Source organism: Mycobacterium sp. Panama NTM2 (genome assembly GCF_054355555.1).
Window position 1 is genome coordinate 4833771 of the sequence record NZ_CM135953.1, and the last position, 227620, is coordinate 5061390.

At 69.3% G+C, this 227620-nt stretch carries 221 protein-coding genes, 3 tRNA genes, 1 other RNA gene and 1 pseudogene (2 of these 226 only partly in view); 110 read left to right on the forward strand and 116 right to left on the reverse strand.

What is annotated here, in order from left to right; all coding sequences use genetic code 11:
- Positions 1-734, forward strand: the 3' portion of a protein-coding gene (gene otsB / locus ACXYX3_RS23150) for a trehalose-phosphatase (RefSeq protein ID WP_458609161.1). 13 nt of this gene lie to the left of the window's left edge; only the last 734 of its 747 coding nucleotides appear in the window; its start codon lies off the left edge, out of view; the stop codon is at positions 732-734.
- Here otsB and ACXYX3_RS23155 read toward each other — a convergent pair.
- Entirely contained in the window at positions 731-1831 is a 1101-nt protein-coding gene (locus ACXYX3_RS23155; protein ID WP_458609163.1) for a LacI family DNA-binding transcriptional regulator, read from the reverse strand. The genes otsB and ACXYX3_RS23155 overlap by 4 nt on opposite strands.
- A 113-nt stretch (positions 1832-1944) precedes the next feature.
- Between ACXYX3_RS23155 and ACXYX3_RS23160 the strand changes: the two genes are divergently transcribed.
- From ACXYX3_RS23160 to ACXYX3_RS23175, 4 genes are read left to right on the forward strand one after another with little or no spacing between them, the layout of a single operon-like run.
- On the forward strand, positions 1945-2847 hold the full coding sequence (locus ACXYX3_RS23160) for a metal ABC transporter solute-binding protein, Zn/Mn family (RefSeq protein ID WP_458609164.1): 903 nt from the start codon (positions 1945-1947) through the stop codon (positions 2845-2847).
- A 9-nt stretch (positions 2848-2856) separates the two neighbouring features.
- Positions 2857-3684 (forward strand): metal ABC transporter ATP-binding protein, encoded by an 828-nt coding sequence (locus tag ACXYX3_RS23165; protein WP_458609165.1) that lies wholly within the window; start codon positions 2857-2859, stop codon positions 3682-3684.
- Entirely contained in the window at positions 3677-4525 is an 849-nt protein-coding gene (locus ACXYX3_RS23170) for a metal ABC transporter permease (RefSeq protein ID WP_458609166.1), read from the forward strand. The genes ACXYX3_RS23165 and ACXYX3_RS23170 overlap by 8 nt, the downstream gene beginning before the upstream one ends.
- Before the next feature lie 9 nt (positions 4526-4534).
- Entirely contained in the window at positions 4535-5299 is a 765-nt protein-coding gene (locus ACXYX3_RS23175; RefSeq protein WP_458609167.1) for a LamB/YcsF family protein, read from the forward strand.
- On the opposite strand, the gene ACXYX3_RS23180 is transcribed toward ACXYX3_RS23175, so the two are convergent.
- Positions 5292-5606 carry an ArsR/SmtB family transcription factor gene (locus tag ACXYX3_RS23180; protein ID WP_458609168.1) on the reverse strand — a complete coding sequence of 105 codons (315 nt, stop codon included), beginning with the start codon at positions 5604-5606 and terminating at the stop codon, positions 5292-5294. The two genes, ACXYX3_RS23175 and ACXYX3_RS23180, sit on opposite strands and share 8 nt — an antisense overlap.
- 103 nt (positions 5607-5709) lie before the next feature.
- Between ACXYX3_RS23180 and ACXYX3_RS23185 the strand changes: the two genes are divergently transcribed.
- The 3 genes from ACXYX3_RS23185 to ACXYX3_RS23195 are packed head-to-tail and all read left to right on the forward strand — an operon-like array spanning position 5710 to position 9088.
- Entirely contained in the window at positions 5710-6912 is a 1203-nt protein-coding gene (locus ACXYX3_RS23185) for an MFS transporter (RefSeq protein ID WP_458612194.1), read from the forward strand.
- Between the two features lie 32 nt (positions 6913-6944).
- Positions 6945-7859: an MBL fold metallo-hydrolase gene (locus ACXYX3_RS23190; protein WP_458609169.1), complete on the forward strand. Its 915-nt coding sequence runs from the start codon at positions 6945-6947 to the stop codon at positions 7857-7859.
- Positions 7850-9088 carry an SLC13 family permease gene (locus ACXYX3_RS23195; protein ID WP_458609170.1) on the forward strand — a complete coding sequence of 413 codons (1239 nt, stop codon included), beginning with the start codon at positions 7850-7852 and terminating at the stop codon, positions 9086-9088. The genes ACXYX3_RS23190 and ACXYX3_RS23195 overlap by 10 nt, the downstream gene beginning before the upstream one ends.
- On the opposite strand, the gene rlmB is transcribed toward ACXYX3_RS23195, so the two are convergent.
- The 4 genes from rlmB to carD are packed head-to-tail and all read right to left on the reverse strand — an operon-like array spanning position 9085 to position 12438.
- A complete protein-coding gene (rlmB, locus tag ACXYX3_RS23200; RefSeq protein WP_458609171.1) occupies positions 9085-10026 on the reverse strand; it encodes a 23S rRNA (guanosine(2251)-2'-O)-methyltransferase RlmB in 942 nt (313 codons plus the stop codon). The genes ACXYX3_RS23195 and rlmB overlap by 4 nt on opposite strands.
- A complete protein-coding gene (cysS, locus tag ACXYX3_RS23205; protein ID WP_255730483.1) occupies positions 10027-11418 on the reverse strand; it encodes a cysteine--tRNA ligase in 1392 nt (463 codons plus the stop codon).
- Between the two features lie 47 nt (positions 11419-11465).
- Positions 11466-11948, reverse strand: coding sequence for a 2-C-methyl-D-erythritol 2,4-cyclodiphosphate synthase (ispF, locus tag ACXYX3_RS23210; protein WP_458609172.1), 483 nt, complete (start codon positions 11946-11948; stop codon positions 11466-11468).
- Between the two features lies 1 nt (position 11949).
- Complete coding sequence (carD, locus tag ACXYX3_RS23215) at positions 11950-12438, reverse strand: RNA polymerase-binding transcription factor CarD (RefSeq protein WP_167097262.1); 489 nt, start codon at positions 12436-12438, stop codon at positions 11950-11952.
- A gap of 241 nt (positions 12439-12679) precedes the next feature.
- On the opposite strand from carD, the gene ACXYX3_RS23220 reads away from it, so the two are divergent.
- The 3 genes from ACXYX3_RS23220 (at position 12680) to disA (ending at position 15866) form a co-directional block, all read left to right on the forward strand.
- Entirely contained in the window at positions 12680-13279 is a 600-nt protein-coding gene (locus tag ACXYX3_RS23220) for a copper chaperone PCu(A)C domain-containing protein (protein ID WP_241205374.1), read from the forward strand.
- A gap of 61 nt (positions 13280-13340) precedes the next feature.
- Positions 13341-14726, forward strand: coding sequence for a DNA repair protein RadA (gene radA / locus ACXYX3_RS23225; RefSeq protein WP_241205373.1), 1386 nt, complete (start codon positions 13341-13343; stop codon positions 14724-14726).
- 21 nt (positions 14727-14747) lie between these two features.
- A complete protein-coding gene (gene disA / locus ACXYX3_RS23230) occupies positions 14748-15866 on the forward strand; it encodes a DNA integrity scanning diadenylate cyclase DisA (RefSeq protein ID WP_241205372.1) in 1119 nt (372 codons plus the stop codon).
- On the opposite strand, the gene ACXYX3_RS23235 is transcribed toward disA, so the two are convergent.
- Positions 15863-16639: a hypothetical protein gene (locus ACXYX3_RS23235; protein WP_458609174.1), complete on the reverse strand. Its 777-nt coding sequence runs from the start codon at positions 16637-16639 to the stop codon at positions 15863-15865. The genes disA and ACXYX3_RS23235 overlap by 4 nt on opposite strands.
- 59 nt (positions 16640-16698) lie before the next feature.
- Positions 16699-17319 (reverse strand): carbonic anhydrase, encoded by a 621-nt coding sequence (locus ACXYX3_RS23240; protein ID WP_241205370.1) that lies wholly within the window; start codon positions 17317-17319, stop codon positions 16699-16701.
- On the opposite strand from ACXYX3_RS23240, the gene ACXYX3_RS23245 reads away from it, so the two are divergent.
- On the forward strand, positions 17318-18229 hold the full coding sequence (locus ACXYX3_RS23245) for an HhH-GPD family protein (RefSeq protein WP_458609175.1): 912 nt from the start codon (positions 17318-17320) through the stop codon (positions 18227-18229). The two genes, ACXYX3_RS23240 and ACXYX3_RS23245, sit on opposite strands and share 2 nt — an antisense overlap.
- Here ACXYX3_RS23245 and ACXYX3_RS23250 read toward each other — a convergent pair.
- Positions 18219-19199 carry a helix-turn-helix domain-containing protein gene (locus ACXYX3_RS23250; RefSeq protein ID WP_458609176.1) on the reverse strand — a complete coding sequence of 327 codons (981 nt, stop codon included), beginning with the start codon at positions 19197-19199 and terminating at the stop codon, positions 18219-18221. The genes ACXYX3_RS23245 and ACXYX3_RS23250 overlap by 11 nt on opposite strands.
- A gap of 72 nt (positions 19200-19271) precedes the next feature.
- Here ACXYX3_RS23250 and ACXYX3_RS23255 point away from each other — a divergent pair, with 72 nt between their 5' ends.
- Complete coding sequence (locus ACXYX3_RS23255; RefSeq protein WP_458609177.1) at positions 19272-19526, forward strand: hypothetical protein; 255 nt, start codon at positions 19272-19274, stop codon at positions 19524-19526.
- On the opposite strand, the gene ACXYX3_RS23260 is transcribed toward ACXYX3_RS23255, so the two are convergent.
- Positions 19500-20264, reverse strand: a complete 765-nt coding sequence (locus ACXYX3_RS23260) for an alpha/beta fold hydrolase (RefSeq protein WP_241205366.1) — start codon at positions 20262-20264, stop codon at positions 19500-19502. The genes ACXYX3_RS23255 and ACXYX3_RS23260 overlap by 27 nt on opposite strands.
- Positions 20265-20304: 40 nt before the next feature.
- Between ACXYX3_RS23260 and mhuD the strand changes: the two genes are divergently transcribed.
- Complete coding sequence (gene mhuD / locus ACXYX3_RS23265; RefSeq protein WP_241205365.1) at positions 20305-20646, forward strand: mycobilin-forming heme oxygenase MhuD; 342 nt, start codon at positions 20305-20307, stop codon at positions 20644-20646.
- Positions 20647-20680: 34 nt separating this feature from the next.
- The gene (locus ACXYX3_RS23270; RefSeq protein WP_241205364.1) at positions 20681-21982 is read left to right on the forward strand and encodes a serine hydrolase; all 1302 of its coding nucleotides are present in this window, start codon (positions 20681-20683) and stop codon (positions 21980-21982) included.
- A gap of 12 nt (positions 21983-21994) precedes the next feature.
- Here ACXYX3_RS23270 and ACXYX3_RS23275 read toward each other — a convergent pair whose 3' ends face one another.
- The 16 genes from ACXYX3_RS23275 to ftsH all read right to left on the reverse strand — a co-directional run bounded on the left by ACXYX3_RS23275 (position 21995) and on the right by ftsH (position 38085).
- Positions 21995-22543: a histidine phosphatase family protein gene (locus tag ACXYX3_RS23275; RefSeq protein ID WP_458609178.1), complete on the reverse strand. Its 549-nt coding sequence runs from the start codon at positions 22541-22543 to the stop codon at positions 21995-21997.
- The gene (locus ACXYX3_RS23280; RefSeq protein WP_458609179.1) at positions 22540-23352 is read right to left on the reverse strand and encodes a CbtA family protein; all 813 of its coding nucleotides are present in this window, start codon (positions 23350-23352) and stop codon (positions 22540-22542) included. Before ACXYX3_RS23280 ends, ACXYX3_RS23275 begins: the two co-directional genes overlap by 4 nt.
- A 22-nt stretch (positions 23353-23374) precedes the next feature.
- Complete coding sequence (locus tag ACXYX3_RS23285) at positions 23375-23599, reverse strand: CbtB domain-containing protein (protein WP_458609180.1); 225 nt, start codon at positions 23597-23599, stop codon at positions 23375-23377.
- A 289-nt stretch (positions 23600-23888) separates the two neighbouring features.
- Complete coding sequence (gene clpC1 / locus ACXYX3_RS23290; RefSeq protein WP_241205360.1) at positions 23889-26414, reverse strand: ATP-dependent protease ATP-binding subunit ClpC; 2526 nt, start codon at positions 26412-26414, stop codon at positions 23889-23891.
- A 288-nt stretch (positions 26415-26702) separates the two neighbouring features.
- Positions 26703-27044 (reverse strand): histone-like nucleoid-structuring protein Lsr2, encoded by a 342-nt coding sequence (gene lsr2 / locus ACXYX3_RS23295; RefSeq protein WP_241205359.1) that lies wholly within the window; start codon positions 27042-27044, stop codon positions 26703-26705.
- 159 nt (positions 27045-27203) lie between these two features.
- Positions 27204-28742, reverse strand: a complete 1539-nt coding sequence (lysS, locus tag ACXYX3_RS23300) for a lysine--tRNA ligase (protein WP_241205358.1) — start codon at positions 28740-28742, stop codon at positions 27204-27206.
- Positions 28743-28794: 52 nt separating this feature from the next.
- On the reverse strand, positions 28795-29610 hold the full coding sequence (locus tag ACXYX3_RS23305) for a type III pantothenate kinase (protein WP_241205357.1): 816 nt from the start codon (positions 29608-29610) through the stop codon (positions 28795-28797).
- Positions 29611-30552, reverse strand: a complete 942-nt coding sequence (gene panC / locus ACXYX3_RS23310; protein WP_458609181.1) for a pantoate--beta-alanine ligase — start codon at positions 30550-30552, stop codon at positions 29611-29613.
- Positions 30549-31493 (reverse strand): Rossmann-like and DUF2520 domain-containing protein, encoded by a 945-nt coding sequence (locus ACXYX3_RS23315; RefSeq protein ID WP_241205492.1) that lies wholly within the window; start codon positions 31491-31493, stop codon positions 30549-30551. Before ACXYX3_RS23315 ends, panC begins: the two co-directional genes overlap by 4 nt.
- A gap of 93 nt (positions 31494-31586) precedes the next feature.
- A complete protein-coding gene (locus tag ACXYX3_RS23320) occupies positions 31587-32780 on the reverse strand; it encodes a DUF6779 domain-containing protein (protein ID WP_458609182.1) in 1194 nt (397 codons plus the stop codon).
- Positions 32781-32856: 76 nt separating this feature from the next.
- Positions 32857-33333, reverse strand: coding sequence for a DUF3180 domain-containing protein (locus ACXYX3_RS23325; RefSeq protein ID WP_458609183.1), 477 nt, complete (start codon positions 33331-33333; stop codon positions 32857-32859).
- Positions 33333-33860, reverse strand: coding sequence for a 2-amino-4-hydroxy-6-hydroxymethyldihydropteridine diphosphokinase (gene folK, locus ACXYX3_RS23330; protein WP_458609184.1), 528 nt, complete (start codon positions 33858-33860; stop codon positions 33333-33335). The genes ACXYX3_RS23325 and folK overlap by 1 nt, the downstream gene beginning before the upstream one ends.
- Complete coding sequence (gene folB / locus ACXYX3_RS23335; RefSeq protein ID WP_458609186.1) at positions 33857-34276, reverse strand: dihydroneopterin aldolase; 420 nt, start codon at positions 34274-34276, stop codon at positions 33857-33859. The genes folK and folB overlap by 4 nt, the downstream gene beginning before the upstream one ends.
- A complete protein-coding gene (folP, locus tag ACXYX3_RS23340) occupies positions 34269-35090 on the reverse strand; it encodes a dihydropteroate synthase (RefSeq protein WP_458612195.1) in 822 nt (273 codons plus the stop codon). The genes folB and folP overlap by 8 nt, the downstream gene beginning before the upstream one ends.
- Positions 35091-35131: 41 nt before the next feature.
- Positions 35132-35740, reverse strand: a complete 609-nt coding sequence (gene folE / locus ACXYX3_RS23345) for a GTP cyclohydrolase I FolE (protein WP_458609187.1) — start codon at positions 35738-35740, stop codon at positions 35132-35134.
- Between the two features lie 14 nt (positions 35741-35754).
- Positions 35755-38085, reverse strand: coding sequence for an ATP-dependent zinc metalloprotease FtsH (gene ftsH, locus ACXYX3_RS23350; RefSeq protein ID WP_458609188.1), 2331 nt, complete (start codon positions 38083-38085; stop codon positions 35755-35757).
- A 506-nt stretch (positions 38086-38591) separates the two neighbouring features.
- On the opposite strand from ftsH, the gene ACXYX3_RS23355 reads away from it, so the two are divergent.
- Both ACXYX3_RS23355 and ACXYX3_RS23360 read left to right on the forward strand, forming a co-directional pair.
- Positions 38592-39896 carry a PE-PPE domain-containing protein gene (locus tag ACXYX3_RS23355; protein WP_458609189.1) on the forward strand — a complete coding sequence of 435 codons (1305 nt, stop codon included), beginning with the start codon at positions 38592-38594 and terminating at the stop codon, positions 39894-39896.
- 38 nt (positions 39897-39934) lie between these two features.
- Positions 39935-40672, forward strand: coding sequence for an SIMPL domain-containing protein (locus ACXYX3_RS23360; protein WP_458609191.1), 738 nt, complete (start codon positions 39935-39937; stop codon positions 40670-40672).
- Here the strand turns inward: ACXYX3_RS23360 and ACXYX3_RS23365 are convergent.
- The 5 genes from ACXYX3_RS23365 to dacB all read right to left on the reverse strand — a co-directional run bounded on the left by ACXYX3_RS23365 (position 40665) and on the right by dacB (position 46910).
- Positions 40665-42884 (reverse strand): molybdopterin-dependent oxidoreductase, encoded by a 2220-nt coding sequence (locus tag ACXYX3_RS23365; protein ID WP_458609192.1) that lies wholly within the window; start codon positions 42882-42884, stop codon positions 40665-40667. The two genes, ACXYX3_RS23360 and ACXYX3_RS23365, sit on opposite strands and share 8 nt — an antisense overlap.
- Positions 42885-42969: 85 nt before the next feature.
- Complete coding sequence (gene hpt / locus ACXYX3_RS23370; RefSeq protein ID WP_241204584.1) at positions 42970-43545, reverse strand: hypoxanthine phosphoribosyltransferase; 576 nt, start codon at positions 43543-43545, stop codon at positions 42970-42972.
- Positions 43546-43564: 19 nt separating this feature from the next.
- Positions 43565-44518, reverse strand: a complete 954-nt coding sequence (gene tilS / locus ACXYX3_RS23375) for a tRNA lysidine(34) synthetase TilS (protein WP_458609193.1) — start codon at positions 44516-44518, stop codon at positions 43565-43567.
- Positions 44497-45540, reverse strand: coding sequence for a zinc-dependent metalloprotease (locus ACXYX3_RS23380; protein ID WP_458612196.1), 1044 nt, complete (start codon positions 45538-45540; stop codon positions 44497-44499). Before ACXYX3_RS23380 ends, tilS begins: the two co-directional genes overlap by 22 nt.
- Positions 45537-46910 (reverse strand): D-alanyl-D-alanine carboxypeptidase/D-alanyl-D-alanine endopeptidase, encoded by a 1374-nt coding sequence (dacB, locus tag ACXYX3_RS23385; protein ID WP_458609195.1) that lies wholly within the window; start codon positions 46908-46910, stop codon positions 45537-45539. The genes ACXYX3_RS23380 and dacB overlap by 4 nt, the downstream gene beginning before the upstream one ends.
- Before the next feature lie 112 nt (positions 46911-47022).
- Here dacB and ACXYX3_RS23390 point away from each other — a divergent pair, with 112 nt between their 5' ends.
- From ACXYX3_RS23390 to ACXYX3_RS23400, 3 genes are all read left to right on the forward strand, one after another.
- Positions 47023-47508 carry an inorganic diphosphatase gene (locus ACXYX3_RS23390; protein WP_241204587.1) on the forward strand — a complete coding sequence of 162 codons (486 nt, stop codon included), beginning with the start codon at positions 47023-47025 and terminating at the stop codon, positions 47506-47508.
- A gap of 149 nt (positions 47509-47657) precedes the next feature.
- On the forward strand, positions 47658-48179 hold the full coding sequence (locus ACXYX3_RS23395) for a 2-oxo-4-hydroxy-4-carboxy-5-ureidoimidazoline decarboxylase (protein ID WP_458609196.1): 522 nt from the start codon (positions 47658-47660) through the stop codon (positions 48177-48179).
- 27 nt (positions 48180-48206) lie between these two features.
- On the forward strand, positions 48207-49370 hold the full coding sequence (locus ACXYX3_RS23400) for a serine hydrolase domain-containing protein (protein WP_458609197.1): 1164 nt from the start codon (positions 48207-48209) through the stop codon (positions 49368-49370).
- Here the strand turns inward: ACXYX3_RS23400 and ACXYX3_RS23405 are convergent.
- Entirely contained in the window at positions 49352-49747 is a 396-nt protein-coding gene (locus ACXYX3_RS23405) for a hypothetical protein (RefSeq protein WP_241204590.1), read from the reverse strand. The two genes, ACXYX3_RS23400 and ACXYX3_RS23405, sit on opposite strands and share 19 nt — an antisense overlap.
- Positions 49748-49811: 64 nt before the next feature.
- Complete coding sequence (locus ACXYX3_RS23410) at positions 49812-50849, reverse strand: TerC family protein (protein ID WP_241204591.1); 1038 nt, start codon at positions 50847-50849, stop codon at positions 49812-49814.
- A 226-nt stretch (positions 50850-51075) separates the two neighbouring features.
- Between ACXYX3_RS23410 and ACXYX3_RS23415 the strand changes: the two genes are divergently transcribed.
- The 5 genes from ACXYX3_RS23415 to ACXYX3_RS23435 are packed head-to-tail and all read left to right on the forward strand — an operon-like array spanning position 51076 to position 58678.
- Positions 51076-55005 (forward strand): Pls/PosA family non-ribosomal peptide synthetase, encoded by a 3930-nt coding sequence (locus tag ACXYX3_RS23415; protein WP_458609198.1) that lies wholly within the window; start codon positions 51076-51078, stop codon positions 55003-55005.
- Positions 55002-56342 carry a M1 family metallopeptidase gene (locus tag ACXYX3_RS23420; protein WP_458609199.1) on the forward strand — a complete coding sequence of 447 codons (1341 nt, stop codon included), beginning with the start codon at positions 55002-55004 and terminating at the stop codon, positions 56340-56342. The genes ACXYX3_RS23415 and ACXYX3_RS23420 overlap by 4 nt, the downstream gene beginning before the upstream one ends.
- Positions 56339-57580, forward strand: a complete 1242-nt coding sequence (locus ACXYX3_RS23425) for a hypothetical protein (RefSeq protein WP_458609200.1) — start codon at positions 56339-56341, stop codon at positions 57578-57580. Before ACXYX3_RS23420 ends, ACXYX3_RS23425 begins: the two co-directional genes overlap by 4 nt.
- A 19-nt stretch (positions 57581-57599) precedes the next feature.
- Positions 57600-58322, forward strand: a complete 723-nt coding sequence (locus ACXYX3_RS23430; RefSeq protein WP_458612197.1) for a glycosyltransferase family 2 protein — start codon at positions 57600-57602, stop codon at positions 58320-58322.
- Entirely contained in the window at positions 58319-58678 is a 360-nt protein-coding gene (locus tag ACXYX3_RS23435; RefSeq protein ID WP_458609201.1) for a DUF2304 domain-containing protein, read from the forward strand. The genes ACXYX3_RS23430 and ACXYX3_RS23435 overlap by 4 nt, the downstream gene beginning before the upstream one ends.
- Here the strand turns inward: ACXYX3_RS23435 and ACXYX3_RS23440 are convergent.
- Positions 58657-59595, reverse strand: a complete 939-nt coding sequence (locus ACXYX3_RS23440) for an NAD-dependent epimerase/dehydratase family protein (protein WP_241204596.1) — start codon at positions 59593-59595, stop codon at positions 58657-58659. The two genes, ACXYX3_RS23435 and ACXYX3_RS23440, sit on opposite strands and share 22 nt — an antisense overlap.
- Between ACXYX3_RS23440 and ACXYX3_RS23445 the strand changes: the two genes are divergently transcribed.
- A complete protein-coding gene (locus tag ACXYX3_RS23445; protein ID WP_458609202.1) occupies positions 59561-61402 on the forward strand; it encodes a hypothetical protein in 1842 nt (613 codons plus the stop codon). The genes ACXYX3_RS23440 and ACXYX3_RS23445 overlap by 35 nt on opposite strands.
- 3 nt (positions 61403-61405) lie before the next feature.
- Here ACXYX3_RS23445 and ACXYX3_RS23450 read toward each other — a convergent pair whose 3' ends face one another.
- From ACXYX3_RS23450 to ACXYX3_RS23460, 3 genes are all read right to left on the reverse strand, one after another.
- Positions 61406-62212: a carbon-nitrogen hydrolase family protein gene (locus ACXYX3_RS23450; protein WP_458609203.1), complete on the reverse strand. Its 807-nt coding sequence runs from the start codon at positions 62210-62212 to the stop codon at positions 61406-61408.
- A 52-nt stretch (positions 62213-62264) separates the two neighbouring features.
- Positions 62265-62340, reverse strand: a tRNA-Thr gene (locus ACXYX3_RS23455).
- 61 nt (positions 62341-62401) lie between these two features.
- Positions 62402-63613, reverse strand: coding sequence for a DNA polymerase III subunit delta' (locus ACXYX3_RS23460; RefSeq protein WP_458609204.1), 1212 nt, complete (start codon positions 63611-63613; stop codon positions 62402-62404).
- 49 nt (positions 63614-63662) lie between these two features.
- On the opposite strand from ACXYX3_RS23460, the gene ACXYX3_RS23465 reads away from it, so the two are divergent.
- Positions 63663-65300, forward strand: a complete 1638-nt coding sequence (locus ACXYX3_RS23465) for an adenylate/guanylate cyclase domain-containing protein (protein WP_241204602.1) — start codon at positions 63663-63665, stop codon at positions 65298-65300.
- Positions 65301-65422: 122 nt separating this feature from the next.
- Here the strand turns inward: ACXYX3_RS23465 and topA are convergent, their stop codons facing one another.
- The 3 genes from topA to ACXYX3_RS23480 form a co-directional block, all read right to left on the reverse strand.
- Positions 65423-68233 carry a type I DNA topoisomerase gene (topA, locus tag ACXYX3_RS23470; protein WP_458609206.1) on the reverse strand — a complete coding sequence of 937 codons (2811 nt, stop codon included), beginning with the start codon at positions 68231-68233 and terminating at the stop codon, positions 65423-65425.
- A gap of 155 nt (positions 68234-68388) precedes the next feature.
- Positions 68389-68982, reverse strand: a complete 594-nt coding sequence (locus tag ACXYX3_RS23475) for a hypothetical protein (RefSeq protein ID WP_241204604.1) — start codon at positions 68980-68982, stop codon at positions 68389-68391.
- A 137-nt stretch (positions 68983-69119) separates the two neighbouring features.
- Positions 69120-69323 (reverse strand): cold-shock protein, encoded by a 204-nt coding sequence (locus ACXYX3_RS23480; RefSeq protein ID WP_006243848.1) that lies wholly within the window; start codon positions 69321-69323, stop codon positions 69120-69122.
- Between the two features lie 302 nt (positions 69324-69625).
- Between ACXYX3_RS23480 and ACXYX3_RS23485 the strand changes: the two genes are divergently transcribed.
- Both ACXYX3_RS23485 and ACXYX3_RS23490 read left to right on the forward strand, forming a co-directional pair.
- A complete protein-coding gene (locus tag ACXYX3_RS23485; RefSeq protein WP_458612198.1) occupies positions 69626-71965 on the forward strand; it encodes a DEAD/DEAH box helicase in 2340 nt (779 codons plus the stop codon).
- Positions 71966-72157: 192 nt separating this feature from the next.
- Positions 72158-73192 (forward strand): PAS domain-containing protein, encoded by a 1035-nt coding sequence (locus ACXYX3_RS23490; protein ID WP_458609208.1) that lies wholly within the window; start codon positions 72158-72160, stop codon positions 73190-73192.
- A gap of 17 nt (positions 73193-73209) precedes the next feature.
- On the opposite strand, the gene ACXYX3_RS23495 is transcribed toward ACXYX3_RS23490, so the two are convergent.
- Genes ACXYX3_RS23495 through ssd form a run of 8 tightly spaced genes read right to left on the reverse strand, consistent with a single transcriptional unit; the run spans position 73210 to position 78976 of the window.
- A complete protein-coding gene (locus ACXYX3_RS23495; RefSeq protein ID WP_458609209.1) occupies positions 73210-74448 on the reverse strand; it encodes a serine/threonine-protein kinase in 1239 nt (412 codons plus the stop codon).
- A 19-nt stretch (positions 74449-74467) separates the two neighbouring features.
- Positions 74468-74857, reverse strand: a complete 390-nt coding sequence (locus ACXYX3_RS23500) for an Rv3654c family TadE-like protein (RefSeq protein WP_458609210.1) — start codon at positions 74855-74857, stop codon at positions 74468-74470.
- Complete coding sequence (locus tag ACXYX3_RS23505; protein ID WP_458609211.1) at positions 74826-75128, reverse strand: TadE family type IV pilus minor pilin; 303 nt, start codon at positions 75126-75128, stop codon at positions 74826-74828. Before ACXYX3_RS23505 ends, ACXYX3_RS23500 begins: the two co-directional genes overlap by 32 nt.
- A gap of 17 nt (positions 75129-75145) precedes the next feature.
- Entirely contained in the window at positions 75146-75349 is a 204-nt protein-coding gene (locus tag ACXYX3_RS23510) for a DUF4244 domain-containing protein (protein ID WP_241204609.1), read from the reverse strand.
- A gap of 21 nt (positions 75350-75370) precedes the next feature.
- Positions 75371-75943, reverse strand: a complete 573-nt coding sequence (locus tag ACXYX3_RS23515) for a type II secretion system F family protein (RefSeq protein WP_458609212.1) — start codon at positions 75941-75943, stop codon at positions 75371-75373.
- A complete protein-coding gene (locus ACXYX3_RS23520) occupies positions 75940-76719 on the reverse strand; it encodes a type II secretion system F family protein (RefSeq protein ID WP_458609213.1) in 780 nt (259 codons plus the stop codon). Before ACXYX3_RS23520 ends, ACXYX3_RS23515 begins: the two co-directional genes overlap by 4 nt.
- Positions 76716-77891 carry a TadA family conjugal transfer-associated ATPase gene (locus ACXYX3_RS23525; RefSeq protein WP_458609214.1) on the reverse strand — a complete coding sequence of 392 codons (1176 nt, stop codon included), beginning with the start codon at positions 77889-77891 and terminating at the stop codon, positions 76716-76718. Before ACXYX3_RS23525 ends, ACXYX3_RS23520 begins: the two co-directional genes overlap by 4 nt.
- Positions 77888-78976: a septum site-determining protein Ssd gene (ssd, locus tag ACXYX3_RS23530; RefSeq protein WP_458609216.1), complete on the reverse strand. Its 1089-nt coding sequence runs from the start codon at positions 78974-78976 to the stop codon at positions 77888-77890. The genes ACXYX3_RS23525 and ssd overlap by 4 nt, the downstream gene beginning before the upstream one ends.
- Before the next feature lie 494 nt (positions 78977-79470).
- Here ssd and ACXYX3_RS23535 point away from each other — a divergent pair, with 494 nt between their 5' ends.
- Positions 79471-80259 carry an HAD-IB family hydrolase gene (locus ACXYX3_RS23535; protein ID WP_241204847.1) on the forward strand — a complete coding sequence of 263 codons (789 nt, stop codon included), beginning with the start codon at positions 79471-79473 and terminating at the stop codon, positions 80257-80259.
- 425 nt (positions 80260-80684) lie between these two features.
- On the opposite strand, the gene ACXYX3_RS23540 is transcribed toward ACXYX3_RS23535, so the two are convergent.
- On the reverse strand, positions 80685-81455 hold the full coding sequence (locus ACXYX3_RS23540; RefSeq protein ID WP_458609218.1) for a Fic family protein: 771 nt from the start codon (positions 81453-81455) through the stop codon (positions 80685-80687).
- A gap of 137 nt (positions 81456-81592) precedes the next feature.
- On the opposite strand from ACXYX3_RS23540, the gene acs reads away from it, so the two are divergent.
- Positions 81593-83554, forward strand: a complete 1962-nt coding sequence (gene acs / locus ACXYX3_RS23545) for an acetate--CoA ligase (protein WP_458609220.1) — start codon at positions 81593-81595, stop codon at positions 83552-83554.
- A gap of 106 nt (positions 83555-83660) precedes the next feature.
- Positions 83661-83921, forward strand: coding sequence for a LapA family protein (locus tag ACXYX3_RS23550; protein ID WP_241204616.1), 261 nt, complete (start codon positions 83661-83663; stop codon positions 83919-83921).
- A gap of 17 nt (positions 83922-83938) precedes the next feature.
- Here the strand turns inward: ACXYX3_RS23550 and ACXYX3_RS23555 are convergent, their stop codons facing one another.
- A complete protein-coding gene (locus ACXYX3_RS23555) occupies positions 83939-84616 on the reverse strand; it encodes a S1 family peptidase (RefSeq protein ID WP_458612199.1) in 678 nt (225 codons plus the stop codon).
- Between the two features lie 185 nt (positions 84617-84801).
- On the opposite strand from ACXYX3_RS23555, the gene ACXYX3_RS23560 reads away from it, so the two are divergent.
- Together ACXYX3_RS23560 and ACXYX3_RS23565 are read left to right on the forward strand one after the other, a co-directional pair.
- Positions 84802-85311 (forward strand): phage holin family protein, encoded by a 510-nt coding sequence (locus tag ACXYX3_RS23560; protein ID WP_241204617.1) that lies wholly within the window; start codon positions 84802-84804, stop codon positions 85309-85311.
- Positions 85311-86270, forward strand: coding sequence for an alpha/beta fold hydrolase (locus ACXYX3_RS23565; RefSeq protein WP_458609222.1), 960 nt, complete (start codon positions 85311-85313; stop codon positions 86268-86270). The genes ACXYX3_RS23560 and ACXYX3_RS23565 overlap by 1 nt, the downstream gene beginning before the upstream one ends.
- On the opposite strand, the gene marP is transcribed toward ACXYX3_RS23565, so the two are convergent.
- Genes marP through nth form a run of 4 tightly spaced genes read right to left on the reverse strand, consistent with a single transcriptional unit; the run spans position 86271 to position 89579 of the window.
- Positions 86271-87461 carry an acid resistance serine protease MarP gene (gene marP, locus ACXYX3_RS23570; RefSeq protein WP_241204619.1) on the reverse strand — a complete coding sequence of 397 codons (1191 nt, stop codon included), beginning with the start codon at positions 87459-87461 and terminating at the stop codon, positions 86271-86273. It lies immediately after the preceding gene.
- Complete coding sequence (locus ACXYX3_RS23575) at positions 87458-88240, reverse strand: NUDIX hydrolase (protein ID WP_458609225.1); 783 nt, start codon at positions 88238-88240, stop codon at positions 87458-87460. Before ACXYX3_RS23575 ends, marP begins: the two co-directional genes overlap by 4 nt.
- A complete protein-coding gene (locus ACXYX3_RS23580; RefSeq protein ID WP_458609226.1) occupies positions 88237-88890 on the reverse strand; it encodes a TlpA family protein disulfide reductase in 654 nt (217 codons plus the stop codon). The genes ACXYX3_RS23575 and ACXYX3_RS23580 overlap by 4 nt, the downstream gene beginning before the upstream one ends.
- 8 nt (positions 88891-88898) lie before the next feature.
- Positions 88899-89579, reverse strand: coding sequence for an endonuclease III (gene nth / locus ACXYX3_RS23585; protein WP_458612200.1), 681 nt, complete (start codon positions 89577-89579; stop codon positions 88899-88901).
- Between the two features lie 214 nt (positions 89580-89793).
- On the opposite strand from nth, the gene ACXYX3_RS23590 reads away from it, so the two are divergent.
- Both ACXYX3_RS23590 and crp read left to right on the forward strand, forming a co-directional pair.
- Positions 89794-90123: a hypothetical protein gene (locus ACXYX3_RS23590; RefSeq protein WP_458609227.1), complete on the forward strand. Its 330-nt coding sequence runs from the start codon at positions 89794-89796 to the stop codon at positions 90121-90123.
- A 103-nt stretch (positions 90124-90226) separates the two neighbouring features.
- Positions 90227-90901 (forward strand): cAMP-activated global transcriptional regulator CRP, encoded by a 675-nt coding sequence (gene crp, locus ACXYX3_RS23595; protein WP_046365140.1) that lies wholly within the window; start codon positions 90227-90229, stop codon positions 90899-90901.
- A gap of 4 nt (positions 90902-90905) precedes the next feature.
- Here crp and ACXYX3_RS23600 read toward each other — a convergent pair whose 3' ends face one another.
- From ACXYX3_RS23600 to ACXYX3_RS23610, 3 genes are read right to left on the reverse strand one after another with little or no spacing between them, the layout of a single operon-like run.
- On the reverse strand, positions 90906-91679 hold the full coding sequence (locus ACXYX3_RS23600; RefSeq protein ID WP_458609228.1) for an MBL fold metallo-hydrolase: 774 nt from the start codon (positions 91677-91679) through the stop codon (positions 90906-90908).
- Positions 91680-91694: 15 nt separating this feature from the next.
- Positions 91695-92159 carry a RidA family protein gene (locus ACXYX3_RS23605; protein ID WP_241204850.1) on the reverse strand — a complete coding sequence of 155 codons (465 nt, stop codon included), beginning with the start codon at positions 92157-92159 and terminating at the stop codon, positions 91695-91697.
- 8 nt (positions 92160-92167) lie between these two features.
- Positions 92168-92329, reverse strand: a complete 162-nt coding sequence (locus ACXYX3_RS23610) for a DUF4177 domain-containing protein (protein ID WP_110798036.1) — start codon at positions 92327-92329, stop codon at positions 92168-92170.
- A gap of 45 nt (positions 92330-92374) precedes the next feature.
- Here ACXYX3_RS23610 and bagA point away from each other — a divergent pair, with 45 nt between their 5' ends.
- Positions 92375-93406 carry an ATPase BagA gene (bagA, locus tag ACXYX3_RS23615; RefSeq protein ID WP_458609229.1) on the forward strand — a complete coding sequence of 344 codons (1032 nt, stop codon included), beginning with the start codon at positions 92375-92377 and terminating at the stop codon, positions 93404-93406.
- Positions 93407-93419: 13 nt separating this feature from the next.
- Positions 93420-94550 (forward strand): ATPase BagB, encoded by a 1131-nt coding sequence (bagB, locus tag ACXYX3_RS23620; protein WP_458612201.1) that lies wholly within the window; start codon positions 93420-93422, stop codon positions 94548-94550.
- Positions 94551-94618: 68 nt separating this feature from the next.
- Here bagB and ACXYX3_RS23625 read toward each other — a convergent pair whose 3' ends face one another.
- Positions 94619-94975 (reverse strand): WhiB family transcriptional regulator, encoded by a 357-nt coding sequence (locus ACXYX3_RS23625; RefSeq protein WP_308192932.1) that lies wholly within the window; start codon positions 94973-94975, stop codon positions 94619-94621.
- A 311-nt stretch (positions 94976-95286) separates the two neighbouring features.
- Here ACXYX3_RS23625 and ponA2 point away from each other — a divergent pair, with 311 nt between their 5' ends.
- From ponA2 to ACXYX3_RS23650, 5 genes are all read left to right on the forward strand, one after another.
- Positions 95287-97746 (forward strand): transglycosylase/D,D-transpeptidase PonA2, encoded by a 2460-nt coding sequence (gene ponA2, locus ACXYX3_RS23630; protein ID WP_241204625.1) that lies wholly within the window; start codon positions 95287-95289, stop codon positions 97744-97746.
- 101 nt (positions 97747-97847) lie between these two features.
- Complete coding sequence (locus ACXYX3_RS23635; protein WP_458612202.1) at positions 97848-98768, forward strand: metallophosphoesterase; 921 nt, start codon at positions 97848-97850, stop codon at positions 98766-98768.
- Positions 98765-99871, forward strand: a complete 1107-nt coding sequence (cds1, locus tag ACXYX3_RS23640; RefSeq protein WP_458609230.1) for an L-cysteine desulfhydrase Cds1 — start codon at positions 98765-98767, stop codon at positions 99869-99871. The genes ACXYX3_RS23635 and cds1 overlap by 4 nt, the downstream gene beginning before the upstream one ends.
- Before the next feature lie 240 nt (positions 99872-100111).
- Positions 100112-100185 (forward strand) — tRNA-Pro (locus ACXYX3_RS23645).
- A gap of 74 nt (positions 100186-100259) precedes the next feature.
- On the forward strand, positions 100260-101186 hold the full coding sequence (locus tag ACXYX3_RS23650) for a phosphatase PAP2 family protein (RefSeq protein WP_458609231.1): 927 nt from the start codon (positions 100260-100262) through the stop codon (positions 101184-101186).
- Here the strand turns inward: ACXYX3_RS23650 and ACXYX3_RS23655 are convergent.
- On the reverse strand, positions 101183-101311 hold the full coding sequence (locus ACXYX3_RS23655) for a hypothetical protein (RefSeq protein ID WP_255730277.1): 129 nt from the start codon (positions 101309-101311) through the stop codon (positions 101183-101185). The genes ACXYX3_RS23650 and ACXYX3_RS23655 overlap by 4 nt on opposite strands.
- A gap of 10 nt (positions 101312-101321) precedes the next feature.
- Positions 101322-102308 carry an LLM class F420-dependent oxidoreductase gene (locus ACXYX3_RS23660; protein ID WP_458609232.1) on the reverse strand — a complete coding sequence of 329 codons (987 nt, stop codon included), beginning with the start codon at positions 102306-102308 and terminating at the stop codon, positions 101322-101324.
- Between the two features lie 94 nt (positions 102309-102402).
- Between ACXYX3_RS23660 and ACXYX3_RS23665 the strand changes: the two genes are divergently transcribed.
- From ACXYX3_RS23665 to ACXYX3_RS23690, 6 genes are all read left to right on the forward strand, one after another.
- Positions 102403-103596 carry a DUF7847 domain-containing protein gene (locus ACXYX3_RS23665; protein ID WP_458612203.1) on the forward strand — a complete coding sequence of 398 codons (1194 nt, stop codon included), beginning with the start codon at positions 102403-102405 and terminating at the stop codon, positions 103594-103596.
- 1 nt (position 103597) lies between these two features.
- Positions 103598-104245 (forward strand): DUF4129 domain-containing protein, encoded by a 648-nt coding sequence (locus tag ACXYX3_RS23670; RefSeq protein WP_458609233.1) that lies wholly within the window; start codon positions 103598-103600, stop codon positions 104243-104245.
- Positions 104242-105381 carry a DUF4350 domain-containing protein gene (locus ACXYX3_RS23675; RefSeq protein WP_458609234.1) on the forward strand — a complete coding sequence of 380 codons (1140 nt, stop codon included), beginning with the start codon at positions 104242-104244 and terminating at the stop codon, positions 105379-105381. Before ACXYX3_RS23670 ends, ACXYX3_RS23675 begins: the two co-directional genes overlap by 4 nt.
- A 50-nt stretch (positions 105382-105431) precedes the next feature.
- On the forward strand, positions 105432-106355 hold the full coding sequence (locus tag ACXYX3_RS23680) for an AAA family ATPase (RefSeq protein WP_458612204.1): 924 nt from the start codon (positions 105432-105434) through the stop codon (positions 106353-106355).
- On the forward strand, positions 106352-107674 hold the full coding sequence (locus tag ACXYX3_RS23685) for a DUF58 domain-containing protein (RefSeq protein ID WP_458609235.1): 1323 nt from the start codon (positions 106352-106354) through the stop codon (positions 107672-107674). Before ACXYX3_RS23680 ends, ACXYX3_RS23685 begins: the two co-directional genes overlap by 4 nt.
- A 167-nt stretch (positions 107675-107841) precedes the next feature.
- Positions 107842-108729, forward strand: a complete 888-nt coding sequence (locus ACXYX3_RS23690; RefSeq protein ID WP_458609236.1) for a hypothetical protein — start codon at positions 107842-107844, stop codon at positions 108727-108729.
- Between the two features lie 66 nt (positions 108730-108795).
- Here ACXYX3_RS23690 and ACXYX3_RS23695 read toward each other — a convergent pair whose 3' ends face one another.
- Positions 108796-109788, reverse strand: coding sequence for a stage II sporulation protein M (locus ACXYX3_RS23695; RefSeq protein WP_241204634.1), 993 nt, complete (start codon positions 109786-109788; stop codon positions 108796-108798).
- Between the two features lie 26 nt (positions 109789-109814).
- On the opposite strand from ACXYX3_RS23695, the gene ACXYX3_RS23700 reads away from it, so the two are divergent.
- Positions 109815-110579 (forward strand): RDD family protein, encoded by a 765-nt coding sequence (locus ACXYX3_RS23700; protein ID WP_458609237.1) that lies wholly within the window; start codon positions 109815-109817, stop codon positions 110577-110579.
- Here ACXYX3_RS23700 and ACXYX3_RS23705 read toward each other — a convergent pair.
- Positions 110573-111043 carry an anthrone oxygenase family protein gene (locus tag ACXYX3_RS23705; protein ID WP_458609238.1) on the reverse strand — a complete coding sequence of 157 codons (471 nt, stop codon included), beginning with the start codon at positions 111041-111043 and terminating at the stop codon, positions 110573-110575. The two genes, ACXYX3_RS23700 and ACXYX3_RS23705, sit on opposite strands and share 7 nt — an antisense overlap.
- A gap of 81 nt (positions 111044-111124) precedes the next feature.
- Between ACXYX3_RS23705 and ACXYX3_RS23710 the strand changes: the two genes are divergently transcribed.
- Positions 111125-112045 (forward strand): AraC family transcriptional regulator, encoded by a 921-nt coding sequence (locus ACXYX3_RS23710; protein ID WP_458609239.1) that lies wholly within the window; start codon positions 111125-111127, stop codon positions 112043-112045.
- A gap of 1 nt (position 112046) precedes the next feature.
- Here the strand turns inward: ACXYX3_RS23710 and ACXYX3_RS23715 are convergent, their stop codons facing one another.
- Positions 112047-113360, reverse strand: coding sequence for a carotenoid oxygenase family protein (locus ACXYX3_RS23715; protein WP_458609240.1), 1314 nt, complete (start codon positions 113358-113360; stop codon positions 112047-112049).
- 114 nt (positions 113361-113474) lie between these two features.
- On the opposite strand from ACXYX3_RS23715, the gene ACXYX3_RS23720 reads away from it, so the two are divergent.
- From ACXYX3_RS23720 to ACXYX3_RS23730, 3 genes are all read left to right on the forward strand, one after another.
- Positions 113475-114206: a PadR family transcriptional regulator gene (locus ACXYX3_RS23720; RefSeq protein ID WP_458609241.1), complete on the forward strand. Its 732-nt coding sequence runs from the start codon at positions 113475-113477 to the stop codon at positions 114204-114206.
- A gap of 84 nt (positions 114207-114290) precedes the next feature.
- A complete protein-coding gene (locus ACXYX3_RS23725) occupies positions 114291-115163 on the forward strand; it encodes an oxidoreductase (protein ID WP_458609242.1) in 873 nt (290 codons plus the stop codon).
- A gap of 55 nt (positions 115164-115218) precedes the next feature.
- Complete coding sequence (locus ACXYX3_RS23730) at positions 115219-116841, forward strand: peptide chain release factor 3 (protein ID WP_458609244.1); 1623 nt, start codon at positions 115219-115221, stop codon at positions 116839-116841.
- A gap of 5 nt (positions 116842-116846) precedes the next feature.
- On the opposite strand, the gene glpK is transcribed toward ACXYX3_RS23730, so the two are convergent.
- Entirely contained in the window at positions 116847-118364 is a 1518-nt protein-coding gene (glpK, locus tag ACXYX3_RS23735; protein ID WP_458609245.1) for a glycerol kinase GlpK, read from the reverse strand.
- Positions 118365-118447: 83 nt separating this feature from the next.
- Here glpK and ACXYX3_RS23740 point away from each other — a divergent pair, with 83 nt between their 5' ends.
- The 3 genes from ACXYX3_RS23740 (at position 118448) to ACXYX3_RS23750 (ending at position 123821) form a co-directional block, all read left to right on the forward strand.
- On the forward strand, positions 118448-118819 hold the full coding sequence (locus tag ACXYX3_RS23740) for a hypothetical protein (protein ID WP_458609247.1): 372 nt from the start codon (positions 118448-118450) through the stop codon (positions 118817-118819).
- A 32-nt stretch (positions 118820-118851) separates the two neighbouring features.
- Positions 118852-119586: a class I SAM-dependent methyltransferase gene (locus ACXYX3_RS23745; protein ID WP_458609248.1), complete on the forward strand. Its 735-nt coding sequence runs from the start codon at positions 118852-118854 to the stop codon at positions 119584-119586.
- Between the two features lie 110 nt (positions 119587-119696).
- A complete protein-coding gene (locus ACXYX3_RS23750; RefSeq protein WP_458609249.1) occupies positions 119697-123821 on the forward strand; it encodes a serine/threonine-protein kinase in 4125 nt (1374 codons plus the stop codon).
- Between the two features lie 248 nt (positions 123822-124069).
- Here ACXYX3_RS23750 and ACXYX3_RS23755 read toward each other — a convergent pair whose 3' ends face one another.
- Positions 124070-125155 (reverse strand): BTAD domain-containing putative transcriptional regulator, encoded by a 1086-nt coding sequence (locus ACXYX3_RS23755; RefSeq protein WP_458612205.1) that lies wholly within the window; start codon positions 125153-125155, stop codon positions 124070-124072.
- Between the two features lie 122 nt (positions 125156-125277).
- Here ACXYX3_RS23755 and ACXYX3_RS23760 point away from each other — a divergent pair, with 122 nt between their 5' ends.
- Positions 125278-126765 (forward strand): glutamate-cysteine ligase family protein, encoded by a 1488-nt coding sequence (locus tag ACXYX3_RS23760; RefSeq protein ID WP_458609250.1) that lies wholly within the window; start codon positions 125278-125280, stop codon positions 126763-126765.
- A gap of 13 nt (positions 126766-126778) precedes the next feature.
- Here the strand turns inward: ACXYX3_RS23760 and ACXYX3_RS23765 are convergent, their stop codons facing one another.
- Entirely contained in the window at positions 126779-127702 is a 924-nt protein-coding gene (locus tag ACXYX3_RS23765) for an alpha/beta hydrolase (RefSeq protein ID WP_458609252.1), read from the reverse strand.
- A 122-nt stretch (positions 127703-127824) separates the two neighbouring features.
- On the opposite strand from ACXYX3_RS23765, the gene ACXYX3_RS23770 reads away from it, so the two are divergent.
- Positions 127825-128475, forward strand: a complete 651-nt coding sequence (locus tag ACXYX3_RS23770) for a methyltransferase domain-containing protein (protein ID WP_458612206.1) — start codon at positions 127825-127827, stop codon at positions 128473-128475.
- A 17-nt stretch (positions 128476-128492) separates the two neighbouring features.
- Here the strand turns inward: ACXYX3_RS23770 and mftD are convergent, their stop codons facing one another.
- Positions 128493-129659, reverse strand: coding sequence for a pre-mycofactocin synthase MftD (gene mftD / locus ACXYX3_RS23775; RefSeq protein WP_458609254.1), 1167 nt, complete (start codon positions 129657-129659; stop codon positions 128493-128495).
- A 156-nt stretch (positions 129660-129815) separates the two neighbouring features.
- Between mftD and mftM the strand changes: the two genes are divergently transcribed.
- Positions 129816-130688, forward strand: a complete 873-nt coding sequence (mftM, locus tag ACXYX3_RS23780) for a mycofactocin oligosaccharide methyltransferase MftM (RefSeq protein ID WP_458609255.1) — start codon at positions 129816-129818, stop codon at positions 130686-130688.
- Here the strand turns inward: mftM and ACXYX3_RS23785 are convergent.
- From ACXYX3_RS23785 to ACXYX3_RS23850, 14 genes are all read right to left on the reverse strand, one after another.
- Positions 130685-131323: a MadR family response regulator transcription factor gene (locus ACXYX3_RS23785; protein WP_241204649.1), complete on the reverse strand. Its 639-nt coding sequence runs from the start codon at positions 131321-131323 to the stop codon at positions 130685-130687. The two genes, mftM and ACXYX3_RS23785, sit on opposite strands and share 4 nt — an antisense overlap.
- Positions 131320-132669, reverse strand: coding sequence for a MadS family sensor histidine kinase (locus tag ACXYX3_RS23790; RefSeq protein ID WP_458609256.1), 1350 nt, complete (start codon positions 132667-132669; stop codon positions 131320-131322). The genes ACXYX3_RS23785 and ACXYX3_RS23790 overlap by 4 nt, the downstream gene beginning before the upstream one ends.
- A 1-nt stretch (position 132670) precedes the next feature.
- Positions 132671-133852 carry an iron-containing alcohol dehydrogenase gene (locus ACXYX3_RS23795; RefSeq protein ID WP_241204650.1) on the reverse strand — a complete coding sequence of 394 codons (1182 nt, stop codon included), beginning with the start codon at positions 133850-133852 and terminating at the stop codon, positions 132671-132673.
- A 70-nt stretch (positions 133853-133922) separates the two neighbouring features.
- Positions 133923-135446: a VWA domain-containing protein gene (locus tag ACXYX3_RS23800; RefSeq protein ID WP_458609258.1), complete on the reverse strand. Its 1524-nt coding sequence runs from the start codon at positions 135444-135446 to the stop codon at positions 133923-133925.
- Between the two features lie 3 nt (positions 135447-135449).
- Positions 135450-136571 carry an AAA family ATPase gene (locus ACXYX3_RS23805; protein WP_458609260.1) on the reverse strand — a complete coding sequence of 374 codons (1122 nt, stop codon included), beginning with the start codon at positions 136569-136571 and terminating at the stop codon, positions 135450-135452.
- A 2-nt stretch (positions 136572-136573) separates the two neighbouring features.
- Positions 136574-137866, reverse strand: coding sequence for an NDMA-dependent methanol dehydrogenase (mdo, locus tag ACXYX3_RS23810; protein ID WP_458609262.1), 1293 nt, complete (start codon positions 137864-137866; stop codon positions 136574-136576).
- Between the two features lie 135 nt (positions 137867-138001).
- Positions 138002-139381 carry a cation:dicarboxylate symporter family transporter gene (locus ACXYX3_RS23815; protein ID WP_241204654.1) on the reverse strand — a complete coding sequence of 460 codons (1380 nt, stop codon included), beginning with the start codon at positions 139379-139381 and terminating at the stop codon, positions 138002-138004.
- Positions 139382-139436: 55 nt separating this feature from the next.
- Positions 139437-140519: an ergothioneine biosynthesis PLP-dependent enzyme EgtE gene (egtE, locus tag ACXYX3_RS23820; RefSeq protein ID WP_458609264.1), complete on the reverse strand. Its 1083-nt coding sequence runs from the start codon at positions 140517-140519 to the stop codon at positions 139437-139439.
- A complete protein-coding gene (gene egtD / locus ACXYX3_RS23825) occupies positions 140516-141481 on the reverse strand; it encodes an L-histidine N(alpha)-methyltransferase (protein WP_458609265.1) in 966 nt (321 codons plus the stop codon). The genes egtE and egtD overlap by 4 nt, the downstream gene beginning before the upstream one ends.
- Positions 141481-142182 (reverse strand): ergothioneine biosynthesis protein EgtC, encoded by a 702-nt coding sequence (gene egtC, locus ACXYX3_RS23830; RefSeq protein ID WP_458609266.1) that lies wholly within the window; start codon positions 142180-142182, stop codon positions 141481-141483. The genes egtD and egtC overlap by 1 nt, the downstream gene beginning before the upstream one ends.
- Positions 142175-143473 (reverse strand): ergothioneine biosynthesis protein EgtB, encoded by a 1299-nt coding sequence (egtB, locus tag ACXYX3_RS23835; protein WP_458609267.1) that lies wholly within the window; start codon positions 143471-143473, stop codon positions 142175-142177. Before egtB ends, egtC begins: the two co-directional genes overlap by 8 nt.
- Positions 143470-144735, reverse strand: coding sequence for an ergothioneine biosynthesis glutamate--cysteine ligase EgtA (egtA, locus tag ACXYX3_RS23840; RefSeq protein ID WP_458609269.1), 1266 nt, complete (start codon positions 144733-144735; stop codon positions 143470-143472). The genes egtB and egtA overlap by 4 nt, the downstream gene beginning before the upstream one ends.
- A gap of 130 nt (positions 144736-144865) precedes the next feature.
- Positions 144866-145504 (reverse strand): sensor domain-containing protein, encoded by a 639-nt coding sequence (locus tag ACXYX3_RS23845; protein WP_458612207.1) that lies wholly within the window; start codon positions 145502-145504, stop codon positions 144866-144868.
- A gap of 23 nt (positions 145505-145527) precedes the next feature.
- Positions 145528-146382 (reverse strand): helix-turn-helix transcriptional regulator, encoded by an 855-nt coding sequence (locus ACXYX3_RS23850; protein ID WP_458609270.1) that lies wholly within the window; start codon positions 146380-146382, stop codon positions 145528-145530.
- Positions 146383-146482: 100 nt separating this feature from the next.
- On the opposite strand from ACXYX3_RS23850, the gene ACXYX3_RS23855 reads away from it, so the two are divergent.
- Positions 146483-147469 carry an aldo/keto reductase gene (locus tag ACXYX3_RS23855; RefSeq protein ID WP_458609271.1) on the forward strand — a complete coding sequence of 329 codons (987 nt, stop codon included), beginning with the start codon at positions 146483-146485 and terminating at the stop codon, positions 147467-147469.
- Positions 147470-147477: 8 nt separating this feature from the next.
- Here the strand turns inward: ACXYX3_RS23855 and mrf are convergent, their stop codons facing one another.
- On the reverse strand, positions 147478-148632 hold the full coding sequence (gene mrf, locus ACXYX3_RS23860) for a ribosome hibernation factor-recruiting GTPase MRF (protein ID WP_458609272.1): 1155 nt from the start codon (positions 148630-148632) through the stop codon (positions 147478-147480).
- Between the two features lie 98 nt (positions 148633-148730).
- Here mrf and rpmB point away from each other — a divergent pair, with 98 nt between their 5' ends.
- From rpmB to rpsR, 4 genes are read left to right on the forward strand one after another with little or no spacing between them, the layout of a single operon-like run.
- Entirely contained in the window at positions 148731-148964 is a 234-nt protein-coding gene (gene rpmB / locus ACXYX3_RS23865; RefSeq protein WP_241204662.1) for a 50S ribosomal protein L28, read from the forward strand.
- Positions 148964-149131 (forward strand): 50S ribosomal protein L33, encoded by a 168-nt coding sequence (gene rpmG, locus ACXYX3_RS23870; protein WP_458609273.1) that lies wholly within the window; start codon positions 148964-148966, stop codon positions 149129-149131. Before rpmB ends, rpmG begins: the two co-directional genes overlap by 1 nt.
- Positions 149131-149430 carry a 30S ribosomal protein S14 gene (rpsN, locus tag ACXYX3_RS23875; RefSeq protein ID WP_458609274.1) on the forward strand — a complete coding sequence of 100 codons (300 nt, stop codon included), beginning with the start codon at positions 149131-149133 and terminating at the stop codon, positions 149428-149430. The genes rpmG and rpsN overlap by 1 nt, the downstream gene beginning before the upstream one ends.
- The gene (rpsR, locus tag ACXYX3_RS23880) at positions 149427-149666 is read left to right on the forward strand and encodes a 30S ribosomal protein S18 (RefSeq protein ID WP_458609275.1); all 240 of its coding nucleotides are present in this window, start codon (positions 149427-149429) and stop codon (positions 149664-149666) included. Before rpsN ends, rpsR begins: the two co-directional genes overlap by 4 nt.
- Positions 149667-149736: 70 nt before the next feature.
- Here rpsR and ACXYX3_RS23885 read toward each other — a convergent pair whose 3' ends face one another.
- The 6 genes from ACXYX3_RS23885 to ACXYX3_RS23910 all read right to left on the reverse strand — a co-directional run bounded on the left by ACXYX3_RS23885 (position 149737) and on the right by ACXYX3_RS23910 (position 157020).
- Positions 149737-151179, reverse strand: coding sequence for a catalase (locus tag ACXYX3_RS23885; RefSeq protein ID WP_458609276.1), 1443 nt, complete (start codon positions 151177-151179; stop codon positions 149737-149739).
- 90 nt (positions 151180-151269) lie between these two features.
- A complete protein-coding gene (locus ACXYX3_RS23890) occupies positions 151270-151737 on the reverse strand; it encodes a hypothetical protein (RefSeq protein ID WP_458609277.1) in 468 nt (155 codons plus the stop codon).
- Positions 151738-151806: 69 nt separating this feature from the next.
- Positions 151807-153501 carry a dihydroxyacetone kinase subunit DhaK gene (locus ACXYX3_RS23895; protein WP_458609278.1) on the reverse strand — a complete coding sequence of 565 codons (1695 nt, stop codon included), beginning with the start codon at positions 153499-153501 and terminating at the stop codon, positions 151807-151809.
- 86 nt (positions 153502-153587) lie between these two features.
- Positions 153588-154634 carry a DUF4185 domain-containing protein gene (locus ACXYX3_RS23900; RefSeq protein WP_458612208.1) on the reverse strand — a complete coding sequence of 349 codons (1047 nt, stop codon included), beginning with the start codon at positions 154632-154634 and terminating at the stop codon, positions 153588-153590.
- 83 nt (positions 154635-154717) lie between these two features.
- Positions 154718-155752: an aspartate-semialdehyde dehydrogenase gene (locus tag ACXYX3_RS23905; RefSeq protein ID WP_458609279.1), complete on the reverse strand. Its 1035-nt coding sequence runs from the start codon at positions 155750-155752 to the stop codon at positions 154718-154720.
- Between the two features lie 2 nt (positions 155753-155754).
- The gene (locus ACXYX3_RS23910; RefSeq protein ID WP_458609280.1) at positions 155755-157020 is read right to left on the reverse strand and encodes an aspartate kinase; all 1266 of its coding nucleotides are present in this window, start codon (positions 157018-157020) and stop codon (positions 155755-155757) included.
- Between the two features lie 87 nt (positions 157021-157107).
- On the opposite strand from ACXYX3_RS23910, the gene ACXYX3_RS23915 reads away from it, so the two are divergent.
- The 12 genes and pseudogenes from ACXYX3_RS23915 (at position 157108) to ACXYX3_RS23970 (ending at position 169374) form a co-directional block, all read left to right on the forward strand.
- Positions 157108-157689 (forward strand): nitroreductase family protein, encoded by a 582-nt coding sequence (locus tag ACXYX3_RS23915; RefSeq protein WP_458609281.1) that lies wholly within the window; start codon positions 157108-157110, stop codon positions 157687-157689.
- A gap of 101 nt (positions 157690-157790) precedes the next feature.
- Positions 157791-159053: pseudogene (locus ACXYX3_RS23920) on the forward strand (IS30 family transposase).
- A 182-nt stretch (positions 159054-159235) separates the two neighbouring features.
- Positions 159236-160489: an ammonium transporter gene (locus tag ACXYX3_RS23925; RefSeq protein WP_241204672.1), complete on the forward strand. Its 1254-nt coding sequence runs from the start codon at positions 159236-159238 to the stop codon at positions 160487-160489.
- A gap of 111 nt (positions 160490-160600) precedes the next feature.
- On the forward strand, positions 160601-161911 hold the full coding sequence (gene glnT, locus ACXYX3_RS23930; RefSeq protein WP_458609282.1) for a type III glutamate--ammonia ligase: 1311 nt from the start codon (positions 160601-160603) through the stop codon (positions 161909-161911).
- Between the two features lie 16 nt (positions 161912-161927).
- A complete protein-coding gene (locus ACXYX3_RS23935; protein WP_241204674.1) occupies positions 161928-162845 on the forward strand; it encodes a class II glutamine amidotransferase domain-containing protein in 918 nt (305 codons plus the stop codon).
- On the forward strand, positions 162833-163522 hold the full coding sequence (locus ACXYX3_RS23940; RefSeq protein WP_458609283.1) for a GltB/FmdC/FwdC-like GXGXG domain-containing protein: 690 nt from the start codon (positions 162833-162835) through the stop codon (positions 163520-163522). Before ACXYX3_RS23935 ends, ACXYX3_RS23940 begins: the two co-directional genes overlap by 13 nt.
- Positions 163522-164847 carry an FMN-binding glutamate synthase family protein gene (locus tag ACXYX3_RS23945; protein WP_458609284.1) on the forward strand — a complete coding sequence of 442 codons (1326 nt, stop codon included), beginning with the start codon at positions 163522-163524 and terminating at the stop codon, positions 164845-164847. The genes ACXYX3_RS23940 and ACXYX3_RS23945 overlap by 1 nt, the downstream gene beginning before the upstream one ends.
- Positions 164844-166028: an NAD(P)/FAD-dependent oxidoreductase gene (locus tag ACXYX3_RS23950; protein WP_458609285.1), complete on the forward strand. Its 1185-nt coding sequence runs from the start codon at positions 164844-164846 to the stop codon at positions 166026-166028. Before ACXYX3_RS23945 ends, ACXYX3_RS23950 begins: the two co-directional genes overlap by 4 nt.
- 11 nt (positions 166029-166039) lie before the next feature.
- Complete coding sequence (locus ACXYX3_RS23955; protein WP_241204678.1) at positions 166040-166699, forward strand: helix-turn-helix domain-containing protein; 660 nt, start codon at positions 166040-166042, stop codon at positions 166697-166699.
- A gap of 226 nt (positions 166700-166925) precedes the next feature.
- Complete coding sequence (gene leuA, locus ACXYX3_RS23960) at positions 166926-168731, forward strand: 2-isopropylmalate synthase (protein WP_458609286.1); 1806 nt, start codon at positions 166926-166928, stop codon at positions 168729-168731.
- A 97-nt stretch (positions 168732-168828) separates the two neighbouring features.
- Positions 168829-169083: a hypothetical protein gene (locus ACXYX3_RS23965; RefSeq protein ID WP_458609287.1), complete on the forward strand. Its 255-nt coding sequence runs from the start codon at positions 168829-168831 to the stop codon at positions 169081-169083.
- A 39-nt stretch (positions 169084-169122) separates the two neighbouring features.
- The gene (locus ACXYX3_RS23970; protein WP_241204681.1) at positions 169123-169374 is read left to right on the forward strand and encodes a hypothetical protein; all 252 of its coding nucleotides are present in this window, start codon (positions 169123-169125) and stop codon (positions 169372-169374) included.
- Between the two features lies 1 nt (position 169375).
- Here the strand turns inward: ACXYX3_RS23970 and ACXYX3_RS23975 are convergent, their stop codons facing one another.
- Complete coding sequence (locus tag ACXYX3_RS23975) at positions 169376-170374, reverse strand: DEDDh family exonuclease (RefSeq protein WP_458609288.1); 999 nt, start codon at positions 170372-170374, stop codon at positions 169376-169378.
- A 77-nt stretch (positions 170375-170451) separates the two neighbouring features.
- Between ACXYX3_RS23975 and ACXYX3_RS23980 the strand changes: the two genes are divergently transcribed.
- Positions 170452-171675: a Mur ligase family protein gene (locus tag ACXYX3_RS23980; protein WP_458609289.1), complete on the forward strand. Its 1224-nt coding sequence runs from the start codon at positions 170452-170454 to the stop codon at positions 171673-171675.
- Positions 171672-172388 carry a type 1 glutamine amidotransferase gene (locus ACXYX3_RS23985; protein ID WP_458609290.1) on the forward strand — a complete coding sequence of 239 codons (717 nt, stop codon included), beginning with the start codon at positions 171672-171674 and terminating at the stop codon, positions 172386-172388. Before ACXYX3_RS23980 ends, ACXYX3_RS23985 begins: the two co-directional genes overlap by 4 nt.
- A gap of 1 nt (position 172389) precedes the next feature.
- On the opposite strand, the gene ACXYX3_RS23990 is transcribed toward ACXYX3_RS23985, so the two are convergent.
- Both ACXYX3_RS23990 and ACXYX3_RS23995 read right to left on the reverse strand, forming a co-directional pair.
- The gene (locus ACXYX3_RS23990) at positions 172390-173046 is read right to left on the reverse strand and encodes a response regulator (RefSeq protein ID WP_458609291.1); all 657 of its coding nucleotides are present in this window, start codon (positions 173044-173046) and stop codon (positions 172390-172392) included.
- Complete coding sequence (locus ACXYX3_RS23995) at positions 173043-174260, reverse strand: sensor histidine kinase (protein WP_458609292.1); 1218 nt, start codon at positions 174258-174260, stop codon at positions 173043-173045. The genes ACXYX3_RS23990 and ACXYX3_RS23995 overlap by 4 nt, the downstream gene beginning before the upstream one ends.
- A 132-nt stretch (positions 174261-174392) precedes the next feature.
- On the opposite strand from ACXYX3_RS23995, the gene ACXYX3_RS24000 reads away from it, so the two are divergent.
- Positions 174393-175706: a cytochrome P450 gene (locus tag ACXYX3_RS24000; protein WP_458609293.1), complete on the forward strand. Its 1314-nt coding sequence runs from the start codon at positions 174393-174395 to the stop codon at positions 175704-175706.
- Here ACXYX3_RS24000 and ACXYX3_RS24005 read toward each other — a convergent pair.
- From ACXYX3_RS24005 to ACXYX3_RS24015, 3 genes are all read right to left on the reverse strand, one after another.
- Positions 175687-176562, reverse strand: coding sequence for a hypothetical protein (locus ACXYX3_RS24005; protein WP_458609294.1), 876 nt, complete (start codon positions 176560-176562; stop codon positions 175687-175689). The genes ACXYX3_RS24000 and ACXYX3_RS24005 overlap by 20 nt on opposite strands.
- Before the next feature lie 117 nt (positions 176563-176679).
- The gene (gene recR, locus ACXYX3_RS24010) at positions 176680-177291 is read right to left on the reverse strand and encodes a recombination mediator RecR (protein ID WP_143815683.1); all 612 of its coding nucleotides are present in this window, start codon (positions 177289-177291) and stop codon (positions 176680-176682) included.
- Position 177292: 1 nt separating this feature from the next.
- Positions 177293-177634, reverse strand: coding sequence for a YbaB/EbfC family nucleoid-associated protein (locus tag ACXYX3_RS24015; RefSeq protein ID WP_458609295.1), 342 nt, complete (start codon positions 177632-177634; stop codon positions 177293-177295).
- Positions 177635-177749: 115 nt separating this feature from the next.
- Here ACXYX3_RS24015 and ACXYX3_RS24020 point away from each other — a divergent pair, with 115 nt between their 5' ends.
- Complete coding sequence (locus ACXYX3_RS24020; RefSeq protein WP_458612209.1) at positions 177750-178493, forward strand: Rv3717 family N-acetylmuramoyl-L-alanine amidase; 744 nt, start codon at positions 177750-177752, stop codon at positions 178491-178493.
- 3 nt (positions 178494-178496) lie between these two features.
- Here the strand turns inward: ACXYX3_RS24020 and ACXYX3_RS24025 are convergent, their stop codons facing one another.
- Complete coding sequence (locus ACXYX3_RS24025; RefSeq protein WP_458609296.1) at positions 178497-178961, reverse strand: SRPBCC family protein; 465 nt, start codon at positions 178959-178961, stop codon at positions 178497-178499.
- A gap of 67 nt (positions 178962-179028) precedes the next feature.
- Here ACXYX3_RS24025 and ACXYX3_RS24030 point away from each other — a divergent pair, with 67 nt between their 5' ends.
- Positions 179029-180420 (forward strand): FAD-binding oxidoreductase, encoded by a 1392-nt coding sequence (locus ACXYX3_RS24030; protein ID WP_458609297.1) that lies wholly within the window; start codon positions 179029-179031, stop codon positions 180418-180420.
- Positions 180417-181721, forward strand: coding sequence for a class I SAM-dependent methyltransferase (locus tag ACXYX3_RS24035; RefSeq protein WP_458609298.1), 1305 nt, complete (start codon positions 180417-180419; stop codon positions 181719-181721). Before ACXYX3_RS24030 ends, ACXYX3_RS24035 begins: the two co-directional genes overlap by 4 nt.
- A 4-nt stretch (positions 181722-181725) precedes the next feature.
- Here ACXYX3_RS24035 and ACXYX3_RS24040 read toward each other — a convergent pair whose 3' ends face one another.
- The 3 genes from ACXYX3_RS24040 to ffs form a co-directional block, all read right to left on the reverse strand.
- Positions 181726-183657 (reverse strand): DNA polymerase III subunits gamma/tau, encoded by a 1932-nt coding sequence (locus ACXYX3_RS24040; protein ID WP_458609299.1) that lies wholly within the window; start codon positions 183655-183657, stop codon positions 181726-181728.
- A gap of 50 nt (positions 183658-183707) precedes the next feature.
- A complete protein-coding gene (locus tag ACXYX3_RS24045; RefSeq protein ID WP_458609300.1) occupies positions 183708-185006 on the reverse strand; it encodes an aspartate aminotransferase type Ic in 1299 nt (432 codons plus the stop codon).
- A gap of 29 nt (positions 185007-185035) precedes the next feature.
- An RNA gene (gene ffs, locus ACXYX3_RS24050) (signal recognition particle sRNA small type) lies at positions 185036-185130 on the reverse strand.
- A 60-nt stretch (positions 185131-185190) separates the two neighbouring features.
- Between ffs and ACXYX3_RS24055 the strand changes: the two genes are divergently transcribed.
- The 3 genes from ACXYX3_RS24055 (at position 185191) to ACXYX3_RS24065 (ending at position 187151) form a co-directional block, all read left to right on the forward strand.
- Positions 185191-185276, forward strand: a tRNA-Ser gene (locus tag ACXYX3_RS24055).
- A gap of 71 nt (positions 185277-185347) precedes the next feature.
- Entirely contained in the window at positions 185348-186085 is a 738-nt protein-coding gene (gene lucA, locus ACXYX3_RS24060) for a lipid uptake coordinator LucA (protein WP_458609301.1), read from the forward strand.
- Positions 186086-186137: 52 nt separating this feature from the next.
- Positions 186138-187151 (forward strand): S1C family serine protease, encoded by a 1014-nt coding sequence (locus ACXYX3_RS24065; RefSeq protein WP_458609302.1) that lies wholly within the window; start codon positions 186138-186140, stop codon positions 187149-187151.
- 97 nt (positions 187152-187248) lie between these two features.
- Here ACXYX3_RS24065 and ACXYX3_RS24070 read toward each other — a convergent pair whose 3' ends face one another.
- From ACXYX3_RS24070 to ACXYX3_RS24085, 4 genes are read right to left on the reverse strand one after another with little or no spacing between them, the layout of a single operon-like run.
- Positions 187249-188001, reverse strand: a complete 753-nt coding sequence (locus tag ACXYX3_RS24070) for a thioesterase II family protein (protein WP_458609303.1) — start codon at positions 187999-188001, stop codon at positions 187249-187251.
- Positions 187998-188501, reverse strand: a complete 504-nt coding sequence (locus ACXYX3_RS24075; RefSeq protein WP_458609304.1) for a hypothetical protein — start codon at positions 188499-188501, stop codon at positions 187998-188000. Before ACXYX3_RS24075 ends, ACXYX3_RS24070 begins: the two co-directional genes overlap by 4 nt.
- A 50-nt stretch (positions 188502-188551) precedes the next feature.
- Positions 188552-188848, reverse strand: coding sequence for a DUF4873 domain-containing protein (locus ACXYX3_RS24080; protein ID WP_458609305.1), 297 nt, complete (start codon positions 188846-188848; stop codon positions 188552-188554).
- Positions 188845-189756 carry an AurF N-oxygenase family protein gene (locus ACXYX3_RS24085; RefSeq protein ID WP_458609306.1) on the reverse strand — a complete coding sequence of 304 codons (912 nt, stop codon included), beginning with the start codon at positions 189754-189756 and terminating at the stop codon, positions 188845-188847. Before ACXYX3_RS24085 ends, ACXYX3_RS24080 begins: the two co-directional genes overlap by 4 nt.
- A 116-nt stretch (positions 189757-189872) precedes the next feature.
- On the opposite strand from ACXYX3_RS24085, the gene ACXYX3_RS24090 reads away from it, so the two are divergent.
- Complete coding sequence (locus ACXYX3_RS24090) at positions 189873-191060, forward strand: PucR-like N-terminal domain-containing protein (protein ID WP_458609307.1); 1188 nt, start codon at positions 189873-189875, stop codon at positions 191058-191060.
- Here the strand turns inward: ACXYX3_RS24090 and ligD are convergent.
- The 5 genes from ligD to ACXYX3_RS24115 are packed head-to-tail and all read right to left on the reverse strand — an operon-like array spanning position 191053 to position 195320.
- Complete coding sequence (ligD, locus tag ACXYX3_RS24095; RefSeq protein ID WP_458609308.1) at positions 191053-192099, reverse strand: non-homologous end-joining DNA ligase; 1047 nt, start codon at positions 192097-192099, stop codon at positions 191053-191055. The genes ACXYX3_RS24090 and ligD overlap by 8 nt on opposite strands.
- Positions 192099-193169, reverse strand: coding sequence for an ATP-dependent DNA ligase (locus ACXYX3_RS24100; protein ID WP_458612210.1), 1071 nt, complete (start codon positions 193167-193169; stop codon positions 192099-192101). The genes ligD and ACXYX3_RS24100 overlap by 1 nt, the downstream gene beginning before the upstream one ends.
- A 39-nt stretch (positions 193170-193208) precedes the next feature.
- Entirely contained in the window at positions 193209-193529 is a 321-nt protein-coding gene (locus tag ACXYX3_RS24105; RefSeq protein ID WP_458609309.1) for a hypothetical protein, read from the reverse strand.
- A gap of 15 nt (positions 193530-193544) precedes the next feature.
- Positions 193545-194315 carry a Fic/DOC family protein gene (locus ACXYX3_RS24110; protein WP_458609310.1) on the reverse strand — a complete coding sequence of 257 codons (771 nt, stop codon included), beginning with the start codon at positions 194313-194315 and terminating at the stop codon, positions 193545-193547.
- On the reverse strand, positions 194316-195320 hold the full coding sequence (locus ACXYX3_RS24115; protein WP_458609311.1) for a putative nucleotidyltransferase substrate binding domain-containing protein: 1005 nt from the start codon (positions 195318-195320) through the stop codon (positions 194316-194318).
- A gap of 120 nt (positions 195321-195440) precedes the next feature.
- On the opposite strand from ACXYX3_RS24115, the gene ACXYX3_RS24120 reads away from it, so the two are divergent.
- From ACXYX3_RS24120 to ACXYX3_RS24140, 5 genes are all read left to right on the forward strand, one after another.
- Complete coding sequence (locus tag ACXYX3_RS24120) at positions 195441-196973, forward strand: amino acid permease (RefSeq protein WP_458609312.1); 1533 nt, start codon at positions 195441-195443, stop codon at positions 196971-196973.
- A gap of 24 nt (positions 196974-196997) precedes the next feature.
- The gene (locus tag ACXYX3_RS24125) at positions 196998-198077 is read left to right on the forward strand and encodes an ATP-dependent DNA ligase (protein ID WP_458609313.1); all 1080 of its coding nucleotides are present in this window, start codon (positions 196998-197000) and stop codon (positions 198075-198077) included.
- 26 nt (positions 198078-198103) lie between these two features.
- Positions 198104-200467: an arylsulfatase gene (locus ACXYX3_RS24130; protein ID WP_458612211.1), complete on the forward strand. Its 2364-nt coding sequence runs from the start codon at positions 198104-198106 to the stop codon at positions 200465-200467.
- A 78-nt stretch (positions 200468-200545) separates the two neighbouring features.
- Positions 200546-201421, forward strand: a complete 876-nt coding sequence (locus tag ACXYX3_RS24135; protein WP_458609314.1) for an LLM class F420-dependent oxidoreductase — start codon at positions 200546-200548, stop codon at positions 201419-201421.
- A gap of 115 nt (positions 201422-201536) precedes the next feature.
- Positions 201537-202178, forward strand: a complete 642-nt coding sequence (locus ACXYX3_RS24140) for an MBL fold metallo-hydrolase (protein WP_458609315.1) — start codon at positions 201537-201539, stop codon at positions 202176-202178.
- Positions 202179-202212: 34 nt separating this feature from the next.
- Here the strand turns inward: ACXYX3_RS24140 and ACXYX3_RS24145 are convergent, their stop codons facing one another.
- The 4 genes from ACXYX3_RS24145 to ACXYX3_RS24160 are packed head-to-tail and all read right to left on the reverse strand — an operon-like array spanning position 202213 to position 208065.
- Positions 202213-203937, reverse strand: coding sequence for a diol dehydratase reactivase ATPase-like domain-containing protein (locus ACXYX3_RS24145; protein ID WP_458609316.1), 1725 nt, complete (start codon positions 203935-203937; stop codon positions 202213-202215).
- Entirely contained in the window at positions 203934-204263 is a 330-nt protein-coding gene (locus ACXYX3_RS24150; protein ID WP_241204736.1) for a diol dehydratase small subunit, read from the reverse strand. The genes ACXYX3_RS24145 and ACXYX3_RS24150 overlap by 4 nt, the downstream gene beginning before the upstream one ends.
- Complete coding sequence (locus ACXYX3_RS24155; RefSeq protein WP_458609317.1) at positions 204260-206500, reverse strand: propanediol/glycerol family dehydratase large subunit; 2241 nt, start codon at positions 206498-206500, stop codon at positions 204260-204262. The genes ACXYX3_RS24150 and ACXYX3_RS24155 overlap by 4 nt, the downstream gene beginning before the upstream one ends.
- A gap of 35 nt (positions 206501-206535) precedes the next feature.
- Positions 206536-208065: an APC family permease gene (locus ACXYX3_RS24160; RefSeq protein WP_241204738.1), complete on the reverse strand. Its 1530-nt coding sequence runs from the start codon at positions 208063-208065 to the stop codon at positions 206536-206538.
- Between the two features lie 194 nt (positions 208066-208259).
- Here ACXYX3_RS24160 and ACXYX3_RS24165 point away from each other — a divergent pair, with 194 nt between their 5' ends.
- Genes ACXYX3_RS24165 through ACXYX3_RS24230 form a run of 14 tightly spaced genes read left to right on the forward strand, consistent with a single transcriptional unit; the run spans position 208260 to position 220625 of the window.
- A complete protein-coding gene (locus ACXYX3_RS24165; RefSeq protein ID WP_241204865.1) occupies positions 208260-209540 on the forward strand; it encodes a class-III pyridoxal-phosphate-dependent aminotransferase in 1281 nt (426 codons plus the stop codon).
- Complete coding sequence (locus tag ACXYX3_RS24170) at positions 209537-211087, forward strand: aldehyde dehydrogenase family protein (protein WP_458609318.1); 1551 nt, start codon at positions 209537-209539, stop codon at positions 211085-211087. The genes ACXYX3_RS24165 and ACXYX3_RS24170 overlap by 4 nt, the downstream gene beginning before the upstream one ends.
- A 3-nt stretch (positions 211088-211090) precedes the next feature.
- Complete coding sequence (locus tag ACXYX3_RS24175; protein ID WP_458609319.1) at positions 211091-211705, forward strand: BMC domain-containing protein; 615 nt, start codon at positions 211091-211093, stop codon at positions 211703-211705.
- The gene (locus ACXYX3_RS24180; protein WP_458609320.1) at positions 211702-212196 is read left to right on the forward strand and encodes a hypothetical protein; all 495 of its coding nucleotides are present in this window, start codon (positions 211702-211704) and stop codon (positions 212194-212196) included. The genes ACXYX3_RS24175 and ACXYX3_RS24180 overlap by 4 nt, the downstream gene beginning before the upstream one ends.
- The gene (locus ACXYX3_RS24185; protein ID WP_241204742.1) at positions 212193-212438 is read left to right on the forward strand and encodes a EutN/CcmL family microcompartment protein; all 246 of its coding nucleotides are present in this window, start codon (positions 212193-212195) and stop codon (positions 212436-212438) included. The genes ACXYX3_RS24180 and ACXYX3_RS24185 overlap by 4 nt, the downstream gene beginning before the upstream one ends.
- A gap of 40 nt (positions 212439-212478) precedes the next feature.
- Entirely contained in the window at positions 212479-212760 is a 282-nt protein-coding gene (locus ACXYX3_RS24190) for a BMC domain-containing protein (protein ID WP_241204743.1), read from the forward strand.
- A gap of 9 nt (positions 212761-212769) precedes the next feature.
- On the forward strand, positions 212770-213423 hold the full coding sequence (locus ACXYX3_RS24195) for a microcompartment protein (protein ID WP_458609321.1): 654 nt from the start codon (positions 212770-212772) through the stop codon (positions 213421-213423).
- Entirely contained in the window at positions 213420-214421 is a 1002-nt protein-coding gene (locus ACXYX3_RS24200) for a phosphotransferase enzyme family protein (RefSeq protein WP_458609322.1), read from the forward strand. The genes ACXYX3_RS24195 and ACXYX3_RS24200 overlap by 4 nt, the downstream gene beginning before the upstream one ends.
- Before the next feature lie 18 nt (positions 214422-214439).
- Positions 214440-215219: a 3-oxoacyl-ACP reductase FabG gene (fabG, locus tag ACXYX3_RS24205; RefSeq protein WP_458609323.1), complete on the forward strand. Its 780-nt coding sequence runs from the start codon at positions 214440-214442 to the stop codon at positions 215217-215219.
- Between the two features lie 52 nt (positions 215220-215271).
- Positions 215272-216057, forward strand: coding sequence for a GntR family transcriptional regulator (locus ACXYX3_RS24210; protein ID WP_241204746.1), 786 nt, complete (start codon positions 215272-215274; stop codon positions 216055-216057).
- 23 nt (positions 216058-216080) lie between these two features.
- A complete protein-coding gene (gene gluQRS, locus ACXYX3_RS24215) occupies positions 216081-216965 on the forward strand; it encodes a tRNA glutamyl-Q(34) synthetase GluQRS (RefSeq protein ID WP_458609324.1) in 885 nt (294 codons plus the stop codon).
- Positions 216962-218425: an ABC transporter permease subunit gene (locus ACXYX3_RS24220; protein ID WP_458609325.1), complete on the forward strand. Its 1464-nt coding sequence runs from the start codon at positions 216962-216964 to the stop codon at positions 218423-218425. The genes gluQRS and ACXYX3_RS24220 overlap by 4 nt, the downstream gene beginning before the upstream one ends.
- A 60-nt stretch (positions 218426-218485) precedes the next feature.
- Positions 218486-219241: an amino acid ABC transporter ATP-binding protein gene (locus ACXYX3_RS24225; protein WP_458612212.1), complete on the forward strand. Its 756-nt coding sequence runs from the start codon at positions 218486-218488 to the stop codon at positions 219239-219241.
- A 22-nt stretch (positions 219242-219263) separates the two neighbouring features.
- On the forward strand, positions 219264-220625 hold the full coding sequence (locus ACXYX3_RS24230) for a flavin monoamine oxidase family protein (RefSeq protein ID WP_241204750.1): 1362 nt from the start codon (positions 219264-219266) through the stop codon (positions 220623-220625).
- A gap of 6 nt (positions 220626-220631) precedes the next feature.
- Here ACXYX3_RS24230 and ACXYX3_RS24235 read toward each other — a convergent pair whose 3' ends face one another.
- Complete coding sequence (locus tag ACXYX3_RS24235) at positions 220632-221858, reverse strand: cytochrome P450 (RefSeq protein ID WP_458609326.1); 1227 nt, start codon at positions 221856-221858, stop codon at positions 220632-220634.
- Between the two features lie 3 nt (positions 221859-221861).
- The gene (tgt, locus tag ACXYX3_RS24240; RefSeq protein ID WP_241204752.1) at positions 221862-223127 is read right to left on the reverse strand and encodes a tRNA guanosine(34) transglycosylase Tgt; all 1266 of its coding nucleotides are present in this window, start codon (positions 223125-223127) and stop codon (positions 221862-221864) included.
- 7 nt (positions 223128-223134) lie between these two features.
- On the opposite strand from tgt, the gene ACXYX3_RS24245 reads away from it, so the two are divergent.
- Together ACXYX3_RS24245 and ACXYX3_RS24250 are read left to right on the forward strand one after the other, a co-directional pair.
- Entirely contained in the window at positions 223135-223563 is a 429-nt protein-coding gene (locus tag ACXYX3_RS24245) for a lipoprotein LpqH (RefSeq protein WP_458612213.1), read from the forward strand.
- A gap of 154 nt (positions 223564-223717) precedes the next feature.
- Positions 223718-224179, forward strand: coding sequence for a lipoprotein LpqH (locus ACXYX3_RS24250; RefSeq protein WP_458609327.1), 462 nt, complete (start codon positions 223718-223720; stop codon positions 224177-224179).
- A gap of 1 nt (position 224180) precedes the next feature.
- Here the strand turns inward: ACXYX3_RS24250 and ACXYX3_RS24255 are convergent, their stop codons facing one another.
- The gene (locus tag ACXYX3_RS24255) at positions 224181-224531 is read right to left on the reverse strand and encodes a DUF732 domain-containing protein (RefSeq protein WP_458609328.1); all 351 of its coding nucleotides are present in this window, start codon (positions 224529-224531) and stop codon (positions 224181-224183) included.
- Positions 224532-224622: 91 nt separating this feature from the next.
- On the opposite strand from ACXYX3_RS24255, the gene ACXYX3_RS24260 reads away from it, so the two are divergent.
- Together ACXYX3_RS24260 and ACXYX3_RS24265 are read left to right on the forward strand one after the other, a co-directional pair.
- Positions 224623-224994, forward strand: a complete 372-nt coding sequence (locus ACXYX3_RS24260; protein WP_241204756.1) for a hypothetical protein — start codon at positions 224623-224625, stop codon at positions 224992-224994.
- Positions 224995-225009: 15 nt separating this feature from the next.
- Positions 225010-225309 carry a hypothetical protein gene (locus tag ACXYX3_RS24265; protein WP_458609329.1) on the forward strand — a complete coding sequence of 100 codons (300 nt, stop codon included), beginning with the start codon at positions 225010-225012 and terminating at the stop codon, positions 225307-225309.
- Here the strand turns inward: ACXYX3_RS24265 and ACXYX3_RS24270 are convergent, their stop codons facing one another.
- A complete protein-coding gene (locus ACXYX3_RS24270) occupies positions 225310-226068 on the reverse strand; it encodes a DeoR/GlpR family DNA-binding transcription regulator (protein ID WP_241204758.1) in 759 nt (252 codons plus the stop codon). It abuts the gene before it with no gap.
- A gap of 10 nt (positions 226069-226078) precedes the next feature.
- Positions 226079-227620 carry the 3' portion of a PTS mannitol transporter subunit IICBA gene (locus ACXYX3_RS24275; RefSeq protein WP_458609330.1) on the reverse strand. The gene runs 450 nt beyond the window's last position, so the window shows 1542 of its 1992 coding nt (coding positions 451-1992); the start codon falls outside the window, past its right edge; it ends in the stop codon at positions 226079-226081.

Here is a 227620-nt window from a genome sequence, read left to right on the forward strand (position 1 = left end):
AGCTGTCTGACGCCCTGGCTGCCGCGGCTCGGGCACCCCGGCTGCTCGTCACCTCCGACTTCGACGGAACGCTGGCCGAGATCGTCTCGAACCCCGCCGACGCCCGCCCGCTGCCCGCCGCCGCCGACGCGCTGGTCGCGTTGGCGGGTCTGCCCGAGACGGAGGTGGCGTTGATCTCCGGGCGTGCGCTGCGCGATCTGCGGACGCTCTCGTCGATGCCCGCGGCCGTGCACCTGGTCGGCAGCCACGGCGCGGAGTTCGACTCCGGCTTCGCCCACGACATCGACACCGATCTGCTGGACAGCATCACCGAGACGCTGTCGGCGATCGCCGCGGACAGGGCCGGTGTCACGGTCGAGACCAAGCCCGCCAGCGTCGCGCTGCACGTCCGCAACGCCTCCGATGCCGACGGTGAGGCGGCGCTGGCCGCGGCCCGAGATGCCGCCGAGAGCTGGGATGCCCATGCCACGGCCGGCAAGGCGGTGCTCGAGTTCGCGGTGATCTCCACCGACAAGGGTGAGGCGCTCGACATCCTGCGCGCCGAACACCGCGCCGCCGCCGTGGTGTTCTTCGGCGACGACGTGACCGACGAGAAAGCGTTCCGCAGGCTGACCGACGCCGACGTCGGGGTCAAGGTGGGCCCCGGCGACACCGCCGCCGCGTACCGGGTCGATGCGCCCGAGGACGTCGCGGCCGCGCTGGCGGAGCTGCACCGCGTGCGGGCCGGCGGTTAGGAAGGCGGGCCCGACGTCCGCCCGCGCACCAGCTCGGTGTCGAGCACCTCGATCGCCGGCAGCCCGGAACGCGGTGGGTTGTGCAGCAATTCACCTGCGCGACGACCCTTTTCGACACTCGGCTGACGCACCGTGGTCAGCCCACGCGACAGCGCCTCCGGCACGCCGTCGAAACCCGTCACCGTCATCTGCCCCGGGACGTACACCCCGCGGGCCCGCAGCCGGTCCATCGCCGAGAGCGCGAGCACGTCGGCGGTACACATCAACGCGGTGATCCGGGGGTTGGCTTCCAGTGCGACGTCGGCTCCCGCGCCGCCCGAGGTCGGCAGGTGCTCGTAGCTCTCCACGACCGTCAGCGCGCCAGGGTCGAGACCCGCGCCCGCCAGCGCGTCGTGAACCCCGAGGATGCGTTCGCTCTGCACCTGGAATTCCGGGTTGAGGACGCGGGCGGGGTCGGCGAGCGCCGGCCGGGGATCGCCGTGCGGCCACTCCCGGCCCAGCCGCATGGTCAGCAACCCGATCTCCCGGTGCCCGAGCTCGAGGACGTGCTCGGCGAGACCACGCATCGCCGCGCGATCGTCGATGCCCACCCGCGACGCCCCGGCCACGTCCTTGGGCTGATCGACCACCACGACGGGCAGGTGCCGCTGCAGCACCACCGGCAGGTACGGGTCGTCGTCGGAGGCCGAGTAGATGACGAACCCGTCGACGCCTGCGGCGAGGACCGCGGCCGTGCCGTCACTCACGCTGCGATTCGGGCCGACGGCGACCAGCAGCAGCCCCTGACCGACCGCCTCGCAGGATTCGGCCAGACCGGCGACGAAATCCAGCGCGGCCGGATCGGAGAACGAATAGTTCAACGGTTCGGTGATGATCAGGCCCACCGCGCCGGCTTTGCGGGTCCGTAGCGAACGGGCGACCGGATCGGGTCCGGGGTAGCCGAGCCGCTTGGCCGTCGAGAGCACCCGCTCGCGCAGTTCGGCCGAGAGCTGATCGGGACGGTTGTAGGCGTTCGAGACGGTGGTGCGCGACACCTTGAGTTCGGCGGCCAGCGAGGCCAGGGTTGCCCGCCGCCGGGGCGCGGGAGACCTGGACATGAATTCAGACGTTAGTGGATCGTGGTTCAGACGGCGGTGTGCACGCACCGGTGGCGATACGCTACATTGAACCAGTTATTGGAAACGATTTTCATTTGTATCAGGAGTTGCGCATGCGAGCCCTCGTTGCCGTGCCGTCAGTCGCGATGGCCGCCCTACTCGTCCTCACCGGCTGTTCGCAGACCCCCCCGAACACCGAACACGGCACACTCAACGTCGTCGCCTCGACTGATGTCTGGGGCAGCGTCGCGGCCACCGTCGTCGGCAACCACGCCACCGTCACGTCGATCGTCAACGGCACCGTGGAGGACCCCCACTCCTTCGAGGCGAGCCCGGCCCAGGTCGCCCAGATCGCCGACGCCTCACTGGTCGTCTACAACGGCGACCACTACGACCACTGGATGGACGACGTGCTGGAGAACTCGCACGACATCCCCGCCATCGCCGCGGCCTCGCTGTCGCCGGATCAACCGCCGGCCAACGAACACCTGTTCTACGACCTCCCCACCGTCAAGATCGTCGCCGAGAACATCGCCGACACGCTGAGCAAGAACGATGCCGAGCACGCCGCGGACTACACCGCGAACGCGGACAAGTTCGGCGCGGCCCTGGACACCCTCATCCTGGCTCAGCACGGCATCGGCCAGGCTCACCCCGGCGCCTCGGTGGTGTCCACCGAACCCGTCGCCTTCTACGCGCTGCGCAACGCGGGAATCGCGGACAAGACGCCGCCGTCGTTCGCCAACGCCGTCGAGGAAGGCGGCGACCCGTCGCCGGCCGACCTGGCCACCGTCTTGGACCTGATCGGCAAGCGCGAGGTCTCCGCCGTCGTGGTGAACAGCCAGACCGCGGGCCCGGTCACCCAGCAGCTCTCCGAGGCCGCCCGGAGGGCCGTGGTCCCTGTCGTCACGGTCACCGAGACCCTGCCCGAGGGCATGGACTACCTGCAGTGGCAGCGCAAGGTCGTCGACGACATGGCGGCCGCGCTGGATAGTCCGCCCCCGCCCAGCCGATAATCACCCGTCGTGGCCACCGATGACGTCGTCGAACTGACCGGCGCGCGCCTCGCCTTCGGCGATCGCGTCCTGTGGGACGACTTCGATCTCACCGTGCGCGCCGGCGAGTTCATCGCGGTACTCGGCCCCAACGGCACGGGCAAGACGTCACTGCTCAAGGTCTTGCTCGGCCAGGTGCCGCTGAGCGCGGGCAGCGTCACCGTGGCTGGGGACCCGGTGACCGCGGGCAGCCGGCAGATCGGCTACGTACCCCAGCACCGCTCGATGGACCGCGGCCTGTCCCTGCGCGGCGCCGATCTCGTCGGCCTCGGCTACGACGGGCACCGGTGGGGCTTCGCCGGCTGGGGCGGCGCGGCACGCCGGGCACGACGCGCCGCAGTCACACGGGCACTGGCACAGGTCAACGGCGAGGCGTTGGCGCACACGTCGGTCGGCGTCATGTCCGGCGGCGAATTGCAGCGGGTGCGCGTGGCCCAGGCGCTGGTGACCGATCCGGTGCTGTTGCTGTGCGACGAGCCGCTGCTCAACCTCGATCCGGCCAACGCCAACCTGGTCTCCTCGCTGATCGATCAGCGCCGCCGCGACGCCCGCACCGCGGTCCTGTTCGTCACCCACGAACTCGACCCGGTCCTGCCGTACGTGGACCGGGTCGTGTACCTCGTCGACGGCCGCTTCCGCGTGGGCACCGTTCCGGAGGTGATGAACTCGGCGACTCTCTCGCAGCTCTACCACTCCGACATCGAGGTGCTCGAGGTCGGCGGACGCTACATCGTGGTCGGCGATCAGAGCCAGTACCAGCATCACCATTGCGACCGCGCGGAGCACGCCGGTGAATGACAAGCTCGCCACGGCCGTCGCGAACTTCTTCGATTTCTCGACCACCGCGGATCTGCTCGGCCGCGATTTCGTTCAGCAGGCCCTGCTCGCGTCGGTGCTGCTGGCGTTGGTCTCGGGCATCATCGGCCCGCTGATCGTCATGCGGCAGATGTCCTTCGCGGTGCATGGATCGGCCGAATTGTCGCTCACCGGTGCGGCATTCGCGTTGCTCACCGGATTCAGCATCGGTGTCGGCGCGCTGGTGGGCTCCGCCCTGGCGGCCATCCTGTTCGGCATACTCGGCCAGCGCGTGCGCGAACGGGACTCCGCGATCGGCGTCGTCATGGCGTTCGGTCTGGGCTTGGCGGTGCTGTTCATCCACCTCTATCCGGGTCGCACCGGTACCAGCTTCGCGCTGCTGACCGGTCAGATCGTCGGTGTCGGCTACTCCGGCCTCGCGCTGCTCACCGTGGTCACCGTGGTCGTCATCGCCGTGCTGGCGCTCTGCTATCGACCGTTGCTGTTCGCCACCGTGGACCCCGAGGTGGCTGCGGGCCGCAGTGTGCCGGTGCGCGGGCTCGGCATCGTGTTCGCGGCGCTGGTCGGTGTGACGGCCGCCCAGGGCGTGCAGATCGTCGGCGCCCTGCTGGTCATGAGCCTGCTGATCACGCCGGCCGCCGCGGCGGCGCGGGTGTGCACCTCGCCGGCGAAGGCGATGGTCGCGTCGGTGGCGTTCGCCGAGACCGCGGCCGTCGGCGGCCTGGTGCTCTCCCTGGCTCCCGGCGTCCCCGTCTCGGTGTTCGTCACGACGATCTCGTTCGCGATCTTCCTGGTCTGCTGGCTGATCGGCAGCCGCCGCTAGGCTGGCGGAGTGACCAGCCGGACGGTCGATCTTAACGCCGACCTCGGCGAGAGCTTCGGGGTGTGGCAGCTGGGCGACGACGAGGCCATGCTCGGCATCGTCACCAGCGCCAACGTCGCGTGCGGTTTCCACGCCGGCGACGCGGCCACCTTGGCACGTACCTGCCGGCTTGCCGCCGACCGCGGTGTGCAGATCGGCGCGCAGGTCAGCTACCGGGATCTGGCGGGCTTCGGCCGCCGCTTCATCGACGTGCCCGCCGACGAGTTGACGGCGGACGTGGTGTACCAGATCGGGGCGCTGTCGGCACTCGCCGCCGCGGCCGGCTCGGCGGTTTCCTACGTCAAACCCCATGGCGCGCTGTACAACTCGGTGGTGAGCCACCGCGGTCAGGCACGTGCGGTGATCGCGGCGATACATGCTGTCGACCCGGCGCTACCGGTGCTCGGACTCGCCGGGTCCGTGCTGTTCGCCGAAGCGGAGGACAAGGGCGTGCGCACGGTGCCCGAGGCGTTCGCCGACCGGGCCTACCGGCCCGACGGACAGTTGGTGTCGCGACGTGAGCGCAATGCAGTGCTGCACGACCCCGACGAGATCGCCGAGCGGGTCATCTCGATGGTCACCCGGGGACGGGTGAGCGCCGTGGACGGCTCGACGATTCCCATCTCAGTGGAATCGGTGTGCGTGCACGGCGATTCGCCCGGGGCGGTACAGATCGCCACCACGGTGCGGGAACGGCTCCGGGCCGAGGGCGTCGAGCTGAGCGCGTTCAGCTGACGCCGACCGCGCGATTGGCGCCACGCACGATGCTGTCGAGAAGGCCGGGCAGCGCGGCCTCCACCTCGTCGGTGCGCAGCCGCTGATAGGTGAGCCCGTCGCGCGTCAGCCGCTCGGTCAGCCCGGCCTCGCGCAGGATCCTGAAGTGGTGCGTGGCCGTCGACTTGTTGATGCCGTCGTAGAGGGCGCCGCACTGCACGGAGACGCCTGCGTTGTGCAGGCGGCGGACGATCTCCAACCGCACCGGATCATGCAGGGCGGCCAACACCTGTTGCACCGGGGCCACCGGCTGCGCGTCTACGGGCATGGCGTGTCCTTCACCACGTCGGGTTTGATGAGTGTCGAACCCAGCGTACTCTCGAGCGGGTTCGATGTCCGTCGTACTGTACTCGACGCAGAAGGGACTCCAGATGGTGGCGATCGACCGTCCGATCACCGAGACGCAACGCTGGGCGTATCCGCTGCTGCTCGTGCTCAGCGGGGTGGCCCTCGGTGTCTCCGGCGTTCCCGCACCGCTCTACGGCATCTACGAATCGAACTGGCACCTCTCCCCGTTGGCCACCACGATCGTCTTCGCCGTCTACGCGGTCGCCGCGCTCGGCGCTGTGCTGGTCTCGGGGCGCATCTCCGACGTGGTGGGGCGCAAGCCGGTACTCGTCGGCGCGCTGATCGCCCTGCTCGTCGGCCTGGGTGTCTTCCTGATCGCCGACACCATGGCCCTGCTGCTGCTCGCCCGCGCCATCCACGGTGCCGCCGTCGGCTCGATCGTCGTCGCCGGGGCCGCCGCGCTGCTCGATCTGCGGCCCGAGCACGGAGTGCGCAGCGGGCAGCTGTCCGGAGTCAGCTTCAACGTCGGCATGACCGTCGCGATCCTCGGCTCCGCGCTGCTTGCCCAGTACGCACCGCATCCGCTGCGCACCCCGTACGCGGTGGTCGCAGTGGTGTGCCTGATCGTCGGGGTGGGCGTGTTGTGCCTGCGGGAGCCGCACACCGCGCGCAGCGCCGGGCCGATTCGGATCGCCAGACCCGCGGTGCCGCGCGAGATCCGGGGCGACTTCTGGTTCTCCGCGACAGGCGCGATGGCCTCCTGGTCGGTGCTGGGCGTGCTGCTGTCGTTGTACCCGTCACTGGCGGCCCGCCAGACCCACATCGACAACCTCGTGTTCGGCGGAGCCGTCGTGGGCAGCACCGCGTTCGCCGCTGCCCTGGCACAGCTCGCCGCGACGAGGCTGCCCGCCAAGTACTCCGCGATCATCGGTGACGTCGGGATGGCGGTGTCGCTGCTCTTGACCATCCCGGTGCTGCTGACCCACCAACCGCAGCTGGTGTTCGTGGCCGCAGCGTTGCTCGGCGCGACGTTCGGACTCGGCTTCGGCGGGTCGCTGCGCCACCTGTCCGACGTGGTGCCGGCCGGCCGACGCGGCGAGACGATGTCGGCGTTCTACCTGGCGGCCTACTCCGCGATGGCCGTGCCAACACTGGTGGCAGGCTGGGCGGCCACGCGGTGGGATCTGGCCGCGGTGTTCCCGTGGTTCGCCGGCGCGGTGGCCGCGGCATGCCTCGGCGCTGCGGCAACCGGGCTGCGCCAGCAGTTCGCACAGCGCACCTCCTAGAGCACCCAGGATCGCCCCCTAGGGTTGCCGTCATGCGCCTCAAGCTCGGCAGGCCCGACCTCGCCGCGTACGCCGATCAATTCGACGTACCCGCGGCGACGACCGGGTCGCCGGTGACGGTGACGTGGGCCGGCGTCACGACGCTGCTCGTCACCGACGGAGACTCCGCGGTGCTGACCGACGGCTTCTTCTCCCGACCCGGCCTCGTCGCCGTCGCGACCCGGCCCCTGCGTCCGTCGTCGTCCCGCATCGACAGCGCGCTCACGCGGCTCGGCATCACGCACCTCGACGCGGTCACCCCGGTGCACACCCATTTCGACCACGCCATGGACTCCGCCGTCGTCGCGACCAGAACCGGTGCCCGGCTGCTCGGCGGGACCTCGGCTGCGCAGATCGGCCGCGGAGCGGGCCTCGACCGCGTCGACGTCGTCACCCCCGGCGAACCCGTCACCACCGGCGCCTTCGACGTCACCCTGATCGAAGGCCACCACTGCCCTCCCGACCGGTTCCCCGGTCAGATCACCGCGCCGGTCCGGCCGCCGGCCCGCGCGTCGGCGTACCGCTGCGGCGAAGCGTGGTCCACGCTCGTCACCCACCGCCACAGCGGGCGGACGATCCTGATCGTCGGCAGCGCCGGCTTCCGCCGCGGCGCCCTGGCCGGCCGGCGCGCCGAGGTGGCCTACCTCGGCGTCGGCCAACTCGGACTGCAGCCGCGAAGCTATCTCGTCGAGTACTGGACCGAGACCGTGCGCACCGTCGGGGCGCGCCGCGTCGTGCTCATCCACTGGGACGACTTCTTCCGCTCCCTCGACCAGCCGCTGCGCGCGCTGCCCTACGCCGCCGACGACCTCGACGCATCCGTGCGCACCCTTGCCACGCTCGCCGCCGAGGACGGCGTGCCCCTGCACTTCCCGACCCTCTGGCAGCGCGCCGATCCATGGCTCTGATCCTGTCGGTGGCCGCGCTCGTCGCGGTCCTGGGTTTCGCGCTGCTGCGCCCGCACGGCTGGCCCGAGGCGGTGGTGGCGGTACCCGCCGCCGCACTCGTCATCGTCACCGGCGCGATCGACTGGCCGGGCGCGTGGGCCGAGATCAGCGAACTCGCGCCCGTCGTCGGCTTCCTCGCCGCGGTGCTGGTGCTGGCGCGGCTGTGCGACGACGAAGGCCTGTTCCACGCGACCGGTGTGCTGATGGCCCGCGCCACCTCCGGCGGCCAGCACCGGCTGCTGCTGTCGGTGTTCGGGGTCTCCGCCGCCGTCACGGCGATCCTCAGCCTGGACGCCACGGTCGTGCTGCTCACCCCGGTGGTTCTCGCGACGGCACGCACGCTGGCCGTGCCCGCGCGGCCGCATGCCTATGCGACCGCGCACCTGTCCAACAGCGCCTCGCTGCTGCTGCCGGTGTCCAACCTGACCAACCTGCTGGCGTTCAGCGCCGCCGGATTGACGTTCCTACATTTCGCCGCGCTGATGTCGTTGCCGTGGCTGGCCGCCATCGCAGTCGAATACGTGTTGCTGCGCATGCTCTTTCGTCGCGATCTCGCAGTCGAACCGCAGCCCGCGCCGCGCGAACCCGTCGAGCTGCCGCTGTTCGCTCTGGTCACCGTCGGGCTCACGCTGGCCGGGTTCGCGGTCACCTCCCTGGTGGGTCTGTCGCCGGCGTGGGCGGCCCTGGCCGGGGCAGTGGCGCTCGGCGTGCGCGGGCTGGTCACTCGGCGCACGTCGGTCCGCAGGATCGTCGTCGCGATCGACGTGCCGTTCCTGGCGTTCGTGCTGTGCTTGGGCGTGGTCGTCGCGGCGGTGATGCGCAACGGCCTCGAACCCGCGATGCACCGGGTGCTGCCCGACGGACAGGGCCTGGTGGCGCTGCTCGGCATCGCCGCGGTAGCCGCGGTGCTGTCCAACATCGTCAACAATCTGCCCGCGGTGCTCGTACTGCTGCCGCTCGCGGCGCCCGTCGGCCCGGCCGCGGTCCTGGCCGTGCTGATCGGTGTCAACATCGGCCCCAACCTCACCTATGTGGGATCGCTCGCGAACCTGCTGTGGCGCAGCGTCGTCCGCCGCGACATCAACCCCAGCTTCGCCGAGTTCAGCCGCGTCGGATTGGTCACCACCCCGGTGACTCTGGTCGCGGCCGTGCTCGCGCTGTGGGCCGGGCTCGAGCTGATCGGCGTCTAGCTGCGGCGCTGGCGGGCGATCTCGGCCAGCACCACGCCTGCGGCCACCGACGCGTTGAGCGATTCGGTGGGCCCGGCCATCGGTATCGACACGATGGCATCGCAGGTCTCCCGCACCAATCGGGACAGCCCCTTGCCCTCGGACCCGACCACCACCATGATCGGGCCGCTACCGTCGATGTCGTCGATCGCGGTGTCCCCACCGGCGTCGAGCCCGACGATCTGAATGCCCGCATCGGCGTACTGCTTCAACGCGCGCGTGAGATTGGTGGCCCGGGCGACCGGGGTGCGTGCGGCCGCGCCGGCGCTGGTGCGCCACGCCACCGCCGTCACGGACGCCGACCGGCGCTGCGGGATCAGCACGCCGTGGCCGCCGAACGCGGCGACCGAACGGACGATGGCCCCGAGGTTGCGCGGGTCGGAGATGTTGTCGAGCGCCACCAGCAGCGGCGGTGCCACATCTTTCTTCGCCTGCGCGAGCAGGTCGTCGGGATGGGCGTAGGCGTAGGGCGGCACCTGCAGCGCGATGCCCTGGTGCAGGCCGTTGGCCGCGATCCGGTCCAGGTCGTGCTTGGGCACCTCAAGGATGGCGATGCCCCGATCGGCCGCGGTCTGCACCGCCTCGGTCAGGCGTTCGTCGGAGTCCGCGCCCAGCGCGACGTACAGCGCCGTCGCCGGCACACCCGCGCGCAGGCACTCCACCACCGGATTGCGGCCCAGGACGGTCTCGGTGTCGTCGGTCTTCTTGTGCCTGCCCTGCGCCTGCCGCGCCGCCTTGGCGGCGCGTTTGGCCGCCGGGTGATTGGGCCGCTGATGCGCGGGCGGCGTCGCCCCCTTGCCCTCCAGGCCGCGCCTTCGCACGCCGCCGGAGCCGACCGTCGGACCCTTCTTCGTCCCTGCCTTGCGTATCGCGCCGCGGCGCTGAGAATTGCCCGCCATCTACTTGTCCGTTCCGTCGCTGAGAGACCATTGCGGACCGTCGGCGGTGTCGGTCACCTCGATGCCGGCTTCCTTGAGCCGGTCCCGGATCGCATCGGCCTCGGCCCAGTCGCGGCGCGCCCTGGCCTCACCGCGACGGCGCACCTCGGCCTGGACGAGGACGTCGACGGCGGCCAATGCGGCGGACGTCTCGTCGCGGGATTCCCAGCGCTCGTCGAGTGGGTCGGCGCCCAGGATGCCCATCATCGCCCGGATCGACATCGCCTGCGTCAGCGCCGACTCGTGGTCGCCGGCGTCCAGCGCGCGATTGCCCTCGGCGCGGGCGGCGTGCACCTCGGCCAGCGCCATGGGCACCGACAGGTCGTCGTCGAGCGCGGCGCCGAACTTCGGTGTCCACTCGCCCGGCACCACCGCACCCACGCGGTTGCGCACGCGATGCAGGAAATCCTCGATACCGCTGTAGGCCTTCGCCGCGTCGGCCAGTGCGGTCTCGGAGAACTCGAGCATCGACCGGTAGTGCGCGCTACCGAGGTAGTACCGCAGCTCCGCGGCCCGAACCCGTTGCAGCACAGCAGGAATGGCGAGCACATTGCCCAGCGACTTGCTCATCTTCTCGCCACCCATGGTGACCCAGCCGTTGTGCAACCAGAACCGGGCGAAACCGTCACCGGCCGCCTCGGCCTGGGCGATCTCGTTCTCGTGGTGCGGGAACACCAGGTCCATGCCGCCGGCGTGGATGTCGAATTCGGCGCCCAGGTACTCGTGGGCCATCGCCACACACTCGGTGTGCCAGCCGGGCCGGCCGCGTCCCCACGGCGTCGGCCAGGACGGCTCGCCGGGCTTGGCGCCCTTCCACAGCGTGAAGTCCCGCTGATCCCGCTTGCCGGTCGCGACCCCCTCGCCCTGGTGCACGTCGTCGATCCGGTGCCCCGACAGCTTGCCGTAGTCGGGCAGCGTCGCGACGTCGAAGTACACGTCACCCGCCCCGGTGTAAGCGTGGCCGCGCTCGATCAACCGCTCGATCAGCTCGACCATCTGCGTGATGTGCCCGGTGGCCCGCGGTTCGGCCGACGGCGGCAGCACACCCAGCGCGTCGTAGGCCGCCGAGAACGCACGCTCGTAGGTCGCCGCCCACTCCCACCACGGCCGGCCCGCGTCGGCCGCCTTGTTCAGGATCTTGTCGTCGATGTCGGTGACGTTGCGGATGAACGCGACGTCGTAGCCCTTCGCGGTCAGCCATCGCCGCAGCACGTCGAACGCGACGCCGCTGCGCACATGGCCGATGTGCGGCAGACCCTGAACGGTGGCACCGCAGAGGTAGATGGAGACGTGGCCGGGCCGCAGCGGCGCGAAATCGCGCACACCGCCAGACAAGGTGTCATACAGCCGCATGGGAGCTGCAGGGCGTTCGGTCACGACGGGCCAGCTTACCGGCCGGATCAGGCAGAACCCTCATCGCTTGTCACCAGGGCCGTCGCGAGCGCCGCCAGACCCTCACCTCGTCCCGTCAACCCGAGCCCGTCGGTGGTGGTCGCCGATACCGACACCGGTCCACCCACGAGCGCGGACAGCAGCTCCTGCGCTTCCGCCCGGCGTGGGCCGACCTTGGGCCGGTTGCCGATGACCTGCACCGCGGCGTTCCCCACGCGCAGCCCGGCGTCGTCGAGCAGAGAACGGACATGGCGCAGCATGTCCGCGCCCGACACCCCCCGCCATTCGGGGCGGTCGGTGCCGAAGACCTCACCGACGTCGCCCATGCCCGCTGCGGACAGCAGTGCGTCGCAGAGAGCATGGGCGGCGACGTCGCCGTCGGAGTGACCGGCACAACCGTCGGCGTCGTCGAACAGAAGACCCAGCAGCCAGCACGGCCGCCCCGCTTCCACCGGGTGGACGTCGATACCGAGACCGACGCGAGGAATCACGTCAGGACGCGGCGGCGAGAACTTCGTCGAGGATGATCGACGCCTTGGCGTCGTCGGTGTTCTCGGCCAGCGCCAGTTCGCCGACGAGAATCTGCCGAGCCTTGGCCAGCATCCGCTTCTCGCCCGCGGAGAGCCCGCGCTCCTGATCACGACGCCACAGGTCGCGGACGACCTCGGCGACCTTGTTCACGTCACCGGAGGCCAGCTTCTCGAGATTGGCCTTGTAGCGGCGCGACCAGTTCGTCGGCTCTTCGGTATGCGGGGCACGAAGCACCTGGAAAACCTTGTCGAGGCCCTCCTGGCCGACGACGTCGCGCACCCCCACGTATTCGGCATTGTCCGCAGGCACCCGGACAGTCAGATCGCCCTGGGCGACCTTCAAGACGAGGTATTCCTTCTGCTCGCCTTTGATGGTTCGGGTTTCGATCGCCTCGATCAACGCAGCACCGTGGTGTGGATAGACGACGGTGTCTCCGACCTTGAAAATCATCAGATTCGAGCCCCTTTCACATGACGAGTTTAACACGGGCCGTTTCCGGGGGTGCACCAACGATGCAGGTCAGGGGCACAGACGGGCAACATCGGGGGTTGACAGGGGCCCGATTCCGTGCAAGGCGGGCGCCTGGTGCGCCCTGCGCTACCGCCGGCAATCGCGACCTACTACTCTGCATAGTCGAACGATGGAGACCGGCATGTCACGTCGCGTTGCCGGCCGAGCAGGAGGCACCTGAGTGAAACCCTTGGATCGGCGCACTTCTGTCACGACCGCCGTGGCGACGGCAGCGATCGCGCTGTCGGCCGTGCTGAGCGGCTGCGGTGCCGGTCAGGTGTCCCAGACGGCTACGCAGGAGCCGGCGATCAACGGTACGAGTGGCAAAGCCGGCCCCATCGCGCTGCGCAACGTCCACCTGCGCGCCCAGCAGACATCGGATTACGTGCGTCCGGGCAGCGACGTGGAGCTGATCTTCACCGCCGCAAACACCTCGCCCGACACCAACGACAAGCTCGTCCGCATCACGTCGGACATCGGCTCGGTGTCGCTGACCGGCGGTAGGGATCTGCCCGCCAACGGGGCATTGATCGTCGGCACCCCGGACGGGCAGACCACGCCGCTGGAGGCGGTCGAGCCCGCCGATGCGGCCCAGGCGCGCGTCGCGCTGACCAAGCCGATCACCAACGGCCTGACCTACGACTTCACGTTCACGTTCGAGAAGGCGGGAGACACCACGGTGCCCGTGCCGATCTCCGCCGGCGAATCGCCGCGGCGCGAGGTCTCCGACGCCGGAGCAGCGGTCTCGGAGAGTTCCGGCGAGCACGCGGGCGGACACTAGCCACCCGACACGGGCGCGCCGCGCCCTCCACTTGTCGGTGCGGGCCGATACCGTCGCACTCGTGGCCCGGCCTTCGAAAACACGTTCGCAATATCGGTGCTCGGAATGCCACCATCAAACGCCCAAATGGGTGGGTCGCTGCCCCGACTGCGGGACATGGGGCACGGTCAACGAGGTGGCCTTGGCCGCCGTCGGCGGGACAGCGATCCGCCGTGCCATCGCCCCCGCCTCCCCCGCCGTACCCATCAGCGCCATCGACCCCGGGCGCACACGGCACTACCCCACCGGCATCGGTGAGCTCGACCGGGTTCTCGGTGGCGGCGTGGTGCCCGGCTCGGTCACCTTGCTCGCCGGCGATCCCGGTGTCGGAAAATCGACGCTGCTGCTCGAGGTCACACACCGTTGGGCGCAGATGGGGCGTCGTGCGCTCTACCTATCGGGTGAGGAATCGGCCGGTCAGATCCGGCTGCGGGCCGAGCGCACCGGATGCACGCACGACGAGGTCTACCTGGCCGCCGAATCCGACCTGCAGACCGCGCTCGGCCACATCGACGCGGTCAGGCCGTCGCTGGTCGTCGTCGACTCTGTGCAGACCATGTCGACCACCGAGGCCGACGGTGTCACCGGCGGGGTGACCCAGGTTCGGGCCATCACCACCGCCCTGACGATGACGGCGAAGACGACCGGGGTCGCCATGCTGCTCGTCGGCCACGTGACCAAGGACGGGGCGATCGCCGGGCCTCGCTCACTGGAGCACCTCGTCGACGTCGTGCTGCACTTCGAAGGCGACCGCGCGTCGGCGTTGCGGATGGTGCGCGGCATCAAGAACCGGTTCGGCGCCGCGGACGAGGTCGGCTGTTTCCTGTTGCACGACAACGGGATCGAGGGCGTTGCGGATGCGTCGGGCCTGTTCCTGGACCAGCGTCCCAAACCGGTGCCCGGCACCTCGGTGACCGTCACGCTCGACGGCAAACGCCCGATGATCGGCGAGGTGCAGGCGCTGATCGGCTCCCCCGCCAGCGGCAGCCCGCGTCGCGCGGTCAGCGGCATCGATTCCTCCCGCGCGGCGATGATCACCGCGGTGCTGGAGAAGCGGGCGCGGCTGCCCGTCGGCGCCAACGACATCTACCTGTCCACGGTCGGCGGCATGCGGCTCACCGATTCGTCATCGGATCTCGCCGTCGCGCTGGCGATCGCCTCCGCGTACACCGATCTGGCGATGCCGACATCGGCGATCGCGATCGGCGAGGTCGGCCTGGCCGGCGATCTACGCCGGGTCACCGGGATGGATCGCCGGTTGGCCGAGGCCGCCCGCCTCGGGTTCACCACGGCCGTCGTGCCGGCCGGGCTGACCTCGGCGCCCGCCGGGTTGCGGACCTTCGAGGCCGACAACATCTCCTCGGCATTGCAGGTGCTGCGCCGGATCAGCCAGAATGACGCGAACTGAGCCAACTCTCGAGGGGATCGGATGGCCGTGAAGTCGACGGGACGCAGCACGCGCACGGTCGTTCCGTTGGCCCGTCCGACGCTGCGGGAGACGATCGCCCGACTGGCACCCGGCACTCCGCTGCGCGACGGGCTGGAGCGCATCCTGCGGGGGCGCACCGGGGCCCTGATCGTCATCGGGTTCGACGACAGCGTCGAGGCGATCTGCGACGGCGGCTTCTCGCTGGACGTGCGCTACGCGCCCACCCGGCTGCGGGAGCTGTCGAAGATGGACGGCGCCGTGGTGCTGTCCAGCGACGGCAGCCGAATCCTGCGTGCCAACGTGCAATTGGTGCCCGACCCGTCCATCCCGACCGAGGAGTCCGGAACCCGGCACCGTTCGGCTGAGCGCACCGCGATCCAGACCGGCTACCCGGTGATCTCGGTCAGCCACTCGATGAGCATCGTGACGGTCTACGTCGCCGGGGAGCGGCACGTGGTGCCCGACTCGGCGACCATCCTCTCGCGTGCCAACCAGACGATCGACACGCTGGAGCGCTACAAGACCCGCCTCGACGAAGTCAGCAGGCAGCTCTCGATGGCCGAGATCGAGGACTTCGTGACGCTGCGCGACGTGATGACCGTGGTGCAGCGGCTGGAGATGGTGCGCCGCATCAGCCTCGAGATCGACTCCGACGTGGTCGAACTCGGCACCGACGGCCGGCAGTTGAAGCTGCAGCTCGACGAGCTGGTGGGTGACAACGACATCGACCGCGAGCTGATCGTGCGCGACTACCACGCCAATCCCGATCCACCCACCGCTGCGCAGGTGACCGCGACTCTCGAGGAGCTCGACGGGCTGTCGGACAACGAGCTGCTCGACTTCACCACGCTGGCAAGGGTTTTCGGATACCCATCGACGGCCGAGGCGCAGGACTCGGCGATGAGCTCACGCGGCTACCGCGCGATGTCGGGCATCCCGCGGCTGCAGTTCGCGCACGTCGACCTGCTGGTGCGCAACTTCGGTTCCCTGCAGGGCCTGCTCGCGGCGAGCGCGAGCGATCTGCAGTCTGTCGACGGCATCGGCTCGATGTGGGCGCGCCACATCCGCGAGGGCCTCTCTCAGCTGGCCGAGTCGACGATCGCCGACCGGCTGGCCTAGCCCGCGGGTGCGGGCCCGGGCACCGGCAGGTGCGGCGCACCGTCGACCGGCGGCGGCTGCTGGCCCGGCTGCGCCAGGACGAACGGCACCGTCGCCGACCGCAGATTGCCCAACTGCACGACGAGGTTGTAGGTACCCGGCCCGATCGGCTGACGCGGCAGCGGGCAGTTCGGCGCCGAACCCATCCCCGTCCAGGTCACCTCGGTGGTCACCTGCTCGCCGGGCTGGAACGTCTTGATCAGCGTCTCGTTGGACGGCGCGCAGTCCAGGTTCGACCACAGCCGCTGATTGTCCAGCGAATACACGTACGCGGCCAACACCGCCGCACCGACATCGCGCTGGCAGGCGACCAACCCGATGTTGGTGACCACCATCGTGAACTTCGGCTGATCACCGACGACGTACTGCGGCTGATTGGTGATGCCCTTGACCGCCAGCGTGGAGTCGGGGCAGTCGTCGCCCTCCTTGAGGATCGGCGGGGGCACCACGGCGGCCGTCGGGGTCGCGGTCGGCGGCGGCGCCTGCTGAGCCGGCGCCTGAATGGGGGTCTTGACCTGCGGATTGTCTCCGGGCAGCGGCGTCGCCGGGGCGGCTGCCTGGGAGCTCTGCGCCTCGTTGGCGGTGGGCTGCTCGGTGCTGGTGCTGTTCATCACCACGACGGCGACGACGGCGGCGATGATCCCGATGACCAGCACGGACACGCCGAGCGCCAACATCCTGCGTCGCCAGTAGATCTGTTGGGGCAGCGGGCCATGCGGTTCCAAATCCAGCACGAGATCACGGTAAGGCCAGCTCAAGCGACTCTGTTCGACGCCACCCGGCGTGTTGCCTTTCAGTTTTCGCCGATGTCGCCTATGTGATCGCGCAACACCACCTGCCCGTCGGCCAGGTGGTAGGTCAACCCGACGATCGCGAGCCGGCCCTCGGCCACGGCATCGGAGATGATGGTGGAGCGGCTGCGCAGCTGCCTGCCCGTCTCGGTGACGTGGCGGGCCTCGAACTCGTCCACGCGGCTCAGGCCTTCGCGGCGGCCCACCAGGATCGACGGCGTCACCCGCTCGACGACGTCGCGGATGTAGCCACCGGGCAGCGAACCGTCGTCGAGCGCGGTCAGCGTGGCTCCGACCGCACCGCAGCTGTCATGGCCGAGCACCACGATCAGCGGCACGTTCAGCACGGCGACCCCGTACTCGATCGAGCCGAGCACCGCGCTGTCGATGACGTGGCCGGCGGTGCGGACCACGAACATGTCCCCGAGCCCCTGGTCGAAGATGATCTCCGCGGCCACGCGGCTGTCGGCGCACCCGAACACGATCGCCGTCGGCTTCTGCGCGGCGGCCAGGCTGGCGCGGTGCTCGATGCTCTGGCTCGGGTGCTCCGGCTTCCCCGCGACGAAGCGCTCGTTACCCTCTTTGAGTGCTTTCCACGCGGTCAACGGGTTCGTGTTCGGCATGGCGGCCATTCTGCCCCAGCCTGCATCGATGATCGACGCGGGTGAGCTCCTCGACTGGTACGCCGCCGCGCAGCGCGACCTGCCGTGGCGGCAACCGGGGGTCTCGGCGTGGCAGATCCTGGTCAGCGAGTTCATGCTGCAGCAGACGCCCGTCGCCAGGGTGGAGCCGATCTGGCAGGAGTGGATCGCCCGCTGGCCGACCCCGTCGGCGACCGCGGCGGCCAGCGCGGCCGACGTACTGCGCGCCTGGGGCAAGCTGGGCTATCCGCGGCGGGCCAAGCGGCTGCACGAGTGCGCGACGGTGATCGCCACCGAATACGGCGACGTGGTGCCCACCGATGTCGACACCCTGCTCTCACTGCCCGGAATCGGCACCTACACCGCGCGGGCGGTGGCCTGCTTCGCCTACCGGCAGCGGGTGCCCGTGGTCGACACCAACGTCCGCCGCGTCGTCGCGCGAGCGGTGCACGGGCGTGACGACGCCGCGGCGGCGTCGGTCCGTGACCTCGACGACGTGGCGGCGCTGCTGCCCGACGACGAGCGGGCGCCGACGTTCTCGGTGGCGCTCATGGAACTCGGCGCGATCGTGTGCACGGCGCGATCGCCGAAGTGCGGCGTGTGCCCGCTGTCGCGGTGCGCGTGGCGCTCGCTCGGGTTTCCCGCCGGCACCGGCCCCGCGCGCAAGGTGCAGAAGTTCGCCGGCACCGACCGTCAGGTGCGGGGCAAGCTGCTGGACGTGTTGCGCGGCAGCGACAAACCGGTCACCCGTGCGCAACTGGACGTGGCGTGGCTGACCGACACCGCTCAGCGCGACCGCTGCCTGGATTCGCTGCTGGTGGACGGTTTGGTGGAGCAGACCGACGACGGCCGGTTCGCTCTCGCCGGCGAAGCCGGCGACGTCAGGCAGTAGCGGCGCACTCCGCTTCCGCTGCGGCAGAAGCGAATCGACGTCGGTAGTCCGACGGCGTGACGCCGATGATGCGGCGAAAGTGGTGGCGCAACAGCGTGGCGTTGCCGAACCCGGACTGTTCGGCGATGTTGTCGATGTCGAGCGTGGTCTCCTCCAGCAGCCGCCGGGCGAACAGCACACGCTGATCGGTCACCCACTGCATGGGGGTGCGGCCGGTCTCTTCGACGAAGCGGCGCGCGAACGTGCGGCCCGACATGTGGGCCCTGCGCGCCAGCGACGTGACGGTGTGGGGCTTGTCGAGGTTGGCCAGAATCCAATCCAGGTGCGGGGCAAAGCGTTCCGAACATCGCACCGGAATCGGCTGATCGATGTACTGCCGTTGACCGCCATCGCGCTGCGGTGGCACCACCATTCGGCGGGCGATCTTGTTGGTGATCTCGCTGCCCATCTCGCGACGCACCAGGTGCAGACACGCATCGATGCCCGCCGCGGTGCCCGCACTGGTGACCAGGTTCCCGTCGTCGACGAACAGCACGTTGCGGTCCACCTGGGCGGTCGGATACATGCGGGCGAGCTCGTCGGCGTGCATCCAGTGGGTGGTGCACGGCCGCCCGTCGAGCAGGCCGGCCGCGCCGGCGACGAACGCGCCCGAGCACACCGTCAGGATGATCGACCCCGAATCGGCGGCCCGCCGGATCGCAGCCAGCGCCTCGGGCAGGTAGTCGCCGCCGCCGATCGCGGGGATCGCGACCAGATCGGCTCCGACGAGGTCGTCGAGCCCGTGGTCCGGGATGATCGTGGCGCCGACCGACGTGCGCAGCGGCTTGCCGGGTTCGGGGCCGCAGACCTTGAAGTCGAAGTTCGGCACGCCGTCCGCGGAGCGGTCGATGCCGAACACCTCGCAGATCACGCCGAACTCGAACACTGCCAGCCCGTCGAGCACCAGCGCCGACACCGTCCGTATCGTCATGGCAGCATCTTATCGACGGATGTCGCTTCTGCCACTGGTGGCACGATCTTTCGCAGGCGGAGCATTACTGCCATGAGCATCGCACTGACCTCCCTGATCCTCGCCGCACCGTTCGCCCTCGCTGCGGCCCTCACCTGGGCAGCTCACCGCTCCGGCGTGCTGCGCCTGCACCGCGACCAGTTCCGCATCTCCGCACCACTGGCCGGGCGGTTGTTCACCGACGACCGCGACCTGATGCGCATCGAGCATGAAGCCGACGCCATCCGGACCCGCTTCGAACGGCAGCCGTCCTGGCCAAGCTCAACCGCCACCGGCGAACGTCGATAGAAACGCCTCGACGACGTCCCGATATTTCATCGGGGCGTCGTCGTGGACCAGGTGACCGGCGCCGGGCACCGTGACGTACGTCGTCTCAGCACCCGTGCGCGCCATCTCCGCCATCTGCCCCGGCGGGGTCACCGAGTCGCCGGCCTCGATCAGCAGCGTCGGCACGTCGACGGCCCGCCACTGCGCCCAGTAATCCCGCCTCCCCCACTCAGCGGCGATCTCGATCCACCGAGACGGCTGCCCGTGCAGCCGCCAGCCCGTGGCGGTGCGGTCGAAGGCGTCCAGGAAGTACCGCCCGGCGACCGGGCCGAACGCCTCGATGACTTGCGCCTCCGACGCGAACTCCGCCGGCAGTGCGTAGAGCCACGGCTCCCACGCACCGGTGGTGCGGCCGCGGAAGTCCGGCGCCATGTCCTCGACCACCAGCGCGTCGACCACCTCGGGCCGCTGCGCAGCCAGACACCACGCATGCAGCGCACCCATCGAATGCCCGATCAGCACGGCCGGTTCGCCCAGACTGGAGACCGCCTCGGCCAGATCGTCGACGAAACGCTCGGTCGAGATCGGGTGGGTGTCGGGCACCTCTGGCCCCCGGTGCCACGGCGCGTCGTAGGTGAACACCCGACCGTGGCCGGCGAGCCAGGGCAGCTGCCGCGACCACGTGCTACCCCGCCCCATCAGGCCATGGACCAGCACCAGCGGGCGCCCCGCACCGCCGTGGGCCGTGAGCAGCTCCATGGGGTCATCATGGCATCGGGCGCGCGGTAGCCTGAACGCCATGTCCGAGCAGAACGCGAACACCACACCGGTGGTGAAGATCAACGCGATCGAGGTCCCGCCCGGCGCCGGACCCGAGCTGGAGAAGCGGTTCGCCCACCGCGCCCATGCCGTCGACAACCAGGCCGGCTTCCTCGGGTTCCAGCTGTTGCGCCCCGTCAAGGGCGAGGACAGGTACTTCGTCGTCACCCAGTGGGAATCCGAAGAGGCGTTCCAGGCCTGGGCCACCGGACCCGCCATCGAGGCGCATGCCGGGGAACGTGCCAACCCCGTCGCCAAGGGCGCGTCACTGCTGGAGTTCGAGGTTGTGCTCGACGTTGCAGGAACCCGCGCGCAGGCCTAGGGGCGCCGGGGCGCGACGCCGCGCGCTCACCTGCGTGACCGCACTCATCGCTGTCGCCGCGCTGGTGAACGGCTGCGCCGCCACCCGGCCCGCTCCCGCCGACGCCGCCTACGGCGTCCCCATCCAGATCAACACCCCGCAGGGTCTGCGCGCCAAGCAGACCATGGACATGCTCAACAGCGACTGGCCCATCGGGGAGAACGGCATCCGCACGCTGGCCGCCCCCCAGGTCGTCGAAGCCGTCGGCGTGACGATGGACCGCATGTGGTGGGACCGCCCGTTCACGGTCACCGAGGTCGACGTCGGCGCGGGCAGCGCCACGCTGCACGTACTGACCTCCTACGGGGTCGGGCAGACCATCGAGCTGCGCACCGACGACGCCGGCATGGTGGACCGGTTCTCCGTCGACCTGGTGCCGCCGCGCATCACGTCGTTCAGCGACGTCGACGCCGAGATCACCAAGACGGGCGCGAAGTACTCCTACCAGGTGGCGAAGGTGACCGACGGCCGCTGCGAGAAGGTCGCGGGCACCAACACAGAGATGTCGCTGCCGTTGGCGTCGATCTTCAAGCTCTACGTGCTCTACGCGCTGTCGGACGCGGTGAAAGCGCACACGGTGTCGTGGACCGATCCGCTGACGATCACCAAAGAAGCCAAGGCCGTCGGCTCCTCGGGCTTCGACAAGCTCCCTCCCGGCTCGACGGTGTCCGTGCGTGACGCGGCTCAGCAGATGATCTCGGCCAGCGACAACATGGCCACCGACCTGCTGATCGCGCGACTGGGCCCGGGAGCGATCGAGCGTGCGCTCGTTGCCGCCGGCCACCACGACCCGGCCAGCATGACGCCGTTCCCGACGATGCACGAGATGTTCTCCGTGGGCTGGGGCGAGCCGAACCTGCGTGAGCAGTGGAAGCAGGCCAACCACGCCGGGCGCGCACAGCTGCTGCAGCAGACCAATTCGCGCCCCTACGAACCGGATCCGCAGCGCACCCACATGCCGGCGTCGGACATCGGTGCCGAGTGGTACGCCAGCGCGGCCGACATCTGCCGGCTGCACGCGGCGCTGCAACGCAACGCGACCGCCGAGGCCGCGCCGGTGCACGACATCCTCACCGCCGTGCCGGGCATCGACCTGGACCGCGCGGAGTGGCCCTACATCGCGGCGAAGGCGGGCAACCTGCCCGGCGATCTGACGTTCAGCTGGTTCGCCACCGACCGCACCGGCCAGAGCTGGGTGGTCAGCATGCAGACCAACTGGTCGCAGTACCGCAGCCCGACGGCGGCGTCCTGGCTGTTGTCGATCGCCCGGCAGATGTTCGGCCTAGTCCAACCCTGACCGGTGCCCCGGTCACGCCCGAAGCGTCCAGGCGTGTCCGCGAAAATGCAGCACCGTGGCGCTGGCAGGCGCAATGTCGATGCGCCAGAACGACTTCGGCGGGGCGTCCAGAACCACCAGCAGCGCCGCGCGGATGACGGCCGGGTGTGTCGCGGCGACGACGCGGACGTGCTGCGAGGTCAGCGAGTCCAGCCACCCTCGCACCCGGGTGATCAGCTCGACGACGCTCTCGCCCCCGTGCGGAGCCCGGGTGGGATCGGTCAGCCAGATCGCCAGATCGGCGGGCTGCACCCGGGTGAGCTTCTCCCCGCGCCACCGCCCGCAATCCAGATCGGCGAGCTTCGGCTCGACGTCGGCCCGCACGCCGAGCACGTCGGCGGTCTGGATGGCGCGCGCCTCGGGGCCGCAGTAGGCCCGGTCGGCGTCCCTGAGCTCGGCGCGCGCATCGGACACCTGCCCGCGGCCGAGCACGTTGAGCGGTTCGTCGGTGGGGAACCGTCCGGCTGACATCGCGTCGGTCATGCCGTGCGACACGAGTGTCAGCCGGACGACCTCGCTCACACCGTCAGCGCGTCCTTCCGCTTCTCGCCGAGAAGCTTCGAGACCATGGCCGCGAACGTCAGCCCGATCGTCGTCCAGACGATGAGCTGGGTCGTCAGCGAGTAGAGCCGGAACTCGTACAGGTCGGCAGCCGGGAAGCCGGGGAACACGATGGCTCCCGCGTCGTCGACCATCGGCCCGGGCGTCTCGTTGATCGTCGGCAAGACCAGCATCAGCGCGAACACCGCGACGAGATACACCGCACCGGCCGTGAGCGTCGCGTTCCACGCCCCCAGCTTCGACGTCAGCTGACGACCCAGGTAGACCGCCGCCACCATCAGCAACGCCGAGAGCCCCACCATCAGCAGGTACAGCATCGAACGCTGGTAGATCGTGGCGTCGTCGCTGGTCGCCGGCGGACTCGGCGGATACTTCAGCGCCGGGATGAGCCACAGCGCCACGAACATCGCTCCGGCGACGACCACGGATGTGGCCCGCGCCGACAGGTTCCCGATGCGGCCGTAGGCGAACGCGAAGACGACCGAGAATAGCGCGCCCAGCGCGACACTGAACAGCAGGACCCCCAGGCCCATGCCGATGGTCGACTGGATGCCGCGGCTGAAGAGCTCGCCGCCCTCACCATGCGAGTGGCCGCCCGCTGTGGCCATCTCGGTGGCCATGTCCATGTGCTCGTGCGCGGCCGAGATGCCGTCCTCGAAGTCAATGGCCCGGCCGATGACCGGCTCGAGGAAGATCTTCGCGAAGACGAACGCGAGCACACCTGCGATGGCGCCGGAGAGAATTCCGCGCCAGATGATCTGCTTTTCCATTCTCAGGTAACCCCTGGCCCCGTCAGTGGCAGGGGAATCCGAGGAGGTGACGAGCATCGTGGACGAACTCGTGGATGTACATGTTGTCGCCGAACACGGATGTCGCGCCCTGGTCGACGCCGACGAAGTACAGCACGACCAGCGCAAGGAACGCGGTCAGCGACAGCCACAGCGCCGCTTTGGTGGCCGAGAAGTCGAGTGCCTCTGTGCGTGGGGTCGTAGCCCGTGGGGCGTCAGGAGTGGTCATGAGAGGTCCTTTCCGGGATGTCGCGTCCCAGTCGGCAGGTGCCGACGGCATCGGGTCTGACTGTCACAGTGGCGCGACCGTTCTGGAGTCTCACCAGATTCCGACTACCGTCGATTGACATACGGATCATAGAGCGCGCCGGTCGCCTGTGGGCGCCGACCACGTCGCGAGTGTGTATCGCGATACGGCCTTGGCGGCGAGTCGCGGATGAAACCGCACAACCGCGGGGGGTCGAGGAACGACAAACGGGCGGCCACCCTGGTGGGTGACCGCCCGTTCGGCGTGTCGCTTATTCGGCTGCGCCGGCCTGCGCCAGATCAGCCTCTGCCGGCTCGGAGCGCTTCGGCCCACCGTGGAAGGTGAACACCGCGTCCTCGCCCTGACCCTCGCCGTCCCAGTTCTCGACGTCGACGGTGACGTGCTGGCCGGGTCCGACCTCTTCGAAGAGGATCTTCTCCGACAGCTGGTCCTCGATCTCGCGCTGGATGGTGCGCCGCAACGGACGCGCTCCCAGCACCGGATCGAAGCCGCGCTTGGCCAGCAGGGCCTTGGCCCGATCGGTCAGCTCCATCGTCATGTCCTTGGCCCGCAACTGGTTGCCGACCCGGCCGATCATCAGGTCGACCATCTTGATGATCTCGTCCTGCGTCAGCTGGTGGAACACGATGATGTCGTCGATACGGTTCAGGAACTCCGGGCGGAAGTGCTTCTTCAGCTCGTCGTTGACCTTCTGCTTCATCCGCTCGTAGTTGTTCTCGCCACCACCCTGGGTGAAGCCGAGGCCCACCGCCTTGGAGATGTCGGACGTTCCGAGGTTCGACGTGAAGATCAGCACGGTGTTCTTGAAGTCGACCGTGCGGCCCTGACCGTCGGTGAGACGGCCGTCCTCGAGGACCTGCAGGAGGCTGTTGTAGATCTCCTGGTGGGCCTTCTCGATCTCGTCGAACAGCACGACGCTGAACGGCTTGCGGCGCACCTTCTCGGTGAGCTGGCCGCCCTCCTCGTAGCCGACGTACCCCGGAGGGGCACCGAAGAGCCGCGAGGCGGTGAAGCGGTCGTGGAACTCGCCCATGTCGATCTGGATGAGCGCGTCGTCCTCGCCGAACAGGAAGTTGGCCAGCGCCTTGGACAGCTCGGTCTTCCCGACGCCGGACGGGCCGGCGAAGATGAACGAGCCCGACGGACGCTTGGGGTCCTTCAGACCGGCGCGCGTACGACGGATCGCCTTCGAGACCGCCTTGACGGCGTCCTCCTGGCCGATGATCCGCTTGTGCAGCTCGTCTTCCATGCGGAGCAGACGCGTGGTCTCCTCCTCGGTGAGCTTGAACACCGGGATACCGGTCCAGTTGCCCAGCACCTCGGCGATCTGCTCGTCGTCGACCTCGGCGACCACGTCGAGATCACCTGAGCGCCACTGCTTTTCACGCTCGGCGCGCTGCGCGACGAGCTGCTTCTCCTTGTCGCGCAGGTTGGCGGCCTTCTCGAAGTCCTGCGCGTCGATCGCGGACTCCTTCTCCCGGCGCGCGTCGGCGATCTTCTCGTCGAACTCGCGCAGGTCCGGCGGCGCGGTCATCCGGCGGATACGCATCCGGGCGCCCGCCTCGTCGATCAGGTCGATCGCCTTGTCCGGCAGGAACCGGTCGTTGATGTAGCGGTCGGCCAGCGTGGCGGCCGCCGCGATCGCCCCGTCGGTGATCGAGACGCGGTGGTGCGCCTCGTAGCGGTCCCGCAGACCCTTGAGGATCTCGATCGTGTGCGCCACCGTCGGCTCGCCGACCTGCACCGGCTGGAACCGGCGCTCGAGCGCGGCGTCCTTCTCGATGTACTTGCGGTACTCGTCGAGCGTGGTCGCGCCGATGGTCTGCAGCTCACCGCGGGCCAGCTTCGGCTTCAGGATGCTGGCCGCGTCGATCGCGCCCTCGGCGGCACCGGCACCGACGAGCGTGTGCAGCTCGTCGATGAACAGGATGATGTCGCCGCGGGTGTTGATCTCCTTGAGCACCTTCTTCAGGCGCTCCTCGAAGTCACCGCGGTAGCGGCTGCCCGCGACCAGCGAACCGAGGTCCAGGGTGTAGAGCTGCTTGTCCTTGAGCGTCTCGGGCACGTCGCCGTGCACGATCGCCTGGGCCAGGCCCTCGACGACGGCGGTCTTGCCGACACCCGGCTCGCCGATCAGAACCGGGTTGTTCTTCGTTCGGCGGCTCAGCACCTGCATGACCCGCTCGATTTCCTTCTCGCGGCCGATGACGGGGTCGAGCTTGCCCTCCATCGCGGCGGCGGTCAGGTTGCGGCCGAACTGGTCGAGCACCAGCGAGGTCGACGGGTTGCCCGCCTCGCCGCTGCGCCCGCCGGTACCGGCTTCGGCGGTCTCCTTGCCCTGGTAGCCGCTCAGTAGCTGGATGACCTGCTGGCGCACCCGGGTGAGTTCCGCGCCGAGCTTGACGAGCACCTGCGCGGCCACACCCTCGCCCTCGCGGATCAGCCCGAGCAGGATGTGCTCGGTGCCGATGTAGTTGTGGCCGAGCTGCAGCGCCTCACGCAGGCTGAGCTCCAGCACCTTCTTGGCACGCGGGGTGAAGGGGATGTGCCCGGACGGCGCCTGCTGGCCCTGACCGATGATCTCCTCGACCTGGCTGCGCACACCCTCCAGGGAGATGCCCAGCGACTCGAGTGACTTGGCGGCCACTCCCTCACCCTCGTGAATGAGTCCCAGCAGGATGTGCTCGGTGCCGATGTAGTTGTGGTTGAGCATCCGGGCCTCTTCCTGAGCCAGGACGACAACCCGACGTGCACGGTCGGTGAATCTTTCGAACATCCGTGGTTACCTGCTCTCCATCGCATAGATGGGTGCCGCACGCAAAAGGCGTGCCCGCACCTGCCGTCCACTGTAATGGGCGGCGGCCACAGGTGCCCCGCCTGTCGGCCCGTTCGCGAGGGGTTCTCTGCGGGCTGAACGGCGGACGATCACCTGGCGCCGTAGGGTCCAACGTCGCGACCCGCAGAATCGTTTCGTCAGAGCAGGGCCGGCGGCTTCGCCGGTAGCGAACGCCCGCCGGCCGCGGGAACCACGGAATGCGCCCGGCAACCGGGCGCGCTGTTGCCGCTAGGTGGCCTCGTGGAAGGCGTCGATGACGTCGGCCGGGATGCGTCCGCGGGTGGACACGTTGTGACCGTTGCGACGGGCCCACTCCCTGATCGCCGCGCTCTGCTCACGGTCGATCGCGGCGCGACCCCGGCCGGTGCCGGCCGCCCGGCCCCGGCGACGGCCACCGACGCGGCGGCCCGCCTCGACCCATTTGTTCAAATCATTGCGGAGTTTGGCGGCGTTCTTCGCCGACAAATCGATCTCATAGCTCACGCCGTCCAGACCGAATTCGACGGTCTCGTCGGCGGCGCCGTCACCGTCGAAATCATCGACAAGAGTGACGGTGACTTTTTTCGCCATGGCCCAATGCCCTTCTGTACGCGCTGCCCCGCAACTCCATGACCCCGAACCCCGGGATCAATGTGCCATAAATGCGCTTTTCCTTCAACAACGTCAGATGTCGCAGGAATCGCAACTGCAGAAGACCGCGTGACGAACTGAGCCGTCGAACTCCGATGACTAAGAGTGGCGCCGAACAATGGGAAACAAAACAGTCTCGCGAATAGCCAACCCCGTCAACGCCATCAACAAGCGGTCCACACCCATTCCCGTTCCGGTCGTGGGCGGCATCCCGTACTCCAGGGCGGAGAGGAAATCCTCGTCGAGAAGCATCGCCTCGTCATCGCCCGAGGCGGCCGCCCGGGCTTGCGCCTCGAAACGTTCGCGCTGGATCACCGGGTCGATCAATTCCGAGTATCCGGTGGCCAACTCGAACTTACGGACGTAGAGGTCCCACTTCTCGGTGACGCCGTCGATGCTGCGGTGCGCACGGGTCAAAGGTGTGGTCTCGACCGGGAAATCCCGCACGAAGGTGGGCGCCCACAATGTGTTGCCGACCACGTGCTCCCACAGTTCCTCGACCAATTTCCCGTGGCCGTAACCACGGTCACGGGGAATTTCCACGCCGAGGCGGTCGGCGATGCGCCACAATTCATCGGCACCGGTCGCCGGCGTGATCTCCTCACCGAGCCCTTCCGACAATGAGGGATACATCGCAACTGTGTCCCATTCACCGTCGAGGTCATAGGTGCTGCCGTCCGGCAATGGCACCTGCCGCGTACCTATCGCCTCGTCGGCGACTTCTTGAATGAGTTCGCGCGTCATGGTCGCGGAATCGTCATAAGTTCCGTACGCCTGATATGTCTCGAGCATCGCGAATTCGGGGGAATGCGTGGAATCGGCACCCTCGTTCCGGAACACCCGATTCAACTCGAAGACCCTGTCGAATCCGCCCACCACACACCGTTTGAGAAAAAGCTCCGGCGCAATCCGCAGATACAGGTCGGCATCGAGGGCGTTGGAGTGTGTGACGAAGGGCCGCGCCGCCGCACCACCTGCCAAGGTCTGCAGGATGGGCGTCTCGACCTCCAGGAAGCCGCGCCGCTCGAGCGCCGCCCGCACCGCACGCACCACGGCGACTCGCTGCCGGGCGATGGCGCGGGCTTCGGGACGCACGATCAGGTCCACGTAGCGCTGCCGGACCCGCGACTCCTCACTCATCTCTTTGTGAGCCACCGGCAACGGCCGCAGTGACTTGGCCGCCATTTGCCACGAATCGGCCAGCACAGAGAGCTCACCGCGGCGGGAGCTGATCACCTCACCGTGCACGAACACGATGTCTCCGAGGTCGACCTCGGCCTTCCACGCGTCGAGGGACTCCTGGCCGACCTGGTTGAGACTGATCATCGCCTGCAGCTGGGTACCGTCACCCTCCTGCAGCGTGGCGAAGCACAGCTTGCCGGAATTCCGGGCGAAGATGACGCGGCCGGAGACCCCGACGACCTGGCCCGTCGTCTCGTCGGCGGCCAGATCGGGAAACGCCGCACGGACCTCGGCGAGGGTGTGCGTGCGGGCGACCTCGACGGGATAGGGGTCGCGTCCCTCGTCGAGCAGCTTCTGACGCTTCGCCTGACGGATCCGGAACTGCTCGGGGATGTCGTCGGCGATGTCCCCGGAGTCGTCACGGTCGAGATCTGGCCTGCCGGATTCGTCGGTCACGACGTGCCAGCTTAAATGACCAGCCCACCGCCCCCGAAGTCGCTGGTGAGCGCTACCGGGCGCCCTTGAGCTTGCCGCGCTGGTTGTCGCGGTTGCGTTCGAACACCAGACGCAACCCGTCGAGGGTCAGATGGCGGTCGTAGTGCTGAACGGTCCGCAGGTCGGCGAGCACCAGCGGGGCGCCGTGCCCGGTCGCCACCACCGCGACGTCGTCGCCGGAGAAGCCGTCGACGTCCGAACGCACCCGACTCACCAGACCGTCCACCAGCCCGGCAAACCCGAACACAGCGCCGGCCTGCATGCATTCGACGGTGTTCTTGCCGATCACCGACCGCGGCCGGGTCAACTCGACGCGGCGCAACGCCGCCGAACGTGCGGCGGCTGCATCGGAGGACACCTGGACACCGGGGGCGATGGCGCCGCCCAGGAACTCACCCTTGGCCGAGACCACGTCCACACATATCGACGACCCGAAGTCGACGACGATCGCCGCGGTGCCGTATTTCTGATAGGCCGCAAGGCAATTGACGATGCGGTCGGCACCCACTTCTTTGGGGTTGTCGACCAGAAGCGGGATGCCGGTGCGCACCCCGGGTTCGATCAGCACATGGGGCACTGCGGGCCAGTACTGCTCGAGCATCACGCGGACCTCGTGCAGCACCGACGGCACGGTCGACAGGCCCGCCGCACCGGTGAGCCGCTCGGCGTCGTCGCCGATCAACCCGTCGATCGTGAGCGCCAGTTCGTCGGCGGTGACCTCGGACTCGGTGCGAATGCGCCAGTGCGACACCACCTTCGCGTGATCGCCGGCACCGGAGATCAGACCGACGACGGTGTGGGTGTTACGGACGTCGATGACGAGCAGCACTCAGTTTCTCCAGGGAAGTTCGTGGCTCTCACCGCTCGGGGTGCGAGGGTGACCGTCGATGCCGGCGCTCGCACCGATGTCGATCGCGATGTTGTCGAGTAGCCGCGTGGTTCCGAGCCTGGCGGCCACCAGCATTCGCGCGGGCCCCTCCACGGGTGCGGGCCCGAGCATCGGATCGCGCACCTCCAGATAGTCGACCTCCAATGCGGGCACCTCGTCCAGCACGGCGCGGGCGGCATCGAGCGCCGCGGGCACTCCGGTGGCCGCGGCGTACATGCCGGCGAGCAGGGCAGCCGACAGGGCGCCGGCCTGCTCGCGCTGCACGGGATCGAGGTACCGATTGCGTGAGGACATCGCCAGCCCGTCGGCTTCGCGCACGATCGGCACGCCCTGGATCTGCACGCCCAGATCCAGGTCGGCGACCATCTGCCGGATCAGCGTCAGCTGCTGGTAGTCCTTCTCCCCGAAGTAGGCGCGGTCGGGCCGCACGATGTTGAACAGCTTGGCGACGACGGTCAGCACTCCGGCGAAATGCGTTGGCCGCGAGGAGCCTTCGAGCTCTGCTCCGAGCGGTCCCGGCACCACGGTGGTGCGCTGACCCTGCGGGTACATGTCCTGGGCCGTCGGGGTGTAGGCGATCTCCACCCCTTCGGCGCGCAGCGCGTCGAGGTCGTCGGCGAGGGTGCGGGGGTAGGCGTCGAGATCCTCACCGGCGCCGAACTGCAAGGGGTTGACGAAGATCGACACCACCACGACGGCGCCGGGCACCCGCTTTGCGGTGCGGATCAGCGTCAGGTGGCCATCGTGGAGGGCACCCATCGTCGGGACGAGCATGATGCGGCGCCCGGTGGCGCGCAGCGCGCGGGTCACGTCGGCGACCTCGGTGGGGCTCCGGTAGGTGTTGAGTTCTCCTGCGGAGAATGTCGGTCCCGTCTTGATCACTGTTCTGCCTCCGCCAGTACGTCGAAGACGGCGCGGGGCGCCTCCGCCCGCTGGGCCGTCCGGTGGGAATTCGTTCGATATGCCTGCGCGAGAGCAGGATTGACCTCTTCGAGAGCCTGCAGATGGCCGGCGACCGCGGCGGCATCCCCTCGGGAAACGGGACCGGTCAGCGCGCGCTGACCCGTCCGCAGTGCGTTGTCCACCGAGGCCCGGACCAGCGGACCCATGATCCGTTCGGCCAACCCGCCGGGGACGTCGGCGACGATGTCCTGACCGAGCAGCTCCTGCCCGGTCAACGCGGCCCGTAGCGCCTCCAGCGCATCGAGCACGACGGTCACTACGTGGTTGCTGCCGTGCGCGAGCGCCGCGTGATACAGCGTGCGCGCGTCCTCCCGCACCCGGAACGGTTCACCGCCCACTTCCAGGACCAGCGACTGCGCGATCGCGTAACCGATCTCGTCGGCGGCGGTGATCCCGAAGCAGGTGCCGCGCAACCGATCCACGTCCTCGTCGGTGTCGGCGAACGTCATAGCCGGATGCATCGCCACCGTGATGCACCCCTGCTCGGCCAGCGGCGCGAGGATTCCGATCCCGTTGGCGCCCGACGTGTGCGCGACGATCGTGTTGGGCCGTACCGCACCCGTGGCCGCCAGCCCCGCCACCAAGTCGGCCAATGCGGCATCGGGCACGGCCAGCAGGAGCAGCTCCGCGCGTGCGGCGACATCGGCGACGGCCAGCACCGGGGTGTCCGGCAACCACCGGGCCGCTCGCGCGCGGGACGCTCGCGACACCGCGCTGCACCCGGCGACCACGTGCTCGGCCCGTTCCAGTGCCGCGCCGAGGACGGCGCCCACCTTGCCCGCCGAGACGACGCCGACGGTCAGCCGGGCGGGGCGGAGTCCGTCGTGGGGAGCACTCCCACCGATCGGGGGCTGCACCATCGCAACCATCGCGTTCGCCCTCGCTGAATTCTCACGTCGGTCCGGTCCCGCAGGGCGGGTACCGGTCGGCCTCAGCCTAACCCAGCGTCCGGATCAGTCCTCGCGGCGGCGGCGCCGTCCCCCGCCGGTCGGACTCGCCTGCAGCCGCGCCAGCAGTTCGGCGACGGACTGACCACCGGTGTGCGCGCCGCCGTCCTCGTCCTCGGGCGCGTCGGGGACCTCCTCGACGGGTGGCTCCGGCTCCGATGCCGACGAGTGCCGGCCCCGGGGCGGCCCGGAGGGCTCCATCGCCTCCGGGGCACGCCGACGGCCCACGTACTCCGGCGCGGCGTCGGGCTCGGGGCGTGACGGCTCGGGGCGTGACGGCTCCGGCTGCGGTGGGGGTGCAGGTGGGGACGACCAGTGCGAACCAGGTTGACCGGCGGGAATGAACCGGCCTTCGGCGGGTGCGGGCTGCCACGTGCCCGACGTGCCGCGAGCATCCGCCGGCCGAGGCGGCGGCGGTGCCGACTGCTCCGGGGTGGCCTGCGGCGGCAACCACGGGAACTGCGGCGCCTGCGCAGGTGGCGGCGGCGTCGGAGGCGTCCAGGGCCCGGCCTGCTCCCCGGCGCGCCGGTGGGCCCCACCGACCGGCTCGGCCGGGTCGGGCACCCGCGGCCAGGCGTCGTCGGGGTGCGGTTCGGCGGGGACGTCGATGATCGGGCTCTCCTCGGTGTCCGGGGAGTGCTCGTCGGTGTCGAGGGCGGCCCGGCGGGCGTCGGCGTCCTCGGTGTCGACGCGACTGCTGCTGACCCGTCCGGCGGTGGGCAGGGACGGCGCCTCGGCGCGATCGTGCTCCAGTGCCGGGCGCTCCGACAGATCGGTGTCGAACAGGTACTCGAGATTGGCCCGCAGCGCGGCCAGCTCGGCCCGCAGCGCGGCCACCTCGTCGGCCGATTGCGCCCGCAGCTCACTCGCCAGCTCACGGCGCAGGTGGCTCTCGACCGTCAGCTCGTATTCGCGGCGCGCCGAGATCTCGCGTTCCAACTGAAGGTCGTACACCAGCTTCAGATCCCGCACCTTGGCCTGGTCGCTGTCGCTCTGTCTGCGATAGATCACCGACACGAAAGCCGCGACCACCGCGGCCCACAGCGCGAGGATCACAGCAAGCTTGAGCAACTCGACGCGATCAGTGAAAACCAGGGCAGAACTGGCCGCGATGGCCAGCACCAGCAACGCTGTCATCAAGATCCAGCCGGGCCGCCGACCGCCCCGACGCATGCGGGCGCCACGGGTCGGATCGGTCATGGGGCGACTGTACCCGCCACAGGTCGCCACGCGTGTCGACCCTTGCGGCGATTCGGTCACGAAGCCGGATGACGCCTCAGCCGGGCGCCGGATCGGCGTCGGGCGGGGCGTCGTCGGGAGACCGGCAGCAATGCTGCAGCCACAGCGCCGCCGCGACCAGCGCCAGCGCGCAGAGCGCCGCGACGACGGCTCCGGGGCTGTCGGCCGCGGCCACCCGCAGCGCGTCGCGGCGCGGCAGCACGTAGACCGACACAGCCACCCACCACCCCAGCACGACCGCACCCATCCACGCCGCGGCCTTGGCGATCAGCACCGAGCGCGCCACCGCCAACGGATGCAGCCGACCGCGACCGACGCCGATCTCCCCGTCGCGAATACGCGCCCGGACGTAGAAGCCCCAGCCTGCGAGGGCGATCGCGACGCCGAGCAGCGACATGCCCGTCCACACCGTGATCGGCGGGAAGTACCGGTAGGTGGCCCGCACCAGCACGTAACCCAGTACGGCGGCTGCTGCCGCCCCCGCGACGAGGTCGCGCTTGCGCGTCGGTCCCATCAGCGTGCGGTCCGGGGTGTCAGTACGTGCTCTGTGAGGTGCACGCCGGCACGCTCGGCCGGATCGAGAGCGCCCAGCAGATCCGCGACGGAGGTGGGTCGACCCTCGACCGTCAGCGTGGCCGCGGGAGCGACCGCCAGCCACGGGACGAGGACGAACGCCCGGACGTGGGCGTACCGGTGCGGCAGGGTCAAGACGTCGTCGTCGACGGTGAGCTCGCGGCCACCGTCGCGCACCTGAACCAGATCGACGTCGAGTGTCCTTGGCCCCCAATGCTGTTCGCGTGTCCGCTGGGCGGCTGCCTCTAGTTCGTGGGCGCGGTGCAGCCACTGGTGGGGTCCCGTCGACGCGTCGTCGGCCAGCACCACCGCATTGAGAAAGGCGCCCTGCTCGACCCCACCCCACGCCGCCGTCTCGTAGACCGGCGACACCGCGGTGACCGTGTCGCCGAGGCCGTCGAGGACCGACTGCAGATACGCCGCCCGGTCGCCGAGATTGGACCCGATCGAGAGCACCACCGACGTCATCGCGGCCCCGCCGCGGGGCTGGCGGGGCCAGCGGGCGGCCCCGCCCCGCGCCCGCCGCGGCGGGACCGGCGGGCGATCACCGCGACGTCGGCGAAGTCCAGCGGGATCGGGGCGGCCGGCTTGTGCACGGCCACTTCGACGGCGTGCACGCGCTCGTCGGCCATGACGTCCTCGGCTATCTCACCGGCCACGGTCTCGATCAGCTGCCGCGGCGGGCCGGCGACGATGTCGGCGGCGCGCTGGGCGAGCGCTCCGTAGTCCAGGGTGTCGGCGAGATCGTCGCTCGCGGCAGCGGCGGCCAGGTCGATCCACACCGTGATGTCGACGACGAAGTCCTGCCCGTCGCGGCGCTCGTGGTCGAACACCCCGTGATTGCCGCGCACCCGCAGGCCGCGCAACTCGATCCGGTCAGCCATTCGGCTGGGCCTCCTCACCCGCGTTGCGCCAGGCCGACACCACCGCAAGCGCATCCACTGAGGCGCGCACGTCGTGCACCCGCACCCCCCACGCCCCGTGCCAGGCGGCCAGGGCCGAGATCGCCGCCGTCGCCGTCTCCCGTCCGCCGGGCGGCCGCGGGGTCCCGTCGGCGCCGGCCAGCAATGTGCCGAGGAATCGTTTGCGCGACGCGCCGACGAGGATCGGGATACCGGTGGCGACGAACTCCGGCAGCGCGGCCAGCAACGCCCAGTTGTGGTGCGCGGTCTTCGCGAAACCGAGCCCGGGATCGAGGATCAGCCGCCCGGGATCCACGCCGGCCGCAACGGCGGCGTCGACGCAGGCCATCAACTCGTCGCGCACCTCGGTCACGACGTCGCCGTAGACCGGGGGCTCGTGCGGCCGCGCGCTGTCGACCGAGCGCCAGTGCATCAGCACCCACGGCACGCCCGCGTCGGCGACCACGCGCACCATGTCCGGATCCGCCCTGCCGCCCGAGACGTCGTTGACGATGCGGGCTCCGCTCTCCAGCGCTGCGCTGGCTACCCCGGCGTGCATCGTGTCGACGCTGACCGTGATGCCGCGGGCGGCGAGTTCGGCGATGACCGGAAGGATGCGGGCGGTCTCCACCGCGGGGTCGATGCGGGTTGCGCCGGGGCGGGTGGATTCGCCGCCGACATCGATGATCGCCGCGCCGTGTGCCACCAGCTCGACCCCGTGCGCGACCGCGCGATCCCGGTCCAGGAACAAGCCGCCGTCGGAGAACGAGTCGTCGGTGACGTTGACGACGCCCATGACGGCCACGGGCGCCGCAGTGGACGACAGGTCGGCGATGATCACTTCCGCAGGATCAGGTCCAGAGCTTCGGCGCGAGATGCCTTGTCGGTCTTGAACTGTCCGCGCACCGCCGACGTCGTGGTGCTGGCCCCCGGCTTGCGGATGCCGCGCATCGCCATGCACAGGTGTTCGGCCTCGATCACCACGATCGCTCCCCGTGGATCGAGTTTGCGCATGAGCGCGTCGGCGATCTGGCAGGTCAGCCGCTCCTGCACCTGCGGTCGCTTGGCGTACAGATCGACCACACGGGCCAGCTTCGACAGGCCCGTCACGCGGCCGTCCTTGCCGGGGATGTAGCCGACGTGCGCGACGCCGTGGAAGGACACCAGGTGGTGCTCGCACGTCGAGTACATCGGGATGTCCTTGACCAGCACGAGCTCGTCGTGCTGCTCGTCGAACGTGGTGTTGAGTACATCGTCGGGATCGGTGTAGAGGCCTGCGAACATCTCCCGGTAGGCCCGTGCCACGCGCGCCGGGGTGTCGATCAGGCCGTGCCGGTCCGGATCCTCACCGACGGCGAGCAGGAGCTCGCGCACAGCGGCCTCCGCACGAGCCTGGTCGAATTCCCGGGTGGTGAGCGTGGCCGAAATGTCCTGCGACCGCGTCATCGAGGTCTCCTCCGTTACCCGTTGCCCGGCGGGGTGCCGCGCCCGTTCTCACCGCGGCCGTTGTCGTGGCCGCCCTGACCACCGTCCTGTTCCGGCGGTGCGGGCTGCGGATACGGCTGCTGGTAGGGCGGATAATACGGCGGCTGCGGATGAGCCGGCGCACCCTGATATCCCGACGGCGGATACCAGTAGCCGGGCTGCGGTTGCTGCTGCGGGGCACCGCCCTGCTGCTGCGGCGGGGGCGGCCAGCCGGGGGCATGCCACCCGGCCGGAGCGCCGTAGTCGGGCTGGGTCGGCCCGCCCGGCGCACCATTCGCGCCGTTGGTCCCGTTGCCGCCGTTGCGGTGCGCCGCATCGGCGGCAGCCTTGGACGCCTGGGCGATCGCGGTCTTGAACGCGGGCTCCGGCACCGGCTTGGGCCACGGCTCGCCGCGTTCGATGGCGAGCTCGCCGGGGGTCTTGATCGGCGGCTTGTCCGACGGCACGCGGCCACCGAAGTCGTCGAACATCGTCAACCGCGGGCGCTTCTTCACATCACCGAAGATCTGCTCCAGCTCCTTGCGGTGCAGCGTCTCCTTCTCCAGCAGCTCGCCGGCCAGCACGTCGAGCACGTCGCGGTACTCGGTGAGGATCTCCCACGCCTCGGTGTGCGCGGCCTCGATGAGCTTGCGGATCTCGTCGTCGATGATCTGGGCGACCTCGTGGCTGTAGTCCGCTTGGTTGCCCATCGTGCGGCCCAGGAACGGGTCGCCGTGCTCGGTGCCGTAGCGCACCGCGCCCAGCTTGGAGCTCATGCCGTACTCGGTGACCATCGCGCGGGCGATCTTGGTGGCCTGGTCGATGTCAGAGGACGCGCCGGTGGTCGGCTCCCGGAACACGAGCTCCTCGGCGGCGCGCCCGCCCATCGCGAACACCAGGCGCGCGATCATCTCCGAGCGCGTCATCAGTCCCTTGTCGTCCTCCGGCACCGCCATCGCGTGACCGCCGGTGCGCCCGCGGGCCAGGATCGTCACCTTGTAGATGGGCTCGATGTCGGGCATCGCCCAGGCGGCCAGCGTGTGCCCGCCCTCGTGGTAGGCGGTGATCTTCTTCTCGTGCTCGCTGATCAGCCGGCTCTTGCGGCGCGGCCCGCCGACCACGCGGTCCACGGCCTCTTCGAGCGCCGGGCCGGTGATGACGGTGCCGTTCTCGCGCGCGGTCAGCAGCGCGGCCTCGTTGATGACGTTGGCCAGGTCGGCGCCGGACATGCCGACGGTGCGCTTGGCCAGACCCTCGAGGTCGGCGTCGGGGGCGATCGGCTTGCCCTGCGAGTGCACCTTCAGCACGGCGCGGCGGCCGGCCAGGTCGGGGCTGGAGACCGGGATCTGGCGGTCGAAGCGGCCGGGCCGCAGGAGCGCGGGATCGAGGATGTCGGGCCGGTTGGTGGCTGCGATCAGGATGACGCCCTGGCGGTCGCCGAAGCCGTCCATCTCGACGAGCAGCTGGTTGAGCGTCTGCTCGCGTTCGTCGTGACCGCCGCCGAGGCCGGCGCCGCGCTGGCGGCCGACCGCGTCGATCTCGTCGACGAAGATGATGCACGGGCTGTTCTGCTTGGCCTGCTCGAAGAGGTCGCGCACGCGGGAGGCGCCGACACCCACGAACATCTCGACGAAGTCAGAGCCCGAGATCGTGAAGAACGGCACCCCGGCCTCCCCGGCCACGGCGCGGGCCAGCAGCGTCTTGCCGGTGCCGGGCGGGCCGTAGAGCAGCACGCCCTTGGGGATCTTGGCGCCGAGCGCCTGGTAGCGGCTCGGGTTCTGAAGGAAGTCCTTGATCTCGTAGAGCTCCTCGACCGCCTCGTCGACGCCCGCGACGTCGGCGAACGTGGTCTTGGGCATGTCCTTGGACAGCTGCTTGGCCCGCGATTTGCCGAAGCCGAAGCCCATCCGGCCGCCTGTCTGCATGCGGGAGAACAGCACGAACAGGCCGACCAGCAGCAGCAGCGGCAGCATGTAGATCAGCAGCGAGCCCAGCACGCTGGACTGATTGACCACCGTGTTCGTCTTGACGTTCTTGCCCTGCAGCGCCTCGAACAGCGTCACGCCGTACCCGGTCGGGTACTTGGTGATGATCTTGTCGCTGTTCTCGGTGTCCCCGTTGCCGTCTTTGAGCTCCAGCCGCAGCTGCTGCTCACGGTCGTCGATCTGCGCGCTGGTGACGTTGCCGCTGGTGATCTGCGACATCGCGACCGAGGTGTCGACGGGCTTGTAGCCGCGGGTGTCGTCACTGAAGTAGAAGAAGAACCACCCCAGCAACAGGACCACGGCGATCACCGTGAGCGTGCGGATCACATTTTTACGGTTCATGCGTTGGTCCGGTTCATCGATGTGTGCGGCCAGGGTGAAAGAACCCCGGCCAAAATCCTTCCAAGAACGCCAGCTGGAAACCTCAAGGCTACCGCTAGACCAACGTTCGGCAGCCTCTGGAGTTCCCGCCGCTGGTGTGCACACAGATCGGAATCTGCGCCGAACTCGCGATCCAGACTCACACTCGACGCCGCGCGCACACGGAGAGTCCACACCAACGTGGTGACGCTGCAGGTGGCCGAGGCCGGGTAACCGGAGCTGGCCCACATTCCGCGACACCGCTCCAGCGAAGTGGTCAGCGGACCGTGTCGGGAGGTCGTGACGGAGTGGCCAGGACATTGGCTGACCGTGGGGCGGCCGGACGAGCTGAGCCGATTGTTGTTCGAGTTCCTCGCGGTTTGAGGTGTGATATCCACCACGGGCGGGTATGTTTGCTGCGGGTTGGGGCGGCATGCCACCGGGGGGAAATTGACGTGAACTTCACAGCAAAGCGACGCCGTGTGTCTGTGGGCCGGTCTGACCGCGCCGCCCTGGTCACCTCGGCGCGTCACACATTCGCCGACCTCGGGCCTGCGGCCAGCATGGCCGACGTCGCCGAGGCGGCAGGCGTCAGCACGGACGTGCTCTACGGCCACTTCGGCGACCGCGACGGTCTCCTCGTCGCCGTCCTCGACGACCTCGGAGAGTCACTGCGCGAGCCCGAACCGGCGGTCCGGCCGTCACTCGGCCTTCCGCAGCTGTCGGCGCGGTATGTGGTCCCGCCGGTCGTCGCGGCGAGCGCGGTGTTGTCTCTGGGCATGGCGCCCCCGTCATCCGCTGCCGCCGTAGACCCGCCCCCGGCGAGCTCCGTGGTGACGATCAGCCCGCTGTGGCCGGTGTGGTCTCTGGACACCGCCCTGCAGGGGTCGCTGTGCGCCACCGCCACGTGCTCCCGGCTGGACTATGTTCCGTTCGCGACGGGTAACGGGGTACGCGCCCTGGACCGGCAGCTCTCGCAACTGGCGGCGTCGCCGTCGCAGGCCATCGGCGACGGCCCGACCGTCGTGCTGGGCTTCAGCAACGGCGCCGGTGTGGCCGAGGAGTGGATGGCCCAGCACTCCGGGGTGGCCGGCGCGCCCTCGCCCGACGAGGTGTCCTTCGTCCTGATCGGCAATCCGCGGCGGGCCCACGGCGGTCTCATGCCACCGATCGAGCCCACCGACTATCACGTGATCGACGTGGTCCGGCAGTACGACCCGATGGCCGACTTCCCGGACCGGCCGCTGAACCTGCTGGCGCTGGCCAACGTCGCGGCAGGCATGCTCTCCCCGATGCACCTGGACTACCGCGGGGTCGACCTCGACGATCCGGACAACGTGGTGTGGACCGAGGGCAACACCACCTACGTGTTCGTCCCGACGACGGAGCTACCGCTGCTGAAACCGTTGCGCGCCCTGGGGTTCGACGAGCTGGCCGCGAAATTGAACGGCCCGCTCACCGACATCATCGAAAAGGCCTACGACCGGCCGTATCTGGACGCGCCGCAGCCTGCGCCGGTCGTCGCACCGGAACCCGAGAAGACGGTCCTCGCGGCCGACGAAGCCGAGCCCGCTCCCACCCGTCGCGCATTGTTCTCGAAACATACTGCCGCCGAGGATGATTCGGATGACTCCCCCGCGCGGAAACCGCGCCGGTCCGGTGACGACAGCACGCAGAGCGCCGACGACACGCCGTCCGTCACCGCCCCGCCCGCGAGCGACAGCGCCGCGGCGAGCACGCCCAAGCCCGCGAAGAAGACGCACAAGGGTTGGGGACGCCACCGCGCCGAGTGACGCACCGATGCCGGGCTCGGCGCGTTACTGTGCCAGCCATGTCGCACACAGCCCGCAGACCCGTCACCCGGATCGCTCTGACCGTCGCCGCCGCCGGCGTCGTCGCGGCTTCGGCGGCCGCCTGCGACGCGCGGTCCGGACCGGCCGCGTCGCCCGGCACCGACGCCCGGCAGGTCACCGTCGTCGGCGAAGGTCAGGTCAAAGGCACCCCGGACACATTGACGGTCAACGCATCCATGGAGTTCCAGGCCGCGGACGCCACCGGCGCGATGAGCCAGACCAGCGAGCGCCAGCAGGCCGTCATCGACGCACTGGTCGGCGCCGGGATCGACCGCAAGGACATCGCCACCACCGCAGCGGATCTGCAGCCGCAGTACGGCAGCGACAGCACCACGATCTCCGCGTACCGCGCCACCAACTCGATCACCGTCACGATCCGCGATCTGGCCAAGGCGTCGGACGCGATCGGTCTGATCGTCAGCACCGGCGGCAACGCCGCGCGCATCAACTCGATCAACTACTCCATCGACGACGACTCACAGCTGGTCCGTGACGCCCGCGCCCGCGCGTTCAATGACGCCAAGGACCGAGCGAATCAGTACGCGCAGCTGTCGGGGCTCGACCTCGGCGACGTCATCTCGATCTCCGAGTCGGCCGCGCCCACCCCGCCGGTGCCGATGCCGGCGATGCCGCGTGCGATGGAGGCCGCGGTGCCGCTGGAGCCGGGTCAGCAGACCGTCGGCTTCTCGGTGACGGTCGTGTGGCAGCTCAGCTAGAGGGCCCGACGGTGACGGGGAGCCCGTTGAGCACCGCGGTGCCCGAGAGCGGATCGAGCAGCGACCCGTCGTTGAGCTGGTTGACGTTGACGCCCGGCTGACCGGCGGCCAGCTGCTGGCCGGTGCCCGGACGGTCGTGCCCCCACCCGTGCGGCAGCGACAGCACGCCGCGGCGGATGCCGTCGGTGAGCTCGACGGGCACCACCAGCTCGCCGCCGGCACCCTTGACCACGGCGGTGTCGGTGACGCCGAGGTCGGCGGCGTCGTCGGGGTGCATCCGCAGCGTGCAGCGGTTGGTGCCGCCCGCGAGTGCGGGCAGGTTGTGCATCCAGCTGTTGTTGCTGCGCAGGTGCCTGCGCCCGATCAGCACGAAGCCCTGGGCGGGACGCGCCATCGCCTCGCGCAGCCGGGCCGCGTCCTCGATCAGGGCGGGCGGCGCAAGCTCGACTCGACCCGACGGCGTACGCAGCACGTCGAGCAGCCGCGGCTGCAGCGGACCCAGATCGACACCGTGCGGTGCGTCCCTGAGCCGCTGCAGCGTGAGGCCGTCCGGGCGAGCGCCGAACGCGTCGCCGTAGGCGCCCAGGCGCAGCATCATGTCGAGCCGGCGCTCATAGCCGGGGCCGGCGGGCAGCATCGCGGTCAGCTCGTCGACCGCGCGCCCGGCGACCGGTGAATCGGGGTCCGCGGTCTCCTTGGCCAGGGTGGTGGCGATGACCTGCTCATCGACCAGCGCCGGGTCGGCGTCCTGGCCCAGGCCGTACACGACCAGCGCGAGCCGCGACAGGATCTCGGCCTCGCTGGGCCGGCCGTGGAGCGGCAACACCGGCGGTGAGTAGCGGGCGTTGTTCCGGATAGCGAGAGCGTTGAGCGCGACGTCGAAGTGCGGGGCGCGCGACGGCGGGGGTGGGGGCAGGATGACGTCGGCGTGGCGGGTCGTCTCGTTCACGTAGGGGTCGACGCTGACCATGAACGTGACGCGCTCCAGTGCTTTGTCGAGCCGGTCGCCGTCGGGGGCGGACAGCACCGGGTTACCCGCGACCGTGATCATCGCCCGGATCTGACCGTCGCCCGGCGTCTCGATCTCCTCGGCGAGGACAGGGGTGGGCAGTTCGGAGAGCACCTCGGGACGGCCGGACACCCGGCTGTGCCAGCGACCGGTGCGGAACCCCTTGCCGGGCCGGTGCCCGCGCGGCGCCGGCGCCACCGCCGAGCAGGGGAACATCGCGCCGCCGGGCCGGTCCAGATTGCCGGTGAGGACGTTGACGACGTCGACGAGCCAGCTGCCGAGGGTGCCGAACTCGACGGTCGATGTGCCGATCCGGCCATAGACGGCCGCGCTGGGCGCCGCGGCGAGTTCGCGTGCCAGCGTGCGGATCTCGTCGGCGTCGACGCCGCAGTACTCGGCGACGGCGTCGGGTGCGAAGTCCCGCGCGGCCGCCCGCACGTCATCGAGTCCGGCGACGTGGTCTCCGATCTCCCCGAGAGTCACCAGGTCCTCGTCGAACAGCACGTGCACCACCGCGAACAGCAGCGCCGCGTCGGTGCCGGGGCGCGGCGCGAGGTGGCGATCGGCGAGTTCGGCGGTGCGGGTGCGGGCCGGGTCGATGACGACGATGCGGCCGCCCCGCTTGCGGATCTCGCGCATCTTGCCGCCGAAGTCGGGGGCGGTGGTCACGCTGCCGTTGGACACCAGGGGGTTGGCCCCGATGATCACGAGATAGTCGGTGCGGTCGAGGTCGGGCACAGTGAACGCGACCGGGCTGCCGAACATCAGGCCCAGCGACACGTGCTTGGGCATCTGGTCCAACGTGCTCGCCGAGAACACCTGCCGGGTGCCAAGGCCGCGGATGATCAGCGGCGGATACAGCGCGCCGGCGACCGTGTGCGCGTTGGGGTTTCCGAGATACAGCCCGACCGACGCTCCGCCGTTCTCGCGGATCACCGCGCTCAGACCCTCGGCGGCCGCAGCGAACGCCTCCTCCCACGTGGCCTCGGTGAGCACGCCGTCGCGACGGACCAGCGGCGCCCGCAACCGATCGGGATCGTTGTCGAGCTCGGCGAAGCTGGCACCTTTCGGGCAGATGAATCCGTGGCTGAACACGTCGTCGCGATCACCCCGGGCGCCGATGACGCGGCCCTCGTCGATGGTCAGCGTCAGGCCGCAGGTGGCCTCGCAGAACGGGCAGATGCGCAACGCGGTGTCGGTCATGGCTTCGATCCTGCGTCCAGATCGACGAAATGGCGAGAACTTCTCGCGCTTTCCCGCCCGAACGTCGGTTTGGGCGGGGGGTGGGTCAGTCGGTATAGACCTTCGGGTCGAGCGTGCCGATGAACGGCAGATCGCGGTAGCGCTCGGCGTAGTCGAGGCCGTAGCCGACCACGAACTCGTTGGGGATGTCGAAGCCGATGTATTCGATGTCGACGTCGGCGCGCACCGCATCGGGCTTCCGCAGCAGCGTGCACACCCGCAGCGAACGCGGCCGCCGGGTGGCCAGGTTGCGCAGCAGCCACGACAGCGTCAGGCCGGAGTCGACGATGTCCTCGACGATCAGCACATCGCGGTCGTTGATGTCGCGATCGAGGTCCTTGAGGATGCGCACCACACCCGACGACGACGTCGACGAGCCGTACGAGCTGACCGCCATGAACTCCAGCTGCGTGGGCAGCGGGATCGCCCGGGCCAGGTCGGTGACGAACATGACCGCACCCTTGAGCACCGTGATCAGCAGCAGGTCCTGCTGCCCCTCCCCCGGCGTCGGGTAATCGGCGGCGATCAGATCGGCGAGTTCCGCGGTCTTGGCGCGGATCTGCTCCTCCGACAGCAACACCGACTTGATGTCCCCGGGATACAACTCGCCATGCGCAGGCACGCCTAGAGCGTAGCGGTGCTCACTCGGCGACCGGCTCGCGGTAGAGCGTCAGCACCTCACCACGCCGGCCCGCGAACAGCCGACGCCGTGTCATCGCGCTCGGGACCGCGACTCCGCCCTGCCCGCGCCAGGCCGTGACCAGGGCGTCGACCGCGCGGATCTGCGCATCGGTCAGGCCGGCGGCACCGCCGTCGAGCAGCCAGCGCCGGATCACCCGGCGGCGCAGTGCGGCCGGCAGCGCCGTCAGAGTCGCGACCGGCAGGTCGGGTTCTACGGCGATGCCGGCGGCGAGCGCGTCGAGCGCGTCGCTGTCCTCCCGCAGCGCGGAGGCGGTGCGGGCCAGCGCCTCGGCGACGCCGCCGGAGAGCACGTCCTCGAGCAGCGGCAGCACCTCGGCGCGCAGCCGCACCCGGGTGAAGCGACGGTCGTCGTTGTGGGGATCTCGCCACGGCGTCAGTGCCAGCTCGGCACACGCGGCTTCGGTGACGCTGCGCCGCACCCCCAGCAGCGGCCGGCACCACGGCGCGTCGTAGGCCACCATCCCGGCGATCGAGCGGGCACCCGAGCCACGGCCCAGCCCCAGCAGCACCGTCTCCGCCTGATCGTCGAGCGTGTGCCCCAGCAGCACCGGCATCCCCGCGCGGGCCTGCTCCAGCGCCGCGTACCGCGCGGTGCGCGCCGCCGCCTCCGGCCCGCCGCCGGCGCCGACCGAGACCGAAAACACCTGCGCAGCAACGCAACCCAGGTTCAGCGCCTGGTCGCGTGCTGTCGCGGCGACGGTGTCGGAGCCGGCCTGGAGCCCGTGATCGACGATCAACGCCGTCGTCGGCCGCAGCGCTGCGGCGACCGCGGTCAGCGCCAGCGAATCGGGCCCGCCCGACAGCGCGACACACCAGGGCCCGTCCAGCCCGTACTCGGCGGAGAACCGGCGCAGCGCCGCGCGCAGCTGCGCTACAGCACCCGGTCGATCCATCGCTGCGGCTCGTCGATCTCGTCGGGCTGCGGCAGGGTGTGCGGGCCGGTCCAGATCGTGTTGAACCGCGCCATGCCCACCGTCGACACCACGGCGTCGACGAACGCCTTGCCGCGCGTGTACTGGTCCATCTTCGCGTCGATGCCGAGCAGCGCCCGCAGCAGCCGCTGCACCGGCGGCTGGCGCCGATGCCTGCGCTGGTCGAACCGGCGGCGGATGGTGGCCACCGACGGCACCACCGCAGGCCCCACGGCGTCCATCACGTGATCGGCGTGGCCCTCGAGCAACGTGCCCAACACCAGCAGCCGATCCAGCGCCTCACGTTGCGCGCCGGACTGCACGGCCCGCACCAGGCCCAGGATGCCGGCCGAATTCGCTTCTGGCGCTTCACCGGAACGCCGTTGCCGGACGAAGTCGGCCAGCCGCCCGATCACCTGGGTCACGTCCTCGCCGGCGTCGGAGGTCAGCACGCCGAGCGCGTCGGACATGTGGCCGGCCAGCCACGGGTTGGCGCGGAACTGCACGCGGTGGGTGACCTCGTGCAGGCAGACCCACATCCGGAAGTCGGCCGGCTGTACGTGCAGCTGGCGCTCCACCGCGATGACGTTCGGATACACCAGCAGCAGTTCACCGCCATTCGGGGCGAACGGATCGTATTGCCCCAGAATCCCCGACGACACGAACGCCAGCACCGCGCCCGTCTGCACGCCGGCGATCCGCCCGCTGATCGCGCGGGGCTTGGCGCCGTCGCTGCCGCCGGTCATCGCCCGCATGGACCCGGCGGCCGCGCGGATCCACTGCGGCCGGTCGACGATCCGGGCTTCCGGGATGTCCGCGCCCTCGGCCAGACCGGTCACCTCGCGCACCGGCACCTCGGCGGCGCGCGCCGCATCGGCCAGCTGCGCGATCACCTGTCGGCGCGTGTAGTCGGTGGCCGGCGGCTCGGGACGGGCCAGCTTGCCACCGAACGACGCGGCCAGATTCCAGTCCACTGCGCTACCGACGGAGAAGGTCTGGCTCATGAGCGGCACCCGCACGATCGCAGCGTCGCGGCGAACGCGTCGAGCGCGGTGCGCCCGCTGGGGCCGGCCCGGTTGGACAGCAGCGCGAACGTCAACACCCGGCCGTTGGAATCGGTCACGATGCCGGCCAGGGAATTGGTGGCGGTCAGCGAACCGGTCTTGGCGCGCAGATACCCGGCGGCATCGCGACCGGGCGGGGTGTCGAGGTAGCGGTTGGACAGCGTGCCGCTGCCGCCGGCGATCGGCAGCAGGTCCAGCAGCGGACGCAGCCGGGGGTGGTCGTCACCGGCCGCCGCCCCCACGACCTCGTCGAGTGTCTCGGCGGTCAGCCGGTCGTCGACCGACAGCCCGCTGGAGTCCAGCAGCCGCGCCCCACTGGTGTCGATCCCGGCGTCGTCGAGCGCGGCGAGCACGGCGCTGACCGCGCCGGTGAAACTCTGCGGCCGGCCCGTTTCCGCGGCGACCTCCCGGCCCGTCGACTCGGCCATCACGTTGTCCGAGGCGTTCATCATGTCGCGCAACCGCTGGATCAGCGGCGGCGACTGGACCGAGGCGATCTCGCGGCCACGGGCGGCCGACGGCAGCACGGTCACCGTCTGCGGATCGACGCCGAGCGCGACGGCGAGCGCGCGACCGGCGTCGAGTGCGGGGGTGCGCGAGCGGGCCGAATTCACGGTCACCGGCTGGGTGCGGCCACCGTCGAGCATGACCGCTTCCATCGGGGCGATGTCGCCGCCGTCGATGTCCAGCGGATCCCACCCGGGCGCCATCGTCGGGCCGCTGTAGGCGCTGACGTCGACGGCGACGCTGCGCGCGGTCACCCCGCTGCGGCGGACCTGGTCGGCGAGGTCGACGATCCGCGCGGCGTCGCGGTACCAGGTGTCGGTGCCCCGCGGCGCGGCTGACAGCGTCGGATCGCCGCCCCCGACGAGCACCACGGTTCCGGGCGAGGTGGCCACCACCCGCGTCGTCAACCGGGCCTCGCGATCGAGGGTCAGCAGCGCCGCGGCGGTGGTGAGCAGCTTGTTGACCGACGCGGGCTGCATCGGCACGCGCGGGCTCTGCGCCCACAGCTCGTCACCGGTCATCGCGTCGGTGATGCGGCCGGTGAACTGCCCCAGGTTCGGATCGGCCACCACGACACGCAGCGCCGCGGCGAGCCCGGCGGGTGTCGGCATGTCGGCGGTCTCGGGCACCGGAACGACGCCGGGGTCAGCGGTCGCGGGCGCCGGCGCGGCCTTGACGGCCACCGCGTCGGAGGTGTGCCGGCCGGCGATCAGTGCGGCCGTGGCGACGAGCCCCGCCACCACGACCACCACGGCGAGGCCGACCAACACATAGGTGGACCTTCGCCATCGAGTCGGCCGCATAGTTCCCCTGTCGCTCGATGAGTCGGAAAGCCACCCCCGTAGTGCAGGGTATCGCTCCGCACTAAGGTGGTTCCGGCCTGTTGATCGCCCGTCATGCGAAGGAGCCTCCCCGGTGCAGTTCGACGTTCTCATCGAGATCCCGAAGGGTTCACGCAACAAGTACGAGGTCGATCACGACAGCGGCAAGGTGAAGCTGGACCGCTACCTGTTCACCGCGTTCGGCTATCCGACCGACTACGGCTACATCGAGGACACCCTTGGCGAGGACGGCGATCCGCTGGATGCGCTGGTGCTGCTGCCCGAGCCGGTGTTCCCCGGGTGCATCGTCGAGGCCCGCCCCGTCGGCATGTTCCGCATGACCGACGAGAAGGGCGGCGACGACAAGGTGCTGTGCGTGCTCGCCGACCCGCGGTGGGACCACATCCAGGACATCGGCGACGTGTCGGAGTTCGAGCTCGACGCGATCAAGCACTTCTTCGTGCACTACAAGGACCTCGAGCCGGGCAAGTTCGTGCACGCCGCGGACTGGGTGGGTCGCGAGGAAGCCGAGGCCGAGGTGAACCGCTCGATCGAGCGCTTCACGACCGAAGGCCACTAGTTCTCCTGGGCAAGACTTATCTGGCCGAGGAGACGCGAACTCGCGCGCGTTGACGGCGTGTCGGCTCAAGTTTGTGTCTGCTCGCCGGATTTGACCTGCCCGTAACACGGCGTTACGTCCGCGCCGTTTCCGCGTCCGATCATGACGGTGTGTTGCTGCATCAGGGGATCGGACTGGAGGCGTTCAACGCGCTGTCGATGCGCCGCGCCGTGCACGCCGTCTACGAATGCTGCTTCAGCGTGCCGCTGGCCGCCGACCTGGCCCGGCAACGCCCCTTCACCTCCCACGACCAGCTGTTCCGCTGCGCCGACGGGCTGCTGTTCGCGCTCGGCGAGGACTCGATCGACTCGATCCTGCAGGCCTACCCGGACGTGGGCCGGCGGCCCGGCAGCGAGAAGTCGGCAGCCGAACAGTGCGCAGTCAAAGACGCACGCCCCGAGATGATGGCGCGACTGGCCGACGCCTCGAAGACCTACCTCGAGCATTTCGGGTTCGGCTTCGTGATGTACGTCAACGGCTACAGCGCCGACACCGTGCTGGCCACCATGGCCGACCGCCTGCTCAACGATCACGAGACCGAGCGCAAGATCGTGCGCAACGAACTGGCCAAGATCAACCGCACCCGGCTGGAACGCATGCTGGGCCCGGAGGGCGGTTACGACAACTGGTGACCGCGGGGTGGCTCTAGGCTCGCCTCCATGCATGGCGCGGTGCACGGTCACTGGGAACCCCGCTTCGACCGCCTCGCCGCCGCTCTGGCCGAGGAGATCTCCGCGGGTGAGGAGCTCGGCGCGTCGCTGACGGTCGACGTCGACGGCGAACTCGTCGCCGACCTGTGGGGCGGCTACGCCGATCGCGCGAAAACCGTTGCCTGGCAGCAGGATACGATCGTCAACTTCTGGTCGTGCACCAAGACGCTGACCGCGCTGGCCGCGCTGCTGCTGGTCGACGCGGGCCACCTCGACCCGTTCGCGCCGGTCGCGAGGTACTGGCCGGAATTCGGGGCCAACGGCAAGGCCGGCATCGAGGTGCGCCACCTGCTCGCCCACACCTCGGGTGTGTCGGGCTGGCAGGTGCCGTTCGGGGTCGAGCACATCTACGACTGGGAGCGCGCCACCGCCCACCTGGCGAATCAGACCCCGTGGTGGGAACCGGGCACCGCGTCGGGCTACCACGCGATGAACTACGGGCACCTGATCGGTCAGCTGGTCCGTCGCATCACCGGCAGCACGCTCAAAGACTTCGTCCGAGAGCACGTTTCCGTCCCTTGGGACGCTGACGTCCAGATCGGCGCGCAGGCCGGCGACGAGCCGCGCATCGCCGAGCTGGTCGCTCCCCCGCCGCGCGACCGCGCCCTGGACCGGCTCGCCCCCGACCACCCGGCGGTCAAGACGTTCGCGGCGTTCCCGCCCGGCGCCTACGGTGTCGCGGTCGCCGAAACCACACCGTGGCGGCGGGCCGACATCGGCGGCGCCAACGGCCACGGCAACGCCCGCGGGTTGGTCCGCGCGCTGCGCGCGATATCGCTGGGCGGCACCGTCAACGGCACGAAGGTGCTGTCCCCCGCCACCATCGCCACGATCTTCATCGAGCAGTCGCACGGCACCGACCTGGTGCTCGGCATTCCCCTCCGCTTCGGGATCGGTTTCGGCCTGCCGTCGCCTGAGAGCGTGCCCGCGGTCCCAGCCGGGCGGGTGTGCTGGTGGGGCGGCTGGGGTGGGTCGCTGGTCGTGATGGACCTCGACCGGCGGGCCACCTTCGCCTACGTGATGAACAAGATGGGCGCGGGGACGACGGGCTCAGCCCTCGCGTTGCGCTATTCCCGGCTGATCGACGAAGCGCTTCAGGACGCCCGAGGCTGATTGCGCGCGGCCAACTCGGCCAGTGCGTCCCGACCGATGCGTTCGAGATCCTGGCCGCCCGACGCGCCGATCAGCGTGACCCCGTCGGCGACCCCGGCCGAGGAGATGTCGGCGAGCAGACCTGCCAACCCGGCGACGGTGCCCGCGTAGCGGATCGTGTCGGCCGACTGGTCGCCGAAGGCCGCACGGGCGGCCCGGAAGTCCCGGGCGACCGCGACCGTGACGTCCAGGATCACCGCCGCGTTCCCCGGACCAGACCGGATCCGTGAGCGCACCTGACGGGCGCGCTGCAGGTCAGGCGCCGACACCCGGATGACGGGTTGCTCGCTGTCGGTCAGTTCCCGCACCCCGGCGTCGTCGCTGACAAAGATCCGCACACCCGGCACGGTAACCGCCCTCGCACACCCGCGCCCCCGTTGAGATCAGCGCGAGCGCAACCGCCTAGCGGGTGGTGTCCCTCGCGGGGTCGGTGCTCTCCTCTGCGGTCTCGGAAGCCGCCTCACCGTTCTTACGGACGTCGTGCACTCGCGTCTTGTACAGGCTCGCCGCGGTCGTGATCAGCAGCGTGACGACGATGACGCCCAGGCTGGCCAACGTCGGGATCTCCGGCACCTTCACGGGCTCGCCACCGTTGATGAACGGCACCTCGTTCTCGTGCAGCGCATGCAGCAGCAGCTTCACCCCGATGAAGCCCAGGATGAACGCCAACCCCTGCGACAGGTAGACCAGCCGCTTGAGCAGGTCGCCGAGCAGGAAGTACAGCTGCCGCAAGCCCATCAGCGCGAACACGTTGGCGGCGAACACCAGGTACGGCTCGCGGGTCAGGCCGTAGATCGCGGGAATCGAGTCCAGCGCGAACAACAGGTCGGTGGTACCGAGCGCGATGATCACCAGGAACATCGGCGTCATCAACCGTCCGGAGCCGTTCTCCTTCACCCACAGCTTCAGGCCGTCCCAGGTGTCGGTGAACTTCAAGCGCTTCTGCGCGAAGCGCACCACACCGTTCTCACCGTCGTCGTCGTGGTCGGTGTCACGCACCAGCTTGATCGCGGTGTACACCAGGAAGGCGCCGAACAGGTAGAAGACCCAGGAGAACTGCTCGATCGCGACGGCGCCGAGGGCAATGAAGATGCCGCGGAAGATCAGCGCCAGGATGATGCCCACGAGCAGGGCCTGCTGCTGATAGATCCGCGGCACCTTGAAGCTGGCCATGATGATCAAGAAGATGAACAGGTTGTCCACCGACAGGCTGTACTCGGTGAGCCAGCCGGCGAAGAACTCGACACCGTACTGGCTGCCGTGGAAGAACCAGATCCACACGCCGAACGCGATCGCGAGTCCGACGTAGATACCCAGCGCGGTGCCGGTTTCCCGCTTGGACGGCTCGTGCGGACGGCGCCCGATCACAACCACATCGAAGAGCAGGATCGCGATGGTCACGCTGAGCGTGATCCCCCACTCGAGAGCACTGACGTTCATCTAACCTCCGGTCGTCGTTCCAACGCCGGAGGTCTCTTCCACCGCCACCGCTTCCGGCATCCGGCCCGCAGCACCGGTCCCCCGGATGCGGGCGACGTGATGACGACACTGTGGCGAAGGAATACTCCCCTCCAAGCGGGCGATTCTGCCAGGTGCGCCGTCGACACGCGAATCAGCGGCCGCCCGACGGCGAGAAGCGGCCATCCGCAGTGAGTACTTTGTACCCGTGACAGCACCGGATCCAACCTCGGCGATCCCGCCGCAGTACCTGCTGTCGGCGCAGGCACCGGCGGCGCGCACGCTGATCGACATCCTCTACGACACCGCGCGTCGCCACCCGGATGCGACCGCCCTGGACGACGGCACCGTGCAGCTCACCTACTCCGAATTGATCGCCGACGTCGAGGACAGCGTGGCGTGGCTGGCGGCGCGCGGCATCGGCCGCGGCGACCGGATCGGCATCCGGATGCCGTCGGGCAGCTATGCGCTCTACGTCGCGATCCTGGCCACCCTCGCCGCGGGTGCGGCCTACGTGCCCGTCGACGCCGACGACCCGGCCGAGCGGGCGGAACTGGTGTTCACCGAGGCCGAGGTCGTCGCGGTGATCACCGAGCGCGGCCTGATCCGGGGCCCCGGTGCATCCCGCGGCTGGCGCGCGACGGCACCACTGAGCCGCGACGACGCGTGGATCATCTTCACCTCGGGTTCCACCGGCACGCCCAAGGGCGTCGCGGTCACCCACCGCAACGCCGCGGCGTTCGTCGACGCCGAAGCGCAGATGTTCCTGCAGGACAACCCGCTGGGCCCGGGTGACCGGGTGCTGGCCGGACTGTCGGTGGCGTTCGACGCGTCGTGCGAGGAGATGTGGCTGGCCTGGCGGCACGGCGCGTGCCTGGTGCCCGCACCGCGCTCGCTGGTGCGCAGCGGCATGGACCTGGGTCCGTGGCTGGTATCGCGTGACATCACCGTGGTGTCCACGGTCCCGACGCTGGCCTCGCTGTGGCCGGCCGAGGCGCTCGAGGCGGTGCGGCTGCTGATCTTCGGCGGCGAGGCGTGCCCGCCCGAGCTGGCCGCGCGCCTGGCGGTCGAGGGCCGGGAGGTGTGGAACACCTACGGTCCCACCGAAGCGACGGTGGTGGCTTGTGCCGCTCAGTTGACCGGGACCGGGCCTGTCAGCATCGGGTTGCCGCTGCCGGGCTGGGATCTGGCCGTCGTCGACGCCGCAGGCAATCCGGTCGGCATCGGCGAGGTCGGCGAGCTGGTGATCGGCGGCGTCGGGCTCGCGCGCTACCTCGACCCCGACAAGGACGCCGAGAAGTACGCCGCGGCCCCGACACTGGCGTGGAGCCGCGCCTACCGCAGCGGCGACCTGGTACGGCTCGAAGCCGACGGGCTCTACTTCATGGGCCGGGCCGACGACCAGGTCAAGGTCGGCGGCCGCCGCATCGAGCTCGGCGAGGTCGACACCGCGCTGGTGCACCTGCCCGGCGTCAGCGGTGGCGCGGCGGCCGTGCGCCGCACCGCGAGCGGCACCCCGCTGCTGGTCGGCTACGTGGTCGCCGCCCCCGGCGGCGCGTTCGACCTGGCGTCCGCCCGCGCGCGGCTGGCCGAGTCGCTGCCCGCGGCGTTGGTGCCGCGACTGGTGGTCGTCGACGAACTCCCCACCCGCACGTCGGGCAAGGTGGATCGCGCCGCGCTGCCCTGGCCGGTGACCGGGGGCGGCAACGATCCCGACGAAACCGCGGCAGATCTCGGCGGCACGCTCGGCTGGCTGGCCGGCCTGTGGCGCGACGTGCTCGCCGCCCCGATCGACGGTCCGAGCGCCGACTTCTTCGCCCTCGGCGGCGGCTCGCTGTCGGCCGCCCAGTTGATCGCGGTGCTGCGGCAGCGCTACCCGCAGGTGACCGTCGCCGACCTCTACGACCATCCCCGGCTGGGCTCGCTCGCCGGGTATCTCGACGAGCTGGAGCCGCCGCCGGCCGTCGAGACCCGCACCGTGCGTCCCGTGGCGCGGCTGACCCAGGCTGTCCAGGTGGCGCTGACGGTGCCGTTGGCCACGCTCACCGGTATGCAATGGGTGGTGTGGCTGGCCGTCGCCAACAACCTCGCCGCCGCGATCGACCTGGTGCCGTGGGCGCGGCCCGTCAGCTGGTGGTGGATTCTCGCCGGCTTCCTGCTGTTCGTCTCACCGCCCGGGCGGATGGGCATCGCGGTGCTCGGCGCACGCATCCTCGTCGGCACGCTGCAACCGGGCACCTACCGGCGCGGCGGATCGGTGCACCTGCGGATCTGGCTGGCCGAGCGGCTCGCCGACGCCAGCGGCGCGGAGAACATGGCCGGCGCACCCTGGCTGGTGTATTACGCACGCGCGCTGGGCAACTCGGTGGGCAGCGGGGTCGACCTGCATTCCGCGCCGCCGGTCACCGGAATGCTGCGGATCGGTCACCGCTGCTCGATCGAGCCGGAGGTGGACCTGACCGGGCACTGGATCGACGGCGATCTGTTCCACGTCGGGCCCATCACCATCGGCAACGACTCCACCATCGGCGCGCGCACCACACTGCTGCCCGGCGCGGTCGTCGGCAAGAACGCCGATGTGGCACCGGGATCCGGTGTCGTCGGCAAGGTCAAGAACGGGCAGTACTGGAAGGGCTCGCCGGCGGTGAAGTCCGGCAAGGCCAAGCATCCGTGGCCCGATCACCGGCCGCCACGCGCTCCGGTGTGGGTGGCGATGTACGGCGTGACCTCGATGCTGCTGGGAGCGCTGCCACTCGCGGCGCTGGCCGCCGGGCTCGCCGTGATCGGCTGGGCCGTCCGCGGCACCGCGACCCTACGCGATGCGCTGCTGCCCGCCCTCGCTGCGACGATCCCGGCGACCGCGGCGGCGATGCTCGTCTACGCCGCGCTGACAGTGATAGGGGTGCGCCTGCTCGCCGTCGGCCTGCACGAGGGCTACCACCCGGTGCGCAGCCGGTCGGGGTGGCAGCTGTGGGCGACCGAACGGCTGATGGACGGCGCGCGCACCTACCTGTTCCCGATCTACGCCGGGCTGGCGACACCGTGGTGGCTGCGCCTGCTCGGCGCGAAGATCGGCAAGGGCACCGAGATCTCGACCGCGCTGCTGATCCCGAAGTTCACCGTCGTCGAGGACGGCGCGTTCCTCGCCGACGACACGATGGTCGCCTCTTACGAGTTGGGGGGCGGCTGGATCCACGTGGCCCGCGCCACCGTCGGCAAGCGCGCTTTCCTGGGCAACTCCGGCATCACCCAGCCCGGCCGGCGCGTGCCCGACGACGGTCTGGTCGCGGTGCTGTCGGCGACTCCGCACAAGGCGAAGGCCGGTTCGTCGTGGCTGGGCAGTCCGCCGATGCGGCTGCGCCGCAAGCCGACCGCGGCGGACGCGCTACGCACCTTCCATCCGTCGCCGCGGTTGCGCGTGCTGCGCGCGGTGGTCGAGATGTTCCGGTTCGTGCCCGTCGTCGTCACGTTCGCGATCGGCCTCGGGGTGCTGCTGGCCGGGCAATCGCTGGTGCTGGCAGTCGGGTGGCTGGGTGCCGCGCTGCTGACCGGCCTGGTGCTGCTGGTCGCCGGCGCAGCGGCCGGTGGGATCGCCGTCGCGGCGAAATGGCTTCTGGTGGGCCGCATCACCGCGATCGAACATCCACTGTGGTCGTCGTTCGTCTGGCGCAACGAGGTCTCGGACACCTTCGTCGAGACCGTCGCGGCGCCGTGGTTCGCCCGGGCCGCGTCGGGTACACCGGTGATGAACGTATGGCTGCGCGCACTGGGCGCGACGATCGGACGCGGAGTGTGGTGTGAGACGTACTGGCTGCCCGAGGCCGATCTGGTGACCCTCGGCGACGGCGCGACGGTGAACCGCGGCTGCGTGGTGCAGACGCACCTGTTCCACGACCGCATCATGCGGATGGACACCGTGGTGCTGGACGCCGGTGCGACGCTCGGCCCGCACTGCGTGGCGTTGCCCGCCGCGCGGCTGGGCGCCGGCGCCACCGTCGGTCCGGCGTCGCTGGTCGTGCGCGGTGACGAGGTCCCGCCGTCGACCCGCTGGCAGGGCAACCCGATCGCGCCGTGGCTGCCGCCGCGCAAGAAACGCGCGGACGACGGCGGCAAGGCGAAGAAGTCGGCGGCCGCGTGAGGGCACGCAAACAGGTCGCCAAAAAGGGAACGCCGCCGGTCATCGACCCCTACCTGCCCGGCACCGGCAACTTCGGCTACCGGGTGTCGCGCTACGAGCTCGACCTCGAGTACAAGGTCGCGATCAACCGGCTCGCCGGGACCGCCACGATCACCGCGGTCACGCTCGCCGAACTGCAGACCTTCACGCTGGATCTGTCCGCGGCGCTGTCGGTGTCGAAGTTGACGGTGAACGGCAAGCGGCCGAACAACTTCCGCACCTCGAACAGCAAGCTGCACATCAGCCTGACCGACCGGCTGCCCGCCGGCGCGGCGATGACGATCGTCGTGCGCTACGGCGGCACCCCCCGCCCGGTCCGAACGCTGTGGGGCGAGGTCGGTTTCGAAGAACTCACCGAGGGCGCCCTGGTGGCGGGTCAGCCCAACGGGGCGTCGTCGTGGTTTCCGTGCGACGACCATCCCGCCGCCAAGGCCAGCTACGGCATCCAGATCAGCACGGAGAGCCCGTATTTCGCGTTGGCCAACGGGAAGCTGCTCCACAAGCGGGTGCGGGCCGCGATGACCACGTGGACCTACGAGCAGGCCGAACCCACGTCGACGTACCTGATCACCCTGCAGATCGGGGTCTACGAACGGCACCGCATCGCCAAGAACGGCACGGCGATCCACGCCGTCGCTCCCGAGCGGCTGCGCGACGAGGTGGCCCACGACTTCGGCCGGCAGGGCCAGATGATGAAACTGTTCACCAAGCTCTTCGGCCCCTACCCGCTCGACACCGGCTACACGGTGGTGATCACCGACGACGACCTCGAGATCCCGCTGGAGGCGCAAGGCATCTCGATCTTCGGCGCCAACCACTGTGACGGACAGCGGGGCGCCGAACGGTTGATCGCCCATGAGCTCGCCCACCAGTGGTTCGGCAATTCGGTCACCGTGCAGCGGTGGCGCCACATCTGGCTGCACGAGGGCTTCGCCTGCTACGCCGAATGGTTGTGGTCCGAACACTGCGGGCAGCGCAGCGCCGACGACTGGGCCCGGCACTACCACCACCGGCTGACCCACTCTGCCCAGGATCTCGTCCTCGCCGACCCCGGACCCCGCGACATGTTCGACGACCGCGTCTACAAACGCGGCGCGCTCACCCTGCACACGCTGCGAAACAGGCTGGGCGACAAGAGTTTCTTCGCCCTCCTCAAGGACTGGACGACGCGGTACCGGCACGCCAGCGTGGTCACCGACGACTTCATCGGACTGGCTGCCCGCTACAGTGACGACTCCTTGCGCCCCCTGTGGGAGGCGTGGCTCTACGCGACCGACGTTCCGCCCCTGGACCAGTGACCGACGCGACCGTCGGTCCGGGCGCCGTCACGCGCGGCAGCATGGTGCGTGTCGGGGCGGCGACCGCGGTGTCCGCGCTGTGCGGATACGCCGTCCTCTATCTGGCCGCCCGAGATCTCGAGCCCGCCGGATTCTCGGTCTTCGGGGTGTTCTGGGGCGCGTTCGGCCTCGCCAGCGGCGCCGCGTTCGGTCTGCTGCAGGAAACCACCCGGGAGGTCAGGCAGGCAACGGCGGTCGCCCCTGGCGGGGAGCGCACCCGTCCGGTGCGGATCGGCATCGGGGTGGGACTGGGCTCCGCGGCCGCGATCGCGATCACCGCACCGCTGTGGGCCGGACACGTGTTCGCCGACGCGACACTGCTCAGCGTCGCGCTGCTGGCCGCGGGGCTGGCCGGGTTCTGCATCCACACCACGCTGCTGGGCCTGTTGGCCGGGCTCGACCACTGGTCGGAGTACGGCGCGCTGATGGTCGCCGACGCCTTGCTGCGGGTCGCGGTCGCCGCGGGCAGCTTCGTCCTCGGCTGGGGGCTGGGCGGCTACCTGTGGGCGACGGTGGCGGGCGCGGTGGGCTGGCTGCTGATGCTGCTCACCTCCCCAGTGACCCGCGCCGCGGCGCGGCTCTACACCCCGGGCACCACAGCGACGTTCCTGCGGGGGGCCGGCCACTCGATCGCCGCGGCAGGGGCCAGTGCGGTGCTCGTGATGGGCTTTCCGGTGCTGCTGAAGGCCACCTCGGGCGATCTCGGTGCCGCCGGCGGCGTGGTCATCCTCGCCGTCACGTTGACGCGCGCGCCGCTGCTGGTGCCGTTGACCGCGATGCAGGGCAATCTGATCGCCCACTTCGTGGATCAGCGCGCACATCGCCTGCGGGCGTTGATCGTTCCGGCCGTCGTCGTGCTGGTGCTGGGCGCCGTCGGGGTGACCGCTGCGGCCGTTTTCGGGCCGTGGCTGCTGCGCGAGGCATTCGGCCCCGAGTACGTGGCCGACGGAGTGCTGCTGGGCTGGCTCACCGCGGCGGCGGTGATGATCGCGTTGCTGACGCTGACCGGCGCCGCCGCCGTCGCCGCCGCGCTGCACCGCGCCTACGCCGTCGGCTGGATGTCGGCGACCGTCGCCGCCGCGACGCTGCTGGCGCTGCCGCTGCAACTCGAGGTACGGACCGTGGTGGCGCTGCTGTGCGGCCCGCTGCTGGGCATCGCCGTGCACCTGGTCGCACTTGCCAAGGTTCCGCCACGGTAGGCGGTGTACTTTGTTGCCCATCGTCACCTCGGACCCCTCTTCGAACGGCACGGACCAGCGCTCCCGCGACGTGTGGATCGTGATCCCCGCCTACCGTGAAGCGACCGTGATCGAGCAGGTCATCGGTGACGTGCTCGCGGTGTTCGCCAACGTGGTCTGCGTCGACGACGGCAGTACCGACGGCACCGGGGACCTCGCGTTGCGCGCCGGCGCCCACGTCCTCACCCACCCGGTCAATCTCGGTCAGGGCGCGGCCATCCAGACCGGCGTCGAATACGCCCGCGCCCGGCCCGGAGCCGCGCTGTTCGCGACGTTCGACGCGGACGGGCAGCACCGGGTCGACGACGTCGTCGCGATGATCGACCACCTGCGCGCCGGTGACGCCGACCTGGTCCTGGGCAGCCGCTTCACCGGCGGCCCGACCCAGACCCCGCTGCTCAAGCGCATGATCCTGAAGGCGGTGGCCACCCTGAGCCGCCGCAACCGCAGGCTGGGGCTGACCGACGCCCACAACGGGCTGCGGGTGTTCAACCGGCGCGTCGCCGACGATCTCGACCTGACGATCAGCGGCATGGGGCACGCCGGCGAATTCATCGCGCTGGCCGACGAAAAAGGATGGCGGGTGGCCGAGGTCCCCGTCGACATCCGCTACACGGACTACTCGAAGGCCAAGGGCCAACCGTTGCTCAACGGGGTCAACATCGTGTTCGACGGCCTGCTGCGCAGGAGGACGACCCGGTGAACTGGATTCAGGTTCTGCTGATCGCGTCGGTGCTCGCGCTGCTGGTCTACCTGTTGCGCTCGCGCTCCAGCGCCCGCTCGAAGGCGTGGGTGAAGGTCGGCTACGTACTGTTCGTGATCGCCGGCATCTACGCGATCCTGCGCCCCGACGACACCACCGTCGTCGCCAACTGGCTCGGCGTGGACCGCGGCACCGATCTGCTGGAGTACGTGCTGATCATCGCGTTCGCCTTCACGACGCTGTCGACCTACATGCGCTTCAAGGACATCGAGGCCAAGTACACCCGGCTCGCCCGCGCGGTCGCGCTGCAGAACGCACGCGAACCCGGTGAGGGTCAGATCTCCTCACGGAAGTAGTCCACGGTACGGGCGACCCCGTCGCGCAGCCGAACCTGCGGCTGCCAGCCGAGCACCGCGCCCGCGCGGCCGTTGTCCAGGCAGGACCGGCGCACGTCGCCCAGCCGCGGCGGGAGGAACTCGGGCTCGTCGGATGCTCCCGCGGCGCGCGCGATCTCGGTGTGCAGCTGCCGCGTGGAGGTCTCCACACCGGTGCCGATGTTGAACCGCTGCCCGCTGCCGGCCTCCCCCGAGGCGCGCACGAACGCGTCGACGACGTCGTCGACGAACACGTAGTCGCGCGTGTCGGTGCCGTCCCCGAAGATCTTGGTCGGCCGCCCGGCGAGCAACGCTCGGGAGAAGATCGCGACGACGCCGGCCTCGCCGTGCGGATCCTGGCGCGGCCCGTACACGTTGGCGGGCGCGATGTGGCTGCAGTCCAGGCCGTAGAGGTTGCGGAACATGCCGAAGTACACCTCACCGCAGACCTTGCTGGCCGCATAGGGCGATGCGGGGTCGAGAGGGTTGTTCTCGTCGGTGGGATAGCGGGGCGTGGCGCCGTAGACCGACCCACCCGATGAGGTGTGCACGATCTTGCGGACGCCGGCCAGCCGGGCCGCCTCGGCGAGGCGCACCGTCCCGACGACGTTGACACTGGAATCGAACACCGGCTCGGTGACCGAGCGGCTCACCGAGATCTGGGCGGCCAGGTGGAAGACGACCTCCGGCTTGACGTCGGCCAGCAGCGCCACCAGGTCGGCGTCGACGATGTCGGCCTTGACGAAGTCGAAGGTGTCGTGCCGCTCGGCCGGGCCCAGATTCTCACTGCGGCCCGAGCTCAGATCGTCGAGTCCGACCACCGAGTGGCCTTCGGCCAACAACCTGTCGACCAGTGTCGATCCGATGAAACCCGCCGCCCCGGTGACCAGTGTGCGCATCGGGTCACCATACCGGCGGCGTCCTCGGTTTCCGCGCATCCGTACAGTCGCAGGCGACATGAGATGGGTCGCGCGCGCCGCCGTCGCCGTCATCGCGCTGCACCTGGCCGTGCGGGCGGTGCTCGCGTTCGGCGGCTACTTCTACTGGGACGATCTGATCCTCGTGGGCCGCGCCGGCACCCAGCCGCTGCTGTCGCCGGGCTACCTGTTCGACGACCACGACGGGCACGTCATGCCGGGCGCGTTCCTGGTGGCCGGTCTGATCACCCGGGTCGCGCCGCTGAACTGGATCGGCCCGGCCATCAGCCTGGTGGTGCTGGCGCTGGTGGCGTCGGTGGCGCTGCTGCGCGCACTGCACGTGATCCTCGGATGGCGGCCGGCGCTGCTGGTTCCGTTGACGTTCGCGCTGTTCACCCCGTTGGCGGTGCCCAGTTTCGCGTGGTGGGCGGCCGGGCTGAATTCGCTGCCGATGGTCGCGGCGCTGGCGTGGGTGTGCGCCGATGCGATCCAGCTGGTGCGGACGGGCGCCGTCCGCTACGCGGTCACCGGGACAGCGGTGTTCTTCGGCGGGCTGCTGTTCTTCGAGAAGGCGGCGATCATCCCGTTCGCGGCGTTCGCGATCACCGCGGTGTACGGACACGTGACCGCCGAAGCGACTGTGCCGCAGGTGTGGCGCCGCGGCCGACACCTGTGGCTGTCCTGCCTGGCGCTGACCGTGGCGTGGGTCGGGGTGTACATCGCGGTGGTCGATCAGCAGCGGTGGAGTTTCGACCTGGCGATGACCTGGGATCTGCTGTGGCGGTCGGTGACCCACGGCATCGTGCCGGGACTGGTCGGCGGGCCGTGGGAGTGGCAACGCTGGGCGCCGGCCTCGCCGTGGGCCACCCCGCCGGTGGCCGTCATGGCGCTCGGGTGGGTGGCGCTCGCGACGGTGGCGGTGCTGACCGTGCGCCGTCGCCGCAGGCTGGGCCCGGTGTGGGCGGTCGCCCTGGGTTACGCGGTGGCCTGCCAGGTTCCCATCTATCTGATGCGATCGTCTCGGTTCACCGCGCTCGAACTCGCGCAGACGCTGCGCTATCTGCCCGACCTGGTGGTGGTGCTGACGCTGCTCGCCGCGATCGGGGTCCTGGCGCCGGCGCGGCATGACTCGCCTCGGTGGTCGCGTCCCCTCGTCGCCTGCGGCGCACTGCTTTTCGTGGCCGGCAGCCTGTACTCGACGTCCACGTTCCTGACGAGCTGGCGCGACAATCCGACCCGCGGGTATCTGGTCAATGCCCGTGCCGGACTGGCGGCGGCCAGGGCCGCCTCGAGCGCACCGATGTTGGACCAGGAGGTCGATCCGCTGGTGCTCCAGCGGGTGGCGTGGCCGGAGAACCTGACCTCGCACATGTTCGCACTGCTGCCGGACCGTCCCGAATTCAGCTCGGCGACAACAGATCCGAGAATGCTCGATTCGTCGGGACGGGTCGTCGACGCACTCGTCACCTGGGTGCGCAGCATCCGGCCCGGCCCCGACCCCCGCTGCGGCTACCTGGTGCAGCCCGACTTCCCCGCCCGCATGCCGCTCGACGGACCGCTGCTACCCGCGGACTGGACGGTGGAGCTCAATTACCTTGCCAATTCCGATGGTTCGATCCTGGTGCGGCTCAGCGAGGGAGACGAGGTCAAGGTGCCGGTGCGGCCCGGGCTGAACCGGGTGTTCGTCCGGCTGCCCGGTGCCGGCGACGCGATCACCGTGCGCGCCAACACCGCCGCCTTGTCGGTGTGCGTGGCCTCCGGCCCCGTCGGCTTCCTCGCCCCGCGCTGACCCTCAGCGTTCGACCACGGTGAAGCGGCGCAACCTCAACGCCGGGTTCTTCTCGCGCACCCGCTCGATGCGGTCGGCAGTCAGCTGTGCCGACACCACGCCGGCCTCCTCGCCGAGCGAGGCCAGCACGACACCCATCGGGTCGACGATCATGCTGTTGCCGGCGCCATGCGTGCCGCACTGGTCGGCCGCGGCGACGTAGACGGTGTTCTCGATGGCCCGCGCCCGCACCAGCGTGGTCCAGTGGTTCTCCTTCAGCGGACCCGGCACCCACTCCGCGGGGATCAGCACGGCGTCGGCGCCGGCGTCGACCAGGCGCCGGGTCACTTCGGGGAACCTGAGGTCGTAGCAGGTCTGCATGCCGAAGGTGAACGCGCCGACGATGAACGTCTCCGGGGTGTCGATGACTCCGGCCCGCACGACGCGGGATTCGGCGTAGCCGAAGGCGTCGTAGAGGTGCACCTTGCGGTAGGCGGCGGTGACCTTGCCGTCGTTGTCGATGGCCAGCAGCGTGTTGTGGATCTGCTCGGCACTGTCGGTGGTCTCGTTCATGCCGGCGACGACCGTCACGGCCGCGCCCCGGGCCAGCTCCCGCAGCGCCGAGACGAAGGGACCGTCCAGCGATTCGGCCGAGGCGAGGAACCGCTCGTCCATGGCCGGTGCGGTGAACATCGAGTACTCGGGGAACACCACGAGTTCCGCGCCCTGCCTCGCGGCCTCGGTCACGTAGCCGCTGATCACCTCGAGGTTGGCGTCCTTGTCCTCACCGGGCGCGTACTGCGCAACGGCGACAGTGACAGGGGTCGTCAAGGGTCACTCCCATCTGCGGAGTCAGCGGACGACGGGCCTAGCGAGTATCACGTGGAGCCGCCTGGGGGAATCGAACCCCCGACCTATTCATTACGAGTGAATCGCTCTACCGACTGAGCTAAGGCGGCCTGGTCGGGCGGGACGAGTCTACGGCAGGGCACGGCGTGCACCCAATTCACCTACACAGGGTCAGCCCCGTAGCGCCTGCCCCACCGTGCCCACCATGGCGTCGACGGCGAATTTCGGCTTCACGTTGACCGCCAGCGCCTCCCGGCATTCCAGCACCGCCTCGATGCAGCGCAGCAGCGCCGACGGAGACGCGTGCGCCGCCATCGCGGCCACCTTCTCCGCCATGTCGGGGTGATTGGGCGCGATGTCCGAGGCGCCCGAGGCGATCAGCAGCGCGTCCCGGAAGTACGTGGCGAGATCGATCAGCGCCCGATCCAGTGCGTCCCGCGACGCGCGGGTCTGGCGGGACTTCTGCCGCTTCTCCAGATCCTTGAGTGCGCCGGCCGCGCCGCGCATCGTGCCCGCGGTGCCTTTCCCGGTGCCGCCCGCGCCCAGTGCGGTGCGCAGCTCCTCGACCTCTTCCTCATTGCGGTCCACGGTCAGCGCCTTGGCCTCCGCCTCGGCGGTGAGCACCAACTCCTCGGCCGCGGCGTACGCCCGCGACGGGGTCGCCGCTTCCCGCGCGAGACCCAGTGCCCGTCGGCGCCGCTCCCGGGCCTGCTCGTCCGTCGCCAGCCGGCGGGCGCGGCCGACGTGGCCGCCGCTCACCGACGCTGCCCAGGCCGCCTCGGCCTCCGGCAACCCGTCGCGCTCCACCAGCACCTTCGCGATCGCGTCGACCCCCGGGGTGACCAGCGCGATGTGCCGGCACCGGGAGCGCAGCGTGATCGCGATGTCCTCCGGGTCCACCGACGGCGCGCACAGCAGGAACACCGTCGACGGCGGCGGCTCCTCCACCACCTTGAGCAGGGCGTTGGCGGCGCCCTCGGTCAGCCGGTCGGCATCTTCGATGACGACGATCTGCCACCGGCCGGTCCCCGGCCGCCGGGACGCTATCTGCACGATCGTGCGCATCGCGTCCACGCCGATGGACAGCCCCTCCGGGATGATCCTGCGTACATCGGCATGGGTGCCCGCCATCGTGGTGCTGCAGGCGCGGCACTCACCGCAGCCCGGAACGCCGGCGGAGGTGCACTGCAGTGCCGCCGCGAAACACAGCGCAGCCACCGACCGGCCGGACCCCGGCGGGCCGGTGATCAGCCAGGCATGGGTCATCGTGCCCACCTCGCCTGCACCGTTGTGAGCGGAATCACCGCGCGCGGCCCGGGCGGCGGCCGTCAGCTCCGCCTCCACAGCGTCTTGGCCCACCAGACGCGAAAAAACACCCGTCATCGCCGATAACAGTAGTGCTGCGAACCGACACGTCCGTCCCAGAGGCCCCGTGCCCGTCAGCTCCGCCCGATACGGTGATTGCGTGGCTGCCGAAGCGATCGAGGTGGGGCGAATCAGCGCATTCGTCCGCTGGGTCGCGCGCACCCCCTGGCCGGTGTTCACCCTCGGCATGCTGCAGGCCGACATCATCGGCGCCCTTCTGGTGCTCGGCTTCCTCCGATTCGGGCTCCCGCCCGAGGACCGCATCCAGCTGCAGGACCTGCCCACCTCCAACCTGGCGATCTTCCTGGGTTATCTGTTCGTGTCGTTCACCGTGGCGTCCTACCTGACGCTACGCATGCTGATCCCGGTGATGCGCTGGCAGCGCCGCGACATGCTGCTCGGCGACCGCGACCCCGCCGACACCGAGGTCGCCCGCATGCGGGCGCTGCGGATGCCGTTCTACCGCTCGGTGATCAGCGCGACGAACTGGTTGCTCGGCTCGGTGGTGTTCATCGTGGCCAGCTGGCCGGTGGCCAGCAAGTCCGCCCCCGTCGTCGCCGTGGCGACCGGTCTGGGCGCCACCGCGACCGCGATCATCGGCTACCTGCAGTCCGAACGCGTGCTGCGGCCCGTCGCGGTAGCGGCGCTGCGGGGCGGGGTGCCGGAGAAGTTCCACGCCCCCGGCGTCATCCTGCGGCAGGTCCTGACGTGGGTGCTGTCCACCGGAGTGCCGCTGGTGGCCATCCTGCTCGCCCTGGTCGCGAGCAAATTCGAGATCCTCACCGCACCTGCGGACCGGGTGATCACGACGATCCTGCTGCTGGCGATCGTCGCGCTGGTCATCGGACTGTCCAGCACCGTGCTGGTGGCCATGTCGATCGCCGACCCGCTACGTCAGCTGCGCTGGGCGCTGGGCGAGGTGCAGCGCGGTAACTACAACGCCCACATGCAGATCTACGACGCCAGCGAGTTGGGCCTGCTGCAGGCCGGGTTCAACGACATGGTCCGCGATCTGGCCGAACGGCAGCGGCTGCGGGATCTGTTCGGCCGCTACGTCGGCGAGGACGTGGCCCGCCGGGCGCTCGAGCGGGGTACCGAGCTGGGTGGGCAGGAACGCGACGTCGCGGTGCTGTTCGTCGACCTGGTCGGCTCGACGCACCTGGCGGCCACCATCCCGGCCGCCGACGTGGTCAGCCTGCTCAACGACTTCTTCCGCGTCGTCGTCGACACGGTCAACCGGCACGGCGGGTTCGTCAACAAGTTCCAGGGCGACGCCGCGCTGGCGATCTTCGGTGCACCCATCGAACACCCCGATGCGTCCGGGGCCGCGTTGGCGGCCTCCCGCGAGCTCCACGACGAGCTCATCGAAGTGCTGGGCGAGACCGAGTTCGGCATCGGCGTGTCCGCCGGCCGGGCGATCGCCGGCCACATCGGTGCACAGGCCCGCTTCGAGTACACCGTGATCGGCGACCCGGTCAACGAGGCGGCGCGGCTGACCGAGCTGGCGAAGCTGGAGAAAGGGCACGTGCTGGCGTCGGCCATCGCGGTCAGCGAAGCCCTGGACTCCGAGGCCCTGTGCTGGGACGTCGGTGAGACGGTGAACCTGCGCGGCCGTACCGCCCCGACGCAGCTGGCCCGGCCGGTGGGGCTGGTCAGCCCGCCCGAGGTGGAGGTCACCGGCGACGTGTCGAAGTCCTCGCGCTGACTCAGGCTTTCTCTGATTGCCCGACTTCTCATCGCGGCTCGTCCCTCGCCGCTTATCGTCGTCAGGCTTTCTCTTATTGCCCGACTCCTCATCGCGGCTCGTCCCTCGCCGCTTGATCGTCGTCAGGCCTTCTTGGCGGCCTTCTTGGCCGGCGCCTTCTTGGCGGCCTTCTTCGCCGGCGCCTTCTTGGCTGCCTTCTTCTTGACCGGTCCGCGAGCTCGCCTGTCGGCCAACAACTCCGATGCCCGCTCGTCGGTGATCGACATGACGTCGTCGCCCTTGCGCAGGCTGGCGTTGGTTTCGCCGTCGGTGACGTAGGGGCCGAAGCGGCCGTCCTTGATCACCATCGGTTTGCCCGATGCCGCGTCGTTGCCCAGCTCACGCAGCGGCGGCGTCGCCGCACCCTGACGGCCGCGGCGCTTCGGCTCGGAATAGATCTTCAACGCCTCGTCGAGGGTGATGTCGAACATCTGCTCCTCGGTGGCCAGCGACCGAGAGTCGGTGCCCTTCTTCAGATACGGGCCGTAGCGGCCGTTCTGCGCAGTGATCTCATCACCGGTCGCCGGATCGACGCCCACCACCCGCGGCAGCGACAGCAGCTTCAAGGCGTCCTGGAGCGTCACGGTCTCCAAATCCATGGAGCGCAACAACGATCCGGTGCGCGGCTTCGGACCCGTCGGCTTCTTGCCCTTCTTCGCCGTCGACCCGGCATCCGGATCGTCGGGTGGTTCCGGCAGCACCTCGGTGACGTACGGCCCGTACCGGCCGTCCTTGGCCACGATCTCGTGGCCTGTCTCGGGGTCGATCCCCAGTGATCGGCCCTCTTGCGGTGTGGCGAAAAGCTTTTCGGCCAGCTCGAGAGTCAGCTCGTCCGGGGTGAGATCGTCGTTGAGGTTGGCGCGCTGCGGCTTGAGCTCACCCGGGTTGTCCGGATCGTCCACCATGCGCTCGAGATACGGGCCGTTGCGGCCGACTCGGACGTTGACCGCGCGACCCTCGGCGTCGTCGAACAGCTTGATGGAGTTGACGAGTCGCGCGTCGATGTCCTCGAGGTTGCCGCCCACCAGCTTCTTCAGACCGCCGGCGCGCGCGATCGAGCCGTCCACGCCGTGCTCGCCGCCGAAGTAGAAGTTGCTGAGCCAGTTGGTCCTTCGCTCGTTACCCGCCGCGATCTCGTCGAGCTCGTCCTCCATCGCCGCGGTGAAGTCGTAGTCGACCAGCCGCGCGAAATGCTGCTCGAGCAGGCCGATGACGGCGAACGCCACCCACGACGGCACCAGCGCGCTGCCCTTCTTGTGCACGTAGCCGCGGTCCTGGATGGTCTTGATGATCGAGCTGTACGTCGACGGCCGGCCGATGCCGAGGTCTTCGAGCGCCTTGATCAGCGACGCCTCGGTGTAGCGGGCCGGCGGGCTGGTCGTGTGCCCGTCGGCGGTCAGGTCCTTGGCGTCGACGCGCTGGCCCTGCGTCAGGTTCGGCAGCCGGCTCTCGGCGTCGTCGGCCTCACCACCGGCCTGCTCGTCGAGGCTTTCCACGTAGGCCTTGAGGAAGCCCGGGAACGTGATCGTGCGGCCGCTGGCGTTGAAGACGACCTGTTCGCCGCCGGAGGCCTGCCCCGCGATCCGCAGGCTCAGCGTGGTGCCGCGCGCATCGGCCATCTGGGAGGCCACGGTGCGCTGCCAGATCAGCTCGTAGAGCCGGAACTCGTCGGTGTCCAGCGCGGCGTGCAGCTGCCCCGGCGTGGCGAACACGTCGCCGGCGGGCCGGATGGCCTCGTGCGCTTCCTGGGCGTTCTTCACCTTGCGGGTGTACTGGCGCGGCGACGGATGCACGTACTCCTCGCCGTAGAGCTGCTGGGCCTGCGTGCGGGCCGCGTTGATGGCCGACTGCGACAGCGTGGTCGAGTCGGTACGCATGTAGGTGATGTAGCCGTTCTCGTACAGCCGCTGGGCGATGCTCATCGTGCGCTCGGAGGAGAACCGCAGCTTGCGGCCGGCCTCCTGCTGCAGCGTCGAGGTCATGAACGGTGGGTAGGGGCGGCGGGTGTAGGGCTTCTGCTCGACCGAGGACACCTGCAGCTGGGCCCCGCGCAAGCCGCCGGCCAGAGCATTCGCGGCGGATTCGTCGAGAACGAGCACCTCGTCGGGCTTCTTCAGCCCACCGAGGGAGTCGAAATCGCGGCCGGTCGCCACGCGCCTTCCGTCGACGGTGTTGAGCTTGGCGGTGAACGTCGGAGGCGTGGCGTTCGCGTCGGAGACGCTGGCGTCGAGCTCGGCGGAGACATCCCAGTAGCCGGCGCTGCGGAACGCCATGCGCTCGCGCTCGCGCTGCACGATGATGCGGGTCGCGACGGACTGCACCCGGCCGGCCGAGAGCTTGGGGGCGACCTTCTTCCACAGCACGGGGCTGACCTCGTAGCCGTAGAGACGGTCGAGGATGCGGCGGGTCTCCTGGGCGTCGACCAGCGCGTTGTCCAGGTCGCGTGGATCTTCCGCGGCGGCGCGGATCGCCGGCTCGGTGATCTCGTGGAACACCATGCGCTTGACCGGGATGCGCGGCTTCAGGGTCTCCAGCAGGTGCCAGGCGATGGCCTCGCCTTCGCGGTCACCGTCCGTGGCGAGATAGAGCTCGTCGACGCCTTTGAGCAGGTCCTTCAGCTCGGCAACCGTGCTCTTCTTCTCCGGGCTGATGATGTAGAGCGGCTCGAAGTTCTCGTCGACGTTCACCCCGAGCCGGGCCCACGGCTCCGACTTGTACTTCGCCGGGACGTCCGCGGCGTTGCGCGGCAGGTCGCGGATGTGTCCACGGGACGACTCGACGATGTAGTTCGACCCGAGATAGCCGGCGATTTTGCGCGCCTTGGTGGGCGACTCGACAATGACGAGCCGCCTAACCCTGCCGTTTCCACCGCGGTCGCGGTCTCCGTCAGCCACCTATCCCGTTCACTATCTCGACTCCTACTACTTCTTCTCTGTACCGCCGGCAGGCTCACACATCGCTGCGCCACCCGGCCCCGGCACCGATCAATTTCGCACCCTGCGCGTGCCGACGCAAACCGGCTCCCCGCCGGACGAGCGTCCGCCGGCCGTCAGATCCGTGGCCATGACGCCAACGCCTGGGCGTCCTCCGGAGGTTCCCCCACGTTCTCTACCAGGCGCGACAGCCGGCGTCGGCCACTGATCCGCAGCGCCGGCCGCGAACCCCGGGTCCCGATCAGCGTCGGCGCAATCCCGACCCGCATCATCGCCGACGCGAGCACCGAATGCGTGTCCGGCGCGTGCGGATCCAACCCGAGCAGATAGCGGTCATCGGCTTCCGGAGTACCCGCTGCCAGCGTCCACGCGCGCAGCTCGCGCGGCCCGGGCAGCCATTGCGGCGGCACGGTCTTGACCGCACCGCGCGTCCACTCCAGCGCGATCGGAGTCAACCGGGCATCGACCGCGGTCCGGACCAGAGGCGTGTTCTCGTCGGTGCGGGAGATCTCGGGCGACAGTCCCGCGTCGGCGATCATCTCGGCCAGCGCCTCGGCGCGCCACGGCCGGTCCACGACCACCGACAGGCGCGCGGCCTGCCCCTGCGCACCGGCGACCAGTACGGCCTGACCCGGTCCGGCCAGCATCCCCGTCAGGTCGGCGATGGCCGGTGGCACCGACTCAGCCGAGAAGAAGGACAGCTGGCTCACACAGATGACAGTAGGCCAGCCAGGCAGCATCACCGCGGATGCCGGCGGGGACGCGGCGCCGCGGTGATGACCTGATGCGAAAACACCCCCGCGCCGCCGGCGGGCGGTGACGCGGGGGTGCCAGGTCTTAAGGTGACTCAGACGGCGCGAACGCCGGTGGCCTGCGGCCCCTTGGGGCTCTGGCCGACCTCGAACTCGACCTTCTGGTTCTCTTCCAGGGTGCGGAAGCCGGAACCCTGGATCTCCGTGTAGTGGACAAAAACGTCAGCGGAGCCGTCCTCGGGGGCGATGAAGCCGAAGCCCTTCTCCGCGTTGAACCACTTCACAGTTCCCTGTGGCATCTTTCGTAATTTCCTTCTCTGTGTTTCACCGGGTGCGGCCCGCCGTCTTTCGGCAGACCGGGCCCGTTCCGACCGCCATACCTTCGTGGAGTGCTCGGAACTCGACCCGACCTACAACCCTCGCAGGAACCGCGATCGCAACGTTGTTCCTGCGAGTGCGTATACACGAACACAGAAGCTGCGACCGCGGTAAGTCAACCATGAACAGCGCTGCTGCGACAGTCCGACAAGCTCTTGCACAGCATCATGTAGTCCACAATTCACATACGACACGATGTAGGGGATGGGTGAGAGGCTCCGAGGTGCCCGATCCGGCGCAGGGATTCGGCCGCGCGCTGCTCGCCTGCGCGGTCGACGGCACCGCGCCGGACGAGCATCCGTTGCGTCATGTCGCCGACCTCCCGCCTCGCCCCGCACACAGCCGGCACTGGCCGTCCTGGGCGCCCTCAGATGTGGTGCGGGCGTTCGTCGATCACGGCATCAGCAGCCTGTGGTCACATCAGCTCACCGCCGCCGAGCATGCCCATGCCGGCCGCCACGTCGTCCTCAGCACTGGCACCGCGTCGGGCAAATCGCTGGCGTATCAGCTGCCCATTCTGACGGAGCTGAAGGACAACCCGCGCTCACGGACGCTGTACCTCTCGCCCACCAAGGCCCTCGGACACGATCAGTTGCGCGCCGTCGCGTCGTTGACCGCTGCGGCCGGACTCGATCACGTCGCCCCGACGTCCTACGACGGCGACACCTCGGCCGATGTCCGGCGATTCGCCCGCGAGCGCTCCCGCTGGATCTTCTCCAACCCCGACATGATCCACCTGTCGATGTTGCGCAACCATGCCCGCTGGGCGGTCTTCCTGCGCCACCTGAAGTTCGTGGTCGTCGACGAATGCCATTACTACCGAGGCATTTTCGGCTCCAACGTGGCGATGGTGCTGCGTCGGCTGCTACGCCTGTGCGCGCGCTACTCCCCCGACGGGCAGATGCCGACGGTGATCTTCGCCAGTGCCACGACCGCCGAGCCCGCGATCACCGCGGCCGAGCTGATCGGGCAGACCGTCATCGAGGTCACCGAGGACGGCTCACCGCAGGGCGCGCGCACGGTGGCGCTGTGGGAGCCGGCCCTGCTCACCGATCTCGTCGGAGAGAACGGTGCGCCGGTGCGCCGCTCGGCCGGTGCGGAGGCGTCACGCGTGATGGCCGACCTGATCACCGAGGGCGCACGGACTCTGACGTTCGTGCGCTCCCGACGCGGAGCAGAGCTGACGGCCCTCGGGGCCAGAACCCGGTTGGCCGAGACGACACCGGAATTGGCCGAGCAGGTCGCGTCGTACCGGGCGGGGTACCTGGCCGAGGATCGCCGCGAGCTGGAGCGCGCGCTCGCCGACGGACGGCTGCGTGGCATGGCGACGACGAACGCGCTCGAACTCGGCGTCGACATCGCCGGGCTCGACGCCGTTGTCCTGGCGGGCTTTCCGGGCACGGTCGCGTCGTTCTGGCAGCAAGCCGGGCGGGCGGGCCGGCGCGGTCAGGGAGCGCTGGTGGTACTCATCGCACGCGACGACCCCCTGGACACGTATCTGGTGCATCATCCGGCTGCGCTGCTGGACAAGCCGATCGAGCGGGTCGTGATCGATCCGGCCAACCCCTATGTGCTGGGCCCCCAACTGCTGTGCGCGGCCACCGAATTGCCGCTGACCGACGCCGAGGTGCGGATGTGGGACGCCGAGGCGGTGGCGGGCACTCTGGTCGACGACGGTCTGTTGCGTCGCCGGCCCAGTGGCTATTTCCCCGCCCCCGGGCTCGATCCCCATCCGGCCGTGGACATCCGGGGATCGATCGGCGGTCAGGTCGCGATCCTCGAGGCGGGTACCGGCCGGATGCTGGGCAGCACCGGTGCCGGACAGGCCGCCGCTTCGGTGCACCCTGGCGCGGTCTACCTCCACCAGGGCGAGAGCTACGTGGTGGATTCGCTGGACTTTGAGGACGGTATCGCTTTCGTGCACGCCGAGGACCCCGGATACACCACCTTCGCCCGGGAAGTCACCGACATCACGGTCACCGGCCCGGGTGACCGCGCGAGGTACGGTCCCGTGACGATCGGCCTGGTGCCCGTGTGCGTGAGCAACACCGTCACCGGATATCTGAGGCGGCGCCTCGACGGCGAGGTCATCGACTTCTGCGAACTCGACATGCCCACGCGCACGCTCGAGACCATGGCGGTGATGTGCACCATCACCCCGGAAGCACTGTCCGACAGCGGAATCGACCCCTTGCGCACCCCCGGGTCGCTGCACGCAGCCGAACACGCTGCCATCGGGCTGCTCCCGCTGATCGCCAGCTGCGACCGGGGGGACATCGGCGGCGTGTCCACCGCCGTCGGCCCGGTGGACGGGCTACCGACGATCTTCGTCTACGACGGCTATCCCGGCGGCGCCGGCTTCGCGGCTCGGGGATTCGGTGCGATCACGCGGTGGTGGGCGGCCACGGCCTCGGCGATCGAGTCGTGCGAGTGCCCGGCGGGGTGTCCGTCGTGCGTGCAGTCGCCGAAATGCGGCAACGGCAACGATCCACTCGACAAGGACGGTGCGGTCCGGGTGTTGCGTCTGGTGCTCGCCGCAGTGTCGCGCGTCGATGCCCGCTGACGGGCGGAGCGACCGACCCCTCGACGATCGCCGCGGACCCGACGACGGAATCCGTACCCGCCCCAGTAGCTGGGAACCTACCGGGGGAGGTGCACCGAGGCAAGACAAATTTGCTCTTCACTGGGCATATCGACATTCCCGAGGGGGGTCTGGATGCGGATCTCGCAGCAGACGGCTCGGTAGGATCACGTCATGAGCCACGACTGGATGCTCGTGGAGACGCTGGGGAGCGAACCGACCGTGGTCGCTCAGGGGGCCCACACCAAGAACTTGATCCCGATCTCGTCTCTGCTTCGGCGCAACCCTCACCTGATGGCGATCCAGACCGCGATCAGTGAGACGGTGCGCGGCCGGACCGGGTTGAGCAGCATCACCCCGAAGAACGACTGCGTGATCCGCACCGAGGTGGTCGCGATGTCGGACGGCCGCATCCACGGGGTGCAGATGTGGATCGGTGCGGCCCATGAGGACCCGCCACCACGCCCGGAGGTGGGTTGCCTGCTGTGGGACCTCACCAACGGCACCGCCACCGACACGGTCGAATCCCTCAAGATCGGCGGATGGGATCCGGCGACGCAACCGACGCAGGGCCGCGCGTTCGCCGACGACCTCCCTCGTCGCGATCTCAATCCGCGCGAGGCGGAGGTGATCAGCATGCTGATCAAGCCGCGGCCCGGTGTGACGATCTGTACGACGTGGGACGTCACCGATCACCGCGGGGAGCAGATCACCATCGGCTTCGTGGCGCGCTCGCTCGAGGAGGTCGACGACGACGTCGATGACGACGGGGCGCCGCGGTTGGTGTGCCGAGCGATGACCTGGCGCAGCGTGCACGAGGGCAAGCCTGACAGCGAGGCCTCCCTGGCCGAGCGGATCCTGGCCAGCCTGGCCAGGCCGGGCATCCACCGGGCGCTGGTCGATCCCGCTCACTGGATGCTCGTCAAATGGCTCGACGATCCGGCACCGTTCTTCGACTGGCGGGCCGGGATGTCGAGTGAGCAGGCCATTCACCCGCACGATCGCCCCGCGGTCGCCGAGATGGCCGCGGGTTTCGGGGAGGGGTCGGTGTCGGGCGTGCTGCGGGTGATCGCCCGCGACGGCGGCTGGACGCCGGTGCACGTGACGGTTCACCGCATCGAGTTGCACGACGGGGTGATCGCTGGACTCGCCGAATTGCGTCTTCCGACCGACGACGAACTCTCCGAGGCCCGGCTCGAGGAGCGCTGAGTCGCTCAGGTGCCGGGCTAGGGCTTGTCCTTCTTGCCGTTTCCGTGGCCGTTGCCGTTGCCGTGGCCGGGCCCCGGTCCGCCTCCCCGCGGTTTGGGGGCCGGGGCCGGTGCCACGGCCGGCGGTGGTGCCGACGTCACCGGGGTCGCACTGCTCGGCTCGGTGGGAGGCGGGGTGGGCGGCGGGGTCACGCTGGTGCTGGTGGTGACCGACGCCGGCGAGGGTGACGAGCTGAAGGGATCGAGTGCGAGCGCCAGCGCCGAGACGACGAACGCGGCGGCGATGGCGGCCCCCGCGAGGATGACGCGGCGCGGATTCCGCCGCCCTCGGGTCGCGCGCACCGGCGGGGGCGGCGGGTACCCCGCGGTCGGTGGTAGCGGGGTCGCCATCACCCGCGTGGCGGGTCGCGGCGCGGCGGCGACGGGTCGTGGAGCGGCCAGAGCAGCGGGGTCACCGGCCAGTGCGGCGCGCATGTGGTCCGCGCCGCCGAAGCGGTGAGCGGGATCGCGGGCCATCCCGCGGGTGATCACGGCCGCCAGCGCGGGATCGATGTCGGTGCGCATCTGGCTCAGCGGAGGCGGCGGTGTGTCGATGATCGCGCGGGCCAGGGCGACCGGGTTGTCGTGCGGGAAGGCGCGGTGCCCGACCAGCGCCTCGTACCCGATGACGGCGACGGCGTAGAGGTCGTCGGCGACCGACGCGGGAGCTCCGGTGACCCGCTCCGGGCTCATGTAGCACAGGGTCCCGATGATCTGGCCCGTCTTGGTTTCGGCGCCGCCGCCGGTCTTGGCGATGCCGAAGTCGGCGACCTTCATCCGATCTCCGGACGACGAGACCAGGACGTTGCCCGGTTTGACGTCGCGGTGCAGCACGCCGGCGGCGTGAGCAACGCTCAGGCCGGCGAGGACGTCGTCGAGGATGGCGCGAACCTGGTGGGGAGCCATCGGACCCGCGCCCATCATGTCGTGCAGCGTGCGGCCGGGGAGCCGCTCCATCACGATGAACGGCGCTCCGTCATGCTCGCCGAAATCGTGGACGGCGACCACGTTGGGATGCTCGAGGGCTGCCGCCGCCTTCGCCTCGACCTCGAATCGACGGCGCAGCTCGGGATCGTCGGCCATGTGCGGATGCAGCACCTTGACGGCCACCGGCCGGCACAGCCGGGTGTCCCAGCCGTCGCGGACCTCGGCCATCCCGCCGCGACCGAGCAGGCCGCGCAGTTCGTAGCGGCCGGCGAGCAGTTCGCGGCCGGTCATGACGGGTGCGTATCCAGGCTTACGGCCACGTAAACCCTGCCGCTTCGAGCGGGCCCGCGCGGGCGGCCGCTGTTGCCGCGCCGACCAGAGCCGCGCCGATCGCCGGCACCACCTCGGCGGTCACCAGCACGTCCAGCCCGTCGACCTCGCACCCGGTCACCGTAGAGGCCATCGCCCGTGCCACGGAAGCCGCCGTCGTGCACGCCGCCTCTCTGCCGCCGGGCAGTGCGGCCGCAGCACTCAACGCGGCGAGATCCGCCGCCGCGGCCGCGCGATGCCGGGCGATCACGACCGAGCCGAGCACGGCACCGCCCGCCGCGACGGCCGCCACGGCGGTGATCAGGAACGCCGCGAGGACGGTGGCAGCGCCCGTGTCGTCAGACGCCCGGCTCCAGCGCCGAGACGGCACGGGCGGTGATCGCGACGCCCGGCAGCAGCGCCGCCCGCGATGTGACGGTCGCGACCGCGAACCCGCCGTCGCGCCGCAGTTCGATGCCGGCGTGCGGCGGCGCGATCTGGCGGGCGGTCGCGGTGGCGGCGTTCTCGTCACCGCGAGCGGCGAGGCGGGCGGCTTCCCTGGCGGCATCGACACACCGCACCTGCATGGTGATCGCGGTGAGCCCGGCCAGGCAGACCGCCAGGATCGCCACGAGCGTGAGGATGGCGAACGCCGCCTCCACGGTCGCGAAACCAGCATCTAGATGTTCGTGTTCAGGGCGCGCGTGATGATGTTGGTCAGCGCACCGACGATCGAATCCCCCGTCACGACCGTGTACAGGATCGCGCCGAAGGCCGCGGCAGCGATGGTGCCGATCGCGTACTCGACGGTGGACATTCCGTCGTCGGCCACCGCGAACAGCAGCAGACGCGCCCGCAGTGCAGCGACTCGTTGATTGAGCATGCAGATCCTCCTCGTTGGTTGTCACAACATTCCTGAGCGCAGGACATCTCCGGCCAGCCCCGCGATGACCGGCACGATGCCCAGGCAGATGAACGCCGGCAGGTAGCAGAGCCCCAGCGGGCCTGCGATCAGGACGGCGGCCCGCTCGGCTCGGGCTCCGGCAGCATCAGCGGCCTCGGCTCGCAGCGTGGTCGCGAGATCCTCGACGCCCTGCGCCAGCGCGGCGCCCGATGCCGCCGATCGGCGCGCCAGCCGCAGATAGGCGCGCACATGCATGTCGGCTTCGTCTGCCGGGTCCGCCCAGGCCCGGCCGGCATCCGCCCCCAGCGCCAGCAGGTCGGCGCCACGCCGCAAGACAGCCGCCAGCCGGGACGGCGCCGCCTCGGCGACCGCTGCCGCCGCACTCGACACCGCCATCCCCGCGCGCAGGCACGCCGCGAACGCATCCAGCGCTGCCGCCACCGCGAGCGGCCCGTCCGCCGGCGCCGGCGGACGGGCCTGCGACGGCGCGTGCCGCTCTGTCGCCCTTAGCGCCGTGGACACCTGCGGGAGCGCGAGCACTGCGAGTGCGAGGAACAGTGCGGCCGACGTCATATCAGCACCGAGGCCGTGATTCGGTCCGACCACAGCAGACCGACCCCGATGAGCGCAGTGCCGATACACATCAGCCACCCACCGATGCCGCCGGACATCAGGAAACCCAGCGGATCGGCACCGATCGCGCACCCGAGCAGCACGCCCAGCACCGGTAACCCGGCCAGCAGCGTGCCCGTGGTGCGCGCGCCCGCCATCCCCGCGTCCACCCGGGACCGGAAGCGTTCGCGTTCAGCCAGGTCGCGCTGCGCGGCCTGCATCAGCGATGCGATCGCGAGTCCGTGCCGCGCAGCGAGCTGCCAGCACACCGCCAACCGTTCCCAGTGCCCCGGCACCAGTGAGCGGTGCGACTCTGCCCGCAGTCCGGCCACGACGTCGGCACCGAGAACCGCACGGGCCGCGACGGCGGCGAACGACGTGCCGACCGGCCCCGCGATCTCCCGGGCAGCGGTGTCGATCGCCGCGACGGGATGCGCCCCGACCCGTAGTTCGGAGACCAGGACCTCGAGCGCACCGTGCAGCGCGTTCGCCTCGTGGATGCCCACGCGCCGCCTGGCACGGCACCGATGGCGCACCGCCACCACCGTCACCATCGTTGCGGCCGCAAGCACCAGGGTCAGCGGGAGAATGCAGGCCGACACCGTGCCGGCGAGAAGGGCGACCAGCAGCGTCGGCGGCCGCCGACGCGGCCGGGCCGCCATCGGCCGGGCAGGCGCCCGCGTCGTCGGTGCCCACGCCAGCAGCGCCAGCGCCAACGCCACTGCCGCCACTGTCACGACCCACACCTACGCTCGATGAGACGCCGCAGCGTGTCCGCACCCTCTCGCTGCCCGCTGTCGGCATCCCAGCCCGGCACCACCGACACCGCGCCGTCGCGCTCGCGTCTGAGCACCCCGATTTCGGCGACCCGGCGCTGGCCCGTCCGGGTCCGTGACATGTGCACGACCACCTGGATCGCCGCGCCGAGCTGACTGTGCAGCGCCGCGCGGCCCAGCCCGCCGAGGGCGGCGAGCGCCTCGAATCGAGCGGGGATCTCTGCCGGGCTGTTCGCGTGCACCGTGCCCGCGCCGCCGTCATGACCGGTGTTCAGCGCGGTGAGCAGGTCCACCACCTCGGCGCCGCGCACCTCGCCGACGACGATGCGGTCGGGCCGCATCCGCAGCGCCTGCCGAACCAGGTCGCGCACGGTGACTTCGCCGACGCCCTCCACATTGGCTGCGCGGGCGACCAGCGAGACCAGGTGCGGATGAGGCGGTGCCAGCTCCGCGGCGTCCTCGACGCAGAGGATCCGTTCGTCGGCGGGCACTGCACCGAGCAGCGCGGCCAGCATCGTCGTCTTGCCACTACCCGTGCCGCCCGACACCACGAAGGCGAGCCGGGCCGCGATGATGCCACGCAACAACGCAGCCGCCTCGGCGGGAATGGTGCCGGTGGCCGCCAGCGCATCCAGGTCCTGGGTGGCGGGGCGCAGCACGCGCAGGGACAGACAGGTGCCGCCCGCGGCGATCGGCGACAACATGGCGTGCAGCCGCACACTCATCGGAGCCCCCGCCGATCTCCCCAGGTCGGTGAGGTGGCCATCGACCCACGGTTGGGCGTCGTCGAGGCGCCGGCCCGCCGCCAGCGCGAGCCGCTGCGCGAGGCGCCGCACCGCGGCGTCGTCAGCGAACCTCACACCACTGCGTCGCAAACCCGTCCCGTCGTCGACCCACACCGCGTCCGGCGCCGTGACGAGCACGTCGGTGGTGCCGGGCGCGGTGAGCAGCGGCTCGAGGATGCCCGCTCCGACGAGTTCGGTCTGCAGTTCACGCAGGCTGGAGAGCACCTCGGTGTCCCCGAGCACGCCTCCCGACTCGGCGCGGATCGCCGCTGCCACGACACTCGGCCGCAGCGCTGCACCGTCGGCGGCGAGACGCTCGCGGACCCGATCGAGCAGAGGCGAGTTCACGCAGCGACGCCTCTCGCTGAGTCGCCCTGGGTCTGCAGCACGGCCAGCACGGTGCGAGCGGCGACGGCCAGCGGCGAACTCCCCCGCATCCGCACACCACCGCGCTCGAGTTGCTGATCCACACCCGGTTGCGGACGCATGGTCGCCAGCAGCGGCAATCCGACGATGCGCGCGACATCGATGGGCCGCAGTCCGCCGGGGGACGGGCCGCGCACGAGCAGCCCGGTGTTGGGGTTGCTGGCGAGCACCCACTGCGCCGTTGCGGCCGCGGCTGCGCAGGACCGTACGTCGGCGGGTGTGACCAACACCACGAGATCTGCTGCGCTCACGGCTGTGTCGGTGGCCGCGCAGGGGCGGCGGGCGACATCGGAGACCACTGTCACGGCCGCCCGGCTGCCGGCGTCGACCACCGCGCCCAGCGCTCGCGGGTCGAGCTCCGCAGCGGGTCGTTCGCCGGCCAGCACTCGGCTGCCCGCCAGGATCGCGACGCCGTGGGACCGGGGCAGCGCAGCGCGCAGAGCCGAGTAGGCCAGGCGCCCGCCGGCCAGCGTCAGGTCCGGCCACCGCAAACCCGGCACGGTTTCACTGCCCAGGACCAGATCGAGACCGCCGCCCCACGGGTCCGCGTCGATGAGCAGAGCCTCGCCGGCCGTCCGGGCCAACGCCACCGAGAACACGGACGCACCACCCCCACCGCGACCTGACATCACCGCGACCACCGAACCTCGGCGCCCGCCGTCCGGTGACCCGTCGGCAGCTTCGGTCAGCACCGCCATGAGGTCGGCCTCCTGGGCGGGCAGCGCGAGGACGTGGTGGGCGCCGACCGCGACGGCAGCCTCCCAGTGGGCCGCGTCGGGGCCAGACGTGCAGATCAACGCCACGCCCGCCCGCCGGGGAAGAGCGCCGTCGACGCACGCGCGAGCCGCCGCGGTGTCGAGCAGAACGGCCGCCGCACCGGACCACGCGCGTCGGTCCGCGGCATCGGCGCTGCGGACGGCGTGCACACCGGACGCGGCGACCACGCGGTCGATCAGCCCGCGCAGGACGCGATCGGAGACGACGATCAGAACGGCGGCAGCGGTCATGTCGCTCAGACTGCGCGGCGTCCGATGCCCGCCGCCAGGGCGCCGCGGCGTCCTGTGGATGACCGCGGACCTGTCCACAGGTCCGCATCCGGAGACTTGCGCGGTCGCCGAAAATGACGTTCCGCAACTATTGGGGTGGACCGTGAACTATCCGCATTGCGAATTGGTCCAGAAAAGGGACGACCCCCGCCAGGGGGGGAGGAGGCGGAGGTCGTCGTGTATCAGCCCCGGGGGGTCGGGCTGATGCACACCCGGCATAAGCCGAGTGATGCCCACTATACACACGCGCGAGCGGACTGGCGCAAGACCGCGCCGCAGAGAAGTCGACGCAGATCTTGAAATCGCTGCAGACGCAGCCACGTGTCGTGAACTGCCAATTTGTACGATCTGCCGCTATTTGTCACGCGAGCGAGTCTTATGCTGACAGCGTGAACCCCTCCGACCCGGCGACGGGTGCCGAAGCGGCCTCCGGGACGCCGTCCGGCGAGCACCCCGTGCGGACCGCGGCGTTCTTCGATCTCGACAAAACCGTCATCGCTAAATCCAGCACTTTGGCTTTCAGCAAACCGTTCTTCAGCCAGGGGCTAATGAACCGGCGAACGGTCCTCAAATCCGCCTATGCGCAATTCTTGTTCACCATGTCCGGCGCCGATCACGATCAGATGGACCGGATGCGCGCCCACATCACGACGATGTGCGCCGGCTGGGACGTCGAGCAGGTCAAGTCGGTGGTCGGTGAAGCGCTGCACGACATCGTCGACCCGCTGGTGTTCGCCGAAGCTGCGGAGTTGATCTCCGACCACAAACTGTGCGGTCGCGACGTGGTCGTCGTCTCCGCCTCGGGCGAGGAGATCGTCGGTCCCATCGCACGGGCCCTGGGCGCAACACACGCGATGGCGACCCGGATGGTCGTCGAAGACGGCCGCTACACCGGTGACATCGCGTTCTACTGCTACGGAGAGGGCAAGGCGGAGGCGATCCGCGCGTTGGCCGCTCGCGAGGGGTACGCGCTCGAGCACTGCTACGCCTACTCCGACTCCATCACCGACCTCCCGATGCTGACGACGGTCGGACATCCGACCGTCGTCAACCCCGATCGTGCGCTGCGCAAGGAGGCCGCCGCCCACGACTGGCCGATCCGGTCGTTCACCAATCCGGTGTCGCTGCGCGACCGGCTGCCTGCGCCGTCCGGAGCGGCGGTGGCGACCACGGCGGCCGTCGGCGTCAGTGCGCTCGCGGCAGGAGCCCTGACCTACACACTGTTGCGTCGGTTCGCCTTCTGATCTGCCTCCTATACATAGCTGAACGGTCCGCGTAACGAATCGGGAAACCGACGCATTTAGGCCTTGATGTGACCGCAGTCACGTAGTACAAAGGAACCACGGAAGCCGGGCGAGGCCAAGGTCGAGCCGGAAGAGAAGGCTCGATCTCCCGACCTCGGCTCCCCAGCACGAGTCCCGGAACCCACGCGGCGCACATGCCGCGGAACAGGCAAAAGTGTTGCGGGCCTGCGTAAGTGCGAAGACCGGACGGCCACGACGATCCTTTGGGTGGGGTCGCAGCCGTAACGGATCGCGCAGCGCCGAGGCCACCCACGCAACCCACAACGCACGCATGGTAACCAGCGACTCGTGCTGGCGGGCGGCGCGCCGAAGTACTTTTCGAATTACTTCGGAACGCCGCCCGCTTTTGCTTTGCTGAGTAGATCTCAGGACGAGGCTGAGGCCGCGATCGACAATGCCTCGCGGGCACCCGCGTGCAGCGCCTCGTTGCTGAGCACCAGCCATGCCGCCAGTCCGGTCGGGGTGCCAGAGGCGAAACCCCTTGCCGCTGCGGTGTAGTCGCCCGATCGGCGCATCCAGTGCATCTCCGGCACCCCGAGACCGTGGGGATCCAGCCCGCTGGCGATCGTGATCAGCCGGGACACCCCGCGCGCCACCACGCCGTCGGCGCTGCCGAAGGGTGCCAGCGTCAGCAGTTCGCCGTGGGCCACCGCAGCGAGGACCGTCGCGGGCACCCGAGTTGCGCCGGTCGCGAGGTCGGCGAGCAGTTCCAGGCGGCGGCCGATGTCGGGGTTCGTGCGTGGACGGCCGAGAGAATCTGCGTCGACGAGGTCGGCTGCGGCCAACGAATGCAACCGCGCGATGGCCTGCAGCGGAGCTCGCCGCCACACCCCGATGAGGGCGCCCTGACCGCCTTCGAGTGCCTCCGCAACGCGTAACGCACCGGCGAGCACCGGATCCCTGTCGCTGTCGCGGTCACTGTCCTCGCTCCCCGTGCCCTCAGCCGAGAACTGCAACGGACCACCGTCGAGCACCGACGACGCGCGGGCCGCCCGCAGTGCTGCCTCGGCGGCCGTGCCGGGCCAGCCGCGCAGATTCGCCCGGTGCCGGTGCGCCCGGCCCAGGGCCTCGCGCGCCTCCTCCCCCGCCTCGGCGACGCCGGGCAGAGTGGTCAGCGGGGCAAGCGGATCGGTCACGCCCGCACACGCTAATCCATCCCCGGCCGACCGATCGGCGCGCCGGTTGCGACGTTCGTCGCCCGTCGGGCGCCGCCCGCAGCGGCGGTTGTGAGTTGCCAACGTCGATGCAACGTTGGGTGACTACCCTCACAGTCATGACCGAGACGCATGCTGACGTTCAGGCTTCGTACCCGCCCGCACCCGAGTTCAGCGCTCAGGCCAATGCGACCGAGGCGCTCTACGAGGAGGCCGAGGCGGACCGGCTGGGGTTCTGGGCCACCCAGGCCCAGCGGCTGGCGTGGGAGACGCCGTTCGGCGAGGTCCTGGACTGGTCGGAGCCCCCGGTCGCGAAGTGGTTCGTCGGCGGCACGCTCAACGTGGCCTACAACTGCGTCGACCGCCACGTCGAGGCCGGCAACGGCGACCGCGTCGCGATCCACTGGGAGGGTGAACCGGTCGGTCATTCCCGCTCCATCACCTACGCCGAGCTCAAAGACGAAGTGTGCCAAGCGGCCAACGCCCTGACCGAGCTAGGCCTCGCCGCGGGTGACCGGGTGGCGATCTACATGCCGATGGTGCCCGAGGCCATCATCGCCATGCTGGCGTGTGCCCGCCTCGGCGCCATGCACTCGGTCGTGTTCGCCGGATTCTCCGCCAGCGCGCTCAAAGCCCGCATCGACGACGCCCAAGCAAAGATCGTCATCACCACCGACGGTCAATACCGGCGCGGGCAGGCCGTGTCGCTCAAGGACGGGGTCGACGAAGCCATCGACGGCCTCGGCGACCAGAGCCCGGTCGAACACGTGCTGGTGGTGCGCCGCACCGGGATCGACGCCCCGTGGACCGACGGACGTGACCTGTGGTGGGACGAGGTGGTGCCGAAGGCTTCCACCGACCACACCCCCGAAACGTTCGACTCCGAGCATCCGCTGTTCCTGCTCTACACCTCCGGCACCACCGGCAAGCCCAAAGGCATCATGCACACCTCGGGCGGCTACCTGACCCAGGCGTCGTACACCCATTTCAACGTCTTCGACATCAAGCCTGAGACCGACGTCTACTGGTGCACCGCCGACATCGGCTGGGTGACCGGCCACACCTACATCGTGTACGGGCCGCTGTCCAACGGCGTCACCCAGGTGGTCTACGAGGGCACGCCGGCGTCGCCGAACGAGCATCGCCACTTCGAGACCATCGAAAAGTACGGCGTCACCATCTACTACACCGCCCCGACGCTGGTGCGCACGTTCATGAAGTGGGGTCGCCAGATCCCCGCCGAGCACGACCTGTCGAGCCTGCGACTGCTGGGCTCGGTCGGTGAGCCGATCAACCCCGAGGCGTGGCGCTGGTACCGGATGGCGTTCGGCGCGGACAAGACGCCGATCGTGGACACCTGGTGGCAGACCGAGACAGGCGCGATCATGATCTCCCCGCTGCCCGGTGTCACGGAGTGCAAGCCGGGCTCGGCGATGCGCGCACTGCCGGGCATCTCGGCCAAGATCGTCGACGACGACGGCAACGAGCTCGCGCCGGGCACCGATCACGGCGAGCAGGCCAGCGGCTACCTGGTGCTCGACAAGCCGTGGCCGTCGATGCTGCGCGGCATCTGGGGGGACCCGGAGCGGTTCAAGGAGACGTATTGGTCGCGCTTCGCCGAGCAGGGCTGGTACTTCGCCGGTGACGGCGCCCGGTACGGCAAGGACGGCGAGATCTGGGTCCTGGGCCGCATCGACGACGTCATGAACATCTCCGGGCACCGCATCTCCACCGCCGAGGTGGAGTCGGCGCTCGTCGGGCACTCCGGGGTGGCCGAGGCCGCGGTCGTCGGCGCGTCCGACGAGCACACCGGCCAGGCGATCTGCGCGTTCGTCATCCTCAAGTCCAGCGCCCACGGCGGGGAGGAGTCCATGGTCGACGAGTTGCGCGCCGAGGTCGCCCGGGAGATCTCCCCCATCGCCAAACCGCGGGAGATCCACGTCGTACCCGAACTCCCCAAGACGCGCAGCGGCAAGATCATGCGCCGGCTCCTGCGCGACGTCGCCGAAGGCCGTGAACTCGGCGACACCTCCACACTGGTCGACCCCAGCGTCTTCGAAGCGATCAGGGCCAGCAAGTAAACCCGTCGCGCGGGTGTGCAGCGTCACGTCCGCGCGACGTTCGGTCGTGCCCATGGTTTCCGTCTCTATCTGTGACACAACGGATCACAGAAAAGAGGGATTGACCATGACCACTCACCGCACCACGGACCACACCCCCGCCCGTCGTTCCGGTTTCGCGGCGAAGTTCTCGCTGACCGTCGCGTTTCTGCTCGTCGTCGCGCTGGCGGTCTTCGTACTGCAGAACACGGTGCACACCACGATCAACTTCGTCGGCTGGAACTTCGACCTCGCCCAGGGTGTCGCGCTGCTCGGCGCGGCGGGTGTCGGCGCGGTGATCGCGCTGATCGTCAGCGCCGCGATCCGGCTGCGCCGCGCGGTGCGCTGAGCACGCCGGACGTGACGTCAGGCCGGGCCGACGGGTACGAACCCGCTGCCCGGCCTGTTCTTGGCCGTGATGTCGGCCAGCTGCGTGTTGATCGACATCGTCACCGCAGGCGTGTGCAGCGGGATGAACTTGACCACGCAGGTGGGCAGGTCTTCGGAGAACGCGCCGTGGATCATGCCGACGAGCTTGTTGCCGACGGTGACGGGCGCGCCGGAGTCGCCGGGCTGTCCGCACACCTGGTTGACGATCGTGCCGGGCTGCTGCCCGGGTCCCCACGTCACACCGCACGAGTAGCCGGTGGTCCGCCCCAGCTTGCAGGCCACCTCGCCGAACGTGGGGTCGGGTCCGATGCCGTCGATGCGGAACCCGTTGACCTCGTTGACCGGACGCACCTTGGCCGGGTCAAATTTGATCACCGCGTAGTCCAGCACGTCGTTGCCGGCCACCATGGTCCCGACGATGCCCGAATCCTGCTCGGCCTCACTGGCGACGACTGCGCCGGGCCCGCCGCAGTGCGCGGAGGTGAAGCCGATGAGGTTGCCGCTGCGGTCGGTGCCGATCGCGGTCAGCGTGCACAGCGTGTCGCCGTTGACGACCAGACCGGAACCTCCGCCGAGGGTGACCGGAGCTGCCGCATGAGCGACACCGGTGACGCCGATCAGACCCGCACCGAGCAGCGTCAGCACCGCGAAGATCGCAGAAAGAAGTCCTGGCTGGTCGTTCGTCTTCACAGCTCACACCCAATCGACATGCCGATGACTACGGCCCGACCCGCCATAGAAGGAATCAAGGCAGTCTAACGTCACCGCGGAATCGTTTCGTTTCACGCCACGTGGCAACATAAGCCGCGACCAGATCACATGCGGGGAAGGAAGCTCTTGTGAGCGATCGCAGTAACGGCGCACCGGCGACGGTGACATCCATACCGCTGGTGGATCCGCACGCGCCGAAGCCGGACCCGTCGATCGGCGATCTGGTCAAGGAGGCGACCGCCCAGGTGTCGACACTGGTGCGCGCCGAGGTCGAACTCGCCAAGGCCGAGATCACTCGCGACGTCAAGAAGGGCCTGACGGGCAGCGTCTTCTTCATCCTGGCGCTGGTGGTGCTGTTCTACTCCACGTTCTTTTTCTTCTTCTTCGTCGCCGAGCTGCTCGACACGTGGTTGTGGCGCTGGGCGGCGTTCCTGATCGTGTTCGGGATCATGGTCGTGGTCACCGCGGTGTTGGCCCTGGTCGGCTTCCTGAAGGTGCGGCGCATCCGTGGTCCCCGCAAGACCATCGAATCGGTCAAGGAGATCCCCGAGGCGTTCGGCGGCGGCGCCGACAAGAAGGCCGTCACCACAGGCACGAACGGCAAGCAGCCGGCGGCGGCGGACCCGTCCGGCTGGTAATGGCCGCACCCGATCCGTCGGTCGTTCGCATCGGCGGACCGTGGCGTCATCTCGACGTGCACGCCAACGGCATCCGCTTCCATGTCGTCGAGGCCGAACGGGAGGCGGGTGCCGATGACCAGTCCCGGCCGCTGACCGACCGGCCCCTGGTCATCCTGCTGCACGGCTTCGGCTCGTTCTGGTGGTCCTGGCGGCATCAACTGCGGGGCCTGTCGGGAGCGCGGGTGGTGGCGGTCGATCTCCGCGGCTACGGCGGCAGCGACAAACCTCCGCGCGGATACGACGGCTGGACACTCGCCGGGGACACCGCGGGTCTGGTGCGCGCGCTGGGCCACAACACCGCGACGCTGGTGGGCCACGCCGACGGCGGACTGGTCTGCTGGGCCACGGCGGTGCTGCATCCGCGCGTGGTGCACGCGATAGCGGTGGTCAGCTCACCGCACCCGGCGGCGCTGCGGGCCTCGACGGTGCGCCGCCGCGATCAGGGGCGGGCGCTGCTGCCGTCGATGTTGCGCTATCAACTGCCGATGTGGCCGGAACGCGTCCTGACCCGGCACGACGGTGTCGAACTCGAGCGCATCGTGCGTGCCCGGTCCAGCGCGCGGTGGCAGGCCGGCGACGACTTCGCCGAGACCATGCCGCTGTTGCGGCGGGCCATCCAGATTCCGTCGGCCGCGCATTCGGCGCTGGAGTATCAGCGGTGGGCGGTACGCAGCCAGCTGCGCAGCGAGGGTCGACGGTTCATGCGCTCGATGAAGCGGCCGATCGCCGTGCCGGTGCTGCATCTGCGTGGCGACGCCGATCCGTATGTGCTCGCCGACCCGGTGTACCGGACACAGAACTTCGCGCCGCACGGCCGTTACGTATCTGTCGACGGCGCGGGGCATTTCGCGCACGAAGAGGCGCCGGCAGCGGTGAACGCGCAGCTCGAGCGGTTCCTCCGTCAGGTGTACGGCTGATCAGCCGCTGATGCAGGCGCCCGTCGCAACCGGGGCGACGTTGCCGACCCGGGCCATCTGCCGGGCCACCTCCTGGGCGGTCAGCACGAACCCGGTGTCGACGTCGTCGACGGCCGCGCCGAACACCACGCCGAGCACCTTGCCCGACCGGTTGATCATCGGGCCGCCCGAGTTGCCCTGCTTCACGGTGCCGCGGATCGTGTACACCTCGCGCGTCACCGTGGTTTTGCGGTAGATGTCGGGCCCGTTGAGTTCGATCACCTCGCGCACCCGCGCGGGCGTCGCGGTGAAGTCGCCACCACCGGGATAGCCCATCACGATGCCGTCGGTGCCGGCGGGCGCCTCGGTGTCGACGAACTGCAGTGGCGCGGACGGCAGGTCGGGCACGTCGAGAATCGAGATGTCGGCGTCGGGGTCGTAACTGACGACCGTGGCGGGGTACTCCTTGCCGTCGACGTCGACGGTGACGCTCTCCGATCCGGCGACGACGTGGGCGTTCGACATCACCCGGTTGGGTGCGACGACGAATCCGCTGCCCTCGAGCACCTTCTGGCATCCGGTGGCGACGCCGCGCACCTTGACCACACTGGACCGCGTCGTGCCGACGACCGCGGAGTTGGCCAGCGAGGCGTCCGGCGCGTCGACCGCGGCGACCGGCGTCGGACCGAAATCCTTGAGGACGTCGTGCAACCCCGAGGTGTCCCACAGCCCGGACAGCCGGCCGGGTACCGAGCGCAACCAGTTCGGCGCGACGGAATCGACCTCGGCGATCACCCGCGACCCCTGCACGGCGGCGGCGAGGTTGGGCTGCGGCGAGGAGGCCAGCGCGGTGCCGAGCAGCCACGCGGCGGTCAGCACGAGGACCAGTTGCACGGCCACGCCGATCACCGAGTCCACCACGCGCAGCGTGGGATTGCGGATCGCGCCGCGAACCGCGCGGCCCAGGACCACGCCGGCGATCTCACCGATCACGACCAGCGCGAGGATGAGGAACAACGTCGTGAACAGTTTGGTGCGCGGCCCGTCGATGTGATCGACCACGTGCGGGGCCAGCAGCACGCCGGCGACCGCGCCGAGCACCACGCCCACCAGGGCGAGCACAGAACCGGGCGCGCCGGATCGCCAGCCCGAGATGGCGGCGATCAGCGCTACGGCGAGTACGGCTATGTCCAGCCACTGTGACGATGTCATCGTTGGACCTCACCGTAGCTGCCCGCGGCCTCCAGGCGCGCCATTGCATCGCCGAGTTCACAGACGGCGTCGGCGTCCCAGGGCTGCGTCCAGCCGGCGACATCGAGCATCGCGGCGATGACGTGACCGGTGAATCCCCACACCAGCATCTGGTTGAGCAGGAACGCCGGGCCGGCCGAACGGCGGGTGTTCTCCTTGCGATACACCATGAGCCGGTTGTCCGGGTTGACGAACGCGCGCACCGGGACCCGGGCGACGACGGCGGTCTCGGACGGGTCGACGACCGCGACCGGCCCGGGGTCGGCGGAGTAGGCGAGCACCGGCACCACCTGGAAACCCGACGGCGGGATGAACATCGTGTCCAGGGTGGCCAGGGTCCGCAGCCGGGAGGCCGCCAGCCCTGTCTCCTCGGTGGCTTCGCGCAGCGCGGTGTGCACCGGGCTGCGGTCGCCGGGGTCGGCGGCGCCGCCGGGAAATGCGGCTTGGCCGGCGTGGTGGCGCAGCGTCGAGGCTCGCACGGTGACCAGCAGGTCCGCGTCGGGCGGCAGCTCACCCGGGGTGCCGTGGTCGGGTCCGGAGAACAACACCAGCACGGCGGCGTCGCGGCGGGCGCCGGTGACGGCTGCGGTGGCGTTCGCCGCGGTCAGCGCCGCGAGGACTCCGGCGGGCACCCGTTGCCGGTAGGCGTCCTTGATCGCGGCCGGGTCCGTGACGAGCGGGGACAGCCAGGGCGGTGCGGCGTCGGGTGTCAGCTCACCGTCGACGATCTCCCAGCTCACCTCACTCCAATCGTCGGGTCCACTGCGGCGGCGATCTCGTCGGCGGTGGCAAACGACCGAGGCAGGATCTGCGCCACGCTACCGTCTCCGCGGAGGACCACCGTCGCCGGCATGACATTGGGAACCTGCAGCGCAGCGGCGATCCGGCGCCGCCCGTCCTGCAGCGTCGGCAGGTGCACCCCGAGCTCGGCGAGCCGCAGCAACCCCGCGGTCTCGTTCTCGTCCTGATGGACGGTGAGCACCTGCACCGACGACCCGACCCGGCGCTGGTATTCCGCCATAGCCGGTAGCTCGTCGGCGCACGGCCCGCACCAGTACGCCCACAGGTTGAGCACGGTCGGCCGGCCCGCGACGGCGCGGGCCACCTCGACCGGAGTGCCGTCACCGGCGCATTCGACGACGATGCCGCGCAACACCTCCGGTCCTGCCCCGGCGCCCGGGGTGGGACAGGGCGCGAGAGCGGCCCGCGCGCGCGGCGCCGCCAGCGCGTCCGCAGTGTCGGCGTCGCGCTTGTCGCGCGGCGACACCGCACCGGGTGCCGCGGGTGCTGCGGGACCGGTCGGGTCGTCTCCGAGCTCGTTGAACAGCGCGGCGCCGAGCGCGATGAGGACCACCAGCGCCACGACGCTCCAGCGTGCGGACGTGCTCATCGGGGCCGTTACAGGCCGGCCAGTGCCAGCAGGTGCTCGGTCTCCGGGCCCTTGACCAGCGGAGCCGCCACCAGCGGATCGGTGGGGCCGGTGCCGTAGGAGGGGCAGTCCTTGGCGAGCACGCACACCCCGCACGCAGGCTTACGGGCATGGCACACGCGCCTGCCGTGGAAGATCACCCGGTGGCTGAGCAGCGTCCATTCACGCCGTTCGATCAGCTCGCCGACCGCGTGCTCGACCTTGACCGGGTCCTCTTCGGCGGTCCAGCGCCACCGCCGGGCGAGCCGGCCGAAGTGGGTGTCGACGGTGATCCCGGGGACGTCGAACGCGTTGCCGAGGATGACGTTGGCCGTCTTACGGCCCACCCCGGGCAGCGTGACCAGTTCGTCGAGGGTGGCGGGCACCTCGCCGTCGAACCGCTCGACCAGCTCCTGGCCCAGCCGGATCAGGGCGGACGCCTTGTTGCGGAAGAACCCGGTGGGGCGGATCAGCTCCTCGAGCTGCGCGCGGTCGGCTCGGGCGTAGTCCTGCGCGGTGCGGTAGACCGAGAACAGCGCCGGCGTGGTCAGGTTGACGCGCTTGTCGGTGCTCTGCGCGGACAGGATGGTGGCGACCGTGAGCTCGAGAGGATTGGTGAAGTCGAGCTCGCAGTACACGTGCGGAAACGCCTCGGCCAGCGTGCGGTTCATCCGGCGGGCGCGCCGAACCAGACCCAGGTGGGTCTCTCTGTCCCACTTGGCGGCAGATTTGGCGGTGTCCCCAGCACTGGCCCGTTTGGTCGCGGTCACCTCGCCAGCGTACTGACCAGCCCCGACAGAACCACGGGCACGGCGGCTCCGGTCAGGTCGTTAACGAGGGCTTTTCGTGATCCGTCCGAGACATTGGCCGTGTTTAATTCCGCATGTGTCATGGTTGCTCGTCGCGCTGATACCGGGGTTGTTGATGCTGGCGACGTTCGGGCTGGAGAAGGTGGAGGCCGGGCTGCGCCAGCAGACCATCTCGGCGGCCGAGGTCGCCGATTTCCTGAGCCAGGCCGAGGCCAGCGACGTCGACGCGCTCGTGCGCGACGGCCTGGACACCGCGATCAGCGACCAGAACCGGCGACGCGTGGAGCGCGAGGTGGCGGCGGCACCCGTGCATGCGGCGGCGGTGTCGGGTTTGCCGATGACCGCGTCGTTGCCGCGCCGCGTCAATAACGGGTTTCAGCAGACCCGACATGCCAATCCTGTGTAGCGTGGGCTGGTCACGACAGGGCATGGCTCTAGACTGATCCGGCCGTCGTCACCGACGTCGGCGTGCATGTCTGACTACCAACTTCTTCTACAAGAGGGGCAACGTGGACGAGATCCTGGCCAGGGCCGGAATCTTCCAAGGGGTCGAACCCAGCGCTGTTTCCGCGCTGACCAAGCAGCTCCAGCCTGTCGACTTCCCCCGCGGGCACACCGTGTTCGCCGAGGGCGAGCCCGGCGACCGGCTCTACATCATCATCACCGGCAAGGTGAAGATCGGCCGGCGCTCGCCGGACGGCCGGGAGAATCTGCTGACCATCATGGGCCCGTCGGACATGTTCGGTGAGCTGTCGATCTTCGACCCGGGCCCGCGCACGTCGAGCGCGACCACCATCACCGAGGTGCGCGCGGTCTCGATGGACCGTGAGGCGCTGCGCGCGTGGATCGCCGATCGCCCCGAGATCGCCGAGCAGCTCCTGCGGGTGCTGGCCCGTCGGTTGCGCCGCACCAACAACAACCTGGCGGACCTCATCTTCACCGACGTCCCGGGCCGCGTGGCCAAGCAGCTGCTGCAGCTGGCTCAGCGCTTCGGCACGCAGGAAGGTGGGGCGCTGCGCGTCACCCACGACCTGACGCAAGAAGAGATCGCCCAGCTCGTCGGCGCGTCCCGCGAGACCGTGAACAAGGCGCTCGCCGACTTCGCGCACCGCGGATGGATCCGCCTCGAGGGCAAGAGCGTGCTGATCAGCGACAGCGAGCGCCTGGCGCGCCGAGCGAGGTAGCTGGCTACCGGCGCAGGTAATCCAGCTGCGCCTGCACGCTCCACTCGGCCGCGTCCCAGAGTTTTTCGTCGACGTCGGTGTAGACGTGTTCGACCACTGCACGCGCGGTGGCGTCCTCCCCGAGATCCCGCAGCGCCGAGCGGACCTGCTCCAGGCGCTCGTGTCGATGCGCCAGATAGCCGTCGGCGACCGCGGCCAGGTCGTCGAGGTCGGGTCCGTGCCCGGGTAGCACCGTGCGATGGCCGAGACCACGCAATCGCAGGAGCGACTCCAGATAGTCGCCGAGATCGCCGTCCTCGGAGTCGATCACCGTCGTACCGCGGCCCAGCACGGTGTCGGCGGTCAGCACGGCGTCGTCGAGCAGGAAAGACAGCGAATCCGCGGTGTGGCCCGGCGTGGCCAGCACCGTGATGCGCACTCCGGCCGCGTCGATGACCTCACCGTCGGTCAGCGCTCCCCCGAGACCGCGCTGGAAGCCGCTGCCGACGGACCGCACCACGGCGCCGGTCAGGTCGACGAGCCGGTCGATTCCACCGGTGTGGTCCTCGTGCCGGTGGCTGATCAGCACGAGCGGGATCGGGCCCAGCGCCGCCAGCCGTTCGATGTGTTCGTCCCGGTCGTCGGGTCCGGGGTCGACGACCACCATCTCGTCACTGCCGTGCCCGCGCAGCACCCATGTGTTGGTGCCGTCGAGCGTCATGCGCCCCGGGTTGTCGCACAGCAGCACCGACGCGGTCTCGGTGACCGGCCGCAGCATTCCGTACGCGGGGTGCTCCATCTACTGAACCTCGGCCTAATCGTCGCCTTCGGCAACCTCGACGATGAGCTCCACTTCCACCGGTGCATTGCGCGGCAGCTCCGACACCCCGACCGCCGATCGGGCGTGCGCACCGGCGTCACCGAAGATCTCGCCGAACAGTTCGGACGCCCCGTTGATGACGACGGGTTGGCCACCGAAGCCGGGTGCGGATGCGACGAAGCCGACGACCTTGACCACCCGCACGACCGCGTCGATTCCGACGAGGGCGTCGACGGCGGCGAGCGCGTTCAGCGCGCACCGGCGGGCCAGGTGCGCGGCGTCCTCGACTGACACCTCGGCGCCCACCTTGCCCGTCTCGACCAGCTCACCGCCGGCGATGGGCAGCTGCCCCGCGGTGTAGACGAGGTTGCCCGTACGCACCGCGGGCACGTAGGCGGCCAGTGGCGCGACGACCTCGGGCAGGGCGATGCCCAGCTCTGCCAGCCGCTCCGACCAGATCGGCTGGCTCACTTGGCGCGCTTCAGGTACGCGACGTGCTGCTCGCCGGTCGGGCCCGGCAACACCGAGACCAGCTCCCAGCCGTCTTCGCCCCACTGATCGAGGATCTGTTTGGTCGCGTGCGTCAGCAACGGAACGGTCGCGTATTCCCACCGGGTCGATTCGCTCATGCGGCCGAGCTTATCGGGCGCTCCGACCGCTATGGCTAGCATGCAGTGGTGGCAACCACACCAGAGGGCTCACCCCGCGGTACCTGGCCGGCGCGGCTGGCCGAGGCGCGCCTGCATTTCGTCAGTGGCAAAGGTGGCACCGGGAAGTCGACGATCGCCGCCGCCCTGGCGCTGGCGCTGGCCGCCGGCGGCCGCAAGGTGCTTCTCGTGGAAGTCGAAGGGCGCCAAGGTATCGCGCAACTCTTCGATGTCCCGCCGCTGCCTTACGAAGAGGTCAAGATCGCGACCGCGGAGGGTGGCGGTCAGGTCAACGCGCTGGCCATCGACACCGAGGCCGCGTTCCTGGAGTACCTGGACATGTTCTACAACCTGGGGCTGGCGGGGCGGGCCATGCGCCGGATCGGGGCTGTCGAGTTCGCGACGACGATCGCGCCAGGCCTGCGTGATGTGCTGCTGACCGGGAAGATCAAAGAGGTCGTCACCCGCACGCCGAAGGAAGCCAAGGGCAAGTACGGCTACTACGACGCAGTGGTCGTCGACTCACCGCCGACGGGCCGAATCGCCCGCTTCCTCGACGTCACCAAGGCGGTGTCGGATCTAGCCAAGGGTGGGCCGGTGCACTCGCAGGCCGACGGCGTGGTGCGGCTGTTGCACTCCGACATGACCGCGATCCATCTCGTGACGCTCCTGGAGGCGTTGCCGGTGCAGGAGACCCTGGAGGCGATCGCCGAGCTGCGCGAGATGGAGCTGCCGATCGGATCGGTGATCATCAACCGCAACATCCCCGCCTACCTGCCGCCGGATGATCTGACCAAGGCGGCCGACGGCGACATCGACGCCGACGCGATCCGCGCGGGACTGAGCAGTGCCGGAATCACGTTGTCCGACAACGACTTCGCCGGCCTGCTGACCGAGACCATCGAGCACGCGACGCGTATCGCGGCACGCGCTGAGAGCGCGGGGCAGCTGACCGAACTCGAGGTCCCGCGCCTCGACCTCCCCGCCCTGGCCGATGGCGTCGATCTGGGCAGCCTGTACGAGTTGGCCGAAGCGCTCGCCCAGCAGGGCGTGCGGTGACGAGAGGCAGATGATGAGCACCGCTCCGGTGACCCTGGACATGGGATCGATACTGCGCGACAAGGCCAATCGCGTCGTCGTGTGCTGCGGCGCAGGCGGCGTCGGCAAGACCACCACCGCCGCCGCGATGGCGCTGCGTGCCGCCGAGTACGGTCGTACCGTCGTGGTCCTGACCATCGACCCGGCCAAGCGGCTCGCTCAGGCGCTCGGCATCAAGGATCTGGGCAACGTTCCCCAGCGGGTCCCGCTGGCCCCCGAGGTGTCGGGTGAGCTGTACGCGATGATGCTCGACATGCGTCGGACGTTCGACGAGATGGTCGTCCAGTACTCGGGGCCCGACCGCGCCGACGCAATCCTGGACAACCAGTTCTACCAAACGGTGGCCACGTCGCTGGCGGGCACGCAGGAGTACATGGCCATGGAGAAGCTGGGACAGCTTCTGGCAGAGGACAAGTGGGATCTGATCGTGGTGGACACGCCACCGTCGCGCAACGCGCTGGACTTCCTCGACGCGCCGAAGCGGCTGGGCAGCTTCATGGACAGCCGGCTGTGGCGGCTGCTGCTGGCGCCGGGGCGGGGCATCGGCCGTCTGGTGACCGGCGCGGTGGGTCTGGCGATGAAGGGCATGTCGACGATCCTGGGCTCGCAGATGCTCTCTGACGCAGCGGGATTCGTGCAGTCGCTGGATGCCACGTTCGGCGGGTTCCGGGAGAAGGCCGACCGGACCTATGAGCTCCTCAAGCGTCGCGGCACGCAGTTCGTCGTCGTCTCCGCGGCCGAACCCGACGCGCTGCGGGAGGCGTCGTTCTTCGTCGACCGGCTGTCCTCGGAGCGGATGCCGCTGGCCGGTCTGATCCTCAACCGCACCCACCCGACGCTGTGCGATCTGAACGCCGATGCGGCGACCAAGGCGGCCGACGAGTTGGACGCCGCCGAGGCGGGATCGTTGACCGCTGCAGTGCTGCGGGTACATGCCGACCGGGCCTCGACGGCCAAGCGGGAGGTCCGTCTGCTGTCGCGGTTCACCGGCGCCAACCCCCACGTGGCGATCGTCGGTGTGCCGTCGCTGCCGTTCGACGTGTCGGACCTGGAGGCGCTGCGCGCGATCGCGGATCAGATCACCGGGCAGACCGCCGCGGCCTGACGGCGTCGGGCCGCTTCACCGGCAAGTCCCAGCAAAGCAAATTTTGACGTGGCTGAAAGCCGCGCGATCTAGCCGGCGCTGCGGTGTTTGCGCTGAGCGGCGAAGAAGTCCGACCAGGAGACCACGTCGGGGTGCTGCTTGAGCAGGGCGCGGCGCTGACGCTCGGTCATGCCACCCCACACCCCGAACTCCACGCGGTTGTCCAGCGCGTCGGCGCCGCACTCGGCGATCACCGGGCAGTGCCGGCAGATGACCGCGGCCTTACGCTGAGCGGCGCCGCGGACGAACAGCTCGTCGGGATCGGTCTGGCGACACCGGGCTTGCGAAACCCACGCAATACGGGCTTCTGCCTCTGCACCGTGCAGAATGGAATCGCTAGTTGTGTTGACCGTGGTCTTGCGAGCGGCGGGCTTGGTAACTGACACCAGCGATCCCCTTCGTTCTGGCCGCGCCCCGACAACGCAGACGGCTGAAACTGCGACGTCGATCGCCTGAGTGCGATCTACGCCACACTGCGAGGTCCTTGTGTGACCTGTATCGCACTGTGCGCTCAATTTAGGTGGTCACCGGCGTTTTGCGCAATACGTTCGTGACCACTTTTTTGGGACAACCGTGCCGTCACGCCGGTACAGTGCCCGACCTGGCGCCCGACCTCGGCGTTTGTCAGCTCCTGCCACGAGTCAGGAGGAGGCGCTCGAACTCGGTGTGCTGGACGGGCGTCGCTACTCTGTAACCCATGCCGGAGGAGGACAAGGCCGGGCCGCCGCGTGCGGTCACGGTGATCAAGCTCGCCTGGTGCGTACTTCTGGCCAGCGTGATCGCCGCGGGGCTGATGTTCCCCGTCGTCGGCGGCGTGGGTCTGATGTCGAACCGCGCCTCGGATGTGGTGGCCAATGGATCCGCTCAGCTGGTCGAGGGCGAGGTGCCACAGGTGTCGACCATGGTCGACGCGAAGGGCAACGTCATCGCGTGGCTGTACAGCCAGCGGCGCTTCGAGGTACCCAGCGATCAGATCGCCAACACGATGAAGCTGGCCATCGTCTCGATCGAGGACAAGCGGTTTGCCGAGCACAACGGTGTGGACTGGCAGGGCACGCTGACGGGGCTCTCGGGATATCTGTCGGGCAACCTCGACACCCGCGGTGGATCGACGCTCGAGCAGCAGTACGTGAAGAACTACCAGCTGCTGGTGCTCGCGCAGACCGACGCCGAGAAGCGGGCCGCCGTCGAGACCACCCCGGCCCGCAAGCTGCGCGAGATCCGGATGGCCCTGACGCTGGACAAGACGTTCACCAAACCGGAGATCCTCACCCGCTACCTGAACCTGGTGTCCTTCGGCAACGGCGCCTTCGGTATCCAGGACGCCGCCCAGACCTACTTCGGCATCAACGCCTCGGAGTTGAACTGGCAGCAGGCCGCGCTGCTGGCCGGCATGGTCCAGTCGACCAGCACGCTGAACCCGTACACCAACCCCGACGGCGCATTGGCGCGGCGCAACCTGGTGCTCGACACGATGATCGAGAACATCCCCGAGCACGCCGACGAGCTGCGTGCGGCCAAGCAGGAGCCCCTCGGCGTCCTGCCGACGCCCAAGGAGCTCCCCCGCGGCTGCATCGCCGCCGGCGACCGGGCGTTCTTCTGCGACTACGCCCTCGACTACCTGGCGCGCGCCGGGATCAGCAAGGACCAGGTGGCCAAGGGCGGCTATCTGATCAAGACGACGCTCGACCCGGACATCCAGAACACGGTGAAGTCCTCGATCGACGGGATCGCCGCGCCCGACCTGGAGGGCGTGGCCAGCGTGATGAGCGTGATCCGGCCGGGCAAGGAGTCCCACCCGGTGCTCGCGATGGCCAGCAACCGGACCTACGGGCTCAACCTCGACGCCGGCGAGACGATGCAACCGCAGCCGTTCTCGCTGGTCGGTGACGGCGCCGGCTCGGTGTTCAAGGTCTTCACCACGGCCGCGGCGCTGGAGATGGGGATGGGCATCAACGCCACACTCGACGCTCCGTCGCGGTTCGAGGCCAAGGGCCTGGGGAGCGGCGGTGCGCGCGGCTGCCCACCCGCCACGTGGTGCGTGCAGAACGCCGGCAACTACCGCGGTCAGATGAGCGTCACCGACGCATTGGCGACGTCGCCCAACACCGCGTTCGCGAAGCTGATCGCCCAGGTCGGAGTGCAGCGCGCCGTCGACATGGCCGTCCGGCTGGGGTTGCGCTCCTACGCCTTGCCCGGGACCGCGCGCGACTACGACCCGGAGAGCAACGAGAGCCTCGCCGATTTCATCAAGCGGCAGAACCTGGGCTCGTTCACGCTGGGCCCGATCGAGGTGAACGCGCTGGAGTTGTCCAACGTCGCCGCGACGTTGTCGTCGGGCGGCACGTGGTGCCCGCCCAATCCGATCGCGCAGGTCGTCGACCGCCACGGCGAAGAGGTCGCGGTGACGACGGAGACGTGCGAGCAGGCGGTGCCCGAGGGCCTGGCGAACACGCTGGCCAACGCGATGAGCCATGACGACCAGGGCAACGGCACCGCGGCCGGTGCCGCCGGATCGGTCGGCTGGAATCTGCCGATGTCGGGCAAGACGGGAACCACCGAGGCGCACCGCTCGTCGGCGTTCCTCGGGTTCACCAACCAGCTCGCGGCAGCCAACTACATCTACGACGACTCCAACAGCCCCGGTGAACTGTGCTCGTTCCCGCTGCGGCAGTGCGGGGACGGCAACCTCTTCGGCGGCAACGAGCCGGCCCGGACCTGGTTCACCGCGATGCAACCGATCGCCACCACCTTCGGTGACGTGGCGCTGCCCCCGACCGATCCGCGCTATGTCGACGGCGCGCCGGGCTCGCGGGTTCCCAGCGTGGCCGGGATGAGCCAGGACACCGCGCGGGCGCGGCTGCGGGAGGCCGGTTTCCAGGTCGCCGACCAGGCGACGCCGGTGAACAGCTCGTCGTCCTACGGCACCGTCGTCGGTACGTCGCCCACCGGGCAGACGGTCCCGGGGTCGATCATCACGATCCAGATCTCCAACGGCATCGCCCCGGCTCCACCGCCGCCTCCGCCAGGAGCCGTGCCGCCGGGCGCACCCCCGCCGCCGGTCGGAGAGACGGTGATCAACATTCCGGGTCTGCCGCCGATCACCGTGCCGGTGCTCGGACCTCCGCCGCCACCCGCGCCGCCGCCACCGCCCTGATCGGCGCGGACCACTCGCGGCACAGCCGGTGGCAGTAGGCTGGAATGATGCCTGGTTCTGCTGGTTCGAAGGTGACGACCGCCGTGAAGAACACCACGCTCATGTCGGCCGGCACGCTCGTGGCCGGCATCGCCTACGCCTCGGTGATCGAACGCAACGCGTTCGTGCTGCGCGAGGCGACGATGCCGGTGCTCTCGCCCGGCTCCTCGCCGCTGAAGGTGTTGCACATCAGCGACATCCACATGCGCCCCACGCAGCGCCGCAAGCAGGCCTGGCTGCGTGAGCTGGCGGGTCTGGAGCCGGATCTGGTGGTCAACACGGGCGACAACCTGGCCCATCCGAAGGCGGTTCCGGCGGTCGTGCAGGCGCTCGGTGACCTGCTGTCGGTGCCGGGGGTGTTCGTGTTCGGCAGCAACGACTATTTCGCGCCGCGGCTGAAGAACCCCGCGAATTATCTGACCAAGCCGGGGCACCGCATCCACGGCGAACCGCTGCCCTGGCAGGACCTGCGCGCCGCGTTCACCGAACGGGGCTGGCTGGACCTGACGCACACCCGGCGCGATCTCGACGTCGCGGGTCTGCGGATCGCTGCGGCCGGCGTCGACGATCCCCACCTGTCGCGGGACCGCTACGCGACCATCGAGGGGGCGGCCGATCCGACGGCGAACCTGACGCTGGGGTTGACGCACTCGCCAGAGCCGCGGGTGCTCGACCGTTTCGCCGCCGACGGGTACCAGCTCGTCATGGCGGGCCACACCCACGGCGGGCAGTTGTGCCTGCCGTTCTACGGCGCGATCGTCACCAACTGCGAGCTGGATCGGTCGCGGGTCAAGGGCCCGTCCCGGTGGGGTGCGCGGACCCAGCTGCACGTGTCGGCAGGCATCGGCACGTCGCCGTTCGCGCCGCTGCGGTTCTGCTGCCGCCCGGAGGCGACGTTGCTGACGCTGGTGGCCGCGCCGACAGGCGGCTCCGATGCGGGACGTGTTGCCGGACAATCGCATCCGACCGTATCGGCGCGGTGAGCGACCCGGCCTCGTCGGCCGCGCAGGACCGGTCCCGTTCATGGGTCGACAACGCAGTCCGGCTCATCGAGGCTGATGCCCGCCGCAGCGCTGACACCCACCTGCTGCGCTACCCGCTGCCCTCGACGTGGGGGCAGAACTGCGATCTGGCGCTCTATCTGAAGGACGAGAGCACCCACATCACCGGCAGCCTGAAGCACCGGCTGGCGCGCTCACTGTTCCTTTACGCCCTGTGCAACGGGTGGATCTGCGAGGGCACGACGGTGATCGAGGCCTCGTCCGGGTCGACGGCGGTGTCGGAGGCGTATTTCGCGTCGATGATCGGGCTGCCGTTCATCGCGGTGATGCCCGCCTCCACCAGTGCGACCAAGGTCGCGCTGATCCAATCCCAGGGCGGCCACTGCCATTTCGTCACCGAGTCGGCACAGGTCTATGCCGAGGCGCAGCGGTTGGCCGAGGAGACCGGCGGGCACTACCTCGATCAGTTCACCAATGCCGAACGAGCCACCGACTGGCGGGGCAACAACAACATCGCCGAGTCGATTTTCGACCAGATGGTGCGCGAAGCCCACCCGATTCCGGAGTGGATCGTCGTCGGGGCCGGCACGGGTGGTACCAGTGCGACGATCGGCCGTTACCTGCGTTACCGCCGGCATCCGACCCGGCTGTGCGTCGTCGATCCGGAGAACTCCGCGTTCTATCCGTCGTTCGTGCGCGACGACCCGCAGGTGGTGACCGAGAAGTCCTCCCGCATCGAAGGCATCGGCCGGCCCCGGGTGGAGCCGTCGTTCCTGCCGGGAGTGGTCGACCGGATGATGACGGTGCCCGACGCGGCATCGGTGGCCACCGCGCACCACGTCAGCCGGGTCCTGAACCGCCGGGTGGGCCCGTCGACGGGGACGAACGTCTGGGGTGCCTTCCAGCTGCTGTGTGAGATGGCCGAGGCCGGCCGGTCGGGCTCGGTCGTGACCCTTCTGTGCGACGGTGGCGAACGCTACGCCGAGACCTACTTTCGCGACGAGTGGCTCATCAGCCACGGACTCGACCCGTCGGGACCCGCCGAGGTGCTGGCCGAGTTCGAACGGTCCGGCCGCTGGCCGTGATCCTGTGACCGCCGCGACAGCGGCGACAGGGGCCCGTCGGAGGTCAGGAACAGCCACAGCGCTGCCAGCGCGAAGAAGCCCAGGTAGAGCGATGCACCCAGTCCGGTCATGACCTGCCTCGTTTCGATTGTCGCTGTTCGTCAGTGTGCACAACGCCACTGACATACCCATTCCATCCCGCGGCGTGTCATGCGTTTGGCTTCACCCCAGGGCCGTGCGATACGCTGTCGTGGCTTCACACGGGGTGTGGCGCAGCTTGGTAGCGTGCTTCGTTCGGGACGAAGAGGTCGTGGGTTCGAATCCCGCCACCCCGACAGCAAGACGCCCAAACCGATTGCCGGTTTGGGCGTTTCCTGTCTCTGGGGTCGAGCCGACAGGGGGATGGCCGGTGACGAGGGCACGACGGCGGATCGCCGACGTCGGCGACGACCGGCTGCGGCGGGCGCGCCGGCAGTGGGCCGTCGTGCTTGTCGTGGCGCTTCTGGTCCTCGTCGCGGTGTATCTGCTGGCCGTCCAGACCACGCTGGGTCAGCGGCTCGAGGACGCGGCGCTGCGCGGTGCCGATCAGGTCGACCCCGAGCTGCACCGGGTCGCCCTGCGGGCGTTTCACACCATCACGGTGGGTTCGCAGATCGCCGCCACGGTGCTCGTCGCCGCGATCGGCCTGCTGCGGCGCCAGGTGTGGCTCGCGGTGGCCGGGGTGGGGGTGATCCTCGGCGGCCAGGCGGTCACGCAGATCCTGAAGTACCACGTGTTGTCCCGGCCCGACCTGACCGCGATCGACGGACAGTTCGCGGAGAACACGCTGCCCAGCGGGCACACCACAGCCGCGATGTGCCTGTTGTTCGCGACGATGATCGTGATGCCCTACCGGTTTCGCGGCATCGCGATGTTCCTGACGTTGACGTGGGCGGTCGGCATCGGGGCCTACACGGTGATCATCCAGGCGCACCGGCTGTCCGACACGCTGGCCGCGGACGCGGTCGCGCTGGCGGTGGCGTGCCTGGCCGCGCTGCTGCTCTCGCGCACCGGACGGATTCGCGCCGTGGTGTCCCCCAGCCCGCAGCGCTTCGTCCTGCGCACCGTGTTCGTCGTCGCGGTGGGCGTCATCGGGGCAGCATGCCTGGGCCTCGGCGGTATACAGATGTTGCACGCCGTCGCTGCGCACGTCGACGACGAACCGACATCGTGGCGGCTGTTCCTCAGCTCGCAGTGGCTCGCCGCGGCGGGGTCGATCGCGTCGGCGTTGCTGTTCTGGTGGACGTGGTACCGCCTGGAGACCAAGCGCCGCCACGATCCGGTCGCGACGCGTTAGGCGGTCGGCTCTCCGCTGTCCTTGTCGACGTCCGGGGTGTCGCGGTCCGGGTCCTTCTCGGTGTCGCGCGCCCGGTCGGCCGTCGAACCCTCGTCATCGTCGTAGATTCCGCTACCGCGTGTCATCGTTGCCTCCTCACGCCGCCGCAGTGCGCAGTTTCTCGAGCAGCGGCCCCGCCGCCTCGCTCAGGAATGCGTCCTGGGTGTCGCCGCCCACCTGGACCAGCGCGATGTCGGTGAACCCGGCTTTCCAGTACTCGGAGACGGCGTCGACGATCGCGTCGAGGTCCGGTCCGCACGGGATCGAGTCCGCGGTGTCCTCCGGACGGACGAACTGGGTGGCCCCGTCGAAGCCCATCGTGGTGGGCAGGTCGGCGTTGACCGCCCAACCGCCTGCGAACCAGCGGAACTGGTCGTGGGCCCGTTCGATCGCGGCGTCACGGTCGGGGTCCCAGCTGATCGGGATCTGTCCGATCACCCGCACGTCGCCGGGCAATCCGGTGGCGCGACGGGCGTCGTGCCAGGCGTCGACGAGGTCCTTTTTCGGCTCGACGGCGATCAGATGGTCGGCCAGCGGGGCGAAGTTCTCCACCGAGCGGTCTCCGGAGACGGCTGCAGCGATCGGCACCGGTACCTCGGGCACATCCCAGATCCGAGCCGAATCGACCTCGAAATACTCGCCTTTCCAGTCGACGAGCTCACCGGTGTGCAGTTCCCGGATGATCTGGATCGCCTCGCGCAACATGTCCTGACGGCGCGCGACGGTCGGCCAGCGCTGCCCGACGATGTGCTCGTTGAGGTTCTCTCCGGAGCCGACGCCGAGGGTGAAGCGGCCGTCGGCCAGGATCTGCAGCGTGGCAGCCTTCTGCGCGACGACCGCCGGGTGATACCGGATCGTCGGACAGGTCACATACGTCATCAACTCGACACGTTCGGTCGCATGCGCCACCGCTCCGAGCACCGTCCAGGCATACGGCGCGTGGCCCTGCGAGGCCAGCCAGGGGAAATAGTGGTCGCTGGAGACTTCGAAGTCGAAACCGGCCTGCTCTGCCGAAACTGCATAGCGGACAAGGTCTTTGGGTCCACTCTGCTCGGTCATCAGGGTGTAGCCGAAACGGGTCATGCCGCGGGAGTACCCGGGACGCCCGTGCCGAAACGAGCCGCGCGGGCGGGGGGCCGCGTTGTCAAGACCCGGCACGCTCGACAAGATGGTGATCATGACCTACGACGCCGGCGGCTACGGGGCGGCCCCGGGCTGGAACACTCCTGCCGGCCCACCACCCGGGTACGGTCCCCCTCCGGGGTGGGGTCCACCTCCGGGTTACGGCCCGCCGCCGGGTTACGGCCCGCCGCCCGGGTACGGTCCCCCGCCGGGCTACGGGCCGCCGCCGGGCTTCGGACCGTCGGGCTGGGGCCCGCCACCCGTGCTGCGTCCGGGCATCGTGCCGCTGCGGCCGCTGACGCTGTCGGACATGTTCAACGGGGCATTCGCCTACATGCGGGCCAACCCCAAGGCCACGCTGGGATTGACGACGATCGTGGTGGTCGCCGCGCAGGTGGTGGCCCTCATCCTGTCGTTGTGGCCGCTGGCCCTGAGCGGCGACGTGGAGCAGGCGATCGACAGCGCCGCCACCGGCGCCACGATGTTCGAGACCGGCGCGGGCATCGCCTCACTGCTGTCGAGTTTCACCGCTGCAGTGGCGACCGCGCTCTCGACGATTCTGCTGAGCGGATTGCTCACCGTGGTCATCGGCCGGGCGATCTTCGGCGCGAACATCACGATCGCCGAGGCGTGGCACCGGCTGAAGCCGAGGTTGTGGGCCTTGCTCGGCTTCACGGTGCTCGAGGCGATCGGCGCGGTGGTGGCCATCGGCATCGTCGTGGCGATCGTCGTCTCGGTCGGGGTGTTCGTCAACGGGTGGGCGGCCTTCGCGGTCGCCGTGCCGCTGGGGCTGGCGCTGGTGGCCGGGCTCTTCTACGTCGGGACGATGCTGTCGTTCACCCCGGCCGCCATCGTGCTGGAGCGCCGCGACATCGTCTCGGCCGTCAAGCGGTCGTTCGCCTTGATCCGCGGTGACTTCTGGCGCGTGCTGGGCATCCGCCTGCTCGCGGTCCTGGTCGCGCAGCTGGTCGCCGGGGCCGTCGCGATCCCGTTCAGCTTCGGCGGGCAGGTCCTGCTGAGCACCGGGGGCAGCGTGTCCGCGGCGATGGTCGCGCTGGTCATCATCGCCGTCGGCGGCGCGATCGGGCAGATCATCACCGGCCCGTTCAACGCGGGAATCGTGGTGCTGCAGTACACCGATCGCCGTATCCGCGCCGAGGCGTTCGACCTCGTGCTGCAGACCGGCGCCGTGCAGACGCCGACAGCGCCGCACTCCACCGACGATCTGTGGTTGACCGGCCGGCGGTGACGTGGCCCCGATCGACATCGACGGCGACGCAGCCCGGGACGCGGCACAGAACGAACTGTCCAAAGCGATCTATCCCCGGCCGTCGCTGACCGACCAGTTCCTCGCCTGGCTGGATCGCCTGCTGTACCGCATCACCGCCGAAGCGGCAGCGCTGCCGGGTGGCTGGCTGACGGTGACGATCCTGGTACTGCTGAGCATCGTCGCTGTCGTGGTCGTGATCCGAATCGCGCGACGAGCCATGCGCACCAGCACAACCGAGACCGACGCGTTGTTCACCGGTCACGTCCTCAGCGCCGCCGAACACCGGGCCACCGCGCAACGTCATGCGGCACACGGTGAATGGACCCCGGCGATCCAGCACCGGTTGCGTGCCGTGGCCCGGCAGCTGGAGGACGACGAGGTGCTGGGCGCGGCACCCGGCCGGACGGCCACCGAACTGGCCCACGCCGCGGGACACTCGCTACCCGAACTGGCCTCCCACTTCGACTCCGCCGCAGGTGCTTTCAACGACGTCAGCTACGGTGACGTGGCCGGCACCGAAGAGCAGTATCGGATGGTGAGTGCCCTCGACGATGCGCTGGGCCGGCGGCCGGCGGCCACCGCGGCGCAGGCACCTCCGGCGCAGCCTCCCTGGGCCCCGGTGCGATGACCACCGCGATCGGCCCCACGCTCGGGCAGCGATGGAAGACCTGGCGCTGGGTCCTGCTCGCGCTCGTCGCCATCGTCGCGATCGCGACACTGAGCACCTGGCTGACATCGCCTCGCCCCGGCGGACCCCTCGAGCCCGCGTCGACGTCCCCCGACGGTACCCGGGCGTTGATCACTCTGCTGCGCGACAACGGAATCGACGTCGTCGTCGCCGACTCGGTGGCCGACGTCGAGCGCGCAGCGCGCCCGGACACGCTGCTGGTCGCAGGCCAGACGTTCTGGCTCTACGACGACGACCAGCTGCGCCGGCTCGCGGCTCTGCCCGGCGACCGGCTTCTCCTGGCGCCGATCGGCAAGACCCGCGAGGCGCTGGCGCCGGCGGTGCGCAGCAGTGACGCGACCGAATTCGGCGGCCTGACACCGGGATGCGATCTGCGCGAGGCGCAGCGCGCAGGGTCCGTCCAGTTCGGGGTGGCCGACACCTTCGAACCGGCCGGGCCCACCCCCGTGACCCGCTGTTACGGCGGAGCGTTGGCCCGATACGACGACGCGGGACGAACCGTCACCGTGCTCGGCGACGCGAGCTTCCTGACGAATTCCGCTCTGCTCGAGGAGGGCAACGCCGCGCTGGCGATGAATCTGACCGGTACGCGCAACACGGTGATCTGGTATGCGCCGCAACGCGGCGAGGGCACCGCCTCGACAGGCGATGCCGACATCATCGACCTGATCCCCGATCAGGTCGTCTGGATGGTGCTTCAGCTCGTCGTGGCCGTCGCCCTGCTGGCGCTGTGGCGCGGCCGGCGCGTGGGCCCGTTGGTGGCCGAACCTCTGCCGGTGGTCGTGCGCGCCTCGGAGACCGTGGAGGGCCGTGGCCGGCTGTATCGGTCGCGGCGCGCACGCGATCGCGCGGCCGACGCGCTGCGCACCTCGACCCGACAACGTCTGCTGCCCCGGCTGGGCCTGCGACCCGACGCCGTCCCGGGGGACGTCGTCGCGGCCCTGGCCCGACGCTGCGGACAGGACCCGCAGGCCCTCGCCCATATCCTGTACGGGCAGCCACCGGAGGACGACACCGAGCTGGTGGCTCTGGCCCGCGCACTCGACGACATCGAAAGGCAGGTCGCGCAGTCGTGACACAGCCGAGCACCACAGACCACTCCGAGCAGGGGGCCCGCGCTGCGCTGATGGCTCTGCGCACCGAGATCGGCAAGGTCGTCGTCGGCCAGGACGCGGTGGTCAGCGGTCTCGTGGTCGCGCTGCTGTGCCGCGGCCACGTCCTGCTCGAGGGGGTTCCTGGCGTCGCGAAGACGCTGCTGGTGCGCAGCTTGGCGGCGGCGTTGCAACTGGAGTTCAAGCGGGTTCAGTTCACGCCGGACCTGATGCCCGGTGACGTCACCGGTTCGCTGGTCTACGACGCCCGCACGGCCGAGTTCACCTTCCGCGCCGGTCCCGTGTTCACGAATCTGCTTCTGGCCGACGAGGTCAACCGCACGCCACCCAAGACGCAGGCCGCCCTGTTGGAGGCGATGGAGGAGCGCCAGGTCAGCGTCGACGGCGATCCACGAGCGCTGCCCGACCCGTTCATCGTGGCCGCGACACAGAACCCGATCGAGTACGAGGGCACCTATCAACTGCCCGAAGCGCAGCTGGACCGGTTCCTGCTCAAGCTCGACATCCCGCTGCCGCCCCGGGATCAGGAGATCGCGATCCTGGATCGCCACGCCCGCGGGTTCGATCCGCGGGATCTGTCCGCCGTGCGGGCCGTCGCGGGACCGGCGGAGTTGGCCGCGGGCCGGGAGGCGGTCCGGCGGGTGCTGGTCGCCGACGAGGTGCTCGGCTACATCGTCGACATCGTCGGTGCCACAAGGCATTCGCCGTCGTTGAAGCTGGGCGTCTCGCCGCGCGGGGCCACGGCGCTGATGGCCACGGCCCGGTCCTGGGCGTGGCTGTCGGGCCGCAGCTACGTGACCCCCGACGACGTGAAGGCGATGGCTCGCCCGACGCTGCGGCACCGGGTGGCTCTGCGACCGGAAGCCGAGCTGGAAGGTGCCAGCGCCGACGGTGTTCTCGAGGGCATCCTCTCCGCGGTACCGGTACCCCGCTGGTGATCCTGACCGGGCGCACGGGGCTGGTCGCGGCGGTGTGCGCAGTGCCGGTCGGGTTGTCACCCTCTCCTGCACTTACTTTCGTGGCCTTGTCGGCTCTGTTGTGCGCCGCCGTACTCGTCGACGTCGCGCTGGCGGGCAACCCGCGCGCACTCGAGTTCATGCGCAGCGGGACTCGATCGGCGCGGCTCGGCCAGCCGGTCGAGACGACCCTGCGCATCACCAACCGTGGGCGGTCCCGCTTCCGGGGGGTGGTGCGGGACGCCTGGGCGCCCAGCGCGGCCGCGACACCACGCACCCACGCGATCGATCTTGCTGACGGAGCGCAGGTTTCGGTGACCACGACGCTGAACCCGGTTCGTCGCGGCGATCAGGTGTCCGGTCCCGTCACCGCCCGCTCGCTCGGCCCGCTGGGGCTGGCGGGCCGGCAGGGCTCGCACCGCGTCGAGGACGACGTCCGCGTCCTGCCGCCGTTCCTCTCACGCAAGCACCTGCCGTCGCGGCTCGCGCGGTTGCGTGAACTCGAGGGTGCGACACCGGCGTTGATCCGCGGCCAGGGCAGTGAGTTCGATTCGCTGCGCGAGTACGTCGTCGGCGACGACGTCCGGTCGATCGACTGGCGTGCGACTGCCCGGCGCGCCGACGTGGTGGTGCGCACGTGGCGTCCCGAGCGGGATCGGCGGGTGGTGATCGTGCTGGACACCGGGCGGACGTCGGCGGGCCGCGTCGGTGTCGATCCCGCGGCGGCCGAGCCGGTCGGCTGGCCGCGGCTGGACTGGTCGATGGATGCCGCGCTGCTGCTGGCGGCGCTGGCGTCTCGCGCAGGTGATCATGTCGACTTCCTGGCACACGATCGCGTCACCCGGGCCGGTGTGTTCACCGCGTCGCGCAGCGAGCTGCTGGCTCGGCTCGTCGAGGCGATGGCGCCGTTGGAGCCGGCGCTGGTGGAGTCCGACGCGCGCGCGATGGTGGCGGCGGTGCTGCGGCGGGTGCGGCGGCGGGCGCTGGTCGTGCTGTTGACGGATCTGAACGCCGCCGCGATCGACGAGGGGCTGATGGGTGTGCTCGGGCAGCTGACGGCCAAGCATCAGGTGCTGCTGGCTGCGGTGTCCGACCCGCGGGTCGACGCGCTCGCGGCGGGTCGGGCGGATGCGGTCGAGGTGTACGACGCCGCGGCGGCCGAGCGGGCCCGAGGCGAGCGGCGCGACATCGCATCGCGGTTGCGCAGCCGCGGTGTCGACGTCGTCGACGCACCGCCGGAGGACCTGGCGCCGGCGCTGGCCGATCACTACCTGGCGATGAAGGCCACCGGCCGCCTGTAGGGCTCACCCTCTTTCGGCGAGCAGACACGAACTCGAGCTTTTCCGCGGCGTGTCGGCTCGAGTTTGTGTCTGGTCGCGCAACAAAAGTCATCCCCAGACACGCATTCATCCCCAGATGCACCGATTGGTGCGCCACACCCCCGTCGTGCCGGCCGCACGATCGCGGCATGCAACCGGCGCTCGCGGACCTGTTCATTCGCCACGGAGATTTCGTCGACACCGCAACGCTTCTCACTGTCATCACCCGCGGCCGGCTCGATCACCTGGCGAAGCGGGGTGAACTCATCCGCGTTCGGCATGGCATGTACGGCAGGGCGCTCCCCGACCGCGCGGGCCGACTCGCCGTACTCGATCACCACCTGGGTCAGCCCGCTGTCGCATGCCTGGGGACCGCGGCCGCGCTCTACGGCTTCGACACCGAGGGCACCACGACGCTGCATGTGCTCGACCCCGGCATTCGCCTGCGGCCGACCCTCGGTCTCATGGTGCACCAGCGTCTAGGCGCACCGCTGAAGCGTGTCAACGGCAGGCTCGCGACCGCTCCGGCATGGACCGCGGTCGAGACCGCTCGCATGCTGCCCCGGCCCCGCGCACTGGCCACTCTCGACGCGGCCCTGCACTCGGGATGGTGCACGCCCCGCGAGATCGAGCAAGCGATCACCGAGCAGAAAGGCCGCCGCGGCATCGTCGCGGTGCGCGCGCTGGCACCCGTCGCCGACGGCCGCGCCGAATCGCCGATGGAGAGCGAGGCCCGCCTGGTGATGATCGACGGCGGTCTCCCCCTGCCGGAGTTGCAGTACCAGATCGACAATTGGCGCGTCGATTTCGCCTGGCCCGACGCCGGTGTGGTTGCGGAGTACGAGAGTGTCGAATGGCACGCCGGACGGCTCGAGATGCTCCGCGATCGTGCACGTTTTGCCGCGATTCAACAGCTCGGGTGGACGGTCATTCCGATCGTGGCCGCCGACGTGCGGATGTATCCCCGGAAACTCGTCGAGCGGATCGCCGCACATCTGGACCGCCACATCCCCGCGAACAGTCGCAAACTCGCGTGAGACACGCCCAAAAGAGCTCGAGTTCGCGTCTGCTCGCCGGAACAAAGTCTGCTCGCCGGAACAAAGTCAGCCCGTCGGGACGTAGTCGGGTGCGTCGTCGATGTCCCCGGTCTCCCCGCGGCGCACGGCGCGACGCCCGAAGTACCCGACATAGCCGAGGAAGCAGGCCTCCGCGGCCACCCCGATCGCGATCCGCAGGAACGTGGGCAGCGGCGACGGCGTGACGAAGGCCTCGATCAGCCCCGCGATCGCCAGCACCGCGACCAGCCCGATCGCCACCGAGATCACCGCCCGGCCTTGTTCGGCGAGGACTTGCGCACGCGGCCGGTCCCCCGGCGCCACCACAGACCAGCCCAGCCGCATGCCCGCGGCCGCCGCCAGGAACACCGCGGTCAGTTCGATCAACCCGTGCGGGGTGATCAGCCCGAGGAAGACGTCGCCGCGGCCGGCGCCGAACATCACGCCCGCGAGCACCCCGAAGTTGAGCGCGTTCTGAAAGAGGATGTACGGGATGGGGATTCCGAGCAGGATCGCCGCGACCACGCACTGCGCGGCGATCCACGCGTTGTTGGTCCAGACGCTGAACGCGAACGACGCCGCCGGGTGCTCGCTGTAGTAGGCCGCGAACTCCGTGTTGACCAGCTGCTCGATCTCCCGCGGTGTGCCGATCGTGGCCTGCACCTCGGGGGTGCCGGCGACCCATACCGCCAACACCGCCGACACGGCGAAGAACGCGATCGCGGTACCCGCCCACCACCGCCAGGAGCGATACGCGACGACGGGGAACGACACCGTCCAGAAGCGCACGAACTCCCGCCACAGCGGGGCGTGCGCGGATGTGACGACGGAGCGTGCCCGTGCCACCAGGCTGGAGAGCTTGCCGACGAGCACCGCGTCCGCCGACGATGACCGCACCATCGACAGGTGCGTCGACACCCGCTGGTAGAGCTCCACCAGTTCGTCGGCTTCGGCACCGGTGAGCCGCCTGCGCCGCTTCACCAGATGGTCGAGGCGATCCCAGGCCGGCCGGTGCGCCAGCACGAACGCGTCGACATCCACCCCGCCGACTTTAGTAGCGTGGCAGCATGGCCAGCCCGCAGGTGGTGACCGGTGACGCGGTCGTCCTCGACATCCAGATCGCCCAGTTGCCGGTGCGCGTCGTGTCGACGGTGATCGATGTCGTGGTCGTGGTCATCTTCTACGTTCTCGGTGTACTGCTGTGGGCATTGACGCTCTCGCAGTGGGATTCCGCGCTCTCCGATGCGGTGCTCATCGTGTTCACCGTGCTCGCCCTGGTGGGGTATCCGTTGATCTTCGAGACCGCGACCCGGGGCAGGTCGCTGGGCAAGATGGCGATGGGTCTGCGCGTGGTGTCTGACGACGGCAGTCCAGAACGGTTCCGCCAGGCGTTGTTTCGCGCGCTCTCCGGAGTGCTGGAGATCTGGATGCTGACCGGCGGACCCGCGGTGATCTGCAGTCTGGTCTCACCGCAGGGCAAACGGATCGGCGACATCTTCGCCGGCACGGTCGTGATCACCGAACGCGGCCCCCGGATGGCACCGCCCCCGATGATGCCGCCGCAGCTCGCACCCTGGGCGTCGGCGCTCGAGCTGTCCGCGCTGCGGCCCGAAACCGCCGAGATGGCAAGGCAGTATCTGAATCGCGCGCACCAGCTGGATCCCCGGGTGCGCGACGAGATGGCCGGCCGCATCACCGGTGAGGTGGTCGCACAGGTCTCCCCGCCACCCCCGCCGGGCACGCCGGCCGGCCAGGTGCTCGCCGCGGTTCTCGCCGAGCGGCATCGCCGGGCCGTGCAGCGCCTGCAGCCACCCGCGCCCAACCCCTACTGACGCACCACGCCGACCATCGTCAGCACCGCGGCCACCAGGCTCGTGACCGTCCGCACGTGATTCCACGAGGTCCAACTCACCAGGTAGGCCCGCCACACATCGGGCGTAACGGCGGCGGCGTCGAGCCCGTCGTTGAGAGGTACGTTGGCCGCCACGGTGACGATCGCGCCCGCCACGCCGAACGCGGCGCCGGCCAGCAACCATCCCCGACCGGGCGGCGAGGCCACCACCGCCGTCACCCCCATCGCGAGCGCCAACAGCGCGGCGCCGAAATACGCGAGCAGGAACATCCCACTGGTCTGCGCTGCGGCGTTGATGCCCTTCATCGCCGCGACGGCGTTCTCCGGGCCGGCGCGATCGAGGCCGGCCATCACGAACGTCGAGAACACGAACATCATGCCGCCCGCCGCGGCACTGGCCACGGCGGAAGCGGACGAGACGATGGTGAGGGCACTGGTGGTCATGGGGTCCAGTCCACCCTGCCTCTGCAAGACGATCCATAGCTGAAACACGCAGCAACATCATCGAGCGTCTACGGTGACTTCATGGACGCTCTCGCCGGCCTGCTGGACGGTATCCGCGCCCGAGGCGCCTTCATGTTGCGGATGCGGCTGGACCCGCCGTGGGCGATGCGCGTGTGCGACGAGGCGCCGTTGACCGTCATCTGCCAGACTCACGGGCGCGCGGTGATCGTCCCCGCCGACGGCCGGCCGATCGAACTGACCGACGGGCACCTGGCACTGACCCGCGGCACGCAGCCCTACGTCTTCGCCGACGACGCCGACACCCGGCCGACGATCGTCATCCATCCCGGCCAGCACTGCACGACCGTGTCCGGGGACGACCTGCGTTTCGAGATGTCGCTCGGGGTGCGCACGTGGGGCAACAGGGGCACCGGCGCCTGCCGGTCGGTGATCGGCGCCTACGAGGGCCACAGCATGGTCAGCGCCCGACTGCTCGACGCCTTGCCACCGGTGGCCGTGGTGGCGGCCGACGCGTCGCTGGTGACGTTGCTCTCGGACGAGGCCGGACGCGACGGGCCCGGCCAGGAAGCGTATCTGGACCGGCTGCTCGATCTCCTGCTGATCTCCGCGGTTCGCACCTGGTTCGACCGCGGCGGCGCAGCGCCGACGTGGTGGCGGGCCGAGCATGACGCGATGATCGGCCCCGCCCTGAAATTGATGTACCGCAACCCTTCTCACCCGTGGACGGTCGCACGATTGGCCACCGCGGTCGGGTGCTCGCGGGCTGCGTTCGCTCGCCGGTTCACCGATCTGGTCGGCGAGCCACCTATGGCGTTCCTGACCGGGTGGCGGCTCGCACTGGCCGCCGATCTGCTGCGCTCCGGCGCCACGGTCGCCGCGGTGGCCCACCAGGTCGGCTACGGCAGCCCGTTCGCGCTGAGCACCGCGTTCAAGCGCGTGCACGGTGTGAGCCCGCAGCAGCACCGCGCGGCCGCGAGCTGACTCAGCCGGGGATCCAGTTGCCGTGGAATCCGTAGGGAACCCGTTGCGGCAGTCCAATTCTCGCGATCGGCTGACCGGTGAAGTCGGCGGCGTCGATGATGACAAGATCACTGCCGTCTCGCTCGGCGTCGTACACATAGGCCAGGTACCAACCGCTGCTCTCGTCGGCCGGACCGTCGGCGGGCACGAACACCGCCTCGCCCGGACCTCCGGGTGAGGCGGCGGTGCCGAATCGGTGCTCCTGCGCGGCGCCGGTGACGAGGTCGTGGCGGACCAGACTCGCCCCGGCGACCGTCACCGAGTACCGGGCCGGCAGCGTCACCAGCCGGTCGTCGATCCGCGGGAACTCCACGGCCCGGTCGTCGAGCTGCGCCTCGGCGACGGTGCCGCGCAGCATGTCGATCGTCCACGTCCACATCACCGCCTTCGGACCGAAATCACTGCTATCGCGCCACAGTTCGGCATATCGCACCGCCTGCAGGACAAGTCCGTCGGCAGTGTCGTGGGCGTTGACGACGTGGAACACGTAGCACGGGTCGATGTCGAACCAGCGGATCGGACCGAACGGATCGTCACGCCGCAGGACACCCAACCGAGCTCCGTAATCGTCGTCCCAGCGGAACGGCATACTGCCCCGCATCGCCGCTTCCAGATTGAACACCACCGGAAGATCCATGAAGACAACGTGATTGGCGGTCAACGCGAAGTCGTGCATCATCGTCATCGCGGGCAGCTCGACGGGGCGGTTGATCACCAGGTCACCGGAGGCGTCGGCGCGATGATAGGTGACGTTGGGGCCGAGCAGATTTCCGTAGCCGAAGTGGAGCTCGCCGGTGGTCGGGCAGATCTTCGGGTGGGCGGTCATCGCGTCGACGAGCTTGCCGCCGAAGTCGTAGGCGCCGACGGTGCGCAGGTCGTTGGTGATCTCGTAGGGCAGTGAGGATTCCACGAGCGCCAGAGTCTTGCCCGCGTGGTTGACGACGTGGGTGTTGGCGACACTGGAGCGCAGGTTGCGGCTGCCGTCGGGGTTGTAGACGCCGAACGGCTCCTCGAAGCTCTCGGTGCGCACCCAGCGGTTGCGATACCAGGCCGCCCGGCCGCCTTCGATGCGCACGCCGTGCACCATGCCGTCCCCGGTGAACCAGTGCCCGCCGTCGGCGCGCGGGTTGGGGCCGTTGCGCAGGTACCAGCCCGTCAGCTCAGGGGGAATGGCGCCCTCGACGGGCAGGTCGAAAGCGGTGAGTTCGTCGGGCACGGGCGCGTAGTTGCCGGTGCGGAACACGTCGACGGGCGCCTCGCTGTCGGTGTCTGTCATCCGACCAGCCTGCCACCTCATCTCAGAAAGTGACCGTTGCATCGCGATAGTTTCCGATATATCGTCAATGCATCGGAGCGCATCACCGCGCTCCCCACGACGTAAGGACACGACATGAACACCCCATTCACCCCTCCCGAGCCCGGCCCGAGTTTCGGTCCTGATTTCGGGTTCCGTCCCCACGACCGCCGCGCGCTGCACGAGCATCGGCGCCAGGCGCGACGCGAATTCCGCGACCACCTCCGCGAGCACGTGCGCGATCACCGGGGCCAGGCCGGCTTCGGATTCGGCCCCTTCGCCCCCGGGCCCGGCGGCCCCGGGTTCGGCCCGGGCTTCGGCCCCGGTTTCGGCCCCGGACCGTTCGGCTTCGGCGCCGGCGGGCGCGGCGGCGGACGCCGCGGTGGCGGTCGCGGCCGACGCGGCGATGTGCGCGCCGCGATCCTCGCTCTGCTCGCGGAGCGGCCGATGCACGGCTACGAGATGATCCAGGAGATCGACGCGCGCAGCCAGCAACTGTGGAAGCCGAGCCCCGGTTCGGTGTACCCCACGCTGCAGCTGCTGGTCGACGAAGGTCTACTGGTGGCGACCGAAAGCGAAGGCAGCAAGAAGCTGTTCGAGCTGACCGACGAGGGTCGCGCCGCCGCCGAGAAGATCGAGACCCCGCCGTGGGACGAGATCACCTCGGGTGCCGATCCGGCCGCCATGGGCCTGCGCACCGCCATCGGCCAGCTGATGGGCGCGGTCGCGCAGTCCGCGCACGCCGCCACCGGTGAGCAGCAGCAGCGCATCGTCGAGATCGTCAACAATGCGCGCCGGGAGATCTATCAGGTCCTCAGCGAGGACTGAGCGCGACATCTGAGTGCCGAGACCGGCGCGGTTTCTTTCCCGAACTCGGGATGAAACCGCGCCGGTTCTGCGTCACTAGTCACCATGCAGACTTTCAGCCTCGCCAACCACGTCGTCGGCCGCGTCGGATTCGGTGCCATGCAGCTGCCCGGACCGGGCGTGATGGGCCCGCCCCGGGACCACGACGAGGCGATCAGAGTCCTCAGACACGCCCTGGAACTGGGCATCAACCACATCGACACCGCCGAGTTCTACGGTCCGAAGGTCGCCAACGAGCTGATCCGCGAGGCGCTGCACCCGTACCCGGAGAACCTGGCCCTGGTCAGCAAGGTCGGCGCGCGCCGCGACGAGGCGGGCAACTGGAACTCCGCCCAGCAGCCCGACGAGCTGCGTGCCGACATCGAGCAGAACCTCCAGACCCTGGGCACCGACCGCATCGCGGCGGTCAACCTGCGCATCCACTCCGGGGATCCCACCAGGGTCGACCCCGTCGACAAAGACCTGTTCCCCCGCCAGCTCGACACGATGATCGCCGCCCGCGACGAGGGCCTGATCGAGGGCATCGGGTTGAGCAGCGTGTCCGAAGAGCACCTGCGGATCGCGTTGGACAAGACCGACATCGTCACCGTGCAGAACGCCTACAACCTCGTCGACCGCACGTCCCAGCCGCTGCTCGACCTGTGCACCGAACGGGGCATCTCGTTCGTACCGTTCTTCCCGCTGGGGTCGGCTTTCACCGCCGACAACCCCGTGCTCGGGCATCCCGCGGTGCGGGCCGAAGCGGAGAAGCTGGGCCGCACCCCGGCGCAGATCGCGCTGGCGTGGACGCTGAGCGTCGCCCCCAACGTGCTGCTGATCCCGGGGACTTCGTCGGTGGCGCACCTGGAGGAGAACACCGCGGTCGCCGACATCGAGCTCGACGAGGAGACCAAGCAGGCGCTCGACGCCGCCGTGTGAGGCCGGGCCGGGGATTCTTCGTTTGGCCGCCGGCGGCAATACCATCGACGTCATCATGACGACCAGTACCGCCGGGTCTCGACCCGACCAGTTGTCGGCGGAAGCGCAGCGCAGACGGACCTTCGCCGTCATTAGTCACCCCGACGCCGGCAAGTCCACCCTGACCGAAGCGCTGGTTCTGCACGCCAAAGCCATCACCGAGGCCGGTGCCATCCACGGCAAGGCCGGCCGCCGCTCCACCGTCTCGGACTGGATGGAGATGGAGAAGGCACGGGGCATCTCGATCACCTCGACGGCGCTGCAGTTCCCCTACGTCACCAAGACCGGGGACACCTGCGTGATCAACCTGCTCGACACCCCGGGCCACGCCGACTTCTCCGAGGACACCTACCGCGTGCTGACCGCCGTCGACTCGGCGGTGATGCTGATCGACGCGGCCAAGGGTCTGGAACCGCAGACACTCAAGCTGTTCCAGGTGTGCCGTCACCGCCGCATCCCGATCATCACGGTGATCAACAAGTGGGACCGTCCGGGCCGGCACGCACTGGAGTTGATCGACGAGATCCAGACCCGCATCGGACTCAAGCCGACGCCGCTGACGTGGCCCGTCGGCATCGCCGGCGACTTCAAGGGTGTCTTGGACCGGCGCACCGGTACCTACATTCGCTTCACCCGGACCGCGGGCGGCGCGACCGCCGCGCCTGAGGAGCACATCGCCGCCGAGCAGGCGCACGACGCCGCGGGCGTGGACTGGGACACCGCGGTCGAGGAGTCGGAGCTGCTCAGTGCCGACGACGCCGATTTTGATCCCGAGACCTTCCGGGACTGCACGTCGAGCCCGGTGCTGTTCACCTCCGCGGCCCTCAATTTCGGGGTGAACCAGCTTCTCGACGTGCTGTCCGAACTCGCCCCGCCACCGGCGGGCGCGCTCGACGCCGACGGCAACCGCCGCGAGGCGACGGCCCCGTTCAGCGCGTTCGTGTTCAAGGTGCAGGCCGGCATGGATTCGGCGCACCGGGACCGGATCGCTTATGCGCGAGTGTGTTCGGGCACCTTCGAACGCGGTGACGTGCTCACCCACGCGTCGACGGGCAAGCCGTTCGTCACCAAGTACGCGCAGACGGTGTTCGGTCAGCAGCGCTCCACGCTGGAGACCGCGTGGCCCGGCGATGTCATCGGTCTCGCGAACGCCCAAGCCCTGCGTCCCGGCGACACGCTGTATTCCGATGTGCCCGTGGTGTATCCGCCGATTCCGAGCTTCTCCCCCGAATACTTCTCGGTCGCGCGCGGCAAGGATCCGAGTAAGCACAAGCAGTTCCGCAAAGGCATCGAGCAGCTGGACCAGGAGGGCGTGGTGCAGGTGCTGCGCTCGGACCGGCGCGGCGAGCAGGCCCCGGTGCTCGCCGCGGTCGGGCCGATGCAGTTCGAGGTGGCCAGCCACCGGATGGCCGCCGAATTCGGCGCCCCGATCACGCTGGAACCGTTGGGCTACACCGTCGCTCGGATCACCGACGACGAGGGCGCCGAGGTGCTGCAGAAGCTGGCCTCGGTCGAGGTGTTCACCCGCACCGACGGCGTTCTGCTGGCGGTGTTCTCCACGAAGTGGCGGCTGGAGAACGTGGCGCGGGAGAACCCGGACGTCACGCTGCGCTCGCTGGTCGCGGCCGGCGACAACTAGCGCAGCTAGTCCACGTCCACCCAGTCCAGCGTGCGCGAGACGGCCTTCTGCCATCCTTCGTAGCCGGAGGCGCGCTGCTCATCGGACCAGTCCGGCGACCAGCGCTTGTCCTCTTGCCAATTCGCGCGCAGGTCGTCGGCGCCGTCCCAGAACCCGACGCCCAGCCCGGCGGCATAGGCCGCGCCCAGAGCGGTGGTCTCGGCGACGACGGGCTTGACGACGTCGACGCCGAGCACGTCGGCCTGGATCTGCATGCACAGGTCGTTGGCCGTGATGCCGCCGTCGACCTTGAGTACCTCGAGGTGCACGCCGGAGTCGGCCTCCATCGCGTCGACGACGTCGCGGCTCTGGTAGCAGATCGCCTCGAGCGTCGCGCGCGCCACATGTGCGTTCGTGTTGTAGCGGGAGAGCCCGACGATCGCGCCGCGCGCATCCGAACGCCAGTACGGCGCGAAGAGACCCGAGAACGCGGGCACGAAGTACACGCCACCGTTGTCTTCGACTTGACGGGCCAGGGACTCGCTCTGCGAGGCGCCGCTGATGATGCCGAGTTGGTCGCGCAGCCACTGCACGGCCGAACCGGTCACCGCGATCGAACCCTCCAGCGCGTACACGGGTTTCGCGTCACCGAACTGGTAGCAGACCGTGGTCAGTAGCCCGTTGTCGGAGCGGACGATCTTCTCCCCGGTGTTGAGGAGCAGGAAATTGCCTGTGCCATAGGTGTTCTTGGCTTCGCCTTCAGCGAGGCAGACCTGCCCGACCATCGCCGCCTGCTGGTCGCCCAGGATGCCGGTGATCGGGATCTCGCCGTCGGCCGGGCCGGTGTCACGGGTGGTGCCGAACGGTTCGGTCACCGACGACGGCCGGATCTCGGGCAGCATCTGACGCGGAATCCCGAAGAACGACAGCAACTCGTCGTCCCAGTCGAGTGTCTCCAGGTTCATCAGCATCGTGCGACTGGCGTTGGTGACATCGGTGACGTGCACTCCGCCCCGGTGCCCACCGGTGAGGTTCCACAGCACCCAGGTGTCCGTGGTGCCGAAGATCGCGTCGCCCTTCTCGGCGTCCTCCCGCACCCCGTCGACGTTGTCGAGGATCCACTGCACCTTGCCGCCGGCGAAGTAGGTGGCCGGCGGCAGCCCGGCCTTGCGGCGGATGATGTCACCGCGCTCGTCGCGGTCCAGGGCCGAGGCGATGCGGTCGGTGCGGGTGTCCTGCCAGACGATCGCATTGTGGTACGGCCGTCCTGTTTTGCGGTTCCAGACCAGTGAGGTCTCACGCTGGTTGGTGATCCCGAGCGCCGCGAGGTCGCCGGTCGACAGGTTCGTCTTGTTCAGTGCCGTCGCCAGCACCGAGCCGGTGCGCTCCCAGATCTCCACGGGGTTGTGTTCGACCCAGCCGGCGCGGGGCAGGATCTGTTCGTGTTCGAGTTGGTGACGACCCACCTCGGCGCCGTCATGGTCGAAGATCATGCACCGGGTGCTGGTGGTGCCCTGGTCGATTGCAGCGACGAAGTCGGCCATCGGTCCATGATGGACCACCAGACCCAGCTGATCGACCGAACGCCCCGCCGGGTCGCGCTAGAGTGCGAAGACGCGACGGAAAGGTGCCGCTCATCAACGCTCGATCCCGCCGCTACGGTCTCGCCGGTCTCATCGCCACCGCTGCGGCCGCGCCGCTCCTGTTCAGCGGGCCCGCGCTCGCTCAGCCCGCTCCCCCACCCGCCGATCCCCGGGCCGGGTGCGAGTCTCCCGAGTACGGCGGCGTCTTCGTGCCCGTGACCGCGACCCGTGCCGAATGCCAGTACATCGTCGCAGGCAGCTTCTACTACGACGATTACGACAACGGCGTCTACACCGGGACACTCGTGTACCGCGACGGCGCGAAGGTTCCCACGGAGCGCCCGCAGATGCCCGAACTGTTCACCATGCCCGGTGGCGGCCTGCCGCCTGTCGTGCCGTTCCAGGTGGGGCCCTGAACCGCCCCGCCCCGCCGGCGGGCCTGGTGAACATGCCACGCGGCGGTCCGAAGGCCTCCTGCCTGGACCGCCTGCTGGAGACCGACCGCCAGGAGTACCTGGACCGCGATGACGTCGACCCGAAGGTCAAGCGCAGCGTGATCCGCGCGCTGGACTGGACCGGCGACGTGTTCGGCAATCACGACCGATTCGCCACGATCGCGCTCGAGCAGGTCGCCGACATCCCCGACCCGCGCATCCTCGAGCTGGGGGCGGGCCATGGTGCCTTGTCCCGCCGGCTGCTCGAATGGCATCCGTCGGCCCGCGTCACCGTCACCGACGTCGAACCCGAATCCGTCGCGACCATCGAAGCCGAGCTCGGCGCGCACCCCCGCGCCACCGTCGCACAGATGGACGCCACCGCGCTCGACGCCGCCGACGGCGCCTACGACCTCGCGGTGTTCGCCCTGGCGTTCCACCACCTGCCGCCGACCGCCGCCGCGAGGGTCCTCGCCGAGGGCACCCGCGTGGCCACCACACTGCTGATCATCGATCTGCCCCGCCCGCCGACGCCGCTTCACCTGGCCCGGTTGGCGACGATGCTGCCGCTGGCACCGTTCCTGCCGTTCGCCCACGACGGCGTGATCAGCTCGCTGCGGACCTACAGCCCGTCGGCGCTGCGCGCACTCGCCCGTCACGCCGATCCGGACATGCGTGTGGAACTGCGCGGCGGCTGCCTCAGCCCGCAGGTGATGCTGGCCTCGCGAGGACCGTCGGCAGGCGCCTGAGCCACGGTCGCGACGCCCTCGACAAGCTGCGCCGAACCGGTCGCGCTCCGACCGAGGCGGCATAATGTGACAGCATCGCGGGGGTTGCTGGTTGTGCGGGGGGAGGTTCGATGGAGGGGACTCCCTTCGGTCGGTACCGGTTGATCGAGGTGCTGGGCCGTGGCGGCATGGGCGAGGTGTGGCGCGCCCACGACACGGTGACCGACCGCGTGGTGGCGCTCAAACTGCTGCCCGCCCAGTGGGCCGAGGACGAGCTCTACCTGCAGCGCTTCCGCCGTGAGGCGCACGCCGCCGCCCGACTGACCGAGCCCCACGTGGTGCCGATCCACAACTACGGCGAGGTGGACGGTCGGCTGTACGTGGACATGCGGCTGATCGACGGCTGTGACCTGCAGACGTTGCTCGGCAGTGGGGTGCTCGTCCCGGGCCGGGCGGTGGTGATCGTCGAGCAGGTCGCGATGGCGCTCGACGCCGCGCATCAGGCCGGGCTGGTGCACCGCGACGTAAAGCCGTCCAACATCCTCATCGCCCGTTATGACTTCGCCTACCTGATCGATTTCGGCGTGGCACGGGCCGTGACCGACACCGGCCTGACCAACTCCGCGCACATCGTCGGCACCCTGCCGTACATGGCGCCCGAACGGTTCCGCAACGGGATCAGCGACGTGCGGTCCGATGTGTACTCGCTGACATGCGTTCTGGCGCAATGCCTGACGGGCAGGACACCGTTCCCCGGCCAGAGTGTCGAGGAGCAGATGATGGCGCATCTGACCGCGCCACCGCCGATGCCGTCGACGATGACCCCGTACATCCCGGCCGCGTTCGACGCCGTCATCGCCACAGGCATGGCCAAGAACCCCGACGATCGGTACCAGACCGCGCTGGAGCTCGCCGAAGCGGCGAGCCGCGCGCTCGACAGCGCCGCGTCCACCCCGGTGCGGGTGTCGGTGACGGCGAACCCGCCCGGCGCGGACGGCGACATGGCCGCGACGCTTCTGGGCGGTGAGCCCGGCGGGCAGGAGACGAGCGAGGGCGGCCTGGACCTCACGCGCACGGGCGACTCCATCGACGATCTCCTGGACCGGGCGGTCGCCGCCGTCAACAGCGGTGACCGGGTCAAGGCGTCCGCGCTGGCCGACCAGGTCCTGGCCGTCGACCACCGCAACGCCGAGGCCGAGGACCTGTTGCGAGCGCCCACCGATCGGGGCGAGATCCGCCGCCTGACCATGATCTCGGCCGACCTCGTCGATGCCACCGAGCTGGCGCTGCGTGTGGAGCCGGAGACCCACCGCCTCCTGGTCAGCCGTTTCCGCGACCTCGTGCGGCAGGTCGCCGACCGCTACGAGGGTCACGTCGCCTCCTCCAAGGCCGACGGCCTGCTGGTGGTGTTCGGTTATCCGAACGCCCATGACGACGACGTGCGCCGCGCGGTCCAGGCGGGGCTCGACATCGCGCGCGACGTGGAACGGCTCAGCGAGCAGGCGAGGCGCCGATTCGGTGCGGGTGTCGACGTCCGCATCGGTGTGCACCGCGGGCCGGTCTATCTCGACAGCGACCAGGACGACGTGTACGGCCTGGCGGTCAGCCTCGCCGCGCAGGTGTCGGCCCTGGCGCCGACCGGCGGGGTGGCGGTGTCGCACTCGGTGGAACCATTGGTGCGCAACGCGTTCGATCTGGAACGGATGCCGTCGGCGGCGATGCCAGGCTCGGCGGAGGTGCTCAATCCGTTCCGCGTCCTCGGCGAGCGCGCCTACACCACGACCGCACCGATGGGTCCGCTGGTGGGACGGGACCGCGAGTTCAGCCGGTTGGAGAAGAGTTGGCGGCGCGCACAGGCGGGCACGCTGACGGTGCCGGCTGTGGTGTTCCGCGGCGAGGCGGGCATCGGCAAGAGCCGGCTCGCCGCGGCGGCCACCGAGCTGGTGACCCGGGACAACGCCACCGCCATCGAACTCGTCGGCTCCCCCGTGCACGCCGACGTGGGCCTGCATCCGGCGCGACTGCTGCTGGAGCGCCGCTGCGGCATTACCCGGGTCACCGAGCCGGTCCGCCGCCTGCACCTGCTGGAGGCCGAGCTACTCGCGCTCGGCCTCGACCCCGGGACCGAGATCGGTTTGCTCGCACCGATTCTGGGTCTCGATGCCGCTCTCGGCTATGCGCCACCGCAAGCGGAGGGCCGCAAACTGGCCGAACTCATCGCGGCGGCCATGAAGAACTATCTGTTCGCCGTGTTCGGCGGCCGGCCCGGCCTGCTCCTGGCCGAGGACGCCCATTGGTTCGACAGGTCCACGCTCGACCTGCTGGGCAGTGTGCTCGCGGCGACCGACGGCCGGCTGCTGGTGGTGATCACCGGTCGCGAAGGCAATTGGCTCGGTGCGCAGTGGCCCGCCAAGGTCTTCGACCTGTCGCCGCTGTCCGACGAACAGACCGACGAGCTGGTGTTGGCCCTCGATCCGCGGATCGCGCCCGAGCAGTGTGCGGCGGTGCGGGCGCGCTGCGGCGGTGTGCCGTACTACATCGAGCAGGTGGTCAACGGACTCGAATCCGACTCGGGCGCAGCAGCTTCCACCGTGCCCGATTCTCTCTACGAGCCGCTGTTCGCCAGGCTGCTCGCCGTTCCCGATGTCGTGCCGGTCGTCGAGGCGGCGGCGGTGATCGGCAGGCAGGTGGATCGTTCCCTGCTCATCGCGGTGTCGGCGCTGAGCGAGGACAAGGTCGACGACGTGATCGACGAGCTCGAGGACGCCAAGGTGTTCGAGCCGCACGGGCCCGACGTGTGGAAGTTCCGCCACGAGCTGCTGCGGGAGGTGGCCGCTGAACTGGCGCCGCCGAGCGTGCGCCGGGCGTTGCACGGCCGGACCGCCGACGTCCTGGTCGCCGGCGCGGCCGGGGAGCCGGACTGGCGTCTGGTCGCCGCCCACTACGAGCAGGCCGAGCGGCACGCCGACGCCGCCGGGGCGTATCGCGAGGCGTCGGCCACCGCACGCCGGCGCGGTGCGCTGGAGGAAGCCCGCACGTACCTGACGCGGTCGCTGGCCCAGCTGGAGCTCTGCCAGCCCGGGCGTGATCGCGACCGCCTGGAGATCGAGCCGCGGCTCGAGCGCGGGTTCCTCACCTCCACCGCCGAGGGTTACCAAAGCCCTTCAGTGGCTGAGGATCTGGAGCGAAGCCTGCAGATCGTCGGTTCGGATCTGCACGACGATCAGGTGATCGGGACGCTGCTCGCGGTGAGCAGCTACTACATCAACAAATCCGATCTGCGCCGCGCACACCAGCTGGCGGAGGCGCTGCAGGAGACTCCCGACGAGCGGCGCCGGGTGTGGAACCCGGCCATCGCCTGCGTGCAGGGCATGGTGATGTTCCTGCGCGGCGAATTCGACCAGGCGCGTAGGTATTTCGAGGAGGCCAGCGCCGGCTTCGACGCCGAGGGTCAGAACAGCATGCAGGAGCTGTGGTTCATCCCCTGGGACGTGGTCGCGCTGGCCTACGAGCACCTCTCGATCTACCACGTGCTGCGAGGTGAGCAGGCGGCCGCGGAACTCGCGATGGCGAAGGCCGAGAATCGGGGGGACGAACTGGCGTTCCCGTGGGGTCCCTACAACCAGGCGTACGCCAACCACATCGAGATCTGGCTGCGCCGGGAGAGCGGCGACCTCGATCGCGCCGAGCGGGTGGTGTCCGACATGGTCGAGCGGGCCGAGCGCTACGGCATCGACTTCTGGCACGCGCTGGGCTCGACGCTGGGGCAGGCCACCGTCGCGGCCGAGATGTCATTGCGCGCAGCCCGGCCCGCGCACGAGCTGTCGGCGCAGATCGATGCGCTCACCGGGTTCACCGACTTCTGGCGATCCCTCGGGCTGTACGCCTATCAAACCCAATACGACTGCGTGATCGGCCAACTGCTGATCGCGGCCGGCCGTCTCGACGACGCCCGCGACCGTATCGATGCAGCGCTGCAGATCGCCGAGGAGACCCAGATGCACTTCTTCGACGCGGAGTTGCTGAGGGCGCGCGCCAAGACGCACACCGACCCCGACACCAGCGCCGCGGATCTGGGAGTGGCGATGGCGCTCGCCCGACACCAGGGTGCGCCGCTCTACGAGCTGCGGGCCGCGCTCGACGACGTCGACCTCCGCGGCGAGCCTGCCCGTCCCCAGCTCGCCGACGCACTGACCCGGCTTCCCGCGGACTGCACCCTGCCCGACGTGGTGCGGGCGCGCGCCGTCCTCGGCTGACCGGGTGGCCGGACCCGGAGTCTCGGCGCACGTACTCCGCCGAAGACCCCGGACCCGGCCGGGCGGCCGCATGAGTCCCCTCGCATCAGCGGCCTGCTCGTCGGGCACCGGTCGTGCCGTCCCCCGATCGGTGGCGCGGCCGGATTGTCGACCGTGCCGTCCCGGTGTCCGCGACGAGTGAGACAACGATCACGGGACGGGCTTGGAAAAATCTTGGGACGCCCCGGCGGCCGGGCGGTCGCGTGATCTCAGGTGTCGTGTTCGAAGACGAACTCGCCGTCGCCGATCCCGAGCCGGTCGCCGTCGGAGAGCTCCGCGCTGCCTTGGACCCGTCCTCCGTTCCGGTGGATCCCGTTGGCCGACCCGGCGTCGATGATCACGAACCCGGTGCCCGAGCCGATGATGACCGCGTGATGGCGGCTGACGCGCGGGTCGCCGAGCACGATGTCGTTGTCGGAATGCCGGCCGATCCGAGTGACGGCATGGGTCAGCGGATACGTCCGGCCCGCCGGCGCGCGCAGCCGCGCGGCGCCGGCCTGCGACGCCGACATCAGGCGGTTGACGGTGGCCACCATGGTGTCGGCCGCGGTCTTCCTGATCGACGGTCCCACGTTCAGGGGCCCCTGCGCCAGGATCACGGCATGCAGGTCGCGCAGTTCGGGCGCCGGGTCGATGCCGAGTTCCTCGGCGAGCACCGCTTTCAGCCGGCGATACGCGTCCAGGGCGTCGGATTGACGCTGCGTGAGGTAGTACGCCGTCATCAGTTGGGCCCACAGCGGCTCCCGGTAGGGGTGGCGGGCGACCAACTCCTCGAGTTCACCGATCACCGACTCGGCTCTGCCACAGGCGATCTCGGACTGGGCTCGGACGGTGTGCGCCGAGATCCTGTCTTCCGACAGGGCCACCTCGAAGGGCTGCACGAACGGGAAGCCCCGCAGGTCGGTGAGGAAGTCACCCTGCCACTGGGCCAGCGCGTCCGACAGGTGGGCACTCGCTTCCTCGAACTGTCCCGCCGCGGCCGACTCCAGACCTGCCGTCCGGGCCGCGATGAACCGGTCCAGGTCCACGTCTTGATCGTCGACGTGCACCCGGTAGCCCCCGGAGGTCTTCTCCAGGAGCCGGCGGTCGTCCACGCCGGAGGTGCGCAGCAGACGGCGCAGGTTGGAGACGTAGGCGTGCAGACTGGCGCGGGCCTCGGCCGGGGCCTGCTCACCCCAGACGGCGTCGATCAGCATCTCGGCGGGCAGGGCCCGATTGCGGTGCAGCACCAGGACGGCCAGCACGGCCCGCTGCTTCGGCGTGCCCAGCGGGACCGCCGCACCTCCCACGGTCATGTGGAACGGCCCGAGCAGCGCAAAGCTGACACTCGAACTCACCGACGTCGATTCCTCCCCCCGTGCCGCAGGAGCGACCTTACCGGCCAACTGTCCCGCCCGACCGCCGGCGATGGCGTTGAATGGCTGTCGTGGGCGAGGAACTGACACAGACCGAGTTCACTCGCGAGCACCGCCGCGAGTACCGACGCAAGGTGCAGCTGTGCCTCGACGTGTTCGAGACGATGCTGGCGCAGTCCAGCTTCGACTTCGAGAAGCCGCTGACCGGCATGGAGATCGAGTGCAACCTGGTCGACGGTGACTACCAGCCGGCGATGACCAACTCCGAGGTGCTCGCCGCGATCGCCGACCCGGCCTACCAGACCGAACTCGGCGCCTACAACATCGAGTTCAACGTGCCGCCGCGCCGGCTGCCCGGCCGCGCCGGGCTCGACCTGGAGGCCGAGGTGCGGGCCAGCCTGAACGCCGCGGAGGCCAAGGCCAACACCGACGGTTCGCACATCGTGATGGTCGGCATCCTGCCGACGTTGATGCCTCAGCACCTGGCCGGCCACTGGATGAGCGAGTCGACCCGCTACCAGGCACTCAACGACTCGATCTTCACCGCGCGCGGTGAGGACATCGACATCGACATCGCTGGTCCGGAACGCCTGAGCCTGCAGACCGCGTCGATCGCACCCGAATCCGCCTGCACCAGCATGCAATTGCATCTGCAGGTCTCCCCCGGCGACTTCGCCGACAACTGGAACGCCGCCCAGGTGCTGGCCGGGCCGCAGCTCGCCCTGGGCGCCAATTCACCGTTCTTCTTCGGCCACCGGCTGTGGGCCGAGACGCGCATCGAACTCTTCGCCCAGGCCACCGACACGCGCCCCGACGAGTTGAAGACCCAGGGTGTGCGGCCGCGGGTGTGGTTCGGGGAACGCTGGATCACCTCGATATTCGACCTGTTCGAGGAGAACGTGAGGTACTTCCCGTCGCTGCTGCCCGAGCTGTCTGACGAGGATCCGGTTGCCGAACTCGCCGCAGGCCGCACGCCGACGCTGTCGGAGCTGCGGCTGCACAACGGCACCATCTACCGCTGGAACCGCCCGGTCTACGACGTCGTGGCGGGTCGTCCGCACCTTCGGGTCGAGAACCGGGTGCTGCCCGCGGGACCCACGGTGGTCGACATGATGGCCAACGCCGCGTTCTACTACGGCGCGCTGCGAGCACTGTCCGAAGAGGATCGCCCCCTGTGGACCAAGCTCAGTTTCGCCACGGCCCGGGCGAATTTCGAGGCCGCCGCCCAGCACGGGCTGGATGCCCGCCTCTACTGGCCGGGCGCCGGCGAGGTCACCCCGGACGAACTGGTGCTGCGCCATCTGCTGCCGTTGGCCGATGAGGGATTGCGTCGCTGGGAGGTGGCCGCCGAGGTGCGGGACCGCTACCTCGGGGTGATCGAGGGGCGCGCCAAGACAGGCCGCAACGGCGCGGTCTGGCAGACCGCCGCGGTGGCCGCGCTGCAGGACCGCGGCCTGAGCCGACCCGAGGCGCTGGCCGAGATGTTGCGCCTGTACTGCGAACACATGCACACCAACGATCCGGTGCACACCTGGGAGGTGCCGACGTGAGGGCCAGCGGTAACTACGTCGCTGGTAGGTGCTCGCGGTAGAACGCGGCCAGCCGGTCGACCGCTTGATCGACGTATTCGGCCACGTCGTACATCTCGTAGTGGCCGGCGCCCTCGATCACCATCAGGTCGATCGGATTCGGGGCGAGCTGCCAGAGCTTCATGCCCGCCTCGTAGGACCCCGTCACGCCTCGGCGTCCGGCCAGGATGACCTGCAGCGGCTGGGTCAGCAACTGATCCACGAGGTGGAATGCGTCGTACCCGATCAGCAGGGTGTCGCCCCGGGCCAGCCGTCGATTGGTCGACCGCGGGTGACCGCCCCGCGGCGTCCGGTAGTACTCGATCGCCTGGGTGTTGTCGATGTCGGTGATGCCCGCGGCGACAGCGTCTTCCGCGGTGTCGGGCAGCCAGGTGAGCCGCTCGAGGCGGCCGGTCCGGACCTCGCGGGTGCGCTCCGCCGCCCGACGGTCCAGCGCCGCCGCCGGACCGTCGGGAGAGAATGCGGACGACCGCCAGCTGTCGCCCATGTTGCCGGCCACCACGGTGCCGACCGCGCGGATGCGGTGGTCGGTGCGGGCCGTGTGCACGGCGTATCCGCCGCCGGCACAGATGCCGAGCACTCCGATGCGATCGGCGTCGATGCCGGGCACCTGCTGGAGCGCGTCGATGGCGAACGAGATGTCCTCGCCGCGCCGGTACGGATCCTCGAGGTCGCGCGGCGTGCCACCGCTCTCACCCTGGTACGCCGGGTCGAACACGAGAGCGGCGATGCCCCTGGCCGCCAATCGGGACGCATAATTGGCGCCGATCTGTTCCTTCACGCTGCTGCCGGGCGTCGACAGGACGACAGCCGGGCCCGGGCGCTGGTCGTCGGGCAGGTGCAGCAGTCCTGCGAGGTCGAAGGAACCGCGGGGGATGGTCAGGGGCCTGATCGTCATGGTGTGTCCGTCCGTCGGTGAACCGGATTCGGTGAACCTGTCTCCTTCTTCAAGCCGCGAGGCCGGTCGAAACTTCCCGCACGACGCGTACCTTGGCGCTCATGGCCGACAACCTCCATGACATGGACTGGGACAGCGCGTATCGGGGCGAGACCGACCTCGGCGGCGAGCCGCCCTGGAACATCGGTGAACCGCAACCCGAACTCGCCGCTCTGATCGCGGCGGGCAAGGTCCGCAGTGAGGTGCTCGACGCCGGCTGCGGGCACGCCCAGTTGTCGCTGGCGCTGGCGGCCCAGGGCCACACCGTGACCGGGATCGACCTCTCCCCGACCGCGGTCGCCGCTGCGACGGCGGCGGCGCAGGACCGCGGCCTGACCGGGGCGACGTTCCTGGCGGCGGACATCACGAACATCACCGGCTTCGACGGCCGGTTCTCCACGGTGATGGACTCGACGCTGTTCCACTCCTTGCCCGTCGACGGCCGCGACGGGTACGTGCGATCGGTGCACCGCGCCGCAGCGCCGGGAGCGAACTACTTCATCCTGGTGTTCGCCGCGGGTGCGTTCCCGCCCGACGTCGACCAGAAGCCCAACGAGGTCACCGAGGACGAGCTGCGCGAGGTGGTCGGCAGATACTGGGAGATCGACGAGGTGCGACCAGCCTTCATCCACGCGAAGATGCCTGCCGAGGTCCCCCTGCCGCCGCATGCGCGTGACGACAAGGGACGCGCGAAGATGAGCGCGTTCCTGCTCACCGCACACAAGTCGCAGTAGTCTCCGGCAGACCCCCGCTACACTCCGAGGTCGCGTCGAAAGCCCTCGGGCACAATGACACTGGCGGGCTGCAGTTCTTGAATGGACGACAACCCGAGGCCGAGTAGCGCGGAATCGATTCCGCCGCGCAGGATGTCGAGGACGTTCTCGACGCCGGCCTGCCCGCCGGCGGCCAGCCCCCACAGGTACGCGCGCCCGATCATCACCGCCCGCGCGCCGAGGGCGACGGCCTTGACGACGTCGGACCCGCGACGGATGCCGCCGTCGAGCACGATCTCCAGCTGGTCGCCGACCGCCTCGGCGATGGCGGGCAGCGCACGGATCGCTGCCGGGGTGCCGTCGAGGTTGTTACCGCCGTGGTTGGACACCGAGATCGCGGTGACGCCGGCGTCGACGGCCCGCCGGGCGTCGTCGACGCGCATCACGCCCTTGAGCATGAAGGGCCCGCCCCACTGTTCCCGCAGCCAGGCGATGTCGTCCCAGGTCGGCAGCGGCGTCTGCATCCATTCGCCGTAGGCGCCGAAGAAGGTCGGCGCGGCGCCGCCGTCGGCGAGGTTGGGCGCGGTCAGGTCCGGCACCCGTCCCGTCTTCGCGAACTCGAGAAGCCACCGCGGCCTGCGGAGCCCTTCGGGAGCGAAGCGCAGCATCGCCTTGAGGTCCATCCGTTCCGGGATGGCCGGGCTGCCCCAGTCTCTGCCGTTGGAGAAGGACCAGTCGGTGGTGATGATCAGGCCCGCCGCGCCCGCGCGCCGCGCTCGCTCCATGCGGGCCAGCAGCTTGTCCCGGCCGCCGGTCCAGTACATCTGGAAGAACGTGGCCGGGTTGGCGAGCGTGACCTCCTCGATCGGCTTGCTCGCGAACGACGACAGACCGATCGCGGTGCCGCGGGCGGCCGCCGCGCGGGCCACCGCCACCTCGCCGTCCGGATGGACCGCCTGTACGCCGGTCGGAGAGATCAGCACGGGAAGCGAGATCGCCTGTCCCATCACCGTGGTCGCCATGTCACGCTTACCGGACAGGCCGGCCACGTGCGGTGCGAATCCCAGCTCGGCGAACGCCGCCGTGTTGTCCGATACCGTGACGCCCTTCTCGGAACCGGCGACGAGTGCGCTGTACACGCTGGGTGGCAGTCGCTTCCGGGCTCGTCGTTGCGCGTCGGCGACTGTCTCGAACCAGGCGGCCATGGTGACTCCTCTGCATCTCGGTGCCGTCCACGGTAGAAGCCCGACCGAGGCGCCAGAACTCGCCGATCGGACAGTACCCACCCACCCGGGCGGCCCGCACATCGCACCCGATCGGGGCACGCGAGCACCGCCCACCATCTCCTAGCGTCAGCGAATATGCAAGCAGCTCAACTCGATCCGCTGGCACCGTCGCCCCGGGGCCTGTGGAGCAGCCACGGCATCCGGGTCAGTCGCCGGCGGGGCCCGCACCGACCCCACCGCAGCGCGGCAACGGTGTGCGCGGGCAGGTTCTGTGTGCAGCGGCGTGACGAACTGCTCAGTGTCGAGCACGATCTGGGTCCCGCGGAGCTGTCCGACGCGCTGACCTCGCTGCTGACCGAGCACCTCGTCGACACCGAGGTACTGCGCGGACAGGCGGAGTTCGAGCTGGTCTTCACCGGGGTGGTCCGCTCGACCGTCGACGGCAGCGTGGCATCCTGGCTGCGGTTCTATCGCAATTCGCTGGCTGCCCTCGACCGCGGTGCCACTGCCTTCGGGCCCATCCACGCCGAAGCGCAGGCGCAGGTGCTCGGCACCCGATTGCTCGATCTGGGATCGTGTTTCGGCTTCTTCCCCCTGCGCATGGCCCGCCACATCGAGGTCACCGCAACCGATCTCAGCGCCTCGACCATGCGACTCCTCGCCGCCGTGAGCCCACGGCTACAGCGTCCGCTGACCACGCTGGCCTGCGATGCGACAGCCGTGCCGCTGCCGTCGGGCAGCGCAGACACCGTCACCGCGCTGCACCTGATCGAACATCTCCCGGACGCGGTGATGATCGCGGTCTGCGACGAGGCGCTGCGCCTGGCGCGCCGCCGGGTGGTGATCGCCGTCCCCTTCGAAGACGAGCCACGCGCCTGCTACGGACACCTGCAGCGCTTCGACCGCTCACGCATGCAGGGTCTGGCAGACGACCTGATGCGCCGCCATCGCGGAATCTCCGCACGCACCTTCGAGTTCCACGGCGGCTGGCTGATCCTCGACCGTTAGATCAGGCCCCGCTTGCTCGCGGCGTACACCGCCTCGGCCCGTCTGCTCACCTCGAGCTTGCGCATGATGTTGCTGACGTGGAACTTCGCCGTCGTCGCAGAGATGTAGAGCTTCTCGCCGATCTTGTTGTTGGACAGCCCCGCCGCCAGCAGCCGCAACACCTCGACCTCCCGGTCGGTCAGCTGCGCCTTCGGCTCACCGCGGCCCGACAGGGAGCGGACCACCGCCGCGGCGCTGCGCGAGTCGAACGCGCTGTCCCCGGCGGAGATCGCGCGGATCGCGCGGACCAGCTCGGTGGTGTCGACGTCCTTGACGACGTAGCCGCGGGCGCCGGCATGGACGGCGCGCACCACCAGGTCCTCGTCGAGGAATGTGGTGAGGATCAGCAGGCCCAGGCCGGGATAGGCGGCGGAGAGCTTGCCGCACAGCGTCAGTCCTTCGAACTCCGAGCCCGCCGAGAGTTTGAGGTCGAGCAGCACGACGTCGGGCGAGGTGGCGCGCACAACCGCTTCGGCCTCGGCCTCCGAGGCCGCCTCGCCGACGACGACGAGGTCGTCGGCGCGTTCGAGAACCGACCGCAGACCTTGGCGCAGGATCGCGTGGTCATCGACGAGGACCAGCCTGATGGGTGTCATGGCATCCCACTTTCTTCGAGAACTGCTGCGCGATACGGGATGCGAGCCACGACGCGGACTCCGCCGAGGCGGGATCGGTACACATCGAAGCTGCCGCCGTGTCCGGTCGCGCGGGCGGCCATGTTGGCCAGACCGCGGTGGCGGCCGTCGACGTCGGCGGCCTCCGCCATCCTCAGCATGAGCCGGATCTTGTGGGGATCGCCCGTGCCGTCGTCGGCGATCGAAAGTGACACCGCGTCCGCGCGATACGTGAGCCGCACGATGGCACGGGTGGCGTTGCCGTGCATCGCGGTGTTGAACAGCGCCTCCCCCGCGATGCGCAGCAGGGCGTGCTCGACATCGCTGGGCAGCTCCCGTGCGTGCCCGTCGACGCGCAGGCTCACCCGGAGATCCTCGGGCATGTGCACGGTGGCGAGCTGCCCCAGCATGGCGGTCAGGCTGGACCGCTGCGCGTCGGCGGGCTGGTTCAACGCATAGATCGCCGAGCGCAACTGTTCGGTGGCTGAGCGGGTGAGCTCCTTGGCCAGATCGAGCCGACCCGCGAGGTCGGTTGACTGCTCGGCGATCTCACTGCGGCACACTTCGATCTGCATTCCGGCCGAGAGCACCGTCTGCGCGACGCTGTCGTGCAGTTCGCGGGCGATACGGTGACGTTCGGAGTTGAGGACCTGGTGGCGCTGGACGGCTCCGAGTTCGCGCTGGGTGGCCAGCAGTTCGGCGTTGCGCGCCTCGGACTGCTCCAAGAGCGTCACCGATTTGGTGAACAGCGCCGAATTCTGCAGCGCCACCGCGGTCTGACCGGCGAGGATGCGCATCACCATCGCATCGGTGCCGTCGAGGGTCCGGTGCGGCGAGGTCCATGCCGCGAATGCCCCGATCACCGTGCCGTCCAACTCGATCGGTACGTGGGCATGCCGGCTCTCCATCACCGGCAACCGGAACGCGGCCAGCTGTCCGCGCAGGATGTCGTTGAGTCGGTTGAGGACCGCATCCGGCAGCGCCGCACCCGGATCGGTGGCGTCGCAGAGGCCTTCGAAGGCGTAGGCCACGCCCGCGGAATCCAGGATCAGATGTCGCACACTGGCTTCGGGTAGCGCGCCGTCGGCCAGGGCCAGCAGCACCCAGTCGGCGTCCAGCGTGGCTCGCGCCGCCTCGGCCACCGCACGCACGAGCTTCTCCGGACCGTCGATCGTCTGGACCAGAGCGCGGGAGATGGTGTCCAGGGCCGCGATGACCCGGTCCAATCGCGCTGCGGTGACGCGCAACTCGGAGTAGAAGCGACCCTTGCCCGAGCGTAAGCCGGTGAGCCTGGCCAGATCGGGTGGGCCGGCGTCGGCGGCCGTCATCTCACATCGCCGCCTGGAACAACGCCTGCATCTGCGCCACATCCGCGGGCCGCGGATTGGTGCTCATACACGCGTCGGACAGCGCGGTCGTCGCCAGCCGGGGCAGATCTTCGTGCCGCACACCGAGTTCGGCGAGCCCGCGGGGCACTCCGACGTCGCGGGCCAGCCTGTCGATGCGGTCGGCCAGCGCGAGTGCTGCTTCGGCGGCAGGCATGCCGTGATCGGCCACCCCGAGGAACGTCGCGATGGTCTTGTACGGCTCGGGGTCGGTTTCGGCGTTGAACCGGATCACGTGCGGCAGCAGCACACCGTTGACGACACCGTGCGGCAGGTCGAGCAGCCCGCCCACCTGATGGCTCATCGCGTGCGTGGCGCCGAGGATCGCGTTGGTGAACGCCAGGCCCGCTTCCAGCGCGGCCTGGGCCATGTGCACCCGCGCCGGCATCTCGTCCGGGCGCGCCAGGGTGTGGGCCAGGTTGTCGGTCACCATCTGCACGGCGCGCAGCGCGTGGTGGTCGGTGAGCTGGTTGTGGCCCAGGGAGACGAACGCCTCGATGCCGTGGGTGAGGGCGTCCAGACCGGTGGCCGCGTTGAGCCAGTCCGGCATCGTGGTGAGCAGCCGCGGATCGATCACCGTGATGTCGGGCACCAGCGCCCTGCCGAGGATCGTGATCTTGGTGTTGCGGGTGGTGTCTGTGACGATGCAGAACTGCGAGACGTCGGCGCCGGTGCCGGACGTGGACGGCACCACCACCAGTGGCGGAATCGGCATCTCGGCCTTGTCCACGCCCTCGTAGTCGAGGATGTTCCCGCCGTTGGCGGCCAGGATCGCCACGCCTTTGGCGGCGTCTATCACCGATCCGCCACCGACGGCCACCAGCACGTCGCAGCCGGACTCGGCGTAGCGCTCGAACCCCGCGGCGATCTCGTGGTCCTTGGGGTTGGGCGTCAGGTCGTGCCACAGCCGGGTCGCGATGCCCTGGTCGGCGAGGTGTCCGACCATCTCGTCGGCCCAGCCGGCCTCGATGAGGCCGGGGTCGGTCACCAGCATCGGCCGCATCGCCCCGAGCCGCATCGCCGCGTGCGCGGCCTCGACCATCGAGGACACCCCGAACACGATCTCCGGGGCGTGGAACTTCAGCAGGCGTGACTCCACCGCCGTGTGCGTGTGTCCTGTCGTCACCTTCTCGCCTCGCCAACCCTCGCGCCGGTCACGTGCTGTGACCGGGCGTTTCCAGGGTACGACCCGCAGGTCACCTGCCGACCGCTTCCGCCGCGAAATCGTGGGCGGCGCTTTCCAGACCCGTCAGGTCGGCCACCACCCGCACCCGGTCGCAGAACTCGGCGTACCGGGGCAGATCGCAGCTGCCCAGACCCCACGAGTAGCGCGGCTCCGGGGTGAGCCACACGGTTTCGCGCGCGCGGCGGGTGATCTCCTCGAACGCGGCCAGGTTGGGATCGCGGCCGTTCGTGCGACCGTCTCCGAGCACCAGCACCGTGGTGCGCCGGGTCACGGCCGACGAGTGCTCGGCCAGGAACTCGCCGAACACGGCTCCGTAGTCGGAGTTCGCCGCCGTGTCGACGACATCGCCGCCGAAGATCTGCCCGAGGGCTCGATCGTCGGGTAGCTCGCGGAACAGTTCTGTGGTCTCGGCGACGTCGGCGACGAACACGAACGATCGAACCTGGGTGAACAGGTCCTGCAGTCCGTGCACGAGGCTCAGCGTGAACCGCGACGTGGCTCGCACCGACAGGCTCACGTCGGCCAGCACGACCAGCCGGGGCCGGTCCTCGGCGCGCCGCACGGTCACCGGCATGAACGGCACCCCGTCGAAGCGCATGTTGCGGCGCATGGTCTGGCCGGAGTCGACGCGCCCCGCGGCCGCGATCCGGCGCCGGTGGGTCAGCGCGCCGTGCAGGGTGCGGGCGAGCCGGCGCAGCGAGTCCTCGAGGTCGGCGCGTTCGGCCTCCCCGATCCGGTCCACCCGGGCTTCGCGCCGCTCCCGCGTCTCGACGATCGCGGTTTCCAGCGCCAGTAGCGCCTCCAGGTGACGCCTCAGTGCCTGCGGCAGATTCTCCAGGACCCCTGCCAGCCGCCTGCGCATCGCCGCGGCGTCACCTTGGTCCCCGTCCTGGGTACCGAATTCGCCGTCCAGCCAACCGAGTAGGGCCTCCTGCTGGGCGATGGTCAGCTCCGCGTCCACGGGGGTACCGGCCGACGTCGAGAGCGTGCCGACGGTGGGCGCACCGCTCAGCCGGTCGGTGGACAGCTGCACCCGGTAGGCGTCATCGGCGCCTGTGCGGGCCTGATCGCTGAACGCGATCTCGTCGGTCAAGGCGGCCAGGTCGATCTTGTTGGCCTCCTGGTGCATGTTGTAGCGCTGGGCGAGGTCCTCCTGTTTGAAGTAGTCGCGGATGCTCGATGGCTTCCCGTGCTCGTGACCCTGCTCCGGGGTGTCGCTGGGTTGCTCTGAGAGCGTGAAGGATTCGAGCTCGCCGGTGTCGACGAGGTCGTCATGGGCGTGGGAGTGCCCGTGCCCGGAGGCGTCGTCACCCACCCGCACGAGGTGGAAGAACGCGTCGAAGATCTCGTCGAAGACCGGGCCGTCACGCTCGTCCTTGATCAGCGCGACGCGCAGTGCGGTGCGCAGCACGGCCCGTGACGACAGCACCCCGGGTTGCGCGGCGCACCGCATCGCGTCGGTCGCCTCGGGGATCGAGACCCGCACCCCGCCCAGACGCAGAAGCCGCACGAAGCGGTGCAGCGTGGCTTCCATCGGTCACAGTGCCCGGCGTCGGCCCAGCAGGGTCGTTTCCGACTGCTCCGACTTCTTGGGCGTGCCGTAGTAGCCGTCCGTGAAGCGGCCGGGTTTGTCCTTGGCCAGCCGGGCGGTCCGACCGTCGTCGCCGTGATCATGGTGATCGTGGTCGTGACGGTGGTCGTGCCCGTGCGGATGACCATGCGAATGGTGATGGTGCTCCGGTACTTTCGCGTTCGGGTCGACCAGCCGCGGCAGCGCATCGAGTGCCTTGCGCACGTCCTTGTCGTACTTGACGACCACCGACACGGTGTCCGAGAGCACCTGGGCGGTCAGATCGTCGACACCCAGGACGGCCAGGGTGCGGGCCCAGTCGATGGTCTCGGAGATGCTGGGCGCCTTGCGCAGTTCCAGGTCCCGCAACCCGCGCACGACGTCGACGAGCTGGGTGGCCAGCGCGTCGGACAGGCCGGTGTTCTTCGACTGCACGATCTGCAGTTCCCGCTCGGCGGCCGGATAGTCGAGGAACAGGTGAAGGCACCGCCTCTTGAGCGCTGCCGCGAGATCTCGGGTGTTGTTCGATGTGAGGATCACGTAGGGCACGTGGGTGGCGGTGAAGGTGCCCAGTTCGGGAACCGAAACCTGATATTCGCCGAGCAGTTCGAGCAGGACCGCCTCCAATGCCTCGTCGGCGCGGTCGATCTCGTCGATCAGCAGTACCACCGGTTCGTCGGACCGGACCGCCTCCAGCAGGGGGCGCGGCGCCAGGAAGCGATCGGAGAAGAACACGCTCTCCTGGGTACCGATGCGCTCGACGGCCTCGTCGAGATCCGTCGCATCGGCCACCAGCTGCCCGATCTTCTCGCGAAGGATCTGGGTGTACAGCAGCTGCTTGCCGTAATCCCATTCGTAGAGCGCCTTGGTCTCGTCCTGGCCTTCGTAGCACTGCAGGCGCAGCAGCCGGCGGCCTGTCGCAGCCGCCAGCATCTTGGCCAATTCGGTCTTGCCGACCCCGGCGGGCCCCTCGATCAGCAGCGGCTTGTCCAGGCGGGTCTGCAAGAACACGGTGGTGGCCAGGCGCTCGTCGGCGATGTAACCCTGCCCGGCGAGCGCCTCGCGCACCTCCTCCACGGTCGCGAACATCGTTACGGCAGCAGCTCGTCGAGGCTGCCGGTCATGCAGTGCTCGACCACCGGGCGCACGGTGTCGAACGTGCACTCCTTGGCGTTGCCCGGCGTGCAGGCATCACCGAGGACGTGGTTGGTGATGCGGTCGACGTCGGCCTTGTCGCCCTTGATCACCGGTGCGTTCTCGTAGAACTTGGTGGGGCCCTTGCCCAGCCGGTTCTTCGAGTAGCTGTCCTGCTTGACGTCGACGAAGCGCTCGATGATGTTGACGTCGCGCAGCAGGCGGATCGCCGCGGCCAGTGCGGCGTCGGCGGCCTGCACGTCGGTCATGCCGTAGGTGTCCACGCCCATCGCCTGGGCGATGTCGGCGAAGCGCTTGTAGGCCACCGGCATGTTGAATGCCCACACCCGGGGCAGCGCGATCGCGTTGTTGAGGCCGTGGTGGGTGTCGTAGAACGCGCTCACCGCGTGCGAGATCGAGTGGATGATGCCGAGGCCACCGGAGTTGAACGCCTGCGCGGCGATGTACTGGGCGTACATCATGCCCTCACGGCCCTTGAGATCCGTTCCGTTCCAGGTGGCTTCGCGCAGGTTCTCGGCGGTCAGCTTGATCGCGCGGATCGCGTTGCCCAGCGACGGTTCGAAGTTGAGCCGTGACACATAGGGTTCCGAGGCGTGCGCGAGCACGTCGAAGCCGCACTGTGCGGTGTAGTCGGTCGGGCATTCGTAGTACAGCACCGGGTCGTCGACGGCCAGCGTCGCCACCGACGCGTCGTCGAATGCCACGTACTTGTGCGGGTTGTCGGGATCGGTGGTGGTGTCGGTGATGACGTAGGCCCAGGAGGTCTCCGAGCCGGTGCCCGCGGTGGTGGAGATCGCGATGTGCGGCGGGTTCTTCGGGTTCTCGCTCTTGTTGAAGCCCTCGAAATCGTTGACGTTGCGGCCGTCATGGGCGATCGAGATGCGGGCGCCCTTGCACGCGTCGTGGGTGGAGCCGCCGCCGATGGAGATGAAGCTGTCGCACTCGTTCTCCTGGTAGAGCTTCACCGAGTCCATGACGTTGTAGTCCTTGGGGTTGGACTCCACCTTGTCGTAGACGACGACCTCGAGGCCGTGCCATTTCAGCGACTCGGCCATGTTGTGCACGATGTCGGTGCCGCGCAGGCCCGAGCTCATCAGCAGGACCCGCTTGAAGCCCATCTTGAGGGCCTCCGGGCCGACCATCTCATGCGCGCCGGGCCCCATCATGGCGCGGGGGAATGGGTGAAACTCCTTGATGGGGAAGGGCTTCAGAAGATCTTCGACCTTCATGGCGGGGTCCTCTCTGCGGTGCTGCCGGTGGTGTCGGGGACCACCATGGCACGTCAGATGTGACCGACAGAACAGTTGCCGGGCACAACCGAATCGTCGGGCAGCGCAAGTGCGGACGGGCGGGCAGGGCCCTACCTACCCGGTCGGAGAGGTCTCCTTGGGCCGGTCGCTGGTGTCGTGGTCGTCGACCATCGTGGATTCGTCGAACGGGCGGTGGCCGTCGAGGACGTCGCGCAGCCGCTCCTCGTCGACGCTGTGCGTCCAGTGCCCGACCAGCAGGGTGGCGACGGCGTTGCCGGAGAAGTTGGTCAACGCGCGCGCCTCGGACATGAACCGGTCGATGCCGACGATGATCCCGACGCCGTCGAGCAGTTCGGGTCGGTGGCTCTGCAGCCCGGCCGCGAGCGTGGCCAGCCCGGCGCCGCTGACGCCGGCGGCACCCTTGGAGGCGACGATCATGAACGCGAGCAAGCCGAGTTGTTCGGGGATGGACAGCGGGTCGCCCAGGGCGTCGGCGATAAACAGCGACGCCATGGTCAGGTAGATCGCGGTGCCGTCGAGGTTGAAGGAGTAGCCGGTGGGCACGACGATGCCGACGGTCGCGGGTTTGACCCCGGCGTGCTCCATCTTCGCGATCAGCCGCGGCAGCGCCGATTCCGACGACGACGTCGCGACGATCAGCAGATATTCGCGGGCCAGGTACCGGGCGAGCTTGAACACCGACACCCGCGCCACGGTCCACAACAGCGCGCCGAGCACCCCGAAGACGAAGATCACGCAGGTCAGGTAGAAGGCCGCCATCAGCACGCCCAGCTGGATCACCGCCTCGAAGCCGGTGTCGCCCACCACGGCCGCGATCGCGCCGAAGGCACCGATCGGCGCGAGCCACAGCACGCCGATCAGGATCTTGAACACAAGCTTCTGCAGCGCCTCGATGCCGCGCAGCAACGGCTCCCCCGCGGTGCCCAGCGACTGGATACCGAAACCGACGAGCAGCGCCACGAACAGCGCCTGCAGCACGTTGCCTTCGGTCACCGACGAGAACAACGTCGACGGGATGATGTTGGCGATGAAGTCCATTGTGCCGCCGGCAGATTCGGCCTCACCGGCCAGCTCGACACCCTTGCCGGGGTCGTTGGGCACATTGAGCCCGGTGCCGGGACTGATGATGTTGCCGACCACGAGGCCGATGGCCAGCGCCACCGTGGACATCACCAAGAAGTAGGCGATGGCAAGGCCGCCGACCTTGCCCACCGCGGTCGCGGCCTTCACCTTGCCGATGCCCAGGACGACGGTGCAGAAGATGACCGGGACGATCATCATCTTGATCAGCTTGACGAACAGCTCCCCCAGCACGCCGAGCGATCCGGCCACCTCGGGCGCCACCAGGCCGACGACGACGCCGGCGATGACCGCGGCGATCACCATGAGGTAGAGCCAGTGGGTGCGGTCGCGCTTCTTCTCCGGCTTCTCTGTTCTCTGCGGTCCGGATTCGTCGGCGTCGGTGGCGGTCATGCTCGGCATCCCCCTCCAGTGATGGTGAAGCAGGGATAACCAGAAGTGCCCCGCGTCACACCCTGGTCACGACCGCCAAAGCGGAGGCCAGGATCGCCAGGTCGTCGTCGGTCACGTCGACGTGCGGCGAGACGCGCAGGGCGGGACGGGTCAACTCCTTCGGCGCGCGCTCGACGCCGACGAACGTGGTCAGGATGCTGTGCTCGGCGATCAGCTCCTCCCGCACCGCTGCGGCGTCGACGCCCTCGGGCGGGGTCAGCGTCGTGATCGCGCTCGGTTCGTCGACGTTTTCCCGTATGTGCCAGCCCGCGACGTCGGCCAGCGCGCGGCGGGTCTGAGCCCCCACCTCGCGCAGCCGGGCCTGGATGTCCGCCGGGCCTGCGGCGAGGTGCTCGCCGAGCGCCACCGAAAACCCGACGTGCGAGGCGACGCTGGCTTCAGCGTGCGCGATCCGCTGCTGCGTGCCGTCCGACAGCAACCCGGGGCGGGTGGCCAGCACACCCACGCCGCGCGGCCCGGCCGACCATTTGCGCGACGACGTGTAGATCGCATCAGCGCCGATGTCCGTGCAGTCGAGGTGCGCGAAACCTTGTGCCGCGTCTACGATCAGCGGCAACCCCTGGCTGCGGCACGCGCCGGCCAGTTCGCGCGCCGGCTGGACCACCCCGCTGTGGCTGCCCAGCATCGTCAGGTGCACCAGCGCGGGCGGATCGTTGGAGAGAGCCGCGCCGACGGCGTCGAGGTCGAGCCGACCGAAACCGTCGACGGGCAGGTCCCGGATCTCGAAGCCGTGGCGGGCCATGATCGCGAGGTTGGGACCGTATTCGCCGGTCAGGCAGGCGATCACCCGGTCACCGGCCCAGTCCGCGAGCAGGATGTCGAATGCGTGGTTGGACCCCGTGGTGAAGAACACCTCGGCGTCGGCCATCCCGGCCATCGCTCGCACCGCGGCCCGGCCCGCGGCCAGTACCGGGGCCGCCGCGACGGCAGCGACATAGCCGCCGACCTCGGCTTCGTGCTGCGCGTGTCGTGCCGCCGCCTCGAGGGCCGCGACACTCTGACGCGAGCATGCGGCGCTGTCCAGGTGCACTCCGGCCGCCGGGGGGCGCGCGGCCCGCCACTCCTGCGCGAGTGTCACTTGACCGCCAACGACAGGCCGAAGTCGCCTGCCTCATCGGTCCACCACTGTGTGCGGGTCAGGCCGGCCGCGCGGAGTTCGGCGTCCACGCCCGCGGGCCGGAACTTGCACGACACTTCGGTGAGCATCTCCTCGCCGTCGGCGAAGTCGACAGTCAGGTCGAGCGCAGGGATGCTCACGCGCTGCGCGCGATCCGACCGCAGCCACATCTCGATGCGCTCCTCGTCGGGGTTCCAGCGGGCCACATGGGTGAATGCGGTGGCGTCGAAATCCGCACCCAGTTCCCGGTTCACGACAGCGAGCACGTTCAGGTTGAACCGGGCCGTCACCCCGGCGGCGTCGTCGTAGGCGCGCACCAGCCGCTCGGTGTCCTTGACCAGATCGGTGCCCAGCAGCAGGGTGTCGCCCGGCTGCATCATCGCCGCCACCGACGACAGGAATTCGGCACGGGGGCCGGCGGTGAGGTTGCCGATGGTGGAACCCAGGAACGCGATCAGGCGGCGGCCGGCGGCCGGGATCTTGCCCAGATGCTCCTCGAAATCCCCGCACACCGCGGCGATCTCGATGCCCGGGTATTCGTCGGCGATCGCGGCGCCCGCCGCCTCGAGCACCGTCGCATCGACGTCGAACGGGATGAATCTGCGCAGTGCGCCGCGCTCGCGCATCGCGTCGAGTAGTCGGCGGGTCTTCTCCGACGTGCCGCTGCCCAGTTCGACCAGGGTGTCGGCGCCGGAGGCGGCCGCGATCTCCGCGGCGCGCGCCGCGAGGATCTGCGCCTCCGCACGCGTCGGGTAGTACTCGGGCAGCCGGGTGATCTGGTCGAACAGGTCGCTGCCCACGGAATCGTAGAACCACTTGGGCGGCAACGACTTCGGCGCACCGGTCAATCCATCGCGGACATCGCGACGCAAGGCCGCCTCGGCGGCGTCGGCGGCCAGGTAGTTCTCCAGCGAGAACGTCATCACGATCCTTTCAGCGGGGTGAGGTCGACCCGAGCGTCGATCCCGTTGCCGGTCACCGACACGAGGTGGCGATCGGGGATCTCCTGCCACGCCGGGTCGTCGTCATAGGGTTCGCTGGCCACCACCACGCCGTCGGGCCGGCGCAGTACCGACAGGGTGTCGCCCCACGTGGTGGCCAGCAGGTGAGAACCGTTGCCGGCCAGGATGTTCAACCGGGCGTTCGGATCGTCGGCGGCCACCGAGGCCACGGTGTCGCCGAGCCGGTCGAGTCCCCGATCGAAGATCAGCGCGGCCAGCAGAGCGCTGTCGTTGGTCGATTCGGCGTGCGAGGACAACGGCAGGACCGCGCGATCGACCACCCCGTTGTGCGAGAGCAGCCAGGTGCCGTCGGTGAACGGCGCCGACGCCGAGGGCTCGATCGGCATCCCGACGCTGGCCGAGCGCACCGCGGCGACCACGCAGGAACTCCTCAGCGCAGGCGCGACCGACGCGAACGACGCGTCACCCCACAGGGGTGCGGCGCTGCGCCACCGTCGGGGCTGCCCGTCGTCGAAAAACCCTGCACCCCAACCGTCTGCGTTCATCAGCCCGTGTTTCTGCCGGCGCGGCGCATAGGACTGCACCAGCAGCCCGGACGGCGGGTCGAGCATCAGCGACGCCAGCGTGACCGGCGCGCCCGACCAGGCCAGGTGCCTACACATCCCAGGCCAACCGCACGCCCGAGAAGATCTGTCGGCGGATCGGATGGTCCCAGTTGCGGAAGCTCGGCCGCAGGATTCCGGGCGCCACCGCCCAGGAGCCGCCGCGCAGGACGCGGTATTCCCCCGAGGTGATCCCGTCGAAGAACGGGGACGAGTATTGCTCGTACACCATCGGCGTGAACCCCGGCCACGGCCGCAACGTCGAGGTGGTCCACTCCCACACGTCACCCAGCATCTGTTCGGCGCCGTAGGCCGAGGCACCGCCGGGATAGGCGCCGACCGGAGCCGGCCGCAGCGCGGTGCCCCCGAGGTTGACCCGCTCGGCAGACGGCGCGTGCGACCCCCAGGGGTAGCGCCGGCGCCGACCGACCGCAGGGTCCCAAGCGCACGCTTTCTCCCATTCGACCTCCGTGGGCAGGCGGGCACCGGACCACGCCGCGTAGGCCTGCGCTTCGTGGAAGTCGATGTGCTGCACGGGCTCGTCGGCGGGGATGTCCTCGATGTGGCCGAAGCGGGTGCGGGTACCGGCCAGAGTGCCGGTGTTCCAGAACTGCGGCGCGGTCAGCCCGGCCTGCTGCCGATGGGCCCACCCGGCATCCGTCCACCAGCGACGCTCGTCGTATCCGCCGTCGTCGATGAACTGTTGCCATTCGGCGTTGGTGACGGGGACCCGGCCGATGCGGAACGCGGGAACGTCGACCGTGTGCGCGGGCCGCTCGTTGTCCAGCGAGAAGGGCTCGGTGGCCGGGTCGACGCCGAGCACGAACTCACCCGCGGGCACCTCGACCCATGTCCCGGCGAGCCTGGCGCGGCCTTCGGGCAGCGCGCAGCCACGGTCGAGCAGCGGCGCACCTGAGCGCAGGTTCAGCGCCTGCAGCATGGTCTCGTCGTGCTGGTTCTCGTGGCTGGCCACCATTGCGAACGTGAAGGCCTCGGGATGATCGTCGGGCAGCGCATCCAGCGCGTCGAGCACCTTGTTGCGCACCGTGGCGCAGTACGCGCGGGCATCGGCGGGCGGCAGCAGCGGCAGGTCGACCCGGCTGGCCCGGGAATGCACGAACGCGTCATAGAGCTGGTCGACCTGGCGCGACAGCATCCCCGGCCGGTCGGGGTTGCCGCCCCGCAGCAGCCACAGCTCTTCCTGCTGGCCGATGTGGGCGAGGTCCCAGACCAGCGGGCTCATCAACGGGTCGTACTGGCGCCGCACCTCGGCGTCGTCGAAGTCGACCAACCGCAGGGTTCGGTCGCGGGCGGTGATCAATTCCTCGGCGAGCACCTCGCGCGCGGTCACAGTTCTCCTTCTGCCAGGTGGGTGATCGCACCGGCGATGCCGGTGTCCACCACGCGGTCGGCGACGTCGTCGGCGGCGCAGCGGCCTCGCTCGACCGCACGCACCAGCATGTCCATGGACTCCGCCACCTCCGACGGCGCCCGTTCGGCCGCGGCGCTCACACAGGTGAGCGCGGCCGCGTGCAGATGACGATCAGCCAGGCCCACGCGGGCCGCGCGATCCCACGCCGTCGCGACCTCCTCGGTGGCTTCGGCCGCGATGTCGGCCGCGACCGGATCGTCGAGAAGTGTCGCAAGGGTCCACGCCACCGCGGGCCACAGTTCGTCCGGCACGCTGTCCAGATAGCGGATCTCCAGGAACCCGCGGGGACGCACCGGGGGAAACAGCGTGGTCAGGTGGTAGTCGAGGTCGGCTTTGGTAGGCCGTCGGCCGCCGAGTAGCACCCGGCCGTCGGCCCAGTCCGCGAACGGCACCCATTCGGTGACCGGTTCCGGGTCGGGGGTGTGCACCAGCATGACGGGTGCCCGCAGGGCGTAACGCGCCCAGTCGCTGGCCGGATCGTCTCCGCTGGCGCCGAGCACGGGGCCGCAGCGCGCCGAGTCCAGTTGGGACCACACCCGCTGACGGCTGGATTGCCAGCCGGTGAAGGCGCCCGCCAGCACCGGCGAATTCGCCGCGACGGCGACCATGGTCGGACCGAGCGCATGGGCCAGCCGGACCCGGTCCGCCCACTGGGAACGCGGACCCGCCTCGAGGTTGACCTGGATCGACGCCGTCGACGTCATCATCGCCGCACCCGCCTCCCCGGTGCCGCTGGTCGAGAAGAACGTCTCCATGGCCTGGTAGCGGCCACCGGGGTTGACCCGCTGGGGTGGCCGCAGCGGGTCGGCACCGAGGAGCACCAGACCCAGGCCCTCCCGGCGGAACGCCGTGCGCAGCGCCGCGCGATCCGAACGCATCGCCGCGATCGCGGCGGCGGGCTCGGCCGCCGGCGGCCCTGACAGCTCGACCGCGCCGCCGGGCTCCACGGTGACCACGCTGCCGCCGGGCAGAGGGGGCAGAGTCGCGATCGTCGCAGTCAGCTCGTCCCAGCCCGGACGGCGCGCGGGATCGGCCAGAACGAAGCAGTGCGCCTCGACTTCGAGGCCGACTCCGCCGACGGGTCCGTCGACCAGACAGCTGCCGACGAGGCGTTCGGCGGCGGCTTCGGCGCTGGCCAGTGTGTCGCCGGCGGAAACGTCGCACGGCATGGTGCGGGCCATATCAGCCGCCCTCTTTCCATCGTTGACGATCTGCGAAGACGAGTCTTCCCTTTTATCTTCCAGACCGCACCGACAATTTCCCCGTCCGCGGCGTGACACACCTATGACGTGCCCGCCGGGACCCGCAGCGTTACTGGCCCAGGGTGTTCTGGATCGCGCCGGCGAGCACGTTGACGGCGGGTCCGCCGTTGCCCGATTGGCACACCTTGGCCTGCAGCAGGACGTTCTCGCGCAGCCGGGTGGTGACGAAGCAGCGCCGGTCGGCTCCGACCTCCTGTTTGACCCAGTCGGCCTGGTCGGCACCGGCGGGCCCGCCCGTGAAGCTCCACACCTGGGTGGCGCCGTTGTCGAGGTGCATCGCGCTGGTCTGGCCGTTGCAGCCGACGGTCCGGTCGACGACGCGGTGATACGCGCGGCCGGCGGCCTCGGACGTGGCGAAGACGCCGACCGCCTGTTTGACGAAGTGCGTCATGTCGGTCGGGGATTCCTGGGCCGTCGCACCGTTGAACGCGGCGAGGTCGGGATCGAGGTACACCTCGGGCAACCCGATGTCGGCCCAGTTGTTGCAGACCGGATCGTCGACCCAGTAGGCCTGGAACGGCGCCGTGAACGTCGACTCGAATCCGAGGCGCGCCCCCACGATGTTGCCCACCGACCCCTTGTTCAGAACGGCGTAGTTCACCACTCCGGGATCGGACGGCCGGGCGGCGGCGGGGGTGGCCGGCGCGACAGCCACTCCCACTCCCGACATGGTCACGGCAACGATCATCCGCGCGGTGCTCACCGAGCCGATCATGCCAGGCCCGCCGGAGCCGGTCCCACAACGCTGAGCAGCCGCAGGTTCTCCAGCGCTGCGGACCCGGGCGGCGGTGTGAGCACCACCAGCTTCTGCCCGTGGGTCGCTGCCAGGACCTCGCAATCGAGGGTCAGCGGGCCCACCGCCGTCACGAACGTCTTTCGCTGCATCCTCCGGACGGCCACCTCGTGGCGCGTCCACAGTGCGGCGAATTCCGAGCTCTCCCGGAGCAGAGCGTCGATGAGTTCCCGCATGTCCGGGTCGGCCCGCCGGCGCGCCCACGCCGCCCGCAGATCGGCCACCATGATCCGGCTGTGCTCGTCGCGCTCGTGCGGCGGTACGCGCTCACGCATCCGCGGGTCGGTGAACCACCGATAGCTCATGCTCGCCGACGGCCCGGTGCTCGCATGCGCTCCGAGATCGCCCATCAGCACTGTGGCGAGTTGGTTCTGGGCCAGGACGACGTAGGTGTCGGAGGTGACGAACGCCGCGGCGTCGCGCATCTGGTCGAGGACGAACATCAACGCGGGTCCGACGTGCATCGAACGGTTGCCGCGATCGGGGGCCGCGTGGCCCGCGAGGTGGTGCAGATGGTCGGTCTCGTCCTCGGAGAGCCGCAACGCCCGCGCCATCGCCCGCACCATCTGAGTGGACGGTTGCGTGCTCCTCGCCTGCTCCAACCGTCCGTAGTAGTCGGCCGACATCCCGGCCAGCTGCGCCACCTCCTCGCGCCGCAGCCCCGACGTGCGTCGACGTGCGCCTTCAGGCAGGCCGACCTCCGCGGGCGTGATGGCCTCTCGTCGTCGGCGCAGGAACCCTGCGAGGGCGTCACGGTCCATCCGACCATCCATCCAGCCATTGTGGTCACCACGTCCCCGCGTAGCCAGGGACTCCGAGTCCCCGGCGAAGCGTGCCGTGGTTGTGCCGTCGCATTCCGTCGACAGTGTGGTCATGAAAACGACCACACTCGGATCACTGACCACATCCGCACTCGGGCTCGGGTGCATGGGTATGTCGGGGGCCTACGGCCACGCCGACCGGGCGGAGAGCGTGGCGACCGTACGCGCGGCTCTCGAGGCCGGGATCACCCTGCTGGACACCGGCGATTTCTACGGCACGGGGCACAACGAGCTGTTGCTGTCCGAGGCGCTGCGTGCGATCCCACGCGAGCAGTACCAACTCAGCGTGAAGTTCGGGGGGCAACTCGGCCCCGACGGCTCCTGGGTCGGGTTCGACGCGCGCCCGGCGTCGGCGAAAGCCGCCGCGGCGTATTCGCTGCAGAGGCTGGGTACCGATTACATCGACATCTACCGGCCCGCGCGCCTCGACCCGACCGTGCCGATCGAGGAAACCGTCGGCGCCATCGGCGAACTCGTCGACGGCGGATTCGTGCGGCACATCGGACTCTCCGAAGTCGGCGCGGACACCCTGCGGCGCGCCGCCGCGGTTCGGCCGATCTCCGATCTGCAGATCGAGTACTCGCTGGCCTCCCGCGGGGTCGAACGCGACATCCTCGCAACCTGTCGGGAACTCGGCATCGGCATCACGGCCTACGGCGTGCTGGCCCGCGGTCTCCTCGGCGGGCACTGGACCGCAGCCGGCATCGGCGATGGTGACATGCGGACGCTCAGTCCGAGGTTCTCCGGCGAAAACCTCACGCACAACCTCGATCTGGTCGAAGCGCTCCGCCGGGTGGCCGACGAGCTCGGTATCTCGGTGGCGCAGGCCGCCATCGCCTGGGTCATCGCCCGCGGCACGGATGTCGTTGCGCTCATCGGCGCGCGCACCCGTACCCGGTTGACCGAGGCGCTCGGGGCGGTCGACATCGAGCTGACCGACGCCCAACTGGGCCGCATCGAGGCGGCGGTACCCGCAGAGCGGGTGGCCGGCGACCGCTATCCCGCGGCCCACATGGCGGCACTCGACTCGGAGCGCTGAGCCACCTGTCAATCCCCGGCGTGGCCTTCGCGATCCGGGAGCGCGGTGGACACCTGCTCACCGCACGGGTCGGCATGCCAGTCCCCGAAAGGGTCTGCGTAACCGGACCATTCGTCGTCATCATTCATCTCGTCGTCGGTCAGGACGGCGTCGCGCAGAGCGCGGGTGATGTCGCCGTCGTGGGCTCCGCACGTCAGCACGGCCAGCGAGGTGTGCCGGTCGCCGTGGCGCGGGTCCCACATCAGAGCCGCCATCGCACGGCGCTCCGGATCGACGTAGGCCACCTCGCGAGACGTCATCGCCGCCAGCCACTTCCCTGCGTTGGTGACCCGCAGCCCACCGCCCGCGGACTCCAGCCACATCACCCTGTCAGACCGGTTCGCCAACCAGAGCCGCCCGCGGCTGCGCACCACGCCGTCGAGTAACACGTCGAGTGCGTCGTGCAGACGTTCGGGATGGAATGGCCGCCGCGCGGTGAACTCGACCAGCCCGACGCGACCGTCGGGATCCAACGGTGGTTGACCACCCAGGAGCGAGGCGTGCGGATCGCGCCCGCGCCCGCGCCGCGCGTCGGGTTCGAGGTGCGCGAGCGCGAGTTCCAGCCGGTCGCTGCCGACGGTGATGCGGGCCCGCGGCGCGAGTCTGCGCACCACGGCGAGGGTTTCGGGGTCCGGAGCTGTCACGACGGCGACGTCGGCGAACTCGGCCTGCCCCACCACGACCTGCGCCACGGTGCGCCCGTCGGCCAGCTCGTCCTCACCGAGCGCCTGGGACAGCCAGCTGCCCGTGTCGACGGCCGTGATCACCGCGCCGAGGGACACCTCGCGGGCCGCGGCCGAGTGCGTGATCGCGGCGCAGACGGGCTCGGGCTCCAGCCACGCGGCGAGGCGCACCACGATGCGCTCGAGGTCACCTCGGCGGTGCAGGTGACACAGGTGGGCCAGCAGATCCTCGCGCACGGTGCAGGCCAGGCAGCAGTTCGTCAGCTCCAGGACGGCGTCGGCTTTCACGGTGACTCCGCGCTGCACCGAGGCGGTGGTGCGGTGCACCACGTGCCCGTCGAAGTAGTGCTCCACCACCGTGGTGCCGGGGCGCTCGAGGAGCACTCGAGCGATCTCGGCGGTGCCGTCCTGGCCGGACACGACGATGACGGGGGTGCGCATCGGCTGACTCCTTATCGGGAATGATTTTCACTAACGACGCGTTCACGCTACAGTCCACTCCGCATCTTGTCGAAAACGATTTTCAATAAGGAGGCGCCATGGCAGCTCGCTGCCAGGTCACCGGTCGCGCGCCCGGCTTCGGCAACGCGGTGTCGCATTCGCACCGCCGCACCCGCCGGCGCTGGGACCCCAACATCCAACGCAAGACCTATTACCTGCCGTCCGAAGGTCGCCGAATCACGTTGCGCGTCAGTGCAAAGGGCATCAAGACCATCGACCGCGACGGCATCGAATCGGTGGTGGCCCGCCTCCGCCGGGAAGGAAGACTCTGATGGCACGAACCACTGACATCCGCCCCGTGGTCAAGCTCCGCTCGACAGCCGGCACGGGCTACACCTACGTCACCCGCAAGAACCGGCGCAACGATCCCGATCGCATCGTGTTGCGCAAGTACGACCCTGTCGCGCGTCGCCACGTCGACTTCCGCGAAGAGCGCTGATGGCCAAGAAGTCCAAGGTCGTCGCCGACGCCCGGCGCCGTGAGGTGGTGGCCCGCTACGCCGAGCGCCGTGCCGAGCTGAAGGAGGTCATCCGTACGGGTGGACCTGACGAGAAGGCTGCCGCCCGAGCAGAGCTGAACCGGCAGCCGCGCGATGCGAGCCCCGTACGGCTACGCAACCGCGACGCCGTCGACGGCCGGCCCCGCGGCCATCTGCGCAAATTCGGGCTCTCGCGGGTGCGGGTGCGTGAACTCGCCCACCGCGGCGAGCTGCCCGGCGTGCGGAAGTCGAGCTGGTGAAGCGATCGAGGCGGGTGGCCGAGCCCGCGAAGAAGCGGCGGAACCTGTTGTCGTCGTTGGGGATCAAGGACGTCGATTACAAAGACACCGCCACGCTGCGGCAGTTCCTGTCCGAGCGCGGCAAGATCCGCTCGCGTGCGGTCACCGGCGTCACGGTGCAGCAGCAGAAGCAGGTCGCGGCGGCGATCAAGAACGCCCGCGAGATGGCGCTGCTGCCCTACCCGGGTCAGCGCTAGCTGCCGAGCGCACGGTTTCTGATGGGCCCTCTCGGGCGGTCTCGTCAGAAACCGTGCACTCGCGGCAGAATTAAGCGCCTCTCACGCCTTCCTCGACCTTCTTGCCCAGATCGGGATCGACGTTGCGCCAGTACTCGAACACCCGGGACAGCACCGGCTCCTTCACGCCATCGGACACATGGCCGACGATGTTGTGCACCAACCGGTCTCGCGCGTCGTCGTCGAGGACCTCCCGCACCAGCGTGCCGGCCTGACCCCAGTCGTCGTCCTCGGCGCGCAGGGCGTAGGCGGCGCGGACCATGTCCCCGTCGGACGCCCAGTGCACCTCCGACGCCCGCCGCGGATCGGCCTCGGGACCGCCCATCGAATTGGGCGCATAGACCGGGTCGGTGACGTTGTGGATACGCATCGGCCCGTCCTTGGAGTAGGCGCGCACCTCCACCTTGGGTTCGTTGACGGGGATCTGCTTGTAGTTGACCCCGAGGCGGTGCCGGTGCGCGTCGGCGTACGAGAAGCCGCGCGCCAGAAGCATCTTGTCCGGAGACAGACCGGTACCCGGCACGATGTTGTTCGGTTCGAACGCCGCCTGCTCGATCTGCGCGTGGTAGTCGACGACGTTGCGGTTCAACGTCATCTTCCCGACCTGCTGCAGCGGGTAGTCGCTGTGCGGCCAGACCTTCGTCAGGTCGAACGGGTTGAAGCGGTAGGTCTTCGCGTCCTCGAACGGCATGATCTGCACATGCAGCGTCCAGGACGGGAAGTTGCCGTCCTCGATGGAGGTGAACAGGTCGCGCTGGTGATAGTCGCCGTCTTCACCGGCCAGCCGGTCGGCGTCCTCCTGGGTCAGGTAGTCGATGCCCTGGTCGGTCTTGAAGTGGTACTTCACCCAGAACAGCTCGTCGCTGGCGTTCACCCAGCTGTAGGTGTGGCTGGAGTAGCCGTTCATGTGGCGCCACGTCTTGGGTATGCCGCGGTCCCCCATCAGCCAAGTGACCTGGTGCGCCGACTCCGGCGACAGCGTCCAGAAGTCCCACTGCATGTTGTGGTCGCGCACGTTCGACGCCTGCAGCCGTTTCTGGCTGCGGATGAAGTTCTGGAACTTCATGGGGTCGCGCAGGAAGAACACCGGGGTGTTGTTGCCGACCATGTCGAAGTTGCCCTCGGACGTGTAGAACTTCAGCGCGAACCCGCGCGGATCCCGCCAGGTGTCTGGGCTGCCCCGCTCGCCGGCGACCGTCGAGAATCTCGCGACCATCTCGGTCTTCACCCCGGGCTGTAGGAACGCGGCCTTGGTGAAGGCACTGACGTCGTGAGTGACCTCGAATTCACCGAAGGCGCCGCCGCCCTTGGCGTGCGGCTGCCGCTCCGGGATGCGCTCCCTGTTGAAGTTGGCCATCTGCTCGAGCAGGTAGTGGTCCTGCAGCAGGATGGGCCCATCGGGGCCGACGGTCAGCGAGTGTTCGAGGCTGGGGACCGGGGCCCCGCCGTCGGTGGTCGCGTACTTGTCAGACATCTACTCTCCTCAGGGGCTGGGCGGCTGCCGGGCTGCGCCGCCGAGGTGCGGGTACCCGAAAGCCGCACCCGTCACCCTGCCACCGGTGGGTCACGGCCGAGGCGTAGTCGGCGTATCCGGAGCGCCGCCCGGTGGCCGCGGGATCTCGATGATCTGTCCGGGTCCGAACGGCCCGGGGAACGCGGGCCCGCGTTGCATCCCTCCGGGCGGGCCCATCGGGAACATGGCCGTGCCGGGACGCATCATCATCTCGTGGCCGCGACCGTCGTAGTCGCGGTGATTGCCGACGGCCTTCCCGGTGAAGAAGCCGGCGCCGAAGATCACGACCACGATGAACAGCGAACCGGCGACGATGCCGACCCACGCCGCCACCTTGGTGAGGCGGCCCGACCGCTCGACGTACACGGTCTGCGGCGGTATCGACGAGGGCTGAGCGAAGGTGGCGGGCGGCTCGTTGTAGGTGGGCGGGAAGACGGGGCCGGTGGCGGGCTCGTTCTCCTCCGGCCGGGGTGACGACGGAGATGACGACGGTGTCGACGGTGGCGGTGTCTCACTCATGCGCACGATCCTGCTCCACGACGCACAACGAGGCTTAGGTGCCGGCTGTGAATACCCTTTGAGTCGGAGTCAGCGCACCGACAGCAGGTCGGCCAGCGCGTCGTCGACCGCGGGAGAACCACCGCCGGCGGTCTGCCACAGCAGCGCCGCCAGCCACGCGATCGCCACAGCACCGGCATCGGGCGTGCCGATCGCGCGCTCACCCACATAGGCGGCCCGGCCCCGGCCGGCGACCATGTCCGCGGTCGATGCGGCCGCCTCGATCCCCGCCAGCACCGAGGCCTCGTCGAGCGCGTCGACGCCGCGCGTGCGGGCGTCCTCGACGATCGCGGCCAGCGGATCGACCAGTGTGCGGTCGCCCGGCTCGGCGCCGCCGGCCCGCTGCACGGCGGTCAACGCGTCGGCGAGGCCGGCGAGCACGGCGCCGCCGAGCCCCTCGGACCGAGAATCCTCGGCACGGGACGACACCCCGCCGAACACCAGCCCCAGCAGCGGTCCGCTCGACCCGCCGACGTCGTCCAGGAACGCCGCCGCGAGATGGGAGAGATCGGCCACCACGTCGTCGTCGACGTCTCCGCGCCGCACCGCATACCCAACCCCGACCGCGAGGTTGTCGCCGAAGTCCCCGTCGCCGGCTGCCTGATCGAGCGCGTTGAACCGATCCCGTAGCCGCTCGGTTCGGCTCGCGACGTCCTGTAGCCAGGATGACGCGGACTCGGATGCGTCGTCGTCGGCCGCGACGCCGCGCAGGGTCCGGATTCCCGGGAACGGCCGGGGCCGGGGCAGCCCGGGTGTGCCGTGATCGGCGTACCAGTGCGGCAGCCAGGCCGGGTCGGCGTCGACCACCGTCAAGCTCACGCCCCGCATGTCCAGGGCAGTGCAGTACGCGCCCGCGACCAGGCTGCGCACCGTCAGGTCGCGGTCGGCGAGCGCCCTGGCCGCGGCGTCACCGACGTGCAGCAACTCGAGTTGCCCGGTTCCGCCGAGGCCGTTGACCAGCACCACGACTCCGTCCGGTGCGGACAGATCGGCGGTCAGCGCGTCGACCATGGTGCTGACCAGCCCGTCGAGGTCGGCGACCTCGATGGTCTCGCGTGCGGGCTCGCCGTGGATGCCGACGCCGAATTCGAGCGAGCCCGGCGATACGTCGAAGGCGCGGTCGCCGTCTCCCGGGCTGCGATGCGCCTCCGCGGCGATCGCCACCGTGCGCGATCGCGCGACGATGTCGCGGCCCAAGGCGGCCAGGTCCGCCAGGGACATCCCGTCGTCGGCCGCCGCGCCCAGCACTTTCTCGACGATCACCGTCGCCGCGGTGCCCCGCCTGCCGACCTTGCCGGCGTCGCGCGAACCCCAGTCGTCGTCGACCAGGACCTGCTCCACCGGGATGCCGTCGGCCCGCAGCCTCTCCGCGGCGATGTTGAAATTCAGGACGTCGCCGGTGTAGTTCTTCACGATCTGCAGCACGCCGTCCGGTCGCGCGACCTGGCTGCACGCCGCGTAGATCTGCCGATTGTGCGGGGAGGTGAAGATCTCGCCCGGGCAGGCCGCGTCCAGCCCGCCGCGGCCGACGAAACCACCGTGCATCGGCTCGTGGCCCGCGCCCCCGCCGCTGACCAGCGCGACTCTCCTCGCCTCGGCGGGCGCGTCGCTGTACAGGAACGGCGGGTCCTCGGAGTACGTGACACCCTCTCCGGCGACCATCGACAGGCCCGACAGTCCCGCACTCGCTCGTCTGGACCTCTCCGCGATGAACAGAACGGACACCGGTATCTCCCTTCCCCGCGCGATCACATCCGCCATGGACATCATGTCCGGTTTGTCGGCAGTGCAAACGCCGGCAGGGCGCACCGTCAGGGCTTGTACGGATTGACCGCGAACTGGATCACCCGGTAAGGGCTGCCTCCGCGCGGCATGGTGTTCCACTGGCTGACGAACACGCGCACCGCATCGGGTGTCGAGGCGGGCGAGAGATATCCCCCGTAGGGCTGGGCGAGCCGGTTGTCCTGCGGCGGTGGCAGATCCTCGGCCTGCTGCGGCCACGGCGCCGCGACGACGACGGTGGTCACCGGCGCAGTCCCGAGCTGGGTCGGATCGTTGGCGACGCGGATCTCCATGTTGCCGGTGCTGGCGTTGAAGTACGACAGCACGGTCTGCCCGTCGATCTGGCGCACGCTCATCTCACCGATCCGGTCGTCCCACAACGGCGCCGGCCGAGTACCCCAGCCCTCGGGCGACCAGGCCTGCCACGCAGCGCGATCGGTGAAGGTCTGCGGCGGCGTCCGGTAGAGAGTCAGCGGTCCGGTGCGATCGAAGTCGTTCGCGACGATGTACACCCAGCCCCGCGGCGAGTCTGCGGTCGGAATCGGGTCGTAGTACCCGCTGATCTGCGACTGCCCTCCCCCGGCGAAGGCGGCATCGCGCACTGAGCCGGGCACGGTGGACCACCGGCCTTGTCCCGCTTCGGCTTTTACCAGACGTGACGACCGGGGCCGCAGATCCTTGGTGGTGGTGACGAGCAGGTAGTTCTCGCGGTTGATCTCGACGATGCCGGCCGGCAGCTGCGACGATCCCGGCGGGGTCGGGTCGGCGAGCAGCGGGGTGTCGACCCCCGTCACCCCGTCGTAGCGCACCCCGCCGGCATCCTCGAGCGAGCCGTCGACCACGTGCAGCGCGATCGGCGAATACCACCCACCGAATCCGACACCTTGGCCGGCGAAGCTGTCACCGCACACCTGCAGGATGCCCGACGGGAACTGCATGAACTCGCAGAGATCCGTCGCGCCGATACCGTAATCGACTGTGGGCGTGCCTGTTCCGGCCACCGGACCGACGCGCAACACCTGCCCGGGCTGCAGCGGGGGAAGATCGACGGGCGTGGCAGACGCGGCGGGAGCCAGGGCCAGGGCGAGCACCAGCGCCGAGATCGACGAAATGGCGCCCGTCTCTCGCACTTATCCGCCCAAACGTCGGTTTCGGCGGATCAGAGCTGAGCGGCCAGCAGCTCGGCGATCTGAATGGTGTTCAGCGCAGCACCTTTTCGAAGGTTGTCCCCGGAGACGAAGAGTGCGAGGCCGCGGCCGTCGGGCACCCCCGGATCCTGGCGAATCCGGCCGACCAGAGAGTCGTCCACACCCGCGGCGGCCAACGGGGTGGGAACGTCGACCAGGGTCACACCGGGCGCGCCCGACAGGATCTCGGTCGCTTCAGCGGCCGACAGCGGCTGCGCGAACTCGACATTGAGCGAGAGTGAATGTCCGGTGTAGACCGGCACCCGCACGCACGTGCCCGACACGGCGAGGTCGGGGATGCCGAGAATCTTCCGACTCTCGTTGCGCAGCTTCTGGTCTTCGTCGGTCTCGCCGGAGCCGTCGTCGACGAGCGAACCCGCCAGCGGCACGACGTTGAACGCGATCGGCGCCACGTACTTGTTCGGCGCGGGGAAGGCCACCGCGCTGCCGTCGTGCACCAGCGCCTGGCTGTCGGCCACCACGGCGCTGGCCTGACCGAAGAGTTCGTCGACACCGGCCAGTCCGCTGCCCGACACCGCCTGGTAGGTCGAGGCGATCATCCGGACCAGGCCGGCCTTCTCGTGCAGCGGCTTGAGCACCGGCATCGCCGCCATCGTCGTGCAGTTCGGGTTGGCGATGATGCCCTTGGGCCGCACCCCGGCATCGCGCGCGAAGTTGACCTCTGAAACCACCAGCGGGACATCGGGATCCTTGCGCCAGGCCGAGGAGTTGTCGATCACGACCGCGCCCGCGGCGGCGAACCGCGGCGCCTGCACCCGCGACATCGTCGCGCCGGCGGAGAACAACGCGATGTCCAGCCCGGACGGATCCGCCGTCTCGGAGTCCTCGACCTCGATCTCCTGGCCGCGGAACTCCAGCTTCTTGCCCGCCGAGCGCGACGAGGCGAAGAACCGGACCTCGGTGGCGGGAAAGTCGCGTTCCGCCAACAGGGTTCGCATGACCTGGCCGACCTGACCGGTCGCGCCGACAACGCCTATCCGCACCATCTCTAGCGCCCCGTTCCCGCGTAGACGACCGCTTCCTCGTCACCGCCGAGCCCGAAGGCCTCGTGCAGTGCGGCGACGGCGCGGTCGAGTTCGGTGTCCTTGATCAGCACCGAGATGCGGATCTCGGACGTGGAGATCAGGTCGATGTTGATGCCGGCGTTGGCCAGCGCCTCGCAGAAGGTCGCCGTCACGCCCGGGTGTGAGCGCATGCCGGCCCCGATGAGCGAGACCTTGCCGATGTGGTCGTCGTAGAGCACCCGGGTGAAGCCGATCTCGTCCTGCAGCGAGGTCAGCTTCTCCACCGCGCCGGGCCCGCTCTCGCGCGAGCACGTGAACGTGATGTCGGTCTTGCCGTCTTCGACCTTGGAGATGTTCTGCAGCACCATGTCGATGTTGACGTCGGTGTCGGCGATCGCGCGGAACACCTGGGCGGCGTAGCCGGGGACGTCGGGCAGGCCGACGACGGTCACCTTCGCCTCGCCGCGGTCGTGGGCAACTCCGGTCAGAATGGCGTCTTCCATGGGGATGTCCTCGATCGATCCTGTGACGATGGTGCCGGGCCTGTCGGTGTACGACGAGCGGACGTGGATGGGCAGGTCGTAGCGGCGCGCGTACTCGACGCAACGCAGCATCAACACCTTCGCGCCGGCAGCGGCCATCTCAAGCATCTCCTCGAAGGAGACGGTGTCGAGGCGCTGGGCGTTGGGCACGATGCGCGGATCGGCGGTGAAGATGCCGTCGACGTCGGTGTAGATCTCGCAGACGTCGGCTTTGAGCGCGGCGGCTACCGCGACGGCGGTGGTGTCGGAACCGCCGCGACCCAGCGTGGTCACGTCCTTGGTGTCCTGGCTGACGCCCTGGAAGCCGGCGACGAGCACGATCTGGCCTTCGTCGAGCGCGGAGCGCAGCCGGGTGGGGGTGACATCGATGATCTTGGCGTTGCCGTGGGTACCGGTGGTGACCACACCGGCCTGGGAGCCGGTAAACGACCGGGCCTGCGCGCCGAGGGACTCGATCGCCATCGCGACCAGCGCATTCGAGATGCGTTCCCCGGCGGTCAGCAGCATGTCGAGTTCACGGACCGGCGGTGCGGGCGACACCTGCTTGGCCAGGTCGAGCAGTTCATCGGTCGTGTCACCCATGGCCGAGACCACGACGACGACGTCGTTGCCGGCCTTCTTGGTTTCGACGATGCGCTCGGCCACACGGCGGATGCGCTCGGCGTCGGACACCGAGGATCCGCCGTACTTCTGTACGACGAGCGCCACTACTCGAACCTTTCCAACGTGCGGGAATCCCGAACAAGGATAAAGGCTGCGCGCACGTGATTTATTCGCCCCAGTAGCGTCGGCGATGTGACACCCGATGCCCGGTCGGCCCAGACCTCGGTTCCCCTTCACCCGCCCATCGCCGCTCGCTGGAGTGCGCGGGCCTTCGATCCGACCGCGCAGATCAGTGACGACGACCTGGTCGCGCTGCTCGAGGCGGCCCGGTGGGCACCCACGTGGGGACGCCGCCAGCCGGTCCGATTCGTGGTGGGTCGCCGCGGTGAGGCGACCTTCGCCACGCTGTCCGACGTGCTCAGCAGAGGAAACAGCTACGCCCGGGTGGCCAGCGCGCTGATCCTGCTCTGCGCCGACCAGGGGCCTGACGAGAACACCGCGCTCTATTCCGGTGTCGACGCGGGATCGGCCCTGGGGATGTTGTCGGTGGAGGCCGTGTCGCGCGGGCTGATCGTGCATCCGATGGCGGGGTTCGACGCCAACCGGGCTCGCGAGGCATTCGATCTGTCCGCCGAGCTGCGTCCACTGATGGTGATCGCGGTCGGCCGGCTCGGCGATTACGCCGACGTCGACCCGGAGATCGCCGAGCGCGATTCGATGCCCCGCGAGCGGCGCCCGCTCGACGAGATCGTGCTGAACTGGCCGCTGGGCTGATCACGCTCGTCGGCGACGCCGAGTGTGCGTCCTGATACGCCTCTCGCGGGGCGGATTCAAGCGATCGATGCAACACCCCGTGTTGATTGAGGAGTGTTGCGATGGGTCGAGTCCCGTTGTGGTCGCGGATGCCGACGTTCTGGGAGCATGTCCGGGCGGGTCTGAGTCCGGCTGAGGCCGGTGTGGCTGTCGGCGTGTCCGACGGCTGTGGGAAGCGGTGGTTCCGTGAGGCTGGCGGCGTGAAACCAGCCACATCCCAAGCGAAACCGAGTGGCCCTCGTCGGCGGCTGACGTTGGACGATCGCATCGAAATTCAGGTAGGTGTGTGCACCGGTGAGTCGTTGCGATCCATCGGCCGACGATTAGGTCGGCCAGCATCGACGATCAAACGCGAAATCGACAACAACAGCGAGCTGCGGAACCGCCACCAGGGCCGTAAATCGGGGTATCGACGCAAACACGCCTTCGGTGCCCGCCAGAGCGGCAATGCCTCGTCGGTGCGTTATCTGGCCACAGCTGCTCACGACCGCTCGGCCGAACGCGCCCGTCGGCCCAAGCAGCGCCGACTGGCCTGCGATGACACCCTGCGCCAGGAGGTGCAGACTCGACTGGAGCTGCACCACAGTCCTCAACAGATCGCGAGGCGGCTGCGCAGCGATTTTCCCGACGATCCGGAGATGTGAGTGTCACACGAGGCGGTCTACCAGGCCATCTACGTGCAAGGGCGTGGATCGCTACGGCAAGAGCTGCACCGCTGCCTACGCACCAAGCGCGCGATCCGACACCCTCAGCGCCCTGCAGGAGCCCGTCGTGGTCGTATCCCCGGCATGATCAACATCAGCCAGCGTCCCGCCGAGGTCGCCGACCGAGCGGTTCCCGGGCACTGGGAAGGCGATCTGATTTTGGGGTCGACCGCCTCAGCCTCGGCGATCGGCACTCTCGTCGAGCGCAGCACCCGGTTCGTCATGCTGTTGCACCTTCCCGAGGATCACACGGCGCTGAGCGTGCAGAACGCGATCGTGGCCAAGATGAGCGAGCTGCCCGAGCACTTGCGTCGCTCGCTGACCTGGGACCAGGGCAGCGAAATGGCCAATCACGCAGCGATCGCCGCGGCCGCCGATCTCGACATCTACTTCTGCGATCCCCACTCGCCTTGGCAACGCGGCACGAACGAGAACACCAACGGGCTTCTGCGCCAGTACTTCCCCAAAAGCACCGACTTATCGCTGTGGGGGCCCGGCTACCTCGACAACGTCGCCGCCGAACTCAACGGCCGACCCCGCAAAACCCTCGACTGGAAAACCCCAGCCGAAGCCCTTAACCAACTACTGTCCAAACCGCCAACTGTTGCATCGACCCCTTGAACTCAAGCGGCGTGTTGCGGATGAAACCGCACACTCGCGCCGTCGGGCATGTTTGCCATCACACCGCAATCGCGCAATTCCGTTACGCGGACGAAACCTGAGGAAACAGTCCACGTAACAGAGACATCAGTAACTGTCGGTGAGCGGCTCTGCAGCGGGGCCGAGAATCGCAGGAGATGTTTATGGATACGGGAACGACCGCGTTCATGCTGTGTTGCATCATCGGCCTCACGCTGATGATCCCCGGCCTGGCGTTGTTCTACGGCGGCATGGTGTCCGTCAAGAGCTCGACCAACATGATGATGATGACGTTCGGCGCGGTTGCTGTGGTCGGCGTGCTGTGGGTGTTGTTCGGCTTCTCGATGGTCTTCGGCACCTCGTACGGCGGGTTCCTCGGCAACCTGACCGAATTCGCCGGCATGAAGGACCTTCTGGAGACGCAGACGACGATCTCAGGCCTGCCGGTCAGCTTGTTCTCGATCTTCCAGGCGCTCTTCGCCGCGATCACAGTGGCGCTGATCTCCGGGGCCGTCGCCGATCGGATGAAGTTCGGCGCCTGGATGGGCTTCGCGACCCTGTGGGCGGTGCTGGTCTACTTCCCGGTCGCCCATTGGGTTTTCGCCTTCGACGGCGTGGTCACCGAGGACTCGGCGGGTGGCTGGATCGCCAACAAACTCAAGGCCATCGACTTCGCGGGCGGTACCGCGGTGCACATCAACGCCGGCGCGGCCGCCCTGGCCGTCGCCATCGTGTTGGGCAAGTCGGCGAGCTGGGGCCAGCTGCGCAAGCCGCACAACGTGCCACTGACGCTGCTGGGCGCGGGGCTGCTGTGGGCCGGTTGGTATGCGTTCAACGGCGGTTCGGCTCTTGCTGCGGGTGATTCGGCCGCGATCGTCATGGTCACCACATTCGTCGCCACGTGCGCTGCCACGCTGGCGTGGATCGCGGTGGAGAAGATCAAGGACGGGCACGTGACCGGTGTCGGCGCGGCCTCGGGTGCGATCACCGGCCTGGTCGCGATCACCCCGGCCTGCGGCGCGGTGACGCCGGTCGGCGCGATCATCCTCGGCGCTATCGCCGGTGCGGTCTGTGTCTACGCCGTCGGCCTCAAGGAGCGCTTCGGTTACGACGATTCGCTCGACGTGGTCGGTGTTCACCTCGTGGGCGGCGTGATCGGCACCCTGCTGATCGGCTTCCTGGCGAGCGACTCGATGCCCAATGCCACCAACGGCCTGTTCTACGGTGGCGGGTTCGACCAGCTGTGGCGGCAGGCTGTGGCCGCGGGCGCGGTGATGATCTACTCGTTCGTCGTCGCCGGCATCATCGCCTTCGCGCTGAAGAAGACTGTCGGCATTCGCATTTCGCCCGACGACGAGGAGAAGGGCATCGACGCGGCGTTCCACCGCGAGGCGTCGTACGAACTCGCCTCTGTCTGAACGAACCATCAGAACGGCCGGTGCGGACTGGGTCCGCACCGGCCGTTCGACATGCGGCGTGTTTCCGCTACTGATACCTTGATTCCTAACAAGAGACACAAGGTGGACGACATGACCCAGGACCTCGCGGTCGCGGCCAAGAAGGCCGGCACCAAATTCATCCTCGCGCTGTTCGTCGACCTGCGCGGAAAGCCCTGCGCCAAATTGGTTCCCGTCGAGGCGATCGACCTCCTGGCCACCGAGGGCGTCGGCTTCGCCGGCTACGCCGTGGGTGCCATGGGCCAGGAGCCGAAGGACCCCGATCTGATGGCGCTGCCCGATCCGGCATCGTTCACCCCGGTCCCCTTCCTCAAAGAGGGCCTGGCGATCGTGCACTGCGATCCCCACGTCGACGGAGCGCCCTGGCCGTACGCGCCGCGGGTGATCCTCAGAAACCTCGTACAGCGTTGCGCGGACGCCGGTTTCGACCCGTGGGTGGGGGCAGAGGTCGAGTACTTCCTGCTGCGCCGCACCGACGACGGTGGCGTCGCGGTCGCCGACGCCGCCGACACCGCTTCTCAGCCCTGCTACGACGCCCGCGGTGTCACCCGCATGTACGACCACCTGACGGCCGTGTCGGCCGCGATGAACGGACTCGGCTGGTCCAACTACGCCAACGACCACGAGGACGGCAACGGCCAGTTCGAGCAGAACTTCACGTTCGCCGATGCGCTGACCACCGCTGATCGCGTCATCACGTTGCGCTACCTGTTGTCGATGATCGCCGCGGAGCGCGGCATGATCGCGACATTCATGCCGAAACCGTTCTCCGACAAGACCGGCAGCGGGCTGCACCTACACCTGTCGCTGACCAGCGCGGGCAACGCCGTGTTCCCGGCACAGGGTGACGACGGTCGGGGGCTCGGATTATCCGACACAGCTTACGGTTTCATCGGCGGCATCCTCGACCACGCCTGCGCACTGCAGGCGGTGATCGCGCCGACGGTCAACTCCTACAAACGGACCGGTGCGGTGTCCACACGGTCGGGCGCCTCCTGGGCGCCGCGGCTACCCACCTACGGCGGCAACGACCGCACCCACTACATCCGGGTTCCCGACGCCGAGCGCGTCGAGTTGCGCGGCGGCGACGGCTCGGCCAACCCCTACCTGGCGATCGCCGCGGCCCTGGGTGCGGGCATCGACGGAATCAAGCGCAGCGCAGACCCCGGGCCGGTGGGCTCGGGAACGAGCACTCGCGCACTGCCACCCACGCTGTTGCACGCCGTCGAGGAACTCGAGACCGATCCCGTCATCACCGGCGTCCTCGACGCCGCCGGGGACGGGGTCGCCGCGTACTTCGCCGGCATCAAACGCGAGGAATTCTTCAACTACCACAGTGCGGTCAGCCCGTGGGAGATCGACCAGTACCTGACCGCCTTCTGACGGCACGGAGGAAAACATGTGCGGCATCGTGGGGTTACACCTACGCACACCAGAGCTCTATCCGCGATTGGGCACCCTGCTGTCCGGCATGCTGTGCGAAATGGGCGACCGGGGAAGTGATTCCGCCGGTGTCGCGGTGTACGGGGATTCCACGTGGTCACCGCCCGGTCAGGGTTGCGTGTCGGTGGCTGATCTGGGCACCGGCCGGGCCGAGGACGTCGAGCTGATCCGGCGCACCGTCGCCACCGCCCTCGACGAGGACGCCGACGCCGTCGACGTGGTCGCGGTCGGTGACAGCCGCCTGTTGTCCTGCGACACCTCCTCGGAGGCGCTGCTGACGGCGGTGAAGGCCTGCTATCCGCAGGCCATCGTCGCCGGCTTCGGCTCCGACATGGCAGTCCTCAAAGGCGTCGGCCACCCGCGCGCGCTCACCGAGCAGTGGGGGCTCTCCGCCGCCCAGGGCTGGCAGGGCGTCGGGCACACCCGGATGGCGACCGAGTCCGCAGTGACCCCGTCGGGCTGTCACCCCTACGCCGTCGGACCGGGTCAGTGCATGGTGCACAACGGCTCGTTCGCCAATCACGCCACCATCCGCCGCGAACTGCGCTCGCGCGGTGTGATGTTCGACAGTGAGAACGACACCGAGGTCGGCGCCCGCTTCATCGCGGCGCAGCTGTCGGAGGGCCGCGACGTCGAGAGTGCCCTCAAGGAGCTCTGCGCGACCTTCGACGGCTTCTACACGCTGCTGGTGTCCAACCGCGATTCGTTCGCCGTCGTCCGGGACGCCATCGCATGCAAGCCCGCGGTCATCGCCGAGACCGCCGACTGGGTGGCGATGGCCAGCGAATACCGCGCCCTGTCAGGCCTTCCCGGCGTCGAGAGCGCGCGCATCTGGGAACCCGAACCGGAGGTCGTCTACGCATGGAGCAGGTAACGACTCGACTCGACCTCACCACCACCCCGCTGCGTGAGGTGAACACCGCACTGCACGCCCCGGATCTGCAGGGTGAGTTCGTCATCGCCCACCCGGCTGGCGCGCACAACGTCGCCGTCGGACTCGACGCCCCGGTCCGCGTCACGATCGACGGTCACGTCGGGTACTACGCCGCCGGCATGAACCAGCACGCCGACGTGGTGATCAACGGCAACGCAGGCACCGGTGTCGCGGAGAACATGATGAGCGGTTCGGTGTGGGTCAAAGGCAACGCCTCGCAGTCCGCCGGCGCGACGGCCCACGGTGGTCTGCTGGTCATCGAGGGCGACGCCGCGGCGCGGTGCGGCATCTCGATGAAGGGCGTCGACATCGTGGTGGGCGGCAATGTCGGCCACATGAGCGCGTTCATGGCCCAGGCCGGCCGGCTCGTTGTGCGCGGCAACGCCGGTGAGGCGCTCGGCGACTCGCTCTACGAAGCCCGCATCTACGTTCGGGGAGAGGTCGCCTCCCTCGGCGCAGATTGCGTCGCCAAGCCGATGCGCCCCGAACACCACGAGGAACTCGAACAACTGCTCAAGTCAGCAGGATTCGACGACGACGACACCGCCGCCTACACCCGCTACGGGTCGGCTCGATCGCTCTATCACTTCCACGTCGACAACTCTGCGAGCTACTGATGACCGACACAGACGATCGCGCCCGCCTCGGCCTGCGTGAGTCCGCCACGTTCGACCGCGCCACGATCGCGGCGATCCAGCGCGCCGCAGACACCGGCGTGTACGACATCCGCGGGTGGGGCGCCAAACGGCGGCTCCCCCACTTCGACGATCTGCTGTTCCTCGGCGCGTCGATGTCCCGGTATCCGCTGGAGGGCTATCGCGAACGCTGCTCCACCGATGTGGTGCTCGGTGATCGGCACGCCAAACACCCTCTGCACCTGGCCATCCCGGTCACCATCGCCGGCATGAGCTTCGGCGCCCTGTCCGGGCCGGCCAAGGAGGCGCTGGGCCGGGGTGCCAGCGAGGTCGGCACGTCGACGACCACCGGCGACGGCGGCATGACGCCCGAGGAGCGCGGCCAAAGCAAGCACCTGGTGTACCAGTACCTGCCGTCGCGGTACGGCATGAATCCCGACGATCTCCGCAAGGCCGATGCGATCGAGGTGGTGCTCGGCCAGGGCGCCAAACCCGGCGGCGGCGGAATGCTGTTGGGGCAGAAGATCTCCGAACGGGTCGCCGCGATGCGTACCCTGCCGCAGGGCATCGATCAGCGGTCGGCATGCCGTCACCCCGACTGGACCGGGCCCGACGATCTGACCATCAAAATCAACGAGTTGCGGGAGATCACCGACTGGGAGAAGCCGATCTACGTCAAGGTCGGCGCCACCCGCACCTACTATGACGTCAAGCTCGCGGTGCACGCCGGCGCCGACGTCGTCGTCGTCGACGGCATGCAGGGCGGCACCGCCGCCACCCAGGAAGTGTTCATCGAACACGTCGGCATCCCGACGCTCGCCGCGATCCCCGAGGCGGTGCGGGCGCTGCAGGAACTCGGCGTCCATCGCAAAGTCCAGTTGATTGTCTCCGGTGGCATCCGCAACGGTGCCGACGTCGCCAAGGCGCTGGCGCTGGGTGCCGATGCCGTCGCGATCGGCACCGCCGCTCTGATCGCACTGGGCGACAACCACCCCCGGTATGCCGCTGACTACGAAAAACTGGGCAGCGCAGCGGGTTTCTACGACGACTACCAGGACGGCAACGATCCCGCAGGCATCAGCACGCAGGACCCCGAGCTCGCCGCCCGCCTGGACCCGGTGGCTGCCGGCCAACGGCTGGCCAACTACCTGCGGGTGCTGACGATGGAGGCGCAGACGATCGCCCGTGCCTGCGGCAAGTCCCACGTCTGCCACCTCGAGCCCGACGACCTGGTCGCCGTCAGTATCGAGGCCGCGGCGATGGCGAAGGTCCCATTGGCAGGCACGTCGTGGATTCCGGGGCAATGAGCACGGCCGACGTCGTCATCGTCGGCGGCGGCCTCGAGGGCTGCGCGGCCGCGTGGGCGTTGGCCGAGCGCGGCATCACCGATGTCGCCATCGTCGAACGCAGCACCGTCGGGTCGGGCATGACCGGAAAGTCCAGCGGCATCGTGCGCTGCCACTACGGGGTGAGCTCACTGGCCGCGATGGCCGCCGTGGGCCTGGAGGTGTTCGAGCAGGCCGACGAGATCTTCGGCACCGACATCGGTTTCCGGCAGACCGGCTACATCGTCGGCGTGGGCGAGCCCAACGTCGACGCGTTGCGGAAGAGCCTCGCCGCTCAGCGCGCCGTCGGAGTGGACACCGAGGAGATCGACCATGCCGAGGTTGCGCGGATGTGGCCCGTCGCCGATCTCACGCCGTTCGCCGCGTTCGGCTACGAGGCCCGTGGCGGTTACGGTGACGCCTACCAGACCGCTCAGGCCTTCGCCACGACGGCCCGCGCTGCCGGCATCCGCCTCCGGCAAGGCTGCGCCGCAACAGGTTTGATCCAATCTGGGGACCGGGTGACCGGTGTGGCGCTGGCCGACGGCACCGAGATGTCCGCCGGCACCGTCGTCGTCGCGACCGGAGCATGGACGCAGCCGTTCCTCGCCCGCTACGGCGTCGAGGTGCCGATCCGCGTCGTACGCGAACAGATCGTGCTGATCGACCCCGGTGTCGATCTGGGTCCGGTGCCGGTGTTCTCCGACCTGGTGTCGCTGCAGTACGTGCGGCCCGAGACCGGCGGCGAAATACTGTTCGGCAACAGCGATCTCAGCGATGCGCAGACCGCCGATCCGGACAACTACCTCAACCGGGCGACCGAGGAGTTCGTCGACATCACCGTCGACAAGGTCGGCACCCGCTTCCCCGGCCTCCCCGACGCCGTCATCACCAGCAGCTACGCGGGTTGCTACGACGTGACTCCCGACTGGAATCCGGTGATCTCGCGCACCGGTCTCGACGGCCTGGTGGTCGCGGCCGGCTTCTCCGGCCATGGGTTCAAGATCGCACCCGCAGTCGGCCGGCTCGTCGCCGACATCGTCGTCGACGGCCACAGCCGCGATCCACGCATCCCGGCGTCGGACTTCCGGCTGTCCCGCTTCGCCGACGGCGACCTGCTCACCACGCCGTACCCGTACGTCGGCGCGGGAGAGATGCGCTAGACAGGTGAGCTGTGACCTCCGCTGACGAGCACGCGCCGCTGCTGCGCAACAAGTCGGGCACGGCCCGGGATCGCGACCCCGCCGAACCCGTCGACGAACTCGAGATCGAAGCGGCGATCGGCCGCAACGTGCGGCTGCTGCGGTTGCAACAGGGCCTCACCGTCGCCGACACCGCCGCACGCATCGGCATCTCGAAGGCGATGATGAGCAAGATCGAGAACGCACAGACCTCCTGCAGCCTGTCCACGCTCGCACTGCTGGCCAAGGGCTTCGACGTGCCGGTCACCAGCCTGTTCCGCGGCGCGGACGTCGAACGTCCCGCCGCGTTCGTGCGGGCAGGCACCGGGGCACGGATCGTTCGCGAGGGCACCCGCGAAGGCCACGACTACGAGCTGCTCGGCTCGCTGCGCGGCGAGCACAAGCGGCTGGAGTGTCTGCAGGTCACGCTGTCGGAAAAGAGCCAGACGTATCCACTGTTCCAGCACCCGGGCACGGAGTTCATCTACATGCTCGAAGGGGTCATGGACTACAGCCACAGCCGCTCCGTCTACCGGCTGCACCCCGGCGATTCGCTGCAGTTCGACGGCGAGGGCGCCCACGGTCCCGTCGACCTGGTCGAGGTGCCGATCCGCTTCCTGTCGGTGATCGCGTTCCCCGACTCGCACGTCTGAGCGCGCCGAGTGTGCGTCGCGATACGCCTGCCGCGGCGTGTCGCGGATTACACCGCACACCCGCGGCCCGTTTTGCCCGACGCGCCCTCGGGAGTACAGTCACTGGCGTGCAGCGGGTGCTCCTTCTCGGACGCCGCGACGGGGTCTGATCCAGACTGGCCTCCCGTCGCGGGTATTCGCGATGCGCCGGTCTGAGAATCCCTAGACCAACCCGGAGCCCACCATCATGACCGAGAACTTCACGCCCGACGCTTTCCATTCGGTACGCACCATCACCACGCCCGCCGGCCCCCGCCGCGACGGCCAGCCCGCCTGGAACACCCAGCGCGCCTCGTCCATGCCGGTCAGCCGGTACCGCAGCTTCGCCGCCGAGGTCGAGCCCGTCACACTGCCCGACCGCACGTGGCCCGACAAGGTCATCGACACCGCCCCGCTGTGGTGCGCGGTCGACCTGCGCGACGGCAACCAGGCGCTGATCGACCCGATGAGCCCGGCCCGCAAACGGCGCATGTTCGACCTGCTGGTCCGGATGGGCTACAAGGAGATCGAGGTCGGCTTCCCGTCGGCCAGCCAGACCGACTTCGACTTCGTCCGAGAGATCATCGAACAGGGCGCGATTCCCGACGACGTGACGATCCAGGTGCTGACGCAGTGCCGCCCCGAACTGATCGAGAAAACGTTCAAGGCCTGTGAGGGCGCGCCTCGGGCGATCGTGCACTTCTACAACTCGACGTCGATCCTGCAGCGCCGCGTCGTGTTCCGTGCCGACCGCGACGCCGTGAAGAAAATAGCGACCGACGGCGCGCGGATGTGCGTCGAGGAGGCCAAGAAGTACCCCGGCACGCAGTGGCGCTTCGAGTACTCGCCGGAGTCCTACACCGGCACCGAACTGGAATACGCGGTCGAGGTCTGCAACGCCGTCGCCGAGATCGTCGCGCCGACGCCCGAGGTGCCGCTGATCGTGAACCTGCCGGCGACGGTGGAGATGGCCACGCCCAACGTCTACGCCGACTCCATCGAGTGGATGAACCGGCACCTGACGCCGCGGGACTCGATCATCTTGAGCCTGCACCCCCACAACGACCGCGGAACTGCTGTCGCAGCAGCCGAATTGGGTTATCAGGCCGGCGCGGACCGGATCGAAGGATGCCTGTTCGGCAACGGCGAGCGCACCGGAAACGTGTGCCTGGTCACACTGGGCCTGAACATGTTCTCCCGCGGCGTCGATCCGCAGATCGACTTCTCGAACATCGACGAGATCCGCCGCACCGTCGAGTACTGCAACCAGCTGCCCGTCCACGAACGCCACCCCTACGGCGGCGATCTGGTGTACACCGCGTTCTCGGGAAGCCATCAGGACGCGATCAACAAGGGCCTGGACGCGATGAAGTTCGACGCCGATGCCGCGGACAAAGACGTCGACGACATCTTGTGGCAGGTTCCCTACCTGCCGATCGATCCGAAGGACGTCGGGCGCACGTACGAGGCTGTGATCCGGGTCAATTCGCAGTCCGGCAAGGGTGGCGTGGCCTACATCATGAAGGCCGATCACGGGTTGGCGCTGCCCCGACGGCTGCAGATCGAGTTCTCCGCGGCCATCCAGGCCATCACCGACGGTGAGGGCGGCGAAGTGTCGCCCAAGGAGATGTGGGACGCGTTCTACGAGGAGTACCTGGCACCGATCACCCCGCTGGAGCGCATGCGGCAACGCGTCGACGCAGCCGAGGTCGACGGCGGTACCGACACCATCACCGCCGTCGTCAAGGTCGACGGAACCGAACGTGAGATCGTCGGAGCCGGTAACGGACCACTGGCCGCGTTCTGCGACGCGCTGGGCGCCATCGGTTACCACGTCAACGTGCTGGACTACTCGGAGCACGCGATGTCCTCGGGCGAAGAGGCGCAGGCCGCGGCCTACGTGGAGGCGGCGATCGACGGTCACACCGTGTGGGGTGTGGGGATCGCCACCTCGATCACGACGGCCTCGCTGCGCGCGGTGGTGTCGGCGGTGAACCGGGCCGCCCGGCGCTGATCCGGCCGGGGGGGCTCGTGCGCCGCGCAGGAGTGACCGAGAAATGACTTGTGCTGATTGGCGTTTCACGCACCTCGTGGCGGGAAGCCTGTCCAACATGAAGCTCAATTTCACTTTCGGTTCTCTGCTCACCCTCGCCGCTGCCGCGGCGATCTCGTTCGCACCCGCAGCGGCCGCTCAGCCGGAATGCGCGACGCCGCACGGCGCCGCTGACGGCACGCCGTGCGCAAACGTCGCCCCCGGCGGCGGGACGACGAACACGGGTCCGGCCGCGAGCCAGGGTGGCACCAATCCCTACATCGGCGGTGCAGGCTGCATCCCCGGCCGGGTGTGCAACAACGGCGACGATTAGATCGTTTCGCCAGCGTGGTCGCTGGCAATTCACAGCAGCATGAAACTCATCACCTTCGGAACAGCCCTGCTGACCGGGGCCGCCGCGACGGTCATCGCGATGGCTCCGGTCGCCGGTGCACAGCCCAATGTGCCGTGTGACGATCCGGGCGGCGCCTCGCGTGGCGCCGCGTGTGACGCCCCGGCACCCGAGGGTGGTCCGCCGCCCATCGTGGGCGAGATCCCGCCGGGCCAAGACGGTATGCCCGATGTCGCGGGATGTACCCCGGGACGCATCTGCGAAGCGCCCTGAGTCAGAACAGCGCGAGTTGGTCCTCGCCCAGGTCGGAGCCGACGAAGTCCTCGACCTGGGCGCCACCGACGACCGACACCACCGCGTCCATGAACTCGCCCGACGACATCACCGGCACCCCGAGTTCTCTCGCCTGAAAGCCTTTGCCCTGCTGCGTATCCGGCACATCGTTGACGATCAGCGACGTGTGCTGGTCGACCGATTCCGTGTATGCCAGACCGGCGTGCAACATCCGTTCGATCAGTTCCTCGTAGGTCCGATCCACGTCGGCGACTGCGATACGCATGCCCTGGACCAGGGGCCGGCCGGGGACGTGGCGGCCAGGGTTGGCGTATGCGCACGGAAGCCGGGCGGCGATAGCCTTGAGTGGACGCAACTCGCCGTGGGTGACTCGCCCGTTCGGCCAGGCTCGACGCGACACCGGGTGCACCGGTAGCCAGGCGCGGCGTTCACGCGCGCGCACCAGAACCGGTTTGAGTATCTGCGCGAGCACCATCGCGTCGTCGAGGGCATCGTGCGGGCGCATCTGGGTGACGCCCCAGTGCGCGGCCAACGTCTCCAGTCGCAGGTTCTCCGTCCCGAGGTCCAGCCGTCGGGCCAATTCGACCGTGCACATCACCGTGTCGGTCGGCAGCTCAGCCCCCACCATCTCCGCTTCGGCGGCCAGGAACGAATAGTCGAATCCCACGTTGTGGGCCACCAGGGTCCGTCCCCGCAGCACGTCGCACAGGTCAGAGACCACATCGGCGAACGTCGGCTGGCCGGCCAGCATCTCTGCGGTGAGCCCGTGGATGTGGGTGGGGCCGGGGTCGACCCCCGGATTCAGCAGCGTGTACAGGCTCTTCTCGACGTTGCCGTCATCGCTGAGCGCGAGCGCGGCGACGCTGACGACACGGGCCTGCCCCGGCCGGAAACCGGAGGTCTCGACGTCGACGACCGCCCACCCGGCGCCCGCGTGATCGGCGGGCCGACCCCAGGTGCTGACGGCGGTTGAGCTCACCGTCTGAGAATGGCACGCAGCTCCGACAAGCCCTGCTCCCCACGCCGCGTGTCGGGCCCTTCTCTAAACTGCCGGGAATGGTTTCGGTACGCGGACGAGCTGCTCTCGCAGCCGGTGCAGGCGCCCGGTGGGCATCGCGTGTCACCGGCCGCGGTGCCGGCGCGATGATCGGCGGCCTCGTCGCGATGACCATCGACGGGTCGATCCTGCGCCAACTCGGGCAGGGCCGCCGCACGGTCGTCGTCACCGGCACCAACGGCAAGTCCACCACCACCCGGATGACGGCCGCAGCGCTGGCCACCCTCGGACCCGTCGCCACGAACGCCGAGGGCGCCAACATGGACGCCGGGCTGGTGGCCGCGCTCGCCTCCGCACCGGACGCGCCGCTGGCCGCGCTCGAGGTCGACGAGATGCACGTCCCGCACGTCAGTGACGCCATCACGCCCTCGGTCATCGTGCTGCTCAATCTGTCGCGAGATCAACTCGACCGGGTGGGTGAGATCAACCACATCGAGCGGACCCTGCGCGCCGGGTTGGCCCGGCACCGGGCGGCGGTGGTGGTCGCCAACTGCGACGACGTCTTGATGACCTCGGCGGCTTACGACCACCCCCATGTCGTGTGGGTGGCTGCCGGCGGCGGCTGGGCCAGCGATTCGGTGAGCTGCCCCCGCTCGGGTGAGGTGATCGTGCGCGACGGCGCGCACTGGCGCTCGACGGGCTGCGATTTCCACCGGCCCACCCCGGCGTGGTGGTACGACGACACGCACATCCACGGCCCCGACGGTCTGAGCCTGCCGATGACGCTCACCCTGCCGGGCATGGTGAACCGGGGCAACGCGACCCAGGCTGTCGCCGCGGCCGTCACCCTCGGCGCCGATCCCGTCGCGGCCGTCGCCGCCGTGTCGGCCGTCGACGAAGTGGCCGGCCGCTACCGCACCGTTCCGGTCGGCCCGTCGCACACGGCCCGCCTGCTGCTGGCCAAGAATCCCGCCGGGTGGCAGGAGGCGCTGTCGATGCTCGACCGCGACGCAGCGGGTGTGGTGATCTCGGTCAACGGTCAGGTACCCGATGGCGAGGACCTGTCCTGGCTGTGGGACGTCCGCTTCGAGCACTTCGAGAACGTGCCGGTGGTCGCCGCCGGGGAACGCGGCACCGATCTCGCGGTGCGCCTCGGCTACGCCGGCGTCGAGCACACGCTGGTGCACGACACGATGGCCGCGATCCGCAGCTGCCCACCCGGCCACGTCGAGGTGCTCGCCAATTACACGGCGTTCCTCCAGCTGAACAGGCGGCTGCCATGAGCGAGTCCGCGGTCCGCATCGGGCTCGTCCTGCCCGACGTGATGGGCACCTACGGCGACGGCGGCAACTCGCTGGTGCTGCGGCAGCGGCTGCGGTTGCGCGGCATCGACGCCGACATCGTCGAGATCACGCTCGACGATCCCGTGCCCGCCGAGCTGGACATCTACACCCTCGGCGGCGCCGAGGACTACGCGCAGCGGCTCGCCACCAAGCATCTGGTGCGCTATCCCGGTCTGCAGCAGGCGGTCTCGCGCGGCGCCCCGGTGCTGGCGATCTGCGCGGCGATCCAGGTGCTGGGCCATTGGTACGAGACGTCCGCCGGGGAACGGGTGGCCGGCGTGGGTCTGCTCGACGTCACGACCTCACCGCAGCCCGAGCGGACGATCGGCGAAGTGGCCTCCACACCGCTGATCGACGGGCTCACGCAGCCGTTGACCGGCTTCGAGAATCACCGGGGCGGAACCGATCTGGGTGCAGAGGCGCGACCGCTGGCCGCGGTCACCAAGGGCGCAGGCAACCGCGCGGGCTCCGGGGTGGACGGTGCCGTCCAGGGCAGTGTCGTCGCGACCTATCTGCACGGCTGCTGCTTGGCGCGCAATCCCGAGCTCGCCGATCACCTGCTCGCCAAGGTGGTGGGACCGCTTGCGCCACTGCCCCTTCCGGAGGTCGACAAGCTGCGGCAGGAACGGCTGGCAGCGCCGCGACGCGTGTAGATCAGCGGGCGGCCACGATGCCGTGGCGATAGGCGTACACGATGGCCGCCGGACGATCCCGCAACCCCAGTTTGCCGAAGATGCGGCCGATGTGACTCTTCACTGTGACACCGGAGATGACGAGTTCCTCGGCGATCTCACTGTTGGAGCGGCCCTTGGCGACCAGCGTCAGCACGTCGAGTTCCCGCGGCGTCAGCTCCCGCACCGCCTCGGGCGCGGGATCGGCGGCCGCCGTGCGATAGGTGGTCAGCACCCGCGCGGTCACCGACGGGTCCAGATACCCGTCGCCGCGCGCGACGGCGTGCACCGCCCGGATGAGTTCCTCGGCAGGCGAATCCTTCAGGACGAATCCGGCTGCGCCCGCACGTAATACGCCCGAGAGCAGCTCCTCGTCGCTGAACGTGGTGAGCGCCAGCACCGGCGGCCCGCCACGGTCGGTCAGGGTTTGCGTCGCCTCGATCCCGTTGACGCGCTTCATTCGCAGATCCATGACGACCACGTCGGGCCGGTGCTCGGCCACTGCCGCAGGCACCTCGTCGCCGTCGGAGCATTCGCCGACGACGACGATCCCGTCGCGGCGCCGCAGGATGCGGCGCAGGCCCGAGCGCACCAACTCCTGGTCGTCGACGAGCAGCGCACTCACCGGGTCGGGGGTCACAGTGCACCGTCCCGCACCACGCAGCCGGGCCGACCGTCGACGGGGATGACCGCGCGCACCGACCACCCGTCACCGTCGGGTCCCGCCTCCAACGTGCCGCCGAGCAGTTTGATCCTCTGCCGCATGCCGCGCATGCCTCGCCCTTCGAGTTGCGCACCTGCGCCCGCGACGGGAACCGGAACCCGATTCACGATCGCGAGCCGCGCCACGTTGCCGACGTCGAGCGCGACCGACGTCGCCGCCTCCGGCGCGTGCTTGGCGACATTGGCCAGCGACTCCTGCGCGATGCGGTACAGGGCCAATCCCTCGCCCGCGGAGATCCGGTCGACGTCCCCGGTGATGCGCAACGACACCGACAACCCGGCCCGCACGAAATCCTTCACGAGCGCGGCCAGATCGCCGATGCCGGGGTTGGGGACCGCCGTGCCGGCGGCGTCGGCGAGCAGGCCGACAGTGTGGCGGATGTCGGCCATGGCCTGGCGGCCGAGACGCTCGGCCTGCTCGAGTGCCGCCACCGCCTCGTCGACATCGCGGTCGACCTGCAGATCGCGTCGCGCACCGGTGACGTGCAGCAGCGTCACACTCAACGAGTGCGCGATCACGTCGTGGACCTCGCGGGCGATCCGGCGCCGCTCGTCGGCGGCGGCGTGTTCGGCGAGTTTGGCCTGCGCCCGCCGCTGTTCGATCAGCAACTCCTGCTGGGTCCGCATCAGCGAGCCGACGAGCAGGCCGATCGCAATGAATGTCAGGTAGAGCCAGGGAGTTTCGAGCCGTCCGGCCCACATTGCTGCACCGACGAGCGCCGCCGCGGACAGCGCCACCAGCAGACTGGCGCGCGTCGAGGTGAACGCACCGATCATCCCGGTCAGCAGACTGAGCAGCAGCGGTGCGAAGTCCCCGCTGATCGGTGTCGGGAACGCGAACAGGAGCAACGCGGTACTCGCCATCCACGCCAGCCACACCGTGGCCGCCTCGACCGCCACGGGCACCCGCCGGTCCAGGAAGAAGAACACGACATCGGGCACGATCGCGATCAGCAACGCGACGGCGGCGATCCACCAGTGCGACCACGGTCGCTGCAGTGCCGCGATCACCGAGACGACCACCATGGTCACGTCGACGCTGATGACGAACGGCCAGGTGTAGCCGCCCGGCATGTCCTCGGCCTTGCGCGCGGCGTACCCGCGCACGCGGTGCCGCAGCGCATCGAGCATCGGCCCAGTGTAGGAGCGGTCCGGAAACCGCGACACCGCCCGCGGTAGGCATTCGCCCTCCTACCCCGGTAGGAGGCGAACCTGCGCTTCAGGGACGATGCGCCCGTGCGCGACACTGCCTACCGTCGACGTATGGGTAACGGACTGGCGACCTGGATGCGCTGGACAGCACTGCACGGCATTCCCCGAGCCGTCCTCTCGTCGCGCGCCCGCCGGGGAGAACCGATGGCGACACTGAGCCTGGGTCGCGACGATCCGTCCGGACGGCTGCGCCGCATCGAAGAGATCCGCGCGGCCGGCCCGCTGGCCCGCACTCCCCTGGTGTTGGTCAGCGCCGATCACGCGGTCTGCCGCAGTGTGCTGCGCGACAACGACTTCGTGGTCGCCGATCCCGCGGAGACGGGCCTGCCCGAGGTCATCGCGCGCGTCATGCGCCGGCTCGACCCGGGGCTGCCCAATCCCGTCGAGTCACCGTCGATGCTGATGACCGATCCTCCCGAGCACACCGGTTACCGCAAGATGGTGTCGCGCAGCTTCACCCCTCGCGCCATCGCCACACTCGACTCCCGCATCGACGAGCTGACCCTCGCACTGCTCGACGGGCTCGACGGCCGCGACGAGGTGGACCTGATCTCCGACTACGCCGCGCAGGTGCCCGCCGCGGTGATCAGCGATCTCCTCGGCGTGCCGATCGCCGACCGACAGCGAATCCTCCGCTGGGGCAACCGAATTGCTCCGCTCCTCGACATCGGTATCACCTGGTCGGCCTACCACGGCGCGATCACCGAACTGCGGGACGTCGAGGCGTATCTGCTGGAGCACTTCCGGCGGCTGCGCGCCGAAGGTTCCGACGGCACGCCGTTCAGCACCATGGCCCTCGAGGGCGGCCTCACCGACCGCGTGCTGCGGGCCAACGCGGCGCTGCTCGTGGGCGCGGGGGTCGAGACCACAGTCAATCTCATCGGCAACGGCATCGTCGCACTGATGAATCACCCGGACCAGCTCGCGCTCCTGCGCGACGATCCCGATCTGTGGCCGTCAGCCGTCGAGGAGATGCTGCGTTTCGACAGCCCGGTGCAGATGACCGCGCGCGAGGCCAGCCGCGACACCGAGATCGCCGGGGTGCCGATCCCGCGCGGCACCGCGGTGGTCCTGCTGCTCGGGGGCGCCAACAGGGATCCCCAGGTCTTCGACCAGCCGGACCGTTTCGACATCACCCGGCCGAACGCTCGCGAACATCTGGCGTTCGGCAGCGGCATCCATGTCTGCCTGGGCGCCGCGCTGGCCCGCAACGAGGCGGTGACGGCATTGCGGGCCCTGTTCGACCGCTACCCCGACCTGCGGCCGTGTGGCGCACCCGAGCACCGGGGTCTGGTGAACCTCAACGGCTACCGCCGGATGACGGCCCGGCTCCGGCACGAGGCCGTCACGCGCACAGCGTCGTGACGAGGGAGAGCGGCAGCGGGCACCCCCTCTCCCGCAGCGCTGTGGCGACGCGGGACAGCCAGGCGTCGGGCCGGTCCTCGGCGATCACCCGGATGACGATCCAGTCGCGCTGCTCCAGCATCCGTAGCCGGGTGATGTCGTTGACGTAGGTCCGGCGGTCGGTGCGGTGATGGTCGCCGTCGTATTCGACGGCGACGCCGTACTCCGGATAGGCGAGGTCGAGAAACGCGACCGGCCGCGATCCGTCGAGCACCGGGTACTGCGTCTCGGGCCGCGGAAAGCCGTTGTCGTGCAGCGCAAGCCGAATCGCGCTCTCGCGCGGGGACGCCGCACCGCCGTCGACCAGGGGCAGCAACTCGCGCAGCTGGGCGACGCCCCGCACCCGCGGATACCGCTGCGCCAGCTCGGCCACCTCGGCGATGTCGAACCGCTGGTTCCACATCAGCGCATCCAGCCGGGCCAACGCCTCGGTGCGTTCGAGGTGACGACCGAGATCGAACGCCGTACGCACCCGAGTGGTGACGGGCAAACCGCCGACATCGGTGATTTCATCTGCTGCCAGGCGTTCGGTGCGCAACAGAAGACCGTCCTGCGGCCGGCCTTTGGCTCCGGTCACCTCGATGGGTTGCCGCGCATCCACCCACGGCGCCCCGTGCAGCGCGGACGCGGTCACCCCGGCGATCACCCCGTGCCTACCGGTGGCCAACCACGCACCGATCGCACGGTCTTTGAGCGAGATCTCCCCGCCGGCACGGACGAAGACGCCGCGGTAGAGCTTCGTGTAATCACGGCGCAGTTCGTGCCGGGTCACCACACCCGCCCGGACCGCCTCGCCGCCGAGAATGACCCTGTTCATGCAGCCATCCTGACAACGGCCACCGACATGTGAGCGACATCCACGTTCTGCAGCGAAAGTGCGAGTGATCGCCGACAAAACGTGGGTTTGGCCGGCGTTGCGGCTCAGGTCTCCCGATCAGGCCATCGCACGACGACCGGCGAGCGCCCGGCCGAGCGTCAGCTCGTCGGCGAATTCCAGATCCCCGCCCATCGGCAGACCCGACGCGATACGCGTCACCGTCAACCCCGGGATGTCGCGCAGCATCCGCACCAGGTATGTCGCAGTCGCCTCCCCCTCGGTGTTGGGGTCGGTCGCGATGATCACCTCGGCGACCTCCACGCCGTCGACACGCTCACCGATCCGGTTCAGCAGTTCCCGGATCCGCAGCTGGTCCGGGCCGATGCCCGAGAGCGGATCCAGCGCCCCACCCAGCACGTGATAGCGCCCGCGGAATTCTCGCGTCCGCTCGACGGCCTGGACGTCCTTGGGCTCTTCGACCACGCACACCAGCGACGCGTCCCGGCGCGGGTCCGCACAGATGCGGCAGCGCTCCTCGTCGCTGACGTTGCCGCACACCGCGCAGAACGTCACCCCGTCGCGCACCTTGTTCAGCACCGCGGTCAGCCGGTCGATGTCCGGCGGTTCGACGGACAGCAGGTGGAATGCGATCCGCTGGGCGCTCTTCGGGCCGATCCCGGGCAGCTTGCCGAGCTCGTCGATCAGGTCCTGAACGGGTCCTTCGAACAAGTCACATCCCCGGCAGGCCGGGGAATCCCTGGCCGCCCATGCCGCCCGCCAGCGGGCCGAGCCGGTCATGGGCCAGGATCGTGACCTGCTTCGCGGCGTCGGAGATCGCCCCGACGATGAGGTCCTGCAGGGTCTCCACGTCCGACGGGTCGACCACCTTGGGATCGATCGCCACGCCGACGACCTCGCCGCTGCCCCGCATCGTGACCTGCACCAGGCCGCCTCCGGCCTGACCGTGCACCTCCGCGGCGGCCAGCGCTGCCTGCGCCTCCATCAACTGCTGCTGCATCTGCTGCGCCTGGGCGAGCAGTGCGGACATATCGGGTTGGCCACCAGGCTGCATGCTGATCCTCTTGCGGGTTGATTGCGTGTCGGTATCGACTTGGTTGCGCTCACGCCGAAGCGGCGCTCAGGGCTTCCAGCGTAGTCGGGAGGCGGGCTACCGTGGCGCGGTGCTGATGAGAGCCCCTCGCCGTGTCGGCGCCCAGATCCTCGCCGGGCTGCTCGTCGCGGCCTCCACACTCGCCGCACCAGCACACGCCGCCCCCTCCAACATCGCCGGCATGATCGTGTTCCTCGACCCGGGTCACCAGGCGTCGATGGCTGGCCTGAGCCGCCAGGTCCCCACCGGCCGCGGCGGCACCAAGGACTGCCAGGCCAGCGGCACGGCCACCGACGACGGCTACCCCGAGCACACGTTCACCTGGGACACCACGCTGCGGGTGCGGCAGGCACTGACGGGTCTCGGGGTGCGGACGGCGATGTCGCGCGGCGACGACACGGGGCCGGGGCCCTGCGTCGACGAACGCGCCGCGATGGCCAACGCGATCCGGCCGAACGCGATCGTCTCGATCCACGCCGACGGCGGTCCGCCGACCGGGCGCGGCTTCCACGTGCTCTACTCGTCGCCGCCGCTGAACACGGCCCAGGCCGGGCCCGCGGTGCAATTCGCCCAGGTCATGCGCGACACGATGGCGGGCTCGGGGATTCCGCCGGCGACCTACATCGGATCGTCGGGGCTCAACCCCCGCGCCGACATCGCCGGGCTGAACCTGGCGCAGTACCCGTCGATCCTCGTCGAGTGCGGGAACATGAAGAACCCGATCGACTCAGGGCTGATGAAGACACCCGAGGGCCGCCAGAAGTACGCGGACGCGATCGTGCGCGGCGTGGTGGCGTTCCTGGGCGCTCAGCGCGGTTAGACGTCAGCCGAGGGTGCCCTCGACGCCCTCGGTGCCCTCCACCTCACGCTTGAGGTTGCCCAGCACCTCGGCCTGGATCTTGCGCAGGCCGATCGGCGCGAACGTCTTCTCGAAGAACCCACCGATGCCGCCGGCGCCCTGCCAGGACGTCTTGACCGTCACCGACGACCCCGGCCCGGCCGGTGCGACCGTCCAGTTGGTCACCATCGACGAGTTGGCGTCCTTCTCGATCACGGTGCGGCCGGCCACGTCGACGGTGGCCTTGACGTCACGCGAGCGGGACTTGGTGGCTTGCAGTTTCCACGTGACGACCGTTCCTGCGCCCTGACCGCCCTCGAGCACTCGGTAGCCGCTGTAGTGCTCGGACAGGATCTTCGGCCGCATCGCCTGGTAGTCGGCGACGGCGCCGAGCACTGTCGCGGGGTCGGCGTCGATCAGAACCGTGCTGGACGCGCTGACCTGTCCCATCGGTGGAACTCCTTGTCGTCGAGTGGGTGCGGTCGCATCGGGTGCGACCGCGGACTAGCGTATATGTGTGGCAGCGGGCTCGATCGACACGTGGGCCGCGCACGCCGATGGTGTGCAGCGGCTCCTGACCAGCTACCGGGCGATCCCGGCAGGCGCGACCGTACGCCTGGCCAAGCCCACCTCGAATCTGTTCCGCGCCCGCGCCAAGACCACGGCGCCCCGGTTGGACGTCTCCGGCCTGACCGGTGTGATCGCCGTCGATCCCGAATCACGCACCGCCGACGTGGCCGGCATGTGCACCTATGAAGATCTCGTCGCCGCGACACTGCCGTACGGACTCTCACCCCTGGTCGTTCCGCAGCTGAAGACGATCACCCTCGGCGGCGCCGTCACCGGGTTGGGCATCGAGTCGACGTCGTTCCGCAACGGTCTGCCGCACGAGTCGGTGCTCGAGATGGACATCCTCACCGGCACAGGCGAAATCGTGCGCACGTCGGCCACCGAACACCCCGATCTGTTCGCAACCTTCCCCAATTCGTATGGCACGCTCGGGTATTCGGTTCGGTTGAAGATCGAGCTGGAGCCGGTCAAGCCGTTCGTGGTTCTGCGCCACCTGCGCTTCCACTCCATCGCCGAGCTCGTCGAGGCGATGGACCGCATCATCGAAACGGGCGGCTGGAACGGCGAGCGGGTCGACTACCTCGACGGTGTCGTGTTCACCGCCGACGAGAGCTACCTGTGTCTGGGCACACAGTCGGCCACGCCGGGCCCCGTCAGCGACTACACCGGCCAGCAGATCTACTACCGGTCCATCCAGCATCCGGCCGGGGAGAAGCACGACCGGTTGACGATCCATGACTACCTGTGGCGCTGGGATCCCGACTGGTTCTGGTGCTCACGGGCTTTCGGCGCCCAGAACCCTCGGATCAGGCGCATCTGGCCGCGACGCCTTCGGCGCAGCAGCTTCTACTGGAAGCTGATCGGCTACGACCAGCGCTTCGACATCGCCGATCGCATCGAGAAGCGCAACGGCCGGCCACCGCGGGAGCGGGTCGTGCAGGACATCGAGGTGCCGATCGAGAACACCGCCGAGTTCGTGGAATGGTTCCTGGCCACGATCCCGATCGAACCGATCTGGTTGTGCCCGTTGCGCCTGCGCGAATCGACGAGTTCAGCTGATGGCTGGCCGTTGTATCCGATTCGGCCGCAGCACAGTTACGTCAACGTCGGATTCTGGTCCTCGGTGCCTATCGGGCCGCAGGAGGGGTACACGAACAAGATGATCGAGCGGAAGGTCAGCGACCTCGCCGGACACAAATCCCTGTACTCGGACGCCTTCTACTCGCGGGAGGAGTTCGACGAGCTCTACGGCGGCGAGGTGTACACCACTGTGAAGAAGACCTACGACCCGGACTCACGGTTTCTGGACCTGTATGCGAAGGCGGTGCGGCGACAATGACGACCTTTCGAGAGACGGCCGAGGCCCCGAAGCTGACGCTGGCCGAGATCCTGGAGATATTCGCCTCGGGCACGCAGCCGCTGAGGTTCACCGCCTACGACGGCAGCAGCGCCGGGCCCGACGACGCCGATCTCGGCCTGGATCTGCTGACCCCGCGCGGCACCACCTACCTCGCGACCGCTCCCGGTGATCTGGGCCTGGCGCGCGCCTACATCTCCGGCAACCTCGACATGCGGGGTGTGCACCCTGGTGATCCGTACCCGTTGCTCAACGCGCTGACCGAGAAGCTGGACTTCAAGCGGCCTTCGGCGCGGGTGCTGGCTCAGATCATCCGTTCGATCGGCATCGAGCACCTCAAGCCGATCTCACCGCCGCCACAGGAGGCGCTGCCACGTTGGCGCCGCTTCGCAGAAGGACTGCGGCACAGCAAGACTCGTGACGCCGAGGCCATCCATCACCACTACGACGTGTCGAACACCTTCTACGAGTGGGTGCTGGGGCCGTCGATGACCTACACCTGTGCCTGCTATCCGCGGCCGGATGCGTCGTTGGAAGAGGCGCAGGAGAACAAATACCGATTGGTGTTCGAGAAGCTGCGGTTGCAGCCCGGCGACCGGTTGCTCGACGTCGGCTGCGGTTGGGGCGGCATGGTGCGCTACGCGGCCCGGCACGGCGTGAACGCGATCGGCGTCACGCTGTCCCGCCAGCAGGCCGAGTGGGCCCAGAAAGCCATCGCCGACGAGGGATTGGGCGATCTGGCGCAGGTGCGCCACAGCGATTACCGCGACGTGCGGGAATCCCAATTCGACGCCGTGTCCTCGATCGGTCTGACCGAACACATCGGGGTGGCCAACTATCCGGCCTACTTCCGGTTCCTGAAGTCCAAGCTGCGCACCGGTGGGTTGCTCCTCAACCACTGCATCACCCGGCACGACAACCGACACGGCGCCGCTGCGGGTGGGTTCATCGACCGCTACGTGTTCCCCGACGGGGAGCTGACCGGGTCCGGCCGCATCATCACCGAGATCCAGGACGTCGGCCTGGAGGTGCTGCACGAGGAGAACCTGCGTCACCACTACGCGATGACGCTGCGGGACTGGTGTCGCAACCTCGTCGCCAACTGGGATCAGGCGGTCGACGAAGTGGGGCTGCCCACCGCCAAGGTGTGGGGTCTGTACATGGCGGCCTCGCGAGTGGGCTTCGAGCAGAACGCGATTCAACTGCACCAGGTGTTGGCCGCGAAGCTCGATGAACATGGCCGCGACGGCGGCCTGCCGCTGCGGCCCTGGTGGACCGCCTGACCGCTCACCCGTCGATACGGCGCGCGCCCAGCTCGCTCTGCAGCAGCTCCAACGCCGCTTCCTCCGGGTCGCGGCGGGGGGCGGCGGGGTCGATCGTGCCGGCCTCGGCCAGCATGCTCTCCTCGTCGTCCCCGTCCGGCGGTGGTGGCGGCTCGTCGGGTATCCGGCGCGGCTGAGCGGGCGCAGGCGCCGCGGCGGGTGCGGAGCCCACCTCGCAGCGCACGGCCCAGTTCACCCCCAGCGCGTCCTTGAGCGCCTCCCGGATGACGTCGGCGTTGCGCTGCTCGGTCAACCGTTTGGCCAGCGGCGCCGACTCGTGGCTGAGGATCAGCGTGCCGTCCTCCACCGCGCGCACGATCGCCCCGGCCAGCATCACCTCGGTGGTGCGGCTGCGCTCCCTGACCTTCTCGCGCACCGTGGTCCACATGCTGCGCACGGCCGCGGCGTTCGGCTCACCCGCCGCGACCGCAGCCGCGGGGGTGACGGGTGGGACTTCGACCGCGGGCGCAGCGGGCGGGCGCACCGGCGGCGGTGACGAAACCGGTTCGGGCGCCGCAGGTTCCGGTGCGGCGGGAGCCGGCGCAGCAGGTGCGGAAGGCGCCGGTGCCGCCGGCCTCGGTGGCGCCGCCTGCGGGGCGGGCGGTGGTGTCGGCGGTGTCGGCGGTGCGGCGGGCCGAACGGAAGGCTGCTCGACGGCTTGTTCCGCCACCTTGGTCTTGCGGACGTACTGCTTGACCGGCGCCGCGGCAGCAGGGGTGGCGCCCCCGTCGGCGGGGATCGACATGTCCAGGCGGGTCTCGATGCGTTCCACCCGCTGCAACAGCGCGGACTCGGTGTCGCTGGCCGACGGCAGCAGCAGGCGCGCGCACACCACTTCGAGCAGGAGCCGCGGCGCCGTCGCTCCGCGCATCTCCCCCAGCCCGGCGTGCACCACCTCGGCGTAGCGGGTCAGCGTGGCCGTCCCGATCCGCGCCGCCTGATCGCGCATCCTGTCCAACTCGTCCTCGGCCCCGTCCACCACGCCGCGGGCGACAGCGTCCGGCACGGCCTGCAGCACGATCAGGTCCCGGAACCGCTCCAGCAGATCCGTCGCGAAGCGGCGCGGGTCGTGGCCCGCGTCGACGACACCCTCGACCGCGCCGAACAACGCCGCTGCGTCACCGGCGGCGAGCGCATCGATCGCATCGTCGATCAGCGCGACGTCCGTGGCCCCCAGCAGCGCCAGTGCACGCTGGTAGGCGACATGGTTCCCGTCGGCGCCGGCGAGCAGTTGATCGAGGACCGACAGCGTGTCTCGCGGTGAGCCGCCGCCGGCCCGGATGACGAGCGGGTACACCGCGTCGTCGACGTCGACGCTCTCCGAGGCGACGATCTTCTCGATCAGTGACCGCATGATGCGGGGCGCCAGCAGCCGGAACGGATAGTGGTGGGTGCGCGAGCGGATGGTCGGCAGCACCTTCTCCGGCTCGGTGGTGGCGAACACGAAGATCAGGTGGTCCGGCGGTTCCTCGACGATCTTGAGCAGGGCATTGAAACCCTCCTTACTGACCATGTGCGCTTCGTCGATGATGAAGATCCGGTACCGCGATTGCGCAGGGGCGTAGAACGCGCGGTCCCGGAGTTCACGGGTGTCGTCGACCCTGCCGTGGCTGGCGGCGTCGAGCTCGGTGACGTCGACGCTGCCCGGACCGTTGGGCGCCAACGCCACGCACGACGGGCACACCCCGCAGGGCGTGGAGGTCGGGCCCTGCTCGCAGTTCAGCGACCGCGCCATGATGCGCGCCGAGGACGTCTTTCCGCAGCCCCGCGGCCCCGAGAACAGGTACGCATGGTTGATGCGGCCCGAGTTCAGCGCGATGGACAACGGCTCGGTGACGTGTTCCTGGCCGACGACCTCGGCGAAGGTCGCCGGTCGGTACTTACGGTAGAGAGCCACGGAAGCAGGCTACCGACCCCATCCGACTACTTCGCGGCCTACTTCGCGGCTTACTTGTCGGCCAGCAGTGACTCGGTGGCCGACAGCAGCGCGCACGTGGCCAACCCGTCGATCGCTTCGCGCAGATCGGCCATCCCCGGGAACGTCGGCGCGATCCGGATGTTGCTGTCTTCCGGGTCTTTTCGGTATGGGAACGAGGCGCCGGCCTCGGTCACGGCGATCCCCGCATCTTTGGCCAACGCTACGGTGCGCTTGGCCGTCCCGGGCAGCACGTCGAGGCTGACGAAGTAGCCGCCCTTGGGGTCGGTCCACGACGCGATCTTGGACTCGCCCAGCCGGTCCTCCAGGATCTCCTGGACGAGCGCGAACTTTGGCGCGAGCAACTCCTGGTGGCGCTGCATGTGCAGCCGGACCCCGTCGGCGTCGCCGAAGAAGCGCAGGTGCCGAAGCTGATTGACCTTGTCGGGTCCGATCGACTTCTTGCCCGCGTGCTGTAGGTACCACGCGATGTTGCCCAGCGATCCGCCGAAGAAGCTGACCCCTGCCCCGGCGAAGGTGATCTTCGAGGTCGAGGCGAACACGAGGGGCCGATTCGGGTGGTTGGCGGCCGCGGCCAGGCCCAGCACGTCGACCTGCTTGGCGAACTCGTGGGTGAGCGTGTGCACCATGTAGGCGTTGTCCCACATCAAGCGGAAGTCGGTTGCGGCCGTTGGCATCTGAACCAACCGGCGAACCACTTCCCAGGAATAGGTGGCACCGGTGGGGTTGGCGTACACCGGCACGCACCACATGCCCTTAATCGCCGGGTCCACGGCGACGAGTTCTTCGATGAGGTCGACGTCGGGCCCGTCCTCGCGCATCGGCACCGTGATCATCTCGATGCCGAGGCTCTCGGTGATCGCGAAGTGACGGTCGTACCCGGGCGCCGGGCACAGGAACTTCACACCTGTGCCGTCGCGCAGGTCGTCGATCCAGGGCCGGGGCGAGTCGACGCCGCCGTGCAGCAGCGAATAGACGACCACGTCGTGCATGAACTCGAGGCTGGCGTTGTTGCCCGCGATCAGGTTCGACGCTCCGATACCCAGCAGCTCGCCGAAAATGGCGCGCAGGGCAGGGAGGCCGTGCAGACCGCCGTAGTTGCGGGTGTCGGTGCCGTCGGGGTCTCGGAACGCATCCGGACCTTCTCCAGGCAGGCTCAGCAGCGCATTGGACAGATCGAGTTGGGCAGGTGACGGCTTGCCGCGGGTGAGGTCGAGCGCGAGCTTCTTGGCCTGCAGCTCGGCGTAGTTACGCTGCTGCAGTTCGTGCTGCTGGGCCAGCTCTTCGCGGCTCAGCGACTGAAACGCCACGGCTCGCCTTTCCCGTCGTGTGGGTGACATGAAGGGGACCCCGCGCACCCGCCAGAGCCCGTTGACCCTTGCTGCCTTCCGGCCCTGGGGGAGTTCACAGGATGGACGCCGCGCGGGGTCCACGAGGAGTCTAGCGGGTGGCGGATTTTTCGAGCCACCATGGCAGTCGGTTACCATTGCCGACGGAGGATTCGCCTAGTGGCCTATGGCGCTCGCCTGGAACGCGGGTTGGGTTAACAGCCCTCGCGGGTTCAAATCCCGCATCCTCCGCACTCGCCCGGGGTGCGATCGACCGGTTCACCCACGTCATCGCACCCCGGGCACCACGATCGAGGAGGAGTATGGGCCGCACCGTCGCGGTGGTCTGGCACGTGTCGTTCGCCGTTGCCGCAGGTGTCCTCTACTACTTCTTCGTCCTTCCCCGCACTTTTGAACTGCTCGGCGACACCTCGCACACGCTGGGCTCCGCGATGCGAATTGTCACCGGCGCGCTGATCGGCCTGGCCGCGCTGCCCGTCGTGTTCACGCTGCAACGCACCCGCCGGCCCGAGTTCGGCGTGCCCCACGTGGCGCTCCGGTTGCGCACCGCCTCGATCGTCCTGCACGTGCTGGCCGCGGTCCTGATCATCGGGACGGCGATCGCCGAGATCTGGATCTCGCTGGACAGCGCCGGACAGTGGTTGTTCGGCATCTACGGCGCGGCCGCGGCGATCGCGCTGCTCGGGTTCCTCGGGTTCTACCTGGCCTTCGTCGCGGAGCTGCCGCCGCCGCCCCCGAAACCGGTGAAGGTCAAGCAGCGCACGTCTCGGCGGCGCCGGAAAGACGACACCGGCACCGAGGCCGGTGACGACAGCAGTGACGACGCGACTGACAGCGCAGACGCAGACGGCCAGACCGATGACGAGGCCGGAGACGTGTCGGAGGAGCCGACCACCGGTAGCGACGCCGACGACTCCGACGACGGTTCCGAGGACGATTCCGACGGCCCCGGCAAGCTGCAGAACAAGCGCCCCAGCGGCAAGGGCACGCTGCTCAGCAGGCGTCGCCGCACCCGCGGTTCGGTCGCGGTCGAGGACTGAGCAAGCACGAGCTCGTTCGACAGCAGCTCATCCGACAGCCACTATTGACGCTATGGGTTCTTTTCCCCGGTTGAGGTTCGCCCTGGCCGCAGTGATCGCAGCGATGGCATTCGTCGCCCCGGTGGCGCCGGCCTCCGCTGCCCCCACCGACCTGGTCGCCGTCTCGATGCAGGTCGAGCCGTCAGTCGTGCGGATCGACACCCAGGTCGACTACCAGGGCGTCATCGGCGCGGGTACCGGCTTCGTGATCGACCCCGGAGGCCAGGTCCTGACCAACTTCCACGTCGTCCAGGGCGCAGACCGCATCACCGGCACCGTGAACGGACGCGCCTACCCCGCGACCCTGGTCGGGTACGACCGCAAGCGCGACGTCGCCGTGCTCCAGTTACTGGGTGCCGTCGGCCTTCCGCCCGCCCGGATCGGTGATTCGAACATCCTGGTTCCCGGTGAACCCGTCATCGCGCTGGGCAACGCCTCGGGCACCCAGAGTCCGCTGACGCAGGAGGCGGGCACATTCACGGCCTTTGGTCAGACGGTCAACGCCGAGGACACGCTGACCGGCTCCAGCGACGAGATCACCGGCCTGATCGAGTTCGCCGCACCGGTGCGGGCGGGCGACTCGGGCGGCCCCGTCGTCAACGCCAACGGCGAAGTCGTCGGCATCACCACCGCCGCGTCGGTGAACTTCCGGATGGGCCCGGGCGGCAAGGGGTTCGCGATCCCGATCAACGACGCAATGTCGATCGCGAACCAGATCCGTGCCGGGGCGGCGTCGGACAGCGTGCACATCGGCCCCCCGGTCCTGCTGGGCGTCGGTATACGGGCCGCCGACCGCGGCGAAACGGGCGTCGTCATCCAGGAGGTGCTGCGCGGTGGCCCGGCCGAGCAGGCCGGACTGGCCGACGGCGATCTGCTGCTCGCTGTGGACGGGGTGCGGCTGGACTCGTCGAAGTCGCTGCCCGCCGTGCTGGACCGGCACTACCCCGGCGACGTCGTCGATCTGACCTGGATCGACCGCAGCGGTGGCACGCGCACCGGCAAGGCGGTCCTCACCCCGGGTACCTGACCCGCTGTCCTCCCGGCGAGCAGACACAATCTCGAGCTTTTCGCGCGTGTCGCGCTCGAGTTCGCGTCTGCTCGCCACTTTGACGGTGGGTGCGCGGTCAGTCCGGTATCGCCCGCAACGTCGCGGCGATGACGTCGATCACCTGCTGCGGCTGCTTCTCCAGATAAAAGTGCCCGCCGGAGAAGGTGTGCACGCTGCCAGCCGCCGAGGTGTGCTCATGCCACGCCGATGCGTCGGCCACGCTGGTCTTCGGGTCATCGGTCGCGGTCATCACGACCACGGGTACGTGGATGCCGATGTCGGTGTCGCGGTGGTAGGCCTGTAGCGCGCGGTAGTCGTTGCGGAACGCCGGCAGGAACGTCTCGAGCATCTCCTTGTTCTCCAGCACCCGCGGGTCGGTGCCGCCGAGCTGGCGCATCACGTCCACCAGCTCGCGGTCGTCCTTGTGGTCCCGTTCGTCGCCGTAGCGGCTGGGTGCTCGCGAACCGGAGGCGAAGATCGTCACCGGGGCGCGGCGCTGCGATGCCTCCAGCCTGCGGGTCACCTCGAACGCCAACACGGCACCCATGCTGTGCCCGAAGAACGCCATCGGCCCGGCGGGCACCGCGGCCAGCTCGGTGGTGATCTGGTCGGCGAGCTCATCGATGGTCTCGACGAACGGTTCCCTGTACCGGTCCTGCCTGCCCGGATACTGCACCGCGAAGACGTCGAACTCCGGGGACAGCGCCCGCGACAACGGAAAGTAGTAGCTGGCCGATCCACCTGCGTGCGGGAAGCACACCAGACGCAGTGGCGCTGACGGTGCGGGAGTGAAGTTGCGGATCCAGGGGCTCCGCCGCGGTTCGGTCACGGCTGCGCCGCCGGCGGGGCGGGTGGTGGCGGCGGCGCGCCGGGTGGCGGCGGTGGAGGCGGTGGTTCTTCCACGACGCGCAGGACGTTCACCGACAGCCGCGCTCCCGGTGGCCCTTCGATCTGGACGTCCTTGAAGATCTCCGCCTTCTCGCCCTGCACGGTGAACCGGCCCGGCTGCGGCGCGGTACCGCCGGTGACCTCGTACTCGACGGCGAACGGCGTCTCCGGGAAAGGATGCAGCCCAACGTATTTGGGTTCGATCGTGTAGGTGTACACGCACGGGCCGTTGGGCTGGCAGGTCTGGTTGGTCACCGTGACCCCGATCAGGAACTCCTTGACCGTGGGCACCGACGGCGGTGGCGGAGCGGGCGGTGTCCGACGCGGGACCGCGGACTGCTGCTCGTCGGACCTGGCCACCAGCACGAGCGACGCGATGCCGACGCCGCTGGCCAGCACTCCGATGATCGCCAGCGCGGCGAGGAGTTTGCGGAAGGTCACCTGGGCAGGGTAGCGGCTGACGTCACTCTGAGACGCTATCGCCCTCCGGGTCAGAGCGGGAACGGCGGCCGGCCGACGCCGCTGATCATCAGATGTCCGCCCGGGGTCCGCTCCACGAGCCGAGCGGCCACATCGTCGTCGGCCACGCACAGCCGGGCCGCGGCGCTGCCCGATCGGACGTCCGCCGGCGCGTCGTAGACGGTGCCCTGCCAGTGGTAGCGCCCGTCGAACGGATTGATCGACCCCGTCAACCGGACCCGTACCGAATGACGCACGTCGCCGACGACCAGGCTGGCCGGTCCGGCGTAGCCGGGCCTGCCCACCTCCCCGTCACCCAGATCGGTCACAGGAAGTGACTACGCTTCCACATCCGGCGGGCCACCGGCCCCATCAGCCCGACGTCGTCGAGGAACTCACCCAGCGAGGCGAAACCCGTTCGCTGGACGGCGTGGAAGTGCGGGTTGGCGCGGGCCTGTCGTTGCGCTTCGGCGCCGTCGAGACCCACCCGTTGGTAGAGACCGCGCCGGGTGAAGTTCTGGAGGTAGAGCCGGGCGCCGAGGCCATGCAGATTCGCCAGGAGCCAGCGCATGCGCGGCGACAGCGAGCCGACGTCCCGGCGGATGCCGTCGCGGGCGAACTGGATGTGGCGGGCCTCCTCGGTGACGTGGATGCGCATAACCCGCTGCACCAGGGGCTGAACGTCGTCGCCGTCCTCGAGGATCCTGCGTTGCAACGCATCGAAGATCTCCTCCCCGACCAACGCTGCGATCCACAGCATCGGGCCGCGGAACACGAAGGCCATCGCATTGACCCGGCGCGCTGCATTCCCGGTGGGCCAGAAGGGCTCCACGCCCACGCGCTCGATCGCCTTGCCGAACATCAGCATGTGGCGCGCCTCGTCACCCAGCTCGGTCAGCTCGTAGAACGTGCTGTGCGCCGTCGGCGAGGAGTGGATCATGCCGCGTAGCAACGACTGATTGAGCATGTTCTCGAACCAGATCCCCATCGACAGGTAGTTGACGAACTCCTGCCGCGACAGTTCGAACCGCTGCTGCTGGGACATCTGCTCCCACAGCGGCGTGCCGTAGAGCGACGACATCTGCGGCGGGACGTAGTACTTGTCATCGGCCAGTGGGGCGTCCCAGTCGATGTCGACGACGGGTTCGTAGGACTTCTTGGCCGAGCCCTTGAGCAGCCGCAGCGAGATGTCCTCCCGACTGGCACCACTACCGGGCGTGGTCGACGAGATGGTCATGCCGCCTATTCTTCTTCACCTCTGTGGGCAGCTTCTCGCCCCGAACGGCCAAACTTTCCCGCTGAAACTGCCTTGAGAGGGCAACCGCGGGTTCCCGCGCCCGTACGATCGTCGGCATGGCCGAGCCACGGACCCCGGGACCGCGAATCGTCGGGCTGCCGCCGCACACGCTCGCCGCGATGCGGGCGGGGTTGCCTGACCTGATCGACCGCATGGTGTTGGCCGTGATCGCCGAGGTACCCGCGCTGGCAGCCGCTGCCGAGGAGTCGTGGCGGCCGGTCATCGACGCATCGGCCGACCAGCTGTTGGGTGCCTTGCTGAACCAATTGCACGCGTCGACAGAACCGCTCACGGCCGTGCCGATGCAGGACGTGCTGGACACGGCCTACCGCTTCGGCCGCCGTGAAGCCCGCAACGGCCGCCCCACTGAGGTGCAGCTGGCGGCTTACCGGGTGGGGGCGCGCGAACTGTGGCGCGACTGGAGTTCTCTGGCTGTGCGTGACGGCATCGACCGAGACCAGATCAGCGCATTCGCCGAGATGTTCTTTGCCTACCTGGATCAGATCTCGGCAGCAGGAGTGGCGGGTTATGCCGAGGAACAGGCGAAGTCAGGGTTGGACCGCGAGCGGCAGCGGGAGCGGCTGGTTCGCCTGGTGTTGAGCGGCGCGCCCACGGAGGAGCTGGAACGCGCTGCAGCAGAGGCGAATTGGATTGTCCCGCGCACGCTCACAGCGGTCGTGTTGGCGAGCCGGCGGCATGCCGCGATCTCGGCAGATCCACGCACGCTCAATGTGCCCGAGGATGCCATCGAGGAGGTGGCCTCCGGTCAGCATGTCGTCATCGTCTGCGATGTCGGCGGCACGGCCCGCGCACCGTTCCTCGTGTCGCTGGAAACGTCGAATGCGGTTGTGGGACCGGCGACGCCGTGGCAGACGGCGCGATCGTCGGTACGCCGGGCGGTTCGGGCCGCGGCGCTGCGCGGACCGGATGCCGTCGGCGTCCTGGACACCGACGAGTTCCTCCCGGAACTGGTGGTCAGCGCCGACGCCGAAGCCCTTGCGGACCTGCGCAATCGGGTGCTTGCGCCGTTGGCGGGGATGCCCGACCGGGCGCGGGACCGGCTCGTCGAGACGCTGCGGTCCTGGTTGTTGCACCAGGGCCGCCGCGAGGACGTGGCTGCCGAGCTGTACGTCTCGCCCTCGACGATCCGCTATCGGTTGCGACAACTGCGCGACGCCTACGGCGATAGGTTGCAGGATTCGCGAACGATCGCCGAACTCACTGTCGCCCTTGCGGTTACGTGATCGGATTTCCCTCGTCGTCCCAGTGCGCCGCGACCTTCTTGCTGGGCTGCACACGCGGTGGTTCGCCCGGCATCTTCGGGTAGCTCGGCGGGTACGGCAGGTCGCCGAGCCCGCGGTCTTCGTCGGCGGCCACCATCTCCAGCAGCGGCTCGATCGACTGGGCGACGTCGTCGATGCCGGCCCACGGATCGGGCCGGCCGGCGACGAAGTCGGGCACCGTCTGAATGGTGTAGTCGTCGGGATCGGCCGTGCGCAGCTCGTCCCACGTCAACGGCGTCGACACCGTGGCGATCGGCGTCTTGCGCACCGAGTACGGCGAGGCGAACGTGCGATCGCGCGCGTTCTGGTTGTAGTCGATGAACAACCGCTCACCCCGCTCCTCCTTCCACCACGACGTCGTCACCGCGTCGGGCGCCCGCCGCTCGACCTCGCGGGCCAGCGCGATCCCGGCCCGGCGCACCGCGACGAAATCCCACTCGGGTGCGATGCGCAGGAACACGTGCACGCCGCGCCCGCCCGACGTCTTCGGATACCCGACCAGGCCGTGCTCGTCGAGCAGCGGCTTGAGCACGTCGACCGCCACCGCGACAGCCTCGGCGAAACCGGTGCCCGGCTGGGGGTCGAGGTCGACGCGCAACTCGTCGGGGTGTTCGGTGTCCGGGCAACGCACCTGCCACGGATGCAAGGTCACCGAACCCATCTGCGCGGCCCATATGATCGCCGACGGGTGGGTGATCTTCAGGGCGTCGGCGGTGCGGCCGGACGGAAAGGTGACGGTGCAGGTCTCGAGGTAGTCGGGATGCTTCTGCGGCACCCGCTTCTGGTAGATCTCCTCACCGTCGATGCCGTCGGGGAAGCGTTGCAGGTGCACCGGCCGGTCCCGCAGCAACGCGACCATGCGGTCGGCCACCGACAGGTAGTACTCGACCAGCTTGCCCTTGGTGCCCTCGGCGCCGAGCTTCGGGAAATACGGCTTGTCCGGGTTGGTCAGCCGGACCTTCACCCCGTCGACATCGAGTTCGGTTGCGGAACTGGGCATCAATTCCCCTCCCCCGTCGCTTCGCTCGCCCCGGAGGACTCCAGAACGTCGTAGAGGTCGTAGGTCGCCGGCACGTCGAGCTGGTCGAAGGTGCAGCTGGCCGGGTCGCGATCGGGGCGCCACCGGCGGAACGTCACCGCGTGGCGGAAGCGGTCCCCTTCCATCTGGTCGTAGGCGACCTCGCACACCCGCTCGGGCCGCACCGGGATCCAGCGCTTGTCCGCGGCGGAGTTCCAGCGGCTCGGCTCCCCGTCCCGGACGTCATCACCGATGCGCAACGGCTCGAGATCGGCCAGCAGCGACAGCCGCGCCTTCGCGGTGAACGAGGCGGCCCCGCCGACCATCTGCAGCTCACCGTCGTCTCGGTACAGGCCGAGCAGGATCGAGCCGATACCCTCTCCGCTCTTGTGGATTCGATAGCCGATCGCCACGCAATCGGCGTCGCGGGCATGCTTGACCTTCACCATGTCGCGCTTACCCGGCAGGTACACGCCACCGAGTCGCTTGGCGATCACCCCGTCCAACCCCGCGCCCTCGAAGTCCTGCAGCCACTGCGTGCCCAGCGCGGAGTCCTCGGTGGTTCGGGTGACGTGGCACCACTGCTTCTCATTGACCGCCTCGATCAAGGCTTCTCGCCGGGTCCGGAAGGGCTCCTTCAGCAGCGAGGTGTCACCGACAGCGAGGGCGTCGAAACCGATGAAGTGCGCCGGTGTCTGCTCCGACAGCATCCGCACGCGCGACTCGGCGGGATGGATTCGCTGGCTCAGCGACTCCCAGTCCAGCCTCACACGGCCCCCCATGTCGCGTGGCACCACGATCTCTCCGTCGAGCACGCAGCGCGGCGCCAGTTCGTCGCGCACCGCGTCGAGGACCTCAGGGAAATAGCGGGCCAGATCCTTGCCGCTGCGCGAGAGCAGCACCACCTCGTCGCCGTCGCGGAACACCAACGCCCGGAACCCGTCCCACTTGGGCTCATACGACCACACACCGGCCTCTGCGGGGACCGCCTTCTGCGCCTTGGCCAGCATCGGCTCCAGCGGCGGCATCACGGGCAGATCCATGGCTTCCATAGTCACGTAGACCCGAGTACCCAGACAATCTCATCGCGCTCAGTTGCTGATGCCGACTCCCACACCGCCCAGACCACCCTCGATCCAGACGCCGCCGTCGTCGTGATCGTTGGGGCACGACACGTCGACGTAGACCGTCGTGAACGTCTCTGGCGGCGGGCCCGTGAGATCCGGATTGTGCACACCCAGCGAGCGGCACTCCGACAGCGGTCGACTGCTGATGCCGCTCACCCAGTTGATGGCGACGTCGTACCCCTGATCTTCGAGTTCGTCGATGACGGCTGCCGCCGAGCTCGGTTCGGCTGCGCAGGGGGCTGCGAGCAGCACGGCCACCGGCAGGCAGAGCACGACTCGGAGCATGCCCCCATCATGCGCTCATCGCAGCGCCCGGTTCAGCAGATACAGAAACGGCCGGTGGCTCGCTCGGCCGTCGCGGCGCAGCGGCATGCTGTCGATCGCCGCGGCATACCAGTCGGCCCGCTCGATCCCGGTGAAGTCGAGCCGCCGACCGCGGTGCGCCGCGACACCGAGCAGCAGCAGAGCGCCGGCGCGGCCGTTGCCCTCCCGAAACGGGTGAATCTGGTTGTAATCAGCGTAGATCCGGGCGAGTTCGTACGCCAATCGTGGCGAGTCGTGATCTCCACCGCTCAGCCGCTGCGCCCGGTCGTGCACCGTGGCCATCGCGTCGGCGATCGCCGACACAGAACCGAAAGACTGCTTGCCCCGGCGCAATTCAACGGTCCGATAGCGGCCCGCCCAGTCGTAAACCCCGCCGAACAGATGCCGGTGAATGTCGCGGACGTCGAGCGGTTGCTCAGCGGGCCGACGACACAGCCACTCCGCCATGCGCGCCGCGGAGGTCATGTACTCGAGATCGGCGAGAGCATCGGCAGTGGTGACTCCGAACTCGTTGCGCAGCAGCGATGTTCCCGGGATCAGATAAGGCGCGGGCCGTCCGATCCGCAGCCGCCGACGCTGCCGAACGGGCGGGGGGTGGCGGCGCCGGTAGCCGGCCAGATGATCGTCGCAGCGAAGCTCCCCCCGCGCGATCGCGGCGAGCGACTCGAGGTGTTCGGCGTCGGGGCGCCACCCCTCGATGCGGTGTACGGCCACCGTCGTCGCGACGACGTGCTCCTCGGCGTCCATCTACTGGTCGGCGAACGCCGACACCGACGCCAGATAGCCGAGTTTGCGCATCACGCCGGACACCTCCCGGGCGACGCTGCGTAACGCGGCACGGTCCTGGGGGGACAACTCACCAAGGGCGACCACGTCCCCCACTGTGCGGCCGGTCCGCAGATTCGCAACCCGGGCCTGCCACCGGAACCGCATCAACCACTGCTGGCACTCGCGCAGCGTCTCGGCGTCGTCGGAGTCGAGCACCCCGCCTGCGGCGCCGTCGACCAACCGTTGCCGGGTGGTCAGCTCGGTGGAACCGACCGACAGCGCGGCCCAGCGCGCCATCTTGACCACCGGGTCGAGCACGGCGCGCTTGACGTCGACGGCGTCCCCGGCGCTGACGAACACCCGCAGCCGCGACGGGACCGAAGCCCGCACCGCCGTCGCGTCCTGCAGCATCGCCTGACGCACCGCGTAGTGCCGGCCGGCCGCGGCAGCCGCACCCACCCGCATCGCGTCCTCCGCGCCGGCCAGGGCAGACGCATCGGCCACCAAACCGGTCATCACCACGCCCCGGTCCCGCTCGGGCTCGGTCGCCCAGCGTTCGATGCCCTCGTCCCAGCTGCTCCGCCGCCGGCAGAACCGCGACCGGCTGGCAAGCACGCCGTTGGCGTCGCCACCGATCCCACTGCGTTCCAGCAGCGCATGCACCTGCGCGGCACGGGCCAGCAGGTCGGCCTTCTCGGGGTCACCGACCCCGTCGCCGAGCATCACCATCGTCTCGACGTCGGACCCCGGCACGGCCTCTCCTCGGGCCACGCTCCCCGAGACCAACCACGTCCAGTCCGCCGGTTCCACCACGCGCACCGCGGCCGCCACGGCGCGGCGCAGCACCGCCGACCACGCCTGTGACGCTTCGGGCCGTCGGGAGAGGCCGGCCATCGCACGGGCGATCTCGGCACGCAGAGCCGCTTCGTCGGCACACATGTCGAGCGCGGTGACGGTCTGCGCGAGATCATGACCGTGCGACATGGAGTTGATTGTGGCCTTTCCAGGCTCCGGTCACACAGCCGTGACATCACCGAAACGGCCAGCACACGATCGTTTCGTACGTTTCTGTCGCACGACAGGAATGTCTATGTCAGGAGCGCCATGACCGCCGGCTACGATCCCGCCATCTCCTCCGCCGAGGACGCCTCCACCCTGGAGGAACTCGGCTACACCCAGGAACTCCACCGAGGCATCGGCGGCTACGCCTCGTTCGCGGCCGGCTTCTCGTTCGTCTCGATCCTGACCACGGTGTTCGCGTTCTTTCCGCTCGGCTTCGCCCTCGGCGGTCCCTCGTTCTTCTTCACCTGGCCCATCGTCTTCGTCTGCCAGTTCTGCGTGTGCCTCGTCTTCGCCGAACTGTCCGGCAAGTTCCCCGTCGCCGGCGCGATCTACCAGTGGTCACGACGACTGGCCGGCAACGCGATCGGCTGGTTCGCCGGATGGTTCATGCTCATCGGCTACATCGTGTCGATCGCCGCGCTGGCCATCGCGATGCAGACGGTGCTGCCGCCCATCTGGAGCGGGTTCCAGCTGGTCGGTGAGGACATGGACCCGCTGTCGGTCGACGGCGCCACCAACGGCATCATCCTCGGCGCCGTCACGATCGTGATCTGCACGATCATCAGCGCCGTCGGCGTGCGGTTCATGGCCCGGATCACGGTGACCGGGGTGACGCTGGAGATCGTCGGCGTCATCCTCATCATCGGCGCGATGTTCCTGACCGCCGAGCGCAGCCCCGCAAAGGCCGTGCTCGACACCGGTGGCCATGGCACCGGCGTGCACTACCTGCCGGCGTTCCTGGCCTCGATGCTGATGGCCGCTTACGTGATGTACGGATTCGACAGCGCCGCAGAGCTCTCCGAGGAGACCCGCGACCCGCGGCGCACCGCACCCAAGGCGATCGTGACCGCACTGCTCGTCTCGTTCCTCGGCGGTGGATTGATGATCGTGGCCGCGCTGATGTCGGCCCCCGTCCTCGGCGACGACCTCGCCCACGGCGGGATGGCCTGGGTGATCGAGAGCCAGCTCGACACGTGGCTCGGCAAGACGCTGCTGGGCCTGGTGGCCGTCGCGATCTTCTCGGCGACGCTGGCGATCCAGGCGTCGGCCTCGCGGGTGATGTTCTCGATGGCCCGCGACAACCGGTTGCCGTTCGGCTCGTTCCTCGCGAAGGTCAACAAGCGCACCGGCACACCGGTCATCACCGGCATCTCGGTCAGCGCGCTGGCCATCCTGGTGCTGCTGGTCAACCTCGGTCAGGCCAGCGTGTTCGCCGCGATCGCGTCGGTGTCGGTGGTCATCGTCTATCTCGCCTACCTGATGGTCACGGTGCCTGCGCTGATGCACCGGCTGCGCGGGACCAGCCTGTCGCACGGGAAACCGATCATGGACCTGGGCCGCTGGGGGATCCCGGTCAACCTGATCGCGGTCGTGATGGGCGCACTGCTGGTGATCAACATCGGCTGGCCGCGTCAGGAGGTCTACAACCCCGACGGCGACTCGCTGTTCCTGCAGTACTTCGCGCTGATCTTCGTGGTGCTCACCCTCGTCGTCGGGTTCGCGGCCTACCGGACGGTCAAGGATCGTGACGGCGCGCCCGACCCGGTCGACGCACTGGTCGGCAGGAAGCGCTGAGCCGGCCGGTCAGAATGGGAGTCGATGAGACTCCCCGTGCTGCCGCCCGTGTCGCCGATGCTGGCGAAGTCGGTCCCCGAGATCCCGCCGGACGCGTGGTACGAGCCGAAGTGGGACGGGTTCCGGTCGATCCTTTTCCGCGACGGTCACGACGTCGAACTCGGCAGCCGCAACGAGCGGCCGATGACGCGCTACTTCCCCGAGATCGCCGACGCCGCACGGGCCGAGCTGCCGCCGCGCTGCGTGATCGACGGCGAGATCGTCATCGCCACCGCCGACGGCCTGGATTTCGAGGCGCTGCAGCTGCGCCTGCACCCTGCCGCCTCGCGGGTACGGATGCTGGCCGAGCAGACCCCGGCCGCGTTCATCGCCTTCGATCTGCTCGCCCTCGGTGACGACGACCTGACCGCGCGGCCCTTCGCCGAACGGCGCGCCGCTCTCGTCGACGCACTCGCCGGGTGCGGACCGACGATCCACGTCACCCCGGCGACCACCGACCTGGCCACCGCCCTCCGCTGGTTCGACGAGTTCGAAGGCGCCGGTCTCGACGGGGTCATCGCCAAACCGCCCGAGGTGACCTACCAGCCCGACAAGCGGGTGATGTTCAAGATCAAGCACCAGCGCACCGCCGACTGTGTGGTCGCCGGCTATCGGCTGCACAAATCCGGGCCGGATGCGATCGGCTCGCTGCTGCTCGGGCTGTACGCGGCCGACGGGTCGCTGGCGTCGGTCGGGGTGATCGGCGCGTTCCCGATGGCGCGCCGGCGCGCGCTGTTCGCCGAATTGCAACCGCTGGTGACGACGTTCGACGAGCACCCGTGGAACTGGGCCGCGCACGCCGACCCGGATGTGGTGCGTCGCTACGGCGGGGGGTCGCGGTGGAACGCGGGCAAGGACCTGTCGTTCGTGCCGTTGCGGCCCGAGCGCGTCGTCGAGGTGCGCTACGACCACATGGAGGGCAGCCGCTTCCGGCACACCGCGCAATTCAATCGGTGGCGGCCCGACCGCGATCCGCGCTCCTGCACCTTCGATCAGCTGGACCGGCCCGTCAATTTCCGCCTCGACGACATCGTCCCGGGTCTAGGGTCTGCCGTGGATCGGTGAAGCAGTCGCCGACGAGCACGGAGGACATCGTGATCCAGCGGACCCATCTCCCCATCCCCACACCGTCACGCACGGGCCTGATCACCTACGACGCCAAAGACCCAGACACCAGCTACCCGCCGATCCAGCCGGTGCGCCCGCCCGACGGCGCGCCCAATGTCCTGGTGATCCTGCTCGACGACGTCGGCTTCGGTGCCTCGAGCGCATTCGGCGGGCCGTGTGCGACGCCGGTCGCGGAACGCCTGGCGGCCAATGGCTTGCGGTACAACCGCTTTCACACGACCGCACTGTGTTCACCGACGCGGCAGGCGTTGCTGACCGGCCGCAACCACCACTCGACCGGCATGGGCGGCATCACCGAGATCGCCACCGGAGCCCCGGGCTACAGCTCGGTGCTGCCCAACACGATGTCACCGATCGCGCGCACGCTGAAACTCAACGGCTACAACACCGCTCAGTTCGGCAAGTGCCATGAGATACCTGTGTGGGAGACCAGCCCGGTGGGCCCCTTCGACGCCTGGCCCACCGGCGGCGGCGGCTTCGAGTACTTCTACGGCTTCGTCGGCGGCGAGGCCAACCAGTGGTACCCGACGCTGTTCGAGGGCACCAATCCGATCGAGGTGACTCGTACGCCCGACGAGGGTTACCACTTCATGGCGGACATGACCGACAAGGCGCTCGCCTGGATCGGTCAGCAGAAGGCGCTCGCGGCCGACAAACCGTTCTTCGTCTATTTCGCCCCGGGCGCCACCCACGCGCCGCACCACGTCCCCGCGGAGTGGGCCGACAAGTACCGCGGGCGCTTCGACGACGGCTGGGATGCGCTGCGGGAGCGGACGTTCGCACGGCAGAAGGAGCTGGGCGTGATCCCGCCGGAGTGCGAGCTCACCGCGCGGCACGCCGAGATCCCGGCCTGGGACGACATGCCCGACGACCTCAAGCCGGTGCTGCGCCGGCAGATGGAGGTCTATGCCGGGTTCCTCGAGTACACCGACCACCATGTGGGCCGCCTCGTCGACGGACTGCAGGATCTCGGTGTCCTCGACGACACGCTGATCTACTACATCATCGGCGACAACGGCGCCTCGGCCGAAGGAACGCTGAACGGTACCTACAACGAGATGCTGAACTTCAACGGCATGGCCGCGATCGAGACACCGGAGTTCATGACCGAGCGGCTCGACCAGTTCGGCGGGCCCGACTCCTACAACCACTACGCGGTCGGCTGGGCGCACGCCATGGACACGCCGTACCAGTGGACCAAACAAGTCGCCTCTCACTGGGGCGGCACACGCAACGGCACGATCGTGCACTGGCCCAACGCTATTGAGTCGCGCGGTGAGATGCGCTGGCAGTTCCACCACGTCATCGACGTCGCGCCGACGATCCTCGAGGCCGCGGGCCTGCCGGAGCCGCTGTTCGTCAACGGCGTGCAGCAGCACCCGATCGAGGGGGTGAGCATGCTGTACTCGTTCGACGACGCCGACGCGGCGGACCGCCACGAGACCCAGTACTTCGAGATGTTCGGCAACCGCGGCATCTACCACAAGGGGTGGACCGCGGTCACCAAGCACAAGACGCCGTGGCTGCTGGTCGAGGACGACGTGCCGGCCTTCGACGACGACGTGTGGGAGCTCTACGACACCACCGTGGACTGGAGTCAGGCCCGTGACCTGGCCGCCGAGATGCCGGAGAAACTCCATGAGCTGCAACGACTCTGGTTGATCGAGGCGACCCGCTACAACGTGTTGCCGCTCGACGACGACGTGGCCCGGCGACTGAACCCCGACGTCGCCGGCCGGCCCGTACTGATCCGCGGCAACACCCAGCTGCTGTTCGGTGGGATGGGCCACCTGTCGGAGAACTGCGTGCTGAACCTGAAGAACAAGTCGCACTCGGTCACCGCGGAGATCGAGGTCCCCGAATCGGGGGCGGAGGGCGTGATCATCGCCCAGGGTGCGAGCATCGGCGGCTGGAGCCTCTACGCTCACCACGGCACGTTGAAGTACTGCTACAACCTCGGCGGGGTGCGGCACTTCTACGCGGCATCCCGCGAGCCGCTGCCCGCCGGTGATCACCAGGTGCGCATGGAATTCGACTACCGCGGCGAGGGCCTCGGCGGCGGCGGTGCGGTGCGCCTGTACGTCGACGGCACCGAGGTGGGCAGTGGTGAGGTCGACGCGACCCTTCCGATGATCTTCTCGGCCGATGACGGCTGCGATGTCGGACTCGACTCCGGGTCGCCGGTCTCCCCTGACTACCACGCCGGACGCAACGCGTTCACCGGCCGGGTGAAGGGCGTGCAACTCGCCATCGCCGAGGCTGCGGTCGCCGAGAATCACCGCGTCTCGCCGGAGGAGGCACTGCGGGTGGCCATGGCCCGGCAGTGACGGTGGCAGTTGCCGGCGTCGCCATCGAGTTGCTGCCAATCGGGAATGGTGACGCCGACCACCGTCTTGTAGCCGAACATGGACCTCGGACTCAGCATTCCCATTCTCGACATCGACGGTGGCACCACAGCGATCGGACCTGAACTCGCCAGCGTCGGCGAGGCCGCCGAGGCGGTCGGCGCCAACTCGCTGTGGTTCATGGACCACTTCTTCCAGATCGAACCCACCGGGTTGCCCGCGGAAGCCAACATGCTGGAGGGCTACACGCTGCTCGGCTACCTCGCCGGCCATACGTCCCAGATCGACCTGGGCCTGCTCGTCACCGGCGTGACCTACCGCCATCCCGGACTGCTCGCCAAGACGGTGACGACCGTCGACGTGCTCTCCGGTGGCCGCGCGGTCCTGGGTATCGGCGCGGCGTGGTACGAGCGTGAGCACCTCGGGCTCGGCGTGCCCTACCCGCCGCTGAAGGAACGCTTCGAACGCCTCGAAGAGACCATCCAGATCTGTGACCAGATGTGGGACCCGGACAACAACGGGGAGTATCGCGGCAAGCACTACCACCTGCAGGAAACGTTGTGCAATCCGCAGCCGATCAACAAACCCAAGGTGCTCATCGGCGGGAGCGGTGAACGAAAGACCCTGCGGCTGGTCGCCCAGTACGGCGACGCCTGCAACCTGATCGCCTCCTCAGCCGAGGAAGTGGCCCACAAGCTGCAGGTGCTGCGTGGGCACTGCGACGACGTCGGCCGCGACTACGACACCATCCGCAAGACCATCGCGGTCAACGACCTGAGCCCGGCGCCGGACACCCGCGACGACTTCGTGTCCGGCATGGCCGACTACGCGAAACTGGGGGTCGACGAGGTGATCGTGTTCCCGCCCACCGGTTCTCCGGCCGCGTGGATCGAGGGCATCGCACCAGCAGTCGAGCAGCTCGCCGAGTTGGGCTGAGTCTTTCCCGCGAACAGACGCGAACTCGAGTGTTCTCAGCGGCGTGTCTCTCGAGTTCGCGTCTGGTCGCCGCGGTACTTGACCTGAAGCAATGTTGAGGTTTCAAGCTTGCCGCATGCAACGTGTACTCAGCGACCTCTACGAAACCCGCACCGACTCACCATTTCCCGGACTGACCACCCACGCGTATCTGTGGACGCCGGCGAACATCCTGTTCTACTCGCCGGCCACCGATGCCGACTTCGACGGGCTCGACGCGCTCGGTGGTGTCCGCCATCAGTACCTGAGCCACCGCGACGAAGCCGGCCCGATGCTCGCCCGCATCGCGGAACGGTTCGGCTCGGCATTGCACGCGCCGACCGGGGATCTCGCCGAGATCAGCAGACACCACCACGTCGACGTGCCCGTGACGGGTCGCTACGTCGACGCCAACGGCATCGAAATCATCCCGACACCGGGACATTCGCCGGGCAGCGTCTGCTATTTGGTCCCCGGGGCCGAAGGCCGCTACCTCTTCACCGGCGACGCACTGTTCCACATCGACGGTGAATGGCGCGCAGGCTACATCGAGGGCTTCCACACTCCAGACGACGCCGCCGCGATCGGCGCAAGTCTGCGTGCGCTCGCTGAAATCACCCCAGATGTGGTGATCTTCAGCGCGTTTGACGGGGAGGCCATCCATCGCATCGAACCGGCCCACTGGCGCGGCCATATTGCCCACGCGATCGCAGGACTACCGCTTCCCGCGCGGCGGTGATTTGCCCCGCGAGCAGACGCGAACTCGAGTGTTTTCAGCGGCGTGTCGCTCGAGTTCGCGTCTGCTCGGCGTAGAGGGCGACCAGGCCGCGGGCGACGGCGAAGCGCGGACCGTGCACACCGTCGATGTGCGCCCTGCCCACCACGATCCGCGCGGGCCGCAGCGCCTCGGCGACCGTCCGCATCAACTCGTCGTCGAGCGCGCCGCCACCGGCCAGCAGCAAGGCTCGCGGCGGCTCGTCGAACGCGGTCAGGCATCGTGCGATGTTGGCGGCGACGGTCTCTTGCTTGACCGCCAGCCGCAGGCTGCGCCACTCCTCGGCGGCCAGCCGGTTCGAGAACGGCACCAGGCCCGCGCTGCCCCGGGTGCACAACCGACCGATGGCATCCGACGACGCGGGGGCGTCGAGGAAGACCCGCCTGCCGTCCTCCTCGTGCGCGACGTGCGGACCCTCCACCCGCACCGCGGGGGTGCGTTTGACCGTCTCGGCGAGCGCCTGCGGGATGCCGAGCACCGCGGCGATGGCCACGGTGATCGACTCGCCCGCGCCCGCGGCGACCACGGTCGCCTCGGCACCGATGAGATCGACTGTGCCGCCGCCGATGTCGCACACCATGGCCCCGGGCGGGAAACCCGGCGTGGTGCGCGCGCCCCATGCCGCCGCCTCGGGCTCGGAGGTCAGCGTGCGAGCGGGCCGGCCGGTCAGCTCGCTCAACTGCCCGGCGGCGTCAGCCGCTTCCTCGGCGGCCAGCAGGGCGACCACGGTGCCGTGGGCGTCGACGACGCCGCGGCGCAGCCACGCCCCGTTGTCGATGGTCGCCAGGTCGGTGAAGAACGCGTCGTGCACGGCGAGGCCGCCTGCTGCGGACGGCATCGATCGCAACCGAACGTGGGTGACCGACCCCGGAACCGAGCGGCGCAGCACCGTGTGTGCCTGCGCCGGGGTGTAGCGGACCGCACGGTCATCGACACGGATCTCGACGTAGTCCTCGTCGGCGGCGGGCGGGGGCGGGGGTTCGGTCCGCGCAGTGACCGCGATCGCTGCCGCGTCGGCCAACTCGCGACAGAACTCGGCCACCTCGGACAGAGATTCCAGCGGCAGGTTCAGCGCCGCAGACAGCGCGATCGGGTCGGCCATGGCCCGGTACGCGCGGCCCTGCTCGACGACCTCGACCGCGACCAGCGCCCCGGGGGCGAGCCCGGCGACGTCGCACTCGTCGACGACCGGCACGTCGATCGGAATGCGGTTGCGAATCAGGACGGCGTCGTCCTGCGCGGCCACCACCCCCACGACCTGCCGTCCGCGGGCGACCGCCGCACCGATCTCACGCGCGGCATCCTCGAAATCGGTGACCTCATCGACGGACACGACCACCGGCCCGTCCACCGGCGATGAACTCAGATCCACGAGCCGAACATGTTGTCCTACTGCGTGCCCCGCGCCGGCCGGCGTGCTGGCGTCCGGGCGGCGCAGGCTGCGCACCGGCGCTGTGGGTGAATAGGCCGGCGGGATCGGCGCGGTCGCGGTGTCGACCGGCCGCAACGCCGAGAGCAGCAGTTCATCGGCGCTGACCCCGGCCTCGACCTCGATCTTGTGCAGCAGCGCAGCGGCGCCCTGCAGCGAGTCATGGCTGCCCTTGCGCCCGCGGGTGGGGGCCTGACCGTGTGAGAGCGTCGTGACCGCACCGCCGTCCACCCTGGCGACCACGATCTCGGTGGTGTGGTTGCCGATGTCGATCCCGGCGACCGTGCGGGTCAACGCAGCAGGCCTCGACGGGCGTACGCGGCGGCGGCCTGCTCGACCAGCGCGGCGCACCGGGGCGCGCCGCGGTCGATCAGCGAGATGCGCAGCTGCTCCAACTCCGCGGCCGTCGACCGGTGCGGGCGCAGTGCCTCGTAGAGCGCCATCACGTCTTCGTCGTCGATCATCGCCAATTCCGCTGCCCGCAGGAAGTTCTCGGCGAGCTGCGGGTTTCCGCCCTGTTCGGCCACCGCAGCCTGGTGGGCCAGCGCCGCGGGATCCATCCGCAGATCGGCCAGCCCGAGCTTGCCGTCCACCGCGTTGCCGACGGTGATCTCGCTCATGGCCGTTCCACCTTCACCGTGACGGGGGCTGCCCCCGGTTCGCAGGCCTGACGTTCCAGCGCCACCAACGCCACTGCCCTCGCGTGATACCGCGCGGAGATGGATTCGTCGGTGCCTCCGGTGAAGATCGGCACCGGGGCCATTCCCTTCGCGTGCCGGGCGGCGTTGCGGCCCAGCTCCCGATACATCTTCGCGGTCAGCAGCGGCGCCACGCTGAACAGTTCGAGGTTCGCCAGTGGCGCAAGGTCGCGTCGGTGGATGAGCGCGGTTCCTTTGCCCTGCAACCCGATTCCGATTCCGGAGCCGGAGAGCCGGGCTGCGGTCAACCCGATGAGGCCCACGTCGATGGTCGAGCGCACCTGCACGGTGCGGGCCACACAGCCTTCCTCTTCCAGTCCGGCCGACAACTGGCGCAGCACCTCACCGATCGTCAACCCGCACAGGCTCAACCAGACGCTGCGTCCCCAGGCCGGGGACAGGCCGATGCACACTTCGCGCGGATCGCTGCCCTGCCGGGCCGGCTCGACGTCGACGACGGTCACGTGCCCGCGGTGCTCGTCCTGGTCGGCGGTCAATTCGTCGCCGGTGCGGGCCTGGCGGATGGCGTCGATCTCGGCGCGCCGGGCGTCGGTGAGTGCGTATCCGGTGGCCGGGCCCGTGTAGTCGTTGGGGTCGGTGAGCTTGGACAGCACCCCGAAGTGCTCGTCGAAGATCGCCGAGGTCTGCAGCTGATCGCCCTTGAGGCGCTCGCGCGTCAGGGTCGTGATGGCCTCGGCCTCCTCGGTGAAACCGGTGCGGTACAGCGAGGCGATCACGTCGAAGACCGTCAACTGTTTGGCCTCGATCGACGCGGCCGCCTCGGCGACCATCTTCGGGTGGCCGGCGGGCAGATCGCGGGAACCGTTGGCCGCCACCACCTGCTCGACGCGGGCGTCGTCGTAGTCGGCGAGACCGAGATCGCGATAGACCGCCTGGACCGCTTGCGCGGCACGCCGCCGGACCGTCTCGAGGTGCTCCGGGGACACGGTGCGCAACCCGCCGTCGGCACCCCAGTCGCGCTGCAGCACCAGGAAGTCGTCCATGTCGTCGGAGTTGAAGTTCGACAGCGCGAAAGCGTTGTCGTAGCGCGGAATCGAGCCGAACCCGGAGAAGATGAAGTCGGCGCCGGCGAGCAGCACAGGCAGCGTGTGCGCGCTGCGACGGATGTCGGACTCGGAGATCAGGTTGTCGTTACCCGCGCACGACTCCAGGTCGCGCATCATCACCATCAGGTTCTCGGCGAGCAGCTCCTTCATGCCCTCGGGCACCGAGGCCACCACGCCGACCCCGTCGATGCCGCCGTTCTGCACGCCCTGGGAGCCGAGCGCACGCGCCAGCGACACACACCGCGATTCCAGGTACAGGATCGAGCACTGTTCGGCCGCGCCCATCAGGACCTCGGCGCCGCCGCCGCTGGTGACCCGCATCTTGAGACCACGAGACGCATAAGCGGAGGTGAGAATGGCCTTGCTGAACGGGGTGTCGTCACCGTCGACGAACACCTGCTCGGTGCCGTAGATCGAGATGGTCTCGGCGTAGCTGGTGAGACCGCGCAGGCCAAGGCGGAGCTCGAGGGCCTCCTCGATCGAGCACTGCGCCATCGCGCCCGGCGTACCGACCTGTGAGCCGATCAGCAACGCCACCGCATTCGAGGGTGCATCGCCGAGCACCGGCACGGTGGTCTCGACCTCCCGGAAACCGTAGGCGACCGCGCTCGCGGCGTCCGCGGCGATCAACAGCGGGTCGTCGAGCTGGTTGGTCACGTGCGCCTGGTTGCTCGGGGTCCGGCGAGCCCGCATCTTGGCCATCGCCATCTGCATCTCGACCGGGGACATCAGCGCGATGACGCGGGCGAGCTTGGCGGGTGTGGTGCCGCCGATCAGCCGTACCACCTCCGCACGGGGGACGTTGATGTCCACCGCCATCCGCGCCAGCGTCACGTCGTCGAGAGCCATCGCCTCCTCGGCGACCGCGAGGTCGATGCCGTAGCGGGCGATGAACTCGTCGATCACGTCGAACTCGCTGGCGCCTTTGCCATCGAGCTCGACGACCTCCCCGTCCCGAATGGTCAGGGACGGGGAGGGGTCATGGGGGCTGCTCATCGCGGCGAGACCGAGTCGGGGGTCCGGGACGCTGAACCCGTCGAGATTGACGGCCTTGGCGTTCAGTACCCGGAACCGGCCCAACTCGTCTGCCATGCAAGCCTCCTGGCTGGACTCTCGGCGTCGAATCGTCAGTCGCGGACTTCGTTGTCCTCGTAGACGATCCGACCGATCAGCTCGTACCGGTCCTTGTCGGCGAACTTGAAGTACAGCGCCATCGCCGCACCGAACGCGAACAACCCGACCACGATCCATGGTGTCAGCTTGAACAGCAGCGTGCCCGAGGCAGCACCGGCGGCGGCGTCTTTGTGCTCCCACAGCAGGTACACCACGTAGAGCATGCCGATGCCGCCGAGCAGCGGCGCGAGGAACGTCTTGAACCAGTGGGCGCTGGAGGGATGGTTCTTGTGGAAGTGGAAGTAGGCGACGACGGAGAAGGCACACAGCGACTGCACGATCAGGATCGCCATGGTGCCCAGGATCGCCAGCAGCGTGTACATGTGCACGTAGGGGTCCATACCGGCGAAGAAGAACGCCAGGATGATCACCAGCGTGATGCCGGTCTGCACGAACGAGGCGATGTGCGGCGAGCCGTGGTGCGGATGCGTGGCGCCCAGGGTCTTCTGCAGGCCGGCGTGCAGGCCCTCACGGCCCATGGCGTACAGGTAGCGCGATGCGCAGTTGTGGAATGCCATGCCGCACGCGAACGAACCGGTCACCAGCAGGATGTTGAACAGGGTGATCGCCCATTCCCCGTAGGTGCTGCGCACGGGGCCGAAGAAGATCTCCGAGCTGGTGTTGGCATCCTGGGCGAGCTCGATGGCCTTCTGCGGGCCGGTGCCGGCGATCGCCATCCAGGACACGAAGATGTAGAAGATGCCGACGCCGAGCACGGCGATCATGGTGGCGCGCGGGATGATCCGCTTGGGGTCCTTGGACTCCTCGCCGTACATGGCCGTGGATTCGAAGCCGACCCACGACCAGAACGCGAAGAACAGGCCGAGGCCGGCGCTGGCGCCGGCGATGGCTGCGGGCTGGAACGCGCCGACCGGGTTGAGGATCTGGCCGACGGCGAAGCCGTCCGGGCCACCGCCCTTGACCGCGACGGCCAGCGCACCGAGCGACAGCATGACGATCTCGGTGATCAGGAAGACGCCGAGCACCTTGGCGGTGAGGTTGACGTCGAAGTAGGTCAGGATGCAGTTCAGCGCCAGCATCAGCAGCGCAGGGATCAGCCAGTGGATCGTGATCCCGAGCTGACTGGAGAACAGATTCTGGAAGAAGAACGCGAAGATGCCGATCAGCGAGCCCTCGAACACGACGTAGGCCATCGTGATGATCAGCCCGCTCGCCATCCCGATCACCCGGCCGAGACCGTGGGAGATGTAGCCGTAGAACGCCCCCGTGGACGTGATGTGCTTGGCCATCGTCGCGTACCCGATCGCGAAGAGGCCCAACACGATCGTGGCGACGAGGTAACCGGCCGGGGCGTGGGTACCGTTGCCGAAACCGACGGCGATCGGCACGTTGCCGACCATCGCGGTGATCGGGGCCGCGGTCGCCACCGCCATGAAGATCACCCCGAAGGTGCCTACGGCGTTGCGCTTGAGCCGTTGCACCGAATCATTCGATGTTTGGCGGGGCACGACATCTTCTGTCATTCGACGAGCACCTTCCAGGCGAAGGGGAGACAGGCCATCATGGTCGGTCTGTGTGGCCTAGACCACAGGGGATATTCGGCAGTCATATTGGCACTACCAAATGAACCGCGCAACCCCAAACGGGCTCTGTTGACATAAATGGTCCTACCCTTTAGCTTTTGGTCAGCCCCCGCGACCTGACGACAGGGAGTTTCGTGTACGACTACGGCACGTTCTCGTTCGAATCCAAGGCACAGGTGCTCGAACGTGCCAAGGAGTACTGGAACCCGGACAAGACCCAGTTCTGGACCGACTCCGGGGTCGACCTCGTGATCGATCGCAGGCAGGACTACTTCCTGTGGGACATGAGCGGACGCCGCCTCATCGACATGCACCTCAACGGTGGCACCTACAACCTCGGCCATCGCAATCCCGAACTGGTCGCCGCCATCTCCGAAGGTATGCAGTACTTCGACGTCGGCAACCACCACTTCCCGTCTGTGGCGCGAACAGCATTGGCGCAGAAGCTGATCGAATCGGCGCCGGCGTCGCTGACCAAGGTCGCGTTCGGCTCCGGCGGCGGCGAGGCCATCGACATCGCGCTCAAGAGCGCGCGCCACGCCATGCAGCGTCGCAAGATCGTCTCGATCGTCAAGGCCTACCACGGCCACACCGGGCTGGCGGTGGCCACCGGTGACGACCGGTTCGCCAAACTGTTCCTCGCCGACCGGCCCGACGAGTTCGTGCAGGTGCCCTTCGGCGACACCGATGCGATGGAACAGGCACTGCGTGGTCGCGACGTCGCCGCGGTGATCATGGAGACCATCCCCGCCACCTACGGGTTCCCGTTGCCGCCCATCGGTTATCTGGAAGCGGTCAAGGAGATGTGCGTCCGCTACGACGCGCTCTACATCGCCGACGAGGTGCAGACCGGGCTGATGCGCACCGGCGAGATGTGGGCGATCACCAAACACGGCATCGAGCCCGACATCATGGTCACCGGCAAGGGCCTTTCCGGCGGCATGTATCCCATCACCGCCGCGCTGCTCAGCGATCGCGCGGCCCAGTGGCTCGAGCAGGACGGCTTCGGCCACATCTCCACCTTCGGCGGTGCCGAACTCGGTTGCGTGGCCGCACTCAAGACACTCGAGATCACTTCTCGCCCCGAAGTCCGCTCCTCGGTGCACTACATCGCCGACATCTTCGCCCGCGGTCTGGCTCGCATCCAGGCCGACCACCCGGACTGGTTCATCGGCATCCGGCAGAACGGCGTTGTCATCGGCCTGGAGTTCGACCACCCCGAGGGCGCGAAGTTCGTGATGCGCGAGCTGTACAACGGCGGCGTGTGGGCGATCTTCTCCACCCTCGATCCCCGTGTCCTGCAATTCAAACCGGGCCTACTGCTCAACCGCGAACTGTGCGAGGACGTGCTCGACCGCGTCGAGGTCGCCGTCGGGCGGGCGAAGCTGGCCGCGACCGGACGGAGGAAGCCGTGATATCGGTAGCGCAGGCGGGTCAACTGCTGGAACGGGCGCGCTTCGCCGCGGCCGCGTACGCCGAGTACGACCAGGCGTCGGTGGCGCGCATCGTCGAAGCGGTCGCCGATGCCGGGCACCGCAACGCCGAACGTTTCGCCGCGGCCGCCGTCGCCGAGACCCAGATGGGCGTCGTCGACCACAAGATCGTCAAGAACCGCGCCTGCTCACGCGGCATCGTGGACTTCTATCGCGACCAGGACTACGTGACCCCGCGCATCGACACGGCTCGCAAGATCGTGGAGATCCCCCGCCCGGCCGGTGTCGTGCTCGCACTGTGCCCGACCACCAATCCCGTTGCCACGGTGTACTTCAAGGTGATTCTGGCGCTGATGACGCGCAATGCGGTGGTCGTCGCGCCGCACCCGCGGGCCCGCCAGTGCTCGACCGAGGCGGCCCGCCTGCTGGCCGAGGCCGCCGTCGCAGCGGGTGCCCCCGACGGGGTCGTCCAGGTCATCGACGAACCGACCCTGCCGCTGATCGAAGCGATGATGATCGACGAACGCACCGACGTCATCGTCGCCACCGGCGGCACCGGCGTCGTGCGGGCGGCCTACTCCTCGGGCAATCCCGCGCTGGGTGTGGGGCCGGGCAACGTGCCCGTCTTCGTCGACGCGACGGCCGACATCGACGCCGCCGCGCGCCGCATCGTCGAGAGCAAGGCGTTCGACAACTCGGTGCTGTGCACCAACGAATCCGTACTGATCGCCGAGGAGGCGATCGCCGGCAAGCTCACCTCGGCACTCACCCGGCACGGCGCGCACGTCCTCGACGCCGACGCCACCCAGCGGCTGCGCGAGTTCATGTTCCCCGAGGGCGCCCTGAACACCGACGTGGTCGGGCGCGATGCCGCGTGGATCGCCGAGCGCATCGGGCTGCGGGTGACGCCCAAGACGAAGGTGCTGGTGGCCCCGTTCACCGATCTGATCGGCGAGGAGGTGCTCACCCACGAGAAACTCAGCCCGGTGCTCGGCATGACGACGGTCGCCGACGCGCAGCGCGGCATCCGCGCCGCCCGCGCGGTGGTCCGCATCGCCGGCGCCGGACACTCGGCCGCGATCCACAGCGAAAGCGCCTCCACCATCACCGAATTCGCAGCCAACGTGCCGGTTCTGCGGGTGTCGGTCAACGTCGGGAACTCCACGGGCAGCTCCGGCCTGGAGACCAACCTCGCGCCGTCGATGACGATCGGCACCGGGTTCGTCGGCCGCAGCTCGATCGGGGAGAACCTGCAGCCCGAGAACCTGATGAACTGGACGCGGATCGCCTACAACTCCGATGCCGGCGTCGCGATGCCCAGTTTCGCCGGGCTCTCACCGTGGCGCACCCCGGCCGAACCGGTGCCCGCGTATCCGCGCGCGTCGAACGACACGTCCGGCCCGGCGCCCGCTGCACCGGTGAGCCGCCCGACCGCGTCCCGCCGCGCCGCCGACCCGGGCATCGAGGCGCTGCGCGCCGAGCTGCGCGCACTGGTGGCCGAAGAACTCGCCCAACTGATCAAGAGGTGACCCGTGGCTGAACTGCGTTCGTTCATCTTCATCGATCGGCTCCAGCCGCAGACGATGTCGTATCTGGGTACCTGGATCAAAGGCGCCTTGCCGCGGGCCGGCGTGGCGGCCCAGATCATCGAGGTGGCACCAGGTCTCGACATCGAGGGCGTCACCGACGTCGCGCTCAAACACGCCGAGGTGCAGGCCGGAGTGCTCGTCGTCGAGCGTCAGTTCGGCTACCTGGAGTTCCACGGCGACACCGACGCCGTGCAGTCCGCCGCCGATGCGGCACTTGCCGAGCTGGGCCGTGACGGGGACGCGACGGCCGACGCCAAACCGCCGCAGATCCTGGCGTCGCGCATCATCTCCAGCATCGACTCCCAGCACGCATTCCTGATCAACCGCAACAAGATCGGGTCGATGGTGCTGGCCGGTGAGACGCTGTACGTGCTCGAGGTCGCGCCGGCCTCCTATGCGATCCTGGCCACCAACGAGGCCGAGAAAGCCGCCGACATCAAGGTCGTCGACTTCCGCATGATCGGCGCGACCGGCCGGGTCTACCTGTCCGGGAGCGAATCCGACATCCGCCAGGCCGCCGCGGCGGCCGAAGAAGCCCTGGCGCGGAGCGTGCGGTGAGCATCGACCGGGATGCGCTGCGCCAGCTGGTGCGCGAGGTGATCAGGGAGGCCATCGGCGACCTGAAACCTGCGCCGGCACCCCGCCCGGCTGCGCAGCCGTCCCCCCCACCGCCGGCCCCCCGGGTGCCGGAGGGTCCGGTGGCCACCGGGCCGTTGGCCGCCGACGAACGGTCGCGGGTGGACACAGTCCGCATCACCAACGACCGCGACCTCGACGTCTTCGTGCGGAACCTGTTGCGACTGTTCGAGAATCCCAAGACGCGCGCCGACCTTCGGCACGGCCGGCTGTCCTTTCGCCTGGCCGGGACGGAACGTCCAGGCGCCGGGGGCAGTCGACGCGTCGACCGCGGCGCGGTCACCGAGCGGCAGATCGCCGACATCGCCGCATCCGGCTCTTCCCTGGTCCTCGGCCCCAAGGCCGTGCTCACCCCGCTGGCCCGCGAACGCGCCCGTGCGCTGGGCGTGACGATCCACAAGGAGCGAACATGATCCGTGGCACGGTCACCGGTCAGGTCTGGTCGACCCGACGCATCGACGGTCTGCCGGCCGGCGCCTTCCTCGAAGTCGAGGTCGACGGCTCCGGGTCGCGGCTGATCGCGTTCGACGTCCTCGGCAGCGGCGTCGGCGAGCACGTCCTGATCACCCAGGGGTCGGTGGCGGCGAGCTGGTTCACCGGCACGCCGCCGCCGGTCGACGCCCTGATCATCGGCTCCATCGACCCCGACGAATAACCAGAACACCGTCATCACCACCCACACAGAAGGAGAAACCATGGCCAGCAACGCGATCGGCATGATCGAGACCAAGGGCTTCGTCGCGGCGCTCGCCGCGGCGGACGCAATGGTCAAGGCTGCCAACGTGACCATCACCGACCGTCAGCAGGTCGGTGACGGTCTGGTCGCCGTGATCGTCACCGGCGAGGTGGGCGCGGTCAAGGCCGCGACAGAGGCCGGCGCCGAGGCCGCCGCCCAGGTGGGCGAGCTCATCAGCGTGCACGTGATCCCGCGCCCGCACAACGAGCTCGGCGCGCACTTCTCCGTCGCCGCGCAGTAACCTCACCCGATGGCCGCCACCGACGCACCGACCCGGACCGACATCCGCGTCTACCTGCTTGTCGAGGATCTGCAGCAGCAGTTCGCCGCCTATCTCGGGACGCCGACCCGCGCCCGCGGCTATCCGCCGTATGCCGGGGAGCACGCGCTCATCGTCGAGGTGTCGCCGGCGCTGGCGATCGAGCGGGTCATCGACCTGGCACTGCGCGAGGTGCCCGGTATCCAACCCGGAATCCTCTACGTGGAACGCCAGTTCGGTGTCCTCGAGATCCACTCGAGCGATCTGGCCGACGTGCGCCGGGCCGGTGAGGCGATCCTGAACGGCACGAAGAGCTCGGCGTCCGATCAGCTGCGCCCGCGAGTGCTCTACCACGACGTGATCGCCGATATCACCGATCAGCACGCGGTGATCCTCAACCGCAACCGGCAGGCCTCGATGGTGCTGCCGGGGCAGTCGCTGCTCGTCTACGAGATGACACCGGCGCTGTTCGCCGCGGTCGCCGCCAACGAGGCCGAGCGCGCTGCACCCGGCCTGACCCTGGTCGACGTGCAGATGATCGGTGCGGCCGGCCGGCTCTACATCAGCGGCAGCACCAACGATGTGGTGACCGCCCGCGAGGCGATCACCACGGTGCTGCAGGGGATCGAGGGGCGGGACCATTGAGCGATCTCGGTGCTGACCTCGGCGGTGATGAGGTCGTCGCACAGAAGGCCCTCGAGGAGTTCGATTTGCCGCAGGGCTCGGCGCTGCGGCTGCTGAACCTCTCCGAGAACGCCACCTACGCCGTCGAAGAGCCCGGCTGCGGGCACCGGTCGATCCTGCGGGTACACCGCAAGAACTACCACCGCGCCGATCAGATCGAGTCCGAGCTGATGTGGCTGGACGCGTTGCGCCGTGACAGCGACGTCACGGTGCCGACGGTGGTGCCGACTCGTGACGGGCGTCGTGTGGTCACCGTCGAACACGAGGGGACACCACGGCACGTCGTGCACTTCGAGATGGTGCCCGGTGCCGAACCCGACGAGAACACCCTCAGCGGAACGGATTTCCACACGCTGGGATGTATCACCGCCGCGCTGCACGACCACGCTCGCAGCTGGCAGCGCCCCCCGGCGTTCAGTCGCTTCGCCTGGGACTGGGAGCACAGCCTGGGCGCCTCACCGCGCTGGGGACGCTGGCGTGACGCGATCGGGGTCGGAGAGTCCGAGGCCGAGGTCCTGATCCGGGCCGAGCAGCTGCTGGGCCAGCGGCTCGCCGAATACGGAACGGGCAGCGACACGTTCGGCCTGGTTCACGCCGACCTGCGGTTGGCCAACCTGCTGGTCGACGACGACACCATCACGGTGATCGATTTCGACGACTGCGGATTCGGTTGGTATTTCTACGACTTCGGCACCGCGGTGTCGTTCTTCGAAGATCACCCCTCGGTGCCGGAGTGGCAAGACGCCTGGGTCAGCGGCTACCGCACCCGCCGCGAGATGTCCGCCGCCGACGAGGACATGCTCGCGTCGTTCGTGCTGCTGCGGCGGATGCTGCTGCTCGCCTGGATGGGCACGCACAGCCACTCCCGGGAATCGCAGGCCATTTCCGTGACCTATGCGGCAGGCAGTTGCATGCTCGCCGAGAAGTACCTGTCCTCCGACGGTCACTCGCTGACCTGACATTCGAAAGGTTCGTCCATGTTCACCTCCCTGCAGGGCCGTACGGCCATCGTGACCGGTGGCAGCAAGGGCATCGGCCGAGGCATCGTCGAGGTCTTTGCCCGTGCCGGTGTCAACGTCGTGCTCACCGGCCGCACCCAGGCCGACATCGACCGCACGGTCGCTGATTTCGCCAACCTGCCGGGCACGGTGAGCGGTCACACCGCCGATGTGACCAGTCCGGACGACTGCCGCGCGGTGGTGGCGGCCGCGGTCGAACGTCACGGCGGCCTCGACATCGTCTGCGCCAACGCGGGAATCTTCCCGTCGGCGTCGCTGAGCGAGATGACCCCGGAGGATCTCGACCAGGTGCTCGACACCAACGTCAAAGGCACCTTCTACATCGTGCAGGCCGCTCTGGAGCCGCTGACCGCCAGCGGCCACGGCCGCATCGTGCTGACCTCGTCGATCACCGGACCCATCACCGGCTTTCCCGGCTGGTCGCACTACGGCGCCAGCAAGGCCGCGCAGCTCGGGTTCCTGCGCACCGCGGCCATCGAGTTGGCGCGCAAGAAGATCACCGTCAACGCGGTGCTGCCCGGCAACATTCTGACCGAGGGCCTCGTCGAGATGGGTGAGCAGTACATGGACCAGATGAAGGCCGCCATCCCCACCGGCACGCTCGGCACGGTCGCCGACATCGGTAACGCGGCACTGTTCTTCGCCACCGACGAAGCCGCCTACATCACCGGTCAGACGCTCGTCGTCGACGGCGGTCAGATCCTGCCGGAATCGGCAGAGGCGCTCGCCGACCTCTGAGGAGCACGTATCCTGATTTGGTCCGACCAAATTCAGGCGCGAGGAGACGCGGGTGGCCACGCATACCGAAGACCTGCGGCGCCGGATCGTGGCCGACATCAACGCTGGCGAGCCGGGCACCAAGCTCGGCAGCGAGCGTGAGCTCGCCGACCGGTATCGCACCAGCCGCTCCAGCTTGCGTCAGGTTCTGGCCGCTCTGGAGGAGGCCGGCCTGGTCGACCGGGTGATCGGGCGGGCCGGCGGGATCTTCATCAGCCACGCGCAGGTGCAGCGCAGCCTCGGCGACGTCGTCGGAGTCCCCGCGTTCCTGGCCAGCCAGGGTTATGTCGCAGGCACCCGGGTGCTGTCCACCAAGATCTGCGCCGCCGACGCCACCTCACAGAAGGCACTGGGCCTGTCCGGCGACGACTTCGTCGTCGAGATCCAGCGTGTCCGGCTGGCCGACGGTTCGCCGATCTCCCTGGAGCTCGCGCAGTTTCCCGCCGACGCGTTTCCGGGCCTGCTCGAACAGCAGCTCGGAGGCTCGCTCTACGAGATCCTGGAGAGCCGCTACGGTCTGGTCGCTGCGCGGGCCGACGAGCGCATCGAGGCGGTGAACGCCACCGATGAAGAGGCCAATCTTCTTGGCATCCAGGCTAATTCGGCCCTGCTGCTGATCACCCGGATCACCTACGACCAGCACGACACCCCGTGTGAATTCTCCCGCGACCTCTTCCGCGGTGACCGCACCCGGCTCGCGGTCACCGCGCAGGGCCGCGGCGTCGGCGTCGCGCCGGAGGTGGCGGCGGCATCGGTGGCGTCGGTCGCCCTGCAGAGCCGGGACCGGCGCGCCGTCTGACACCGGTCTGTCACAGTGACACGGTGACCAGTACGTGCGGCGCCGGCAGATTCGCCCCGAGCCCGTCGGCCGACCTGCACCTGGGGAACCTACGCACCGCGGTGCTCGCCTGGTTGTTCGCCCGCGCCACCGGCCGCCGGTTCCTGATGCGCGTCGAGGACCTCGACGACCGCACTCACACCGACATCGCCGAGCGCCAACTCGCCGACCTGGCCGCCATCGGCGTCACCTGGGACGGCCCGGCCACCAGGCAGACCGACCACCCGGACCGCTACGACGCCGTCGTCGAGGATCTCGACCGGCGTGGCCTGCTCTATGAGTGCTATTGCAGCCGACGCGACATCGCGCAGGCGCCGCGGGCGCCGCACGCCCCCGAGGGGGCGTATCCGGGTACGTGCCGCGACCTCACCGACACCGAGCGGGCGCACCGGCGCGCGGACACCGGGCGGCCCCCGGCGTTGCGGTTGCGGACCGACACCACGACGGCGACGGTGCACGACCTGCTGCACGGCGACTACACGGGTCTGGTCGACGACTTCGTCGTCCGCCGCGGCGACGGCGTACCCGCCTACAACCTGGCGGTCGTCGTCGACGACGCCGAAGCCGGGATCGACCAGGTGGTCCGAGGAGACGACCTGTTATCCTCCTCGCCCCGGCAGGCCTATCTCGCCCGGCTGCTCGGCCACCCCGAACCGGTCTACGCCCATGTGCCGCTGGTCCTCAACGCCGACGGCGCCCGGCTGGCCAAACGCGATGGCGCGGTCACCCTCGCCGAGATCGGCGTCGAGCAGACGCTGGCCCTGATCGCCGACTCTCTCGGATTCACGTCGAGCACCGTGGACGGCATGCTCGACGATTTCGATCCGGCGCGTCTACCCCGCTCACCGTGGGTATATGTGCCCGGGTGATCAGAACCCTGTCGATCCTTCTCCTCGCGGCGCTGATCCTCACCGGATGCGCCGGGTCCTCGGGCGGCGGCGACACCCCGATCGCCTCGGCCGGGGTGCTGCGGGTGGGGACCGAGGGCGTGTACGCCCCGTTCTCCTACCACGATGCCGCGACGGGAGAGCTGGTCGGATACGACGTCGACGTGGCACGCGCCGTCGCAGAGAAGCTCGGCGTGCGCGTCGAGTTCGTCGAGACGCCGTGGGATGCGATGTTCGCCGCGCTGGAGGCCGACCGGTTCGACGTGGTCGCCAACGAGGTCACGATCAACCCCGAACGCCAAGCCAAATACGACCTCTCGCAGCCGTATTCAGTAGGTGAGGGCGTCATCGTCACCCGTGCCGGCGACACCTCGATCACGTCGACGGCGGATCTGAAAGGCAAGGTGGCCGCCGAGAACGCCACCAGCAACTGGTCCGAGGTCGCCCGCAGGGCCGGCGCCCGGGTGGAAACGGTCGAGGGCTTCACCCAGGCGATCACCCTGCTCAGCCAGGGCCGCGTCGACGTCGTCATCAACGACAGCATCGCGGTGTACGCCTATCTGGCCGAGACCAAGGACACCTCGGTCAAGATCGCCGGCACTGTCGGGGAGAAGAGCGAGCAGGGCTTCGCCGCCCGCAAGGACAGCGGGCTGCTGCCCGAACTGAACAGCGCGCTCGACCAACTCCGCGCCGACGGCACGCTCGCGCGGATCTCGCAGAAGTACCTCAACGCCAACGCCTCCGGGGCGCCCGAGGCCGCCGACACGGCGCCCCCGGCGCGGTCCACCTGGCAGCTGGTCCGGGAGAACCTCTGGCCGCTGGCGCGGGCGGCATTGACGATGACGATCCCGCTGACCGTGATCAGTTTCGCTCTGGGTCTGGTGATCGCCCTCGCGGTGGCGTTGGCGCGGCTGTCGTCGAACATCGTGGCCAGCAACGTCGCCCGGTTCTACATCTCGGTGATCCGCGGGACTCCGCTGCTGGTGCAGTTGTTCATCGTGTTCTTCGCCCTACCCCAGTTCGGTGTGAAGATCGACCCGTTCCCCGCCGCGGTGATCGCGTTCTCGCTGAACGTCGGCGGATACGCCGCCGAGATCATCCGATCGGCGATCCAGAGCATCCCGAAGGGGCAGTGGGAGGCGGCGCAGACCATCGGTCTGGACTACGCAGGAACCCTGCGCCGGATCATCCTGCCCCAGGCGACCCGCGTCGCGGTACCCCCGCTGTCGAACACCCTGATCTCCCTGGTGAAAGACACCTCGCTGGCGTCGACCATCCTCGTCACCGAGCTCCTGCGGCAGGCGCAGATCATCGCCGCGCCGACGTTCGAGTTCTTCGCCCTCTACGGCACCGCCGCCGTCTACTACTGGGTGATCTGCCTGGTGTTGTCGTTCGGTCAGGCCAGAATCGAGCATCGACTGGAGAGGTACGTGGCGAGATGACGAGCGCTCGCGCGAGGAACAGAAGATGATGACGAGCGCTCGCGCGAGGAGGAGAAGATGATGAGCGAGGACCGGATCATCGCCCGAGGCGTGCGGAAGTCCTTCGGCCCGTTGGAGGTGCTCAAGGACGTGTCGTTCACCGTGCCCCGCGGTTCGGCGACGACGATCATCGGACCTTCCGGCTCCGGCAAGACCACCTTGCTGCGTGCGCTCAATGCACTCGACGCTCCGGACGCCGGCGTGATCCGCGTCGGGGACGTCGAGATCGACTTCAGCGCACCCGTCACGAAGAACACGCTGCGCGAGTACCGGGCCCAGAGCGGCTTCGTGTTCCAGTCCCACAACCTGTTTCCGCACAAGACGGTGCTGGAGAACGTCATCGAGGGACCGGTCGTCGCGCAGAAACGGCCGCGCGAGCAGGCCCGGGCCGAGGCGGTGACCTTGCTCGACCAGGTGGGGCTGGCCGACAAGCGCGACCAGTATCCGTTCCAACTCTCCGGCGGTCAGCAGCAGCGCGTCGGCATCGCCCGGGCGCTCGCGCTGAACCCCAAGGTCGTGCTGTTCGACGAGCCCACCTCGGCATTGGACCCGGAACTGGTGGGCGAAGTACTGGCGGTGATCCGCGATCTGGCAGTCGAGGGGCAGACGCTGGTGATCGTCACCCATGAGATCCAGTTCGCCAGGCAAGTGTCCGATCAGGTGCTGTTCACCGACTCCGGGGTGATCCTCGAGCAGGGCCCGCCCGCCGCGGTGATCGGCGACCCGCAGCACGAGCGCACCCGGCAGTTCCTGCAGCGAATCCTCAAGCCGCTCTAGACCACCGTGAGAAGCTGTCGGCATGGCAGCACTCGAGGCCGACGTCGTGATCGTCGGTGCGGGCATCTCCGGGCTGATCGCGGCGCGCACGGTCCTCGCCGCCGGCCTGACCCCGCTGGTCCTGGAGGCCGACGAACGCGTCGGGGGCCGCGTGCTCACCGAGGAGGTGGCCCCCGGGTTGCCGGTGGAGCTGGGCGCCCAGTGGATCGGCGACACCCACCACCGGATGTTCGCGCTCGCTGCCGAACTCGGTGTGCAGACCTACGAGCAGTACGACGAGGGGGAGACCTCCTACGAACTGGTCGGCTCGGGGGTGTTGCGCGAGAACGAGTTCCATCGCCGATTCGGGGGTGAGCTCGCCGAGCTGGAGAAGGTGCTGCGGCTGCTCGACGAGCTGGCGGCCGAGGTTCCGCCGGAGGCACCGTGGACGGCTCCGCACGCCGCGGAGTGGGACGCGATCACCGCGGGCGCCTGGTACGACGGCCAGGGACTCTCCCCGGTGGCGCGCACGCTGCTGGAGATCTGCACAGTCGGAATCCTCGCGGTGCCAACGGTAGAGGTGTCGTTCCTGCATCTGCTGTTCACGATCCAGACGTGCGGTGTGACCGCCGAACTGTTCGCCGAATCCGAAGGTGGGGCGCAAACGACCCGGTTCGTCGGCGGGACGGCCGAGATCCCGAACCGGTTGGCGGCGTTGGTCGAGAGCCATCTCGTGCTCGAGGCCCCGGTGCAGCTGATCGAGCACACTGCCGACAGCGTCAACGTGCACTGCCGCGGCGGCCGCACCGCCCGCGCGCGCCGGGTCATCGTGGCCATCTCGCCGATGCTGGCGGGCCGCATCGCCTACGATCCACCGCTGTCGGGGTATCGCGACCAGCTCACCCAGCGCATGCCGAACTCGGCTGCCATGAAAGCGTTTTTCGTCTACGACGAGCCGTTCTGGCGTGCCGACGGCCACAACGGCCAGTTGATCTCCGACATCGGACCGGCCCGGATGTCCAACGACACCTGCCTGCCCGGCGACGACCGCGGGGTGATCCTGCTGTTCCTGGAGGGCGAGCAGGCGCGCACGCACCTGCACTGGTCCGAGGAGGATCGGCGGGCGGCACTCACCGCGGAACTGGTCCGCCACTACGGGGATCGGGCGGCGAACCCCCAGTACTACATCGACGGCGAATGGGGCAGCCGGCAGTGGACGCGAGGCTGCTACAACGCCAACTGCGGGCCGCTCGTGTGGACCACCTACGGCCCCGCACTCGCCGAGCCGATCGGGGTCATCCACTGGGCCTCGACCGATACCGCCACGCACTGGAGCGCTTACATGGAGGGCGCCGTCGAAGCGGGCGAGCGCGCTGCCGGCGAGGTCATCGCCGCGCTGAGTTAGCCTGCGTCACAACGTGATCGACAGCTCCTCCATCCCCCGCAGGGTGACGTTCGGTTTGTAGGCCGGCTCGGCGGCCAGGCGTGCATCGGGGAAGCGGGTGGTCAGCGCGGTCAGCGCCACGGTGGCTTCCACTCGCGCCAGCGGAGCGCCGATGCAGAAATGCGGGCCCTTGCCGAACCCGAGGTGGCGGATCGCCGGACGTTCCGGGTCGAACTCGTCGGGGCGCTCCGTCGCCGCTGGGTCGCGGTGCGCAGCGGCCAGCAGAAGCAACATGTTGTCTCCCTTGGGAATACGGGCCCCCCCGATCGTCATGTCCTCCCCCGCGACGCGGCCGATCAGCTGCACCGGCGGGTCGTAGCGCAGCGTCTCCTCGATCACCGCGGCGGCACGGCTCGGATCGCGGGTCAGCGCGGCCCACTGGTCGGGGTGGCGCAGCAGCGCCAGCGTCGCGTTCGCGATGAGGTTCACCGTCGTCTCGTGCCCGGCGATCAGCAGCAGATTGCAGGTGGCGACGATCTCGTCCTCGGTGAGCACGTCGCCGGACTCCTCCACAGCGACCAGCGCCGACATCAGGTCCTCGCCGGGTTCGCGCCGTCGCTCGGCGATCAGCCCGCGCAGGTACTCCCGCAGCCACTGTCCTGCGCGCAACCGCTCCTCGACGCCGTCATCGGCAGCACCGGTGATCGACACGAACGGGTCCAGCCCTTGGGCGAGCCGGGCGGAGGCGTCGCGGAAGCGTGGCTCGTCGTCGACGGGCACGCCGAGCAGCCGGCAGATCACCGCGACCGGCAGCGGATGGGCCAGTCCGGCGACCGCGTCGAACGGGCTCGCCGCCGCATCGAGCAGCTCGTCCACCATGCCGGTGATGGCGGGCTCCAGTTCGCGCACGACCTTCGGCACGAACGCTTTGCTGACCAGCCGGCGCAGCCGGGTGTGGTCGGGCGGATCGAGGAACAGGAAGCCGGGCGGTCCGAGCGGGCGCGCCGGAGCGCCGTTGGCGATCGCACGCCGGGCCACCGTGGACTTCAGCCGGTCGCTGCACGCGGCCGGGTGACGGAGCACCTCGTCGCAGTCGGCGTAGGACGTGAACACCGCGAGGTTGTGATCGGGCAGAACCAGGGGGCCGTGCTCGCGGAGGCCGGCATAGAGCGGGTAGGGGTCGGCGCGGTGATCAGGATCGAGGAGCTCGCGCAGCAGGACGTCCGGCGCTTCGTCGATCCTGCCTGTGGTCATGCCCTATTGTGCCCGCGTCCCGTAGTACCGCCCCAGCACATGCTCGCGCAGCTCGTCGAAGCGGCCGGCCAGGATGGCCGCGCGGATGTCGTCGACCAGCCGCACGACGAAGCGTTCGTTGTGGATCGTCGCCAGCGTCGAGGCCAGGATTTCCTTTGCCTTGAACAGATGGCGCAGGTAGGCGCGCGTGTAGTGGGCGCAGGTGTAGCAGTCGCATTCGTCGTCGATCGGCGTGAAGTCGCGCCGGTAACGCGAGCCCGTGAGGTTGTACCGACCGGTGCGGGAGTAGACCGCCGCGTTGCGCGCCACCCGCGAGGGCGAGACGCAGTCGAAGGTGTCGGCGCCGGCCGCCACCGCCGCGAACAGGTCATCGGGTTCGCTGATGCCGAGCAGATGCCGGGGCTTGTCGGCGGGCAGTTCGCTGGTGACCCAGCCGACGATGGTGGCGAGGTTCTGCTTCTCCAGCGCACCGCCGATCCCGTAGCCGTCGAACCCGGCACCGTCGTCGTCGACGATCTCGGTCAGCCCGCGCGCGGCCTGGCGGCGCAGGTCCTCGTATTGCGCGCCCTGCACCACACCGAACAGAGCCTGGGGCGGTTTGTCGGCGCGTACCTGCGTGAGCCGGCGATGCTCGGCCAGGCAGCGCTGCGCCCACCGGTGCGTGCGCTCGACCGACTGCTCCTGGTATCCGCGGGTGTTGACCAACGTGGTCAGCTCGTCGAACGCGAAGATGATGTCGGCGCCGAGCTGATGCTGGATACCGATCGACACCTCGGGGGTGAAGCGGTGCGTCGAGCCGTTGAGGTGCGAGCGGAACGTCACGCCGTCGTCGTCGACGTGGGCGAGCCGCTGCTTGCCCTCGGCGATGATGTCGTCTGTCTGCACCCGCGTGGTGTCCATCGCCAGGACCTTCTTGAACCCGACGCCCAGCGACATCACCTGGAAGCCACCACTGTCGGTGAACGTGGGACCCGGCCAGTTCATGAAGGCGCCCAGGCCGCCCGCCTCGTCCACGATGTCTGCGCCGGGTTGCAGATAGAGATGGTAGGCGTTGGCCAGAATCGCCTGCGCGCCAAGACTTTTCATGGTTTCAGGCAGAACCGCCTTGACGGTGGCCTGGGTGCCGACGGCGATGAAGGCTGGGGTGCGGATGTCGCCGTGCGGGGTGTGGATCACCCCTGCTCGGCCCGCCCGCCCTGGCAATTCCGCCTCGACGCAGAAGTACGGATCGCGGGTGTTCGGGGGCGGCACGGACGTAGATTCTTCCATTGTGAGGATTCGAGGCGCATGGGCCGGTGCTGCGGCGGCAGTGCTGGCCGGGTGCTCGTCGGCACCGCCACCCTACGACCCGCCCCCGGGCCAGCTCGTCGCCGGCACCGCACAGGTCAGCGTCAACGGTCAGGATCTCGGGAAAACCGAGTCGGTGCGCTGCACGCCGGCCGGTTCCCTGATGACGATCGAGACCGGTGACGACAGCCGCGGGGTCTCGGCGATGGTGTCCAACGCCGACGGACTGGTGGTTCGCCAGGTCGGCATCACCGATCTGGGCGGGTTCACCGGCAGCTACAACGCGGGGCTCGGAGGTGATGCCTCGGTGAGCATGACGGGCCGCACCTACGAGATCACCGGCACCGCGGACGGCTTCGCCACCGACAGCCCGAGTTTCCGCACGTCGGGCACGTTCACCATCGCCGTTTCCTGTTGACTCGGGGCCGCCCGCTGCCCGGCGAGCCTGCATATCGGCTGCCAATCAGCTGTGTCACATTTTCGCAATCTGGATAACTCCGACCTGCCCGCCGCCCATACTGGCCGCGGTGATCCAGCGGCGGATCCCCATGAAGACATGAAGGAGAACCGTGATGAAGCGTGACGTCCTGGTCGCCGTGGGCGGCGCAGCGATCCTCATCGCCGGCCTGTCGGGCTGTTCGTCCGAGAAGAAGTCGGAGACATCCGGAGAGACCTCGTCGGTCGCGGCCGCTGAGGGCAAGTCCACCGTCACGATCGACGGTCAGGACCAGGAGATCCAGGGCAACGTCGTCTGCACGGACGCGGGCGGCAACACCAACATCGCGATCGGCAACACGACAGGCGGTGTCGGCGCTGTGGTGAGCACCGGCGACAACCCGTCGGTGGTCTCCGTGGCGCTGGGCGATGTGAACGGCGTGACACTCGGCTACGCCAGCGGTTCGGGCCAGGGTGAGGCCAAGGTCGAGAAGGACGACAAGACCTACAAGATCTCGGGGACCGCCACCGGCGTCGACATGGCCAACCCGCTGCAACCGGTCAACAAGCCGTTCGAGCTCGAAGTGACCTGCCCCTGAATCACGACGGTCGGTAACCGGCGGCCGACTGCCGCAGCTGCCAGATCTGTGCCGGGCAGAGTTCGTTGACGGCCTGGTTGATCAGATAGGCGCCCTGGTACCAATCGGTGCTGTGGAAGTCGGCCGTCACCTGGTCCACCAGGTCGGCGTAGCTGGTCTTCGCCGCGACCCGATCGCAGATGCTGCGTCCGTAGCCGATCGCGGCGTCGGCGTTCGGGAAGTTGTAGCCGGGCCGCACCGTGACGTTGACCAGATACGCCACCGTGTCGGCAGCCGCCGACGGCGCGGAGACGACGGCGGCCGCCGACCCGAGTGCCAACCCGAGCGTGACCGCAGTAGACCGCGCCTTCATGAGCCGACACGCTACGCGCCATGGCGCGATATCGGGTCAATGCCGGCAAAGCCCGCTCGGGAGCGCGGCCGGACCACTTAGGCTGCAGGGCATGAGAGGTCTGCTCGCACTTGCCGGTGGTCTGCTGGTCGCCCCGGTCCTGGGGTTCGGCGCCGGAACGGCGACCGCGTCGCCGGGCGCCTGCGACGACGCCGCATGCGTCCCATACGTGGACCGCGGGGTCCATGCCGGCGGTGAATGCAACCAGGCGACCCGCTACAACTTCGGCCTCGATGCCGGCGGCAACACGCTGGCGTGCAGTTCCAATCGCGTGTGGGTGTCGTTCCCGCCGCTTGTCGGCGTGCGTCTGCTCCGCTCGCCGTGCGGCGATGCGACCGGCGTGGCGCAATCGCCCGACGGTGTGCCGATGAAGTGCGCCGGCGGCGCGTGGTCCGCCGATTACTCCGTGATGTTCTACGGCTGACGCACACTGTCTGTCATGGACCGTGACGGCGATTACGACGACGCAGGACCCGACAACACGCTCGGACCGAGTGAATCCCTGGACTCCGACGAGGTGCGCAACGACGACGGTGACATCGTCGTCGATCCGCCGGATCAGTGGATCGAGGCCGAGGAGGACGAGAGCCTCGACGAGCGCCTCGCCGCCGAGGAACCCGACGTGCTGGCCCCGACTGGCGAGGCCGAGGTGCGGACCGACCGTCGTGATCACGGCCAGATCGACGGCACCCCCGAGGACGGGGACTCGTTTTACACCGTGGTCGACGACGACGAGTGATCAGGCGCGAATCAGCACGGGCCCGAGGGCCTCGTACCGACGGGCGGTGGCCGGGTCGAGTTCGGCTCCGCTGACGATCGATTCGAAGTCGGACACTTTCGCGAAGCGACAGAAGCTGCTCTCGCCGAACTTCGAGTGTGCGGCGACCAGGATGGGCCGCCGCGCCACGTGTACGGCGGTGCTCTTCACCGCGGCCACCGCAGGATCGGGCGTCGTCAGCCCGTGCTCGAGTGAGATCCCGTTGGTGCCGAGGAAGGCCACGTCGATCACCAGTCCGGAGAGCATGTCGACCGCCCAGTGGTCGACGGTCGCCAGCGTCCTGCCCCGCATGCGACCGCCGAGTAGCAGCACGGTGACGGAACGGCTGTGGGCCAACGCCTCGGCCGCCAGCAGCGACGAGGTCACGACCGTCAGCTCCTCCTCGGCCAGCCGTTCGGCGATCAACCGGGGCGTGAATCCCTCGTCCAGATAGACGGTTTCGGCCCCGTGCAACAGTTCGGTGGCCGCGATCGCGATGCGGTGCTTCTGCGCGAGATCGACCTGGCTGCGGTACTCCACACCCGATTCGAACGCGGCCGTCTCCAACGGCACCGCGCCGCCGTGCACCCGCTTGAGCAGACGGCGGCCGGCCAGCACCTTCAGGTCACGGCGGATGGTCTCGCTCGCGACGTCCAGCTCTGTCGCGAGCGAGGCCACCTCGACTCGCCCTCGGGTGCGGGCGAACTCGACGATCCGGCTCTGGCGGGTGTCGGAATCCACCGACGTCACGCTAGTCCGCCGCGGTGAGTATCGCCTTGATCTCCTCCGCCGACGTCGCCGCCCGCAGCCGGGCGACGTCGTCGGCCTTCAAGAACACCTGCGCGATCTTCGTCAGCAGCGCCATGTGATCCTTTCCCGCCCCGGCGATCCCGACCACGAACTCGGCCGGCTTGCCGTTCCAGTCGATCGGCTCGGAGTAGCGCACGAACGACAGCCCCGTCCGCCGGATCGTGTCCTTGGCCTCGTTGGTGCCGTGCGGGATCGCCAGACCGTTGCCCATGTACGTCGAGATCGAACTCTCCCGGTCGTGCATCGCGGTGACATAGGCCTGCTCGACTGCGCCTGCGGCGACCAGCAACTGACCGGCTTCGTCGATCGCATCGGCGGCGGTGCGCGCCGTCCCGTCGAGCACGATCGAGTCCACCGACAGGACGTCGCCGCCGGTCGTCGCCACGGGCTCGGCCGGCTCGTCGGATACCGGGGCTGCTTCGACGCCCGCTGCCCCGTTGGTCTCGGCCAGCGTGTCGACGATCTCGTCGTAGCGGGGGCTGCCCATGAAGTCGTCGACGGAGACGTGACGCGCCGAGGGCGTCCGTTGGCGGGCCCGATCGGTCAGGTCGCGGTGCGACACCACGAGGTCGTAGGTGTCGGTGAGGTTGGAGATGGCCGCGTTCGACACCTTCACGTCCCCGAAGCCCGCGCCCTGGATCTTGCGGCGCAGCACCGAAGCACCCATCGCCGACGACCCCATCCCGGCGTCGCAGGCGAACACGATGGTGTGAATGGGTCCCGCCTTCGTGGCGACACCCCCGCCGACGAGAGCCGAAGCCACACTGGACTTCTTGCCCTTCATCGACTCCATGCTCGCCGCCGCGGCAGCGAGATCGGGCTCATCGGTGTCTTTGTCGGTCTTCAGCAGGAACGCCGCGACCGCGAACGACACCGCGGTGGCGCCGAGCACCGCCAACGTCACGCCGAGGAAGCTGTTCCCCGGCGTCTGGGCGTAGATGGCGATGATCGACCCCGGTGCGGCGGGAGCGCGCAGTCCCGAACCGAACAACACGTTGATGAACACACCGGTCATCCCGCCGAGGATCGTTGCGGCCAGCAGCTTGGGCTTCATCAGCACGTACGGGAAGTAGATCTCGTGGATGCCGCCGAAGAACTGGATGATCGCCGCACCCGGGGCCGACGCGCGGGCCGCGCCACGCCCGAAGAACATGAACGCCAGCAGCACGCCGAGTCCGGGGCCGGGGTTGGTCTCCAGCAGGAAGAGGATCGACTTCCCGGTTTCCAGCGCCTGTGTGGTGCCCAACGGGGTGAGCACGCCGTGGTTGATGGCGTTGTTGAGGAACAGCACCTTCGCCGGTTCGATCAGGATCGAGGTGAGCGGCAGCAGATCGTTGTCGACGAGGAAGTCCACGGCGTTGCCGGCGCCGCGGGTGAACGCCGAGACGATCGGGCCGACGCCGAAGAAGCCGACGATCGCGAGCAACATGCCGAGGATGCCGGCGGAGAAGTTGTCGACGAGCATCTCGAACCCGGGACGGAT

Bases quoted from the DNA above. Each gene is read 5' to 3' on its own strand.
- ACXYX3_RS23155 (WP_458609163.1), bottom strand. From the start codon at position 1,831: ATGTCCAGGTCTCCCGCGCCCCGGCGGCGGGCAACCCTGGCCTCGCTG.
- ACXYX3_RS23160 (WP_458609164.1), top strand. From the start codon at position 1,945: ATGCGAGCCCTCGTTGCCGTGCCGTCAGTCGCGATGGCCGCCCTACTC.
- ACXYX3_RS23180 (WP_458609168.1), bottom strand. From the start codon at position 5,606: ATGCCCGTAGACGCGCAGCCGGTGGCCCCGGTGCAACAGGTGTTGGCC.
- ACXYX3_RS23185 (WP_458612194.1), top strand. From the start codon at position 5,710: ATGGTGGCGATCGACCGTCCGATCACCGAGACGCAACGCTGGGCGTAT.
- ACXYX3_RS23190 (WP_458609169.1), top strand. From the start codon at position 6,945: ATGCGCCTCAAGCTCGGCAGGCCCGACCTCGCCGCGTACGCCGATCAA.
- ACXYX3_RS23195 (WP_458609170.1), top strand. From the start codon at position 7,850: ATGGCTCTGATCCTGTCGGTGGCCGCGCTCGTCGCGGTCCTGGGTTTC.
- rlmB (WP_458609171.1), bottom strand. From the start codon at position 10,026: ATGGCGGGCAATTCTCAGCGCCGCGGCGCGATACGCAAGGCAGGGACG.
- cysS (WP_255730483.1), bottom strand. From the start codon at position 11,418: ATGCGGCTGTATGACACCTTGTCTGGCGGTGTGCGCGATTTCGCGCCG.
- carD (WP_167097262.1), bottom strand. From the start codon at position 12,438: ATGATTTTCAAGGTCGGAGACACCGTCGTCTATCCACACCACGGTGCT.
- disA (WP_241205372.1), top strand. From the start codon at position 14,748: ATGGCCGTGAAGTCGACGGGACGCAGCACGCGCACGGTCGTTCCGTTG.
- ACXYX3_RS23245 (WP_458609175.1), top strand. From the start codon at position 17,318: ATGGCGGCCATTCTGCCCCAGCCTGCATCGATGATCGACGCGGGTGAG.
- ACXYX3_RS23240 (WP_241205370.1), bottom strand. From the start codon at position 17,319: ATGCCGAACACGAACCCGTTGACCGCGTGGAAAGCACTCAAAGAGGGT.
- ACXYX3_RS23250 (WP_458609176.1), bottom strand. From the start codon at position 19,199: ATGACGATACGGACGGTGTCGGCGCTGGTGCTCGACGGGCTGGCAGTG.
- ACXYX3_RS23255 (WP_458609177.1), top strand. From the start codon at position 19,272: ATGAGCATCGCACTGACCTCCCTGATCCTCGCCGCACCGTTCGCCCTC.
- ACXYX3_RS23260 (WP_241205366.1), bottom strand. From the start codon at position 20,264: ATGGAGCTGCTCACGGCCCACGGCGGTGCGGGGCGCCCGCTGGTGCTG.
- mhuD (WP_241205365.1), top strand. From the start codon at position 20,305: ATGTCCGAGCAGAACGCGAACACCACACCGGTGGTGAAGATCAACGCG.
- ACXYX3_RS23280 (WP_458609179.1), bottom strand. From the start codon at position 23,352: ATGGAAAAGCAGATCATCTGGCGCGGAATTCTCTCCGGCGCCATCGCA.
- ACXYX3_RS23285 (WP_458609180.1), bottom strand. From the start codon at position 23,599: ATGACCACTCCTGACGCCCCACGGGCTACGACCCCACGCACAGAGGCA.
- clpC1 (WP_241205360.1), bottom strand. From the start codon at position 26,414: ATGTTCGAAAGATTCACCGACCGTGCACGTCGGGTTGTCGTCCTGGCT.
- lsr2 (WP_241205359.1), bottom strand. From the start codon at position 27,044: ATGGCGAAAAAAGTCACCGTCACTCTTGTCGATGATTTCGACGGTGAC.
- ACXYX3_RS23315 (WP_241205492.1), bottom strand. From the start codon at position 31,493: ATGGTGCAGCCCCCGATCGGTGGGAGTGCTCCCCACGACGGACTCCGC.
- ACXYX3_RS23320 (WP_458609182.1), bottom strand. From the start codon at position 32,780: ATGACCGATCCGACCCGTGGCGCCCGCATGCGTCGGGGCGGTCGGCGG.
- ACXYX3_RS23325 (WP_458609183.1), bottom strand. From the start codon at position 33,333: ATGGGACCGACGCGCAAGCGCGACCTCGTCGCGGGGGCGGCAGCAGCC.
- folK (WP_458609184.1), bottom strand. From the start codon at position 33,860: ATGACGTCGGTGGTGCTCTCGATCGGGTCCAATCTCGGCGACCGGGCG.
- folB (WP_458609186.1), bottom strand. From the start codon at position 34,276: ATGGCTGACCGGATCGAGTTGCGCGGCCTGCGGGTGCGCGGCAATCAC.
- folP (WP_458612195.1), bottom strand. From the start codon at position 35,090: ATGGGCGTCGTCAACGTCACCGACGACTCGTTCTCCGACGGCGGCTTG.
- folE (WP_458609187.1), bottom strand. From the start codon at position 35,740: ATGACGCGGTCGCAGGACATTTCGGCCACGCTCACCACCCGGGAATTC.
- ftsH (WP_458609188.1), bottom strand. From the start codon at position 38,085: ATGAACCGTAAAAATGTGATCCGCACGCTCACGGTGATCGCCGTGGTC.
- ACXYX3_RS23360 (WP_458609191.1), top strand. From the start codon at position 39,935: ATGTCGCACACAGCCCGCAGACCCGTCACCCGGATCGCTCTGACCGTC.
- ACXYX3_RS23365 (WP_458609192.1), bottom strand. From the start codon at position 42,884: ATGACCGACACCGCGTTGCGCATCTGCCCGTTCTGCGAGGCCACCTGC.
- tilS (WP_458609193.1), bottom strand. From the start codon at position 44,518: ATGGATCGACCGGGTGCTGTAGCGCAGCTGCGCGCGGCGCTGCGCCGG.
- ACXYX3_RS23380 (WP_458612196.1), bottom strand. From the start codon at position 45,540: ATGAGCCAGACCTTCTCCGTCGGTAGCGCAGTGGACTGGAATCTGGCC.
- dacB (WP_458609195.1), bottom strand. From the start codon at position 46,910: ATGCGGCCGACTCGATGGCGAAGGTCCACCTATGTGTTGGTCGGCCTC.
- ACXYX3_RS23400 (WP_458609197.1), top strand. From the start codon at position 48,207: ATGCATGGCGCGGTGCACGGTCACTGGGAACCCCGCTTCGACCGCCTC.
- ACXYX3_RS23410 (WP_241204591.1), bottom strand. From the start codon at position 50,849: ATGAACGTCAGTGCTCTCGAGTGGGGGATCACGCTCAGCGTGACCATC.
- ACXYX3_RS23445 (WP_458609202.1), top strand. From the start codon at position 59,561: ATGAAACCCGCCGCCCCGGTGACCAGTGTGCGCATCGGGTCACCATAC.
- ACXYX3_RS23440 (WP_241204596.1), bottom strand. From the start codon at position 59,595: ATGCGCACACTGGTCACCGGGGCGGCGGGTTTCATCGGATCGACACTG.
- ACXYX3_RS23460 (WP_458609204.1), bottom strand. From the start codon at position 63,613: ATGACGGGTGTTTTTTCGCGTCTGGTGGGCCAAGACGCTGTGGAGGCG.
- ACXYX3_RS23480 (WP_006243848.1), bottom strand. From the start codon at position 69,323: ATGCCACAGGGAACTGTGAAGTGGTTCAACGCGGAGAAGGGCTTCGGC.
- ACXYX3_RS23490 (WP_458609208.1), top strand. From the start codon at position 72,158: ATGAGCCACGACTGGATGCTCGTGGAGACGCTGGGGAGCGAACCGACC.
- ACXYX3_RS23495 (WP_458609209.1), bottom strand. From the start codon at position 74,448: ATGACCGGCCGCGAACTGCTCGCCGGCCGCTACGAACTGCGCGGCCTG.
- ACXYX3_RS23510 (WP_241204609.1), bottom strand. From the start codon at position 75,349: ATGCTCAATCAACGAGTCGCTGCACTGCGGGCGCGTCTGCTGCTGTTC.
- ACXYX3_RS23515 (WP_458609212.1), bottom strand. From the start codon at position 75,943: ATGACGTCGGCCGCACTGTTCCTCGCACTCGCAGTGCTCGCGCTCCCG.
- ssd (WP_458609216.1), bottom strand. From the start codon at position 78,976: ATGACCGCTGCCGCCGTTCTGATCGTCGTCTCCGATCGCGTCCTGCGC.
- acs (WP_458609220.1), top strand. From the start codon at position 81,593: ATGACCGAGACGCATGCTGACGTTCAGGCTTCGTACCCGCCCGCACCC.
- ACXYX3_RS23550 (WP_241204616.1), top strand. From the start codon at position 83,661: ATGACCACTCACCGCACCACGGACCACACCCCCGCCCGTCGTTCCGGT.
- ACXYX3_RS23565 (WP_458609222.1), top strand. From the start codon at position 85,311: ATGGCCGCACCCGATCCGTCGGTCGTTCGCATCGGCGGACCGTGGCGT.
- marP (WP_241204619.1), bottom strand. From the start codon at position 87,461: ATGACATCGTCACAGTGGCTGGACATAGCCGTACTCGCCGTAGCGCTG.
- ACXYX3_RS23580 (WP_458609226.1), bottom strand. From the start codon at position 88,890: ATGAGCACGTCCGCACGCTGGAGCGTCGTGGCGCTGGTGGTCCTCATC.
- nth (WP_458612200.1), bottom strand. From the start codon at position 89,579: ATGAACCGCACGCTGGCCGAGGCGTTTCCGCACGTGTACTGCGAGCTC.
- ACXYX3_RS23600 (WP_458609228.1), bottom strand. From the start codon at position 91,679: ATGGAGCACCCCGCGTACGGAATGCTGCGGCCGGTCACCGAGACCGCG.
- ACXYX3_RS23610 (WP_110798036.1), bottom strand. From the start codon at position 92,329: ATGAGCGAATCGACCCGGTGGGAATACGCGACCGTTCCGTTGCTGACG.
- bagB (WP_458612201.1), top strand. From the start codon at position 93,420: ATGAGCACCGCTCCGGTGACCCTGGACATGGGATCGATACTGCGCGAC.
- ponA2 (WP_241204625.1), top strand. From the start codon at position 95,287: ATGCCGGAGGAGGACAAGGCCGGGCCGCCGCGTGCGGTCACGGTGATC.
- ACXYX3_RS23635 (WP_458612202.1), top strand. From the start codon at position 97,848: ATGTCGGCCGGCACGCTCGTGGCCGGCATCGCCTACGCCTCGGTGATC.
- ACXYX3_RS23655 (WP_255730277.1), bottom strand. From the start codon at position 101,311: ATGACACGCGGTAGCGGAATCTACGACGATGACGAGGGTTCGACGGCC.
- ACXYX3_RS23660 (WP_458609232.1), bottom strand. From the start codon at position 102,308: ATGACCCGTTTCGGCTACACCCTGATGACCGAGCAGAGTGGACCCAAA.
- ACXYX3_RS23665 (WP_458612203.1), top strand. From the start codon at position 102,403: ATGACCTACGACGCCGGCGGCTACGGGGCGGCCCCGGGCTGGAACACT.
- ACXYX3_RS23675 (WP_458609234.1), top strand. From the start codon at position 104,242: ATGACCACCGCGATCGGCCCCACGCTCGGGCAGCGATGGAAGACCTGG.
- ACXYX3_RS23680 (WP_458612204.1), top strand. From the start codon at position 105,432: ATGGCTCTGCGCACCGAGATCGGCAAGGTCGTCGTCGGCCAGGACGCG.
- ACXYX3_RS23690 (WP_458609236.1), top strand. From the start codon at position 107,842: ATGCAACCGGCGCTCGCGGACCTGTTCATTCGCCACGGAGATTTCGTC.
- ACXYX3_RS23700 (WP_458609237.1), top strand. From the start codon at position 109,815: ATGGCCAGCCCGCAGGTGGTGACCGGTGACGCGGTCGTCCTCGACATC.
- ACXYX3_RS23705 (WP_458609238.1), bottom strand. From the start codon at position 111,043: ATGACCACCAGTGCCCTCACCATCGTCTCGTCCGCTTCCGCCGTGGCC.
- ACXYX3_RS23710 (WP_458609239.1), top strand. From the start codon at position 111,125: ATGGACGCTCTCGCCGGCCTGCTGGACGGTATCCGCGCCCGAGGCGCC.
- ACXYX3_RS23715 (WP_458609240.1), bottom strand. From the start codon at position 113,360: ATGACAGACACCGACAGCGAGGCGCCCGTCGACGTGTTCCGCACCGGC.
- ACXYX3_RS23720 (WP_458609241.1), top strand. From the start codon at position 113,475: ATGAACACCCCATTCACCCCTCCCGAGCCCGGCCCGAGTTTCGGTCCT.
- ACXYX3_RS23725 (WP_458609242.1), top strand. From the start codon at position 114,291: ATGCAGACTTTCAGCCTCGCCAACCACGTCGTCGGCCGCGTCGGATTC.
- ACXYX3_RS23730 (WP_458609244.1), top strand. From the start codon at position 115,219: ATGACGACCAGTACCGCCGGGTCTCGACCCGACCAGTTGTCGGCGGAA.
- glpK (WP_458609245.1), bottom strand. From the start codon at position 118,364: ATGGCCGACTTCGTCGCTGCAATCGACCAGGGCACCACCAGCACCCGG.
- ACXYX3_RS23745 (WP_458609248.1), top strand. From the start codon at position 118,852: ATGCCACGCGGCGGTCCGAAGGCCTCCTGCCTGGACCGCCTGCTGGAG.
- ACXYX3_RS23750 (WP_458609249.1), top strand. From the start codon at position 119,697: ATGGAGGGGACTCCCTTCGGTCGGTACCGGTTGATCGAGGTGCTGGGC.
- ACXYX3_RS23755 (WP_458612205.1), bottom strand. From the start codon at position 125,155: ATGACCGTGGGAGGTGCGGCGGTCCCGCTGGGCACGCCGAAGCAGCGG.
- ACXYX3_RS23760 (WP_458609250.1), top strand. From the start codon at position 125,278: ATGGCTGTCGTGGGCGAGGAACTGACACAGACCGAGTTCACTCGCGAG.
- ACXYX3_RS23765 (WP_458609252.1), bottom strand. From the start codon at position 127,702: ATGACGATCAGGCCCCTGACCATCCCCCGCGGTTCCTTCGACCTCGCA.
- ACXYX3_RS23770 (WP_458612206.1), top strand. From the start codon at position 127,825: ATGGACTGGGACAGCGCGTATCGGGGCGAGACCGACCTCGGCGGCGAG.
- mftD (WP_458609254.1), bottom strand. From the start codon at position 129,659: ATGGCCGCCTGGTTCGAGACAGTCGCCGACGCGCAACGACGAGCCCGG.
- mftM (WP_458609255.1), top strand. From the start codon at position 129,816: ATGCAAGCAGCTCAACTCGATCCGCTGGCACCGTCGCCCCGGGGCCTG.
- ACXYX3_RS23785 (WP_241204649.1), bottom strand. From the start codon at position 131,323: ATGACACCCATCAGGCTGGTCCTCGTCGATGACCACGCGATCCTGCGC.
- ACXYX3_RS23790 (WP_458609256.1), bottom strand. From the start codon at position 132,669: ATGACGGCCGCCGACGCCGGCCCACCCGATCTGGCCAGGCTCACCGGC.
- ACXYX3_RS23800 (WP_458609258.1), bottom strand. From the start codon at position 135,446: ATGGAAGCCACGCTGCACCGCTTCGTGCGGCTTCTGCGTCTGGGCGGG.
- ACXYX3_RS23805 (WP_458609260.1), bottom strand. From the start codon at position 136,571: ATGTTCGCGACCGTGGAGGAGGTGCGCGAGGCGCTCGCCGGGCAGGGT.
- mdo (WP_458609262.1), bottom strand. From the start codon at position 137,866: ATGAAGGTCGAAGATCTTCTGAAGCCCTTCCCCATCAAGGAGTTTCAC.
- ACXYX3_RS23815 (WP_241204654.1), bottom strand. From the start codon at position 139,381: ATGACCGCCACCGACGCCGACGAATCCGGACCGCAGAGAACAGAGAAG.
- egtD (WP_458609265.1), bottom strand. From the start codon at position 141,481: ATGACGTTCTCGCTGGAGAACTACCTGGCCGCCGACGCCGCCGAGGCG.
- egtC (WP_458609266.1), bottom strand. From the start codon at position 142,182: ATGTGTAGGCACCTGGCCTGGTCGGGCGCGCCGGTCACGCTGGCGTCG.
- egtA (WP_458609269.1), bottom strand. From the start codon at position 144,735: ATGGCCCGCACCATGCCGTGCGACGTTTCCGCCGGCGACACACTGGCC.
- ACXYX3_RS23845 (WP_458612207.1), bottom strand. From the start codon at position 145,504: ATGATCGTTGCCGTGACCATGTCGGGAGTGGGAGTGGCTGTCGCGCCG.
- ACXYX3_RS23850 (WP_458609270.1), bottom strand. From the start codon at position 146,382: ATGGATGGTCGGATGGACCGTGACGCCCTCGCAGGGTTCCTGCGCCGA.
- ACXYX3_RS23855 (WP_458609271.1), top strand. From the start codon at position 146,483: ATGAAAACGACCACACTCGGATCACTGACCACATCCGCACTCGGGCTC.
- mrf (WP_458609272.1), bottom strand. From the start codon at position 148,632: ATGCGCACCCCCGTCATCGTCGTGTCCGGCCAGGACGGCACCGCCGAG.
- rpmB (WP_241204662.1), top strand. From the start codon at position 148,731: ATGGCAGCTCGCTGCCAGGTCACCGGTCGCGCGCCCGGCTTCGGCAAC.
- rpmG (WP_458609273.1), top strand. From the start codon at position 148,964: ATGGCACGAACCACTGACATCCGCCCCGTGGTCAAGCTCCGCTCGACA.
- rpsN (WP_458609274.1), top strand. From the start codon at position 149,131: ATGGCCAAGAAGTCCAAGGTCGTCGCCGACGCCCGGCGCCGTGAGGTG.
- ACXYX3_RS23885 (WP_458609276.1), bottom strand. From the start codon at position 151,179: ATGTCTGACAAGTACGCGACCACCGACGGCGGGGCCCCGGTCCCCAGC.
- ACXYX3_RS23890 (WP_458609277.1), bottom strand. From the start codon at position 151,737: ATGAGTGAGACACCGCCACCGTCGACACCGTCGTCATCTCCGTCGTCA.
- ACXYX3_RS23905 (WP_458609279.1), bottom strand. From the start codon at position 155,752: ATGGTGCGGATAGGCGTTGTCGGCGCGACCGGTCAGGTCGGCCAGGTC.
- ACXYX3_RS23925 (WP_241204672.1), top strand. From the start codon at position 159,236: ATGGATACGGGAACGACCGCGTTCATGCTGTGTTGCATCATCGGCCTC.
- glnT (WP_458609282.1), top strand. From the start codon at position 160,601: ATGACCCAGGACCTCGCGGTCGCGGCCAAGAAGGCCGGCACCAAATTC.
- ACXYX3_RS23935 (WP_241204674.1), top strand. From the start codon at position 161,928: ATGTGCGGCATCGTGGGGTTACACCTACGCACACCAGAGCTCTATCCG.
- ACXYX3_RS23940 (WP_458609283.1), top strand. From the start codon at position 162,833: ATGGAGCAGGTAACGACTCGACTCGACCTCACCACCACCCCGCTGCGT.
- ACXYX3_RS23945 (WP_458609284.1), top strand. From the start codon at position 163,522: ATGACCGACACAGACGATCGCGCCCGCCTCGGCCTGCGTGAGTCCGCC.
- ACXYX3_RS23950 (WP_458609285.1), top strand. From the start codon at position 164,844: ATGAGCACGGCCGACGTCGTCATCGTCGGCGGCGGCCTCGAGGGCTGC.
- leuA (WP_458609286.1), top strand. From the start codon at position 166,926: ATGACCGAGAACTTCACGCCCGACGCTTTCCATTCGGTACGCACCATC.
- ACXYX3_RS23965 (WP_458609287.1), top strand. From the start codon at position 168,829: ATGAAGCTCAATTTCACTTTCGGTTCTCTGCTCACCCTCGCCGCTGCC.
- ACXYX3_RS23970 (WP_241204681.1), top strand. From the start codon at position 169,123: ATGAAACTCATCACCTTCGGAACAGCCCTGCTGACCGGGGCCGCCGCG.
- ACXYX3_RS23980 (WP_458609289.1), top strand. From the start codon at position 170,452: ATGGTTTCGGTACGCGGACGAGCTGCTCTCGCAGCCGGTGCAGGCGCC.
- ACXYX3_RS23985 (WP_458609290.1), top strand. From the start codon at position 171,672: ATGAGCGAGTCCGCGGTCCGCATCGGGCTCGTCCTGCCCGACGTGATG.
- ACXYX3_RS23995 (WP_458609292.1), bottom strand. From the start codon at position 174,260: ATGCTCGATGCGCTGCGGCACCGCGTGCGCGGGTACGCCGCGCGCAAG.
- ACXYX3_RS24000 (WP_458609293.1), top strand. From the start codon at position 174,393: ATGGGTAACGGACTGGCGACCTGGATGCGCTGGACAGCACTGCACGGC.
- ACXYX3_RS24005 (WP_458609294.1), bottom strand. From the start codon at position 176,562: ATGAACAGGGTCATTCTCGGCGGCGAGGCGGTCCGGGCGGGTGTGGTG.
- ACXYX3_RS24015 (WP_458609295.1), bottom strand. From the start codon at position 177,634: ATGCAGCCTGGTGGCCAACCCGATATGTCCGCACTGCTCGCCCAGGCG.
- ACXYX3_RS24020 (WP_458612209.1), top strand. From the start codon at position 177,750: ATGAGAGCCCCTCGCCGTGTCGGCGCCCAGATCCTCGCCGGGCTGCTC.
- ACXYX3_RS24025 (WP_458609296.1), bottom strand. From the start codon at position 178,961: ATGGGACAGGTCAGCGCGTCCAGCACGGTTCTGATCGACGCCGACCCC.
- ACXYX3_RS24035 (WP_458609298.1), top strand. From the start codon at position 180,417: ATGACGACCTTTCGAGAGACGGCCGAGGCCCCGAAGCTGACGCTGGCC.
- lucA (WP_458609301.1), top strand. From the start codon at position 185,348: ATGGGCCGCACCGTCGCGGTGGTCTGGCACGTGTCGTTCGCCGTTGCC.
- ACXYX3_RS24065 (WP_458609302.1), top strand. From the start codon at position 186,138: ATGGGTTCTTTTCCCCGGTTGAGGTTCGCCCTGGCCGCAGTGATCGCA.
- ACXYX3_RS24085 (WP_458609306.1), bottom strand. From the start codon at position 189,756: ATGACCATCTCGTCGACCACGCCCGGTAGTGGTGCCAGTCGGGAGGAC.
- ACXYX3_RS24090 (WP_458609307.1), top strand. From the start codon at position 189,873: ATGGCCGAGCCACGGACCCCGGGACCGCGAATCGTCGGGCTGCCGCCG.
- ligD (WP_458609308.1), bottom strand. From the start codon at position 192,099: ATGCCCAGTTCCGCAACCGAACTCGATGTCGACGGGGTGAAGGTCCGG.
- ACXYX3_RS24100 (WP_458612210.1), bottom strand. From the start codon at position 193,169: ATGGAAGCCATGGATCTGCCCGTGATGCCGCCGCTGGAGCCGATGCTG.
- ACXYX3_RS24105 (WP_458609309.1), bottom strand. From the start codon at position 193,529: ATGCTCCGAGTCGTGCTCTGCCTGCCGGTGGCCGTGCTGCTCGCAGCC.
- ACXYX3_RS24110 (WP_458609310.1), bottom strand. From the start codon at position 194,315: ATGGACGCCGAGGAGCACGTCGTCGCGACGACGGTGGCCGTACACCGC.
- ACXYX3_RS24115 (WP_458609311.1), bottom strand. From the start codon at position 195,320: ATGTCGCACGGTCATGATCTCGCGCAGACCGTCACCGCGCTCGACATG.
- ACXYX3_RS24120 (WP_458609312.1), top strand. From the start codon at position 195,441: ATGACCGCCGGCTACGATCCCGCCATCTCCTCCGCCGAGGACGCCTCC.
- ACXYX3_RS24125 (WP_458609313.1), top strand. From the start codon at position 196,998: ATGAGACTCCCCGTGCTGCCGCCCGTGTCGCCGATGCTGGCGAAGTCG.
- ACXYX3_RS24135 (WP_458609314.1), top strand. From the start codon at position 200,546: ATGGACCTCGGACTCAGCATTCCCATTCTCGACATCGACGGTGGCACC.
- ACXYX3_RS24140 (WP_458609315.1), top strand. From the start codon at position 201,537: ATGCAACGTGTACTCAGCGACCTCTACGAAACCCGCACCGACTCACCA.
- ACXYX3_RS24150 (WP_241204736.1), bottom strand. From the start codon at position 204,263: ATGAGCGAGATCACCGTCGGCAACGCGGTGGACGGCAAGCTCGGGCTG.
- ACXYX3_RS24155 (WP_458609317.1), bottom strand. From the start codon at position 206,500: ATGGCAGACGAGTTGGGCCGGTTCCGGGTACTGAACGCCAAGGCCGTC.
- ACXYX3_RS24160 (WP_241204738.1), bottom strand. From the start codon at position 208,065: ATGACAGAAGATGTCGTGCCCCGCCAAACATCGAATGATTCGGTGCAA.
- ACXYX3_RS24185 (WP_241204742.1), top strand. From the start codon at position 212,193: ATGATCCGTGGCACGGTCACCGGTCAGGTCTGGTCGACCCGACGCATC.
- ACXYX3_RS24190 (WP_241204743.1), top strand. From the start codon at position 212,479: ATGGCCAGCAACGCGATCGGCATGATCGAGACCAAGGGCTTCGTCGCG.
- ACXYX3_RS24195 (WP_458609321.1), top strand. From the start codon at position 212,770: ATGGCCGCCACCGACGCACCGACCCGGACCGACATCCGCGTCTACCTG.
- fabG (WP_458609323.1), top strand. From the start codon at position 214,440: ATGTTCACCTCCCTGCAGGGCCGTACGGCCATCGTGACCGGTGGCAGC.
- ACXYX3_RS24225 (WP_458612212.1), top strand. From the start codon at position 218,486: ATGAGCGAGGACCGGATCATCGCCCGAGGCGTGCGGAAGTCCTTCGGC.
- ACXYX3_RS24230 (WP_241204750.1), top strand. From the start codon at position 219,264: ATGGCAGCACTCGAGGCCGACGTCGTGATCGTCGGTGCGGGCATCTCC.
- ACXYX3_RS24235 (WP_458609326.1), bottom strand. From the start codon at position 221,858: ATGACCACAGGCAGGATCGACGAAGCGCCGGACGTCCTGCTGCGCGAG.
- tgt (WP_241204752.1), bottom strand. From the start codon at position 223,127: ATGGAAGAATCTACGTCCGTGCCGCCCCCGAACACCCGCGATCCGTAC.
- ACXYX3_RS24250 (WP_458609327.1), top strand. From the start codon at position 223,718: ATGAAGCGTGACGTCCTGGTCGCCGTGGGCGGCGCAGCGATCCTCATC.
- ACXYX3_RS24255 (WP_458609328.1), bottom strand. From the start codon at position 224,531: ATGAAGGCGCGGTCTACTGCGGTCACGCTCGGGTTGGCACTCGGGTCG.
- ACXYX3_RS24260 (WP_241204756.1), top strand. From the start codon at position 224,623: ATGAGAGGTCTGCTCGCACTTGCCGGTGGTCTGCTGGTCGCCCCGGTC.
- ACXYX3_RS24265 (WP_458609329.1), top strand. From the start codon at position 225,010: ATGGACCGTGACGGCGATTACGACGACGCAGGACCCGACAACACGCTC.